Source organism: Arthrobacter sp. FW306-05-C (assembly GCF_021801725.1).
GTDB lineage: Bacteria > Actinomycetota > Actinomycetes > Actinomycetales > Micrococcaceae > Arthrobacter.
This window is the reverse complement of sequence record NZ_CP084556.1, coordinates 1,188,833-1,419,518: the sequence shown is the minus strand read 5'-3', so window position 1 is coordinate 1,419,518 and position 230,686 is coordinate 1,188,833. Positions and strand designations below refer to the sequence as shown.

Here is a 230,686-nt window from a genome sequence, read left to right as displayed (position 1 = left end):
ACGCTGATCGTCCTGGGCCTGCTGTCCGTGTTCTACCTCTTCCCCACCGCTTATGGCCTGGTGGCCCGGATGTTCGCCCCGGACCTCGCCCGGTCCGGACAGCCGGATGCCATGGTCCTGAGGCTGCCCGGCGAACTCGTCGGCGGGATGGCCGGCGACATGCTGACCGCCCTGGTGGTGGCAGGGGCGTTTGCCGCCTTCCTGTCCACTACCTCAGGCCTGGTGGTGTCCCTGGCCGGCGTCATCAGCCAGGACGTCCTGGGCGGCAGCGTGCGGGGGTTCCGGCTCGCGGCCGTCGTGTCCGCCGTCGTCCCCCTTGGCTTCGCCTTCATGACCGGTTCCCTGGCACTGGCCGGCAGCGTCGGGCTGGTGTTCGCGTTTACCGCCTCCACGGTGTGCCCGGTCCTGCTGCTGGGCATTTGGTGGCGCGGACTGACCGACGCCGGCGCCATTGCCGGAATGGTGACCGGCGGTGTGCTGTGCGGCGGGGCAATGATCGCCGGGGCCCTCCCCGGTTCGGGTCCGGCACCGGCCTGGCTGGCACAACCCGCGGCCTGGAGCGTGCCCGCCGCGTTCGCCGTGATGGTCATCGTCTCGCGGGCCACCGCCGGCCGGATCCCGACCAGCATGCCAAGGATCATGACCCGACTGCACACCCCGGAACGGCCGCTGGCAACCGAACGGTGATCGGGAGGACAATAACGCCATGTCCACCGAGGACGGCGGCACGTCCCACCAGCACGGCTTCCACCAGGACCGCTTCCACCAGGACAGCGGGGTCCCGGCCTCCGTGCGGGCGCAGCTGCTCGCCACGGAACACTGGGGCCTGTTGGCATCACGCAGCACGGCGCAGGCGGAGGTGCTGACCCGCATCAGCATGTTCCTCACCTTCACGTCCGCCAGCGTGGTCAGCGTGGCGCTGGTGGGCCAGGCCACCGGGTTTTCGGACGCGTTCGTCCTGCTGGCGGTGGTGGTGTTGTTCATCGACGCGGCGATCGGGCTACTGACCCAGCTCCGGGTGAACAACGTGGCCCACGAGGACCTCATGTACGTTACGGCCATGAACAGGCTGCGGGCCGCCTACGTGGACCTTGACCCGGGCGTGGCGCCCTACCTGATGGCAGCCCACCACGACGACGAGACCGGCTCAGTGCAGACCTACTATTTTTTCGGCAACCGCGGCAGCTTTAGCCACGTGGCGGGCAGCAGCATGATCTTCATAACGACGGCGAACGCTGCCTTGATTGCCATCCTGGCTGGCCTGCTGGTGACACTCGCCGGCGCCGGTATGGCACCGGCCGCGGTGACGGGCGCCGTGTGCGGAACCGGGTTCCTGGCAGCGTCCGCGGTCCGCGGGTACCGGAGCTACCGCGACGTGTGGCGCCGTTTTACGCCCTTGTCCCCCACGCCATCGGCCGGGGAATAGCCAGCACCGGCGGAAGCCCCGTCAGTCGATGGCCGCCATCAGTTCGACAACGCGGTCCAGGAAGGCGTCCACCTGGGATTCCTCGTATCCTTCCTGGCCCACGGCAGGACGGAAGACTGCGCGCCGCACACTGTCCACGCTCAGCGGCTTGTCCTGCTCAAGGTAGGCGATGAGCTCATGGCACAGCCGGTCGACGTCGTGCGTGTTGTAGCTGCGCCCCTTCTTCTGGCTGGGCCGGCGGAAGCGGTCACCGTCCGGCCGGTGCAGGCGTCCCCGGAGGATGCCGGACAGGTTTCCGATTTCGCGCAGCCAGGCTTCCTCGCCCCTCGCCGCGATCAATTCGTCCCGCTCCCGTCGGGCAAAGGCATCCTCGAGCCGGTCCAGCGCTGCATCCACAACGGCAGCCGAGTAGCCGCCCTTGACCGGATCGAAGGACACCGCACGCACATCGGAGCTCTTGACGGGGTCCGTGGCAGCTTCCGGCGTCTCCAGGGAGACCCGTGCCCGCTGCAGAAACTGGTCCACCTGCTTGGCGTTGTAGCCGTACTCGCTGCGCTCCACGCGCTCAAAGGACGCAGGGATCTGCCGATGAATGTCCAATGCCACTTCGATTCCTTCAATGCTCTTCAGCCGTAGTGCTTCCGCACCAGTTTAGGGTGCCGGGCCTGGTGCGCCCGCCCGGACCCCTGTTTGTGTCAATACCGGGCCTCGCCGGGCTGGAGGGACCTAAGCGCCGGCCACAAGCCCATACAGGATGAAGGCCACGGGCGCGGCGAACACGATCGAATCCAGCCGGTCCATCACGCCTCCGTGGCCGGGCAGTATGCTGCTCATGTCCTTGACGCCCAGCTCACGCTTGACCATGGATTCGGCGAGGTCGCCGGCGGTAGAGGCAGCCACCGTTCCCACGGCCAGCACCACTCCGACCCACCACGGCTTGTCCAACACGAAGAGGGCGGCGAGGATGCCGATCAGCATGGCGCCTGCCACCGATCCTCCGAACCCCTCCCAGGATTTCTTGGGGCTGATCTTCGGCGCCATGGGGTGCTTTCCGATGGACGCCCCCACCAGGTAGCCGAAGGTGTCGTTGGAGACCACCAGCAGCAGCATGACGGCGATCTCCCACGCTCCGATGGGCGCCATGCCCCCGGGCCACAGCCCCAGCGGCGTTGTGCCGGCGGCATGCAAAGGCAGGGCGGCGAAGCTGATAAAGAACGGCACCCAGCCCAGGGTGAAGACGCCCGCGAAGATGCTGTTGGCCGATCCGGCGGCGCTTTCGATGGACCGCCAGAGCAGGACCGCCACGGCGCTCAGCAGCAGGGCAAAGAGCTGGCTTTCAATCCCGCCAAAATAGGCCGCGAACGGCATGGCCAGGGTTCCGGTCATGACCGGAACAATGGGCATCCTTGTACCGTTGGCTTCCAGCGCCCGGTAGATCTCCCAAACACCGAACACCGCGAAGGCGGTGACGATGGCGACAAAAACCAGCGGGAGGAACAGCAGCCCGCCCAGGACAGCGATGAGCATGGCCAGGCCCACCACGACGGCGGCAGGCAGGTTGCGCCCGGCCTTTGGTGTCGGGTTGCTCCTGGGCTGCTTCCCCCGTGTGCGCGCCCTGGGTGTGGGGGCCTGATCTGCCTGGCCCATCAGACTTCGAGCAGCTCTGCTTCCTTGCGCTTAAGCAGCTCGTCGATGCCGTCCACGTGGGCCTTGGTGAGGCTGTCCAGTTCCTTTTCGGCGCGGTTGCCTTCGTCCTCCCCGGCTTCCCCGTCCTTGACCAGGCGGTCCAGCGTCTCCTTGGCCTTGCGGCGGATGTTGCGGATGGAGATCTTGGCGTCCTCGCCCTTGGTCTTGACGATCTTGACGTATTCCTTGCGGCGTTCCTTGGTCAGCTCGGGAATGGTGATCCTGATGACGTTGCCGTCATTGGACGGATTGGCGCCGACCTCGGAGTCGCTCAGGGCACGCTCGATGTCGCGCATGGCGGACTTGTCGAACGGGGTGATCAGGATGGTCCGGGCGTCCGGGATGGCAAAGGAAGCCAGCTGCTGCAGCGGCGTGGGGGAACCGTAGTAGTCCACCAGGACCTTGTTGTACAGGCCGGGGTTGGCGCGGCCGGTGCGGACGGAAGCGAAGTCTTCCTTGGCTACCTCAACCGCCTTGTCCATCTTTTCTTCGGCTTCGAGCAAGGTTTCTTCGATCACGGTCTCTCCTGACGGTTCTGGTGCGGTCCGGGGCGCCGGTTATCTGCACTCACGTGGTTCTTGGTTGCTGTTTTCCGTCCCCGCCGGGAAGGGCGGGGACGGAACTGTCCTGAAATCATCCTAGCCGCAGCTAGGCAGTGACCAGGGTGCCCAGCTTCTCGCCAAGGATGGCGCGGGTGACATTGCCTTCACCCTCCATGCCAAAGACCACCATGGAAAGGTTGTTGTCCTTGCACATGGTCATGGCGGTCTGGTCCATGACGCGGATGTCGCGGCGCAGGGCATCGTCGTAGCTGAGCTTTTCCAGGCGCTCTGCAGTGGGGTCCTTCTTGGGGTCCGCGGTGTAGACGGCGTCCACCCCGCTCTTGGCCATGAGGACCACGTCGGCGTGGACCTCCAGGGCCCGCTGCGCGGCAACAGTGTCGGTGGAGAAGTATGGCAGGCCGGCGCCGGCGCCGAAGATGACCACACGGCCCTTCTCCATGTGCCGGATGGCACGGCGCGGAATGTAGGCCTCGGCCACCTGGCCCATGGTGATGGCGCTCTGCACGCGGGTTTCAACGCCTGCCTGCTCCAGGAAGTCCTGGAGGGCCAGGCAGTTCATGACCGTGCCCAGCATGCCCATGTAGTCCGCCCGGGAGCGGTCCATGCCGCTCTGGGACAGTTCCGCGCCGCGGAAGAAGTTGCCGCCGCCCACCACAATGGCCACCTCCACCTGCGGGACAGCGGCTGCGATCTGCTTGGCGACGTCGCGGACGGTTTCGGGGTCGACACCCAGTTTTCCGCCGCCGAAGACCTCGCCGGAGAGCTTCAGGAGGACGCGCCGCCGGCTCTTCTCTGAATGCGTGACAGTGTTGACGGCTTCCATGGTGCCTTCCCGTTGGTGACTCTGAAAAAAGGGTATCGTGCCGGATCCGGTAGCCGGAACCGGCCGCGCCCCAGATGGACTGGACTTCCAGTGGTTTGCGCGCATGCAAAAGGGGCGGCCACCGAAGTGGCCACCCCCTGCAGTTTCGACTAGGAGCCGACGCGGAAGCGCGTGAACGCGGTTCCCTTGACACCGGCCTCTTCGAGGACCTGTGCCACGGACTTCTTGGCGTCCTTGGCGAATGCCTGGTCAACCAGGACCTCACCCTTGTAGAAGCCCGTCACGCGGCCTTCCACAATCTTGGTGAGGGCGGCTTCGGGCTTGCCTTCGGCCTTGGCGGTCTCTTCGGCGATGCGGCGCTCGGACTCAACGAGCTCGGCCGGAACGTCCTCGCGGGTGAGGTAGTTCGGAGCCATGGCGGCAATGTGGACGGCGACGTCGTGGGCGGCGGCGGCAGCGGCTTCGCCTTCACCGTCAACTGCGAACAGCACGCCGACCTGGGCCGGGAGGTCCTTGGAGGTCTTGTGCAGGTAAGCATCTACCGTTGCACCTTCAATGCGGGAGATGCGGCGGACAACAACCTTCTCGCCCAGGATGGCGCCCTCTTCGACGACCACCTCGGAGAGCGGCTTGCCGTCAACGTCGGTTGCCAGCAGGGTGTCGAGGTCGGCAGCGCCGGACTCGACGGCCACGGCCAGGACCTTGTCGGCCAGCTGGATGAACTTGTCAGCCTTGGCAACGAAGTCGGTCTCGCAGTTGACCTCGATCATGACGCCGACGCCGTTGCTGACCTTGGCGGCCACGAGGCCCTCAGCGGTGGAGCGGCCTTCACGCTTGGTAGCGCCCTTGAGGCCCTTGATGCGGATGATCTCGATGGCCTTCTCGGCGTCACCGTTGGCCTCGTCAAGAGCCTTCTTGACGTCCATCATGCCGGCGCCGGTGCGCTCGCGCAGGGCCTTGATGTCAGCGGCAGTGTAGTTCGCCATGTGAACCCCTCTGTCTAGAAATGTGTGGTGGTGTACGGACCGACAGGACGGCAACCCACGGGTGCGGGTTGCCATCCTGTCAGCAGCTCCGGCTGCGGACAGCGCGGAGAATCCGGATTTAAATGTCTTACTTGGCGTCTTCGGCGGGAGCCTCGGCAGCGGGAGCCTCGGCAGCGGGAGCTTCGGCGGCAGCCGGAGCTTCAGCGTTTTCTGCCGGAGCGGCGGCGGCTTCTGCCTTGCTGCCTTCGAGGAGCTCGCGCTCCCACTCGGCCAGCGGCTCTTCCGGAGCTTCGGTGGCGCCCGTGCCGCGGTTGTTGCGGGCGATCAGGCCCTCGGCAACGGCGTCGGCGACAACGCGGGTCAGGAGGTTCACGGAGCGGATGGCGTCGTCGTTGCCCGGGATCGGGAAATCAACTTCGTCGGGATCGCAGTTGGTGTCCAGGATGGCCACAACCGGGATGTTCAGCTTCTTGGCCTCGTCAACGGCGAGGTGTTCCTTCTTGGTGTCGACAACCCACAGCACGGACGGTGCCTTGGTCAGGTTGCGGATACCGCCCAGGTTGGACTCCAGCTTGGTGAGCTCGCGCTTGAGGAGCAGCAGTTCCTTCTTGGTGTAAGCGGAACCGGCGACGTCGTCGAAGTCGATCTCTTCGAGTTCCTTCATGCGCTGGATACGCTTGGCGACCGTCTGGAAGTTGGTCAGCATACCGCCGAGCCAGCGCTGGTTGACGTAGGGCTGGCCCACGCGGGTTGCCTGCTCGGCAATTGCTTCCTGGGCCTGCTTCTTGGTGCCGACGAAGAGCACGGTGCCGCCGTGGGCAACAGTGGCCTTGACGAACTCGTAGGCGCGGTCGATGTAGGACAGCGACTGCTGCAGGTCGATGATGTAGATGCCGTTGCGCTCGGTGAAGATGAAGCGCTTCATCTTCGGGTTCCAACGGCGGGTCTGGTGTCCAAAGTGGACGCCGCTGTCAAGCAGCTGGCGCATGGTTACGACGGGCATTCCGGCGCTCCTTATTTTCCGGCAGGTCATTCATGAGAAAACCCGGAGGCTTCTTACCCTGCCAATAGTTGACGGTTGATTAGCGTGGCCCGGTTGGGCCGTGCTCCTGGCATCCACCGTTCTTCCCATCAGGAACAAAGCCTGACCGCAGGAAGTGCGGTCCTCCAATGGCGACGCCGGGGCGTTGCCTGCCGGAGGGCTGGATGCGCGTAGTCAGCCGCCGCTCCCCCACACTCCTGAATGAGATGTGCCGACGCAATCCGGACAGGGCGATGCACCACGAGGGTGGGCCACTTGGACGGGAAGCGTTGAGGGCGCAGCAAACTGCTCCATCAAGTGTACTACAGGCGCTCCCGGCTGCTGGACAGGAAAGTGCCCCGCCGGAGGCGTTGTCCACATAGCCGGAACCGGGGCTGCCGGCCCCGCAGGCAGCCGGGCAGGCTGGTGGCATGAAACCACCGGTCCTCCTGGCAGCGCTCCTGCTGCTGCCGGCGTCCGTGGCCTCACCCGGCCCGGCCTTCCAGTACACCGCGGCTCACGGGCAGCCTTCCCGGGCCCAATCCGCAGGCACCCAGCCGGGAGGGACGACGACGGCTGCCGGGGTGGGTGCCAGGCCTTCCTGGCAGTGGCCGCTGGCACCGCGCCCGCGGGTCTTGCGGGGCTTCGATCCCCCGCCCAAGCCATGGCTCACCGGGCACCGCGGCGTGGACCTGGACTTCGCGGCGGGAACACAGGTTGTGTCACCGGCGGCCGGAACGGTCAGCTTCGTGGGCGTGGTGGTGGACCGCCGCGTGATCACCATCGACCACGGCGGCGGGCTGCGCAGCAGCTTCGAGCCGGTGGACAGCACGCTGGTCGCAGGGTCCACCGTGGCGGCCGGCCAGGTGATCGGGACCGCCATCCCCGGCCACTGCCCCGCGGCGCAGTGCCTGCACTGGGGAGTGCGGGAAGGAGAGGAATACGTCAATCCCCTGCAATTTGTCCTGGACCTTCGCCCGTCCATCCTGCTTCCCCTGCCCGGCCCGCCGTAGGCCGGCAAGAGGAAGCAGCAGAGGCGTTTCCTGTTTAGACGATGGCTGAGATGCCCGTGATGGCCCGGCCGGTTACCAAGGTGTTGATCTCGGCGGTGCCCTCATAGGAGTAGATGGCCTCGGCATCGGCGAAGATCTTGGCCATCTCATAGTCGGTCACGATCCCGTTTCCACCCAGGATGCCGCGACCCAGGGCCACGCTGTCCCGCATGCGGCCGGTGGCGAAGGCCTTGGCCAGGGCGGACTGTTCGTCCTTGGCCGCGCCCGCGTCCTCCAACTGGGAGAGGCGGACCATCATGCCCATGGAGCTAACGGTATTGCCCAGGATCCGGACCAGCTGGTCCTGGATGAGCTGGAAGGAGGCAAGCGGCCGTCCGAACTGGTGCCGCTCCACGGCATAGCGGCGGGCAACATCGAACGCGGCCAGCTGGAGCCCAACGGCCTGCCAGGCAACGGAAAGCCGGGTGGCCTTGAGTACCTTGTTGACGTCGCGGAAGCTGTTGGCGTTGGCCAGCTTGAAGTGGTCCGGGACAACCACGTCCGTCAGGACGATGTCGGCGTTCTGGACGGTGCGCAGGGAGATTTTGTTTTCGATCTTTGTGGCGCTGAATCCAGCCAGGGTGGTGTCCACCAGGAAGCCCTTGACCTGGTTGTCCGCAACATCGCGGGCATAGATGACCACCCAGTCGGAGAAGGTGGCGTTGCCGATCCACCGCTTTGCCCCGTTGAGGATCCAGTTGCCGCCGTCCCGGCGCGCCGTGGTGCGGGTTCCGCCGGCCACGTCGCTGCCCCCCAGCGGCTCGGTCAGGCCGAAGGCGCCAATCTTCTTCAGGGCATAGATGTCGGGCAGCCACTCGTCCTTCTGCTCCTGGGATGCCAACAGCTCGATGGAACCGGTGAAAAGCCCGTCGTGTACCCCCAGGAAGGTGGCGATCGATGCGTCGGCACGCGTGACCTCGGCATGCAGCATTCCCGCGAAGAGGTTCGAGTAACCCTGCCGCCGGACCGGGCTGACCAGGTCCAGGTCGGCGAACTTGGGCACCAGCTCCATGGGGAACTCTCCGCGGTTCCAGCAGTCCACGGCAAGGGGTTTGACCTCGCGCGCCAGGAAGTCGCGGACCTCGGCGAGCCTGTCCTGTTCCTTGCCGGACAGAAGCTGCTCGAAGGCGAAGAAGTCGCCGTCGGCGTAAGGAAGCTCGTGGGATTCGGCTGCGGAGGTTGCCATGGGTACCTTCTTTGGTGATCAGCGCTGGCCGTGCCGCGGAACCGGGCACGGAATGTTACTGGGCAGTAACTTACCGCAGGGGTTCGGGTTAACCAAGAAGAACCGCGCCCGACGAAGACTGTCGTGCGCGGTTCTTCCTGGTTGGCGGTAGGGCTACTCGGACTTGAACCGAGGACCTTAGGATTATGAGTCCCGCGCTCTAACCAGCTGAGCTATAGCCCCCCAAACCCTGCGTATACGTCATGGAACACCACGCTCCAGCAGGGCAAAAACACTCTAGCAAACCCGGGAACTGGTTCAGACCACCTTGTCCTCGTACGTGGCGCCCCGGTACAGGTCCTCGAAGGTCTGCAGCGTTCCCTGGAGGCTGTGCGGCTCCACCATCTGCCGGCTGGCCCGGCCCATGGCGCGCTGCTGGTCCTCGGGAAGCTGCAGGACCTGGGTGATCTTCTTGGCGAGGTCGTCACTGTCGTTGGGGGTGAAGAGGTAGCCGTTCTCGCCATCGCGCACCAGGTGCGGCAGGGCCATGGCATCGGCCAGGACCACCGGGGTGGAAGCGGACATGGCCTCCAGCGTGACCAGGGACTGCAGCTCAGCCGTTCCGGGCATGCAAAACAGGTCCGCCTGGATGTACGCCTTGCGCAGTTCTTCGTCGCTGGCAAGGCCCAGGAACTTGACCCGGCTGCTGAGCCCGAGCCGCCGCACCAGGTCCTCAAGCGCAGGGCGCACCTCTCCCCCGCCCACGATTTCCAGGTGAACGTTCAACTCGGGCGGCGTCTTGGCGATGGCCTCGATGAGCACGTCCACATGCTTTTCCTCCGCAAGGCGGCCGGCGAACAGGACGGTGGGATGGGCATGCGGTTCGATGTGCTCGCCGGGCTGCAACTCATAGGCCGTTGAGTCGATGCCGTTGGACAACGGGAGCACCTTCCGCAGGAAGGCGTGCTCGTGCATGGCCCGGGCGGCAAGCGGCGTGGGGGTTGTCACCACGTCGGCCTGGCCCATGACCTTGCCCATGTCCTTCCAGGAAACCCGCCCGATGATGTCCTTGAACCACTGCGGGAACGGCAGGAAGGGGTTGAGGTTTTCGGGCATGAAGTGGTTGGTGGCGATGATCCTGACGCCGCGCTTTACGGCCTCGTAGAGCACGTGCTCGCCAATCATGTAATGGCTCTGGATGTGCACGACGTCAGGCTTCACGCGGTCAAAGAGGAGGCTGATTTCCTTCTTGATTTCCCACGGGAAGCAGAGGCGGAAGCTCTCGTGGGTGAACGCCTTGTGCGAGCGGAGCCGGTGCACGGTTGCTTCCTCGCGGAACTCGGTGAAGCTCTTTCCCTTGCTGTCGCGGGACGCCAGGACATGGACGTTGTGGCCCCGGGCAGTCATGCCCTTGGCCAGGCGGTAGCCAAACTGGGCAGCACCATTGACGTCCGGCGGATAGGTGTCGGCGGCGATGAGGATGGTCAGGGGACGCTGGTCGGCTGGCGTGGTCATGGGGAGTACTCCTGATGGTCACGGTGCGGACAGCATGTAACTGACAGCACGGTTGGCCGGTGGCGCCGGGGCGCAGGCCTCGTGGGTTGCTGAATCTGGACGGAAATGGGCTAGTGGGACGGCCTGCCGGCGGCCTTGCGCGCGTCCTTCTTGCGCTTGGTGACCTCCGGGTGGTGCCGGGAAAGGGCGATTACCCCAACGATAGCAAGGCACGCAGCCGTTCCCATCGCAATGGCCATGACCGCATGGACGTCGGGACGCAGTTCGCCCAGGATGATGATGCCGATGGCAATGCCCACCATGGGATCGATTACCGTGAGTCCGGCGATGACCAGGTCGGGCGGCCCTGTGGAGTAGGCGCTTTGCACGAACCACGAGCCCAGGCCGCCGGCCGCGATGATGGCCACCACTGAGTACCACTGGACGTTGAGCAGGAAGAGTCCGTTGGGGTCCAGGAGGTGTTTGCCGATGATCCGGGTAAGGACCGCCACGAAGCCGAAGAGGATGCCCGCGCCCAGGATGTAGATGAACGCATTCATCCGGTGCCTGAACGTCACTGCCAGCGTGCCGAACAGCCCCACAGCCAGGGCCAGCAGCAACACGATGGTGAGCTCGTCCTCCGGGCTCACATGATGGTTTTCCTGGGTGACGTTAACCGCCAGGAGGACAAAGAGTGCCGAGCCGGTGACGCAGGCGCCGATGGAGACGGCGGTGGCGCGGTTGATGGACAGGTCCTGGTCGCGGGCGTTGACCACGGTAGTGATTACCAGGGCGATGGCGCCGATGGGCTGGATCACCGTGAGCGGCGCGGACACCAGGGCTACGGCGTTCAACGCCATGCCGGTGCACAGCAGCAGGAGCCCGAGCATCCACCGGGGATTGCGGAGCAGGCGCAGGAAGCCGTTGGAACTCAGGGCGAGTCCGCCGGTATCGGCTTTGACGGCGCTGCCCTGGCGCTGGGCACCCAGGGCGAGGCAGAAGGCGCCGAGCACCGCCAGGCCGACGGCAAGCCACACCATCAGCCGTTCCCGCCGTCGTGCTGTTTAAGTTCCCTGCCCTTTCGCAGGATGGCCCAGAAGTAGTTGTACGCGGCAATCCAGTGGCCGATCAGGCCCAGGCCTAATACCACCCAGGCGGCTACGAAGAGCTGGTTCGAAGCGCCGTTATCCAGGCGGGAGAGGACCAACAGCGGGGTGCCCAGGAGCAGCAGCCCGGTCCGCACCTTGCCCACCAGGCTGACGGGAAGGTCCGGATGGCCATGGAAGAAGGACAGCGTCAGGGCCAGCAGCACGGCATCAGGGACCACCAGCGCGGCCAGGTAGAGCCAATGCACGACGCCGGCAATCACCAGGGTGAAAGCCACGGCCAGCAGGGCCAGCCGGTCGGCGATCGGGTCCAGGACCCTGCCGAGCTTGGAGGCCTGGTCAAAGCGCCGGGCAATGTAGCCGTCAATCCAGTCCGTACCGGCCATGACCGCCAGGACGATCACGCCGGCGCCGTATTCCTTCTGGGCCAGGACCAGCCACATGAAGAGCGGAACACCCATGAACCGCACCACTGTGAGCAGGTTGGGGATGGTGAACACGAGGTCGTGGTCCACCTGGGGACGGCCGGGGCGGGCGCCTGCACCAATGAATTTCACCCGTCCCCCTCTCCTTCCTGCTGCGCCGGAGCGCGGTGTTTCAGTGATTGATTGTGTGCCGGGAGTGCTTGTGGAGCAGCAGGCTAGTTGGAACGGAACAACCTGCGGAGGAGGACAACCAGGACGGTTCCTGCGGCCACGAAGGCGGCCAATGGCTTCCAGCGCCTGGAGAGGTCCGTGGAACCGGACAACGCCGCGAGCCTTTCGCCCGCCGCGTCCACGCCGTGCTGCGCCAGCACCTGGCCTTCGCGCACCTTGACCTGCGCAGCGGCCAGCAGGTAGCGGGCCTGGGTCTTGAAGTCCAGCTCAGTACCGAGTTCGTCGCGGACCTCGGTGAGGTGGTGCCGCCGCTGGCTCAGGCGGCGCGCCAGCTCGGGTTCGGAGGCGTGCGGGAACTCCTGCTGCTCACGGGCCGCTTTCGCTTCCTTTTCAGCCTTCGCCTTGGCAGCGGCCTCGGCCTTGGCCGCCTTCGCAGCCTTCGCCTCGGGGCTCTCCGGATCCAGGATGGCGGGGTTGAACGCGGAGCCTTCCCGGGCAACGCCGATATCGTGCCTGATGCCGCGGATGGTTTCCTCGGGCATCAGCGGCATGGCCTTCTTGAACCGCGCGAGGCCAATCAGCCCGCCGACGAGCGCTATCAGCAGGAAGGCCGCGGAGACCAGGAGGGCTGCCAGCCAGGCAGGCATGATGGTGGCCAGGCCCATGATGGCCGCGACAATCAGGCCAACAACCAGGAAGGCCAGGAAGAGGAGTGCCACCGCGAAGAAGGCCGCGGCCACCCCCACCTGGATGCCCTTGCGTTTGAGTTCGATCTTGGCGAAGGCGATCTCGTCGTTGAGCTGGCGTGGGGCCAACCGAAAAAGGAGTCTTGCCGTTCCGGGCAGCGCAGTGATGCGCAATCCTGGGCTGGTACGCCCGCTGTGACGTCCGCTCATCGGTTCCGCCTTACTGGTTTCATGGGTCGATACTGCTTCCGTTTGCTGCGGAAATGTGCAGCCGCACAGTCCACGCCACCAAAACTACCATTCAGGTTCAGGGCGAACTTGGGGGCTTGCCGGACGGCGCGGCCTACAACGCTGCAAAAAGAGTCCTGGCCGGGCCTAGGATTGTTCTCCGTGACCAATCCCCCCAATCCGGGCGACCTGCTGAGCCGCCGCCGCAAGCTCCTCTACATCCTCCTCCTGGGCGCCCTGACAGCCCTCGGTCCGTTCACCATCGACCTCTACCTGCCCGCCTTCCCCGCGCTGGAGGCGAGCCTTGGGGTGACCGAGGCGCAGGTCCAGCTCACCCTGGCTGGCACCACCGTCGGTTTTGCGTTCGGCCAGCTGGTGGTGGGCCCCTTCAGCGACAAGTTCGGGCGACGGACCCCGCTGATCCTTGCCACTGCAGTGCACATCGCAGCGTCGATGGGTGCAGCCCTGTCCACTGACATCGCCACGCTGGGGGTGTTCCGTGTCCTCATGGGCGTGGGCGCGGCCGGCGGCGGCGTGGTGGCCATGGCCATGGTGCGCGACCTGTTCTCCGGGTACGCCATGGTGCGGATGTTCTCGCGGATGGCCCTGGTCAACGGGCTGGCGCCCATCCTGGCACCCGTGATTGGTTCACAGCTGCTCCTGGTGATGCCGTGGCCCGGCATCTTCGTGTTCCTGGCCGCATACGGGACATTGGTCATCGTGGCGGCCCTGGTCGTGGTGCGTGAAACGCTTCCGCCGGAGAAGCGGGGCCAGAGCGGCATGACGGCCAGGCAGCGCTACAAGGCGCTCTTCAGCGACCGGATCTTCGTGGGGCTGCTCTTGGTGGCCGGCTTTAATTTCGGCGGCCTCTTTACGTATCTGTCCGCCTCCCCGTTCCTTTTCCAGGACGTCTTCGGGTTCTCGGCCCAGCAGTACGGGCTGCTCTTCGGCATCAACTCGCTGGGCATCGTGGCGGGCGTGCAGACCAGCTCGCGGCTGATCAGGATCGTCCCGCCGCAGTGGATCCTGGCCTGTGCCACAGCGTGGATGTTCCTGATGGCCGTGCTGATCGTGGTCCTGGACCAGCTGGGCCTGGGGCTTTGGGGCGTCATGGTGCCCCTGTGGTTCTACATCCTGGGCACCGGCTTCATGTTCCCCTGCGTGCAGGTGCTGGCCCTGGCAAGCCACGCCTCCCAAGCGGGAACCGCGGCATCCCTGCTCGGCGCGGCCACATTCCTCATGGCCGGGCTGATCTCCCCCGTGGTGGGCTGGGTCGGCATCACCAGCGCGGCACCCATGGGGGCGGTTCAGGCATCGTGCATCCTGGTGGCCATTGGAGCACTCTGGCTGGTGGTCCGGCCGCGCACGGTTCCTTCCATTCACTAAGTACCCTCGATCCATCAGGGACTTCAATCCACTGACCGCAGCCGCCAGGCACCAGGAAGGCAGCACATGGCCCGCAAACCGCACCGCAATGGCAGGGGGCTCTTCCTCGGGGCGGTGCTTGGCGCCGTCGTGGGCTATTTTGCCGGCCGTGCCGTGGGCAACCCCGCCTGGGGCATCATCCTGGGGACGCTGGCGGGCGCCGCACTCCTGTACCGGGTGAATCCGGGCCGCCGCAACCGCCGCTGACTGCTCCTGCTGCCGGACTTGCCGGTTGACGCCCGCCGTTCCTGGCTTGCGGCGGCACTGCGCGATAGAGCCCAGCGCGATAAAATGATCGCGTGTCCAGCTGGCAGAACCAACCGCCTCTTCCGGCCACATGGCAACGGTGCGACGCCAGGATCCTGCCACTGTGGTGGGAGCGGCTGTGCGCGCAGGCAGGCCAGCAGTCGGCGGCGCTGTATGCGGCAGGTTTGTTCACGGAGGACCGGCGCCGGCCCATCGCCCAATGGTTCAACCCAGCCTTCAAGGCCGCCCTGCTGGTGGCCCCGGAAACCTCGCCGGAATGGCCTGTGCAGCGCTTTGGCATCTTCTACGCCCCGCCTGATGCCGGGTTTGTCCGGATCCACTCGGCCCCGCACGAATGGAATCCGCGCGAACCCCGAAAGTCCCCCACCGAGCGGGAAGCGTTCGAGTCAGCCATCGCCGAGGCCGAAAGGTTCCTGCAGGTGGAAATGGACTTCGTGTGAGCCCATCTTCCCCATCCCAGGCTTCCAGGTCCGCGGCAAGAAAAAATCCCCGTTCCTCCAGTTGGAGGAACGGGGATTTTTCGTAGCGCTCCTCCTGCTGGACTTGAACCAGCAACCCTTCGATTAACAGTCGAATGCTCTGCCAATTGAGCTAAGGAGGAATGAAGCAGGTATGACATTAGCAAAGGTTTCCGGCCCAAGGGAAATCGGCGGTTTTCCGGGCCAAAACAAGCCTCACGGCGTACAAAACGGGCAACAAAAATCCCCGTTCCGGAAGCCGGAACGGGGATTGGAAGCTCCTCCTGCTGGACTTGAACCAGCAACCCTTCGATTAACAGTCGAATGCTCTGCCAATTGAGCTAAGGAGGAATGAAGCGGGTACCAGCCTAGCAAACACCCGCGGCGGAAACGAAATCGGGCGGGACGTGACCTCCCCCACTTCCTGGTGCCGCGCGGACGCCGCGGCCTATGCCTCGGCCCGCAGTGCCCGGCGTTCCATCTCAAGCATCATCAGTTCGCGGTTGAGCCGCTGGTACGTTTCCGGGTCGGCCGCGGCGTCGAGTCGCTGCAGCTGGCCCATCTTGTCCGCCTTGATCCGGGTGATCTGGAGTTCGAAAAGCCGGGACAGGATGTCGCGGCAGTACTTCAGCACCGCCTCCTCCGTATGGGCCGGAAGCGGCACCACCGAAAGTTCCGACACCAGTGGCCGCAGCGGTTCCGGGACCTCATGCATGACGTGTTCCACCCAGCGCACGGGGTCACCCACCAGTCCTGGCCCGGTGGCGCGCATGGCGTCATGCACGGCCTGGAAGGCAGGGGTGGAGAAGCGGGCTGCGTCGAAGCGGTCCCAAACGTCGCCGGCCAGCAGCGACGGCTGCTGCAGGGCCACCTCCAGCGCCTGCCGCTCCATGGAGGCCACGGGGTCGCGCGGGTCGGGACGGTGGAAGGAAGGGACAGCGCCCGACGACGGCCCGGCAGCCACGCCGGGGCCGCCGGCAGGGGCCTGGCCGTTTTGGCCCTCGAATCCCCTGCCCTCGTAGCCTTGGCTGCGCTGCTGCTGTCCACGGTTGGTGGTGCCCTGGCCGCCGGGACCTCCGGCGTCCCCCCGTTTCGCTGCGTTCTTCACCTCGGCATTGACCATGCGCAGGACCTCATTGGGGTCGGGCATACCCAGCCAGCCGGTCAGCGCCTGGCAGTAGCCGGTCCGGGTGGAACCGTCGCGGATGGCCGCCACCACCGGCACCGAAGCCTTCAGGCCCTGGACGCGGCCCTCCACGGTGTCCAGGTTGAACTGCTTCAGTGTGGTGCGGATGGCGAACTCGAACAGGGGCCGCCGGGACTGGATCAGGGCGTGCACTGCCTCGTCCCCCCTGCTGAGCCGCAGGTCGCAGGGATCGGCTCCGGTGGGTTCCACGGCCACGAAGGTCTGGGCGGTGAACCGCTGGTCCTCCTCGAAGGCGCGCAGGGCTGCCTTCTGCCCGGCGGCGTCGCCGTCGAAGGTGAACACCACTTCTCCCCCGGTGCCGTCATCGGACAAAAGCCGCCGGGCGACCTTAATGTGCTCGGTGCCGAACGCGGTGCCGCAGGTGGCCACCGCCGTCGTGATTCCTGCAAGGTGGCAGGCCATGACGTCCGTGTAGCCCTCCACCACCACCAGCTGGCGGTCCTTGGCGATGCTCTTCTTGGCCAGGTCGATACCGTAGAGGACCTGGGATTTCTTGTAGAGCGTGGTCTCCGGGGTGTTGAGGTACTTGGGGCCCTGGTCGTCCTCGTAGAGCTTCCGGGCGCCGAAGCCGATGGTGTCGCCGGCGATGTCCTTGATGGGCCAGATGAGGCGGCCACGGAAGCGGTCATAGATGCCCCGGTTTCCCTCGCTGAACATGCCGGTGAGCTTGAGTTCGGCATCGGTGAAGCCGCGGCCGCGCAGGTGCTTCAGGAGCCCGTCCCAGCCCTGCGGGGCGTAGCCGCAGCCAAAGTGTTCCGCGGCTGCCCGGTCGAAGCCCCGGCCGAACAGGAAGTTGCGGGCCTCGGCCGCGCCGGGGGTGAGCAGCTGGGCGCGGAAGAACTCGTCGGCGATCTTGTGCGCGTCAAGCAGCCGCTGGCGCCGGCCCACTTCCTCGCGGTTGGGCCCGGTTCCGCCGTCCTCGTAGCGCAGCTCGTACCCGATCCGCGCAGCGAGCTTTTCCACAGCCTCCTGGAAGGAACTGTGGTCCTGCTTCTGCACGAAGGCGATGACATCCCCGTCCTCACCGCAGCCGAAACAGTGGTACCGGCCCACCTGGGGACGGACGGTGAAGGACGGCGAGCGCTCATCGTGGAAGGGGCACAGACCCTTGAAGGTTCCCAGCCCGGCGCCTTTCAGCGTTACGTAGCCGTCAACAACTTCCTTGATGTCCGTGCGCTGGCGTACTTCATCGATATCTTCACGTTTGATCAGCCCAGCCACACAGCAATCTTAGTGTCACTGGCTTGGTGCCACCGGCCCGGCCTACCTGCCGGGTGTCCGCTGTCCCGGTTCGGACGCCGTCCGCTGCACCAGGCTGAGTGCCAGCTTCGGGCAGAGGAAGACGGCCTCCTGCGCCGCGTCCAGGTCGGCGTCCCGCAGCGGAACGTTGGTGCGTTCACCGCCCACCTTGCCGCGCGCCACGGGGTACCCCCAGTCGTCCCGGTCGAGCACACCGGGAAGCAGTTCCGAGCACAGGCCGCGGCCATCGCAGCTGGTCCAGTCGATGTGCAGGTACGTTTTCATGCCGCCACGCCTCCCGGGCCTGCGCAGTACCCGGCCAGGTGGGCGCGGAAGTCAGCGGCGAAGACCTCCAGGGCGCTGCTGACCAGTCCCGTGGTCCCCTCCGGGTGGCGGCATGCGCCCCGCCCGGAGACCAGCCGCCCCAGGCGGTCCAGCTCGGCGGTAAGCCGCGGATTCGTTTCCCCTCCCGCGATCCGGTTGAGGACTGATGCCATGGCCGGCAGGCCGAACATGCAGGGGCCGCACTGCCGGGCGGACTGGCCGGCCAGGTAGCTGACGATCCCGGCCGTGGCCTGGATGCCGCAGGTCTGCAGGTCCAGGGCGTGGATTACTCCCGCTCCGGGGCGGGCCGTCCGGCCCGGCGGCCCCGCGGGTGCAAGGGCGTGGTCTGCCGGCCGCACCCACCGGCCGTGGTACCCGCCCACCAGGACGGCGGACAAGGAACCGGGATCCATCCCAGCTTCCTTCAGGACGGCGGAAAGTTGCACACCGCCGGGTACCTCCAGCACCACGTCCAGTACCGGGGCTGGCCCGGAGACGGACACCAGCCTGGTGCCAGGGTCTGCGGCGGTGCCCGCCTGCCGGAACCACAGCGCGCCATAGCGGGCGATCAAGGCCACCTGGGCCAGGGTCTCGACGTTGACCACCAGTGTGGGGCGGCCGTTCAGGCCCGACTCGCTGAGGCGCCGGCGCTGGTCCGTAGGCAGCGCGGTACCGTTCGCAATCATGTTGACGACGGCGCTCGACTCACCGGAGATGAACGTTTCGGGAGCCTGCACCACATGGATCCGCCTGCCGCCCGGACGCTCCCCTAGTGCTTGCCTAAGGCGGGGCAGGCTGGCCGCCGGCGCGTAGACGTACATGCTGGTGCCGCCCGTACTTGTCTGGCTGCCTGTTCTGCCGCCTGTTTGGCCCAGGGCGGCGGCGAGCGCGACCAGCCCGTCAATGACCAGGTGGGGCGCGTGTGCGAGGAGTGTCCGGTCCTTGAAGCTGAGCGGTTCGCCCTCGGCACCGTTGGCAATCACCACGGGGCGGGCGGCAAACAAACCCTTCCGCCCGGAACCGGCAGCGGCGGTGGCCTTGCGCCAGGTTTCGAATGCGGCTCCTCCCCGGCCGGTTAGTCCGGATTCAGCGAGCACTTCCAGCAGGCCCGGTCCTGCCGCCTGCGGCTCCCACGGGCCGAAGGTGTCCAGGTGCCGCGCCCACCCTGCATCAGGGCCTGCCGCCAGGAGGCGCGGCTCCTGGCGGTGGCTGTCACCCGGTTGGCTCACGGGAGGTTTCCTTGCCTGGCGCGGAAGGTTTCGAGAAAGGACGGGCTCAGACGCCACACCATGGCCGCGGCAACGGCCACCGCGGACACGGCAGCGAGGAGGAGGAACCATCCGCTTGACACGTCAGTGCCGTTTCCGAGGGCGTGCGCCATGGCAACCGGCCAGACGCCATAGCTGAGCCAGTGGACGGCCTTGAAGGCACGTTGCCCGATCCGGTGCTGCAGCAGCCCCGTGACCACGACGGCCAGGACCAGGTCCAGGGCGACGGTTCCCAGCCCCTGCCAGAACGGCTGGTACGACCCCAGGAATGGCACCACGATATCCACGGGATTTAGCTTGGCAAAGGAGTCAAGGAGCAGTGCTCCAACGTGCAGCCCCAGAAAAACCGTGGCGAGCAGGGCAATGTTCCGGTGCAGGAGGCTGATGGAGAACCGGGGCAGCACCAGCAGGGGCCGGCCTGACCGGTTCAGGATGCCCAACAGTACCGACGCGGTAAACAGTGCCAGTGACACGAAGCCGCTGACGCGCCCGAAAGCCCACATTGCCTCATCCATGGCTCAGGCCTCCCCTTCCGGAGCTTTTGGCTGGGCGGAAGCTTTCGGCGGGGTTATAGCTTTCGGCAGGGAGATCGTTCTCGGCGGGCCAACCCCCGGTGGTCGCCACCCTGCCGCGGCTGTCCACGAACCGTGCGGATATGCCCTCGCCCCGGAACCACTCGAGGGACTTGAAGCCGCGCACGATGGCCGCGGTGCTGAAGGCGTTCGCTTCGAGGCAGGTAGGCGCCGCCACAGTCACCGAGCGCCACACCGCTTCCGCAGGCAGGCCGAAACGGGGGTCAAGGATGTGGTGGACCTGGCTGCCCCGATGGAGCCAGCGGCGCTTTTGGGTGCTGGAAGTTGCCAGGGCAAATCCCGGAGCCAGGGAGATGTGCTGGGCGGGGTCGGCGGGAAGGTCCTGCACCATGACCTGCCACTGGCCGGGGTTCACGTCCGACTGGTCCTCCTGCCGGATGTGCTGCTGGTGCGGCCCAGGTCCTGCGCTGGCAAGGTCTCCGCCCAGGCTCACGAGTACCCCGCAGCCCAGCCGCCGGTGCACCTCGGCAGCGGCAAGGTCGGCTGCGACAGCCTTCGCCGATGCGCCCAGGTCAAGGCTAAGCCCGGCCGGCAGGGTCAGCGTGTCGGCGTCGAGGCGGAGGCGGGACCAACCGGGCTCCCGGGTGGCCACCGCGTCCGAGTGCACCGGCGAAACCGGCAGGCTGCGGATCCCCGGCGTGGCAGTTAGGGCCGGACCGTGGCCCAGGGCTGCCAGATCCGCTCCCAGGGTGGGATCAACAGCGCCGTCGGTCATCCTGGCGGCGTCCAGGGCACGCTCCAGGAGCAGCCGGAACATGGGGCTCACCCGGACGCCGGATGCCATCCGCGGCTGGAGCGCCACCAGTTCCGAATCTGCGCGGAAGCGGCTGCAGGCACGGTCCACCGCCGCCAGCACCTGACGAACGATCTCTTCCCCGGCATCCAGCGAGCCGGGGACCGTCACCGTGATGGCTGCCTCGAGTTCCCATACCGTCCAGCTGGATTGTGCTGTGGGAGCTACAGCTGCTTCGCTTTCAGGGGCCGCTGCAGAATCGTGGCCACCAGTGCGGTGGGTGGTGTCTGAACCGGCCACGTCAGGACCCCGAGGACCTTCCGTGGATTGTGCCGCCGTTGCCGGGCTGGACTGGGCTGGTGCTGCCGTAGCTCTTGGAGCGCCGCGAGCCACCATTTTGGCCCGTGCCCTTGTTCTGCCCGGCACCACTGTCCTGCCGGGTGCCGGAACCGTCGTCATCAGAGCGGCCGGAACCGGACTTGGGCGTGCTCCCCTGCGCACCGCGGTCCTGCGTGCTGCTGTCCGTACCTGCAGTTGTCCTGGCAATGACGGACGGAGTTGCGGCATACACAGCGGACGCCGCCACGCCTGCGGCAGCGAAGCTGCCAACGCTCACGGCTGCCGTAATTCCGGTGGCCAGGCGCTTGCCCCTGGTGCGAGTACTCATGACCTGCTCCCGTTCCTGGCGGCCTGCCTTTCCCTCCATGGTGCGCCTGCTTCCTGTGTAGATGCTTTAAGGAAGCTGTTGATCAGGCGGGTGTCCAGGAGTTTCCCAGGGCAGGAGTGGAGGACGGCTACCAGAGCGAGGGCAGGCTCCCCACCAGGCGCTCGTACATGGCCAGGGCCGACCCGTCGGTGAGGGACGCCACCTGGTCGATGACCACGCGAAGGCGTGCGCCGTCGTCGTCCGCTGCCCGCCAGTCCGCCGCGAACATCGGCTCCAGGTGCCGGTCTCCGGTGGCGCTGAGGGCAGTGACCAGGGCGTGGAGCACCTCGCGCTGGCGCTCGTAGATGGGCTGCCGGTGTTCGGTGGTCATGACGAAGGTGGTGGCAAGGCCCTTCATCACCGCGATTTCCATGACGGTCTCATCCGGAACCATGAGTTCGGCGTTGTACCGCGTCAGGTTTTCCGGCCCATAAACGGCGCGGGTGGTTTCCAGGGCTGACTGGCAGAACCTGCCGATCAGTTGGCTGGTCATGTTCTTGAGGGCTGCCATCGATTTGCGGCTGCCGTCCGCCTCACGCACCCAGACGTCGGTAGCCTCGAGCCGGGCCAGGGCGGCGTCGATGGCGGCGGGGTCGTTGTGCGGCAGGTACCACTGCTTGGCGTAGCCCACCACGCGGGCGCGGTGGTCCGGGTTGTCCATCCAGCGCAGCTGGAAGTGGCCGGCAACGATCGCGTCCTCCACGTCGTGCACGGAGTAGGAGATGTCATCCGCGAGGTCCATCACCTGGGCTTCCAGGCAGGTCCGGCGCTCCGGGGCTCCTTCACGGATCCAGTTGAAGATGGGGAGGTCGTCCTCGTAGGCGCCGAACTTGCTGGTCCGCTGCCCGTGGATCACCGGTGCTTCCAGGGCGGACCAAGGGTATTTCGACGCCGCGTCCAGGCTTGCGCGCGTGAGGTTCAGCCCGGCGGGTCGGCCGTCAGCCGTGAGCACCTTGGGTTCCAGCCGGGTGAGCAGGCGGAGGGTCTGGGCGTTGCCCTCGAAGCCGCCGATGGCATGCGCCACCTCGTTCAGTGCCGATTCGCCGTTGTGGCCGAAGGGCGGGTGGCCCAGGTCGTGGCTGAGGCAGGCCGTGTCCACCACGTCCGGGTCGCAGCCCAGCGCCCGGCCCAGCTCGCGCCCCACCTGTGCCACTTCCAGGCTGTGCGTGAGGCGGGTGCGGACGAAGTCGTCCGTGTCCGGTGCCACCACCTGGGTCTTGGCGCCCAGGCGGCGCAGGGCCGAGGAGTGCAGCACCCTGGCACGGTCCCGTTCGAAGTCGGAGCGGTAAGTGCTCTTAGGCGGCTCCTCCATCCAGCGCGCCGAATCATGGGCGTCGTAGCCGGGCAGAGCCAGGGCGGCGGTGGGGGTTCCGGCAGTAGGTGTTTCAGCCACCGGAAACGTCCAGTTCGGCAGCGGCGATAGCCCGGGACTGGTCATCGTTGAGGGCGCGGGAGTCCAGCCAGTCCTTGGGCAGGGCGGGCTTCTTGGGCGAGCCGGCGCGGCCCCGCGGGCCTTCGGCGTCCACCCCCGGATAGGGCGAGTCCAGATCCAGCTCGGCGAGGGTGTCCCGGAGCACCTCCAGGCTGGTGACCAGGGCCAGCCTGGTGCGCAGATCGCCGCCCACCACGTAGCCCTTGAAGTACCAGGCGATGTGCTTGCGGATCTCGCGCAGTGCCTTGCCTTCGTCACCGAAGGTTTCCACCATCAGTTCGGCATGCCGGTATACGCCTTCGGCCACCTGGCGCAGGTTGGGGCGGTGGCGGACGTCGCTGCCTTCGAATGCGGCCTGCAGGTCGCCAAAGAGCCAGGGCCGGCCCTGGCAGCCACGGCCCACCACCACACCGTCAACGCCGGTCTCCCGGACCATCCGGACGGCGTCCTCGGCGGACCAGATGTCACCGTTGCCCAGCACGGGGATGTCGGGCAGTGCCTCACGCAGGCGGGCGATGGCCGACCAGTCGGCCTTGCCCGAGTAGAACTGCGCGGCCGTGCGGCCGTGGAGCGCGACGGCGGCAACACCGGCATCGCGGGCGATCCGGCCGGCGTCCAGGTACGTCAGGTGGTCGTCGTCGATGCCCTTGCGCATCTTGATGGTCAGCGGGACGTTGCCCTTGGATGCTTCCTTGACGGCGGTCTGCACGATGGAGGTGAAGAGGTCGATCTTCCAGGGCAGCGCCGAGCCGCCGCCGCGACGGGTCACCTTGGGGACGGGGCAGCCGAAGTTGAGGTCGATGTGGTCCGCGCGGTCCTCCTCAACGAGCATCCGCACCGCGGCACCCACCGTGACCGGGTCCACGCCGTACAGCTGCACGGAGCGCACCTTCTCGTCATCGTCGTGCGAGATGATGCGCAGGGATTCGGGAGTGCGCTCCACCAGCGCACGGGAGGTCACCATCTCCGCCACGTACATACCGCCGCCGTACTCGCGGCAGAGCCTGCGGAAGGCGGAGTTGGTGATGCCGGCCATGGGAGCGAGGATCACGGGGGTGTCAACCGTGATGGGTCCCAGCTTCAGGGGCGGGAGTTCCAGCTTGGGGGCGGGAGGGGTTGCTGCAACAGTCACCTGTCCATTGTTGCAAAGCCGGGCAAATCGGGATTTTGCCGGTCCCCGCCGGCTCCCCCGCGGCAGCAGTCAGCCGCGGTCGGCCCGGCGTCCCCGCCGGGTGCCCGGCTCCGCTGCAGGTTCCGCGGCGGGTTCGACGGCGGCGCGCCGGCTGCGTTCCTCAAGGGCGGCTGCGGCGAGCGCCCCGGTGTCCGCAACATCGTCTGCTTGGCTGTGCCCGCCGTCGTGCGTTCCATCCTGATGTCCGGCATTCACTGCGTGGACCTCTGCCGGCCTGATGCCGGTTGCCTTGACCACCAGCACGGCGATCAGCGTGGTGACGGGGATGGCCAGGACCAACCCGATGGAACCGACCAGGGTCCGGATGACTTCCTCTGAGAGTTCGGCACTGGTGAGGGTGTCCATCAAGGGCCGGTCGTAGAGCATGACGATGATCAGGATGGGCAGCGCGGCGCCGGCGTAGGCAAAGGCAATGGTGTACACGGTGGAGGCGATGTGGTCGCGGCCGATCCGCATGGCCGAGGTGAACAGCTTCCGGGCACTGCTGGCCGGTGCCAGTTCGTAGAGTTCCCAGACGGCGGAGGACTGCGTGATGGTGACGTCATTGAGGACGCCCAGGCCGGAGATGATGAGTCCGCAGAGGATCACCCCAGAGATGGAGATGTTGGACGACGTGTTCACCAGGGTGGCGGCGTCGTGGCTGCCCACGCCGGCCAGATTTGCTGCGTCCGTGGCCCAGGCTGCCAGCAGGGCGGTGATGGCCAGCCCGAAAATGGTGCCCAGGAGCGCAGTGGATGTGCGCGCCGAGAAGCCGTGGGCGAAGTACAGCACCCCGATCATGATCACCGTGGACCCCACCAGGGCCAGCAGCAGCGGCGGCTTGCCTTCCACCAGGCCCGGGAGCAGGAAGTTCGCGAGCACGAAATACGCGCCTACCAGCCCGATCAGGGCGCGCAACCCGCGCCACCTTGCGACGGCGATGACCACCACGGCGTAGAGCACGGCCAGCAGGATGATCGGCAGGGTGCGGACGAAGTCCACGAAAATGTAGGCTGGCGATCCCTGTGATCCCGTGGCGCCCTGGACGTTGGAGAGGTTCAGGTACCGGATCTGGTCCCCGGGCTTCACTCCATGGGAGGAGGCGACGTCCGGGTTGATGACCACCTTCACCGGGCTTCCGCCCTTGTCCGGTTCGGTGACGGCGAAGGTGCACTCGGAGCCCTGGCTTGGCGGCTGCTGCGTGGTGCTTGGCTGGCCGGAACCCTGTTGGTTTGAACCCAGCTGCCCGGAACCCTGCATGCAGCTCCCGGTCAGCACGCTCTGGATGGTGCCCGTATCGAAGGTAACCCCCGGGGCGGTGGAGTACGGGTTGGCGAGCGAGATGCCCTCCTTGCTTCCCGACGGCCAGAGCGCGGCCATCCCGGCGAGCGTCAGCAGCGCCAGGGGAATCAGCACTGCGGCAAGGATGCGGTTCGCCTTGCTGCGGGCAGCCATCGCCTGGGGCGTCGGCTCCGAATGATCCAAGGAAGCGTGGGAGTGACCGGCGCCCATCAGCAGTACAACCTCATGGTTGAACTCTACGTGCGGCGCCATAGGGTTGATAAATGGACCATCGGGATGGGGAGGAACCAGGCATGGACAACCATGGCAGGGGTGGGGCCGGTATTCGTGGCGCAGCGGACAACGGCGGGGCCGTGGAGGGTGGACAGGTGCCGGTGGTTCCGGCCCACCAGCCCGTGCTCAGCGTCCTGGAGGCGTCCGGTGGCACCAAGGGCGTGGTCCTGGTCCTTCACGGTGGCAAGGCCCACAGCCGGGAGCCGGTGGAGGCCCGGCACCTGAGCCCGGCACGCATGGTGCCCTTCGCCCGGCACCTGCACCGCGCGGGCCGGAAACACGGGCTGGCCGTCTGGTCCCTGCGCAACAGTGTCCGCGGCTGGAACGGGCCGGACATGTCCCCCTTGCAGGACGCGCGGTGGGCGCTCCGGCAGATCGCGGAACGCCACCCCGATGTTCCAGTGTTCCTGCTGGGCCACTCCATGGGCGGCCTGACCGCCATCTGCGCCGCAGACCACCCGCAGGTGGAGGCCGTGGTGGCACTGGCCCCCTGGCTGGACCCGCAAACCCCTGCGGACAGGGTCACGGGCCGGAAAGTCCTGATCATCCACGGGACCACGGACCATATGACCAGCCCCAGGCAGTCCCTTGCCTTCGCCCGGCGCGCTGCCCCCGACGCAGCCAGCATGCAGTACGTGTCCCTTAGGGGCGTGGGGCACTTCATGCTTCGCAAGGTCCGCATCTGGCACACCCTCGCCACCGGTTTCCTCATCAAGTCCTTTGCCGAGAGCACAGGGGCGGCGGTCCAGCCGGCCCGGGCCTTCACCCAGCTGCTGCCGGACTCGTCCGTCCAGGTCACCCTCTAGGCCGCCTGGCCATGCCCTGGCGTCCCCCATCCAACGACCGCTTCTACCGGCTGGTCGTCCGCGCGGGACTGTTCCTGCGGTGGGCCCTGCAGCTGGACATTCGTGCCGCGGGCATGGAACACCTTCCCGGGGCACCGCCAGCGGCGGGGCCGTCACGCCGGGTGGCTCCCGGCGACGGTGCACTGTTTGCCGTCACGCACTTCGGCTACCTGGACTTCGCGGTCCTTGAGCTGCTCCTGTGGCGCCGCAGCCGCGCCCAGCTGCGGTTCCTGGTCCACCAGGGCGCGGCGGACCACTGGCTGGCCGGCCCCGCCATCAGCGCCAGCGGCCAGGTGGTGGTGGGATACACGGACCGATCCGATGCCTATGACACCGCCGTGGCCAAGCTGCGCGCCGGGGAGTACCTGGCGGTCTTTCCCGAGGCAGGGGTGAGCCGGAGTTTCACGGTCCGCGAGTGCCGGTCCGGGGCGGTACGCATGGCGGCGGAGGCCGGCGTCCCGCTCATCCCGGTATCTGTCTGGGGTGCGCACCGGATCCTGACGCGCGGCCATGGTTTCTCCCTGCGGCGCAGCTGGCGGGCGCCTGTCCAAGTCCAGGTGGGCCAGCCGATCATGTTTGGCCAGGATGTGGAAGTGGATGCGGCTACGGACAAGCTGCGCAGCACACTCCAGGCGGGGATTGACCGCTGCATCGCCGCCTTTCCGCTCCGGCCCGGACCAGGGGCGTGGTGGATGCCCGCCCACCTGGGCGGCAGCGCCCCCACGGACGCCGAGCGGCAACTACTGGACGCGGCCGACGCAGCCGCCGGCCGCCGTCGTGCTCCCCGCAGGAAGTAGGCGGCTTAAAAGCCAGCGCCGCGAGCCGTCCTTGGGGAACAGCACGCGGCGCTGACGTGGACCGGCAGTCCCCTAGTCCGAAACCACCAGGGTTTCGGCGCCCGCCAGCCGGGCTTTGCCACTCTCCAGGAGGGGCTCGACGGCGGCGCGCAGGGCGGTCATGGAATCGTCCAGTTCCAGCATGACCGGGTGCTGGTAGGCGATCAGGGCGAGGATGTCGCGGACGGCTTCGGCGGCATCGTCAGCGGCGAGGGACGGCTCGTGCCCCACGAACACGTCCGTGGGCGTGTCGGTGCCTGCTGTCTCTGCGCCAGCGCTTTGCAGATGGGCCGGTGCCGCATCAGGGTCAGCGGGTGCAGCGTAGCTGACCGCGAACGCACGGATGCGGCCCTTCTTGCTGGGGGCCACTCCCTGTCCGAACGCGGACTCGGGCTGGGCCCGCAGCACGATGGCGCCGTGGGCCCCGGTGAGCTCGTCCAGGAACAGCCTCTGCACCTGTCCCACGGACAGGACGCCCGGGGAGTCCCAGCCGTGGATGGCGGTGTAATAGCGACCCACCACGTCCGTCAGCTCCACGGAACCGGTGGCCAGGTCCATCACGACATCGGAACCGGCGTTTTCACCGTCGATAGGGCGGCCGCCGTGGTCCTTGTCCGGGAAGACGGGCAGCTTCAGGGCTCCGGGTTCCACGATGACCAGCCGGGAGCGCTGGATGGGCGCCAGCCCGGACTCTTCAGCGAACGCGGCACCGGGCGTGCCGGGTTCCACCTTGGCGCGGAGCTTGCTGACGCCCGACGGCGCGTTTTCCGCTTCGCGCCGCAGCATGGTCAGGAGGCTGGCCCCGATGCCCGCGCGGCGGTGGTCCTTTGCCACTTCGATGTACGTCCACAGGCGCTCGGGGTGCAGCGAGGCTTCATAGACGACGCCGGCGGCCACGGGAATGCCCACGCCGTCAACGACATCTTCCGCCACGATGCAGCGGCGCCAGGGCATGCCGTCCCTGCCGTTGGAGGACACGGCGAGGGCGCCACGGAACTGGCGGGCCTGGGCGGTGTCCGGGTCACCCCAGATTTCCAGAAGCGCCAGGTCGTCGCCGTCGCGCCATTCGCGGTATTCGATGGCCATGCTCAGGCGCCGATCAGCCGTGCCGCCAGGTAGCCCTCCACCTTGTCCAGGGAGACGCGTTCCTGGCTCATGGTGTCCCGCTCGCGGATGGTGACGGCCTGGTCCTCGAGGGTGTCGAAGTCCACGGTGATGCAGAACGGGGTGCCGATCTCGTCCTGGCGGCGGTAGCGGCGGCCGATGGCGCCGGCGTCATCGAAGTCGATGTTCCAGTTCTTCCGCAGCTGGGCGCCAAGGGCCTTGGCCTTCGGGGACAGGTCCTCGTTGCGGCTCAGCGGCAGCACGGCGGCCTTGACCGGGGCCAGGCGCGGGTCCAGCTTCAGCACGGTGCGGATGTCTACGCCGCCCTTGGCGTTGGGGGCCTCGTCCTCGGTGTAGGCGTCCACCAGGAACGCCATGAAGGAACGGGTCAGGCCGGCCGCAGGCTCGATCACGTACGGGGTGTAACGCTCATTGGTGGCCTGGTTGAAGTAGCTCAAGTCCGTGCCGGAGGCCTTGGCGTGGGTGGAGAGGTCGAAGTCGGTGCGGTTGGCGATGCCTTCCAGCTCGCCCCATTCCGAGCCCTGGAAGCCGAAGCGGTACTCGATGTCCGTGGTGCCCTTGGAGTAGTGGCTGAGCTTTTCCTTGGGGTGCTCGAAGAAGCGCAGGTTCTCCTCGCGGATGCCCAGGCCGGTGTACCAGGCCATGCGCTCGTTCATCCAGTACTTGTGCCACTCTTCGTCCGTGCCGGGCTCCACGAAGAATTCCATCTCCATCTGCTCGAACTCGCGGGTGCGGAAGATGAAGTTGCCGGGCGTGATCTCGTTGCGGAAGGACTTGCCGATCTGGCCGATGCCGAACGGCGGCTTCTTCCGGGACGTGGTGAGGACGTTGTTGAAGTTCACGAAGATGCCCTGCGCGGTCTCGGGGCGCAGGTAGTGCAGGCCTTCCTCGCTGGCCACGGGGCCCAGGTAGGTCTTGAGCAGGCCGGAGAACTCCTGCGGCTCGGTCCACTGGCCTCGGGTGCCGCAGTTGGCGCAGACGATGTCCTTCAGGCCGTTTTCGGCGGGACGGCCCTTCTTCTCCTCGTATTCCTCCAAGAGGTGGTCCGCACGGTAGCGCTTGTGGCAGGAGAGGCATTCCACCAGGGGGTCGGAGAAGACCTCCACGTGGCCGGAGGCTTCCCAGACCTGGCGGGGCAGGATCACGGAGGAGTCCAGGCCCACCACGTCCTCGCGGCCGCGGACCATGGACTGCCACCACTGGCGCTTGATGTTTTCCTTCAGCTCCGCGCCAAGGGGCCCGTAGTCCCAGGCAGACCGCGAGCCTCCGTAGATCTCACCGGCCTGGAACACGAAGCCCCTCCGCTTGGAGAGGGAAATGACCTGGTCGAGGACGGATTTTGCTGCCATGGGATAACTCCAATTTTCTACAGGGCCGCTGGGTGCGGTCCGCGGGTTGTTCGGGCCCCGGCTCCTGCGTGCCTGGGCACAGCGGGCGATGCGTCGGGGCGGATGAAGGAAGACGGTGGAAAGCTCGTGTCCTAGCGTACCGGCCGCTGCCTGCGCAGCGCGCCCCGCGGCCAGGGCAGGGTTGCCAGGATGATCGCGGCGAGGGTCAACAGGGTCCCCAGGACGGTGGCGGGAGCCACGATGGTGCCCGGCGCGGGGAGCACCAGGTCCAGGCCCAGCGAGCCGAGCAACTGGCCGGCGATCATGCCCAGGCCCGTGACCAGCACGCCCAGGCTGCGGACCAGGAGGGCCCCCAGGCCGATGAAGACGCAGCCCATTGGGCCGCCCAGGTAGTACCACCACTCCCCCGGCAGGGGGTTGGCGGGACCGGCCACGGCCAGCTTCACCGCGAACGCTGCCCACAGCACGATGCAGCCGGCCACGAAGTTGACCAACGTGGCCGCGATGGGCGTCCCGTAGTGGACCGTGGCGGTGCCGTTCATGGCCTGCTGGAAACTCATGAGGAAGCCCGCCGCCACCGGCAGGAGGAGGGGAAGGAGCAGTCCGGCCGCGCCGTCCCCGGGGCCCCCGCTGCTGAACCGCGGGGACACCGCCCACGCAACGGCGGCGATGGTCAGGATGCAGCCGATGATGCGGATGCCCGTCACGGATTTCTTTCCGGCCGGGCCGATTCCCAGCCGGTCCACCAGCAGGCCGCTTACGGTCTGCCCGGTGACGGTGGCGACGGTGAAGAGCGCTACTCCAAGGATGCCGACGGTGAAGGACTGGGCAAAGACAAACAGCGCGCCGATGGCGCCTGCCACCACGTAGATCCGGGGGAAGGCCCGGTTCCGTACAGCCGGGAGGATGTTTGCCAGCCCGGCCCGTCCGCGCGGCAACACCAGGGAAATGATGATCATGACCAGCAGGCCTGTGCTGAAACTCACGGCCGCGGCTGCGATTCCATCGTTGAGCCGCGCACCCAACGCCCCGTTGATCCGGCCTTGGACGGGGATGGCAAGGCCGGATCCCACGGCCAGGGGCAGGCCTGCGAGTACCGGCAGGCGCGAAGGGGAGGTCATTGAATCCACCTTAGTTCAGGCATTATTGCTGTATGAGCAACCCCATTGACGACGTCCCCATCCGCGACAGCATGATCCGGCTGGGTCAGCTGCTAAAGCTCGCCAACCTCGTGGAGGACGGCGTGGAGGCGGCGGAGCTCATCAAGAACGGGCTGGTCAAGGTCAACGGCGAGATCGACGACCGCCGCGGCCGGCAGCTGCACAACGGGGATACCGTCACGGTGAACGGCCAGACCGTCCGCGTGGTGGCACCCCAGTCGGACTAACCCCGCACCGGCTGGCCCGCCGCCGTCGTACGTCCTACTTGTTCAGCACCTCATGCGTGAGGAACTCCCCCACGTGCCCGATCTCCTGCTGGTTAATGCCGTGCCACATGCCGGTGTAGAGCACCTTGGTGAGCTTGACGTGCTTGCGGACCCAGCCCATGGTGAACTCAATCTTGTCCTGGGTGATCACCGGATCCTGCTGGTCCCGGCCCCAGAACATGGGCACGGTGCCGTCCAGCTCGTCGTCTTTGAACGTGGGGTCGCCGGCCGCGTCCACCACAAAGCCTGAGAGTCCGACGACGGCGGCAAAGTCCGTGGGCCGCTGGCGCAGGAGCGTGGTGGCCATGGCCATGCCCATGGAGAAGCCCAGGAGAGTCACCGAAGGGTGGCCGGGCCTGATGGCGTCGATCCAGTCCAGCACGTAGGCCGAGGCCTTCTTGACCCGCTCCAGCGAGTACTCGATGGACGCGGTAAGCGGGAACCAGGTAAAGCCGGGGCCCATGGCGATGGGCGCCCGTATGGACGCGACGGCGAAATCCCTTGGCAGCATGTCGGCAAGGCTGAACAGGTCCTGCTCATTGGCACCGTAGCCGTGGAGCAGGACCAGTAGCGGTTTACCGGCGCGCTGGTCTTCCGGGTGGGACCACAGGACAACGGGGGCAGGAAATACTTCGGCGTCAGTCATGGTTTCCATTCATACCAGTTACCCGGAAGTAACAACCTACGTTCGCGTAGGCAGCGAAGCGGAAGGCAGGATAGGACCGTGACTGACGCAAGTACCCTCCAGACCCCGTCCGCCCACCCCGGTTCCCACCCCTGGACCCGGTACGTGGCGATGGGAGACTCCTTCACCGAAGGCATCGGCGACCCCGAACCCTCAAGCCCCGGCGGCCACCGCGGCTGGGCCGACAGGGTGGCGGAAGAGCTGGGCCGAACCCAGCCGGACTTCGCCTATGCCAACCTTGCCGTGCGCGGCCGGCTGCTCCAACAGATCGTGGACCAGCAGCTTGCCCCGGCCCTGGAACTGAAGCCGGACCTGGTCACCCTGTCCGCCGGCGGCAACGACCTGATCCGTCCCGGCGGCGATCCCGACGCGCTGGCCGAGAAGCTCGATTCCGTGGTCCAGATCCTGTCCATGGGCGGAGCCACCGTGGTCCTGTTCAACGGGCCGGATACGGGCTCCTCGGTGCTCAGCCGGATCCGCAGCAAGGTGGCCATCTACAACGAGAACCTGCGCACGGTTGCCGCGCGCCATGATGCCGTCATCGCTGACATGTGGTCGCTGCGGCAGCTGGGCGACCCGCAGATGTGGGACCAGGACCGTTTGCACTTCTCCCCGCTGGGACACCACACCATTGCGGCCATGGTGCTGGATGCGCTCAACGTGGAGCACTCCCTGGAACCGCTGCAGCCCAAGCCGCTGCCGCCGCGCACCTGGCGCGAGGCAAGGAGCGGGGACCTCGTGTGGGCGCGTGAATACTTCGTCCCATGGGTGCTGCGCCGGTTGCGCCACCAGTCGTCCGGGGACGGCATCACGGCAAAACGGCCGACGCCGGGTCCCGTCTTCGGCCCGGGCGTTCCGTTGGGATCCGGCGAAGGCCCGTTGGGTACCTCCGAACCCAGCCGCCGGTAACGCTGCCGGGGTTACGCTGGAAGGACACCACACGAGAGGCGCGGCACCGTGAGCAGCTTGTTTTTCTGGATCATCATCCTGTCCTTCGTGGTCCCCATGGCCATGCGGGCGTACCGGCGCTCCATGGCGCGGCGGGACCGGGACCAGGGCTTGCCCGGTCCGTTTTCGGGGCCCGGGCAGTTTCCGGGGCCGAACCAGTTCCCCGGTTCGGACCAGTACCCAGGTTATGGCCAGTTCCCCGGTTCGGCCGGGCCGCAGAACCGCCAGCCCCGCGACGGCTACACCCAGCAGGACTACTTTTCCGGCGGCTTCCGCCAGCCAAGCCAGCCGCCGCAGCCCTATGGCGGGCAGCAACTGCCGCCGTACCAGCACGGACAGGCGCCCATGCCGGACCCCCGGTTCGGTGGTGCGCCACAGGAATTCGGGCAGGAACCGCCGCTCCAGCAGCCGGGGTACCAGCAGCCCCAGCTTGGCCGGCCAGGCCCCGGGCAGCCCTCCGGGCCTGCCACTCCCCCACCGCCCTCGGCACCGCAGGGGTTCCGCGCACGCAAGCTCGCCGAACTGGACCAGCAATACAGCAACGGTGAACTGTCCATGGAGGAGTACATGAAGCGCCGCGGCGACATCATGAACGGCTGACTCTGGTAAGCAGGCAGGCCGGGGACCGGTTTCCGGTCCCCGACCTGCTCTTTATCAATCTAATTTGGCGTAACCCGCCGGTTCAATCCACCGAACTAGTCCACCTGGGGGAAGCCCAGGTCGATCACCGAGGTTGATGGGTCGGGCCAACGCGTGGTCACCACTTTGCCCCGGGTGTAGAAGCGGATGCTGTCCGGCCCGTACATGTGGGTGTCGCCGAACAGGGAGTTCTTCCAGCCGCCGAACGAGAAGGTGCCCACCGGAACCGGGATGGGCACGTTAACGCCCACCATGCCCGCTTCGGCGTCGAACTCGAACTGCCTCGCTGCGCCGCCGTCGCGGGTGAAGATGGCAGTGCCGTTGCCGAACTGGTTCTCGTTGACCAGCCGGACTGCGTCGTTGTAGGTATCCACGCGGACCACGGACAGGACGGGGCCGAAGATTTCGTCGTCGTACACCTTCATGCCGGGCTTGACGTGGTCCACCAGGCTGACGCCGATGAAGAACCCGTCGGAGTCGAACTGCTGCGAGCGCCCATCCACCACCACGGTTGCGCCTTCACCTTCCGCTCCCGCAACGTACGAAGCCACGCGCTCCCGGTGCTCCGCGGTGATCAAGGGACCCATCTGCGAGGCCGGATCGGTGCCGTCACCAATCTTGAGATCCGCCATGCGGCTTGAGATCGCCTTCACCAGGTCGTCAGCGATGTTCCCCACGGCCACCAGGACGCTGACAGCCATGCAGCGCTCGCCGGCGGAACCGTACGCGGCGGAAACCGCAGCGTCGGCAGCCATGTCCAGATCGGCGTCGGGAAGCACCACCATGTGGTTCTTAGCGCCGCCCAGGGCCTGCACCCGCTTGCCGTGCTCAGCTGCCCGCTTGTAGATGGACTGGGCCACCGGGGTGGACCCGACGAAACTCACGGCCTTAACGTCAGGGTGCTCGAGCAGGACGTCCACGGCTTCCTTGTCCCCCTGGACCACGTTCAGGACGCCGGCCGGTAACCCTGCTTCGGCGAACGCTTCGGCGATGAAGACTGAAGCCGACGGGTCCTTTTCGCTCGGCTTCAGCAGGACGGTGTTGCCGCAGGCCAGGGCGCTGCCGATCATCCACAGCGGCACCATGGCCGGAAAGTTGAACGGGGTGATGCAGGCCACGACCCCCACCGGCTGGCGGATGGAATGGACGTCGATGCCGCTGGAGACCTGCTCCGACCGCTCGCCTTTCAGCATGTGCGACAGGCCGGTGGCGAAATCGATGTTCTCCAGGCCGCGGGCGATTTCGCCTTCTGCGTCGGAGAGGACCTTGCCGTGCTCGCTGGTCAGGATCGCGGCGAGTTCGGATTTGCGCTGGTTCAGGATTTCGCGGACCTTGAAGAAGATGGTGGTGCGCTTGGCAAGGCTGGTTGCCCGCCATGCAGGCAGCGCGGCGCGGGCTGCCGCGATGGCTTCCTCTGTCCGGGCCGTGGAGGCAAGTGCCACCTGCTTTTCCTGTTGGCCGGTGGCGGGGTTGAAGACCGGACCGAAGCGGTCGGCATCGGTGACGCGGGCGCCGTTGATGTAGTGCGGGATGGTTTCCAAAAGAGTCTCTTTTCCTGCGGTGCTTGGTTGGACGGCGTGGTTAGTTGGACGGCGCCCGGTCAGCGGCCTCGAGCGAGCCGTCCACGAGCTTGATGATCATGGAGCAGTCCTTGCCCGCGTCCCCGGCGTCGATGAGCCGCTGGAACAACTGCTGGACGTGCTTGCCGATCTCCAGGGGTGTGCCGGTGTCTTCGGCGGCGCTGATCGCCAGGCCGATGTCCTTGTTCGCGAGCTCGGTGGTGAAGGTAGGTGCGAAGTCGTTGTTGGAGGCCGCTGTGGGAACCACACCGGGCACGGGGTACCAGGTCCGGAGCGCCCATGAGTCTCCCGAGGAAACCGAGGCGATGTCCCAAAAGACCTGCTTGTCCAGGCCCAGCCGGTCTGCGAGCACCGCGCCCTCAGCGGTGGAGGCAAGGTTGATGAAAAGCATCAGGTTGTTGCAGATCTTGGCTGCCTGCCCCGTGGTGGGGCCGCCCGTGGGGATGATGTTGCCGGACATGGGGCCGATGTAGCCGGCAGCGTCCTTGACGGCGCCTTCTTCCCCGCCCACCATGAACGTCAGGGTTCCAGCCTCGGCCCCGCTCATTCCGCCGGACACCGGCGCGTCCACGAACCGGAAACCGGCGGCAGCAGCGGCGTCGTGCAGTTCCTGGGCAGAGGCGATGTCGATGGTGGAGGAGTCGATGAGCAGCGTGCGCGTATCCGCGTGCGCCAGCACCCCGTCCGCGCCAAGATACACCGCGCGGGCGTGCTCGCCCTTGGGGAGCATGGTGAACACGGCGTCCGCGCCATCCACGGCTTCGGCGATGCTGCCGGCCCGCTTGACGCCGCCCGCTGCAGCCGCATCCAGGGCTGCGGGGTTGAGGTCAAAGCCGCGGACGTCATGCCCCGCCTTCGCCAGGTTCACCGACATGTGGCCGCCCATGTTGCCCAGGCCAATCCAACCGATAACTGCCATGCGTAAGCTCCTTTGCTTTCATTCCGGCGCTTCTGCCGGCATGCCTGTGTCAACCATCACACCGTGTTAGGGTGCAATCAAGGGGAAAAATCACAGACACTCTGTGCATTGATGCACATCAACGGAAGGTCCAACGTGGACTCCAGACGGCTGCCGAGCCCCGACGACCTGCTTATCCTTTTGACGGTTGCACGCCTGGGCCGTTTCAATGCCGTGGCCGAGAGCCTGGGGACCACCCACACCACGATTTCGCGCCGGATCCTCGCGCTGGACAAGCAGCTGGGCGGCCGCACGCTGGAGCGCAGCCCGCACGGCTGGGAACTGACGCAGCTCGGTGCTGCTGCGGTGGACGCGGCGGAGGCGATCGAGAGTACACTCGGCTCCCTGTCGGGCCTGATCAGCCAGGACAATAGCGCCCTTGCGGGCCTGGTCCGCGTGGCCACCACCGACGCAGTGGGAGCGGTGTTCGTCACTCCATCGCTGGTGCGGCTCCAGCAGCAGAACCCGCAACTGAACATCGAAATGCTGAGCGCCACCCGGAAAGTCAGCCAGAACCGGTCAGGGGTGGACCTGGAGATCGTGGTGGGCCGGGCCGACGTCAGCACCGCACAGACCATTTTCCTGAGCAACTACTACCTGCGCCTCTACGCCAGCGCCGACTATGCGGGGCGGCACGGCCTCCCGGAAACGCTCGACGACGTGCGGCAGCACGCGTTTGTCTCGTACGTCGAGTCTGCGCTCCAGGTGGCGGAACTGGGCCCCCGCTGGTCATCGCAGCTGCCGATGCCCCGGACAAGCTTCCAGGCCACCAGCGTATTCGCACAGGTGGAGGCCGTTCGGCAGGGCGCCGGCATCGGGCTGCTGCCCAACTTCATGGTGGCGGACCGGGAAGATTTCGCTCCAGTCCTGCCTGCGGATTTCGAACGCCAGCTCCCTATCTGGGCCGTGGCCCGCCCGGAGTCGCTTCGGTCGGCCCGGGTGCAGGCGGTGATCGCGGCCCTGAAGGAGGAGCTGAAGGAGCGGGCCGGACTGCTGGCAGGCTGAGGCTGGCCCAGCCGTAGGAGCAGACGACGGGTCAGGCCTGGAAGAGCCGCCGCACCACCTTCCCGGCGGCAAGCGCATCCAGCCCCTCGTTGATCTCGCTCAGTGGCCGCGTGTCGGTGTGCAGCAGCTCAACCGGCAGCTTGCCCTCCCGCCAGTAAGCCAGGTACCTCGGGATGTCGCGGGCGGGAACGGCATCACCCATATAGGAGCCCAGCAGGCGCTTGCCGGCGCCGGCGAACTGGAGGGCCGGAACGGTCAACTCGGCGGACGGGTGCGGAAGGCCCACCGAGACCACTGCCCCGCCCCGGGTCACCCGTTCCAGGCAGGACGCGATCACGCCTGCCGAGCCCACCGCCTCGACGGCAACATCCACTCCGTCGCCGGACGCTTCCTGAATGAGGCGCCCCGCGTCGTCCGGCGTACCCACCGCGGTGGCACCGGCGTCACGGGCCAGCTGGTGTTTGCCCTGGTTCGGATCAATGGCAATCACGCTGGCAGCTCCGGCCAGGCGTGCCGCCATTACCGCGGAGAGCCCCACCGCCCCCAGGCCGAAAACTGCCACGGACTGGCCGGGACTGACCTCGGCGGTGTTGAACACCGCGCCCATTCCGGTGAGCACGGCGCAACCAAACATCGCGGCGACCGTGTCCGGGACGTCGCCGTCAATCACCACCACCGATTCCCGCGCAACCACTGCGTAGTCCGCGAACGCCGAGACGCCCAGGTGATGGTTGATGCGCTTCCCTTCCGGCGTCCGCAACAGGGCAGGCCCGTGCAGCAGGTCTCCTGAGCCGTTGACCTCCGCTGCCCGGTGGCAAAGCGCGGGCCGGCCGGCCAGGCAGGCCCGGCAGTGGCCACAGCTGGGCACGAACACCAGCACCACGTGGTCGCCCACGGAGATGTCTCCTACGCCCTGGCCCACGGACACCACGCGCCCCACCGCCTCGTGGCCCAGGGCCATGGGGAGTGGCCGGACCCGTGAGCCGTCCACCACCGAGAGGTCCGAATGGCAGAGGCTCGAATAGGTGATGGCAACACCAAGCTCACCGGTGCGGGGCTCCGGCTGCTCGAGTTCCTCCACGACCAGTGGCCGGGCGTCGGCGAAGCTGCTTTTACCAGAGGCGTTTCCAGTGGCGGGGACGGTGGCGTACAGGACGGCGGCTTTCATGGGGCCCTACTTCTTGCTGGCGGCCAGCAGGTCGGCGGTGCCCTTGGCGTCGGCTGCGTCCACGTCATGCAGCGAGACGCCGCGGGTTTCCTTCAGGAAGAAGACCGCGACGGCGGTAATGGCGCAGGCGATGAGCAGGTAGACGGCCACGGGGACCGAGGACTTGTAGGTGCCCAAAAGCGAGGCGGCGATGATCGGGGCCAGGGAGCCGGCCACGATCGACGTCACCTGGTATCCCAGGGAGACGCCCGAGTAACGCATCCGGGTGGGGAACATCTCCGCCATGATGGCAGGCTGCCCAGCGTACATGAAGGCGTGGAACACCAGGCCGATCATGATGGCCGCCAGGATAATGAAGTCGTTCTTCGTGTCCATCATGGGGAACGCAAAGAAGCCCCAGGTGGCGCCCATAATGGCGCCGGCCATGTAGACGGGCTTGCGGCCGAACCGGTCCGAGAGCTTGCCGACCATGGGCACCACGGCAAAGTGCAGGGCGTGGGCCAGGAGCAGCAGCAGGAGGATGCGCGTGGTGTCGGCCTGGACCACGGTCTTCAGGTAGGTGATGGAGAACGTCACCACCAGGTAGTACAGGATGTTCTCCGCAAAGCGCAGGCCCATGGCGGTGAAAACGCCGCGCGGGTAGCGGCGGAAGACCTCGGCCACGCCGTAGCCCTTGTGGCCGGCGTCCACTTCCTTACGCGCTTCAAGGAAGATGGGGGCGTCGTTGACCTTGGTCCGGATGTAGTAGCCGATCAGCACGATCACCGCGGACAGCCAGAAGGCAACACGCCAGCCCCACCCGAGGAAGGCTTCCTGGGTCAGGGTGGAGGACAGGATGAACAGCACGGCCGTGGCGAGGAGGTTGCCCAGGGGCACCGCGGACTGCGGCCAGCTGGCCCAGAACCCGCGGGACTTACTGGGGCTGTGTTCCGCCACGAGGAGGACGGCGCCGCCCCATTCCCCGCCGACGGCGAAGCCTTGGGCAAACCGGAGGATGACCAGCAGCGCGGGAGCCCAGTAGCCGATCTGCCCGAACGTGGGCAGGCAGCCCATGAGGAAGGTGGAGACGCCCACCAGGATGATGCTGAGCTGCAGCAGTTGCTTGCGGCCGAACTTATCGCCGAAGTGGCCGAACACGATGCCGCCGATGGGACGGGCCACGAAACCGACGGCGTAGGTGAGGAAGGCGGCGATGATGCCATCCAGTTCTGTCCCGGCGTTGGGGAAGAAGGCTTTCCCGAACACCAGGGTGGCTGCGGATGCGTAGAGGAAGAACTCGTACCACTCCACGACGGTGCCGGCCATGGAGGCCGTCACCACTTTCTTCAGGCCTGATGCCTTGACGTCGGTTTCCTCGGTGCGCCTTGCGGCGGAGCGTTCCGTACTCATGCGAACTCCTTCGGCGTCGTCGTCGACACCACGGGGACAGTCGATGGCAGCCGGATGTGATGTACACCACGAAAACCGGCTTCGATGAGTATGGTCTGCTTGCCGGTGCAACCTCAACGACCATTAGTGCAGAAGGCATCTGCAGGAATGCACACTGCTGGAGGTTTCCTTGGAGCTGGCTGAACCTCGGAGGCTTTGACCAGGAACGTGTGGACCAAAACTGCCTGGTCCAGGAGTGCCTAGACCAGGAAGCTGCCCCGCAGCTGCGCCCCCAGTTGGCCTATCTCGGTGAGGAACCCGTCGTGGCCGATGGGTGCCTGGATGACGTGGACGTCCACCTCGCCGGGCAGCGCCTGCGCCAGTTCCCGGGACTGGGACGGGAAGTAGAGTCGGTCGGAGTCGACGGCGGCCACGAAGAAGCGTGCAGTAGCACCGGCCAGGGTTTCGGCCAGGGTTCCCCGTCCGCGGCAGACGTCGTGGCTCATCAACGCTTCGGTCAGGGCGATGTAGCTGTTGGCGTCAAAGCGCTTCACGAGCTTGTTGCCCTGGTGGTCCAGGTAGCTTTCCACCTGGTAGCGGCCACGGGCTGCCAGTACTTCCCCCTGAAGGGGCGACTCGGATGCCTGGGCCGCCCGGCCGAAGCGGCCTTCCAGTTCGGCGGCGGACCGGTAGGTGATGTGGGCGATGCGCCGGGCAAGGGCCAGGCCCTCTTCAGGACAGGGACCGCCGTAGTAGTCGCCGCCGTTGAAGTTTGGATCCTGCCGAATGGCCAGGGTCTGGGCCTGGGCAAAGGCGATTTGTTCTGCCGTGCTCGCAGCCCCCACGGCGATGACGGCACAGCGCTGCACCCTTTCCGGGTAGGTCACTGCCCATTCCAGCGCCCGGGCGCCGCCCATGGAGCCGCCAAGAACCGCGAACCAGCTCTTGATCCCCAACTGGTCCGCCAGCCGGGCCTCCGCCACGGTGCTGTCCCGCAGCGTGACCAGGGGGAAGCGGGAACCCCAGGGCGATCCGTCGGGGGCGGGCGATGAGGGGCCGGTGGAGCCGTAGCAGCCGCCCACAATGTTGATGGACACCACGAAGAAACGGTCCGTGTCCACGGGGGCACCGGGCCCGGCCAGCTGCTCCCACCAGCCTTCCTCGTCGGTGTCTCCGCGGGTTACGTGAGTGCTGCCCGTGAGCGCATGCTCGATCAGGATGGCGTTGCTGGCGTCTGCGTTGAGGGTGCCCCAGGTTTCGTAGGCCAGCGTAACGTCGGGCAGGTATCCCCCGGCCTCGAGCTCCAGTTCCCCAATGGAGGCGTAGCGGACGATTCCGTGTTCGGGGATGGTGGTTGGGGCGACGGAAACCGTCATGGCAAGACCTCTTCTACGCGCTTGCCCGCCGTCAATTGACCGGCAGGCCAGGTCCTCACCCGGGGCACCCCACCGCGGAAGGAGGGTTGCCGGCCAGCAAGCCGGGGCTGTCGCTGGCACTCATGACCTGGATCGAGTGTACGAAACACCACCCGGTCCAAGCCAAGAGTGTGACTGGTTGTGACTTCCCGACTTGCTGCCTGCCCTGCCTTGCCGCCTAAGTGGCGCCCCGGCGTCGTACTTTAGGCTTCTAGGTGTATTGACCACGGAGGTTAGGAACATGCGGCGTGGTTAGGTGACAAAAAGAAGACCTCCAAGTGGAGTGGGGCTTGTCTAAGAGTCCGATCCACAAGGAGGTCTTCAATGTCCCATGCTAACGCGCTTCTGACGCCGAAGGGACGGCTCCGGCTGGCCCGGTGCATCGTCGATGACGGGTGGCCGCTGCGCCGTGCTGCTGAGCGGTTCCAGGTGTCGGTGACGACCGCAGCGCGGTGGGCGGCCCGTTACCGGGAGCACGGGGAGCACGGGACGGGTGATCGTTCCAGCCGGCCCATCAACTCCCCGCGTCGGACCTCCACGCGGCGGGAGCGGCGGATCGTCGCGATCAGAGTCAACCGGCGCTGGGGCCCGGCACGGATCGGCTATCTGCTGGGCATTCACCCCTCCACGGTGCACCGGGTGCTGTCCCGGTTTGGGCTGGCGAGGCTGGCGTGGATGGACCGGGCCACGGGCCGGGTGATTCGCCGGTACGAGCACCACAGCCCCGGGGACCTGGTCCACGTCGACATCAAGAAACTTGGACGGATCCCTGACGGCGGCGGACACCGCAGTGTCGGCAGGGCCGCCGGAAACCGGAACAAGACCGGTACCGCGGCGAACCGGAGACCGGGTCACGCCTTCTTGCACAACGCCGTCGATGATCACTCCAGGCTCGCCTACACGGAGATCCTGACCGATGAGAAAAAGGACACTGCGGCCGGATTCTGGGAACGCGCCAATGCCTACTTCGAGTCCCACGGGATCACTGTCAAACGGGTCCTGACCGATAACGGATCCTGCTACCGCTCCTACGCATTCAAAGACGCTCTGGGCCCGGACATCAAGCACAAACGCACCCGCCCCTACAGGCCTCAGACAAACGGCAAAGTCGAGCGCTACAACCGCACCATGCTCGACGAATGGGCCTACGCCCGTCCCTACGCCTCCGAGGCCGAGCGTGTTGCCGCTTTCGCCGACTGGCTCCATCATTACAATCATCATCGAGGCCACACCTCACTCAACGGTCAGCCACCGGCCAGCCGCGTCACCAACCTCTCAGGTCAATACATCTAGGCGTCCTTCGCAGCCCTGAAGCCTGCTTCAAGGTCGGCGAGGATGTCGTCGATGTGTTCCAGGCCCACGGAAAGCCTGACAAGTCCCGGGTGCACCCCGGCCACCACCTGCTGCTCCGGCGAGAGCTGGCTGTGGGTGGTCGACGCCGGGTGGATGACCAGGGAGCGCACGTCGCCGATGTTGGCCACATGGGAGTGCAATTCCAAAGCGTCGACGAAGCGTTTGCCCGCCTCCGCTCCGCCGGCCAGGTTGAAGGCGACGACGGCGCCCGTCCCCTTGGGCCCATACTTGCGGCCACGCTCGTACCAGGGGCTGGACGGCAGCCCGGCGTAGGCGACCGATTCGACGTCGTCCCTTGCTTCAAGCCACCGCGCAACCTCCGCCGCGTTTGCAACATGGCGCTCCACCCGCAGGCTCAATGTCTCCAGGCCCTGGGAAATCAGGAAGGCGTTGAACGGCGAAACCGCCGAGCCCAGGTCCCGCAGGAGCTGGACCCGCGCCTTGAGGATGTAGGAGAGATTGGCACCGAGCGCTCCATCGGCTCCCAGGTCGCGGGCGTAGACCAATCCGTTGTACGTGGGATCCGGGGTGTTGAAGCCGGGGAACCGTTCCGGGTCCTTGCTGAAATCGAACTTGCCGGAATCGACGATCACGCCGGCGATGGCTGTGCCGTGGCCGCCCAGGTACTTGGTGGCCGAGTGGATCACGATGTCCGCTCCCCACTCCAGCGGCCGGATCAGGTACGGCGTCGAGAGGGTGTTGTCCACGATGAGGGGCACGCCGGCCTGGTGGGCGACTTCGGAGATGCCCTCGATGTCCAGGACGTCCTGGCGCGGGTTGGAGACCACTTCACCGAAGAAAAGCTTGGTGTTGGGCCGGACGGCGTTGCGCCACTGGTCCAGGTTGTCGGGGTCGTCCACGAACGTGACGGAGATGCCGAATTTTTTCAGGGTGTGGGCGAAAAGGTTGTAGGTGCCGCCGTAGAGGCTGGGGCTGGCTACGATGTGGTCGCCGGCCTCCGCAATGTTCAGGACCGCGAACGTTTCGGCGGCCTGGCCGGAACTCAGCAGCAGCGCGGCCAGGCCGCCTTCAAGGCTGGCAATCCGCTGTTCGACGGCGTCCTGCGTCGGGTTGCCGATGCGGGTGTAGATGGGCGCCAGTTCGGAGAGTGCAAAGCGGTTGGCTGCGCTCTCGGCCGTTGGGAAAACAAAGGACGTGGTTTGGTAGATGGGCAGGGCACGGGCTCCCGTTGCACTGTCCACTTCCTGGCCGGCGTGGATCTGGCGGGTTTCGAAGGACCAAGCGTTGGACATCCAAATCTCCTTTGACATGGGCCCGGCATGCTCAGGGGCAGTGCGGGCCGCGCTTGCTGTCGGCTCGTGCCGGACAGCCAGGTCCTCACCCGGGGCACCCCACCGCGGATGGAGGGTTGCCGGCCAGCGAGCCGGGGCTTGGCGCTGGCACTCATGACCTTCGCCAAGTCTAGGAAGCGGGGGCGCCCAACGCCATGAGTATGACGGGTCGTGACAAAAGCCTGGACGTGGAAACACACCGCCAGGACTGCAGCGTAGGTTTGCGAAGATTCGCACAGGGAATGCGAAGGATCGCCCGAGCTTCGGAAGATCGGGTTCCCGTCCCCGATAGATTTGAACGGGGAAAACCCCCTCGTTTCTCACAGTCAAAAAAGGACGGACGTTCCGTTGCCTCCGATTCTGCGCCCTGCCGCACGTGCCACTGCTCTATACATTGCATTGGTCTGTTCAATGCTGGGAGCGGTGCTTCTCCCTGCTCCCATCGCCAGCGCCGCGGGGGCTGACAAGGGTGATTACATTGTCCGGTTCCCCACGGCAGCGGACGTCAGGCAAGAGAGCAGTGCACTGCGCGGCCAAGGTATTGGCGTTAGCCGTATGTTCGAGAATGCGATCAAGGGAGCTGCGATAAAAGCCACCCCGGCGCAAGCCTCAGCCCTGATGCGGTCCGGCAAAGCCGTTGCCGTTGAGCCGGACCAACCCGTCACGGTCTACAGCACAACCCAGGAGCAGGCGCCATGGGGACTGGACCGGATAGATCAACAATCGCTGCCCCTATCCAGCACGTACACGCCCTCCGGCACCGGGCAAGGCGTGAGCGTCTATGTACTCGACACTGGGATCCTCGCATCCCACGTCGACTTCGGCGGCCGGGTTGCGGCAGGTTGGACGGCGAAGTCCGACGGCCTCGGGTCCAGCGACTGCAACGGACATGGCACCCATGTCGCCGGCACTATCGGCGGTTCAACCTATGGCGTGGCAAAACTCGCGACTTTGATCCCGGTGCGGGCACTGGCCTGTGACGGCACAGGCCTCTACTCGGACGTTATTGCAGGACTCGATTGGATTGCAGGGGACCACCGTGCCGGGACTCCGGCTGTGGTGAACCTCAGCATTGGCGGCCCCACGAGCAGCACCTTGGACGCTGCCGTGGAGGCGGTAATCGCCGACGGTATTTCCGCGGTTGTTGCTGCAGGTAACAGTGCCACCGATGCATGCACGGCTTCCCCCGCCAGGATTCCGGCGGCAATCACGGTCGCTGCCAGCGATTCCACGGACCACCAGGCCAGCTTCTCAAACTTCGGCAGTTGCGTGGATCTTTACGCCCCCGGCGTTGGCATCACATCCGATTGGTACACCTCCCCGGCCGCCACCGCATCTCTAAGCGGGACCTCAATGGCCACTCCCCATGTGGCAGGCGCTGCTGCCCTCATGCTCTCGCAGAACCCGCTGCTCTCCCCTGCCCAGATAGGAGACGCACTGAATTCTTCCTCAGCCAGCGGCAAGATCTCCAACGCCAGCCCGGGAACCCTAAACCGATTGCTGCAAGTTGCGTCACCGGCAGGAACCAGCAATCCGTCGAACCCTGGCTCGTTTTCCTCCCAGGCACCGTTCCGGCAGCTTGATACGCGCAACGGCACCGGAGGCACCAGCGGGCCAGTCGCTCCCGGAGCCACCATTAAGGTCCCGGTAACCGGACGGGGCGGCATCCCGGCAACAGGCGTATCAGCCGTGGCCGTGAACGTCACTGTCACCGAGCCCACCAGCAACGGATTCATCACCGTCCACGCCGGAGGCACCACCCCACCGGGAACCTCCAACCTGAACTTCGCCGCAGCCCAAACCGTGCCCAACCTCGTCATCACCCCCGTCGGCAGTGACGGAACCATCGCCCTGACCAACAACTCCAACGGCACCGTCCACCTCACCGCCGACACCTCCGGCTACTACATCGCTGGAACCGCCGTAGACCCTGGCGCGTTTTCCTCCCAGACCCCGTTCCGGCAGCTTGATACGCGCAACGGCACCGGAGGCACCAGCGGACCAGTCGCTCCCGGAGCCACCATCAAGGTCCCGGTAACCGGACGGGGCGGCATCCCGGCAACAGGCGTGTCAGCCGTGGCCGTAAACGTCACTGTCACCGAGCCCACCAGCAACGGATTCATCACCGTCCACGCCGGAGGCACCACCCCACCGGGAACCTCCAACCTGAACTTCGCCGCAGCCCAAACCGTGCCCAACCTCGTCATCACCCCCGTCGGCAGTGACGGAACCATCGCCCTGACCAACAACTCCAACGGCACCGTCCACCTCACCGCCGACACCTCCGGCTACTACATCGCTGGAACCGCTGTAGACCCTGGCGCGTTTTCCTCCCAGACCCCGTTCCGGCAGCTTGATACGCGCAACGGCACCGGAGGCACCAGCGGGCCAGTCGCTCCCGGAGCCACCATCAAGGTCCCGGTAACCGGACGGGGCGGCATCCCGGCAACAGGCGTGTCAGCCGTGGCCGTAAACGTCACTGTCACCGAGCCCACCAGCAACGGATTCATCACCGTCCACGCCGGAGGCACCACCCCACCGGGAACCTCCAACCTGAACTTCGCCGCAGCCCAAACCGTGCCCAACCTCGTCATCACCCCCGTCGGCAGTGACGGAACCATCGCCCTGACCAACAACTCCAACGGCACCGTCCACCTCACCGCCGACACCTCCGGCTACTACATCGGTGGCTGATCAGATGCCAATCCTGGTCAGCTGGGAGGCAGGAAAACAGCCCGAATCCACGAAGGAAATTCCAGTAAGGGTATCCTTAGCTGAGAGCCGCATCACAAAGTGCCAAGATGTTGCCATGCGCATGGATCACGTCTCTTACGCCTGTGAACACGACGGCCTCGCGGCCACTACCGAACGTATTGCAACTGCCCTCGGCGTTGAGGCAGTGAAGGGCGGGGTGCACCCCCGGTTCGGAACCCGGAATATGATCATCCCGCTGGCCGGTCACAAGTACCTGGAGGTCGTGGAGGTCCTGGACCACCCCGCTTCTGACAAGGCACCGTTTGGACAGGCCGTACGGGCCCGTTCCGCGGCCGGCGGCGGCTGGATGGGCTGGTGCGTCGAAGTGGACGACCTCGCCCCCTTCGAGGAACGCCTTGGCCGCTCCGCCGTCAACGGCAACCGCAAGTTCCCGGACGGCCGCGAGCTGGTCTGGAAGCAGATTGGCATCCTGGGCCTCATCGCTGATCCCCAGGTCCCGTACATGCTTAAGTGGGAGGGCGATCCCTCCCTTCACCCGTCCAACGCCTACCAGAGCAGCCTCAAGATGAGCTGCCTGACCATCGCCGGCTCCGCGTCGAGGGTTACGGAATGGCTGGGCGAGCCGGTGGAGAAGCCGCTCGAAGATGTTGCGGTCGAGTGGGTCGCCCCGCACGGAACGCCGGGCATCCTGTCGGTCACCTTTGAGACCGCCAACGGAGCCGTCACTATCTGACGCTCCAGCCCTAGTCTCTTTTGGGAGATGGGTGTGCCGGGTCCACGCCCGGATAATCTTCGGCCGCCATAAGGTGGTGACAACGGCGTCACCACCTCATGGCGGCCGAATTCGTTCAAGCGGCGTTTGACTTTTTGGGCTCAGGGCAGCGGATTTTTCTGCGCCAAGCATGCTCTTTTTCACACGGGACATTTGGGCTGCGACAGGGAACCTTTGCGTCCAAAAAGTACGACGACGGCGGGCGGCTTCGGTGGTCCGGCTTACCCACTCAGGTAAGCTGCTCGGCGCAGCTCATATTGTCAGACCCCTGTTGGATGATCTTCATATGGGAATCAGCGGTGGTGTGAGGGCAGGTGCGGAGGGAGTTCATGCCTCGGTGGCTGCCCTCGGTGCGCTGGATGCCATAAGTGCGCTGGAGCGGGAGGATGCTTTCCTGGCCTCCGGGGTTGGTGTTGGTTCGGGTGTTGATGTCCTACGGCGGCGGTACGAGATCCGGCTGGAGCGGCTGGAACTGGCGGCCCGGTTGGAGGCGCAGCTTGCCGCCATGAAGGCGCGGGATGCAGCCGAGGCGATCGGGTTCCAGCAGGCCATGACCCCGCCCGACGCGTCGGTGCAGGACCGTACCTACGCCGAGATGTCCATGGTGGAAGAGATCGCAGGGGTCCTCACCATCAGCTCCGCCGCCGCAGGCGCCCTGGTGGAACAGTCCCGGAAAATCTGCTCCCTCCCACCCGTGTTCCAGGCCCTGGCCACCGGCGCCATGTCCTGGCAGCACGCCCGCATCGTCGCGGACGAAACCGAGGGCCTCGATCCGGCCGGCGCTGCCGCGCTGGTGGCCCACTTCTTCGACCCCGACGCACCCCACCCCGCCCGCGGCGCAACCCCGGGCCAACTCGTCCCCTCCCGGTTCCGGGCCAAAGTCCGTAACTGGCGCGAACGACACCACCCCGAGACACTGCAGAAACGCCACGCCAAAGGGGTTACTGACCGGCGGATGGAATACACCCCGGACCGCGACGGCATGGCCTGGATCTCGCTCTACCTCCCCGGCGACACCGCCTGCGCCATCTGGAACCGCACCACCGCCACCGCCCGCGGCCTCCAAGGCCCCAACGAACCACGCACCATCACCCAACTCCGCCCCGACATCGCAGCATCCCTGCTCCTCAGCGCCGGCAACACCACCGGCAACACTCTGACAGCCACCGGCACCACCACCGCGGCAGAGCCGGCCAGCATCGACGACGGGACCGGCAACGACGACGTGACCGGCACCGACGCCAGTTCGTCGGCCGTGACGGAAATCGGCAAGGTTCCCACCCCGCGCGCGGACGTCCTGGTCATGGTGCCGGTGTTCTCCCTGCTCGGACTCACGGATGAACCCGCCATGCTCGACGGGCTCGGACCCATCCCGGCATCCATGGCCCGCAAACTGGTCGCCGACGGTGCGGACTCCTTCTACCGCGTCCTGGTCGACCCGAGGGACGGGGCACCCTTGGAGATCGGCCGGAAGAACTACCGGCTCACCGAAACCATCAAACGCTGGATCAGGATGCGCGACGCCAAATGCACCTTCCCCGGCTGCACCAACCGCACCCCGGACAACGAAACCGACCACCTTCAAGCCTGGGAACACGGCGGAACAACCGGCACCAGCAATCTGGCACAACTCTGCCCGAAACACCACCGGCTCAAACACCACACCCAATGGACACCAGACCCGGCCACCAACAACGAATCACCCGGCTGGACCTCACCCACCGGCCGCCACTACAAACCCGAACACCCCCACCCAGAACCCACGTACTGGCCACCGGGTATCCTGCCGGCGGAAACTATCGTGGCTGCCATGTCGGTGGACGCTCCACAGTGGCAGCAACTGCTCGCGGACATGCCTGATTGGGCCGACCCACCACCCGAAGATCCACCCGGCCAAAACCTGCTCGAGCCGGGCGAACTGTGCCCGACAGATCCACTGTGGAAGGACTTCTACGCGCAGCCCTTCATTCTCCCACCGGACCCAGAAGCGGACTCCTGGTTGCTGCTGTCGTTCATTTGAGGGCAGCTATCACGCCAATAACGCCCTGCATCGTCATACCGGTGAGGCCGGGCAGCCCAAACTGAGGAGGTGGGGTATCTACCCCAACCCCACCGCCTTCCCGAAAAGGCTGAACCCGACGAACGCCACGATATCCAGCAGTGCGTGGGCTATCACCAGTGGCATGACCCGACGTGTCCGGGTATACAGCCAGGCAAAGACAATGCCCATCACTGCGTTGCCAATGAATGGACCGAAGCCCTGGTACAGGTGGTAGCTGCCGCGCAGCACCGAGCTCACGGCGATGGCCAGCGGCATGCTCCATCCGAATTTCCCAAACCGGTCGAGCAGATAACCCACCACAATGACTTCCTCGAGCACCGCATGGCGGACGGCCGACAGGATGAGGACGGGAACCGTCCACCAGTAGGCATCCAATGCACTGGGAATGATGGCCGTGGTGATCCCGAGCGCCCTGCCGGCCGCATACAGGCCCAGCGAGGGGATGCCGATCAGTGCAGCCAGCCCCAGCCCCTGAAGCAGGTCCTTTCCGGGCCGGGCGAAACCGAACCCGAGCTTCTGGAGCGCGGACCGGGAGGTGCCGGGCTCACCGGGCGCGGCCGGGCGGTCCTCAGTAAGGAAGTAGAAAACCAGCAGTACCGGCACCAGCGCAAAGACGATATCCAGCAGCTGGTACGTCAGGTCAAAGTACTCGCGGGTGCTTTGGGAACGGTTCAGGGTGGACGTGCCCTCCGCCAGCGGGGCGCGGGTCATCTTGTCGAGCAGCTGCACCACGGAGTAGACGGCCGACTGGCCCAGGGACAGGCCCAGGACGATCCAGACTTCGAGCCGCAGGCGGCGGCGGGAGGGAACCAGCATGTTCCCATCTTGCCTTCAGTTTCTGGATCCGGCCTGATGGAACTGCCGATGCACCCAGGTCCGCAACATCAGGCGGGCGCGACGATCACTTCCGTACCGTTGGCCTCGAACGCAGCCTTGTCACGGGCAGAAATGCCGGAATCCGTGATCAGCCTGTTGAAGTCGTAGCCGTCCATGGTGGCGAAGGCGCGCACTCCTACCTTGGAGGAATCCGCGATGACATAGGACACCCGGGCACGGGAGGCCAAAAGGGCATTGACCGAGGCCTCCCCCTCGCCCGTATTGGTGGGCCCCACCTCGGGATCGATGCCGTTGACGCCAATAAAGGCGATGTCCAGCACTACCTTCTGCATGATGATGTCCGTGTAAGGCCCCACCAGTTCGTAGGACCGCGGGTTGAGGATCCCGCCGGTAACCATCACCTTGATGTTGGGTCGGACCGCCAACTGGCCGGCAATATTAATCGCATTGGTCACCACAGTGAGGGTGGGCTGGTTGGAGGGTGCGTTCAGGTCCTCCCGGGTGGCGAGAATCTGTGCAAGGGCGGTGCTGGTGGTACCCCCGCAGAGACCGATCACCGCACCGGGACGGATCAAGGCCGACGCACACTGCGCAATCTGCTCTTTGGCTTCGGCATGGTCGTCGCGGTTGTAGCGGCCTGGCAGGTCGTAAGCCAGGGCACCCGTGGTCGCCCCGCCGCGCGTCCTCGTCAAAAGTCGGCGCTTGGCGAGGCTGTCCAGGTCGCGCCGGGCAGTGGCCGGGGAAACATTGAGGGTGCTGACAATCTCGTCAACCTCTACCTGTCCCGTCTTCGCCAGCAGGTCGAGAATTGCCGTAAGCCGGTCAGTGCGCGTCATTCAAGTGGGCCTCTCAATCAAAGCAGCCACCATCCCTGATGACGTTTTCTGACTATAACGTACATCATATGATCAGAAACAATCATGTGAGCGTACTGAAGCTATCGCTCTCTGGCTCCGGCCCGCCACACAGCGTACGTCAAGGGCACGCCCGGGCGGTAAGCGAGGTGCGTGGCCGAAGGCGCATTCAGCAGGTGCAGGTCGGCACGGTGACCGACGGCGATTGACCCCACGGCGCGTTCACCGTCCGCATCCTGCCCGGTGTCCTTGTGCAACGCCAGGGCACCGCCATAAGTGGCGGCCCGTACTGCCTCATGCACGGAGAGGTGCATCTGCAGGACAGCAGTGGTCACGCAAAACGCCATGGAGCTCGTGTAGGACGTACCGGGATTGCAGTTGGAAGCAATTGCCACCTGCACTCCGGCATCGAGAAGCTCGCGGGCAGGAGCCAGCGGCTGGCGGGTGGAGAGGTCGCAGGCCGGGAGGCAGGTGGCCACAGTGCCGCGCTCCCCCGCACCGCTCACCGCGTCCCACCCGGACCAGGAAGCAGCCAAGGCTTTGACGTCCTGCCCCGAGAGGTAGTTCACGTGGTCCACGCTCGCCGCTCCCAGCTCCACGGCAAGCTGCACGCCGGGCCCCTCACCGAGCTGATTGCCGTGCACGCGGAGGCCCAGGCCCGCGTCCCGGCAGGCCAGCAGTACCCGGCGGGACTGTTCAGCGGTGAACGCGCCCTCTTCGCAGAAGACGTCGGCCCACTGTACGTACGGGCGAACGGCGTCGAGCATGGGTCCGCAGACCAGGTCGGTGTACTCGTCCGGGTCCTGGCCGGCGGGAACCAGATGGGCGCCGAGGTAGGTCACCTGGTCTGCCACCGTGGACGCGATGCGGGCGCTGCGGGCCTCATTCTCGACGTCCAGGCCGTAGCCGGTTTTGGTTTCCAGGTACGTGGTTCCCTGCGAGACGGCCTCGGCCACCCGGCCCATGGCCAACCGTGTGAGGTCGAAGTCGGAGGTGGCGCGCGTGGCTTCCATGGTGACGGCGATGCCGCCGGCGGCGTAAGCCTCGCCCGCCATCCGGGCTTCGAACTCGGCGGTGCGGTCGCCGGCGAAGAGCAGGTGGGTGTGCGAGTCCACCCAGCCTGGCAGCATGGCCCGGCCTCCAGCGTCGACGGCGTCGTCGGCTGCGGGGGCATCGGCTGCGGCACCGATCCATGAGATCCGTTCCCCCTCGATGACCACCGCCGCATCCTTCAGGACCCGCTGCTCAAGGTCCTGCGTCATCAGCTCGGCAATATTGGTGATCAGGGTACTCATGGGACCATTCTTCAACGCCGGATGGACCAGCGCGTGGCGGCCAGGGCCTGCGCTGTCCGGGATGCCGGACCGTCGGCTGCGCCGGCAACGAAGGCAGTACTTCCGGAGGAGTCCTGCCCGGCCAGGATCTGGGCGGCCGCGAACTCCGCCAGGGCTGCCGAGGTCTGGAACCCATATCCGCCCTGCCCCGCCAGCCAATAGAACCCTGCCGCTTCGGCGTCGAATCCCGCAACCGGAACTCCGTCCGCGGCTTCGGTGCGCAGCCCCGTCCACGCCCGCCGGACTTCCGTAATCCCCAGGCTGGTGAAGGCGTTCAGTTTCTCCACCAGGCGTTCCACGTCTCCGGGGCGCGGGCGTGCATCCTCGGGGCCACTGGGAACGGTCTCCGACGGCGAAATCAGGACGTCGCGGCCGTCGGGGCGGAAATAGAACGTGTTGTCTGCGGCAGCCACCATTGGAGTGGCGCCAGGAAGGGGACGTTCGACGGCGGCAATCGCCGCGGTGCGCCGGTACGGCTGCAGGCCCAGCTTTTCGACGCCGCTGATCACCGCGAGCTCGTCCGCCCAGGCTCCCGCGGCGTTGACCATCACTCCCACTTCGAACCCCTCGGCACCGGCACCCACCTGCCAGCCCGAACCCAGCCGTTGCGCCGAATGGACCCGGGCGCCGGTGATGATGTCGGCGCCGGCGGCGAGCGCCCGCTTGCGATGTTCTTCCAGGAGCAGCGGGGCGTTGCAGCCAAAGGATCCAGTATCTAGTCCCGCGGCAGCAAAGGTTCCGGGCTTCAGGGCCGGGCAGAGCTCCAGGGCGCGCTCCACGGAGATGGGCTGCATGTGCCCACTGGCTTCCGCGGCCACCTCAGCCTCGGAGCCGATCAGCATGAAGCTGCGCGGCGTCAGGACCGGTTCCGGGAGTTCCGCGTCCCGGGCCGCGAGCAGCTCCAGGGTCCGGACGGTGAGTTCCTGGACCACCGGCGGCCCGTAGCTGGGGATCAGCTGTCGGGCGGAGCGGGAGGACGTGTGGTACGCCAGCTCCTGCTCCGCCTCCACCAGGACAACACTGCAGCGGCCCGCGAGCGCGGACGCAAGGGAGAGGCCGGCAATGCCGCCGCCCACGATCAGGACATCGTAATGAGCTGCCATCGGTCCATCCTTGCAGAATTCAGCTGGGGTGCGGCAGGTGTCAGGCTGCCGCCTCGTCACGGCTGGCGACGAAGGCACGAACGCACGCTTCGACGTCGTCCGCTGAATGTGCGGCGGAAAGCTGCACCCGGATCCTTGCGGCACCCCGCGGAACCACGGGGAAGCTGAAGGCGGTGACGAAGACTCCGTGCTGCAGCATCCGGTCGGCCACCTTGGCGGCCATCACGGCATCACCGAACATCACCGGGACGATGGCGTGCTCGCCCGGAAGCAGGTCGAACCCCTCCTCGGTCATGCGGCGGCGGAAGAGTTCGGCGTTTTCGAACAGCCTGCGCCGCAGGTCACCGGAGCTTTCCACCAGGTCCAGCGCCTTGAGCGTGGCTGCAACGATGGCCGGAGCCAGGGAATTGGAGAACAGGTAGGGCCGTGCCTTCTGGCGGAGCATGGCGACAATCTCCCTGCGGCCGGACACGTAACCGCCCGAGGCTCCGCCCAGCGCCTTGCCGAAGGTGCCCGTGTAGATGTCCACGCGGTCACTGACACCGGCGTGTTCGGGAGTACCCGCACCTGTGGCACCCATGAAGCCCACGGCATGGGAGTCGTCCACCATCACCAGGGCGCCGTACTTGTCGGCGAGGTCGCAGATGGCCTCGAGCGGGGCAAGGTAGCCGTCCATCGAGAACACGCCATCGGTGACGATGATCTTCCGGCGGGCGTCCTTCGCTTCCACCAGCTTGGCTTCCAGGTCCGCCATGTCCTGGTTGGCGTACCGGTACCGCTGTGCCTTGCACAGGCGGATTCCGTCGATGATGGAGGCGTGGTTCAGGGCATCGGAGATGACGGCGTCCTCGGCCCCGAAGAGGGACTCGAACACCCCGCCGTTGGCGTCGAAGCAGCTGGAGAACAGAATGGTGTCCTCGGTACCCAGGAACTTGGCGACCCGGGCTTCCAGTTCCAGGTGCAGGTCCTGGGTGCCGCAGATGAAACGGACGCTGGCCATCCCGAAACCGCGCTCGTCCATGGCGGCCTTGGCGGTGCTGATGATGTCAGGATGGTCAGCCAGTCCCAGGTAGTTGTTGGCGCAGAAGTTCAGCACGTCGGCGCCGGGGCCGCCGATCTGTCCGGCGGTGATGTGGCTGGACTGCGGTGAGCTGATGCTGCGTTCGGTCTTGTAGAGCCCGGCCGCGCGGATTTCTTCCAGCTCGTCGTGGAGCTGATCCTTCATGGAGGTGTACATGGGGTTCCTTAGTATCGGGTCTTAGAGTCGGGTCCAGTCCAGGACAACCTTGCCGCCCACGCCGCTGCGGGCAATCTCGAAGCCCTTCTCCCAGTCCGCGGCCGGCAGTGCGTCCGTGACCACGGCGGAGATTCCGGCGTGGAGCACCGGGTTGGACGAGAGCATGGCGCTCATGGCGTACCAGGTTTCGTACATCTCGCGGCCATAGATGCCCTTGAGCGTGAGCATGTGGGTGACCACCTTGCCCCAGTCGATGGTGATCTCCTGGCTGGGCAGCCCCAGCATGGCGATCCGGCCACCGTGGTTCATGTTGTCGATCATCTCAGGCAGCGCGGAAGGGTGCCCGGACATTTCCATTCCGACGTCGAAGCCTTCGCGCATGCCCAGCTCACGTTGGGCGTCGCGCACCCGGGTGGTGGAGACGTCGATGGCAAGGTCGGCTCCGAGCTGCCGGGCCAGGTCGAGCCGTGGCTTGGAAACGTCCGTGATGGCGATTTTGCGTGCACCCGCGTGGCGGGCGACGGCGATGGCCATCAGTCCAATGGGGCCGGCGCCGGTGATCAGGACGTCCTCGCCCACCAGCGGGAAGCTCAGCGCGGTGTGGGTGGCGTTGCCGAACGGGTCGAAGATGGCGCCAAGCTCCGGGGTGACTGAAGGGTCGTGGTGGACCCAGACGTTGGTTTCGGGGATCACCACGTACTCGGCAAAGGCACCGTCACGCTGGACACCCACACTGACGGTGTGGATGCACATCTGGCGGCGTCCTGCGCGGCAGTTCCGGCAGATGCCGCACACCACGTGCCCTTCGCCCGAGACCCGGTCGCCTACCTTGACCTCCCGGACGTCGTCGCCCACCTCCACCACTTCGCCATAAAACTCATGGCCGGCAATGAGGGGAGCCTCGATGATCCCCTGCGCCCATGGATCCCAGGACTGGATGTGCAGGTCCGTGCCGCAAATGCCGGTGGTCATGACCCGGATCTTCACGTCCGCCGGCCCGGCCTCTGGTTCGGGCCGCTCGACGAGTTCGAAACCGGCCTGCGGGCCAGCCTTATAAAGGGCCTTCATTGGCATCCTTACTGATTGGGGTTCACGTTTGCGGGGTATGTCATCCCCATTGAAGCGCCGAGCACGCGTAAGCACAACAGCATTTTTCTCAATCAACGATGTAGCAATAGCTAATGATTAGACTGGAGCCATGGAGGTTCATCAACTCGAAATTCTGCGGGAACTCGGTGCCCTGGGCAGCGTGAAGGCGGTGGCCGACACGCTCATGGTCACCCCGTCGGCAGTGTCGCAGCAACTGGCCCACCTGCAGCGCAGCGTGGAGGTGCCCCTGACGCGCAAGGAGGGCCGGAACCTGGTGCTCACCGAAGCCGGCCAGGTCCTCGCCGACGCCGGTGCCGCCGTCGTCAGCGCCATGGCCGAGGCCCGCGGCGCGCTGCGGACCTATCATGGCTCTCCCGCCGGCAGGGTGACGGTCAGCGGGTTTCACAGCGCGGGACAGGCTTTGTTCGCGCCGCTGGCCAGGATGCTGGACCGGCCGGAGCATCCGCGGATCGAGCTCTCCGACGAGGATGTTGCGCAGCAGGACTTTCCCGCCCTCACTGCCCGTTACGACCTGGTGCTGGCGCACCGCATGGATCACAGCCCGCGGTGGCCGGCGGAACGGGTAGCCGTCATCCCCCTGGCGCACGAACCCCTCGACGTGGCACTGCCCGCCGGCCACCCGTTGGCGCAGAAGGACACGGTGACAGCGGACGACGTCGGCGCCGAAGCCTGGGTGACCAGCCACCCTGGCTACTCCCCCGCCGACGTTCTTGCCGCCGTCGCTGCCGTTTCCAGCCGGGAACCGAACATCGTCCACCGCATCAACGACTACTCGACGGTGGCGGCCTTGGTGGCCACCGGCGGCGTGGTGGGACTGCTCCCCAGGTACACGGCAGGGCCGGTGCTTAACCCGGACATCGTGCTGCGCCCGCTGGCGGGGATCAGCACCCGGCGCAGGATCGACCTGCTGGCCCGGCCGGAGAACCTGAAGCGGCGGGCGGTGGTGATGGTGTGCGAGGCACTTGAGGACATCATGGCGGGGCTGGTGCGCCAGGGCTGAAAAGTGCAGCGGGGCTGAAAAAGTCAGGCGCCCTGGTCGTCCTGGTGGTCTTTGCCCATCTTGTGGCCAAGGCCTTGACCGTGTCCCGGCGCGCCGCCCAAACCATGCCCCAGCCCAGGGCCGGGCTTGTCACCGGCGCCCTTCACGATCCGCTTGGCCGTGGCATTGTCCCCGTCCTTGACGCCTGCAATGCGGACGGCATCCCCTGCGGCAATGTCCGCGATGGTTCCGTCCGTCGGCTTAAGCCTCTTGCCGTCGTCGCGCTTTGCTCCCGGGCTGGCCGGCATGCGTGGGCTGGCTGGCGCGTCCGGGCTGGCAGTAGGCGCGGAACCATCCGCTGCTGCCGGAGGAATCCTGGTGATTCTCGTGTCGCCGTTGACGGTGTAGGTCTGGATGAAGCCGTCCTCGCTCTTGACCATGATGGCCGAGCCGCTGACCGATTCCACCGTCCCCCGCTGTTCCAGGACGGTCTGGAAGGTGCCATCCGCGTTCTTGACCACCTCCTCGCCATGAAGTGGCTGGGGACGCTGGGCTTTCTTGTCCTGCTTGTTTTGCTGTCCGGGCGCGCTGCCTGAATGGCCTGGGGCGGATTGCGGTGCCGATTGTGACGGCGAGGGGGTGGGCGTGCCCGTGGCCGACCAGGCAAGGGCAGCCCCCGTGCCGGTCAGCGCAAGGGCCACCGCCCCGGCAAGCGCGGCCTTGCGCACCCTCATTGATTCCCGGACCACCATGGTTGTTCCTCCCGCACCTTCGCGCCGCAACTCCCCGCCCGGGGCACCGGCTCACCTGGCCTCAAGTGTAAGGGTGATGCGCACGCTCAACCACGGGTACTTTCTGTGACGGCCGCCTGAGTACTTAAAGCGCAACTGGGTCGCAGTTGTTGTCGTTATGAGGGCTCAAAACGACAACAACTGCGACCCAGTTGGGTGGGTTTGCTAGACGGTGACGCCCAGCTTCTCCAGGATCAGTTCGCGGACGCGGGCCGCGTCGGCCTGGCCACGCGTGGCCTTCATGACCCCGCCCACGATGGCGCCGATGGCCTGGACCTTGCCGCCGCGGATCTTCTCCGCAACGTCGGGCTGGGCCGCGAGTGCGGCGTCGATGGCTTCCAAGAGGGGGCCGTCGTCGGACACCACGGCGAGGCCGCGTTTTGCAACAACCTCTTCCGGGGTGCCTTCGCCGGCGAGCACGCCGTCCAGCACCTGCGTGGCCATCTTGTTGTTGATCTTGCCGGCCTCCACCATGCGTGCGAGCTCCACGATGGTGGCCGGCTCGACACCCAGCTGGCCTGGGTCGACGTCGGCGGCCTTGGCGCGTCCCACGATCTCGCCCATCCACCATTTGCGGGCCACGGAGGCCGAGGCGCCGGCGGCTATGGTTTCCTCGATCTCGTCCAGGACTCCGGCGTTCACCACGTCACGGAATTCGAGATCGGAGTAGCCCCAGTCAGCCTTGAGGCGCTTGCGGCGCTCGGCCGGAGGCTCGGGCAGGGTGGCGCGCAGCTCCTCCACCCATTCCCGGGAGGCAACCACGGGGACCAGGTCCGGTTCCGGGAAGTAGCGGTAGTCGTCGGCGTCGGACTTGGGCCGGCCCGAGGTGGTGGTTCGGGTGTCCTCGTGCCAGTGCCGGGTTTCCTGGACAACCGGGTTGCCGGAATCCAGGACGGCTGCGTGGCGCTGGATCTCGTAGCGGACAGCGTGTTCGACGGCGCGCAGCGAGTTCACGTTCTTGGTTTCGGAGCGGATGCCGAACCGTTCGCGGCCGTGCGGGCGGAGCGAGACGTTGGCGTCGCAGCGGACGTTGCCGCGTTCCATCTTCGCGTCGGACACACCCAGGTTCTTCACGATCTCCCGGACAGCGGCCACGTACGCCTTGGCCAGCTCCGGCGCGCGCGAGCCTGCGCCCTCGATGGGCTTGGTGACGATTTCCACCAGCGGCACGCCGGCACGGTTGTAGTCCACCAGGGAGAAGTCGGCGCCGTGGATGCGGCCGGTGGCGCCGCCCATGTGGGTCAGCTTGCCGGCGTCCTCCTCCATGTGCGCGCGCTCGATCTCAACGCGGAACACGGTGCCGTCCTCAAGCTCGATGTCCAGGTAGCCGTCGTACGCGATGGGCTCGTCGTACTGGGAGGTCTGGAAGTTCTTGGGGGTGTCCGGGTAGAAGTAGTTCTTCCGGGCGAAGCGGCAGGATTCGGCGATCTTGCAGTTCAGCGCCAGGCCGATCTTGATGGAGGATTCCACGGCGGTCTTGTTCACCACGGGCAGGACGCCGGGCATGCCCAGATCCACTTCATTGACATTGGTGTTGGGCTCATCGCCGAAGACGTTCGGGGCGGAGGAGAACATCTTGGTCTTGGTGTTCAGCTCCACATGGACCTCGAACCCCAGGACGGGATCGTACTTCTCCATGGCCTCATCGAAGCTCAGGATTTCGTCAGTGCTCATTATTTTGCCTCCTGGGTTTCGAGGGTTTCAGCCGCAAGGTCGGGAGCCTGGGCCAGCAGCGGGCCGCCCCACTTCGCTTCGAGCAGCGACTCCAGGACCGCACCCACCCGGTACAGGCGGGCATCCTCGCGGGCCGGGGCCAGCAGCTGGATGCCAACGGGCAGCCCGTCCTCGTCCGCCAGCCCGCCGGGCAGCGACAGGCCGGGCACGCCGGCCAGGTTGGCCGGGATGGTGGCGACGTCGTTGAGGTACATGGCCAGCGGATCGTCCAGTTTTTCACCGAGCGGGAAGGCCGTGGTGGGGGCGGTGGGCGAGATCAGGACGTCGGCCTGCGCGAAGGCAGCCTCGAAGTCCCGCTGCACCAGGGTGCGGACCTTTTGGGCGGAGCCGTAGTAGGCATCGTAGTAGCCCGCGGACAGGGCGTACGTGCCCAGGATGATGCGGCGCTTGACCTCGTCGCCGAAGCCGGCGGCGCGGGTGGCACCCATGACGCGTTCAATGGTCATGGGGCCCTCTTCGGGGAGGACGCGCAGGCCGTACCGGACGCCGTCGAACTTGGCCAGGTTGGAAGAGGCCTCGGAAGGCATGATCAGGTAGTAGGCGCCCAGGGCGTACTGGAAGTTGGGGCAGGAGACCTCAACGATCTCGGCGCCGGCTTCCTTGAGCAGCTCGAGGGCGTCGTTGAAGCGGTTTTCGACGCCGGCCTGGTAGCCCTCGCCGTGCAGTTCCTTGATGATGCCGATCCGCAGTCCCTCCACGTTGCCGGTCTTCGCGGCGGCAACGAGGTCAGCCAGGGGTTCGGGCAGGGAGGTGGAGTCACGGGGATCGTGCCCGCCGATGACCTGATGCAGCAGGGCGGAGTCCAGCACCGTGCGGGTGACGGGACCGATCTGGTCCAGCGAGGAGGCCATGGCGATGGCGCCGTAGCGGGAGACGCTGCCGTAGGTGGGCTTCACGCCGACGGTTCCGGTAACGGCACCGGGCTGGCGGATGGAGCCGCCGGTGTCCGTTCCCAGGGCCAGGGGCGCTTCGAAGGCGGCAACGGCGGCCGCGGAACCGCCGCCGGAACCGCCGGGGATCCGGTCAAGGTCCCACGGGTTGCGGGTGGGGCCGAAGGCCGAGTGCTCGGTGGAGGAGCCCATGGCGAATTCGTCCAGGTTGGTCTTGCCCAGGATGGGCATCTTGGCGGCGCGCAGGCGTTCCACCACCGTTGCGTCGTAGGGGCTCTGCCAGCCCTCGAGGATCTTGGAGCCTGCCGTGGTGGGCTGGCCGATGGTGACAATCAGGTCCTTGACCGCGATGGGAACACCGGCCAGGACGTGCAGGGCCTCGGCTTCGGCACCCCCGGCGGCACGGATCGCGTCCACCTCGGCCGCGACGGCCAGGGCTTCCTCGGCGTTAACGTGCAGGAAGGCGTTGACCTTGCCGTCAACGGCGGCGATGCGGTCCAGGTAAGCCTGGGTCACTTCGACGGCGGTGACCTCGCGGGCGGCGAGCTTTTCGGCCAGCTGCGCGGCGGACAGTCGGACCAGGGCGTCGGCGCTGGTGCCGGTGGAGTTTTGTTCAGTCATGGTTATGCCTCATCCAGGATGGCCGGGACCTTGAAACGGTTTTCATCGGAATCCGGGGCGCCGGAGAGGGCCTGTTCCGCCGTGAAGGTGTGCCCCACGACGTCGTCGCGGAACACGTTGGTGAGCGGAATGGGGTGCGAGGTGGCCGGAACGTCGTCCCCGGCGGCCTCGCTGACGGACTTGACCGAATCGACAATGACGGCGAGCTCGCCGGCCATCCTGTCCAGCTCTTCGGCACTCATCTCGATGTGAGCGAGACGCGCGAGATGCGCGACGTCGTCACGGTTGATCGCAGCCATGGATCTCCCCTGCAAAGTTCGAATTGTTTTCCGATCCAGTCTAGTGCGGAAACGCAGATGCCCGTCTGACATCCCCCAGCGGGCGTCAGACGGGCACCTTCGATGCCCGGTCCGGTCACGGGGACGGGAGCGCGGGCAGCTACAGACTAACCGATCCCAATGGCTCCGGTCAGCATCCCGACCCCGAGCATTACAAGCGAGATCACGGCGGTGCGCCAGAGGACCTTCTTGTGGTGGTCACCGAGGTCAACCTTGGCCAGCGACACCAGCAGCAGGATGGCCGGAACCAGCGGGCTCTGGAGGTGGAACGGCTGGCCGGTGATGGAGGCACGGGCCATGTCCGCGGCTCCGACGCCATAGTGGGCGGCGGTCTCGCTGAGGACCGGCAGCACGCCGAAGTAGAACGCGTCGTTGCTCATGAAGAACGTCATGGGGATGCTGAGCACGCCGGTGATGACGGCCATGAACGGGCCCATGGAGGACGGGATGATCTGGACCAGCCAGGCGGACATGGCTTCCACCATGCCGGTGCCTTTGAGGACGCCGGTGAGGACGGCGGCGGCCATGACCATGCTGACCACGGCCACGATGGACGGTGCGTGCGCAATCAGCTGGGCGCCCTGGTCCTTGACCTTGGGGAAGTTGACCAGCAGGGCGATCGCGGCGCCAACCATGAACACGAACGGCAGCGGGATGACGTTGGCCACGAGCACCACCATGACGGCGACCGTCAGGGCCAGGTTGAACCAGAACAGCTTGGGCCGCAGGGTGCTGCGGTTGGGATCAAGGGCGGTGTCGGCAAGTCCGGCGCCGCCGTTTTCAGTAGCGGTGTCGTTGCGCTCCAGCACGGCCACGGAGGATCCGGCCGGGAAGCCGTCGACGGCGGGGGCTGCTCCGCCGGGGTTGCCGCCCTTGCGTCGGCCGGTGCCAACACCGGTGCCCGCGGCACCCGCCGGGCTGCCGCCGTCGAACTCTTCGGCAGTGTCCGGCACGCTCCAGATCTCCGGCGCAGTGGCGCGGAGCCGGTTTCGTTCCTGCAGGCCGAGCAGCCAGGCGAAGGCGAAGACCACGACCAGGCCGGCCACCAGGGAAGGGATCATGGGGACGAAGACGTCGTTGACGTCGATCTTGAGGGCGGTGGCGGCGCGGGCCGTGGGGCCGCCCCACGGCAGGATGTTCATGGTGCCGTTGGCCAGGCCGGCCACGCAGGTGAGGACCACGGGGCTCATCTTGAGGCGCAGGTAGACCGGCAGCATGGCCGCGGTGGTGAGGATGAAGGTGGTGGAGCCGTCGCCGTCCAGCGATACGGCAGCGGCCAGGATGGCGGTGCCCAGGACGACCTTGGCGGGGTCATTGCCCAGCTTGCGGAGGATGAACTTCACCAGCGGGTCAAACAGCCCGACGTCGATCATCAGGCCGAAGTAGATGATGGCGAACATCAGCAGGGCCGCGGTGGACGTCATGGACTTCATGGAGTCCATCACCATATCGCCGATGCCCAGGCCGGCGCCGGCGAAGAGGCCAAAAACAGTAGGGACAATGATCAACGCCAGCACTGGCGTCAACTTCTTCGTCATGATCAGCACCATGAATACCGCGATCATGGCGAATCCAAGTATTACCAGCACAGCCGGCTCCTTCTTGTGAACAGCACCACGGCGGTGTGATGCGTGCTACAGACTGTAGGGTGGCGGCCGTCACGGCAGTGCCTTTGGCTCAATTGATTGGCATACTGCTTATTGGGAGCATTTTGCTCATTGTGCTCACCGGGCTTTTCGCACTTTTCGTGCTGCCACGGCACCCTTGGAGCGCAGCGCCACAACCCGCTAAACCCGCGCCAGACCCGTCAAGGAGGATGAATGCAGCGTCCCGTGCCCCGGCAGCCGGTGCGGTTTTCCACCCAGACGCTGCTGCTGCAGCTGGCGGTAGTGCTGTTGGTGGTGCTGCTCAGCGCCGCCGTGCACGCCTGGCTCACCTATGACCGGGTAGGCAGCGATGCGGAGAACCAGGCGCTGACCCTGGCCCGGACCGTGGCCTCAGACCCGGAAACCCGCGCCAACGTGCAAGCCATCAGTGAACAGCCCGGCACTCCCCCGCCCGCCGAACTCCTGGCCGGGCCCCTTCAGTCATCGGCCGAGGCTGCCCGTACCCGGACCGGAGCGCTGTTCGTGGTGATCACCGACGAAACCGGCATCCGGCTGGCCCATCCTGATCCGCAGCGGCTTGGTGAAAAGGTCAGCACCGATCCGTCCGAGGCGTTGTCCGGGCAGGAGGTCACCACCCGGAACACCGGGACGCTCGGACCCTCCGCAGGAGCGAAGGTTCCGGTTTACGCTCCGGGAACCGGCACGGTGGTGGGAGAGGTAAGCGTGGGCTACTCCATGGAAACCGTGGCCCAGAGCGTGGCCCGCGACATCGGACCGGTGGCCCTGACGGCCGCGGGCGCCCTGCTCGCCGGGGTCCTGGGCTCCTTCCTGCTGCGCCGCCGGCTGCAACGCCTCACCCTGGGGTTGGAACCGGAGGAGATCAGCACGCTGGTGCACGACCAGGTGGCGGTGCTGCAGGGCGTCGACGACGGCGTCATTGGCGTAAGTGCCGACGGCCGGATCAGCGTGTTCAACGCCGCCGCGCAGCGACTGCTGGGACTGCCCGACCTGTCCGGCACGCGGTGGGAAAATGCGCCGGTGCCGGAGCAGCTGAAGACGCTCACCCGGCCGCTCCCCCGCGTAACCGGCGCCGCAGGTTCAACACTTGATGCCCTGGAGCTGGTGGCCGGCGGCCGGGTGCTGGTGGTGAACGCCCGCAAGGCGCTGCACCGGCGGGAGGACCTGGGCTGGGTGATCATGCTGCGCGACCGGACGGAACTGCAGGGGCTGACGCGGCAACTGGATGCGGTAGGGACCATGTCCACCGCGCTGCGGGCACAACGCCACGAGTTTGCCAACCAGCTGCACACGCTCGCCGGCTTCCTGGGCATCGGGCAGCACCAGGAAGCACGCGATTACCTGGCCACGCTGGCGGCCACCGGTCCGCTGAAGTTTCCGGTGGACCAGGCCGAGCTGCTCCAGGACCCGTACCTGCAGGCGTTCGTAGGCGCCAAGGGCGTGGAGGCCGACGAGCGCGGCGTCACGCTGCGCATTGGACCGGAAACCCTGGTCCACGGGCAGGTCACAGATGCCCAGGATGTCACCACGGTGCTGGGGAACCTGATCGACAATGCCGTCAATGCGGCTGTGGCGGGCTCAGCGACGGACCGGTGGGTTGAGCTTGAGGTGCTGGACGAGCCAGGCGACGACGGCGGCACACTGCACGTGGTGGTCGCGGACTCTGGTGACGGGCTGGCAGAGGGAACGGCTACGGAGCACGTGTTTGCCGAGGGCTTCACCACCTCTTCCGGTCCCGTCCGCGCCGGCGGCGGCCAGGGCTTCGGGCTTGCCCTGGCGCGCCAGCTGGCCCGGCGCCGCGGCGGTGACGTAAGGGTGCTCGAACGCGGGACGAAGGGCGGGCCGGGAGCCGTGTTCATGGCCACCCTTCCGCACACCACGGCAGGCAACCCTGCCAACAGTAATCCGGGGGCAGCCGGAAAGGACGGAAATGGCTGACGATTTTCGGGTTCTGATCGTGGACGACGACTTCCATGTGGCCAAGCTGCACGCCGCCTATGTGGACTCGGTGGCGGGCTTCCTTGCCCTGGCCCCGGTTGGCACGGCGTCGCTGGCGCTGCAGGCCATCCACAGCCTGCGGCCTGACCTGGTGCTGCTGGACGTCTACCTTCCCGATGCCTCCGGCCTGGACCTGCTCCAGCAGCTGGATGTGGACACGATTATCCTCAGCGCTGCCTCCGACGCCGCATCCGTCCGGGTGGCATTCCGCCGCGGCGCCCTGGGGTACCTGCTCAAGCCCTTTACGTCCGAGTCGCTGTCCCAGCAGCTGCGCTCCTACGCCCGGTACCGGCGCCTCCTGGCCCAGCCGGGCGCACTGGACCAGGAGGCGGTGGACCGTGCCAAACGGTCGCTGATTCCAGGCGACGTCACGCCGTCGTCGAAACCCCGCTCGGCAACCGAGGCGGCGGTGCTGGAGTCACTGGCCCCGGGCGAGCAGTACTCTGCCGCCGAAGTGGCCTCCCGCGTGGGCGTGTCCCGGGCCACCGCCCAGCGCTACCTGTCTTCACTGGCTGACGACGGCGCAGTGGATATCCAGCTCCGCTACGGCACCACCGGCAGGCCGGAGCACCGCTACGGCCTGCCGGGAAGGTAGGGCAGGAAACCTAGTCGCTCTTCTGGGCGACCAGTTCGATCTCGACGAGCATCTTCGGGTCAAGGAACGGGAGCACATGGACCAGGGAGAGGGTGGGGCGGATGTTTGCGAATCCCTCGCCGTGCGCCCGGCCGGCTTCTTCCCATCTACTGATGTCCGTCAGGTACAGCTTGGACTGCACCACGTCCTCGTAGGCGAAGCCGGCGTCGGCCAGGACCTTGCCCAGTTTCTGCAGGATGTACTGGGTCTGGGTGTAGAAGTCATCGCCCACCACTCCGTCCTCGCCGCTCGCCGCAGTGGCGGAGATGTAGAGGGTGTTGTCCACCTGGACGGCACGGGAGTAACCGAGGGTCTGTTCCCAGACGGATCCGCTGCCGAAGGTTTTGCGCATGGGTGGGCCTTTCAAAGCTGGAATGGGTCGCCACCACTGTAGGGCTGCTACAGGTCGCGCCGATAAACCAGCAGTTTTGTGTCGGTGCCGGGAACGAACCAGTCCCGCTCGGGCACGCGCTGGAACCCGGTCTTGCGGTACAGGCCGTGCGCGCTTTCCCAGGCCTGGCCGGTGGTGAGGGACACTGCCTTGATGCCGGGAAGGGTTTTCGCGTGATTAAGGATGGCGTCCACCATGGCCTTACCGGCACCGCTGCGCTGGACGGCCGGGTCCACCACCAGCATGCGGAATTCAAGCTCGTCCTGCAGGGCGATGTCCGCGTACGGTTCCCCGGCCAGCGCCAGGGTGACTGAACCGATGACGATCCCTTCCCGTTCTGCCACCCAAATGGTGGCCTGCTCGGCGCGGGCCGCAACGTCCATGATCTTGACCATGTACGGGTGGGCGGGGTCGTCGAAGTAGCCTGCGGAAAGGTAGGAGTCGCCGGTGATGCGGGCGACGGCCGCGAAATCGGCCTTGACGGCGGGACGGATGGTCAACTGCTTGTGCACCCGTCAATGGTAGTAGCTCCCGTGCCTGCCCTCGGGCGGAACAGCGCTTTCCGTGATCGAACTATCACTACGGGCGACTGGAGCACGTGCCGCTGCCAGGAACCAGCCCCTACAGCGGGAACTTGCCGGACAGTTCCAGGCTGGCGGCGCAGGTCCAGGCGTCCAGTCGCTCATCGTCCGTGGGGCCGCCGTCAAGGGGGCTGGTGAGGCGCGGCCTGCGCACCCAGCAGCCGGCTTCCTCCGCGATCAGGGCGCCGGCCGAGAAGTCGTACTCGTTCAGTCCCCGCTCGCCGTAGGCGTCATGGGTTCCATCGGCCACCATGCACAGGTCAAGGGCAGCGGAGCCAAGCCGGCGGACATCGGCAAAGCCGTCCATCAAAGTACCGAAGGCCGCAGCCTGCTGGACGCGGATCTCGGGTTCATAGCTGAACCCTGTGGCCAGGATCTGTCCGGCGCGCCCCGGAACCGGGCCGTCGAGCCTGCTGACGACGCCCCGCTCCTCCAGCCACGCACCCTGGCCGCGGGCAGCGTAGTACACGCGGCCCAGCGCAGGCACGTTCACGACGCCGGCCTGCCAGACGCCGTCGGCATCCGCCACCGCCACCGAGGTGGCGTAGTAGACGATATTGCGGATGAAGTTGGTGGTCCCGTCCAGCGGATCGATGGACCAGCGGTAGCCGGTGGGATCGGCGGGGCGGGTGGTTCCCTGCTCCTCACCGGTGACGCTGTCGCCGGGCCGGGCCGCGGAAATGACGTCCCGCACCGCACTTTCGGCTGCGACGTCGTAGGCGGTGACCCAGTCCCCTGCCGCCCCCTTGTTGCTCGCGTCCAGGGCGTTGCCGTCGCGGCCGGACAGGACGTGGGCACCAGCGGCGGCAGCCTGCCGGGCCACCTCCAGCAGTTCCGAAGCGGATGTCATGCGTTCTCACCAGTCTCGTCTTCGATTGCCGCGTCTTCCGTCTCGTCTTCGTCCGCTGCTGCCGCGTCGCCCAAAGCGGCCGGGCCGCCGTCGAGCAGCTGCCGGAACCCATCCTCATCCAGCACCCGGATCCCCAGCTGCTCAGCCTTGTCAAGCTTGCTGCCGGCGCTTTCGCCGGCCACCACGTAGCTGGTGTTCTTGGAAACGGACCCCGCTGCCTTGCCGCCCCGGAGCAGGATGGCCTCCTTGGCCTCGTCGCGGCTGAAGTTGGGCAGGGAGCCGGTGACCACCACGGTGAGCCCTTCGAGGGTGCGCGGCATGGACTCGTCCTGTTCGTCCTCCATGCGGACACCGGCGGCGGCCCAGCGGTCGATGATCTCCAGGTGCCAGTCCTCGGCGAACCATTCCTTCAGGGCGGCGGCGATGGTGGGTCCCACCCCGTCCACGTGGGCCAGTTCCTCCTCGGAGGCTGCACGGATGCGGTCCATGGAGCCGAACGCCTGGGCCAGGGCCCGCGATGCCCGGGGACCAACGTGCCGGATGGACAAGGCGACCAGCACGCGCCACAGGGGCTGGGTCTTGGCCTTTTCGAGTTCCTTGAAGAGCTTCTGGGTGGTGGCGGTGGGCTTGGAGGGCGACTTGGCGGTGCCCTTGCTGAAGAAGTACGGCACCAGCTCGTACTCGCCTGTGGGGACTCCCTTGACCTTTTTTTCGCGCCGGATCCGGACGCCGGCCAGGTCCTCCGGGGTGAGCTCGAACAGCCGCGCTTCGGAAGTCAGAGGCGGCACCTCGGGCTCCGCGGGCTGGGTCAGGGCGATGGCAGCTTCCCAGCCCAGGGCCTCGATGTCGAACGCACCCCTGCCCGCTACGTGGAACACCCGTTCGCGCAGCTGGGACGGGCACGACCTGGCGTTGGGGCAGCGGACATCCACGTCCCCTTCCTTGGCGGGGGCCAGCGGCGTGCCGCAGGAGGGGCATTCGGTGGGCATGACGAAGTCGCGCACCGGCGGGTCCTGCTGGTCGCGGAGGTTCAGGACCGGGCCCACGATCTCGGGTATGACGTCCCCCGCCTTCCGCAGGATTACGATGTCGCCGATCTTGACGCCCTTGGCCTTGACCACGTCCTGGTTGTGCAGGGTGGCCATTTCCACGGTGGAACCGGCGACCTTGACCGGCTCCATGACGCCGTAGGGGGTGACGCGGCCTGTGCGGCCCACGTTGACCTGGATGTCCAGCAGCTTGGTGTGGACTTCCTCGGGCGGGTACTTGTAGGCCACGGCCCAGCGGGGAACGCGGGTGGTGTTGCCCAGGGCCCGCTGGGTGGCGAAATCATCCACCTTGATCACGATGCCGTCGATCTCATGGAGCAGCTTGTGGCGCTGGTCGCCGTACCGCTTGATGAAGCCCAGCACGTCGTCGCGGGTTTCCAGCACCTCGAAGTACGGGCTGACCGGCAGGCCCCAGTCCTTGAGCAGCCCGTACGTCTCCGACTGGCTGCCGGCGGCAAGCCCCTCCCGGGCGCCGATGCCGTGCACAAACATCTTCAACGGCCGCTTGGCAGTCTCGGCCGGATCCTTCTGGCGCAGCGACCCGGCTGCCGCGTTCCGCGGGTTGGCCAGCGGCGCCTTGCCGGCCTGGATCAGTGCCTCGTTGAACTCGGCGAAGGCCTTGGACGGGATGAAGACCTCACCCCGTACCTCCATCTCGGCCGGGAAGCCAGTACCGCGCAGTTCCTGCGGGATTTCCTTGATGGTGAGCAGGTTGTGGGTGATGTCCTCACCCGTGGTGCCGTCGCCGCGGGTGGCGGCACGCACCAGCTTGCCGTCCCGGTACAGGAGGTTGACTGCCAGGCCGTCGATCTTGAGTTCGGTCAGCCAGGCTGCCTTGGCGCTGCCGTCACCGATTTTTTCGATGCTGGCCTCGGCCCGGTTGAGCCAGGCCTCAAGCTCCTCCAGCGAGAAGACGTCCTCCAGGCTGTACATCCGCTGCAGGTGTTCCACCGGCGCGAATGCGGCGGAGACCTCGCCGCCCACTTCCTGGGTTGGTGAATCGTTGGCCACCAGTTCCGGGTGCAGCGCCTCGATCTCCTCGAGCCGGCGGAAGAGGGCATCGAACTCGGCGTCCGACACCAGCGGAGCATCCTCCTGGTAGTACGCGAACCGATACTTCCGCACCAGGTCCGCAAGGTTTTCGTATTCCTCGCGGACGGCCTCGGTGGGGATCGCCTCTGGTTCGTGCGGTGCCGGGGTCCGGGTGGCGGTCTTTTCTGCGGGTCCTGGTCCTGTGCTCACAGACCTATCTTGCCCTACACCTCCGACAGCCACCCGGCAGGCCCGCGCGGCAGGCAGTAAGCGCTGCGGCCGGGAAGCGCCGAAGCCAGGCAGTGTTGCCGCAGGAACAGGTCAGTGCGACCGGAGCCGGTTGCGCGTCCACCAGGCAAAGGCGCCGGCTGACACGGCCAGCAGCACCGTTCCGGCGGCGATGGGCAGCAGGGCCGGGCCGCCGGGGGCCTGGCCCCGGACAGGGGCTGCGGCAGCCAACTGCGCTGGCGCGGCGGACCGGGTGACGGGGCTGTTCCAGTCCTGGCCGCTGGACGGACCGGTTGGAGGCCGGTAACCGGCTGCGGCCGAGGCGGTGCCAGGCGCGGGCTCATCCAAGTCCGCCCCTGCGGTGGCAGGGATCGCGGCGGGATCAGGTGCCGGGGCAGCGGGCTGCGGGGCCGTATCTGCCTGCGGAGGCTGGGGCTGGGCAGGCTGGGCGGGCGGCTCGGCAGGGGGTGCCGGCTGGGCGGGCGGCGGAGCCGGTTCCTTGGATTTCCGCGGCCGCCCGTTCTGGCCCGTGTCCGGGCTGCTGGCAAGGATGGGAAGACAGATCAGCCCGCAGTCGGTGGCCTGCGTGCCGGACGCCGGAGCGGGCGAGGGTGCAGTGGTTGCAGCGAGTGCCGAGCCTGCTGGGAAGAAGCCAAAGGCGAGGGCCAGGACGGCTGCGGATGCCGTCGTCGAAACGGCGTGGCGGAACGGTGCGGACGGGGTCATTGCTACCTTTCGATGCGCGCAGCCCCCCACCACGGCTTTCTGGTGTCCCCGGTAGTCTTCTACAGCGCCCTGCGGGGCCGCAAATCCGCAACGGCGCCGGCCCCGCAGTTGTCCGGGCTGTTCAGTCCCGGTTTTCAGGCGGCAGCGCCACCTGGATCTTCCGCGCCTTGCCGCGTCCCACCACGTAGCCGCGGCCGGGGATGAACTCGGGACTGACGCGGCCCAGCGAGGTGTTGAGCAGGCTGTCGCCCTCGATGTCCCCCGGGTTGAGCAGCAGCCCGCGGCGCCCGGATTTGAAGGGCTGGGCCAGCTGCCAGGCACTGGACCAGGTGGAGGATTCAGACTCGCCCACCACCCATTGGTCCGCCTTCAGCGACGCGGTGACCAGCTGCGCCATGCCCGACTCGGCGATGGTGTCGGTGAACTCGGTCAGGCCTTCGATGAAGAAGGCCACGGTCCCCGGATTTCCGGTGGAGTGCTCCACCAGGTCCTCCACCACCTCGGCGAGGTCGTCCGGCCCCACTACCGAGCGGTTCCAGATGGGGAGGGAGGCGACGGCGGACCGGCGGGATCCGAGGTAGATCAGCTCAGTGGCGGGGTTGGACCGCCGCAGCGCGTAGGCCAGGGTGACCAGGGCTACGGTCCGTCCGGCGCCGGGCGGGCCGGCCAGCAGCAGCGGGCCGCGGGCCATGATCTCGGCGGGCTGCAGTGACTCGTCGTCCACGCCGACGACGGGCAGGTCCGGGCTGCCGGCGGGCAGGACGTCCAGGTCCACCTGCTCCGGAAGCCGCTCGATGCCGGGAGCACTGCCCAGCCCCTGCCGGAGCATCGCTTCGCTGAGCTTGTGGACTTCCCTGGCCTGCAGGGCCAGGTTCGAGTTGCCGCCCAGGACGGCCAGCTGGACTTCGAGTCCGTCCAGGAGTCCGCGGCCCGGAGGCGAGTTGGCGGTGAGGACGTCCCTGGGCACATCCATGGAAATGTAGTCGTCCTCGTTGGAGAGCCGCAGGACCAGCCGGCGCTGGATGGAGGCCAGGAGCGATGCGGGGACCGCGTTGGGCCGGTCCCCCGTGACCACCAGGTGGATGCCCAGGGTGCGGCCGTCCGTTGCCAGCTGCAGGAAGATGTCCCAGAGCCCGGAGAGCTTGCTGTGCTCGTAGGCCTCCCGGAAGGCGGACATGCCGTCCACCAGCACGAAGATGCGCTTCTCGTCGGGCCGGTTGGCCAGCTTCCGGTACTCCACGATGGTGGAGGCACGGACCTCGGCGAACTGGGCCGAGCGCAGTTCGGCGATGTCCCGCAGGAGCCGCAGCAGGCGCCCGACGCGTTCCACGTCGTCGCCGTTGATGATCTCGCCCACGTGCGGAAGCTCCTCAAGCATCCGCAGCCCCGAAGAACCGCAATCGATGCCGTACACGTGGACCGGGCCGCCGCGCGGGGTGACCGCGGCGGCGATGGCGATGCCGCGCAGGGCCGCAGACTTGCCGGAGCCGCCGGTGCCATAGATGGCCATGTTGCCGTCCCGGTCCGGTTCGTAGAACACGGTGGGCTGGTCCTGGTGGACAGGATCGTCGGCCACCCCGAGCAGGAGCTGTTCGTCGGTGCGGGGGTTGGGGAGCTTGGAGAAGTCGTAGGTCTTGGCCAGCTCATCCAGCCACGGCTTGCGCGGCGGCTGGATGGCCAGGGTGTCCGCGGCGTGCACGATGGTGGAGGTCATCCTGGCGATGTCGTTGGGTCCGGCCGGTTCCTGGGCCACCGGCTTGTCGGGGGCCGGCGCTTCCCAGCTGGGGCCGGAACCGAAGGCCATCTCCACGATGTCGATTTGCGGCCGTTGCGGCTTGTCCGTAGTCCAGCCGCCCGCGTAGCCGGTCTGGAACCCTTGGATGCGGCCGGGGCCGGTCTTGGCGGCGCCGCGGCCTGGTATGGCGGGGTCGAAGTAGGCGGCATCCGGGACGCCCAGGATGTCGGTGGCATCATCCTCGTCCGCCATGCGAAGTGCCACGCGGAGGTTGGTGTTGGCGCGCAGGTTGTCCTTGATGACGCCGGCTGGCCGCTGCGTGGCCAGGATCAGGTGCAGGCCCAGGGAGCGGCCACGGGCAGCCACGTCCACCACGCCGTCCACGAACTCGGGAACGTCGTTGGCCAGGGCCGCGAACTCGTCCACGATGATGATCAGGTACGGCGGCGCCTCGGGATCGGCCTCCCGCTGCAGGGCCAGCAGGTCCTTGGCTTTCTTCCGGTTCAACAGCTGTTCCCGGTAGTGCAGCTCGGCGCGCAGCGACGTGAGGGCGCGGCGTACCAGGTGCGGGGACAGGTCTGTCACCAGGCCCACGGTGTGCGGAAGGTTGATGCAGTCCGCGAATGCGGCCCCGCCCTTGTAGTCCACGAACAAGAAGCTGACCCGGTCCGGGCTGTACGCCGCGGCCATGCCCATGACCCAGGACTGCAGGAATTCGGATTTGCCGGCGCCGGTGGTGCCACCCACCAGCGCGTGCGGTCCTTCGTTTTTCAGGTCCAGGTACAGCGGTTCGATGCCTTTGGACCCCACCAGGGCCCGCAGCGTGCCGTTGTCCTTGCGGTTGGCCACGGCGGTAGCGTGCACGGAGTTGTTTTCGGTCCAGCGTTCGGCCACGGACTGCGGGTTGTCCAGGAAGTCCTTGCCGATCAGCGTGGCGTAGGAAACAGCCCTGGGCAGGTCGGAGTCGTCATTCACGGGCTTGCCCACGTCCACCACGGGCGCCAGCATCCTGGCCAGCTGGGCGGCGAGTTCCGCGTCCACGCTTTCGCAGCTGACCGGGTAGGTGTGGCGGCCCAGGCGGACCTGGCCGGTGGTGGTGCCGTGGTCGCCGTCCACCACCATGAAGTCGCGGCAGGCTGCAGGAAGGGCCTGGATGTCGGTGGCCACCCACAGGACGTGGACGCCGGAATCCGGGCCACGCTCGGCCAGCCGGGTGAGGCGGCCGCGGTCCACCGGGGCGTCGTCTTCCACGATGACCAGCACGGAGGGCAGGACCGGCTCTTCCAGCTCGTGCTTGACGGGGTCGATGCCGGGACGCAGGTCCGGCGCGGTCCGCTTGGCTGCTGCTTCACGCGCGTCGACCAGGTCCTCGAGCCTGGCCACCAGGGAGGACCCGCCGGCCGAACCGGCCGCCAGGTGGTCCCCGCCCAGCGGGCTGTGGCCGGAGCCGACGTGCGGCAGCCATTGCAGCCAGTTCCAGCGTTCCCGCGACTGGGCGGACGTGATGGCGGTGAGGACCACCTCGGCCGGGGAATGCAGGCCCACCAGCTGCAGGACCATGCCGCGGGCAACGTCGTCCACCAGGCCGCGGGCCCCGGCGATGCCCAGGGCGCCGGAGGTGCGCAGCTGGGAGACCACGGGAACGCCTTCGATCTCGCTGAACTGCTTGATGCAGTCCTGGATTTCGCGGGCGTACTGGACCTCGGTGTCGTTGTTGGAGGGTTCTTCCAGCGGGATGCGCGACGGCGCCGTTCCCAGCCCAAAGCGCAGGCCCAGGAAGGACGAGTGCTCCGGCCGGTGCGTCCACAGCAGCGGCCCAAGCTTATAGATGGCATCCACGGTGTCGCTGACGGACGGCGCTTCCTGCAGCCGGACCGCCCGTTCCACCTGCTGAAGCTCGGTGAGGTCCTGCCGGAAGGCGGCCATGGAGGCACCGAACTGCTTGAGCTGCTCCTTCTGCTGCTTCCGGGTCCGCATCTTCGTGTCCACGTAGTGGCCCACGATGAACAGGGGCATCATCAGCATGAACACCATGGAGAGCACGTTCTGCGTCACCGCGAAGATGACCGCGCCCATCATCAGGGGCGCCACCAGCATAATGTAGGGGAAGGGCTGGTCCTCCGGGCGCTTGGGCCCGGCGGGAAGGACCCGCTTGGGTACCTCGAACCGGGGCACCACCCGCGGGGAGCGGTTGAAATCCACCAGGGGCGACGTCGGTGCTGCCGCATGGTTATGCCCCAGCGGCACCACGGTGACAGTGGTGTCCCCCAAGGTCACCGTGTCGGAGGAGTTGAGGGTGGCGCGCGTGACGGGCAGGCCGTCCATGAGGAGCCCGTTGGCGGAGTTGGTGTCCACGATTTCGATGCTCTCGCCCACCGTGATCCGGGCGTGCCGCTTTGACGTGAGTGGGTCCGTCAACCGGATGTCCACGTCCCTGTCCCGGCCGATGTAGCTGGTGCCGGTGGGCAGCGAAAATTCGCGGCCGACGTCGGGCCCGGACAGCACCCGCAGGGTGGCAGCTGCCGGGCCCCGGTTCGCCCCTGGTTCGTGGAACTGTTCGCTCACCTGGGCCAGGGAGACCACAGAGCCGGGGCGCAGGCCCGATTCGAGGAGGTTGTCCTGGCGGGCCAGGATGTTTCCGCTGATGCCGGCGCCCACGAATGCCTCATCGATCCGCAGGGACAGGTTGTCCGGCGCGGGCGTGCCCTTGCGGTCCGGGTCTGCCGCCCACAACACGGTGGCGATATCGGCCACGGTGGCCATGCCGTCCACCGTGACGGCCAGGTCCTTGGCGTCGGCGGGTTCACGGCGGAGTGTCAGCCGGATCCTCATCCTTCGTCCACGCCCCTCATCTTTTCGAGCAGGTACAGGTCATCGGGTGTCACCAGGTGGGTGGTGACGGCGTGTTCCACCAGGCGGGCACGGCGGTTGGTGGCCAGCTTGCCGCCGCCGCCGCGCAGCCCCACCACGCCCACCCGGTCCAGCTTGTCGCAGACATTGTCGAGTTTGCGGTTGAAGCGGGTCAGCGCCCATCCCAGGGTCTTGGCGGCCGCCGCCGAGGAGGGGATGGTGCTGAAGCCGGTGCCTTCGCGCCGGAGCACCGGCTCGGCGAGCGCCACGATCAGCGCCTTCTGGGCGTCGGTGAAGACCACCGGGCCGATGGTGGTGTCCCCGCTGCTGGCGCCTTCGCGGGCTTCCTGCCGGAAGGCGGGCGTCTTCAGGTGCACGGCGAACTCGTACGTGGTGGGTCCGGCGGTGAAGATCACGTTGGTGTGGCTGAACACCAGCGGAATCCGGGCGCCGGGTGACAGCCAGGCCTGCATGCCGCCGGATGCGTCGGCAACGGTGGCGGAGAGCATGCTGCCCACGTTGCTGAGCCACCAGATCCCGTCGTACCTGGCCACCTGCAGGAACTGCCGGTGCAGGTACGGATTGTCATCCACTTCAAGGTCGCCCTCGCGGCCGATGTTGAAGATGTCGTCGTCCGATGGCTCATACCATTCGCCGCAGAAGTCTATTGCTAGATCCCCCATGATCCACGCCTCCTTAAGGCAGAACTGTTCCGGTAACCGGAGTACTGGTGGTGTGCTGTTGCCGCGTGCCGATGCCGGCATGCCATGTGCCGGCGCAGTGACATCACTGGCCGGTGCAGGCGATGGAGTTCTCCTCCATGGGTGAGAACGCCCCGTCGGAGCGGACGATCATCACCTGGATGCAGGTCTGCCCGGTCGGGTTGGGCCGGATCTTGACCGGCGGCTTATCCACTGCGTGGAATTCAGCGCTGTTCCCGCCCATGGTGTACACCTTCCACTTGTAGGTGTCCCCTTCCTTGGGCTGCGGGTTGGTCCAGGTGAAGCTGGCCTCCCCGTTGCCGCCGATGGATCCCTTGAGGCCTTCGACGTCCGGCACAGTGCCGTTGTCCAAAGCGTCCGCAGGGGGCTTGGTCACCTGCTGGGTAGCCACGGTCTTGGGCGGGCCCGGGGCGGCGTTGGCCACCACGATGCCCACCACCGCCGCCAGCGCCAGGAGGGTGCCGCCGGTGATTGCCAGCCACAGGTTGCGTTTCCCGTGGTCTGCTTCCGGTGCCGCCTGCGGCTCGTCCACTTTTACGGCCCGCTGGACTGTTGCCTCCGCAGTGTAGGCGTCCTGCCCGGCGTCGGTTACCGGCGCACCGTAGTTCACCGCTCCCGGGCTGCCGCGCAGGATGGTGGACTGGGCCCACTCCCCCTGCCCGTCGCCGTCGGCTACTGGTGTTCCGGTGGAGCCCGGTGCTCCTGTCGGACTTGCCGGGATGGAAGGAACGGCCGGGGCAGGTCGCCATTGGCTGGGGGCTGCAGGGGTGAAGGACGACGGCGGGACGGCGCCTGTCCTGCGTCCCGTCGCGTCGGTTGCGGCCCCGGGATGATTGGCCCCGGCTGTGTCGGGGCGGGTGCGTGCCGGGAAAGTGGGGGCGCTGCCGGTGCCTTCCGGGTCGATCGCAGCGATGCTGCGGACGCGGGTCTCCTCGGTGCCGTCGTCCGGGTGGCCCTCGTCCTGCTGGGGCTCCTCCAGGACCTCGAAGGGCGTGACCGAGAGGTTGAGCTCGGCCTGGATGCGCTGCAGGGCCAGGGCGAAGGCGTGGGCCGACGAGTACCGGGACTGCGGTGACTTGGCCATGGCCGTGGCCAGCGCCAGTTCCAGGGACTCGGGCACATCGGCCCGGCCCAGCCGCGGCAGGGCCGTGTTGCTGATCCGGTTGATCAGCTCGCGCTGCGAATTGTCCGCCCCGGGCATGACGAAGGGCGAGCGTCCGGCCAGCAGCGTGTAGAGCGTGGCGCCCAGGGCCCAGACGTCCACCATGATGCCGTCTACGGGGCCGTCCCGGAACTGCTCCGGCGGGGACCACGGGATGGACATTCCGGAGTCATCGTCCGCGTCCCCGGCCAGGGTTCCGGAAATGCCGAAGTCGGTGAGGGCCGGGCGGTTGTAGTCCGTGACCAGGATGTTGGCAGGCTTGATGTCGCGGTGTGCGATGCCGGCGCGGTGGGCGGTTTCGACGGCGGACGCCACTTGGATGCCCACCGCCAGGACCTCGTCGACGCTGAAGCGCTGCCGCCGGTACCGGACATCCAGGCTGGGCCGGGAGCAGTACTCCATGGCCAGGTAGGAGTGCCCGTCGTCGGTTACTTCCGCTTCAAAGATGGTGACGATGTACGGGTGCGAGGACAGCTGGGCCATCAGGTTGGCCTCGGACTCGAACCGCCGGCGGGCGCCCTCCGTCTTCAGGTCGGAGAGCAGTACCTTGACCGCCACCTTCCGGCGCGGCCTGTCCTGCTCGTACAGGTAGACGTCGGAGAAGCCGCCGGATCCCAGCAGGCTGATGTAGGTGAACCCCGGGATGCGGGGCGGCGGCGCGACGGGCCGTTTGGAACTCACGGAATCTCCTCAAAACGCAGTGAGATGTTGTCGCCCAGTTCCGCGATGTCGCCGTCGAGCAGGATGGCCATCTCGTTTTGGGCCAGCCGGCGCGGCGGCTGGCCTTCGCGGACCAGGACGGTGCCGTTGGTGGCTTTGAGGTCGCAGAGCATGACGTGCCAGCCCTCGAGCCGCACCTCTACGTGGGACCGTGAGATGTCACCGCCGGGACTTGCCACCTGGACCAGACGCGGCATGACCCCGCCCTGGACCCGTGATACGGAGGGCTGGCGGCCGATGACCATTGACTGGTCCAGGTCCAGCAGTTCGCCGGTGGACAGCCGCATCCGGCCCAGCCGGGGACGTGCCACTTGAACGGCATCGGGCAGCAGTGCGGCACCGCAGGCGCTGCACTGGGAACGGGTGGGCGGGTTGGCGTGGCCTTGTGAACATACGCGGGCCAGTACCACCGGGCCGTCGCCTGCATCCCGCTGCGCGGCCGACGGGTTCGCGGCCAGGCCCGGACCTGCTCCCGGGAGGCTGCTCTTCATGACCGTCTGGCCATCGTGGTCGGGATCGAAGCCAACCTCCGGCTGGGCCTGATGTGGTCCCTGGGTTGCGCCGGCGGGTCCGCCGTCGGTTGAAGCGGGGGGCCCAGCTGCCGGTGACGGTGTCGTGCCGGGGCTTGGCGATGGGGCAGTTTCCGGGGTGGGTGTTGACGCTGCTCCGCCGGTACGCCAGGGCACGGAATCGATGAGGCCCGTGGAAGCAGGGCGGGGCGTGGGAGGCGCTGCTCCGGTGTCCGGGCCAATTGCTGCCGGGTCGTCAGCGCGGGTGCCAGCGCGGGGGTCCCCTGCGGACCCGGAGCCGGCTGCCGGGAGTTGCGGGCTGGCATCCTCCGCCGAACCAAGGGCGGCCAGCGGTTCGGCCGCGGGCAGGGCCGGTGGTTGCTGCGGGACCACGTGGCCGGAGTCGGCGTCGGGTTCCTCGCGCACCGCTGCGTCCTCAATGTTCCGCATAACAGTGCGGTCCCAGAGGTGGTCGTAGGAGCTGGTGAGTTCCTCCGCCGGAGCGGCGTCGATGGGCTCGCTTTCCGGCCCCGCCGTTCCGTCGCTAACCGGTCCCAAAGTGGCAGGTGCTCCCAGCAGTTCATCATCAGCGTCGATGATGGCGCCCGGAGCGATGGTGGCGTCTGGGTCAAGGCCGTCTGGGTCAAGAGCCTCGGGGTCTAGAGCCTCGGCGGCGAATGCCTGGGGCAGGTTCGCTTCTTCCGCGCGTTCCCCCTCCAAGTCGTCGTTCAAGTCAGCATCAGCGTCCAGTTCGTCGTTAAAGTCAGGGGCAGGGTCCTCGGGCTGGTCCGTGTCCAGGTCCTCGTCAATGACTCCCACCACTGTCTCGTTACCATGGATGGCGTCGGCGATACCGTTCACTTCGCCCATGCCGTCCACTTCCCCGGCAGCGTTCACTGCGAATGGCCCGTCGGGAGCGGTGGAACTCTGGGCTGCGTCCTTACCGTTCGCAGCCGCCGGGCCTTTCCCGTCCGCCGCGCCATCCACGGCGGCGGGGCCATCGACGGCAGCCGGACCAGAGGGCGCTCCAAAGGTCAGGGACCGCAGCAGCACCACGCCCTCGCCCAGCGGCAGTTCGGGGCCCGCAGCGTTCTGTGGACCACCGTTGCCTTCGGTGCCGCCGTCCGCAATGCCGACCCTGCACGTGCCGGGCACCACGAACTTGCGTTCGTTCCAGGTGGTCACGTCCCTGCCGTCAAGGTCCACCGCTCCGCCGGGCTGTTCGATGGTGAGGTCGACGGCGCCGCGCAGGAACACTCGCAGCGATCCGTTGAAATCGAGGATGGCGAAGGACGGAATGCGAGTAAGGGACCCGCCGGAGCTGCTGGTCACGGCAGCGAGGACCTCGTGCGGTTCGGGCCGGCCGGCCAGGAGTTCCCACAGTGCACCGGCCAGTTCAGCGGGCGCCTCCGGTCCCAGCAGGACTGCGGTGCGGGACCGGACGATGCCCAACCAGCCGCCGGGAATGTAGCTAGCGCCGGTCATCGCCCGGCTCTTCCTCGAGCGAAGTGCCGTCAGTCAGCGCGGTCCTTGCTTCCAATGCCGTGCCGTCCACCAGCGGTTCGGGCAACGGTTCTGTCACGGCCTCGGAGGACTGCGGGCGCGGCAGCGTCACTTCGTCCCCGTCAGCGGTGGTGTGGCGGGGCGCCGTGGTGCCCGCGCCGTCGTCGTTCGCCACGTTGCGGGCGTCCACCACGATGGCGGTGACGTTGTCACGGCCGCCGTTGCGCAGGGCCGCCTGGATCAGGGCGTCCACGGCGTCCTGCGGGTCTGGCACGGTGCTGAGGATCCGGAGGATGTCATCGTCTGCCAGTTCGCCGGTCAGGCCGTCGGAACAGACCAGCACGCGGTCGCCTTCCTCGACGGGGAGGAGCCAGTAGTCCGCCTCCGTCTCATCCCCGGTGCCCAGGGCCCGCGTCACCACATGCCGGCGCGGGTGGACGGTGGCTTCCTGGGGGGTGATTTCACCGGCGTCCACCAGTTCCTGGACTTCCGAGTGGTCCACGCTGATCTGCTCGAAGCGTCCCAGGCTGAGCCGGTAGGTGCGGGAGTCGCCGATGTTCATCACCAGCCAGTACGGCATGCCCATCTGTTCCACAATGACCGCGCCCGTCAGCGTGGTACCGGCGCGGGCACCGGCGGCTTCACGGATGGAGGCGTCGGCGCGGACCAGGTGCTGCTGGAGGACGGACGCAGTGATGTTCCGCTCCCCCGTGGTGACCTGGGGCATCTCGGCCAGGGCACGCACGCACAGGCCGCTGGCAATCTCGCCGGCTTCGTGGCCGCCCATGCCGTCGGCCACGGCGAAGACTGGATCGGCGGCTATGTACGAATCCTCATTCAGCTCCCGGCGGAGCCCCCTGTCCGTCCCGTAGCCGCAGGAGAGGCTAAGGCCCGGCCCCGGCTGGATGGTGGAGGAAACACTGGCGGGGTGCTGGTTCATGCCTGTCCTAGGTAAAAGGTACGGTCTCCAAAATTCACGCTGGATCCCGGGGTAACAAAGGTGGGGACGCCCGGCACCAGCGGGGTGCGCAGCCCGTCCGGGGTGGTGACGGCGCTTCCGTTGGTTGAGTGCCGGTCCGTCACCCAGATGCCTGCGCCGTCGGTGAGCAGGTGCAGGTGCGTCTTCGAAATGGAGCGGCCGGGATCGTCCACGGCCAGCAGCTGGGCATGCTGTTCCCCGACCTGTCCCACGGGGTTGCGGCCCACTAGGACGCTGCGGTCCAGCTGGAAGTCCCTGCCGTCGTCGAGGCGGATGCGCAGGACTGCGGCCTGGGCCGGCCGATTGGTGCCGGGGCGCACCTGGGTGCGTTCGACGTCGTCGTCCACATGCGGTGGGGGCATCCGGTGACCGGAGGCAGCGCCGGCAGGCACAAAGGACTGCGCGCTAGCCTGCTCGAAGCCTGCCGGCGAAACCTGGGCACCAGCAGCAGGGGCGCTATCGGCGGGCGTGCCACCGGCCGGCGGCGCGAAGGATGCCGGCGAGGTGTACGGCATGGTCTGGGATGGCAGGGCGGCCGACGGCGCAGGTGCCTGGGGTGCTTGGGCTGCAACTGCCGGGGGCGCCGCGGCCTGGGTCACGTCAGGCTGGGGCGCGACGGGCGCCGGCGCGGAGTGTGCCGGCGTGAAGGATGCCGGTGGCTGGGATGAAGCTGTTGGGGACGCCGATATCCCGGACGCCGATGCCCGGGATCCTGCCGCGTGCGGCGCTTTGGCTCCAGCAACCGGGGACAGCACCTGCTGGACGGGCGGAAGGTCCAAGGGCGCGAAGCTGTAGGGCCCCTGGATGCCACCCGTGGTGATGGGGTCCCGGCCCGCTTTGACGTCGAAAACCAAGGTCTTGGCCGCGGTGTCATTCCAGCCGCGCAGCCCGCCGTTCTTGTCCCATGTGCAGGAAACAACCACCAGCACAGCCCAGACGGCAGCCACCAGGACCAGCGGCCCCAGAATGAACAACGCAACGTCAAACCACTTGAACACCACCACCAGCACCGCCGCGAGCAAGGCCAGCAGGACGCCGGCTCCGGTAATGAGACCGCGCAGGAACACAGCTCCGGCGCCGGGCGCGTAGCCGTCCTGGTCCGCGCTGCGGATGCCCATCAGCAGGTTGCCGGGCGTCTTGCCGCTGCGGCCCTCCAGCCCGAGGACGACAAACAGGTAGGCCAGGGTCAGGCCAAGGCCGATGCCGCCGAAAAGCACCAGGGACGACGTGTCGTAGACAATGAAGCCGCCGCTCCTGGTCCGCGTGATGCCGGCAAAGCCAATGGCGAACGTCACCACCAGCACCGCCACCCCGGGCAGCCAGTCAATGACGGCAGCACCAAGCCGCTTGCCCGCCGTAGCCGGAACAAGCTGAAGGTTTACTGCCATTCCCGTTCCTCCCCCTGGAGCGGTTTCCACCTTCGTGGAACCTCCGGTCCTGCCCGGCCCGGAGCCCGTGCGTACAGGGCCCGTCAATGCGCTGCCCGCCGGCTGACCTGCCGGGGGCCTTTCTACTACCGGGATAGTACCGGGAATCCCCGGCGCATGCTCGGGGCGCGCCTCCCTGGCAGCACTGGGGCCGTGATCGGGAAGCGGGTCCGGAGTGCGGGTGCGGCGCGCCGCCCGGTTGGGCAGCGGCGCGCCGCAGGCAGTGCAGAAGGTGGCCCCCGCACGGATCTGCTGCTGGCAGCGGGGGCAGCGTTCGGCGTCGGGCATCACTGCTGGCTTGGTCCTTGCTGGGTGGGTTCTTGCTCCCGGGGCGGCGGCGCATCAGCATTGCCGGACGTTCGGCGGCGGCGTGCGGCAAGGATCCCAGGGACCGTCGGCAATGCCAATCGGCCGCCGCGCAGCTTGAGGCTCCTGCCGGAGTTCATGGCCGTCCGGGCGTCGGCGAGCAGCGAGCGCGGCGAAAACCGCGCCTGCTGCCGGCGCCAGAAGCCCATCCCGGATGTCATCTCCTTGAGCGACCCGTCAACGATCGTCCAGTACTCCCGGACCTGCTCCTCCGTCGGTTCCCCGGCCCCGAAGATTGACGCGTCCGCACGGCGGGCCAGCATGGTGGTGGTCCCCGAGGTTGCGGGGAAAGCCTCGGCGAGGACAGCGGCGCTTTCGCGCCGTGTCGAACGGGTGTCGACGGCGGCACCCAGGTCCGTCGCCAGGCTCACCACCTCGTTCCAACCTCCGCCCACACGCTGGGCGGGGTGGCCGTCACGGAAACGCGACTTCCGCCGTCGTGCCTTCAGCAAAGCGATCAGCAACAGCGGCAGTGCCAGGATGACCAGCGGAATGGCGGCGACGCCCAGGGCGCCCAGGAGCGCGCCCCAGAACAGCCACGGATTGTTCTTCTTCTGGTCCGCGTCCAGCGCGTCCGGTGAGGAGTCCGGCGGCAGGTCCGCCGGCTCCTGCGGCGGGGGCGGCGGCTGCAGCACCTGCGGCTTGGGCTTGGACTTGCTTTCGGGGTCCGGCGGGATGGGGATGTTGTCCTTGGGCGGGGTGGGATCGAAGCTGACCCAGCCCACCCGCTCGAACGCCACTTCCACCCAGGCGTGGACGTCCTTGCCGGTGATCTTTACCTCGCCCGCACCGTTTTCGGGGCTGGTCGGCTCCGGGTAGAAGCCCATCACAACGCGGGACGGGATGCCAAGGTGCCGCAGCATCAGGGACATGGCCACCGCGTACTGTTCGTCGTCGCCGAGCATCTGCTTGGCGGTCAGCAGGCTGCGGATGCGGGCGGAGCCGTGGCCCGAGACGCTGGGCAGCTGCCCCTCGCTCACCAGGCCGTTGCTGAAGGCGCCGGTCTTCTGGAAATGCGCCTCGATCTGGCGCACCCGGTCGATCGCCGTCGGGGCATCGGCAGACAGGTCGTTGGCCTGTGAGCCTACTACCGGCGGTACCTCCAGGGGGTCCGGGAGGGAGACCTTGGCGAAGTCGTACTGGGTCAGCTGCCCGTGCTCAAGCTTGACGGGATCGGAGACCTGGACAGTGTAGGAGTCGCCCTTGGACAGCCCGCTGGTGGAGACGGCGGTGTCGGATCCCGGGTTGAAGTAGAGGCCGGCAGCCGCGGCGGAGCCGGACTGGTCAAAGCTGATGCCGGTGGTCTTGCGGCCGCCGGGCACGAAAAAGCCCTGGTAGTCCTCGATGCTGATGCTGATCGAGTAGTCGTTGGTGGGCACTACCCCGGACGTGTCGGCGAGCGTATTGATGGACTTGGCGTCGCCCACCTTGCTGAAGTTGCCCGAGCCGTTGGGGTCCATGTTGTAGTTGGTGCCGTTGAAGGCATCCAGGGCTCCCAGGCGCACCCGGCCATCGCGCGGGAGGCCCTTGACTACGAACAGGGTGTCGTCCTTCTTGTCCTTCACGTAGGTCCGGAAACTGGCGAGCGGGGTGATGTAGTCCTTGGGATCGAACGGCGGCACCACCACGTTGCGGAGAACTTTCCGGTCCTCGCCGGCGCTGACCAGCGGGACAGCCACCGCGGTAATTCCCACGCTGACGGCGATGACGCCGGCGGCCATGCCCAGCCGGCGGATCCTGGCCCGCCGCGCAGTGGAACTTTCATTTTGCGGGTTGTTCACCGCCACCCGCTTGGTGCTGTTCCGGCGCAGGGCGTCCCGGCGGAAGGTTGCCCAGGCGATTCCGAGGACGGTCAGGCCGATTCCGCGTTCCAGGGTCAAGAACGCGGCGTTGGTGCTGAAGGCGATGCCCGTGACGAACAGGACCAGTACCGGCAGGAGGGGCAGGTAGGGGCTGCGGAGCCGCCAGGTCAGGAGCGCGGCCAGGAGGGCTGTGATGAACGAGCTCAGGAACGGGACGATGAGCACGCCGCCCGCCGTGCCCACCGGTACGCCCACGGTGAGCATGTCCTTCCAGGCGAAGACGACGCCCAGCAGCAGGGTGCGCAGCGAGTCCAGGGTGGGGACGAAGCCGGCGATGGCGGCGTCCGGCACGGCCAGCCAGGTGCCGAGCACCAGGTACGCTGCCAGCGCCAGGGCAGTGGTAATCAGCAGGCCCAGGCGCAGGTGGGCGTTCGCCGCCCCAATCGCCAGGCCCAGGATGATGCCCCCGAAACCCGACAGCAGGTAATAGGGGTCGCCGCCGAAGCTCAGGCCGAAGCCAAGCAGGCCCAGGCCCAGCAGGACCACCAGGGCGCCGGCGTCGAGCAGGAAGTGCCACAGCGGCTGCCCGTCAGCGAAAGCCGACTCATGGGCGGCAGTTTTCCGGCGGGTACGGGTGGGCGGGATGGACGTCTGTGGGGAACGGCCCGGTGCGGTGCTCATGCGGCCGCCTTTCTCAGCACGATGGCAAGGTCGGCCAGGTCGCCGAGCGTCAGGACAGTAAGGTCTGCGATGTTGGCCCGGGTGGGGGCCGCCCCGGCTTCCACCCGTACGGCCAGGCTTCGCACGCCGGGCGGTACCGAGGCGGCGGCGGAACGGAGCTGGGTCGCCGTGACGTTGCTGCCCACCACGAAGAAGACCACGGAGGCGTTGGGGACGGTGTCGGCCAGGGTCCGGGCGAGGTCGACGGCGGTGCGGCGCATCGGAGTGCCGACGATCCGTGTCATGTCGTCCAGCATGTTGCGGCCGGTTTCGCAGCGCAGGGGCCCCTTTTGGGTCAGGACATCCAGTTCCCGCTGCTCGCGGATGGCCTGGCGGCCGATGGAGGCAGCCACCGAGATGGCCATCTCGAACTCGGTTTCGGAGGCGTATTCCTCGGTGTTGATGGACAGCGAAATGGCCAGGTGGGCACGTCGCGTTTCCTCGAACTGGCGCACCATCAGCTTGTTGGTGCGGGCGGTGGTCTTCCAGTGGATGTGCCGGCGGTCGTCCCCCGGCACATAGTCGCGCAGTGCGTGGAAGGAAACGTCGGCGCTGGAGAGGTCTGTGGTGGGCATGCCTTCGAGGTCGCGGATGAAGCCTGCGGCCGAGCCTGCCAAGGCGACGGTACGTGGGTGGACGAAGAGGTCTTCCGGCTCGGTCCAGAGGACCTGGCGGCGCAGCAGGTGCAGTGGGTCTGCGCGGACGGAGCGGACCGGTCCCACCACGATGACGGCGCGCCGGGCGGTGGGGATGGTGAACAGGTCCTCGTGGACTTGCCCGGGCTTCATCCGCGGCAGGTGGAACACCGCGGTGGTGCTGCCCACGGGCAGTTCCAGCGCGGCCGGCAGCAGTGGCCGCGCGGAAGTGTTGGAGACGGCAATGCTGCCCACGGCACTGTCCCCCACCGCGACCCGCGTACGGGCCAGGTCCAGGACCACCCCGTAGGAGGACCGGCCCAGGATGAAGGCCACCGCGATCACAAACATGGCGAAGGCAGCAATGGAGGCCGCGGTGGCTTCCTGCCAGCCGAATGCCTGGCCCGTGGTCCAGAGCAGGATGGCGGCGGCCAGGACGGACCAGCCCAGGATGCTGACTACGGAAAGCACCGGCCAGGCATACTTCAGCCAGGTGTCGCGGCCGGCCCGCCAGGCAGGTGTCAGGGCCTGGAGGGCTGTGCTGCTGGCTTCGGACCATACCGCTGCAGGGTGCAGGCGGGTGGGGCGGCCGTTCCGGTGGAAGAGCTGTTGGAATCGCTCCGTGAGCCGGGTCAACGGGGTGCCGCTGGACGTGCCGTCGGACATAAGGGTGTGCCTTCGTTGTTGCGCTGGGATGGAGTGGTGGCGGCTGCAGCGCCGGGCTGCAGCCAGCCGGTCAGGCGTTGGTGCGCTGCTGCGGTGCGGCGACGTCGGCGAGGATCCTGGTCAGCACGGCCTCTGCGGTGGCACCGGAGAACTCGGCTTCGGGGTCCATCACGAACCGGTGGGTCCACACCACGGGGGCCAGTTCCTTGATGTCATCCGGCAGCACGAAGTTGCGTCCCTGCGAGGCGGCCCACACCTTGGCGGCCCGCACCATGGCAAGGGCGCCGCGCACGGAGACGCCGAGCCTGGTTTCGGGAGCGTTGCGGGTTTCCTCGCACAGGCGGGAGATGTACTCCAGCACCGCGGTGTCGATGTGTGCCGTTGCCGCGAGGTCCGCCATGTCCGCCACCGCCTGGGTGGTGATGACGGCGGAGAGGTCCTTGGACCGGTCCTTCAGGTTGCTGCCGCCCAGGAGGCGGACGGTGGACGCGTGGTCCGGGTAACCGATGGATGTCTTGATCAGGAAGCGGTCCAGCTGGGCTTCGGGAAGGCGGTACGTGCCGGCTTGCTCGATGGGGTTCTGGGTGGCCATGACCATGAACGGGCGGCCCGCGGAGTAGGTGACGCCATCCACAGTGACCCGGGACTCCTCCATGACCTCGAGGAGAGCTGACTGGGTCTTGGGCGAGGCACGGTTGATTTCATCGGCCAGCACGATGTTGTTGAAGATCGGGCCCTTGTGGAACTCGAACTTCTGCGTCTTCTGGTCGTAGATGGTCACGCCCGTGACGTCCGAGGGAAGGAGGTCAGGGGTGAACTGGATACGGTTGTTGGAACCCTGCACGGTGGCGGCGAGGGCCCGGGCCAGGGAGGTCTTGCCCGTGCCCGGCGCATCCTCGAACAGGACGTGGCCCTCGGCCAGCATCGCGGTGAAGGTCAGCCGGATGACGTGTTCCTTGCCCAGCACCGCCTGCCCCACATTGGCAACCAGCTTTTGGAATGTGTCGGCAAACCACTCGGCCTGCTCGATGGTCATGGTCATAGGGTGCGCTTCCTTTATTGGTTCAGGTGTTGGTGGAGCCCGGTTTTTCGAGTGCCACGGATGCGAGATGATGCTGGAAATTGCTAGCGGTTTGGCATGCCGTTTGGCGGGTTGCAGCCAACGTTGGAGGTGTCGCAGCGGAGCCAGTTGCCCTTGGCCATCCCGTCGCTGAGGTGATACCAGATGCCGCTGGGGTTATTCGAGGTCTTGTACCAGACCTGGTAGCGGTCGGCCCGGGAGTAGGCGCCGGCATCAAGCCAAATGCCCTCGCCGTTGCATTGGGACGGGTTGCCCGCCACGAAGCTGTCCGTTCCCTTCCGGGGCTCGGTACAGCTTCGGGTCGGGCTGGCCGTGACGTTCCAGTCCGTTGGCGGAGGCGGGGTGTTGTCCGGGCCGGACGTCGAGGTGACCGGTCCGCCGATTGCGCCGGCCGTGACGGTGAATGCGCGGACCCGCAGTTTGTGGCTCTGGTTCCAGCCGCCGGCTCCGGCGTCGAACTTGTTCGCCTTGCCAACGTTCTGCCAGCCGCCGCCATCCAGGCTCACCTCGTAGTAGCTGAGCGGCCTGCCGTTCGTCGCGGGATCATTCCAGGTCCAGTGCACCTGGCCATCACCCTTGGCCGATGTGGTGCCGTTCACGTTCGGGGCGTTGGCAGGACCGTAGGGGTTGCCAGTACCGATTGCCTTCGCGTCACCGGACATGTTGTTCTTCGTGGACGTGGCAATGATGGTCACGGTGATGTCGCGGCCGTTGGTCATCCCACCGATGGTTCCACCGCCTGCCCTAATGGCCCCGGTCTTGCCGTCGGCATTGTAGGAGTATGCGATTTCTGACGCGGTGGACCCGTTGCGCTGCGCCTCCGTCAGGGGCGTGAACGTCACATCGAGCTGACCGCTGGTCCCGTTCTCCTTGACAGTCCCAGCGTTCACAGTGCCGGGCTTTCCTGCTGCCCGGATCGCGGCGGACTGCGCACTGGTGGCGCTCGTCCCAGCCTTGTTGGTGGCAGACACAGTGAAGGTGTAGTTGGTTTCGGAGTTGTCCACGGTCACGTTCTGCGACGTCCCCGTAACCTGCTGGCTTGAGATTGCAGCTCCGCCCCGAAGCGTGGTCAGGGTGTAGGCCGAAATGGCATCACCGTTGTTATTGGGCGCCGACCAAACCACCCTCAGTTGGCTCTGGGAACCCACAGGCGTGGCCTGTGCCACGCCTGGCGCAGCCGGTGTTGCCGGCACTCCCGCGGGAACTTCCGCCGCCGAATAAGGGCTCCACTCGGACGGATCCTTGGCGTCGTTCCTGGCCAGGACCCTCACCTTGTAGGACACGCCGTTCTGCAGGCCCTTCCACACGTAGTTGACCGACGTCAGCCCCTGGATCTGGGCGTTCTGGCCAGCAGGCGCCGGCGAGATTTCCAGGTCGTAGGACTTCACGGGCGATCCCTTGCTGGCCGGAGCGGCCCAGGCGACCGTCAGCTGCTTGTCGCCGAACTTCAGCGCCGGCGCGAGAGGGGTATCCGGCTTCACATCGGGGCGGACATCGGCCGAGGCCGGGGACCGCTCAGACTCACCGAACTCGTTGGTGGCCGTCACCTGGAAGTGGTAGGTGGTGTTGTTGGTCAGGCCGTTCAGGGTGCAGGTGTTGGCCGGGCAGTCCTGCCGGAAGCCGCCCTCCCCGTACACGGTGTACTTGGTGATGGCTGAACCGCGGTCTGCGGGCGCGGACCAGTTGAGGAGTGCGGTTTGGTCACCCACGCTCTGGGCCTGCGGAGTGGTGGGCGAGGCCGGCTTGTCCTTGACCGTAAGCCGGACCCGGGCCGTAGCGTGCCGGGAGCTGTCCTGCGTCTTGTCCTCCACCGTGTACGCCACCACCAGGGTTCCGGTGAAGCCAGGTGCAGGGGTCACGGTGATCGAGTCACCGTTGACGCCCACGTTGCCACTGCCGGTTTCCGTGTTGGCTGCGATGATCTTCAGCGGAGTTTCCGGGAATGGGTTGGCGTCGTTCGCCAGGACGTTGATGGTCACGGGCTTTCCTGCGGCAGCGTTTGGTTCGACGTCGTCGTTGGCCACCGGCTTGGGCCGGTTCGAAGCGGTCACCGAAAGCTGGAAGGTGGCAGTCGCTTCAAGCCCGCGCGGATCCGTCGCCTTGACCTGCACAGCCGCCCGGGTCCCGGTTGCCGTGGAGTCTGCCGCCGAAACCTTCAGCGTGTTGCCTTCGATCCGGGCGTTGAAGCCCCCGGGAGAGTCCCCCACCATCTCATACTTCATCTTCTGGACGTCGTCCTGGTCGGGATCGGAGGTCAGCTTTCCGAGGTCGGTGCTGGCCGAGTCACCCTTGGGAACGTCCACGGTGGCGCCCAGCAGGTCCGGCGGGTTGTTCTTGTTGGGGTCCGGCAGGACCTTGGTGCGGATGCTGAGGGTCGACTTGAGACCGGCCGGATCATCGGGTCCTGTACCGTCGGTCACCTCGAAGGTGAGTGATCCAGGGCCGACATAGCCAGCTCCCGCGGAGTATTTAAGGCCTGCACCGTCCCGGATGATGGGATCGCCGCCGTCGGCCCCAATGAGCTTGATCCGGTCCGCCTGGGTCAGCCGGGGCGAGCGGCCTTCGCGTACCTTGACCCATTCCTTCAGGTCGACGTCAACGGACTGCCCGGCGACCACTTCGATGACCTCGTCCTTGGCCAGGGTGGGAACTTGCTGGCCCAGGCCCGGGACCCAGATGATCGCGGTGGACTGCTGCCCATCCACGTCTTCGACGGTGTATGGAATGAGCTGGGGCTGTTCGGTGAGGTCCACCAGAACATTGCCGTTGCCCCCGGGACGTGCGGTGGTGGCCTCGGTGCTGATCTTCAGGTTTTCGCCCACGCCGTCCGGGTCCTCATCGTTCTTGAGGACGGGGACCTCCACGGCCGTCTTGCCCATGGCCTGGGCCGAGGTGACCCTGTCGTCGCGCGCGATCGGGGCCTTCAGGGGCACGTCATTGTCAACCACCAGGCGGATGGTGGCCTGGGCGGTGGCGTCGCGGTCGTCGGCAACTGTGTAGCGGACGTTGACGGTACCGGCCTCGTTGGGTGCCAGGAGGATGATGCGGCCACTGTTCTTGCTGACGGTGGCCTGCAGGGCGGGGTCGGCCTCGATGCCGTCTGTGAGGATGCGGATGCGGTCGCCGTCGGGATCGGTGTCGTTGGCAATGGCGTCCACCGCGATCTGCCGGCCCGGCCGGACCCGGACTTCGTCATCAACCGGGGTTGGCTTCTGGTTGATCTCACCACGCGGTGCAATGCCCACCGTCACGGTGCCCGTATTTGCCACACCCTGGCGGTCCACCACCTTGTAGCGGAAAGTGTCGGTCCCGGCGCCGTCGCCCGCGGCAGTGAAGTCGATGAAGTTGCTGCCCACGGTGGCGGTGCCCATGGCAGGGGTACTGTCGATGCCGGTCAACTGCACGGAGTCACCGTCGGGGTCGATGCCGTCGAGGGGCACGGGGATCCGGACGGTGCCGGCGGCCACCACGCGGGCGGTCAGGTTGCGCGGCTGGGGCCTGGAGTTCTCGGCGCCTTCGAGCGGCAGGATGTGGATGGTGACGGCTGCGGCGCTCTTCTGGCCCTGGGGGTCCACGGCGTTGTAGATGGCACGCACGGTCTTGGGCTGGGCGCCCGCGATGAAGCGGAGCGTGTTCTCCGAGACGAAGCTCTTTCCGTCGGCGGGATCAACGGACTGCGGCAGGACCGGGTCCACGCTCAGTTCCTGGCCCTGCGGGTGGGTGTCGTTGTCCAGGACCGGGATGGTGACCACGTCGTTGACGCGGACATTCACTTCGTCCGGTTTGGGCTGCGGGGCCTCCACGACGGCCGGCGCAGGGACGGGTACCACGGAGACACTCCCGGTGGCGGACTTCTTGCCGTTGGACATGGTGTATTCGAACAGGATGGGGTCCTTGGTCCCCAGGATGTCGGTAATCCGCAGGACGCTGTGGTTGATCACGCTGACTGAAACTGTCGCGTTGTCCGGAAGCTTCACGGACTGCAGCACCAGCACCCCGCCGGAGGGGTCGGAGTCGTTGGCCAAGGGGTCCAGCAGCACGCTTCCGCCGGTGGGCATCAGTGCCACGTCATGGACTGCCACGGGGTCCCCGCCGTCGTTGCCGGATTCGACGTCGACGCGAATGAGGCCCTGGCTGCTTTGCGGCCCGTTGCTGGCGATATACGTGAGGTAGACCGGCCCGGGGGTGCTGCTGCGGAACGTGAAGGTGCCGCCGTCGGTGACGGGGCCCAGTTCGGCCGGGCCGTTGGCTTCCACCTGCGCCAGGCGGAGGGCGCCGCCGTTGGGGTCCACGTCGTTCTTGAGTGGCGAGATGACCAAGTCCTGGCCTACGACGGCGGTGACGTGATCGGCGTTGACCACGGGCGCCAGGGCGCCGGGCGGCTGGACGTTGACCACCACCTTGCCGGTGACGGTGGCGCGGCCGTCCCAGATGGTGACCTGGACGTTTTTCTTGCCGGCGGTTGCCCCGGAGTCCTGGAAGGTGAGCAGGCCGTCGCGCCGGACCTTGACCTGGTCCTGTTCGTTGCCGGCTTTCGCGTCCAGCAGCACCAGGTCGTCGCCGTCGGGGTCGATCCAGTCGGTGAGGATGTTCTGGCTGACGGTCTTGCCCTGTTCCACCAGCATGGTGGTGTCCTCGCCGCGCTTGAACTTCGGCGGCTTGTTTTCGTCGGGTCCCACGACGCTGAGCGTGACCTGGCCGGTTGCGGACAGGCCGCGCCCGTCGGAGGCACTGTAGTTGAAGGTCTCCGTCCCCGGCTTGGCGTCCGCGGGGACGGTAATCTGGAAGGCCGTGCCGCCGTAGATGCTTTCCAGGCTGCCCGACTTGGGTCCGGAGTCCGCCGCCACGGCGGCCGTCAGGACGTCGCCGTCGGGGTCGGAGTCGTTGTCCAGGACGCTGAGAATGGTGGTGCGGCCCGGGCGTACGCCCACGGCGTCAGGCTTGGTTTCCGGCGGCCGGTTGGGTTTGGTCCGGTCCGGCAGCACGTTGATGGTGTTGTTGTCCGCGGATTCCTGGTCCTGGTCTTCGGACTGGTTCTTGGGCGGGATGACGTCGTCCCAGTTGTTGACCAGCTGCATGTTCTGGTTCACCAGCCACACATTGCCCGAATTCACATCATTGAGGACCACCAGATCCCGGTTCACCCGGAAAACATACGACGGCGACGCACTCGCCTTAGGCACGTCCACCTTCTTATCGTCCCCATCATTGACGCAATCCCGGACATACTTATTCGCCCCCGACCACGCCGCATGCACACAACCACCCAACTGCACCGGAGCAGCCGGAACACCCTCACCATCGAAGGTCACCGTCCTCGCAGTCCCCCCACCCAACGGCTGCTCCAACAACGCCGACCGCGTCGCCACCGCCACAACATCACTGCCCGGCCCGGCCTGCTGCAGCTTCGCCTCCCGCGCATTCTCCAACGCCAACTTCTTACCACCAGGCAAAAACAGGTTCCCCGCCGCAGCATCCAACACCACCGGCCGGTCCCCCACCACCGTCATCTGCAAATCCCCCGCACCCTTAAGACCATCCCAGGCACTGGACTCCGAGGACGTCACCGCCCCACTGGCATCCACCCCCGTCACCGTCACCACCCCGGTCTTCGGATCCGCAGAATAAATCCGGTCATCGGCACCCACCGCCGACACAATCCCCTCCGAACCCACCATCACCGGCTCGGACGCTTCCTTATCAAAACCATTCACCGTGGACGGCGACACCGCCCACACCTTCCCCGACGCAGCATCCGTCACCGAAATCGTCCGCGCACCAAAACTCACATCAGCCGCCCCCGGCAACTGCTTATCCCCACCAAGACGCATATTCGCCGGCGACACCTGATTCAACGTCGAACCAGTCTCATCATCAACAAACACCTCACCGGCATGCTGCAACACATCAAACGTCGTCGACGCCGGCGTCACCGCCCCATCCAACACCCGCGACGGATAATTCAACCGCCCCACAGCATTCTTCGACTTCGACACCACCCACACGCCACCGTCATTCAACTCCACCTCAGTGGTCTTAAACCCCGGATACAACACAGCACCCGTCACCACAACAGCCACCACAGCACCAAACGCAGTACCGGTGGCCAGTTTTTTGTGTCGCTTCTTCAGCCCAAGCTTCCCCAGCAGAGTTGTCACAGCGTTACTTTTCCCTCAGATTGTGTAGCCGAATGGCGGCCTGTTCGCAGGACAGGCAGCAGGCTTGCTTTCCCCCGGGACAGAGTACCGAACCCGCGCAAAACCCGCGATGGGGACATCTGCCCGGGCCGCCACCGGGCATGGGGCCTAGCAATGCGGTGCCCCAAGCGCGGCGGGATCGGCGAGCGTCGTGTGTCCGGCGATGACGTAGCGGCCAACGTTGCGTGCCGAACCGGACTCCACCCGCCACCAACGGACGATGCCGTTGCCGGACCAGTTGTCGCTCTGGTCGATGTAGCACGCCACCATGATGCGGTCCTGGTCAGCCTTGTAGAACCACGGCGGGCTGTCGGCGTTGACGCCGTCACAGTCGAAGTAGGGACTTGGCCGGTAGTTGGACCCGCCCAGCGTGAACGTGCAGCTCCGGACGAAGTTGGGGTCGGAGGTCTTGATCCTGGTTTCCCAGAGCCCCTGCTTGCCCGCGTTGGCGCTGGCCGTGACCACTGCGCTGCCGGTACCCATGGAGTTGAAGGTCTGGACGGCGATGGTGACGGTGTCGCCGAAGTTGGCCGTGTTGACCGTCCTGCTGCCGGAGGCGGCCACGTTCTCCCACCCGCCGTTGTTGATCCTGATCTTGGTCTGCGCCACATCATTGGTGCTGGTGGACGGTGAGGACCAGTTGAGGGTGGCCGACTTCTGGTTGACGGCCCCGTCCTGCCCGGAAGCCGAGGGCGTGCCCGGGGATCCGTAGGGCGTGGTGGTGGCGGGTGCGCTGCTGTCCGAGCTCGGTGCCACCGTGGAGTTGGCGATCACGGTGATGCTGACGGCGGTTCCATTGCTGAAACCGCTGATGATCTGCCCTGGCGTAATGGGCCCGCGGGCGCCATTGCTGGCGTTGTAGGTGTAACTGACCTCGTTCTCGGCAGAGCCGTTGCGTTCCGCCGCGGTCAGTTTGCGGAAGTCCACGGTCACCGCACGTCCTGCTCCCCCGGTATTCGCCGGCGTGGCGGTCACTCCGGAGACAGTGGAGAGCTTGCCGGTGGCGCGACGGGGCGCCGACTGCGGACTGACTGCGCCCTTGCCTGCCTTGTTCTCCGCCTGCACCGTGAAGGTATAGGCGGCCTCGGAGTTGTTGGCGGTGAAGTTGGCGGTACGGACGTTGCCTGGCACGGCCTGCGTCTGGTCCGCGGCGTTTCCGCCACTCATGGTGACGTAGTAGGTGCTGATAGGGTCGCCATTGGTGTTGGGTTCGGCCCAGGTGGCCCGCAGCTGGTTCTGGGTGCCCACGGAGGATGCGACGGCGGACGACGGCGCGGCAGGTGCGGCGGGCACGCCGGCCGGGTTGTCTTCTGCGGAGTAGGTCCCCCAGTCGGACGGGCCGAGTTCGTTGACAGCCTGCGCGCGCACCTTGTACTTCACACCGTTGGTGAGGCCGGTCCAGGTGTAGTTCAGCCCGGCTACCTCGTTCTTGACGGCAACCCCGCTGGCCGGCGGCGGTGAAATCTCCAGGTTGTAGTGCTTCACCGGCGAGCCCTCTGTCTTGGCAGCGGGCCAGGTGATGGCCATGGTCTTGTCGCCGGCCTTGACCGTGGGCGCCTCCGGCGGGGACGGCTTTTCGTCAGGCCGGATTTCGTTGGACTGCGGGGAAGGAGCGGAATCCCCCACCTCGTTGGTGGCCAGCACCGTGAACACGTACTTCACGTTGTTGGTGAGTCCGCTCAACGTGCAGGTGGTGGTGGGGCACTTCTGTTCGAAACCGTTGTTCGAGCGGACCGTGTACCCGGTGATGGGGGCGCCGTTGTCCGAGGGCGGCGCCCACTTGAGCACGGCGGTGCGGCTGCGGACGTCAGTGGCGCTGGGCGCCGAAGGCGCATCGGGCTTGCCGCGGACGGTGAGCCGCAGGCGCCCGTCGACCTGGCGTGACAGGTCGCCCGTTTTGTCCCCCACGGTGTAGCGGACCACCATGACGCCCTTGTACCCGTCAGCCGGGGTAACGGTGATGCTGTCGCCTGCCACCGCCGGCTGTCCGGCCGCGGCTCCGGTCTCCACGGTGGCGCCAATGATCCGCAGGGGTGTGTCCGGGAACGGATTGAAGTCGTTGGCCAGGACGTTGACCTGTTCCGTCTTTCCCGCGTTGGCTTTGTCCACCACGTCATCGTTGGCCACGGGCAGGGGCCGGTTGGAGGCGACGTGGCGGGCGGTGATGGTGGCGCCCACGGCGGGTGACCTGCCGTCGGTGACCTTCACCTGGATATTTCCAGTGACGCCGACCCCAAGGGAACCGTCGGCAGTGATGGCGAGCGTGGCGCCGTCGACCTTTGCCTTGAACCCGGCCGGAAGCGTCCCGTCCAGTTCGAAGCGGAGGTTGTCCTTGTCCCGTTCATCCACGTCCTTGGCCAGCCCGGCCAGGTCAACCGTTGCCTGTTCGGCTTTCGGAACGTCCACCGAAGTGCCGCTGAAGGTGGGCGGGTGGTTGGCGTTGGGGTCCGGGATCACCTTGGTCATGATTACCAGCGTGGCTTTCAGGCCGTCGCCATCGTCCGGTCCGGAGCCGTCCGTCACCTCGAACGTGATGGAGCCGGGGCCCACATAATCGGCTTTCGCGGTGTAACGCAGGGCCTTGCCGTCGGACTGGATGACGCCCTCCGGCGATCCGCCCTGGACCCGCACCGAATCAGCCACGGTGACCCTGGCGGTGCGGCCGTTGCGGACCCGGACGTATTCGGCGAGGTCCAGGGTGATGTCCTTGCCGGACATGACTTCGACCGGCTCCGTTTTGGCCAGGGTGGGGTACTGCGCACCCTGGCCGGGGATCCACATGAGGGCCGTGGAGGTGAGGCCGTCCACGTCGGTCACGGTGTAGGGGATCAGCTGGTCCTCCGCGGTCAGCGTCACCACGAGGTTGCCGGAGCCGCCCACGCGGGCATTGGGGTTGCCGTCGGGCAGGCTGATATTAAGGTCTGCGGCCACGCCGTCGGCATCGGAGTCGTTCTTCAGGACGGGTACATCCACTGCGGTCTTGCCAAGGGTTTCGGCCACCGTGACCCGGTCATCCTTGGCCACGGGCCGTTTGAGCTCCGCGTCCGGGCTGGTCCGGATGCGGATCACCGCACTGGCGGAGGCCTTCTTGTCGTCCTGGATGCGGTAGCTGATGCTTTCGTTGCCGGCGGCCGCGGGAGCGGTGAAAAGCACCTTGGCGCCGTCCGTTGCCTCGACCTGAAGTTCGGGTGCGGCCTCGAAACCGTCGGAAACCAGGCTGAGGGGATCGCCGTCGGGGTCTGAATCATTGGCCAGGGCCTCCACGGCCACTTTGCGGCCGGGCCGGACGTCGACGGCGTCGTCCACGGCAATGGGTCTCTGGTTGTTGGCTTCCAGCGGGGCGATGCCGACAATGACGGTGCCGGTGTTCTCGGCACCGATCCGGTCGCGGACCCGGTAGGTGAAGCTGTCGGTGCCCGCAGCATCGCCCGCGGCGGTGAATTCCGGGTAGCCGTCCCGCACCACGGCTGTTCCCATGGCCGGTGCCTTGTCGATGCCGATGAGCTGGACGGAGTCGCCGTCGGCGTCGATGCCGTCCAGGGGCACGGGTACTTTGACCGTCATTCCTGCCACGACGCGGGCGGTCAGGTTGCGCGGCTCGGGCCGGGTGTTCCGGTCATCGTCGCGGGCGCGGATGCGGATGGTGACCTGCTGGGAGTCCACCTGCCCGGATGCGTTCTGCACCTTGTAGATGGCATAGACGGTTTTTGCCTCGGGCCCGGCGATGAACCGTAGCTGGTCGCCCGCCACGAACATGCGCCCGTCGGCAGCGTCAGGCTGCTGGGCAAGATCGGGCAGCAGGGTGAGCTTGGAGCCGTTGGGGTCGGAATCGTTGGCCAGGACAGGGATGGTGACGACGTCGTTGATCCGGACCGTGGCCTCGTCCGGCTTTGCCTGGGGTGCCTGGAGCTTGGCCGGGGCAGGGACCATCAGCACGGCAATCTCGCCGATGGCGGAGGAGCGGCCGTTGGACACGGTGTACCGCACGGTCAATTGGCCTTCGGCGCGGATGTCGGTGATCCTCACCACGGAGTGGTCAAGCACCGCGACGCTCACCGGCAGTCCAGCGTCGGCGGTCACGGATTGCACCACCAGGACCCCGCCCGACGGGTCGAAGTCGTTGCCAAGGACGTCTACCAGGACGTCGCCGCCGGTGGGCAGCAGTGCGGTATCGCGGACGGCAACGGGCGCTCCCTCGTCGGTGCCCGGCACCACATCCACGCGCACCAATTGCTGTGCGCTGGCGGGACCGTTGGTCGCCAGGTAGCTGACGTAGTGCGCCCCGAGGGTGCGGGAGTTGAAGGTGAAGGTCTGCTGGTCCGGGTTGAGGGTGGCAGTGGATTCAGCGTCGGGGCTGGCCTGCGCCAGCCGCAGGGTCCCACCCTGGGGGTCCGAATCGTTCTTCAGCGGCGTGATGACGGTGTCGCTGCCTGCTACTGCCACCACGTGGTCGGCGTTGGCGATGGGCGGCAGGGCGCCGGGGCTCCTGACATCCACAGTGATCTTCCCCTCCGCTGTGGATTGTCCGTCCGAGACCGAAACGGTCAGGACCTTCCGGCCGGGACCGGAGCCGGAATCCTGGAAGGTGAGCTGGCCGTCGGGGCGGATGCGGGCCTGGTCCAGGGGGTCGCTGCTGGACACGGAGACGGCGAACAGGTCGTCGCCGTCAGGGTCCATCCAGTCCGGAAGGATATTTTGCGTGACGGCCTTGCCCGATTGGACCACCAGCGTGGTGTTCCGGTTCGGTTTCTGCCGCGGCGCCGTGTTGGTGCCGGGCGGGACAATGTTGAGGGTGATGTCCGCCGACGCGGAAAGGCCCCGGCCGTCGTCCACCGTGTACTTGAAGGTCTCGCTGCCTGTTTTGTCAGCCGGTACGGCGATCTGCAGGCCTGTCGAGCCGTAGATGGGCGACACCGCACCCGCCTTCACCCCTTCCGGGATGCGGACGGTGAGGACGTCGCCGTCGGGGTCGGAGTCGTTGTCCAGCACCGGCAGGATGGTTGTCTTGCCGGCACGGATGCCGAATTGGTCCGGTTTGGCCACCGGGGCATTGTTGGGTTTGGTGCGGTCCGGCAGGACCGTCTGCTGGACTTCGTCGGCGGAGTCCTTGTCCGCGTCATCGGAGGTTTCCTTGGGCGGGATGACGTCGTCCCAGTTGTTGACCAGCTGCATGTTCTGGTTCACCAGCCACACATTGCCCGAATTCACATCATTGAGGACCACCAGATCCCGGTTCACCCGGAAAACATACGACGGCGACGCACTCGCCTTAGGCACGTCCACCTTCTTATCGTCCCCATCATTGACGCAATCCCGGACATACTTATTCGCCCCCGACCACGCCGCATGCACACAACCACCCAACTGCACCGGAGCAGCCGGAACACCCTCACCATCGAAGGTCACCGTCCTCGCAGTCCCCCCACCCAACGGCTGCTCCAACAACGCCGACCGCGTCGCCACCGCCACAACATCACTGCCCGGCCCGGCCTGCTGCAGCTTCGCCTCCCGCGCATTCTCCAACGCCAACTTCTTACCACCAGGCAAAAACAGGTTCCCCGCCGCAGCATCCAACACCACCGGCCGGTCCCCCACCACCGTCATCTGCAAATCCCCCGCACCCTTAAGACCATCCCAGGCACTGGACTCCGAGGACGTCACCGCCCCACTGGCATCCACCCCCGTCACCGTCACCACCCCGGTCTTCGGATCCGCAGAATAAATCCGGTCATCGGCACCCACCGCCGACACAATCCCCTCCGAACCCACCATCACCGGCTCGGACGCTTCCTTATCAAAACCATTCACCGTGGACGGCGACACCGCCCACACCTTCCCCGACGCAGCATCCGTCACCGAAATCGTCCGCGCACCAAAACTCACATCAGCCGCCCCCGGCAACTGCTTATCCCCACCAAGACGCATATTCGCCGGCGACACCTGATTCAACGTCGAACCAGTCTCATCATCAACAAACACCTCACCGGCATGCTGCAACACATCAAACGTCGTCGACGCCGGCGTCACCGCCCCATCCAACACCCGCGACGGATAATTCAACCGCCCCACAGCATTCTTCGACTTCGACACCACCCACACGCCACCGTCATTCAACTCCACCTCAGTGGTCTTAAACCCCGGATACAACACAGCACCCGTCACCACAACAGCCACCACAGCACCAAACGCAGTACCAGGGAACCACCGGGGGCGCGAAAACCGGCGCTTGGGCAGGCCGGCAGCAGTGCTTTGGGCGCGCGTTTGTCCGCGGCGTTTCATTCGTAGAATCTCCCCCAGATTTCTGGCTCACAGCCGGACCCGGCTTCCATGGACGCCGGGCAGCACAACAGTACCGCTAATTCACCAACAAGTGGATAAACAGTGACAAGGACGCCGGAACCAAGACGCCGCGCCCCGGATTCACCAGGGCTTAGTCCAACACCAAGCCCTTGCCGCGGCCGCGCGTGAGGCGTACCGGGTTGATCTCGCCGAACCCGCGGACGTTTTCGGGGTCCTGCGGGATCAGGACGAAGCGCTCATCGTGCTCCAGGGCAGAGGCGGTCATGGAGTCCACCAGGACGGTGCCGGGATCGGCGAGGGTAGTCAAGCGTGCTGCGAGGTTGACGGTGGGACCATAAATGTCACCGAGGCGGGACAGGATCCTGCCCCACACCATGGCCACCCGGGCTTCCGGGAGAATCTCATCCTCGGTGAAGGCCTCGGCGAGCGCCAGGGAAATCTCGGCGCCGGCCGCAGGGGTTTCGGCGATATAGAGGACTTCATCGCCCACTGTCTTGACCAGCCGTCCGCCGCCCACGGAGATGATCTCGGCGCACTTGTTTTCAAAGCGCTGGACCAGCCGTGCGAGTGTCTTTTCGTTCATCCGGCGGGACAGGCTGGTGTAAGAAACCAGGTCCGCGAAACCCACGGCGCGGGCCAGGGGCAGCGGCGCGTCATCCTCGTCGCCTTCCCGGCCTTCTTCGCTCGCCTGTAAGCCTGCTTCAGCCCGGAGGGCGAGACGCTGGACGGCGGCGTTGAGCTGTCGGCGCCAGGAGTACACCAGGACTTCCTCGAGCGGGTCAACCAACGCGGGGAGCTCATTGACCAGCCGTTTTCGGGCCACGGCATCCGTGACGCCCTGCTCGTGGACCATGTCCTCAACCAGGGCCTCGATCTGCCAGACCACCATGCGGTCGGTCATCTGCCCGATCGAGCGGGTGATCGAGATGGCCGCTTCCTCGGTCAGCTTGCCGGTGCGGACCAGGTCCACCACGGTGGACAGGGCCGCTTGGTCGCGCTCGGTGAAGGCAACGTCCTCGTCGCCGAGATTCGGGAAGCCCAGGGCGCGCCAGAGTTTGCGGGCCGAGAGGAGTGAAAGGCCGGCGCCGGCCGCAACTTCACGACGGCGCAGCTTGCGTTCCCCGCCCAGGAGGCGGGCCTCGAGGGCCTTCATGGCAAGGCGCTCGGCGGACATCGCGCCGGTGGGCGGGTGCCGGTCGACGGCGGGCATCACGGGGTCGGAAAAGGTTTCGGACCCCGACGGGTCGGCGGAGGAGTCCGCGCCGGTATCAGAAGCGGCAGGCCGAAAAGCGGCGGATCCAAAAGGGGCAGGATCAAAGCCGGCGGTGCCGGGTGCGATGCTGTCGACGCGTTCCTGCTGGTCCTCATCGGTCATCCCGTCCACCTTCTCTCATATCCTCCGGAAACGCACCGGCGGGGTAATACGTGGCGCCGCCCGGCTGGGCCCCGCTTTCATCCGGCAATTCCCCGATGGCATCGAGGATAAAGTCACGGAACCTTGCAACCTCGGGCACGTCACGAAAGGTCACCACGCCCTGGTACCCGGTTTCCAAGGATATATTCCCGGAGCGCACCAATCGCTGCAGCACCGATTCGTGGACCGTCAGGTTACGGACCGATGCGAGGTTCACCTGCTGGTCCCTCCGGTTCAGCAGGCCGTACCGGGCCACCATCCGCTGGCTGGTCAGGGTGTAGCGGGTGCCCTGCCAGCGGAGCAGGCGCGGCAGGCAGTAGCCCAGCCATACCGCTGCAGCCGCGAGGACGCAGGCGGTGACGAGCCACGGCGTCCATTGCCGGCCGATCGCTGGCGCCAGGCGTGCCGCGCCGCCGCGGATGATCCAGGCGCTTGCGTAGGCAGCCAGCGCCGGGGCCAGCACGAAGGCCACCGCAGCCCCGGCCAGCCTCCTCGGCTGCGGACGGGTTGTGACGATGACCTGCTCCCCGGGAACGAGGGTTTTACGCATAACCGCCTTGGTTGGGCGCGTCCGGCGCTGTCCAGGGCCGCAGGTGCACCACGTCTCCCGCCGTCACCACGTGCTCGCGCCCGTCGCGGTCCACCACCAGCAGCGAGCCGTAGTCGTCCAGCCGGGAGGCGTGTCCAATAATTTCGTGGTCGCCGGGAAGCTGGGCGCGCACCTGCTTGCCCAGCGTGACCATGACGGCCTCCACCCTTTTGTGCAACGAGGGCCCACCCGCCATGCCCGCTGTGGGGTCGCCGTCGGCATTGCAGAAACTGCGGTAAAGGACCGCAAAGTGGGACAGGTAGCTCTTCAGCAGGGCTGTGCGGTCTGTGGTGCCGGCACCTTCGAGGGCCACGGAGGTGGCGGTGGGAACGGGAAGTTCGCTTTCGCGCAGGGTGACGTTCAGGCCGGTGCCCAGGATGACGGGGGGCACGTTGCCGTCCGCCATCGGTCCGAGCTGTGCCAGGATGCCGGCGATCTTCCTGCCGCGCACCAGGACGTCGTTGGGCCATTTGAGCTCGGCCGGGATGCCGGCGGTTTCCAAAAGTGTCTCCCGCAGCGCGAGGGCCGCGATCAAAGAGAGCCAGGAGTAGCTCTGGGTAGGCAGCGGCCGTCCGTCCGCGTTGACCGGGCGCAGGACTATCGAGACGGACACCGAACTCAGCGGCGGAGCTTCCCAGTGCCGGTCCAGCCGGCCCCTGGCGGCAGTCTGGTACTCGGCGGTGAGGACGGAGAGGTCCGGCCAGGCCGCGGGATCCACCGTGGCACCGCGCAGGAGGTCAGCATTGGTGGAACCGGTGGAGTCCACCACATCGATCCGGGGTATCCCCGTGGCGGACAGGAAGCGCTGGTCGGCCAGGTCCCCTCGGTTCAGGGGGGTGCCCGGTGCGTGTGCGTCGTCCATACCTAAATCCTACCGAGCGGAACACCGCGCCGGTGGCGCCGCTACAGGAAGATGTCGGGAACCAGCTGGTCCTCGGGCGCCCCCAGGCTGTAGGGGCGGAAGTCCGCCACGCCGGCAGCAGCCAGGACCTGCTCGTCCGTGTAGAAGTTGCCCGACGGCGGCGTGCCGGCACCGAGGTTGGCGCCGGTGAGGACCGCATGGGCGGCGTCGGCCATGATCTGCGGGCCCCGCGCGGCCAGGACCATGCTTTCGCCGTGGGGCATGTTGCGGATGGCAGCGGTGTCGATCAGGGTGCAGGGCCACAGGGAGTTGACCCGGATCCCGTCCGCCTTCAACTCCTCGGCGAGGCCCAGGGTGGTCAGGCTCATCCCGTATTTGGCCATGGTGTAGGCGAGGTGTTTGCCCGCCCAGGAGGGGTGCAGGTTCAGCGGCGGGGAGAGCGTGAGGATGTGCCCCTGCTCCGAGGCCCGCAGCGCCGGCAGGGCCAGTTTTGACAGCAGGAAGGTGCCGCGGACGTTGATGTCCTGCATCAGGTCGTACTTCTTCATGTCGACGGCGTCCGTAGTGGACAGGTCGATGGCTGACGCATTGTTGATGACGACGTCGATGCCGCCAAACCGCTCCATCGCGGCATCCACCGCGCCGGCCACGTCGTCATCCCTGCGCACGTCACCCACCAGTGGCAGAGCCTGGCCACCCGCGGCCACCAGTTCCTCGGCAGCGGTGTAGACCGTACCCTCCAGCTTGGGATGCGGCTCCCCCGTCTTGGCCAGGAGCACGATGTTGGCGCCGTCGCGCGCCGCCCTTTTGGCTATGGCGAGCCCGATCCCGCGGCTGCCGCCGGAAATCAGGATGGTCCGTCCGGCCAGGGAACCTGCCGCCCGGTAGGGGCTGTCGGGAGCATGCAAAGCATCGTCGCTTGGGGTCATGGCACCACTGTAGCCCAACTAAGTTACCGGTGAGTAACATTGATGGGAGGCGGCTGGAACGGCAGAAAATTGTAGGTTCCCTACAGCCGTGGGCGTCCAAAGCGTCACTAGACTTGCCAGCAGGGTTCGTCTTTTGTGTGGATGCTACTTAAAGCGCCGCGCAGCCCGACGTACCAGCCAACGGAATTGACCTGCTACAGAGCCGGAGACACTTGATGAGCCACGATCTGACAACGACCGCGGGGAAGATTGCCGATTTCCGCGACCGCCAGGCGCGCGCCGAACAGCCCTCCGGCCCCGAAGCCATCGAAAAGCAGCACGCGCGGGGCAAGAACACCGCCCGTGAGCGCATTGCCCTCCTGCTGGACGAGGACTCATTTGTCGAGTTCGACGCCCTGGCTGTCCACCGCTCCACCGCCTTCGGCATGGAGAAGAAGAAGCCGCTGGGCGACGGCCTGGTCTCCGGCTACGGCACCGTGGATGGACGGCTGGTTGCCGTCTACAGCCAGGACTTCACCGTCTACGGCGGATCACTCAGCCAGGTCAACGGCGAAAAGATCGTCAAGGTCCAGGAGTTCGCGCTCCGGAACGGTTGCCCCGTCGTCGGCATCCTGGACGGCGGCGGCGCCCGCATCCAGGAAGGCGTTGCCTCGCTGGCCATGTTCGCCGACATCTTCCGCAACAACGTCCATGCCAGCGGCGTGGTGCCGCAGATCTCGCTCATCATGGGCCCCTCCGCCGGCGGCGCGGCCTATTCCCCCGCCCTCACCGACTATGTGGTGATGGTGGACAAGACCTCGCACATGTTCATCACCGGCCCGGACGTCATCAAGACTGTCACCGGCGAGGACGTGGACATGGAAACCCTGGGTGGAGCGCGGCAGCACAATGCCACCACCGGAACCTCCACCTACCTGGCCTCGGACGAAACCGACGCCATCGAGTTCGTGCGCGAACTGCTGGACTTCCTGCCCTCCAACAACCTGTCCGAGGCGCCCGTGCTGGGACACCAGCAGGAGTTGGAAATTGACGACGACGACCTCGCCTTGGATGCGCTGGTCCCGGATTCTGCCAACCAGCCCTACGACATGCGCGCCGTGGTGGAACAGATCGTCGACGACGGGCACTTCCTCGAGATGCAGGCCTTGTACGCCCCCAACGTGATGATCGGCTACGGCCGGGTGGAGGGGCACACCGTTGGCATCGTGGCCAACCAGCCGCTGCAGTTCGCCGGCACCCTGGACATCGCCGCCTCCGAAAAGGCCGCCCGCTTTGTCCGCCACTGCGACGCCTTCAACATCCCGATCATCACCCTGGTGGACGTTCCCGGGTTCCTTCCCGGCAAGGACCAGGAGTTCCAGGGCATTATCCGCCGCGGGGCCAAGCTCCTCTACGCCTACGCCGAGGCCACCGTCCCCAAGCTCACCGTCATCACCCGCAAGGCCTACGGCGGCGCCTACATTGTCATGGGTTCCAAGAAGCTTGGCGCGGACCTGAACCTGGCCTGGCCCACGGCGCAGATCGGCGTCATGGGTGCGCAGGGCGCGGTGAACATCCTGTACCGGCGCGATCTGGCAGCCGTCGCCCAGGACGGCGGCGATGTTGAGGCCCGCCGGGCCGAAGTGATCCGCCAGTACGAGGAAGAACTCCTCAACCCCTACCAGGCTGCCGAACTCGGCTACGTGGATGCGGTCATCGCCCCCTCGGACACCCGCATCCAGATCATCAAGGGATTGCGTGCCCTGCGCGACAAACGGGCCAGCCTCCCCGCCAAGAAGCACGGGAACATCCCGCTGTGACGCCCACTGAAAGCCCTGCGGGCGCAGGCCCAGCCGACACCCATGATGCCCAAGCCGCTCCCCTGCTCTCTGTTGTCAAAGGACAGCCGAACGCCGAGGAACTGGCCGCGCTGACCGCCGTCGTGCTCTCCCTGGGTGGCGAGAGCCCTGCTCCCCGCAAGAGCCCCAGCGTGCGCCACTGGGTGCGCCGGCAGCAGCTCCGCCTCGCCCCCACGCCCGGGCCGGGCGCCTGGAAGCGCAGCCAGGGCTGACAGGAGCGCCGACCCCGGCGGGGCATGCTGACGTTGCCCACCTTGCCCCGTTAGGCTCTGGGTGTGACTACAGACACCTCTTCCGCCGCGCGCCCGCATACCCGGATCGACGCCGTCGCGGACAACTACACAGACACCCTCATCAGGCTCAACCCGACGTTTGCCACCACCCTTGGCCTGCCCGGACATGAGACGGAGTACCAGGACTTCTCCCCCGCCGGCATCGCAGGTTTCGCAGAGGCGGCACGTGATGCCCTGGCCGCGTTGGAAGGCCTGGAGCCTGAGGACGACGTGGACGCCGTCACCTTGGACGCCATGCGGGAGCGGCTGGGCCTGCAGCTCCTTATCCACGCCTCCGGGTGGGAGTACGCGGAGCTGAACAACATCGCCTCCCCGGCCCAGGACATCAGGGCCATTTTCGACCTCATGCCCACCGACACCGAGCAGGACTGGGAACACATTGCCGGGCGCGCGCACAACGTGCCTGCGGCCATCAGCGGCTACACCGAATCCCTGCGCCTGGCCAAGGACGCCGGCAGGGTGGCAGCTGCACGCCAGGTGCGGATCGTCATCGAGCAGGTGGCGAAGTACGCCGCGGCAGACGGCTTCTTCGCCAAGCTGGCGGCGCAGGCCTCCACCTCTGCCGGGCCATTGCCCGCAGCCCTGCAGGACAAGCTCGACGCCGGCGCTGACGCCGCCCGGCGTGCCTACACCGGACTGGCGGAATTCCTGCGCACCGAACTGCTCCCCGCTGCTCCCGAGAAGGACGCCGTAGGCAGGGGCCGCTACGCCCTGGCTTCCCGTTCGTTCCTGGGCGCCGAGGTGGACCTGGAGGAAACCTACGCGTGGGGCGTGCAGGAACTGGACCGCCTCATCGCCGAGCAGGAACAGGTTGCGGCAACCATCAAGGCAGGCGCCACCATCTCCGAAGCCAAGGAAATCCTCAACAACGATCCCGCCCGCCAACTGAAAGGCACCGAGGCACTGCGGGAATGGATGCAGGGCCTCTCCGACAAAGCCGTGGCCGAACTCGCCGGCGTGCACTTCGACATCCCGGACGTCATGAAGAAGCTCGAGTGCAGGATCGCCCCCACCGACGAAGGCGGCATCTACTACACCGGCCCCTCCGACGACTTCAGCCGCCCCGGCCGCATGTGGTGGTCCGTCCCCGCCGGCGAGGACACGTTCACCACCTGGGCTGAAACCACCACCGTGTACCACGAGGGCGTCCCCGGCCACCACCTCCAGGTGGCCACTGCCACCTACCGCCGCGAACTGCTGAACAAGTGGCGTCGCAACGTCTGCTGGACCTCCGGCCACGGCGAAGGCTGGGCCCTCTACGCCGAAAAGCTCATGCAGGAACTCGGTTACCTGAAAGACCCGGGCGACCACATGGGCATGCTGGACATGCAGCGCATGCGTGCAGCCCGGGTGGTCTTCGACATCGGCGTGCACCTCGAACTGGAAATCCCCGAACGCTGGGGCTCCGGCACCTGGACCGCCGACAAGGGCTACGACTTCCTCAAGGAAAACCTCCCCATCAGCGAGGGCCAACTGAACTTCGAGTTCACCCGCTACCTCGGCTGGCCTGGCCAGGCCCCCTCCTACAAAGTGGGCCAGCGCCTCTGGGAACAGATCCGCACCGAACTGGAATCACGGCCCGGGTTCGACCTCAAGGAGTTCCACACCAAGGCCCTCAACATCGGCTCCGTTGGACTCGATACCCTTCGCCGGGCGCTGCTGTCCTAGCTCGCCCCTCCAGGGGCGGAAGGGCGACATCCTCTGCGCGCTGCTCGTTCCTCACGCCTGGGCCCACGCCGGCAGGGTTCCCTGGCCGAGTTTGCCAGGTTAGGGAGCCGGTGGGGAGCAAGCTGCCGGAAGGCAGCGGGCCTTTTGCCCGCGGAACCAGCGAGATGTTAAGCACACCGGCGCTGGGAATAAGTAACAAATGCCACTGTCTGCCTTACGTTCTCGCGGTTTTTCCAGATCTCGGCGCAAATCATGCACGTAACATTTCTCAATGTTGGTTCGACGTGGTATTGGATGGGGTCTAGCTTGTTCTGGTGAGCACTCAGACAAGCACCCCATCTCCCGCAGGGAAGACCGGATTCCAGCTGCCCAAATGGGCGGGCTCGTTCGGCTTCCAGATTATCGCCGCCCTTATCGTGGGCCTCGGCCTCGGACTGCTGGCCAAATACACCGGCAGCACCAAGGCCAACCCCAACGCGCTCGGCGCCACACTGCAGACCATCGGCTCAAGCTACGTGTCCCTGCTGCAGACCGCCGTCGTTCCGCTGATCTTCACCGCCGTGGTCAGCTCCATCTCCAACCTGCGCCGGGTATCGAACGCGGCCAGGCTGGCATGGAACACGCTGCTGTGGTTCGCCATCACGTCCCTGATCGCAGTGCTGATCGGCATGGGCCTGGGCGTCCTGCTGCAGCCCGGAGCCAACACCGGCATCAGCGGGGACGCCAAGTACACCGGCAAGTCCGGTGACTGGTGGGCCTTCCTCGTGGGCCTCTTCCCCAAGAACTTCCTGGGCCTGGGTGCCAGCTCCACCGTCGGCGATTCCGGCGCCGTCACCACCTCCGTCAGCTTCAACGTCCTGCAGATCCTGGTCATCGCCATCGCCGTGGGCGTCGCCGCCCTCAAGGTGGGCAAGGCTGCAGAGCCCTTCCTGAAGCTGAATGCCTCGGCCCTCGCCGTCATCCAGAAAGTCCTTTGGTGGATCATCCGCATCGCACCGCTGGGCACCATCGGCCTGATCGGCAACGCCGTCGCCGTCTATGGCTGGGACACCATCGGCTCGCTCGGCAAGTTCACCGTGGCCATCTACGCAGGCCTGGTCCTGGTGCTGTTCGTGGTCTACCCCATCCTGATCCGCAGCCACGGCCTGTCCATCAGGCAGTACTTCTCCGGCGTATGGCCCGCCGTCCAGCTGGCCTTCGTATCCCGCTCCTCCGTGGGAACCCTGCCGCTCACCCAGCGCGTGACCGAGCGCAGCCTGGGCGTCCCCCGCGCCTACGCTTCCTTCGCCGTGCCGCTGGGCGCCACCACCAAGATGGATGGCTGCGCGGCCATCTACCCTGCCGTGTCGGCCATCTTCGTGGCCCAGTTCTTCGGCATCCACCTGGACTTCAGCCAGTACCTGCTGATCGCCCTGGTCTCGGTCCTCGGATCCGCGGCAACCGCCGGCACCACCGGCGCCGTGGTGATGCTCACCCTCACGCTCTCCACGCTGGGACTGCCGCTGGCCGGCGTCGGACTCCTGCTCGCCATCGACCCGATCCTGGACATGGGCCGCACCGCTGTGAACGTTGCAGGCCAGGCGCTGGTCCCCACCATCGTGGCCAAGCGACAGGGCATCCTGGATGAGTCGCTGTACAACGCGCCCCGCAACGGCACGCCGTTTGTGGACGACAGCGACGCCGTGGCCACCGCGACCGACGGCACCACTGCTGACACCGCACCCCGCGAACTGCAGGATGCAAAGGCGTAACGGGCACCAGATATAGAAGAGCGTCCCCGGGAGATTACCCGGGGACGCTCTTTTTGGGTTAAGGACTCCGCAGCACGCTGGGTTAGCGGCCGCCGCCCCCGATTACTCCGCTCTGGACAGCCTTGGTCACCGCGTCCGCCTCGGCCTGTGTCAGCTTCCCGTCCGTGACCGCCTTGTCCAGCCGGCTCTTGAGCTCAGCGGCATGCTCGGACTGCTCCTCGCTGCGGATCTCCTGGAGGGCCGCTGTCACCTTCGCCTCATCAATGCCCAGCGATGTGGCAAGGGACTTGGCGAGCGCAGCCTCGCGGGCAGCCGCATCCGGCTTTTGCCCCTCAGCCGGCGGCGTGCTGGGCTTGTTGGCCTCGCGGAAGGTTTTCAGGGCTTCCTTCACCTTGGCTTCGTCCACGCCGAGCTTCGCTGCCAGCGTGGAGGCCTGCTCCAAGCCGTGACCGCCGCGGCCGCCGTGCCTGCCCATCCCGTCCTGGGCAGCGCCGGTGCTTCCGTCGGCCGAAGCGCTGGAACTCGAGCTGGGCGTGGGAGTGGGCGTCGTAGTGGTGGCAGAGGCCATCCCGGCAACGCCGATTCCGGCACCGAGCGCCAGCGCTGCCGCTGACAGGCCCAGGGTCATCTTCTTCGTGCGTTTCATCTTTTGTCTCCTGATTCGCCGTCGCGTGACGGCTGCTGGTGGTACGCCTCTTGGCGAGACACACCAAGCTTCACTGGGAAGGATCAGGAGCGGCTGTTCGGAACCTTTCGTTCTCCTGTGAATCCGGTTGGACCCCCAGCCCTCGGGAGTCTCACAACTTGCATGCAGTGCAAAGTTGCACGTAGTGTAAGGGCTGTGGCAATACCCCTTTCTTCGCCAGGCGCTGAGCCGGCTACCCCATCGCGCCGGGAGCTCAACAAGGCAGCCACGCGCCAGGCCATCACGGACGCCGCGCTGGGACTTCTTCGTTCCAAGGGCCCCGGCAACTTTACGGTGGAGGACATCGCCGACGCCGCGGGCATTTCACGCCGCACCTTCTTCAACTACTTCAGCAGCACCGACGCCGCCCTGGCGTCCATCGTCCACGGCTTCCTGGACAAGGCCATACAGATTCTGCGCCTCCGCCCGGCAGAGGAACCCATGCTCGAGTCGGCGCAGGCCGCACTGGTGGCCCTGGCCGACCCCAAGGCCATAGCACCGCTGGCGGAACTGTTCACGCTGACGCAGCAAAGCCCGCTGATGTCCTACCCCGAACTCGAGGCATGGGACTACTGCCGGACCCAGGTCTTCACGGTCGCCCGGGAACGCCTCGCCGGTACCCCCGGCGGACAGGACGAGCTGTACGTCCACGCCTTGGCCGGCTCCATCATCTCCTGCGGCAAGGCAGCCATGGAGGTCTGGTTCAGCCGCCGCGGCCCGGACTTATCCCCCGCTTCGCTGGACGAGCTCCGCCAGCTGCTCATCGACTCCATGGCCCTGCTGGGCGCAGGCTTCAACACCTCTGCTTTCCCATCCGCAACCCGTTCCTCCTGATCAGATCGGCTCTCCCGCATGGCACTCCTCCTCTACCGCCTCGGCAAGTTCTCCTACCGCCGGCGCTGGCTTGTCATCTCGCTTTGGCTTGCCGTGCTGGTGGCCGTGGGCGGTTCGGCCGCGGCCTTCCACGGCACCCTGTCCAACAACTTCCAGATTCCCGGAACCGAAACCCAGCGGATCGCGGACAAGCTCAAGCAGGAGCTGCCCTCGGCGTCCGGCGGCAGCGCCACCATCGTCTTCGAAGCGCCCGACGGAGGCTTCACAGCGGAGAGCCGGGCGGCCGTAATGGACGCACTGAAGAAGCTCCAGACCCTCCCCGAAGTCCGCGGCACGGTGGATCCGTTCGCTACCCAGGCCCAGGTGGACCAGGCCGGCAAGGCCATCACCGACGGCGAACAGCAGCTGGCCGCCGGCCAGGCCCAGCTTGACGCCTCCCGGACACAGCTGGAGGCCGGCAAGGCGCAGCTTGCGGCCGCCGAGCAGCAGCTCACCGCGGCGGGAGCGCCGGCAGCACTGATTGAGGCCCAGCTGGGCCAGCAGAAGGCGGCGCTGGCGGCCGGGCAGGCCAAGCTCGACGCCGGCACCCAGGAACTGGAGGCCAATAAGGCCAAGCTGGAACTCGGCAAGCGCCAGGCCCAGGCAGCCTCCGCGATCCGCTTCGTTTCCGAGGACAACAAGGCGGCCGTGGCCCAGGTGCAGTTCAACACGTCCATCAACGGACTGGCCCCAACGGTCCGCAAGCAGGTGCAGCAGATCGCCCACGAAACCTCCTCGGCCGGCGTGACGGCATTCGCGAGCAAGGAGATCACCGAGGACATCTCGGCCCTCTTCGGTACCGCGGAAATCGTCGGCATCGCAGTGGCCGCATTGGTCCTCATCCTCATGCTGGGAACGCTGATTGCCGCCGGGCTTCCGCTGTTGATGGCCATCATGGGCGTCGGCGTGGGTGTCGGCATTACGTTCGCGCTCTCGGGCCTGTTCGACATGAGCTCCATCTCCCCCATGCTGGCCCTCATGCTGGGCCTCGCCGTGGGCATCGACTACTCCCTGTTCATCGTCAACCGGCACCGGACCCAGCTCCTGGCTGGCATGGACCCTGAAGAGTCCGTGGCCCGGGCCAACGGCACATCCGGCAACGCGGTGGTCTTCGCCGGCCTCACGGTGATCATCGCCCTCGCAGCCCTGGTGGTTCCCGGCCTGCCGTTCCTCACCGTCATGGGCCTTTCGGCAGCCGGAACCGTGGCCGTTGCGGTCCTGGTCGCCATCACCCTGACCCCCGCCATGCTGTCCCTGATCGGCCGGCGCATCATCTCCAAGCGGGCCTGGGCCAAGTCGGAGGCCCACAACGCTGAACCGGGCCACGAAGCCAGCGACCTTGCGCTCGACCGCGAACGCAGCACCCACGGTTGGGGCGGCTTGGTCACCAAGCACCCGTGGGTGGCGCTTATTGCCGGCGTCCTCCTGCTGGGCACCCTCGCCCTGCCGGCTACCCAGCTGCAGCTGGCCCTGCCCGACGGCGGCTCCGAACCCGTGGAGTCCGAGGCCTACCAGGCCTACGACCTGACCGCGCGCAGCTTCGGCGAAGGCGTCACCGGACCCATCGTGGCGGTGGGCGAGTTCCCCGCAAACCTGGACGCAACCCAGGCGCAGAAGCTGCAGTACGACATCGCGGACAAGCTCCGCGCCGTGGACAACGTGGTGGCCGCCGTGCCGGTGGCGCTCAGCGAAGACCGCCGCACCGCCGTGTTCCAGGTCATCCCCAAGGAGGGCCCGGCCAGCGCCAGTACGGTCAAGGTGGTTTCCGAATTGCGCGGGCTCAACGGCGACATCAAGGCCGACTACGACGTCGCCATGGGACTGACCGGGCAGACCGCCGGCAACGTGGACGTCTCCACGAAGCTTGGTGACGCCCTGCCGCCTTACCTGGCGATCGTCGTCGGGCTTTCCCTGGTCCTGCTGCTGCTGGTGTTCCGCTCCATCGTGGTTCCGCTGCTGGCCACGGGCGGCTTCCTGCTGTCCCTGTCCGCCGCCTTCGGCGCCGTGGTGGCGGTGTACCAGTGGGGCTGGCTGGGGAACGTCTTCGACGTGGCCAACCCGGGTGCCGTGCTGAGCTTCCTGCCCATCATCCTGATTGGCGTGCTGTTTGGCCTGGCCATGGACTACCAGGTGTTCATAGCTTCCGGGATGCGCGAGGCCTACATGCACGGATCATCCGCCAAGGAGGCAGTCCGTGTGGGCTTCCGGCACGCGGCAGCTGTGGTTACAGCCGCGGCGATCATCATGGTGAGCGTGTTCTCCGGCTTCATCTTCAGCCACCTCACTATGGTCCGGCCGCTGGGCTTTGCCATGGCCTTCGGCGTCCTGTTCGACGCCTTCGTGGTCCGCATGACCATCGTGCCGGCCGTGATGTACCTGCTGGGCGCCAGGTCCTGGTGGCTGCCCCGCTGGCTGGACCGGATCCTGCCGGACGTGGACGTGGAGGGCGCCAAGCTCAACCGCGGCCAGGCTGCACCGGTTGCCGGCGAGCTGGTCCACTAGGCTGAAGCCGTGCTCCATCTGATCCTCGCCTCCCAGTCCCCCGCCCGCACCAAGCTCCTGGCCGAGGCCGGTATCCGGCACACCGTGCTGGTGTCCGACGTCGACGAAGCCGCCGTCCAGGAACGGTACGGCGTCACCGACCCGCATGACACCGCGCTGCTGCTGGCCCGGGCCAAGGCCGAGGCCGTCGCGTCGCTGCCGGAGGCGGAAGGTGCGCTGGTCCTTGGCTGCGACTCCGTCTTCGAGTTCGACGGCGAGGCTCACGGCAAGCCCTACACCGCCGACGTCGCACGCGAACGGATGCTGCGGATGAGCGGCAGGGCCGGCGTGCTGCACACGGGCCACTGGCTGGTGGACTGCAGGGACACGGACGACGACGGCAGCGGCGGCCGCGGCTCGGGCGCCACGCTCGGGGCGGTCGCCTCCGCCGAAGTTTCCTTCCTGGACATGGAACCGGCAGAGATCGACGCCTACATCGCCACCGGTGAACCGCTGCACTGCGCGGGTTCCTTCACTATCGACGGCCTGGGCGGGGCCTTTATCCGGAAGGTCGACGGCGACCCGCACGCCGTCGTCGGCCTTTCCGTCTCCACCCTGCGCGGACTGCTCGCTGCCGCCAATGTGCGGATCACGGACCTCTGGCCGCCGCGCTAAGACCGGCGGTTTTCGGACCCCCTTGTAGCTTCCCTACAAAGGAAGGCTGCTTTACACGCGGATTCCGCAAGTAATATCGGCGGAACCTCCAAAACCGCGCTAGGCTCCCTGAAGGAAAGAAGGAGACGCCTTGTCAGCAAATTTGGAGCAGTCCGCAGGAACCACGCAGCCGAGCCTCACAAAGGTGCTGATCGCCAACCGCGGCGAAATCGCCGTGCGCATCATCCGGGCGGCCCGGGACGAGGGCCTCGCCTCCGTCGCCGTCTACGCTGACCCGGACCGCGATGCCCTGCATGTCCGGCTCGCTGACGAGGCCTACGCCCTGGGCGGCACCACCGCCGCCGAGTCCTACCTGGTGATGGACAAGATCATCGAGGCTGCCCGCCAGTCCGGCGCCGACGCCATCCACCCCGGCTACGGCTTCCTGGCCGAAAACGCCCAGTTCGCCGCCCGGGTGATCGAGGCCGGCATCACCTGGATCGGCCCCTCCCCCGAGGCGATCTCCGCCCTGGGCGACAAAGTCCAGGCCCGGCACATCGCCGAAAAGGTCGGCGCACCGCTGGTGCCCGGCACGGCCGATCCCGTTGAGTCCGCGCAGGAGGTCCTGGACTTCGTTGACCAGCACGGCCTGCCCGTGGCCATCAAGGCCGCCTTCGGCGGCGGCGGGCGCGGCATCAAGGTGGCCCGTACCCGGGAAGAAATCCCCGAACTGTACGAGTCCGCCGTCCGCGAGGCCACGGCAGCCTTCGGGCGCGGCGAATGCTTCATCGAGCGCTTCCTGGACGCCCCGCGCCACGTGGAGACCCAGTGCCTGGCCGATTCCCACGGCAACGTCGTGGTGGTGTCCACCCGCGACTGCTCGCTCCAGCGGCGCAACCAGAAACTCGTGGAGGAGGCCCCGGCCCCGTTCCTCACTGAGGACCAGAACCGCAAGCTGTACGAATCCTCCAAGGCCATCCTGAAAGAGGCCGGCTACCTGGGCGCAGGCACCTGCGAATTCCTGGTTGGCCAGGATGGAACCATTTCCTTCCTTGAGGTCAACACCCGCCTCCAGGTGGAGCACTGCGTCTCCGAGGAAGTGACCGGCATCGACCTGGTCCGCGAGCAGTTCCGGCTGGCCCGCGGCGAGGAACTGGGCTACGGCGACCCCGAGGTGCGCGGCCACTCCATCGAATTCCGCATCACCGGCGAGGATCCGGGCCGGAACTTCCTGCCCGCCCCCGGCACCCTCCGCGTTCTGAAAAACCCCACCGGCCCTGGTGTCCGCGTGGACTCAGGCGTGGAGCAGGGCGACGTGATCAGCGGAAACTTCGACTCCATGCTGTCCAAGCTCATCATCACCGGCGCCAGCCGCCCGCAGGCCCTGCAGCGTGCCCGCCGCGCCCTGGAGGAGATGGTGGTGGAGGGCATCCCCACCGTCATCCCGTTCGACCTCGCTGTCGTCTCGGACCCTGCGTTCGCACCCGCCGAAGGACCCTTCAAGGTCCACACCCGGTGGATCGAAACCGAATTCAGCAACAACCTGCCCGCATGGACCCCTGAGGGGACCGCTGACGGCGAAGGCTCCGGCGAAGACCGCCAGCGCGTGGTGGTGGAGGTAGGCGGCAAGCGCCTTGAGGTGGTCCTTCCCGCGTCCCTGGGCACGCCGGGAACCGCAGCTGCTGCGACGGGCAAGCCGGGCAAGTCCAAGAAGCGCTCCCGCTCTGCAGGGCCCGCCGCCGCCACCGGCAATGCGCTGACCTCCCCCATGCAGGGAACCATTGTGAAGGTGGCTGTGGCCCACGGCGACGTGGTGTCCGAAGGCGACCTGGTGGTGGTCCTCGAGGCCATGAAGATGGAGCAGCCGCTCACCGCACACCGTTCCGGCACCATCACGGGCCTGACCGCAACGGCCGGCGAGACGGTGTCCGCGGGCGCCATCATCGCCACCATCGAGGACTAGAAGGCGGCCCGGCAGCCATGCTCGCACCAAGTTTCCAGGAAGAAGTGGACCGCTACCACCAAGCGGTTCCCGAGATCACCCGCGGCAATGCGGCTCCAATCAAGGAACTGTACTCCCGGCTGGATGACGTCACGCTGGCAAACCCGTTCGGCGGGATCGCCCGCGGCTGGGCCCAGGTGGAAGCCCGGTTGGACCAGGCGGCACGCCAGTTCCGCGACGGCGAGATGCTGGGCTTCGACACCGTGACCTCCTACACGGCGCGCGACACTGCCTACCTGGTGGAGACAGAGCATTTCCGGGCACGGCTGGACGGGGCTGCAGCCACGGAGGAGTTCGCCCTGCGCGTGACCAGCATCTTCCGGCGCGAGGAGGGCTACTGGAAGCTGCTGCACCGCCACGCGGACCCGGCGGCCCGGCCCCAGTCCCGCCGGTCGCTGACGCAACCGCCGGCCTGAGCCCGCATCTAACCTGGGCCGGCACATAGCCTGAACGCAAACAGCCCGACCCGGCGGGTGCAGTCCTGGTGCCGGCAGGCGTGGTGCTGGCAGGTGCAGCCGCCAGGATGCAGACTTTACTCATGCTGCCTTTCCTGCTCCTGGCCTCCCGTGCGGAGGATGCCGCCGCGGAGGATGAGTACGCCGCCTACCTGAGGTACGGCGGACTTGAAGAACGGGAACTGGTCCGCGTCCGGCTCGAAGCCGCTCCCCTGCCCTCGCTGGACCTTTCAAAGTACTCCGGCGTGATCGTCGGCGGCAGCCCCTTCACCTCCAGCGACCCGCCGGAGCACAAGAGCCCTGTCCAGCACCGCGTGGAGCAGGAGTTGGCAGCGCTCCTGGACCAGCTGGTGGACCTTGACTTCCCGTTCCTCGGCGCCTGCTACGGAGTCGGCACGCTCGGGAGCCACCAGGGCGCCGTGATCGACCGGACCTACGGCGAGCCGCTGGGCGCGGTGCAGGTGGAACTGACCGAGGAGGGACTGCAGGACCCCATCCTGCAGGGAATGCCCCAAACCTTCACAGCCTTCACCGGGCACAAGGAAGCTGTCAGCTCGCTGCCCCCGCACGCTGTGCTGCTGGCGCGGGCGGCCTCCTGCCCCGTCCACATGTTCCGCGTCAAGACCAACCTTTACGCCACCCAGTTCCACCCGGAGCTGGACACCGACGGGCTGGTGACCCGGATCGACATCTACCGGCATGCCGGCTACTTCCCGCCGGAGTCCGCGGAGGAACTCATGGCGGCGGCACGGCAATTCACCGTCACCGAGCCCATGGCCGTGCTGAAGAACTTCGTGGCCCGCTACGCCCGCTGAGCCCCAACCTCCCAAGCCGCGGCAGCCCGCCGTCGTGCGTTCCTGCCCGGTTACCTCCGGCACTTAAGGGAGATGCCCGGCACCAACCCCGTTATTGCGGGGGCGGGGCCGGGCATCTCAGCCACTAACCGGGCCGGACTGCACCCAGGGCGTCAGGCCACGTTGTTCTCGTAGTCCACGTCCCGGGTTTCGCGGGTGAGGAACAGCGCGATCAAGGTGAGCACCGCCATCGAGGTCAGGTAGACCCCGACCAGGACCGGGCTGCCCTTGGCAGCTTCCCAGAGGGCCACCGCGATGAACGGCGCCACTGCTGCACCCAGGATGCTGGAGAAGTTGTAGCTGATGGCGGAGCCCGTGTACCGCACGTTGGTGGGGAACAGTTCTGGCAGCAGCGCCCCCATCGGGCCGAAGGTGAGGCCCATGAGCGAGAACCCGAGGATCAGCAGGCCCATGGTGCCCAAGAAGCCGCCGCTGAACAGCGGAACGAACAGCAGGCCGAAGACGAAGATCCCGGCGGTGACGGCGAGGAGCATCTTGCGGCGGCCGAACTTTTCCGCCAGCGGTCCGGAGACAAGGGTGAAGATGCCGAAGAAGACGACGCCGGCAATCAGCATCCAGAGGAAGTCGTTGCGGCTGTAGCCAAGGCCGGGGACGAACGCGGCGGCGGCGGCTTCGCTCATCGGCTTCCCGGCCTTTTCGGCTGCGGCCTTGGCGCCTTCCAGGGTTGGCTTGGTGCCGTATGTGAGCGTGAACGTGGTCATCAGGTAGAAGAGCACGTAGGTGGCCAGCATGATGAAGGTACCCAGGATCAGCTGGCGCCAGCTGGTCTTGAAGACGCGGCCCAGCGGCAGCTTGGCGACCTCGTTGGACTCCAGGACCTTGGTGAAGGCCGGGGTTTCGATCAGCTTGAGCCGGACGTACAGGCCGATGATGACCATGACGGCGCTGAGCAGGAATGGAACGCGCCAGCCCCATGCCGCGAAGGCCTCCGGCGCCAGGGTGTAGCTTGCCACCAGGAAGATGACGTTGGCGATGATGAAGCCGATCGGGGCGCCGAGCTGCGGGAAGGTGCCGTAGATGGCGCGCTTGTTGGCGGGAGCATTTTCGGTGGCCAGCAGCGCGGCCCCGCTCCATTCGCCGCCGAGCGCCAGGCCTTGGGCGAAGCGCATGACCACCAGCAGGGCCGGCGCCAGGAACTCCCAGCCCGGAACCAGCGCGGTGGGAAGGCAGCCGATGAGGAACGTGGCGATACCCATGGTCAGCAGCGAAGCCACCAGCGTGCCCTTGCGGCCAAACTTGTCACCGAAGTGCCCGAAGATGATGGAGCCGAGGGGGCGGGCGATGAAGGCCACGCCAAACACGGCAAAGGAGCTCAGCAGCTGTGTGGTTTCGTTCGCGCTGGGGAAAAAGAGCTTCGGGAAGACGAGGACGGCGGCGGTGGCATAGACGTAGAAGTCGTAAAACTCCACTGTGGTGCCGATCAGGCTGGCCACGATGACGCGGCCGCGGGAGTTCACCGGCTGGTGTGCACCTGGCAGCGCGGTGGTATCGGTGGATGACATAGGTAAGCGCTTTCGTGAGACCGGCCGGGCACAGGCAGGACTGCCACCCGGCTCGAATAGTTAGAGTTCGATCTTACTTGCCTCCGTCCAGTCAATGGACGAAACGTCCAGCATCCGGACTGGTGTTGTCTGTCTCACAAGGCGGCTGTTCCCCGGCGCCTCACGCCGCCTGACTGTGCCGGATAGGCAAAAGTCACAGCGCGTTAACACACATCGACTGTCCACGAAACGAGCCATCCCTAGGTTTGAGGAAACCCCATCCCCGAAGGAGGTAAACCGTGACTGTTGACCGCACTGTCGAAACCGGCGTACAGCCCGGCCCTGCCCGCGCCACAGACTCACCTGCCCTTGAATTCCGCCCCGGCCGCTGGATCGCCAACTGGGATGCGGAGAACAAGGAGCAGTGGGAAACCGCGGGCCGCGCCATCGCACGCCGGAACCTGAACTGGTCCATCTTCGCCGAGTTCCTGGGCTTCGTGGTCTGGCAGCTCTGGTCCATCGTGGTGGTCCAGCTTCCCGCCGCCGGCTTCACCTTCTCCACGTCGGAGATCTTTTGGCTCATCTCCATGCCCAGCCTGGTGGGCGCCACGCTCCGCATTCCCTACACGTTCATGGTCCCCCGCTTCGGGGGCCGGAACTGGACCATTGTGTCCGCCCTGCTGCTCCTGATCCCCTCCACCGGGCTGGCCCTCTGCGTCTCCAACCCGGAGACCCCATTCGGCGTCATGCTCCTTGTGGCGGCCCTGGCCGGCTTCGGCGGCGGAAACTTTGCCAGCTCCATGGCCAACATCACCTTCTTCTACCCGGCCCGGGAAAAGGGCTGGGCGCTGGGCCTGAACGCCGCGGGCGGAAACCTCGGTGCCGCCGTCGCACAGCTTGCCGTTCCCATTGTGATCACCCTGCTGGCCGCCGGCACCGTGAACCTTCCCATGGCCGGCTGGATGTGGGTTCCCTTCATCCTGCTGGCAGCCTTTGGGGCCTTCAAATACATGAACAACCTCACCAGCGCCAAGGGCGACGTGGCCGGATCGGTGGCGGCGCTCAAGGAACCGCACCTGTGGATCATGGCGCTGCTGTACATCGGGACGTTTGGTTCCTTCATCGGCTTCGCCGGCGTGTTCCCCAAGCTGATCAAGGACTACTTCCCCGGGTTCTCCACCATCGGCGTGGGAACCGTGGCCCTCTCTCTCGCCTTCCTGGGCCCCCTGGTGGGCTCGCTGGCCCGCCCCTACGGCGGACGCATGGCGGACCGCATGGGCGGAGCCCGGATGACCGTTTCGGCCTTCGCCGCCATGGCCGTAATCACGCTGACCATGGTCTGGACGCTGCCGCTGAAGAACTTCCTGCTCTTCCTGGTCCTGTTCCTGATGCTGTTCACTGCCAGCGGCTTCGGCAACGGCGCCACCTACCGGATGATTCCGGTCATCTTCGCCACCTCCAGCCGGGCCGCGCGCAAGGGCGCAAGCTCCGTGGCCACGCAGCGGCTGGCGTCCTCTGCCCTCGGCCTGATCTCCGCTATCGGGGCCTACGGCGGCTTCGTCATCCCCCAGGTCCTGAACGCCTCCAGCAGCGCCAGCGGTTCCTACACCCCCGCCTTCTACGGGTTCGTCGGCGCGTATGTCCTGATGCTGGTGGTCTGCTGGGCCTGCTACATCCGCAAGGCGGGCCGGAACGCGATGGGACACATCTAGCATGCCCGCAAGCGCCGACACGCACTGCCCCTACTGCGCCCTGCAGTGCGCCATGACGCTCACGCCCACCGCAGGCCTGGCAACGGCTGCCCAGCCGGGGCCGGGCTCCGCGCCGGCACCCGGTTCCACGCCCGGACCTGCATCCAACCCTGCACCCGCCCTGGAGGTTGCCGGCCGGGACTTCCCCACCAACCGCGGCGGCCTGTGCCGCAAGGGCTGGACCTCGCCATCGCTGCTGAACCACGCGGGCAGGATCACTGAGCCCCTGCTGAAGGGTCCCGACGGCGCGCACCGCCCCATCGGCTGGGACCAAGCCCTGGACCTCGCGGCCCGGGCAGTGAAGGATGCCCGCGCCCGGTACGGTGCGGACGCCGTGGGCGTGTTCGGCGGCGGTGGACTCACCAACGAGAAGGCCTACATGCTGGGCAAGTTCGCCCGGCTGGCCCTCGGCACGTCCCGCATCGACTACAACGGCAGGTTCTGCATGTCCTCCGCTGCGGCTGCCGGGATGCGGGCCTTCGGCGTGGACCGCGGCCTGCCCTTCCCGGTCGAGGCGCTGGACACCGCCAGCACCATCCTGCTGCTCGGTTCGAACGTTGCCGAGACCATGCCGCCGTTCGTGCAGCACCTCAAGGGCGCCCGCGACGCCGGCGGCTTGATCGTGGTTGATCCGCGCCGATCCGCCACCGCAGCCTTCACGGCAGATGGCGGCGGACTCCACCTCCAGCCGCTGCCCGGCACCGACCTCACCCTGCTGCTCGGCCTCTCCCACGTGGTCATCCACGAGAACCTCGTGGACAGCGCCTACGTCCAGGAGCGCACTTCCGGCTACAGCGCCGTGGCCCGCAGTGTCAACGCCTTCTGGCCCGAACGCGTCCAGTCGATTACCGGCGTCCCGGCGGAGCTGATCCGGCAGACGGCCCGCATGCTTGCGGCCGGAGCCCGGGCGCGCGGGAGCTACATCCTCACGGGCCGCGGGGTGGAACAGCATGTCGACGGCACCGACACCGCCACCGCCGCCATCAACCTCAGCCTCCTGCTGGGCCTGCCCGGGTCCGCCCGCAGCGGCTACGGCACCCTCACCGGCCAGGGCAATGGCCAGGGCGGCCGCGAACACGGCCAGAAGGCGGACCAGCTTCCGGGCTACCGCAAAATCACCGACCCTGCCGCCCGCGCGCACGTCGCCGCCGTCTGGGGTGTCCCCGAGGACCTGATCCCCGGCCCCGGCCTGCCGGCCGTGCAGCTGCTGAAGTCATTGGGAAAGCCCGACGGCGTCCGGTGCCTCTTCGTCCATGCCTCCAACATTGCGGTGGCGGCACCCGATGCGAATGCCGTGATCGCTGGGCTGCGCAGCCTGGACTTCCTGGTGGTCTGCGACTTCTTCCTGTCCGAAACCGCCGCGGAAGCGGACCTGATCCTGCCCGTGCTGCAGTGGGCGGAAGAGGACGGCACCCTGACCAACTTGGAAGGACGCGTGCTGCGCCGCCGTCGCGCCGTCTCCCCGCCCCCCGGCGCCCGCAGCGAACTGTGGATCATGGCCCGCCTGGCCGAGCGGTTGGACGCACCCTCCACCTACAGCGAGGACCCGGAGACGGTCTTCGAGGAGCTGCGGCTCGCCTCCGCCGGTGGCCTCGCTGATTATTCAGGCATCGACTACGCCATGCTGGACCGCGGCGAGCCCGCCTACTGGCCGTACCCGGCCGGCAGTTCCGGAACGCCGCGGCTGTTCACGGACCGCTTTGCGCACCCCGACGGCAAGGCGCAGCTGGTCCCGGTGGCGCCGCGCCGCCGTCGTACGCCCGCTGTCAGCCCCGGACCCGCTGCAAAGGAAATGACCCTCATCACCGGCCGGCTCCTGGAGCACTACCAGTCCGGTGCCCAGACCCGGCGCGTGGCGGAGCTCCTCGCCGCCCAGCCCGAGGCGAAAGTGCAGCTCCACCCCGCGGCAGCGGAAGCGATGGCCATCGCCGAGGGATCATTGGTCTCCGTGGCCAACAGCCGCGGCGAGGTGGTGTGCCGGGCGGAGCTGAGCACGGCAATCCGCCCCGAGACGGTTTTCCTGCCCTTCCATTTTCCGGGTTCCGAAAGCGCCAACCGGCTGACCGAAGCGGCCACCGATCCCGTCTCCGGAATGCCCGAATTCAAGTTCAACACCGTGTGGGTCCGGCCGGTGGCCGCACCCGATTCCGCCCGCATGCTGCAAACGACGGAGGCCTCATGAGCGAGCAGATTGTCATCGTGGGATTCGGCCCCGTGGCCGCCAGGCTGGTGGATGAGCTGCTGCCCGCCGTGCGCGGAGGCCGGATCCGGCTCACCGTGGTGGGCGCGGAAGCCGATGCCGCCTACAACCGCGTGCTCGTGGCGGATCTCGGGGTCGGCCGGACCACTGCAGACGCCCTGGCACTCGCTGACGCGGCCGGGCTGGCCGAGGAGGGCGTAGACGTCCGCCTGGGCATGCGGGTGAAGCGCGTGGACCGGGCGCGGCAGCAGGTCCTGCTCTCGGACGGGTTCATGGTCCACTACGACCGGCTGGTCTTCGCCACCGGGTCCCGCCCGGTGATCCCCAACCTCACCGGCATCAACCCGGATCCCGCTACCCCGGTCCTTCCCGCGGGCGTTACGGCGCTGCGGGACCTGAGCGACGCCGCTGTGCTGCGGAAGGCGGTGGACGGCGGCAAGCGGGTGGTGGTGCTGGGCGGCGGGGTGCTGGGGCTGGAAACGGCGTTGGCAGCGGCGGAGGAGGGCGCCACCGTGACGGTGGTCCACAACGGCCCGCACCCGCTGGGCAGGAGCATCGACCGCGGCGGCGGAGCGGTCCTTGCCGCGGGGCTGCGGCGGTGCGGCGTACGGGTGGCCGCCAACGCACGTTCCACGGGGGTGGAGCACAACGGGCCCGACGGCGGCTTCTCGGCTTTGCTGCTCGATGACGGGTCCGCGATTGACGGCGACCTCCTGGTCATTTCGTGCGGTGTCCGTCCCCGGACCGAACTGGCCGAAGGATGCGGGCTGTCCACCGGTACCGGCATCCTGGTGGACCACCGGTTGCGGGCGCACCACGAACCGCACATTTTTGCCATCGGCGACTGCGCCGAGGTCCGCTGCCCGGACCCGGGCTGCGCGGGGTGCCGCAATGCCAAGGGTCCGTCGGGGCTGGTGGGGCCGGGCTGGCGGCAGGCAGAGTGGCTGGCCGGCTACCTCACCCTGCTGGCCGAAGGGGCAGCCGCGGAAGCCGAGCTGCTGCCCGCCCTGCCGCCGGAGCAGCCCGGCGTGGTGGTCTTGAAGGCCCGTGGAATGAACATGGCCGTGGCCGGCGACAACTCCGCCGATCCCTGGGACGAGGAGATTCTCACGGCCGGGGCAGCCACCGGCCGGCCCCGCCTGCAGGTCTCGCAGTGGGCAGATCCGGAGCACGGCCGGTACGTCAAAATGACCACGCGTGGGGGCGTCCTGGAAGGACTGGTGGCAGTGGGCATGCCGAGGACGGCTGCCGAGCTGGTGGGGCTCTTTGAACGTGGGGCTGAACTGCCCGCGGACCGGTCGCTGCTCCTCCGCCTGGACGGTCCGGACCAGCTGCCGGGCGCCAGCCCGGTGGATCCCGCCGGAACCGTGTGCCGGTGTGCCGGCGTGAGCGGGGCTGCCATTACGGCTGCGGTCTCCGATGGCTGTGCCACTGTTGCGGAGGTTTCGAAGGCCACCCGCGCGGGCACCGGCTGCGGCGGCTGCCACGAGGACATCAAGGGCCTTATCGAACGGCACTTCTCCCCAGCCTTGCCCTAACCTCGCAAGCTCGGTCAGGGAACCCGGCGGCCGTGGCCCCACCCAGCCTTGCCCTAACCTCGCAAGCTCGGTCAGGGAACCATAGTTGACGGCGCATGAACATGGCGGCGAAGGTAAAGGCACCACCATTGATTGGGCGGTGTTCCGGCATCCGCCCGTCCGTGACATTGAGTCGCGGCAGTTCACGACGAAAGGACACTGATGTCCCTCCTCGATTCCGCCCCCTGGGACGGCAACATATACCTCAACGGCTGGCGCAAGGGCGGCGGCGGAACCGGAACCAGCGTTGAACCGGCCACCGGCGCCCAGCTGGGCAACTACGGGGTCGCCTCCGTCGAGGACGTCCGGGAAGCTGCCACCGCGGCTGCGAAGGCCCAAAAGGACTGGGCCGCGCGCAACCCGGAGGAGCGCGCCGCCGTGCTGCGCCGCGCCGGCCAGCTCTGGGAGGAGCACGCCGCGGAGGTCCAGGACTGGATCGTCCGGGAATCCGGCGGCATTGCGCCCAAGGCAGGGCTGGAAACCCACATTGCCGCGAACGAATGCTACGACGCCTCGGCGCTGCCCTCGCTGCCGGCCGGGGATGTGCTCACCTCCAACGAGAACCGCTGGTCCTTTGCCAGGCGCCGCCCCGTGGGCGTCGTCTCCGTGATCGCGCCGTTCAACTTCCCACTGATCCTCTCCATCCGCGCCGTCGCCCCTGCCCTGGCGCTGGGGAACGCCGTGCTGCTCAAACCGGATCCCCGGACCGCTGTCTGCGGCGGCGTCACCCTCATGCGGATCTTCGAGGAGGCCGGCCTCCCGCCGGGGCTGCTGTCGCTGCTGCCCGGCGGCGCGGACATCGGTGCGGCCGTGGTGGAGGCGCCGGAAGTTCGCGTCATCGCCTTTACGGGTTCGACGGCGGCCGGGCGGAAGATCGGCGAGACCGCCGGACGCCTGCTCAAGCGTGCCCACCTGGAGCTTGGCGGCAACAACGCACTGATCGTGCTGCCGGGTGCGGACCTGGCCAAGGCCGCGTCAGCCGCCGCGTTCGGATCGTTCATGCACCAGGGCCAGATCTGCATGGCCGCGGGCCGTCATATCGTGCACGAGGACATCTACGACGACTACGTTGCCGCGCTGTCGGAAAAGGCCGCCCACCTTCCGGTCGGTGACCCAAAGAGCGGCACCGTGGCGCTGGGACCGGTCATCGATGAGCGGCAGCTGCACCGCGTGGACGGCATCGTCCAGGAGGCAGTGAAGGGCGGCGCCCGCGTGGCGGCCGGCGGTACCCACGATGGACGCTTCTACCAGCCCACCGTACTGGTGGACCTCAAGCAGGACAGTCCGGCCTGGAAGGATGAAATCTTCGGTCCCGTGGCCCCGGTAACCAGCTTCTCCACCGTGGAGGAGGCAGTGGCCCTGGCCAACGACAGCGAATACGGCCTGTCCATCGGCATCCTGGGCGATGTCGGCATGGCCATGACCATTGCCGACCAGCTGGACTCCGGCAAGGTCCACATCAATGAGCAGACCGTGTCGGACGAAGCCAATTCGCCATTCGGCGGCATGAAGGATTCGGGCAACGGCTCACGGATCGGCGGCCACCACGCCAACATGGAGTCCTTCACCGAAATCCAGTGGCTCACCATGCGCCCGGACATCGCCCCGTATCCGTTTTAAGCTGGCGCTGCCGGTTCACCGGAAGCGCCTCAGACCGTGGCCAGGAAAGCCGCTGCCGGTCCTGCAAACGGAAGCAGGACCGACAGCGGGCAACTGAGCCGTTCCCCTTATTCGACTTCCCCGGCGGCCACGGCCTCCGCGTACTTGGTGAGGTCCGGGCCCGGCTGGAAGTCCACGAACTGGCCCTTCAGCTTCTCGAACAGGAATTCGTACACCTTGTCCTTACCGGATCCGGACAGCGATGAAGCCGCCTCCCGGACCGCTTCCTGCAGTGCCCGGTCGGCATCCAGCAGGATCTTTTCCCGCGCCTGCTCGTTCCACTTGATGCCCTGCAGTTCCATGGGCCCCTCCTTGCGTCGACGGCTGGTACAGGAACGGCCGGGAACTTCATGGAAATTCCCGGCCGCGCCTGGTTCGAGTCTAGGCAGGTGGCGCCGGAGGGGTCCGGCCCCGCCCGTGGCCGGGAAGATTTACATGTGGACGTGCAGTCGGCGGGCTGCCTCGGAGATGGACCCGGTCAGCGACGGGTACACCGTGAAGGTGCTGGCGACGTCGTCCACGTGCAGTTTCTGCTTCACCGCAATGGAAATGGGGAAGATCAGTTCGGACGCGTTGGGTCCCACCACCACACCGCCGATCACGGTGCCCGAGCCCTTCCGCGCGAAGATCTTCACGAACCCGTCCTTGGCGTTGCGCATCTTGGCGCGGGCGTTGCTTCGCAGGGAGAGCTTGATGATGTCGGCCTGGTACTTGCCGGATTCGATCTCCGCCTCGGACACGCCAACGTTCGCGATTTCGGGCGAGGTGAAGATGTTGGACGCTACCTGGTGGAGCTTGAGCGGGGTGACGCCGTCGCCCATGAAGTGCGCCACCGCGATGCGCCCCTGCATGGCGGCCACCGAGGCCAGCGGCAGGACACCGGTGCAGTCACCGGCGGCGTAGATGTTGGGGGCCGTGGTGCGGGACACGCCGTCCACCTTGATGTGGCCGCTGTCGCTGACCGCCACCCCGGCCTCCTCCAGGCCGATGCCGGCGGTGTTTGGGATGGAGCCCAGGCATAGCAGGCAGTGGCTGCCGGTCACCTTGGTGCCGTCCGAGAGCGTGACCACCACGCCGTCGTCCGTGCGCTCGACGGTCTGGGCACGGGAGCGGGACAGGACCCGGACGCCGCGGCGTTCAAACACTTCCTCAAGGACCACTGCGGCGTCCACGTCCGAGCCCGGCAGCACGCGGTCGCGGCTGGAGACCAGGGTGACTTTGGAGCCGAGGCCGTTGTAGGCGGACGCGAATTCGGCGCCGGTTACGCCGGAGCCCACCACGATGAGCTCTTCGGGCAGTTCATCCAGGTTGTAGATCTGGGTCCAGCTCAGGATCCGTTCCCCGTCCGGGCGGGCCGTTTCCAGTTCGCGCGGGTGCGCGCCCACAGCCAGCAGGACGGTGTCCGCTTCGATCGTCTCGGTGCCATCAACGGTGAGGACCTCGATGGTGTGGCTGTCCAGGAGGCGGCCGGAACCGGCGATGATGCGGACGCCCTGCTTTTCGAGGCCGTCGCGGATGTCCTGCGACTGGGTGCGGGCCAGGTTAAGGAGGCGGTCGTTGATGTGCTTGAGGTCGGCACGCATCACGGGCACAAAGTCGCCGCCGTCGACGTCGAACTTCACGCCCAGCTCGCCGGCCTCGGCAACGCGCGTCATCAGGTCCGCCGTGGCAATGAGGGTCTTGGACGGAACCACGTCCGTCAGCACGGCGGAGCCGCCCAGGCCCGCGCGCTCAACGATGGTGACCGTCGCTCCAAGCGAGGCGGCCACCATGGCAGCTTCGTATCCGCCGGGACCACCTCCCAGGATTGCGATCCGGGGGGAACTGAAATCTGGGTGCGTAGTCACAGTCATCCATTCTCGCCCATTTACCGCCTGACCACCAAGAAATCAGGGCATGCTGCGGGCCGCAGTGACAGGGGTAACAGGGGCGGCAGGATAACTTGTACTGGTGAGTACAACAGACTTCCTGAACACGGACCCGTTCGCCGCCGCCCGCGCCGCCGCTGACTACATCGCCGAGGAGACCGGCGTGGACCGCCACGACACCGCACTGGTCCTCGGCTCCGGCTGGGGCGAGGCCGCCGACCTGATCGGCGAGACCACCGCCACCCTGTCCGCCGAGGAAGTCCCCGGCTTTCACTCCCCTGCCGTCGAGGGCCACGTGGGCACCATCCGCTCCGTGCTGACCAAGGGCGGCAAGCGCGCCCTGGTCCTGGGCGCCCGCACCCACTATTACGAAGGCAAGGGCGTCCGCGCCGTGGTGCATGGCGTCCGCACCGCGGCAGCCGCCGGGTGCGGCACCCTGGTCCTCACCAACGGCTGTGGCGGGCTCAACGAGGCCTGGGCCCCCGGCACGCCGGTCCTGATCCGGGACCACATCAACCTCACCGCGGCCTCACCGCTGGAAGGGGCCACATTCGTGGACCTGACGGACCTCTACTCACCAAGGATCCGCGGACTTGCCCGCGAAGTGGATCCCACCTTGGACGAAGGCATCTACGCGCAGTTCCCCGGCCCGCACTATGAGACCCCGGCGGAAGTGCAGTACGCCAAGCGCATCGGCGCCGACCTGATCGGCATGTCCACGGCGCTGGAGGCCATCGCCGGCCGGCACGCCGGCATGGAAGTATTCGGCATTTCGCTGGTCACCAACCTCGCCGCGGGCATCAGCCCCCAGCCGCTGAGCCACCAGGAAGTCCTTGAATCCGGCGAGGCTGCGGGTCCCCGCATCTCAAGGCTGTTGGCCGACATCATCGCCCGGCTCTAGCAGGACCACGCACCCGGGTGCATCACGGCGGGGTGCAATGACGATAGCGTTGTGCCCATGACCACTGCCGATGCCGAACTCCGCCTGCTCGCCGAGGCCCGCGAATGGGCTGCCCAGGACCCGGACCCCGTAACCAAGGCGTCCCTCCTGGAGCTTGTCCGCCTTGCCGACGACGGCGATCCGGCGGCCCGGCAGGAACTGGAAGACAGCTTCCGCGGCACGCTGCAGTTCGGCACCGCCGGCCTGCGCGCCGCCTTGGGCCCCGGGCCCAACCGGATGAACCGGGTGGTGGTGCGCCGCGCCGCGGCGGGACTCGCCGCTTTCCTGGTGGACGCCGTGGCCAATGCGGCGGCCGGCACCCGGCCGCGCGCCGTCGTCGGCTATGACGCCCGGCATAACTCCGATGTCTTTGCGGAGGAGACGGCCGCGATCTTCACCGCGGCCGGCATCGAGACGTTTCTGATGCCGGCCGCCCTCCCCACTCCCCTGCTGGCCTACGCGGTCCGCGCGCTGGACTGTGACGGCGGCGTCATGGTCACCGCCAGCCACAACCCCCCGCAGGACAACGGGTACAAGGTGTACCTGGGCCGGCATGCCGTGGCCGCGGACGGTGACGGTGCCCAGATCGTGGCCCCCTACGACGCCGAAATCGCTGCGCGCATCAGCGCGGTGGGACCGCTGGAATCAATAGCACTGGCAGCGGACGGGTGGACGGTCCTGGACGGCTCGCTGGCCGCCGGGTACGAACGGACGACGGCGGCACTCGCCATGGCGGAGCGCTTCCCCGCACGCGACCTGGAGATCGTCCTGACCCCGCTGCATGGTGTGGGCGGCGGCACTGCGCTGGACGTCCTGAAGGCGGCAGGTTTCACGGATGTCACCGTGGTGGCCGAGCAGGCGGAGCCGGACCCTGATTTTCCCACCGTCAGTTTCCCCAACCCGGAGGAACCCGGGGCGCTGGACCTCGCCCTGGAAGCAGCCGCGCGGCTGGATGCCGACCTGGTCATCGCCAATGACCCCGATGCCGACAGGGCCGCAGTGGCGGCGAAAGACCCTGACACGGGCGCCTGGCGGATGCTCCGCGGCGATGAAGTGGGGTCACTGCTGGGCGCGCACATGGTGGCCCGGCTCGCGGACGGCGCCCCCGGCGACGAAGCCGACGGCGGAGGCGTCTTTGCCAATTCGATTGTTTCCTCCCGGCTGCTGGCCCGCATCGCCAATGCTGCCGGCTTCGCGCACCAGGAAACACTGACCGGATTCAAATGGATCTCCCGCGTTCCCGGCCTGGTCTACGGGTACGAAGAGGCACTGGGATACTGCGTGGCGCCGGACCTGGTGAAGGACAAGGACGGCATCTCCGCCGCGGTCCTGATCGCCGAACTCGCCGCCACCGCCAAAGCCGCAGGCAAGACGGTCTTCGACACCCTGGATGAGCTGTACCTCCAGCACGGCCTGCACGCCAGCGACCAGCTCAGCATCAGGGTTGCGGACCTGGGGCTGCTGGACGCCATGATGAACCGCCTGCGCGTTTCGCCGCCGGAATCGTTCGGCCAGTCAGCGGTGGAGGTCTTCACCGACCTTGCCGAGGGCACCGCCCAGCTGCCGCCCACCGAGGGCCTGCTCTACATCACCCGGAACCTGACCCGGGTCATCATCCGGCCCAGCGGTACGGAGCCCAAGCTCAAGTGCTACCTGGAGGTCATCCACCAGGTGGGATCCGCCGCAGAGCTGCCGGCCGCACGCCAGGCGGCCCGGGCTTCCCTGGACGAGGTCCTGCACGACGTCAGCGAAGCGCTGGGGCTTTAACAGGTCATTAAGCACGAAAGGGGCGCCGGACTGTTCAGAGTCCCGGCGCCCCTTTTCCGGCTCCTGCGAATTACTGGAGGCCCACCTCGACGAAGCCGTTGGTGACGCGGGTGGGGTACGCTGCGAGCCGCAGGCCGGGACTGGTGAAGCACTCCCCTGTCTCCAAGTCATAGACCTCCTTGTGCAGCGGCGAGGCGATGGTGGGCCTGGCACCCTTGGAGCCCAGGATGCCACGGGCCATGACGTGGGCTCCGGTGGCCGGATCCTCATGGGCCACGGCGAAGACTTCCTCCGGGCCGGTGCGGAAAAGCGCCACCTGGCGCCCCGCAACCAAGGCGGCCTCGCCCCACGCCGGTTCGAGGTCCGCAACCGCGCAGACACGGTACCAGCCGGTCTCAAATCCAGCGAGGTCTGATTCGGCGGCGAGCGCCCCAAGTTCCAGTGTTGCCGTCATGTCCGGCTCCTTTCCCTGTGCCTGTTGTCCTTGCAGCGGCTGCTTTTGCGGCCGTGTCCCACGCTAAGGTCCAGGTGTTTCATAGGGGTGCGGTACATGTGTCCGGCGCGTAAAAGAGACCTAACCCGGGTGGAAATGCATCCGTGATGCAGAAGTTAAGTTGACGAAACAATTGGGAAACTGAGGCGAAACTGCCCCTTCCTAGGCTGGAGGCACAAGCTGCAGAGCACCGTCTGCGGCCCATGCGAAAGGCCCACAGTGACCGAACAGACTTCAAGCACAGAGACTCCGCGCCGCATCGTCGTCGCCGGCGGCGGCCCCGCGGCCCACCGTTTTGCGGACGCCATGCATGCCCGGGGCCTCGACGGCTGGCATGTCACGGTCCTCACCGAGGAAGCCCACCTCCCCTACGACCGGGTGGCGCTCTCCAAGGCCCTCACCGATACCGGCGTGGACCTCACCCTGGGAACGGCCGGGATGTGGGAGCACGGTTCGCTGGTCCTAAAGACCGGCGAACGCGTGGTGAAGATCAACGCCGCGGCGAAGACGGTGGAAACCGCGGCGGGGAACTCCTACGCTTACGACGAGCTGGTGGTGGCCACGGGTTCGGACGCTGTCCGCCTGCCCATCCCGGGCGCCCAGCACGCGCACGTCTACCGGACCCTCGAGGACGTCTGGGCCATCAACAAGGCCATCGCAGAACTAACCGAAAAGCTGGGCCGCAAAATCAACGCCGTGACCATCGGTGGCGGCCTCTTGGGCCTCGAGTCGGCCGCCGGCACGGAGCAGCTCGGCGCCACTCCCGTGGTCATCAACGGTGCACCCTGGCTCATGAACACCCAGCTGGACGAGGGCGCCGGGCAGGCCCTTGGCCGCCTGATCGAGGCCAAGGGCTTCGAAGTGCACGGCGGCGTGTTCCCCAGCGAAATTTTGACGGACGACGACGGCCAGGTCACCGGAGTGCTCATGGCTGACGAACGCGTCATCCTGGCAGACCTGGTGATTGTCGCCGTGGGCGTCAGGCCCCGCGACGAGCTCTTCCGCGCGGCCGAGGGCGAGGAGCAGCTGTTCAGCCTGGGCCAGCGCGGCGGCGTGGCGATCAACGACTTCTGCGCCACAGAGGTCCCCGGCATCTGGGCCATCGGCGAGGTGGCCAACTTCGGTGGCATGTGCCTGGGCCTGGTGGCCCCCGCCAACACCATGGCCGAGATCGTTGCCGACCGGCTGCACGGCGGCGACGCCACGTTCCCGGGCTTCGACACCGCCACCAAGCTGAAGCTTTCCGGTGTGGACGTGGCCAGCTTCGGGGACGCCTTCGCCCGGACCGAACACGCTTTGGAGATCGTCTACGCAGACCCCGCCCGCGGCGTGTACCAGAAGATCGTCACCACTGACGACGCCAAGACCCTGTTGGGCGGCATCTTCGTGGGTGACGCCTCACCGTACATGAGCCTGCGTCCGCTCCTGGGCCGGGAACTTCCCGCAGAGCCCGGCGCTTTCCTCTCCGCGGCAGGCGGCGGAGAAGCTCCCGAAACCGAACTCCCCGACGACGCCACCCTCTGCTCCTGCAATAACGTCACCGCCGGGACCATCCGGGACACCATTAACGGCTGCGGAGCGTGTGAGGGGAATGCGCCGGTCCAGGAACTCGGCGAACTCAAGGGCTGCACCCGCGCCGGAACCCAGTGCGGTTCCTGCGTGCCGATGCTGAAGAAACTGCTGGAAACCGAGCTGACCAAGTCCGGCGTCGAGGTGTCCAAGGCCCTGTGCGAGCACATCGAGCTGTCCCGCCAGGAGCTGTTCGACGCCATCCGGGTCCTGGAGCTGACCTCCTTCGAGGAGATCATGGCCAAATACGGTACCGGCGCCGGCTGCGACATCTGCAAGCCCACCATCGCGAACATCCTCGCCAGCCAGAACAGCGCCTACGTCCTGGACGCCGGCCGCGGCACCCTGCAGGACACCAACGACCGTGCCCTGGCCAACATGCAGAAGGACGGGACCTACTCGGTGGTCCCGCGCATTGCCGGCGGTGAGATCACCCCGAAGAAGCTGGGCGTCATCGCTGCCGTCGCCGAGAAGTACGGCCTGTACACCAAGATCACCGGCGGCCAGCGGATCGACATGTTCGGTGCCCGGCTGGAGCAGCTCCCGGAAATCTGGAAGGAACTTGTAGACGCCGGCTTCGAATCCGGCCAGGCCTACGGCAAGAGCCTGCGCACCGTGAAGTCCTGCGTCGGGTCCACCTGGTGCCGCTTCGGCGTGCAGGATTCGGTGGCCATGGCCATCAAGCTGGAACTGCGCTACCGCGGCCTGCGCAGCCCCCACAAGCTCAAGATGGGCGTCTCCGGCTGCGCCCGCGAATGCGCCGAGGCCCGCGGCAAGGACGTCGGGGTGATCGCCACGGCCGACGGCTGGAACCTGTACGTCGGCGGCAACGGCGGCGCCACCCCGGCCCACGCCCAGCTCCTGGCCAAGGACCTGGACGACGAGACCCTCGTCAAGTACATCGACCGCTACTTCATGTACTACATCCGCACCGCCGACCGCCTGCAGCGCACGGCCCGGTGGCAGGAGGAGCTCGACGGCGGCATCAAGCACGTTGAGGACGTGGTGGTCAAGGACACCCTGGGGATCGCCGCCGACCTTGAGTCCGCCATGGCCAGGCACGTGGACACCTACGTGGACGAATGGGCGGACACCCTGAAGGACCCCGAGCGGTTGCGCCGCTTCCGCTCCTTCGTCAACGCACCGGACCAGAAGGACGACTCCATCACCTTCGTCCCGGACGAGCGCGGCCAGATGCGCCCTGCCACCCCCGAGGAAAAGGGAAAGGTCCTGATCGGAGCCGCCATCCCGGTCCGCACGTCAACCACGGACAATACCGAAAAAGAGGCATAACCATGCAGCTCAGCATCGACCTCACCGGCCGGGACGTCCTGGTGGCCGGCACCGCCACTGCAGCGCGGCAGGCAGTGCGCCGCTACAAAGCCGCGGGCGCCGTCGTGCACCGCCTGGAGACCCCGCACAGCGCCGCCCTTACCCGGCTGCCGGAACAGTTGTTCCTGGTTGCAGCGGTCGCGGACGGACAGCCCGGCTGGGGCACATTGTTGGGCCGCTGCCGGGAAGCCGGCGTCCCCGTTGCCGCGGAGCCCGCCGCAGGGCCCGGAGGCAATGTCACCCTGGTGGGCGGTGGCCCCGGAACCCCTGACCTGCTCACCGTGGCGGCCGTCAAGGCGCTCCGGGACGCCGACGTCGTTTTCTATGACCGCCTGGCCCCGTACCAGGAGCTGCCGCTGCTGACCTCCGCCGAGCTTGTCGACGTCGGCAAGAAGCCGGGTCACCACAAGGTCAGCCAGGCGGACATCGAAAAACTGATGGTGGAAAGCGCGCTGGCCGGCAACAACGTGGTGCGCCTCAAGGGCGGCGACCCCTACGTCTTTGGCCGCGGCGGCGAGGAAGTGGCCGCCTGCGTGGCCGCGGGCGTCAAGGTCCAGGTAGTGTCCGGCGTCACCAGCGCCATCTCGGTGCCCGCCGCGGCAGGTATCCCGGTGACCCACCGGGAAGTCAGCCATCTGTTCACCGTGGTTTCCGGGCATGCCCCGCTCACCGAGAAGGAGCACCTGCACCTGGCTGGCCTGGGCGGCACAATAGTGGTGCTTATGGGCATCGGCACCCTCCACCAGCTGGCGGCAGGCCTCCGCCGCGCCGGCATGCGGCCGGACATGCCCATGGCCGTCGTGGAACGGGGCTACCGGCCCGGCCAGCGCACAACTGTCGCGGACCTGGGCACCATCACCTCCGCTGCTGCCGGCTGCAGCAACCCTGCAGTGCTTGTCATCGGCGAGGTGGTGCGGGTGGCTGAGGCCAACCGCGGGCACGCCGGCGCCGCCGCCGACCTGGACAGGTTGGCGGCTTCGCTGCTGGGATCATGAAAGGATTGACCCCCATGACTGCACTTGCACCGGTTGAACAGACGCAGGCCGAACCAACGCAGGCAGAAGCTGCTCCGGATGCCGCCGAGTCGCCGCTGGAGGGGTTCCGTATCGGCGTCACCTCTGACCGGCGGTCCCGGGACCTCATTGAGGCCCTGGAACGCCGCGGCGCCGAAGTCCTGCACGCGCCGGCGCTGAAGATCGCTCCCGTCCAGGAGGACATGCGCCTCATAGAAGACACCCGGGCCATCATCGCAGCCAAGCCGGACCTCTGTATCGCCACCACCGCTTACGGAATGCGCCGGTGGTGCGAGGCCGCGGACTCCTTTGGCATCGGCGACGAACTGTTGGAAACCCTCGGGAACTGCCGCATGTTCGTCCGGGGACCCAAAGCTCGCGGTGCCGTCCGGGCAGCCGGCCTTGCCGACGTCGGCATCAGCAGCGACGAAACCACCGCCACCCTGGTGGACATGCTGCTTGCTGAAGGCGTCCGCGGCAAAACTGTCGCCATGCAGCTGCACGGCTACACCGACGTGCGGCAGATCGAGCGGCTGCGGATGTCCGGCGCCACGGTCCTGACCGTCACGCCGTACCGCTGGGTGAAACCCGACGGCGAGGACCGGCTGCCCCGCTTGATCGAGGCTGCCTGCAGTGGAAACCTCGACGTCCTGACCTTCACCAGCGCCCCCGCTGTCGATGCCATGTGGAGCACCGCGCACGAGATGGGCCTGTATAAGCAGTTGGTGGAGAGCCTGAAACTGAACGTCACCACCGCCGTGGTGGGTCCCGTGACCGCGCAGCCGCTCCTGGACGCCGGCATCACACCGCTGATCCCCGAACGTTTCCGCATGGGCGCCCTCATCCGCCTGGTGTGCGAGCACCTTGCGCTGAACCACGTCCGCCGGCTGGAGACGCGCTCCGGAAACATCGAGCTCCGCGGCCGCTGCCTCCGCATCGATGGCCAGCAGGTGGAACTGGCGCCCGCTCCCCTGCTGCTCCTGCGCGCCCTGCTGGGTGCAGGCGGCGCAGTCCTGTCCCGTGAATCGCTCTCCGACCTGCTGGAACTCCGGGGATCCGTGCACGCGCTGGACATGACGGTGAGCAGGCTGCGTTCGTCGCTGCCGGACGGCAGGCTTATTGAGACCGTGGTCAAGCGCGGGTACCGGATCCGCGTCTAGTCCGGTTTCGAGGGGTGCCGCCGGGGCGGAATGTGTCCTGCGGCCGCCGGATGAGAGGTGTGTCACGGGTTGTGTTACCGGCCGGTAAATACTGGCGAACACAGGGCCCTGAAACAGCAACTGCGGGGAAACCTGCCGGAAAAAGCGCAAGCCTACGCTGGGTCTCATCACAGAGTTCCGGCCGCCCGGCGGCCGCCAGCGAAAGGGCCAGCACATGTCCGCTCCGGCACCCTCCCAGTCCTCATCCACCGCAACCCGCATCGTCATCGCCGGTGCCGGACCCGCTGCCCAGGCCCTGGTGGCGCAACTGGACCGGGCCCGGTTCACCGGCACCATCACCGTACTGAGCAACCGCGACGACGCCCCCGAGGAACTGCTGGAGCTGGCCATGCTCCCCCAGGTCTCCGTCCGGTTCGGCCAGCCCGCCAGCCACATCGACGCTGCCAACCGCACCGTGGCCACTGCTGACGGCATGGAATTCGCCTACGACCAGCTGGTGATTGCCACCGGATCAGCCCCCGTGGCCAGCCCGGTGGAGGGCGCCGCGCAGTGCCTGAGCTATGCCACCATCGACGACGCACCACGCGTCGCAAAGGGCGTGCAGAAGGTGGCCCGGGAGCTGGGCAGGCGCCCCGTGGGAATCCTGGTCGGGACCGGTGCGGCGGCAGGACAGGCCGAGGCAGTCCTGCGGGCCAAAGGCGTACGTCCCATCCGCACCACCGCCCGGCCGGCCGCCATCGTCCCTGCCGTCGTGTCCGGTCCAGCTTCCCGCGTATCCGCATCCGCGGTGGTCTTCGAAGACGGCAGCAGCATGACCGGGGACCTGGTCGTTTTAGCGGAGGAGCGCGTCTCCCGGGACGGCCTGGCGGCCAGCGCAGGCCTGCAGACGGCGGCAGCTGGCGGCATCGTCATCAGCCGCGACTACCGCACCTCGGTGCCGGGGATTTGGGCGATCGGGGACGCAGCAGCGTTCGACGGCGTGCGGCTGGGGCTGCTGGTGGCAGCCGCTTCGGCGGCGGGCACCTGTGCAACGCAACTCCTGTCGGCCGCTTCGGCTGCGCCCGCCCTGCAGGCGGCTGCCTGACGGGGTCACCTGCAGGCGGCTGCCTGACAGGTCACCTGCCGGCAGTGCCTCCATGCTGGTGCCTGCTTTGGGTGCGCGCCGCTGTGACAAGATGGTTTCCGAAACCGAGTCAACGCCGGCCGCCAGGCCCTTCGAGAGGACCATCATGAGCAACGAAGCCACCGTGCACGCAGGCAACCCTGAGGCGGCCGGGGCCGCGAACATTGCCTCCTACATCGACCACACGCTGCTCAAGCCCGAAGCGTCGGAAGCTGACGTGCTGAAGGTCTGTGCAGAGGCGGCCGAGTACAAGTTCAAGTCCGTATGCGTGAACCCGATTTGGGTCAAGGCTGTTACCAAAGCGCTCAAGGGCTCGGGCGTCCTCACCTGCTCCGTGGTGGGCTTCCCCCTGGGGGCCACACCCACGGACGTGAAGTCGTTCGAAGCCCGCGGTGCGGTGCTGGACGGCGCCGACGAGGTGGACATGGTGATCAACATCGCCGCCGCACGGGCGAACGACAAGGGTGCCTTGACCGACGACATCGCGGGTGTGGCCGAGACCGTGCATGCGGGCGGGGCCATCCTGAAGGTCATCATCGAAACTGCCCTCCTGACGGACGAGCAAAAGGTGCTGGCCTGCCAGGCGGCGGTGGAAGGTGGAGCAGACTTCGTGAAAACCTCCACGGGCTTCAACGGCGGCGGCGCCACCGTGGAGGACGTAGCCCTGATGCGCAGGACAGTAGGCCCTGACCTGGGGGTCAAGGCCTCCGGTGGCGTACGGTCCCTGGCCGACGCGCAGGCTATGATTGCAGCAGGTGCAACACGAATTGGTGCCAGCTCCGGAATTGCCATTGTCAAGGGTGAACAGGGTTCAGCCGCCTACTGACCGGAACCGGAAGCCGCCACAGACCAAGCCCCGCGGGGCCGAGGAGGAACACATGTCCAGCCAGATCAACCCGTCCAGCCGGGACACGGCATCCAGCCAGGAACATGTCCGTACCCCGCAGAACGAAAACACCCTCGCGGGCAGCATTGTCCTCTTTGTGATCTGCTTCGCCCTGTTCCTGGGCTCCATCTACTCGCTGTCCTTCCTCAGCCTCGGCAACCCCTGGCCGATGGCCGTCTGCCTGGTCCTCTTCGCCCTGGCATTCTGGCTGCCGCAGACCATCTTCGGCCGCTCTGACTCAGCCGGCGAGCACTAACCCAAGTAGCTCGCAGTACTTGTCGTTTTGAGGCTTCATAACGACAAGTACTGCCACCCAGTTGGGACAGGCAGCAACATCAGTACGGACCCCGGACGCATCGTCCGGGGTCCGTTCTAGTATCAGCTGTTTGGCGGCTAGAACCAGAGCCTGATCCAAGCACCCGCCGCAGCGGCCACACGGCCCCAGTGGTGCTGGGCGATGGCCCACCCGGCCATCGTCATGCCCACCATCGCGTAGGCGCTGACCGGGATCAGCACCAGCCACTCCCGCTTGGAACCCGCCCGCCCCAGGAGGGGTACGGACAAGGCGCCGTTGGCCCGCCATACGTTCCGCAGCAGGGGCATGCGGCGCAGCATTTTGGGTGGCCGGACCACCAGAGGCCAAAGCAGCGGCACTCCCCCGGTGGTGATGAGGTCGCCCACGATGTGCACCACAACCCCGATCAGCATCGAGGTGGGCAGCCATGTCCACTGCTCCGGCGCGTAGACGGTGACCAGGCCGGCCATGACCAACGCGAAGATCCAGTTCGAGATAAAGCCGCTTTTGGGAAAGAGTTTCAGCGCCTTCGCTGCGATGTTGATCAGGAACATGCACAGCAGGCCGGCGCCGACGGACAGTCGGCCCCAGCCGGTGTCCATGTGGACCTGGGATGCCAGGCCGGCCAGGAATACGAACGCCGCCGCCCCCAGAATGGAATGCGTGCCCTGCCGGTGGCCGCCGCTGGCGTTTTCAATGCCGCGCGCTATCGCGTTGGACAGCGGCGGCAGTGCATGGGCCACCGTGCTTGAACGGTGGTCCCAGTCGCAGACCAGGGCCGTGCCGGCAGTGGTCATGCCGCCGATGAGGATCCCGGTGGGATCAAGCGGGTACCAGCCCAGGGTGTAGGGGCCGGTGGACGCAACAGCTACCCACGCCGCGGCTCCCGACGCGGCGTGGTGTCCTCCCATCAAGTGCTAGCTCACCGCCAATGGGGCATCGGAGAAGATGTTCCGGATCACGCCGTTGGCCCACTCCAGGATCTCGGCGTCCTGCAGGTCCCGGCCCCCGATCCGCGCCGTCTTGGGCTTCGGAATAAGCACCGCGTCCAGGGCAGGCTTGGACTGCGAGCCCGGGTACATCCGGTTCAGGCGCAAGGTCTTGGACTCCGGCAGCGTGGCCGGGGAGAACTTGATGAAGTTGCCCTGGAGCGCAACGTCGGACAGGCCCGCTTCGCGGGCACCGACCCGGAACCGTGCCACGGCCACCAGGTTCTGGGCCGGCAGCGGAAGTTCGCCGTAGCGGTCCACGAGTTCTGCCTGCACCTCATCGATGGCCTCGTTGGTGAGGGCGGCCGCGAGTTTCCGGTAGGCCTCCAGGCGCAGCCGCTCGCCGGGAACGTAGTCGTGCGGCAGGTGCGCGTTGACCGGCAGCTCGATCTTCATCTCCGCGGCCTTTTCTTCGGCTTCGCCGCGGAAGTCCGCCACGGCTTCGCCCACCAGGCGGATGTACAGGTCGAAGCCCACCCCTTGGATGTGGCCTGACTGTTCACCGCCCAGCAGGTTGCCGGCGCCGCGGATCTCCAGGTCCTTCATGGCCAGCTGCATGCCGGCACCCAGTTCGTTGTGCGCAGCAACGGCCTTGAGCCGTTCCAGCGCCACCTCGCCCAAGGGTTTTTCCGAGGGGTACAGGAAGTACGCATAGGCGCGTTCGCGGCCACGGCCCACACGGCCGCGAAGCTGGTGGAGCTGGGACAGGCCGTACTTGTCCGCCCCGTCCACGATCAGGGTGTTGGCGTTGGAGATGTCCAGGCCGGTCTCGATGATGGTGGTGCACACCAGCACGTCGAAGCGCCGCTCCCAGAAGTCCACGATGATTTGCTCCAGGCGGCTCTCGGACATCTTGCCGTGCGCCACCTCCACCCGGGCCTCGGGCACCAGTTCGCGGATCTTGGCCGCGGTCCGCTCAATAGTGGACACCCGGTTATGCACCAGGAACACCTGGCCTTCGCGCATCAGCTCGCGGCGGATCGCGGCGGAGGTCTGCTTGTCCGTGTACGGGCCCACGTAGGTCAGCACCGGGTGCCGCTCCTCCGGCGGAGTAGCCAGGGTGGAGGTTTCGCGGATGCCCGTGAGGGACATTTCCAGGGTGCGGGGAATCGGGGTGGCGCTCATGGCCAGGACGTCCACGTTGGTGCGCATCTTCTTCAGCGCTTCCTTGTGCTCAACGCCGAACCGCTGTTCCTCGTCCACGATCACCAGGCCCAAGTCCTTGAACTCGAAGTCCTTGGCCAGCAGCCGGTGCGTGCCGATCACGATGTCCACGGCGCCGCTCTTGACGCCCTCCGCCGTTTCCTTCGCTTCCTTGGCCGTCTGGAACCGGGACAGCGGCTTCACCCGCAGGGGGAAGCCGGAGAACCGTTCGGTGAAGGTTTCGTAGTGCTGCTGGGCCAGCAACGTGGTGGGCACCAGCACGGCCACCTGCTTGCCGTCCTGCACCGCCTTGAACGCGGCCCGCACCGCGATCTCGGTCTTGCCGTAGCCCACATCGCCGGACACCAGCCGGTCCATGGGGATCTCCCGCTCCATGTCAGCCTTGACCTCGTTGATGGTGGTCAGCTGGTCCGGCGTTTCCACATAGGGGAACGCTTCCTCCAGTTCGCGCTGCCACGGAGTGTCGGGGCCGAAAGCGTGGCCGCGGGAGGCCATGCGGGCCGAGTACAGCCGGATCAGTTCGCCGGCGATCTCCTTGACGGCCTTGCGGGCCTTTGACTTGGTGCTGGCCCAGTCCGCGCCGCCCATCTTGCTCAGCACCGGGGTGTCGCCACCAACATAACGGGTCACCTGGTCCAGCTGGTCCGTAGGCACGAACAGCCGGTCGCCGGGCCCGCCGCGCTTGGCCGGCGCGTACTCCAGCACCAGGTATTCGCGGACTCCGTCGCCACCGCCGGCAACCTTGCGCTGGATCAGTTCCACGAACCGGCCAATGCCGTGCTGTTCGTGCACCACATGGTCCCCCGCCACCAACTGCAGTGGGTCGACAGCGTTGCGCCGCTTGGAGGGCATCCGCCGCATGTCCTTGGTGGACCCGGCGGAGGTGCGGCCCAGCAGGTCGGCTTCGGTGAGCAGGCCCAGCTTGAGCCCGTCCAGGACAAAACCACGGCCGACGGCGGCAGTGGTCACCTCGATGATGCCCGGCTGGGGTTCGTGGTCAAGGCTGTCCACCCGGGCACAGGGGATATCGTTTTCGTGGAACAGCTCGGCCAGGCGCTGGGCCGGACCGGGGCCTTCGGTGGCCACCACGATCCGCCACTGGTCGCGGACGTGCGAACCAATGAAATCCATCATTTCCGCCACATCGCCCTGGTAGCCGCGGGGCTCCCGGGCGTGCAGATTCAGCACGTCGATCTCGGGCAGCAACTCCGCGTCCTGCGCCAGGGACGTGATGGACCACCAGGACACCCCGTGCGCCAGGGACGACGAACGGGTTTCGGCCAGCGAGCGGAAGCTGGCCGAATGAAGCGCCGCGCTGGCCTGGGAGCTGAGGTCCAAAGGTGCCGCCCCGCCGTCGGACGCCGTGGACCACGCCGCCTCAAGGAATTCCTCGTTGGTGGCAGCGAGGTCGTGGGCGCGGGTGCGCACCTTCTCCGGTTCAATCACCACGGCGATGGAATCGGCCGGCAGCTGGTCCACGAACGGCACCATGGCATCCACCAGCACCGGGGCCAGGGATTCCATGCCTTCCACGGCGATGCCGCCGGCGATCTTCTCCAGCATGTCCGCCGCGGCAGGAAGCTGGGACTTCAGGGTGGCGGCGCGGGACATCACGGCAGGGGTGATGAGGATTTCACGGCAAGGAGGGGCGTGCAGTTCCGTGGGGTGGTGGATGCCGGGTGCGGACAGCGAGCGCTGGTCGGCGACGGCAAACCATCGCATCTGGTCCACCTCGTCGCCGAAAAACTCCACGCGGATGGGGTGGTCTTCGGTGGGCGGGAAGACGTCGATGATGCCGCCGCGGACAGCGAACTCGCCGCGGTGGGTCACCATGTCCACCCGGGCGTATGCGGCGTCGGCCAGGCTCCTCACCACGTCGGTGAACGGAACGTCCTGGCCCACCTTCAGCGTGACCGGAACCAGGTCGCCCAGGCCGGCCACCACCGGCTGGACCACGGCGCGGACGGGCGCGACGACGACGCGCAGCCGGCCCGCCGTCGAGCTTTCCGGATGTGCCAGCCGACGCAGAACGGAGAGCCGGCGGCCAACCGTGTCCGAGCGGGGCGAAAGCCGCTCATGCGGGAGGGTCTCCCAGCTGGGGAACTCCGCCACGGAATCCACCGGAAGGTAGGCGCGCAGGGCGGCGGACAGGTCTTCTGCCTCGCGGCCTGTCGCCGTCACCGCCAGCACTACGCCCGGGCCCGCGCCGTCCGGGTTCTCTGCCTGGGCGGCAGCCGCAAGCCCGTCCGCCATCTCGGCCAACAGCACCGGGCGCAGGCCGGCCGGAGCACTGATCTGGTAATCCTGGCCGCGGACGGCAAAGCCCCGGGCGGCCTCGGCGCGGACGCGCGCGAAGGTCGTATCCGGCTCAAGTGCGCGGCGCAGTCCGTCCAACGAAGGAGTGCTGGAGGTGCCCGTGCTGGATGGGCCGGCTGCGGACTGGCCGGGAAGACTCATGGTGAAAGCTCCTGTGGTGTTCATCAAGGACAAGCAGGCAACACGAAAGCCCGAAATTCGCTGCGAATCCCGGGTACTCCCAGCCTACCGCGCAGGAACGACATGGCAGCGCGGCACCAACCCCGGCGGGAATACATGCAGGGTGGCAGGGCACGGGCGCTGTAGCGTGGGCGCTTTGGGCCTGGGTATTTTGGTCACAGTATTTTGGCCGGTGCAGCAGTCCGGAGGGGGCCGCCGCTCCGAACCACCAGGGACGAATCGGGCCACGACCGCCAGGTGCCAGGACGAACAGGAGCAAGCATGACCGATATGAATGCCCAGGCAACACCCAAGCACGCAACACCAAAGAGCGTCCTTGTCACCGGTGCCACCGGCTACATCGGCGGACGGCTTGTACCCCGGCTGCTGGAGGCAGGCCACCAGGTGAAGGTGCTGGTCCGCTCCCCTGACAAGATCGCCGGGGTCCCGTGGCGCGACAAAGTGGAGGTGGTGGAAAGCAGCCTTGACGACGGCGATGCCCTCCGCGAAGCCCTGGCCGGCGTCGACGTCTTCTATTACCTGGTGCACTCCATGGCCGCGGGCGCGGGATTCGAAGCGAAGGAAAAGGCGATGGCTGCCACCGCCGCGGAGGCGGCGGCCGCCGCCGGGGTGGGCCGGATCGTGTACTTGGGCGGGCTGCACCCCCAGGATGTAAAGCTCTCCACCCACATGCGGTCGCGGGAAGCAGTGGGCAAGGTTTTCCTTGACAGCCCGGTGGACGCCATCGTGTTCCAGGCCGGGGTGGTGATCGGGTCCGGCTCCGCCTCCTTCGAGATGATCCGCCACCTCTCCGAAACGCTGCCGCTGATGCCGGCTCCCAGCTGGGTACGCAACAGGATCGAGGCCATTGCCGTACGGGACGTGCTGTATTACCTGGTGTCCGCCGCCTCGCTCGAAGGCCCGATCAACCGGACCTTCGACATCGGCTGCCGGCAGGTGCTCACTTACGCGGGGATGATGAAGGAGTATGCCGCGGAAGCGGGCCTGCCGTACCGGGTGGTGCTGGCGCTGCCGGTCCCGGCGCCCAAGCTGGCAGGCATGTGGGTGGCGCTGACCACCCCCATTCCCCTCTCCATGGCCGTGCCCCTGGTGCAGTCGCTGCAGCATGACGCGGTGTCCAACGAGCATGACATCGACCAGTACATTCCACAGCCCGACGGTGGCCTGACCCCCTACCGGACGGCGGTGGCCCTGGCGCTGGGCAAGGAGCGGGACGGCCAGGTGGAAACCACCTGGGCCAGCGCCGGCGCCGACTCCGATCCCCTTCCCAGCGACCCCGAGTGGGCAGGGCACAAGGTGTACATCGACGAGCGGACCTTCCACGGGGACGTGGACCCGGCACATGTCTGGACCATTATCGAGGGCATCGGCGGGCGCAACGGCTGGTATTCGCTGCCCCTGGCCTGGCAGGTCCGGGGGTGGCTGGACAAGCTCACGGGCGGCGCCGGGCTGCTGCGGGGCCGCCGGCACCCCCACACGCTGGCAGCCGGAGAAGTGGTGGACTGGTGGCGGGTGGAGCGGATCGAGCGCGGAAAGCTGCTGCGGCTGCGGGCTGAGATGCGGGCACCGGGACGGGCATGGCTGGAGCTGTCCGTGGAGCCCGACGGCGGCGGCAGCCGGTACCGGCAGCGCGCCATCTTCTTCCCCAAAGGCCTGAGCGGACGGCTCTACTGGTTGGCCGTGCTTCCCTTCCACAGCCTGATCTTCCCGGCCATGGCACGGAACATCACAGCGGCGGCGCAGAAATTGGCCGATGCGGACCGGGCCGGGGTAACCCCGTAGGATGTTGGAGGCGTAAATCCTTTCCCCACGTCCCAGGAGGACCCATGGCGCTGAGCGCAACCACCACCCTTCCGCACTCCGTTGACAGCGTTGCCGCTGTGCTGGTGAACGAGGATTTCCAGCGCCACGTCAGCCAGCTGGTGGGCGGCAGCCTGGAGTCCTTCACCCTTGACGGGGACATTGCAGGAGCCTTCAACACCACGTCCGTGCGCACCCTTCCCACCACGCGGCTCCCTGAGATCGCCCGCAAGTTTGTTGGTGAGCACCTCAAGGTGACCCAGGTGGAAAACTGGGAAGCCCCCGCCGCGGACGGCTCACGCCAGAGCAACATCTCGCTGAAGATCGCCGGCGCCCCCGTGGATGTCACCGCCGTCCAGCGGCTCGTGGCCGACGCCGGCGGAACCCGAGTGGAGCTGGAGGGCGCCGTGAAGTCCTCCGTCCCGTTCCTGGGCGGCAAGATCGCCGATGCGGCCGAGCCGATGGTGGCCAAGGCACTGAACCTGCAGGCCGCACAGGCCCAGGCCTGGCTGGAAAGCCACTAGCCCATGCAGCTTCCGGTCTTCGCTGCGCTGGTCCTCATCGTCGCCGGCGTCTGGTCCCTGGTGGTCTGGCCGCAGTTCCTGCGCCGCGTCATGAAGGATCCGCGTGCCCGCGACGCCGCCGGCAAGGCAACGAAGTTCCTGACCGTCCATGTGGTGCTGGTGAGCATCTCGATGGTGCTGGGACTTGCCACTGCCGTGATCGGCTTCCTCGGCCTGCTGGGCTGACCACGAACACGAAACAGCCCGGGCCTTCCTTCTGCTGAGGGAGGACCCGGGCTGTTTGCTGTGCTGCTCAGGCTGCCTGGTTGAGGGCGTCCTCGGCGGCGACCCAGGAAATCATGGCGCACTTGACCCGGGCGGCGTAGCGGGCCACTCCTTCAAACGCTGCCGCATCACCCAGCAGTTCAGGATCGGCATGGACCTTGCCCCGCGAGCGCAGCACTTCCCGGAAACTGTCGATAACCTCATGCAGCTCCGCCACTGACATGCCCTCGGCGAGGTCGGTGAGGACCGAGGCGGAGGCCATGGAGATGGAGCAGCCGGCCCCGTCCCAGGCAATCTGGGCCACCTTGCCGTCCTGGACGGCAAGCCGGAGGGTCACTTCGTCCCCGCACACCGGGTTGAGCTGGTGTGACTGGCCGGTGGAGCTGCCCTGGGGTGCGTCGGTGGCGGCGAGCCCGCTGCCGTGGCGGGCCTTGGAATGGTCCAGGATGATCTGCTGGTACAGCTGGTCAAGGCTCATGTGTCAACTTTCATGGTCTGCGCTAGGCGCGGAAGTAGGACCGGACGCCGGCAACGGCTTCAAGGAAGCGGTCCACGTCGTCAGTGGTGTTGTACAGGTAGGCGCTGGCCCGGGTGGTGGCGGTCAGTCCGAGCCGGCGGTGCAGCGGCTGGGCGCAGTGGTGTCCTACACGGACGGCGATTCCCTGGGAGTCCAGGAACTGCCCCACGTCGTGGGCGTGGACACCCTCGACGTCGAACGCGGCGAGGCCGATCCGTTCCTTCCCGGCGGCGGGGCCCAGGACCCGGATGCCGGAGATGCCTTCGAGCCCGGCCACCATGCGCTGGCCCAGTTCGGCCTCCCACCGGTGGATCCGGTCAAGTCCGGTTTCCGTGAGGTAGTTGGCAGCGGCGGCCAAGGCCACTGCCTGGGAAATGCGCTGCGTACCTGCCTCGAAGCGCTGGGGCGCCGGAAGGTACTCGGCCCGTTCCATGGTGACGGTGGTAATCATCGATCCGCCCGTCAGGAACGGCGGCAGGATATCCAGGAGTTCCTGCCGTCCATAGAGCACGCCAATTCCCGTGGGAGCCAGCATCTTGTGGCCGGAGAACACCGCAAAATCCACCCCGAGTTCCTTGACGTCCAGGGGCAGGTGCGGGGCGGACTGGCAGGCGTCCAGGACCACCAGGGCGCCTGCGGTGTGGCCGAGGGCCGTCAGTTCCCTAACCGGGTTGATGATCCCCAGGACATTGGAAGCGTGCGTGAAGGCCAGGACCTTGGTGCGCGGGCCGATGATTGCCGCAGCCTGGTCCATGCGGAGGCTGCCCTGATCGTCAATGGGGATGTAGCGCAGCGTGGCCCCGGTCCGGAACGCCAGTTCCTGCCAGGGGATGAGGTTGGCGTGGTGCTCCATTTCGGTGACCACAATCTCGTCGCCCGGCTTCAGGGCCAGGTCTTTGAGCCCCTGGTCACCGCGCCCCTGGGCGGCCCACAGCCCGGCAGTGGAAAGTGAATAGGAAAGAAGGTTCAGTCCTTCTGTGGCGTTGGACGTCCAAACCGTCTCCGCATAGTCCGCGCCGATGAAGTCCGCAATGGTTTGCCGGGCGTCCTCGAATACTTCGGTGGCCTCCACGGCAAGATGGTGGGCGCCACGGTGAACAGCGGCATTGCGCTGCTCGTAGAATTCCTGTTCGGCCTCGATCACGCTCACGGGGTTTTGCGATGTGGCGCCCGAGTCGAGATAGACCAGGGGCTGTCCGTTGACCAGTTGGTTGAGGACCGGGAAGTCGTTGCGGATTCGCAGCACCTCGGCGTTGTCCATGACAGGTACGGCACGTTCCAGCGTGGCTGGCGTTGATACTAAGGCCAAAACGAACTCCTTGGGCTGTCAATGTCTGACACCCAATTGTCCCACACACGGCTGTGGCGGCCGCCCGGGAGGGGCCGCCGCCACCGCTGCCCCGGGCTTCAGCCGAGGGAACAGAGGGCCGGCGACGGCTGGGGGGAGAGTCTCGGTCTCAGAAGACTCTGACGTCGCCGGCCCCGTCTGTGCCCGGTCCATCGCGGACCGGAAATTGAAAGGGCTCAATGTCCTGTTGGCTGCTCCGCGGCCTCGAGCCTGCCGCTTTGCTTTGCCTCCTTAAGTAAATCCCGCAGTGCCACCCTGTACACGAGTAGGGTGTACTCGAATCCGGGCGGCTGCACTACCGGGGCGCCGCAAAGCCACCTGCATGCAGCGGATGATGCCCGCAGGGTCCCAGGTACTGCAGCAGGACGGGCAGGACGCAGGGCAGGCCGGGGGGCAGGAGTCCGACGCCGGGCTGGCAGCAGGGTGCCGGAGGGCAGTGGGCAAGGACGCGAGCGGCAGCTGCCCGCCGCCGGGACCTACTTGGGCAGCGCCGACTCCAGCTCATCGCGGCTGCGGACCCCGAGCTTAACATAGGTGCGGTACAGGTGGCCTTCCACCGTCCTGACCGAAACCATCAGCCGCTGCGCGATCTCCCGGTCGGTAAGACCCTGCACGGCCAGCTCGACGATGTCCTGTTCCCTCCGGGTAAGGCGGACTGTCGGGGCCGCGGCGATGAACCGTCCTTCCCGGAACCGCTCGCCCAGCTCGTGGTCGCACTTCTCGCGCTGGGCAACGGCCTGCCGGGACCGGCGGCGTTCCCCGGCCTGCTCCAGCACGGTGCTGGCACGGGCGTAGGCTTCGCGGGCCAGGTTGACAAAGCCTGCCTCCTCCAGCGAGGCAGCCGTTGCCATGAGGGTGTCACCGTCGGCGTTTTCCCACGCGGTGGCCAGCGTCAGCAGTGCTTCCGCCCACCGGCCCTCCACGCCGCGCGCCGCTGCCTGCACCATGGGGACCACTGAGGGATCCCCGAGGTCCCAACACATGGCCAGGATCTCAAGGAGGTTTCCAGTGCGCGCGGAGGCTTCCGTGGTGGTCATCAACGTCTGCAGGGCGGCCAGGCCTTTTCCGTCACGGGCAAGGTATTCACCCGCCGCCGCCACGTAGGCTGCCGCCAAAAGGTCATGGGCGGGCCAGCCGGCAGCAGCGTCCTTGTGGTCCTGTTCCAGGCGTTTGGCCTGTTCAGCATCGCCGAGCCGGGCCGCAGCATAAAACCCCAGGGCTGTGCCAAAGCGGTACAGCTGCAGCGGGTCGTTCAGCCTCAGCGCTTCCACTGCGGGCAGCAGGACCTGGTAGGCGCGCTCCATCCTCCCCTGCCGCAGCAGCGAGTAGCCCTGAAGCACCTGCAGGCTCCCGTTGAAGGTGGCCGCGGCCGGGGCATGCCCGGCGGCGTAGTGGTTAATCTCCCGCTCTGCGGACTCCCATTCACCCATGGCCAGGTAGTCGGAAACGAGCCGTCCCAGCACGAACTCGGGAAAGAAGAACAGGCTGCCTTCAAGGGGCGGAAGTTCCGAGGCTGCCAGCAGGGCGGCCTCCAGCCCTTGGACGGGCCGTCCGGCCGAGGCGAGGGCATGGGCCAGGAGGCCTTCAGCCAGCACACGGAGCGGTTCTCCGCCGGTGGCTGCCGGGGGTCCCTTCCTGATCCTGTCCACCTGGTCATTGAGCGCCTGGAAATCCACTTCCGCTCCAAGCTGGAGCAGGTGCAGGAGTTCCTCCTGCCAGTCCTTCACGCTGCTGCCGGCAGCCGCGACGCGCTTTTCGACGTCTTCCGCCACCACTGCCAGAGGATGGCCGATGGCCTGGTGCGCCGAAACCCGGAGCAACAGAACGGCCGGGCCCTGCGGGTCTTCGGCCAGCGGAAGCCAGCATTCGTCAAGCAGTGCCGCGGCTTCCGCGTAAGCCCCTTCGTTGTACAGCGCACGTGCCTGGACCGCCTGGGCCAGGGGAACCAGCGGGGGCCTGTGGACCCGGGCCGCAATGGTCCGTGCGCTGTGGTTGTGGAACCGAAGCAGGGCGTCCCTGGCCGCCGCCAGCATCTCGTCGTCGCTGACCCGGACCCCACACTCAAGGGCCCACTCCACGGACCGCAACCGGCCTTCCCCCTGCAGCAGGGTGGGGTCCTGGCGCGCCTTGACCTTCTCCAGCAGCTGCAGGCTGCGGGAGACCGAAACGGTATGCCTGATGGCGCCGGCGAAGAGCCCGTTCCAAATGGAAAGCTCAGCCGGAATACCGGGTGCTTCAATGATCATCTGCTGGTCCAGCAGGGAGCGGACTACTGCTGCCCCGCTGATGTCCTCGATGACTTTCCTGCCCACGGGCCCGGCAAGGGCAATGAGCTTTAGTGCTTCCTGTTCCTCCGGCCGCCGCCGAAGGTGGTCTTTGGCGACCACCGCTGCCAGCCGTGCCCCGTCGCAGGGGAGGGAGCCCAGGAGCATCCAGATTCCGTTGCGTTTGACCAGGACCCCCGCTTCGGCGGAGTCATGGAGCAGGGCATCGAGGATCCGGGGATTGCCGCCGGTCGCGCTCCACATGGCGTCCACCGTGGCACCAGGGACGGTCCCGTCCAGGGCATGGGCCAGGACCTCCTCGATTTGTTCACGGTTGAGGGGGCGGAGGTCGACACGTTCGGCAAGGCCGTCATACCAGAGCTGGTCGAGCGGCTGCGGCAGTCCCGGCCGGGGCCTGGCCGCCGCCACCACGGTGGCCCATCCTGCCGAAATCACCTCGGCCAGGATGCCGGCAGATGCGTCATCGAGGTGGTGCGCATCGTCCACCGCGATCAGGACGGATCCCATGCTGCCGGCCTTCAGTTTCTCGAAGTAGGACCACATCGAACGGAGCACTGCGACCGGCGAGACGGACTCTTCAGCCGTCAGCTCGCCCGTGTAAGGGGTGAGGACCCCGAACGGCACGGCGGCCAGGGCCGAACTGGCGTGGATCCGCACAATGTTCGTGGTCCCGGCGAGGCGTTCCGTGACGGCGTCAGTCACGGCCGACTTGCCTATGCCGGGGCCTGCCATGATGAAGACGGCCTGATGTGTGCCGTTCCGGAGGATAGCGCAGATGCGCTCCACCGGCTCCCGCCGGCCGGTCAGGAGCCGGTGCGCGGCCGCCTGCTTGTGGCCATTAGACGAGTCCAGTCAGATCACCCCTTGAAGTCACGCCAAGCTTGGTGAAGACCTGGTACAGGTGGCCTTCCACGGTGCGCACTGACACGCCCATTTCCATGGCGATGTCACGGTTTGAAGCGCCCCGGCCGGCCATCCTGGCGATTTGCCGTTCGCGGCTTGTCAGCAGCGGGCTGCCGCTGCTGGGCACGATGGGCAGATTGGCGACAGTGGCGGCCAGGATGTCCAGCCGGGCCTGCGCTGTCCTGGCCGAAAGCGCGTCCCCGTCCTGGCGCGCGAAATCCACCGCCAGTGCCATGCACCGGGCCTCAACGGCGTCCAGTTCGAGCGTGGCAGCGAGTTCGCCGCCGGAGAGGAGTGCCTTGGCGTCCTTCGTCCTGCTTCCGACGGCAATCAACCGTGAGACGTCGGCAAGCGGGCCCTGCCGTTGGCCGGCAATCTCCTCCAGCAGCCGGAAGTCCGCGTCGCTGCCATTGACGGTTGCGGCCAGCAGGTAGATGCCGGCAACCGTAGGCCGGCCCGCCTCCAGGTTCCGCCGGGCTCCTTGCTTCAGGCCTGCCACCGCCTCCGGGTCTCCCAGCCACCGCCCGGCCACCAGCGCGCAGAAATCGATGATGCATTCCGTGGCGAAGCCGGCCCTGCCGGAGGTCTTCTGGAGTTTGGTGAGGTACTTACGGGCAAACCCCGCATTGCCGGTCTGGGCATAAGCCAGGGCTGTGGCCGCGTAGCCGGTGCGCAGCGCGGCCTGCACCGGCTGCAACTCCAGCTGGGCTGTGGCGGAAATCAACGGCTCCAGGGCAGCCTCGCCGCGGCCGGAGAAGGCAAAGGCCACGCCGGCCGCCAGCTCAGTTGCGGCGCTTCGGAAGGGAAGCCGGTGGAGCTGTCCCACGCTGAAGGGAGTGAGGAGGTCGATGCAGCGCCGCCATTGGCCTGCCAGGAGCAGGACGAAGTATGCCTCCTTGCTGTAGCGCTCACGAAGACCAACAATGTGCGAGGCATCGGTGAGCTGGCCGCCGAGTTGGCGCATGAGGCTCAAGGCGTCCATCTCGCGGCCCGTGAAAGCAAGGGCGGTCATCAGGATGATGGCCGACTGAAGCCGGAATCCCGTGTCGGGGTTGGCAGCGGGGTCGGCTGCCCGCTCGAGTGCCGGAATCATGGCGGCAAAATCACCGGCATGGGCCTGGTACTCGAATTCGCTCAGCGAGATCCGGTTGGCTGCGATCACGGCGGGCGCGGGCCAGGAAGAATCCTTGGCTGCCTGTTGCAGGCGTTCGCGGGCGGCGGCGAGGAGTTCCGGCACTTTGCCCGCCTGTTCCGGGATCGAAAGCATGACGCGCGCTTTGGCGGCTACTACCTGGGCGTACTCCTCGGGGTCCAGGGCGTCGAGTTCAGGCTGCGAGATGTCGTCCAGGGCTGCAAGGGCCTGGACGGGCATGTCCAACTGGAGGTACGCCGATGCCTTTTGGCGCTGCGCCGATGCCCACCCCGTGTCGGTCCTCCTCAGCATGTCCGCATAGGTCAAGGCAAAACGGGGATCGAACAGCTGGACTGCGGCCTGGGCGGCCGCAAGCGCCAGCGCCGGGCTAAGCTCGGCCTCGCATTCATGGGTCCAGGCGGCAAAGGACATCAGTTCTTCGACCGTCATGGATGCCGGATCCGGCTCCGCGCCGCCCAGCATCACGCTTCGAAGCTCCCGGCGCCGGGAAATGCTGAGCCAGGTCCTGACCACGTCCCCGATGTATTTCTCCCGCAGGGATACCCAGCGGTTTTCGGACTCGTCGATCTCCAGCAGCCCGCCGTCCTCCATGTCCGCAATGACATCCGCACCGTAAATCGCGGTGAGGCGGGACAGCTCCACCCTGCGGGCACAGGAGAGCATCTCGATGACTTCGCGGGTTCGGGGGGTTTCCCGTGACCAGCGGGACCGGACGATGTCGTCCAGGCTGGCAGCGCCGTCGAGCACCACTTTGTCCCGGAGGGTCCAAACTGAGTCCGACAGGACCAGGTTTCCGGAGAGCTGCTGCTCGGTGACCAGCGCCTTCAGCAGCAGGGGGTTGCCGCCCACCATTTGGTGGTAGGTGCTGACCAGGGAGGAAGCGACGCGGTGTCCCAGCAGTGACAGCAGGACTTGCCGGGTCTGCAGTTCGTTGAGGTTGCTGAGCCTCACCTCGGTCAGCTTCCGGTCTGTCAGCAGCCAGTGGAAGTCTGCGGGCAGGTCGCTGGAGTTGGCGGCCACCGCAATGATCTTGGCGGTACCGGTAAGCAGGACGTTCAGCAGTACCCCGGCACTCATGTCGTCAATGCTGGCGGAGGTGTCCAGGGTAATGATGCACGGCCTGCCGGCGGCATCGCTGCGGATCAGGGATGTGATGCCGCGCAGGATGGCGGTGGGCGATCCCATGTAGGCCTGCGGCAGCCGGGCCAGCAGGAAGGAGAGGCAGCCGTACGGGGTGGTGGAGCCCGACGGACCGTTCCGCAGTTGCAGCGACCAGATATCCGGCCCGAGGTCTGCCACTGCCGCGCGGGCCAAGGAGGACTTCCCCACACCCCTGGCACCGGTGATGACAACGCCGAGGGAATTCTCGCTGGTGAGGGCCGTGCGGACGGCGTCGAGGTTGGCGCTGCGTGCAGGCACCGACCATTGCTGGCTCTCCGGCGGCGCGGAGGGTGGCGTGGGCAGCCTGTCACCTTGAGGTGTTGACCCACGTCCCCAGCTGAGTGGCTCGATTGACATGAACTTATCCCCTACATCCTGCAATAGCGGGATGTAGCCCCTTTGCTCCCCCGCATAGGAAGAAGAGTACCCTCTGCCACAGACAAGGAAATAGGGTCGAAGGGAACTTTTACGATTCCGGCTGGCGTGACCCGGACTTTGCGGGGTGGAACTTTTGCTGTGCGGCGGTGAGCCCGTCACGGAGCAGGGACTCCACGGCGTCGGCGGCGTCATCCAGCAGGAACGGCAGTTCCTTCTGTTCCGTGGTGCCGAAATCCCGCAAAACGTAGTCGGCGGTGTCCATCCTGCCGGGCGGCCTTCCCACTCCCACGCGGACCCGCAGGTAGTCCTTGGTGCTCAGCGCCTTGGAGATGTCCCGGAGGCCGTTATGGCCCCCTTCCCCGCCGCCGAGCTTGAGTTTGACGGTGTTAAAGGGGATGTCGATCTCGTCATGGACGGCCACAACGTGGTCGGCTGGAATGCCGTAGAAGTTGGCCAGGGCGGAGACAGGGCCGCCGGAGACATTCATGTAGCTCATCGGCTTCGCCAGGACCACGCGGGGACCGCCGATGCCCAGCCGGCCTTCCAGAACCTGGGCGCGGGCCTTGTGCGTCTTGAAGCCGGCACCAATGCGGCCGGCAAGTTCGTCGAGCACCATCTGGCCCACATTGTGCCGGTTGCCTTGGTATTGCGCGCCGGGGTTGCCGAGGCCAACGATCAGCCAGGTATCTGTCATGGGGTCAATCCTATGGGGGCGGCTTGGGCGGGAAGGAAAGCGTGCGGACAGGGCATGCTGATACGGCGGTGGCCTGACATGGCAGTGGCCGGGCCCCTGGGGGTCCGGCCACTGCTGGAAACTGCGGAGTGGTTACTCGGCTGCGGCTTCTTCGGCTGCGGGAGCTTCCCCTGCTTCGCCCTCGGGGGCAGCTTCGGTTTCTTCTTCCTCGGCGATGACGACTGCCTCGGAGATGTTCACCACGAGCGCTTCGGCGTCGGTCAGGAGGGTGGTGCCCTTCGGGAGGACCAGGTCGGAGGCGTGGATGTGCTCGCCGGCGGCGCGGCCTTCGACGCTGACCTCGATGGCGGTGGGCAGGTGGGTTGCCTCGGCCTCGAGGGACACAACCGTCAGTTCCAGGTTGTGAACGGTGCCGGGAGCGGTCTCGCCCTCAACCTGCACGGGGACGTCAACGGTAACCTTCTCGCCCTGGCGGACGGTCAGGAGGTCGATGTGCTCGATGATCTGCTTTACCGGATCGCGCTGGACGTCCTTGACCAGGGCCAGGTGGCCCTCGCCGTTGATGTCCAGGGACAGCAGGGCGTTGGGGGTGCGGACGGCCAGGGTGGTGGCCTTTGCCGGCAGGGTGACGTGGATGGGCTCTGCGCCGTGGCCGTAGATGACGGCCGGGATCTGGTGGTTCATGCGGGCGCGGCGGGCGTAGCCCTTGCCGAATTCGGTGCGCAGTTCTGCTGCGAGCTTCTGCTCAGACATGGAATCTCCTTGAAGACTAAACGGTGTTCAGCAAGGGCGGAGGTCTGGTGTGACCTTCAACGCCGGGCGGCCGGAAGGCGGCCCTTCAAGAAGGCAGTCCCCACGAAGGGACCAGCAGACCCAGTCGATAACGGAGGCTATGCCCTCCCTCGCCAAGGTATCGGAAAGAGCCTACCAGTGCCGGGCGCGTTAACTTAAATCCAACAGGACCGGCACTGCTATGGAATCTCTTAGGCCTTGCCGTCGAAGAGGCTGGTGACCGAGCCGTCGTCGAACACTTCGCGGATGGCCCGGGCGATCAGCGGTGCGATGGAGAGCACCGTCAGCTGCGGGAACTGCTGGGACGAGTTAAGCGGGAGGGTGTTGGTGACCACCACTTCCCGTGCGCCGGACTCCGCAAGCCGGCGTGCGGCCGGATCCGAGAACACGGCGTGGGTGGCCGCGATGATGACGTCCTTGGCGCCCGCGTTCTTCAATACATTGACAGCGCCGGAGATGGTTCCGCCGGTGTCGATCATGTCATCGATCAGGACGCAGGTGCGCCCCTCGATCTGGCCCACCACGGTCTTGGAGACGGCCTGGTTGGGGACGGTAAGGTCGCGGCTCTTGTGCACGAAGGCCAGCGGCGCCCCGCCCAGGCGTTCTGCCCACTGTTCGGCCACGCGCACGCGTCCGGTGTCCGGGGAGACAACGGTGATGTTGTCCGCCTCAACGCGGGTGCGGATGTAGTCGGCTAGCAGCGGGATGGCCATCAGGTGGTCGACGGGGCCGTCGAAGAAACCCTGGATCTGCGAGGTGTGCAGGTCCACGCTCATGATGCGGTCCGCGCCTGCGGTCTTGTAGAGATCTGCCACCAGGCGGGCGGAGATGGGCTCGCGGCCCCGGCCCTTCTTGTCCTGGCGGGCGTAGGGGTAGAACGGCGACACCACGGTGATGCGCTTGGCGGAGGCCCGCTTCAGCGAATCGATCATGATCAGCTGTTCCATGAGGTGGTTGTTCAGCGGCGCGGGGTGCGCCTGGATCACGAAGGCGTCGGTGCCGCGCACGCTCTCCCCCGCACGGACGTAGATCTCGCCGTTGGCGAAGTCGTAGGCGTCAACGGGAAGGAGCTCAGTGCCCAGTTCCTTGGCGATTTCCCGGGCCAGCTCCGGATGGGCCCGCCCTGTTGCGAGCACCAGCTTCTTTTCGCCGTGCGCCGTAATTTCGCTCATTGTTACTTGCCCTCTTCTGTAGATGCCGGGGTACTTGAGGAATCATTGGTGGCCGCTTGGGCCAGTTCGGCGGAGCGGGTTCCCGGGCGGTGCGCGGGAACCCAGCCTTCGGCGTTGCGCTGGGCAGCGACGCTCAGCGCAAGCGCTCCGGCCGGAACGTCTTTGCGGATCACCGCGCCGGCGCCGCTGTAGGCGCCGTCCCCCACGGTGACCGGGGCAACAAAGACGGTGTTGGAGCCTGTACGGACGCCGGAGCCGATCACCGTGCGGTGCTTCTTCTCGCCGTCGTAATTGGCTGTGATGTTGCCGCAGCCAATGTTGGTGTCCTCGCCGATTTCGGCGTCGCCCGCGTAGCCCAGGTGGGACAGCTTGGAGCCGCGCCCGATGGTGACGTTCTTGGTTTCGTAGAACGCGCCGATCTTGCCCTTCTCGCCCAGCACGGTGCCGGGGCGGAGGTAGGTGAAGGGGCCGACGGCGGCGCGCGGGCCGATCACAGAGCCGGAACCGTGGGTGCGGGCTACGGTGGCGCCCTCGCCTACGGTGACGTCGGTCAGGGTGGTGTCGGGGCCCACGACGGCGTCCCTCGCCACGGTAGTGGCGCCGTGCAGCTGGGTGTTGGGCAGGAGGCGGACGTCCTCGTCGAGGGTGACGGAGGAGTCGATCCAGGTGGTGGCCGGGTCGACCACGGTGACGCCGGCCCGCATCCAGGCTTCCACGGTGCGGCGGTTCAGTTCGGCACCGAGGGCGGCGAGCTGGACGCGGTCATTCGCGCCCTCCACCTGCCAGCGGTCGGCCGTGACGACGGCGGCGACGCGGCCGCCTGCCTCCCGGGCCAGTCCCAGCACGTCGGTGAGGTATTTCTCGCCCTGTGCGTTGTCGGTGGTGACCTTGCCCAGCGCGTCGCGGAGCACAGCGGCATCGAAGGCGTAGATGCCGGAGTTGACTTCGCGGATCAGTTTTTCGGCCTCGGAGGAATCCTTGTGTTCGCGGATGCCGGTGACGGAACCATCCTCGCCGCGGAGGATGCGGCCGTAGCCGGTGGCGTCGTCGAGGACTGCCGTGAGAACCGTGACGGCATTGCCTTCGAACTCGTGGGTGGCGACGAGCTCGGTCAGCAGTTCCCCGGAAAGCAGGGGCACGTCGCCATACGTGACCACGACGGTTCCCGCCAGGGCCTGCCCGGCGTCCAGCGCCTCGAGTGCGGCTTCAACGGCACGGCCGGTGCCCGGGACGTCGTCCTGGTCCACGATGAGGGCCTGCGGGTCGAGCGCGGCCACGTGGCCCTCCACCAGGTCGCGTTCGTGGCGCACCACGATGGCAAGCCGCTGTGGATTGATGCTGCGGGCAGCACGGAGGGCGTGGCCCACCATGGAGAGGCCGCCGATCTCGTGCAGGATCTTCGGAGTACGCGATTTCATCCGGGTGCCGGCACCTGCTGCCAGAACGATTACAGCGGCCGGACCGGCATTCTCGGGGATCACGTTCGGGCTCTCCTTGCTTGGTTGTGCTGGCGCTTTGCGTGCTCCAGCGGCCCTGGCCGCCGGACACCGGGTGCCATCCTCATGATCGCTCCTTGCGCAGCAGTTCCGCCCATAGGATTCGAACCTATACTCCACGGCTCCAAAGGCCGGGGTGCTGCCGTTACACCAGAGCGGACCGTGCCAAAAGACTCAAGGCCCGGGCACAAGTCCCTATTTTGCCATGGGTTCAGGGCGCCGCGCGACACGGCGCCTTCCACCCTGCCGGTCCGGCCGAATCCGCCCGGCGGCGGTGGGGCATGATGGGACGGTGAGCAACAACCTTCCGCGGACGCGGATGACTGGCCTGCAGCGCCGGACCCAGCTGATCGACGTCGGCCGCGGCCTTTTCGCCGTCCGCGGGCTGGACGGCACCACCATCGAGGAAATCGCCGCCTGCGCAGGCGTGTCCAAACCAGTCATCTACGAGCACTTCGGTTCCAAGGAAGGGCTGTACACCGAAGTGGTGGACCGCGAGTTCCATATTCTCCTGGACGCGATCAACGCGGCCCTCACCGAGGAAGCCAAGCCCCGCGTCCTGGTCGAACGCGCCGCACTCGCGCTGCTCACCTACATCGAGGAACGCACCGAAGGCTTCCGGATCCTCATGCGCGACGCTCCCCCGTCCCAGCCCGAAGGTGCCTTCTCCACCCTGCTCTCCCACGTCACTGCCCGCGTGGAACACATCCTCTCCGACGAATTCTCGCGCCGCGGGCTTAGCGGCGAGGACGGCGCCATGTACGCGCAAATGCTCGTCGGTATGGTGGCAATGACCGGCCAATGGTGGCAGGACAGCCGCCAGCCGGACAAGAACACCGTCGCAGCGCATCTGGTCAACCTCGCCTGGAACGGCCTGACCGGCCTCAAGAAAGACCCTGAGCTGCAGTCTGAACCTTAGCCGTGGTCGCCTTCGGGCGCGGGGCACCTGTCCTCTGCGTGCTGCTCCTTCGTCGCTTTGACGCACGCTGCCGGACAGCCGCCCCACTCCCATGTGCCGGCGTCGCCTTTGTCAGTCGCCCAGGAGTTCTGAGGACTCCAGCCACTCCATTTCCAGGGCGTCCTTTTCCTCGGCCAGGTCTTTCAGGTCGCTGTTCTGTTTGGCGAGGGCGTCGAAGTCGGACTTCTCCGTGCTCTTGACCATGTCGTCGTGGAGTTTCTTTTCCTGCTGGTCGAGCTTTTTGAGCTGGCGCTCGATCCTGTTGAGGGCCTTGCGGGCCTCGCGCTTTTCGGCTTCCGAAGGGCCGGAGGCCGTGCCAGCCTGCTGGGCCTGGCCGGCGCTGGTGACGGGGTTTCCGCCACCGGTCACGGTGGAGCCGGCCAGGGCAGCTTCACGCAACTCAAGGTACTGGTCCACGCCGCCGGGCAGGCCGCGGAGCTTGCCGTCGCCCAGCAGTGCCATCTGGTGGTCGGTGACGCGTTCGAGCAGATAGCGGTCATGGCTGACCACCACCAGGGTTCCGGGCCAGCCGTCCAGCACATCCTCGACGGCGGCAAGGGTGTCGGTGTCGAGGTCGTTGGTGGGCTCATCGAGCATCAGCACGTTGGGTTCGCCCACCAGCAGCCGGAGCAGCTGCAGGCGGCGCCGCTCACCGCCGGACAAGTCCCTGACTGGCGTCCACTGCTTCTCGTTGGTGAAGCCGAGCTGCTCCACGAGCTGGCCTGCGCTGAATTCCTTGCCGCCGACGTTGAAAGAACGCTTTTCCCGCTCGATGACTTCGATGACGCGCAGGTCCGCGACGTCGTCGAGCTCCTTGACTTCCTGGGTGAGGACCGCGGTGACTACCGTCTTTCCCCTCTTCACCTTGCCGGCGTCAGGCGTGATCTCGCCGTTGAGCAGCTTCAGGAGGGTGGTCTTGCCGGCACCGTTGACGCCCACCAGGCCCAACCGCTCCCCCGGGGCCAGGCGGAGGGTGATGTTGTCGAAAAGCTTCCGGCCGGCATCGCCGCCCCGGAAGTTCAGCGAGACATTTTCCAGGTCCAGGACATCCTTGCCCTGGCGCGCAGTGGCCATCTTGTTCAGCGCCATGGAATCGCGCGGCGCGGGAACGTCGGCGATCAGGGCGTTGGCCGCCTCGATCCGGAACTTGGGTTTGGCGGTGCGGGCCGGGGCACCGCGGCGGAGCCAGGCAAGCTCCTTCTTGACCAGCTGCTGGCGCTTGCCTTCCACCACGGACGCCATCCGGTCACGCTCCGCGCGGGCCAGGACATACGCGGCGTAGCCGCCCTCGAACGGGTCCACGATCCCGTCATGGACTTCCCACGTCTTGGTGCAGACTTCGTCGAGGAACCAGCGGTCGTGCGTGACCACCAGGAAGGCGCCCTGGTTGGCCCTCCACCGTGTCTTCAGGTGCCGGGCCAGCCAGGCAACCCCCTCGACGTCGAGGTGGTTGGTGGGCTCGTCCAGCATGATGACGTCGTGGTCCTCGATGAGCAGTTTGGCCAGCGCCACCCGCCGCTTCTGCCCACCCGAGAGGGCGTGGACGTTCGCATGCCAGTCGACGTCGGACACCAGGCCACCCATGATCTCCCGGATCCGGGGGTTGCGTGCCCATTCGTAGTCCGCTTGGTCCCCCACAATCGCGGCACCCACCGTCAGGTCGCCGTCGAGCACGTCGCTTTGGTCCAGGTAGCCCACGTTGACGTCGCCGCGCTTGGTGACCCGGCCGGAGTCAGGGGTGGAGCGCAGGGCCAGGAGCCGCATCAGGGTGGACTTGCCGTCGCCGTTGCGGCCCACCATGCCGATCCGGTCGCCTTCCTCCAGCCCCAGGGTGATGCCGTCCAGGACGGTACGGGTTGCGTAGGAAACCGTGAGGTTTTCGCCGCCAAGAAGGTGTGCCAAGGGGAACTGCTTTCTGCTGCCGGACTGGAAGTGTTAAAGGTGGGTGTCGGAGATGATGCGCGCGCCCGGGACCGGACCGTGGACGGGGATTGCAGTCAGGCCGCGGCGCCGCAGGTCCTCAGCCAGTGCCTCGGCGGCAACGGAGTCGTCTGCCAGGAGCGCCACGGTGGGGCCGGATCCGGAGACCATGCCCGCGATGGCGCCATGGGATTCACCCATCCCCAGCGTATCGCGCAGCGCAGGCGCCAGTTCAATGGACGCCCTTTGCAGGTCGTTGACCAGCACGCGGCTCAGGGATTCGGCGTGGCCGCCCCGAAGCGCCGCCAGGATCTGCGGGTCCACGCTGGTGGGTTCGCCGGCGTCGATCCCTTCGGCATCGCGCAGCCGGTCCAGCGTGCGGTACACCTCGGGGGTGGAGAGGCCGTAGTCGGCCACCACCAGCACCCAGTGGGTCTGCGCTTTGGCCAGGGCCGGGGACAGTTCGTCGCCCAGGCCGAGGCCGACGGCGGTTCCACCCAGGAGCGAGAAGGGAACGTCGGCGCCCAGTTCCGCTGCAAGGTGTGCCAGTTCCTCGCGCGACAGGCCGCTGTTCCAGAGCGCATCGCAGGCCAGGAGCGTGGCGGCGGCGTCGGCGGATCCGCCCCCCATGCCGCCGGCAACGGGCACCCGCTTGGTGATCTCCAGGTGCACGCCGGTGGCGTGTTCGGACACGTCGGCCATGATGGCGGCGGCCTTGTAGGCCAGGTTGTTGCTGTCCAGGGGGATGTCGACGGCGTCGAGGTCCAGGGTGCTTTCGGGGCTGAGGCTGATGGTGATCCCGGGCGCGGCGGTGCTGGTGGCCGCCACTTCCTCATAAAGGGACACTGCGAGGTAGACGCTGGCCACCGAGTGGTACCCGTCCGCCCGGAGCGGACCTACCGCCAGGGAAACGTTGACCTTGCCGGGCGCCTTGACCCGCACGGTCCTGGCGGCGAACCGCCCCCTGCCTGCCCTCTCAAGTCCCGCGCTCACGGCCGGTTTTCCCTGGCTTCGGCAATCCTGGCGAACGCGGCAATGTCAATGACCTCGCCGCGTGCCGTGGGATCCACGCCGGCGGCGAGCAGGCAGCGCTCCGCTTCCGGCGCTCCCCCGGCCCAGCCGGCGAGGGCGGCCCGGAGGGTCTTGCGGCGCTGCGCGAATGCGGCATCCACCACGGCAAACACCTGTTCGCGCGTGGCGGTGGTGACCGGCGGCTCGCGGCGTGTGAAGGCCACCAGCCCGGAATGGATCTTCGGTGCCGGCCAGAACACGTTCATGCCGATCACGCCCGCTTTGCGCATCTGGCTGTACCAGGCGGCCTTGACCGAGGGAACTCCGTAGGTCTTGGAGCCGGGGCCGGCTGCCAGCCGGTCGGCCACCTCGTCCTGCACCATCACCAGGCCGTGCCGCAGGCTGGGGAAATGCTGCAGGAGGTGCAGCACCACGGGAACGGCAACGTTGTACGGCAGGTTGGCCACGAGTGCTGTTGGTTCCACCGGCAGTTCGGTGACCTTCATGGCGTCGGCCTGCACCAGATGGAAGGCATTGGCGGCTTGGGGCCGCCATTCCTTCACGGTTTCGGGGAGCTTTGCGGCAAGGACAGGATCTATTTCGACGGCGACAACGGCCGCTGCCGCGTCCAGCAGTCCAAGCGTGAGCGACCCCAGCCCCGGTCCCACCTCAAGGACCGTTTCATCCGGCCCAACGCCTGCTGCGGCGACTATCCGGCGGATGGTGTTGCCGTCGATCACAAAGTTCTGGCCCAGCGTCTTGGTGGGCCTGACCCCGATCTCCTCTGCCAGCCGGCGGATGTCGGAGGCCCCGAACAATGGTGCGGGCACGGCGGGAGTCGGTTCAGTCACCTGGGTATCCTATCCCGCGCGGCATCTTGGCTTTGCCCGGTTAACGGCAGTGGCCGGCCCCGGAGTACCCGGGCCCGGCCGCTGCTTCTGCTTACCTGTTGATCAGTGGATCAGCGGCTGGCCGCCCAGCCACAGCCCCATGGCGACAGGCCGCGCTGCGCGTAAACGCGGTTGGCGATGTCGATCTGCTGTGCCTTGGTGGCCAGGCTGGCGTTGGGAGCGTAGGCACCGCCGCCGGCGCCGATCCAGGTCTGGATATCGAACTGCAGGCCACCGTAGTAGCCGTTGCCGCTATTGATGCTCCAGTTCCCGGTGGACTCGCACTGGGCGATCTTGTCCCACATGGCCTCGTTCATCATCGCCGGTGCCGCGGCGCCGGAGTTGGCGCCTGCAGCGGCGGGGGCCGGAGCGGCCTGGGGTGCGGGTTTGGCCTTGGTGCCAACGGTGACCTTCTCGGTGACCGGCTGGACCGCCACGTTCTCGGATACCAGCGTGCGGGAAGCTTCGCGTCCGTCCACGAGCACCAGCTTGAAGGTGCGCTCAAGCTTTCCGGCGGCGCCGGCCTGCGTCACTTCCTTTTCGCCCTTGAGCATGTCTGCGCTTTCGGCGGTAACCGTTTCGAAGGGCACGTCTTCGCTGGTGACGGCGGTCCGGCTGGTGTCTACACGGGAGACCTTGATGACCATGTTGTTCACCACGTTGGCGTTGGCCGGCTGGGAGGTCCGGTCATTGGCGCCGAGGCTAACGCCCGAGTCCTCCAGGACCTTGCCGACGGTGGGCGCGGTGGTGGTGGCGGTGTTCACCTTGCCGTCGGCCACGATGCTGACGGTCTTGGGTGTGGAGATGGAGACGTAGGAGCCGGCCAGCGAGAGGGTGGCATCCTTGGGCGCCGAGACGGACGAGGCACTGGCCACGCCGAGCTCAGTCACCAGGTCTTCAACGTCCTGGGCCGTGGTGTTCACGGTCTTCTCGGCCCCGTCAAGGCTGACCTTGACCTCTTTGGCCTGGTTGATGTTGATGACGGTTCCGTTCTGGACGGTCGCGTCGAGGGAAGGCGACACCCGGTCGCCGGGCTTCAGGTCCAGGTTGGCGCTCTTGACCACCTGTGCCACTGTTCCGCCAAAGGACTGCACGGACGACGCTTTGCCGTCCACGTTGAGCGTAACTGTTTTGTTATTGCCCACGAAGGCTACGAGGCCTGCGACCAGGCCGCAAAGCACCAGCAGCTGGGCACCAACCTTGATATAGCTGAACTTGCCGTCCGATGTGAAGAACTTGATCACGATTGCCCGTAACTCTAGGTCCATCCGGGCACGGGGAAACGCGCAGAAAAATGCCCGGAACAAGCCTGCGAAGGACAGTCCGGGCACCGATGCGCGGCCACACTCCAGGCAGCGGTGTGGCCGGTTTTTGGACAGGCCCGTCCGGCTGCGAAAGGAGTGAAATTACCCGTTGGCCTTCCCCGACCCCGGCTAATAGTTACCCACTGTAACCGTAGCGTTATAAAGGGGCCAACATTTGTGCATACCAGGTATGCGGCCGGAAGACGGATCCGGCGCGCCCGTCAGGCCCAGGATCCGTATGCGCTCACGGTATTTTCGCTGATTGCGGTGCAGAGGCCAGCCAGATCGGAGCCTGTCAATTCTGCCATGGCGCGTACCGTGTACGGGACCATGTAGCTGGCGTTAGGGCGCCCCCTGTGCGGGTGCGGGGTCAGGAACGGGGCGTCGGTTTCCACCATGATGAGTTGCCGGTCTGCCACGGCAAGCGCGGCACGGAGATTCGCCGCGTTCTTGAATGTCAGCGTGCCCGCAAAGGACATCCACCACCCCTGCTCGTTGCAGGTCCTGGCCAGTTCCTCGTCACCGGAGAAGCAGTGGAACACTACCCGTTCCGGGGCTCCCTCTTCCTGCAGCACCCGCACCACGTCGCTGTGCGCGTCACGGTCATGGATCTGCAGGGTGAGGTCGAGACGTTTGGCGATGTCTATGTGGCGCCGGAACGAGTATTCCTGGTGCCGAAGCCCCTCCCCCTCGGTGCGGTAGAAGTCCAGTCCCGTTTCGCCGATGGCACGGATCCGCGGATGCGCGGCCAGGCGTTCGATTTCGGCGAGGGCGTCTTCCAGCCCCACGTCGGCGGCGTAACGCGGAGCGTCGTTGGGATGCAGGGCTACAGCCCCCAGGAGCCGGACGTCCTGGTCCACTGCTTCCACGGTGAACCGCGAGGACTCCAGGTCGCAGCCCACCTGCACGGCACCCTGGACCCCCACAGCCGCTGCCGCATCGAGCGCAGCCTTGATCCCCACAGGCGCCTTTCCTTCCGGAAAGTCCAGGTGGGTGTGGTTGTCCATGACCGGCACGGGCAGTGGCTCCGGCGCCGGCGGGAAGTCCTTGCGGCGCCCGGCTTCCGTGGCCGGAGTTCCGTCCGTGGCGGGCAGCCGGTAGGCGGCAGGAATCGACGATTTGCACATCCATCCAGCCTAGCCGCGGCGGACACCCCCATATTTGCCGGAACTCTCTGTCAGCCGCGGCAGTTGTGTTAGTAGTCTGGAACGAACACACGCGTACGCCCACCGAGGGGCGAAGGCAGGCTTGCTGTCCCGTCCAGGTGAAACCCGGGCTGAAAGGTTGCCGATGGAACCGCACCGACGCACCGCCACCAGTGGAAGCGCAGCGAACCTCAACCTGGCCGGCGTGCCTGATTCCGTCAGCCACCTGAACGGGCACCGGCCGCCGGCCACGGACCCGGAGTCCTTCCACGAGGCGGCGCAGCGCATCCTGACCACCGTCAACACGGTCATTGACGGCAAGTCCGAGGCCGCCAAGCTGGCGCTTACCGTGCTCCTCGCGCAGGGCCACCTGCTGGTGGAGGATGTGCCCGGCGTCGGCAAAACGCTGCTGGCAAAGACCCTCGCCCGGACCATCGACTGCACCGTCAGCCGCATCCAGTTCACGCCCGACCTGCTGCCCTCGGACGTCACCGGGGTGTCCATCTACAACCAAGCCTCGAGGCTCTTTGAATTCCGGCCGGGCGCGGTGTTCGCAAACATCGTCATCGGCGACGAAATCAACCGCGCCTCCGCCAAGACACAGTCGGCCCTCCTTGAGTGCATGGAGGAGCACCAGGTCACGGTGGACGGCAACACCTACAAGCTCGATGAGCCGTTCATGGTGGTTGCCACCCAGAACCCCATCGAGATGGAGGGGACATATCCCCTGCCGGAAGCCCAGCGGGACCGGTTCATGGCCCGCATTTCCATGGGGTATCCGGACAAGGACGCGGAGATCGAGATGCTGGAAACCCACCAGGCAGTCTCGCCGCTGGCCCACGTCTCCCCCGTGGTCACCGCGTCGGATGTTGCAGGCATGACCGCTGCCGTCCAGCAGGTCTTCGTTTCCGAATCGCTGAAGGAATACACGGTGTCATTGGGCAGGGCCACCAGGGAAAGCCCGCTGCTGCGGCTGGGCGCCAGCCCCCGTTCCCTGCTGCAACTGCTGCGTGCCGCCAAGGCCACGGCCGCGCTGGACGGACGCGACTTCGTTCTGCCGGACGACGTGAGGGACGTGGCCGAAGCCGTCCTGGCACACCGCATCATCCTTGACCGGAAGGCCGCGGGCGCAGGCGAGACGCCGCACAGTGTCCTGCGGGGCATCCTGTCCCGGCTGCCCGTTCCGCAAGAGCAGCCCGGCCAACCGGGCAGGGATGCTGCCGCCGGCAGCAGGAACCGCTAGGAAACCAGCATGGCCCTGCTGGACAAGCTTCCGCGGCACCTGTTCACCAGGCGCGGGTGGGGCATGCTCGCCGCCGGAGCCTTCACGCTCGCCGCGGCTCAGGTCATGGGGCGCCGGGACCTCCTGACGCTGGCGTTACTCCTGCTGGTGCTTCCACTCGTCTGCCTTGCCGGCGTCCGGCTGGTCAAACCCCGGTTCCGGGTCTACCGCGAGTTCAATCCTTCCCCGGTGGAGACCTCGGCCCCGGCGGCAGTCCACCTTGCCGTCGCCCGGTCCGGCCCGGGCAGCGGCCGAGTCGCCATGGAGGAGCGGCTGCCGACACAGTTCGGCCACGCACCGGCTTTCCGGTTCCCGTCCCGTTCCGCCACCGGCGGCACCAGCCGCTATGAGTACCACCTCACCTCACGGCACCGCGGCCAGTTTCGAATCGGGCCGGTCACCGCCGAGTTCACCGATCCCTTCGGACTCGCGCTGCACCGCCAGGCGATCGACGACGGCGACGTCCTCACCGTGACGCCTGCCGCCGTCGCCCTTCCTGCCACGCTGCTGGCCGGTGCGCGCGGCAACGATGGAGTCACCGCCACCCGTGTCCGGGCAAACCCCAGCGATGACGATGTCATGACCCGTGAGTACCGGCACGGCGACCCGATGCGGAGGGTCCATTGGGCCGCTACCGCCAGGCACGGGGCCCTGATGGTCCGGCAGGAGGAATCGGTCACCACTCCGGAGGCCACCATCATCCTTGACCACCGTTCCGGCGCGTTTGCCGGGGGTCCCGGAACGGCAATGCCTGGCCTTCCCGGCCAGGACGGGCATGCGCTGGCCACCAGCGGGACGTTCGAGTGGGCAGTCGTTGCCGCCATGTCCATCAGTGCACACCTCGCGGAGCGAAACTACAGCCTGCGGCTGCTGGACACCGGCGGAAACCCGGCATTCCTCCACTCGCCGTCTTCCCCTGACCCGGGAGCGGAAGAATTCAGCGGGACCTCAGGTCTGCAGTCCATTGCCGAAAGCCTGGCCGCAATCCACCTGTCCGGAACAACCCGCCCGCGGCGGGACGGCGTCCTTCGGGACATGACGGGCCGGAACCCGCAGGCGGAGGTGGCAACAGGGACCCGGACATCGGCAGGCAATGAGCAGGAGCCCCCGGCATTCGATGACCACCTGATGGACAAGATCTCCGCACACCGGATGCGGGGACCCCTGATCGCAGTGCTGGGACGCATCACTGCACAGGAGGCCGCAGCGCTGGCGCCTGCTGCCGCCTCCGCCACCAACGCCATGGCTTTGGTGGCAGTGGAACGGCCCGCGGAATACCAGGAAGTCCTCGAGGTGCTTCGGCAGACCGGGTGGCGGGCAGTGGCCGTGGCGCCAAAGGCGCAGCTGGCTGCTGTGTGGGGCGGGTTCGACCAGGACCTTGCCCTGCCGACGCGTCCGGCACCGGAGGCAGGGCGCGGAGCGGGGGTGGCACGATGACCATGGCACCGGCGCGGGCAAGAGGCGCCGGGCAGCAGGCGCAGCCCGATCCACCCGCCGGCCGGACACGGCCGGGCGTTTATCCCTGGGCCATGGCGGCGGCCATCGCAGTGGCTGTCTGCGGCGCGGCCCTGTCCCTGAACGGCGTACTCCGCGGCTGGAACTGGTTCTGGCCGGCGATGACCACCGTGCTGGCGGTGGCGCTCACCCTGGCCGCGCTGCGTTCCCTCCGCGCCCAGCCCCTGCTGGTCACCGCGGGTGGATTCGTGGTACTGGCCGCTGTCCTGACGCTGACGTTCTTCCGCAGTTCCAGTTTCCTCTGGGTGGTCCCCACCGGCGCCACCCTTCCCGAGCTGGACCGGCTGGTCCGGCGGGCCAGCGAGACGGTGCTGTCGGAGACCGCGCCGGTGGCGCCCAACGCCGGGATCGTCATGGTGGTCTGTGCCGTGCTGGGCCTGGCAGTCATCCTGGTCGACGCGCTTGCGGTCCCACTGGGCATGCCGGCCGCCTCAGGCACCGGGTTGTTGGCCTTACTGGTGGTGCCGGCGATGATCAAACCCCAAAGCATAGGGGTATGGAGTTTTGCTGCCACGGCAGCGGGATACCTGCTCATCCTGGGCTGCAGCCAGTGGTTCGCCCCGGACGGCAGGTTGCAGGGCGGTTCCGCGCGCAGCCCCGGCCTGGTGCGGCGCGCCGTACTGACCGGCGCCGTGGCACTGGCAGCCGCACTGGTGCTGCCCGTGGCCATTCCCGGCTTCGACAGCGGCACTTTCCCCCAGGGGTCGAGGCTCAACCCGTGGAGTTCTGCCACCGGCCTCAATCCGATGATCACGCTGGGCAACAGCCTCCGCGCCCCCGATGGCAGCGGCAGGATCACCTATGCCACGAACTCGCCCAATCCCCTCTACCTGAGGTCCGTCACAGTGGACAACTTCGACGGCGATTCGTGGGGACCGGACGACCGCACCGCATCCCGGGTACCCCTTGATGGCAGGATCGACCCCGGTTACGCAGTCCTGGCCGACGAGCAGGTACGGCTGGTCACTGCCGTCGACGCCGGGTCCTTCACCAGCCCCTACCTGCCGGTCCCCTACGCGCCCGAAACCGTGCGCGGCCTGGGCGGCCAATGGACCTGGGATCCCGCCACCCTGAGCATCAAGGGCACCGACACCACCACCCGGCGGCAGGAATACCTGGTGACCTCGGCAGTGCCCAGGCTCTCGTCGGCGCTCCTGGCGCAGTCCACAGGGCCGGCCCGCGGCATCCCGGATATCTTCTCCCGGATCCCGGGCAACGTCCCGGACATCGTCAAAACCACGGCACAAGCGGTCGCCGGCACGGCGGGAACACCCTTCCAAAAGGCCATGTCCATCCAGAAGTACCTCCGCTCGTCCGAGTTCACCTACTCTCTGCAGGCGCCGGTGCAGGGCGGGTACGACGGCAACGGCCTCTCCGTCCTGGCGGACTTCCTGCAGCAAAAGAGCGGCTACTGCATCCACTACGCCTCGGCGATGGCGGTGATGGCCAGGCTTGAAGGAATTCCCAGCCGGATCGCGGTGGGGTATGCCCCCGGAAGGTTGACCGGGGCCACGGTAACGGTGGCCGGCCAGGGTGCCCTCCCGGAATACGAGGCAGACGCCCGCGACGCCCACGCCTGGCCGGAACTGTACTTCCAGGGCCTGGGATGGGTGCCCTTCGAACCGACGCCGTCCCGGGGAGTGGTCCCGGATTACGCCACTGAAGCGTCAGCCCCATCGGTCCCGGACTCCCTGGGCAACAACGACGGGCTCGTCCCCGATAGCGCCCTGGTGCCAACGCCAACGCCCAGCGCCACAGCCCAGGCTGCTCCGGGCGCCGGCAACAGTACCGGCGGCGGCCCCGAATTGATGCCCTGGCTCATTGGCGCGGCCGGAGTTGCGGCACTGGTGCTTCTGGCGGCCGCCCCGCACCTGGTTCGCGCGGGCACCCGGTCCCGCAGGCTGCGGCCAAAGCGCCCCGAACAGGCTGTCCCACAGGCGTGGGATGAGTTCAGGGACCTTGGCACCGATTACGGCCTACCCGCCGCCGACAGCGAAACGCCCAGGGCCTATTCCGCACGATTCAGGGAAAAGCTGCTGGGCGAGCCGGGCGGCATGGACAAGGACGCGCACGACGCAGTTGCCTCACTCACCTCCGCGTTCGAGCACTACCGGTACGGCCGACCCGGCGGCGGCGCCCAGAGCGCCGGCAGTTCCCAAGGGACCAGCGTCCGCGTCCGTACGGCAGGTGCGGACGTCGCCGGCGGGGTTGCCGCTGTGGAAGCATCACTGCGGGCCAATGCCACACTGCCCAGGCGCCTGGCCGCGACGTGGCTTCCCGCGTCGGTCACCCGGCGGCTGGGCCTGCTGCTCCGTTGGCCGTTCCGCGCGGCCGGCAGGGCCCTGCGCGCTGCCGGGCACGCGGCGGGGCGTTTCCGGTCCGGGCGCGGCACTTCTGCCGCCACCGGCGCTTCGGTCCGGCCCGTGGCCACGGGAGGGCCGGCGAACCTGGACAGGCACGACGGCGGCCGCGGGGCAGGCGGACGGTGACACGAAAGTGCCGCCCGGGAAAACTCCGGGCGGCACTTTGCGGTTGGCCTGCGGTTGCGGGCGGGCCGGGTGCTAGCCGGCGTAGGGGTCGGCGATGCCGATGTACTGGGTGTAGAGGTATTCCTCGATGCCTTCCAGGCCGCCTTCACGTCCCAGGCCCGACTGCTTGACGCCGCCGAAGGGTGCGGCCGCGTTGGAGATGACACCGGCGTTCAGGCCGAGCATGCCCGTTTCAAGCTTTTCACCCATCCGGATGCCGCGGTTGATGTCCTTGGTGAACACGTAGGCCACCAGGCCGTATTCGGTGTTGTTCGCCAGCCGCACTGCCTCGTCTTCGCTGCTGAAGGTGATGATCGGGGCAACAGGGCCAAAGATTTCCTCGGAAAGGATACGGCTCCCCTCGGAAACACCGGACAGGATGGTGGGCTGGTAGAAGTAGCCCGGCCCCTCCACCGGTGCACCGCCCAGGACTGCCTTGGCGCCGGAGGCGAGGGCATCGGACACCAGTTCGTGGACCTTGTCACGGCTCTTGGCGTCGATCAGCGGGCCTACCTTGGATTCGGGTTCGGTTCCGCGGGCGGTGGTCATTTCCTTCATCTTCGCGGCGAACTTCTCGGCGAATTCGCCGGCCACGGACTCGTGGACGATGAAGCGGTTGGCCGCCGTGCAGGCCTCGCCCATGTTCCGCAGCTTGGCTGCCATGGCACCGGTGACAGCGGCGTCCAGGTCGGCGTCCTCGAACACCAGGAACGGGGCGTTGCCGCCGAGCTCCATGGAGGTCCGCAGCACATTTTCGGACGCATCGGCCAGCAGTCGGCGTCCCACTTCGGTGGAGCCGGTGAAGGAGAGCTTGCGCAGCCGGGAGTCCTTGATCAGGGGCCCGGTGGTGGCCCCGGCCGTGGACGTGGGGATGACGTTGAGGACACCGGCCGGGAGGCCGGCTTCCTGCATGACGGCCGCGAACAGCTGGGACGTCAGGGGCGTCAGGTTTGCAGACTTCAACACCATGGTGCAGCCCGCGGCGACGGCCGGGGCGATCTTGCGGGTGGCCATGGCCAGCGGGAAGTTCCACGGTGTGATCAGCAGGCAGGGACCCACCGGCTTCTTGGCCACCAGGAGCCGGGACTTGCCATCGGGTGAGACGGAATAGCGGCCAAAGGCGCGGACTGCTTCTTCGGAGAACCAGCGCAGGAACTCGGCGCCGTAGGTCACTTCACCGCGGGCCTCGGCCAGCGGCTTGCCCATTTCCAAAGTCATCAGGAGGGCGAAGTCTTCTGCCCGTTCGGTCACCATGTCGAAGGCACGGCGCAGGATTTCGCCGCGTTCCCGGGGCGGCACCTTCGCCCAGGATTCCTGGGCAACGGCGGCGGCGTCCAGGGCGGCCGCACCGTCCTCGGGGCCGGCGTCGGCAATGCTCAGCAGCACCTTCCCGGTAGCGGGATCCTCGACGTCGAACGTCTTGCCCGAAGCGGCGTCGCGCCACTCACCATCGATGAGCAGCCCGGTGGGAACGGAGGCCAAAAGCCGGGTTTCGCGCTCGGCGGTAACGGCCGGCTGTGCAGTGACAGTCACGATGACTCCCTCGTCAGTAGGGTTGTGGCAGCCCGCCGCCGCGGTTCGGAGTGACCGGGATCATGGGGCTGATTAACAGCCAGACTACTGCGGGGCACCGCCAGGGTCTACGCCGTTGCGCACTGCAGAATCGCAGCTTTGCTGTGCAGCTGCACAGGAATCGGAAGGCCCCTGCGGAGGTTACCGGGCGGCGAGCACAGCCGAATACAGTTCCCGCTTGCTCACGCGCGCGTCATCGGCAACGGCGGCTACAGCCTCCTTCAACCGGATGCCCTGGTTCACCAGCTCGTTGACTGCCGCGACGTGGTCTTCCGGGGTTCCGGCTGCCTGTTCCGGCGCACCGCCGAGCACCACGGCGATCTCGCCGCGCACCTCATTCTCCTCAGCCCAAGTGAGGAGTTCGCCTACAGTGCCGCGGATGACTTCCTCGTACGTCTTGGTCAGCTCCCGGCAGACGGCGATGGGACGGTCCGGGCCGAAGCGCTCCCGCAGGGCCCGCAGCATGGCTTCCAACCGGTGCGGAGCTTCGAAGAAGACCATGGTGCGCCGCTCCCCCGCGAGATCGGCGAGGCGGGAGGCCCTTTCGCCGGCTTTGCGGGGAAGGAACCCTTCGAAGCAGAACCGGTCCGTCGGCAGGCCGGACAGCGCCAGTGCCGTGAGCACGGCTGAGGGGCCGGGGACGGCGGTGACGGTAAGCCCCGCCGCAATGGCGCCCTCAACCAGCCGGAAACCGGGATCCGAAACCGCAGGCATGCCGGCGTCGGTCACCATGAGGAGCGTGCTGCCGGCACGCACGTGGTCAAGGAGTTCGGCCGTCCGGGTGGCCTCGTTGTGTTCGTGGTAGCTGATGACGCGGCCGGCCACGGTAACGCCCAGGCTCTGGACCAGGCGGTGGAGCCGCCGGGTGTCCTCGGCGGCGACGATGTCTGCCGTGCCCAGCAGTTCCACGAGCCGGGCGGAGGCGTCGCCGGTGTTCCCGATCGGTGTGGCGGCAAGGACGATCCGCCCCACAGTCGAAGGGGCGGGCTCGGGGAGGGGGCTGGGGTTCGGGTCCACCTACCAAGCCTACTGCTGCCGGGTCTTCCAGCCGCAAAAGGTAGCATGGGGCTCGTGACGCAGACCTCGACGCGGCCCGCCGGGGCCTGGAAACGCAGCCTGGCGGCATCCCCTTCAGCAGGCGCCACAGCGGTGGAGCCTCACGGGAAGGCTGCCCAGTCCTGGATCAGCCGGCCGGATGAGGCGTTCACCGTCGAGGCGCTGCGGGCAAGGCTGATTGGTACCGGTACCTCGTGGCGTGACTACCCGCCGTCGCTCCGTCTTTGGTTCGTCCTGGTTCCGGTCCTGACGGCAGTCATTGGCGGCCTCCTCCGGTTCATCCGCCTCGAGGTTCCGCACAAGCTGGTGTTCGACGAGACGTACTACGTCAAGGATGCCTACTCCTACCTCATCAGCGGCTACGAACGCAGCTGGCCGGACAAAGCGAATGATGCCTTCAACACCGGCAATCCCGACGTCCTGCTGGGCACCCCCGAGTATGTGGTCCACCCGCCGGTAGGCAAATGGATGATCGCCGCGGGCATGTGGCTGTTCGGGCCGGAGAACCCGTTCGGCTGGCGCTTCGCCGCAGCCCTCACCGGCACCCTCACCGTCCTGTTGGTCTCCCTGGTCGCACTGAAACTGTTCCGCTCGCTTCCGCTGGCCGGCGCCGCCGGGCTGCTCCTCGCCGTCGACGGCCATCACCTGGTAATGTCCCGGACCTCGCTGCTGGACATCTTCCTCACGTTCTGGATCCTTGCCGCCTTCGGCGCCCTGCTGATGGACCGCGACGACGGACGCCGCCGGCTTGCCGCACGGCTGGCCCGGGCCGCTGCCGCCAACGGCGGGCAGCCGCCGGAAGGTGCGCTGCTGTCCGGGCCGTGGCTGGGCGTGCGCTGGTGGCGGGTCGCCGCGGGCGTCTGCATGGGCCTGGCCGTGGGAACCAAGTGGTCCGGCCTGTTCTTCCTCGCCGGATTCGGCATCCTCACCGTGCTGTGGGACCTCAACGCGCGCCGGGTCGCCGGCATCCGCGGCTGGATCAGCGGCGGCGTGATCCGGGACGGGATCCCCGCGTTCCTCGGCATGGTTCCCGTGGCAGGGCTCATCTATGCCGCCACCTGGACGGGCTGGTTCCTGTCCGACAACGCCTACTTCCGCCATTGGGCGGAAAGCAATCCGTCAGCCGAATGGGGCTGGCTCCCCAACTCCGTCCGCTCCCTGGTCCACTACCACTTGGAAGCGTACAAGTTCCACCAGGGCCTCAGCGCCGAGCACCCTTACCAGGCCAGCGCCTGGAGCTGGCTGGTGATGGGACGGCCCACGTCGTTTTTCTATGAATCCCCGCCCCAGGGCACTCCGGGCTGTGACGTGGAGAAGTTCACATCGGCCATTCTGTCCGTCGGAAATCCGCTGATCTGGTGGTCGGCGGCCATCTCGCTGGTGGTCCTGCTCTTTTGGTGGGCCGGACGCCGGGACTGGCGCGCGGGTGCCGTGCTGGCAGGTGTCGCCGCCGGCTACCTTCCGTGGTTCATGTACCCGGAGCGGACCATGTTCTACTTCTACGCGGTGTCCTTCGAGCCGTTCCTGGTCCTGGCGCTGGTGTACTGCCTCGGGTTGGTCCTGGGCAGGGCCACGGACCCGCCCTGGCGCCGCCGCTCCGGCCTGTACCTGGTGGTCCTGTTCCTTGTGGCGGCGGTCCTGCTGTCGGCCTTTTTCTACCCGATCTGGACTGCCGAAGTCATCCCCTACGTCGACTGGAAGGTCCGGATGTGGATGCCGTCCTGGATCTAGGGCAGGATGTCAACAGAGACCTGAAGGAGCCGCTGCCGCGGCGTGGCAGCGGAAACGGAGACCTGCTGTGAGAGAAGCAAGCACCGAACTGCTGGTTGAGATGGACGCCAACAGCAACGTGACCGACCTGCTGCTGGAGCAGCACGCCGCCAACCCGGCCCGTGCCCTGTACCGCCGGAAGGGCCCCAACGGCTGGGTGGATGTTCCCGTGCAGAAATTCCTCCAGGACGTCAGCGCGCTGGCCAAGGGGCTCATTGCCGGCGGCCTGGAACCGGGTGACACCGTGGCCGTGATGTCCCGTACCTCCTATGAGTGGACCTTGGTGGACTTTGCCATCTGGTTCGCCGGCGGCGTTACGGTGCCGATCTATGAGACGTCCTCCGCGAGCCAGGTGGAGTGGATCATCCGCGACGCCGGGGTCCGGCGGGTCTTCGCCGGCGAACGCGCCATGGTGCAGCTGGTCACCGGCGTGGTGGCGGCCTCTGCCGAGCTCAGCGACCGCCTGGTCAACGTGGTGCGGATGGATTACGACGGCGAGGCCCCCGACCTTGCCAGCCTCGCCGCTGCAGGCGCCGGAGTCAGCGACGCTGAACTGGAGCGGCAGCGCACCCGTGCAGGCCTGGCGGACCTCGCCTCGCTGGTATATACGTCGGGCACCACGGGCAAACCCAAAGGGTGCGAGATCACGCACGGGAACTTCGCCCTGGTGGCCAAGAACATCGTGGCGTTCCTGCCGGAGATCCTGCAGAAGGATATGGCGCGCACTTTGATGTTCCTGCCGCTGGCCCACGTCCTGGCCCGGGCGGTCCAGGTGGTCTGTGTAGCCGCCGGCGCAACCGTGGGCCACAGCCCGGGGGCGGCGCAGCTCCTCGAAGACCTTGGCACCTTCCGGCCCACGTTCCTGCTGGTGGTGCCGCGCATCTTCGAGAAAGTCCGGGCAACGGCCGCTCACAAGGCGGCGGTGGCAGGCAAGGGACGGGTGTTCGATGCCGCGTCCGCTGCAGCCATTGCCTACTCGCGCGAACAGGACCGGCTAAACCGTGGCGAGGGTCCCGGCCCGGGACTGCTGAGCCGGGCCCGGCACGCGGTGTTTGACCGGCTGGTCTACCCGAGGCTGCGACAGGCGTTCGGCGGCGAGGTGGAGTACACCGTCTCCGGGGCCAGCCCCCTTGCTTCGGAAGACGCACACTTCTTCCGGGGGGTGGGCATTCCCGTCCTCGAAGGCTACGGGTTGACCGAAACCACGGCGCCGTGCACCGTGAACACACCCTCCCGCAACAGGGTGGGAACGGTGGGCATCCCCATCCCCGGGACCACCATCCGCGTGGCCGAAGACGGCGAAATCCTGGTCAAGGGAATCGGTGTTTTCCGGGGGTACCACGACAACCCGGCCGCGGACGCCGAAGCGTTCGTGGACGGCTTCTTTCGCACCGGCGATCTTGGCGAGCTGGACAAGGAGGGCTTCCTCACGGTCACGGGCCGGAAGAAGGACCTCCTGGTAACGGCCGGCGGCAAGAACGTTGCCCCCGGGCCGCTGGAAGAGATGATCCGGAGCCACCAGCTCGTGGCCCATGCAGTGGTGGTGGGTGACGGCAAGCCCTACGTATCAGCCCTCCTGACCCTGGACCCGGAAGGCGTTGCCGACTGGCGCGCCGAGCGGGGCCTGCCCCCGCTCCCCCTCAGTGAAGCGGCCAGTGACTCCCAGGTCCTGGCTGCCCTTCAGGAAGCCGTGGACCTGGCAAACAAGATGGTGTCGAAGGCGGAGTCCGTGCGCACCTTCCGGCTGCTGGACGCTGAGTTCAGCGTGGAGTCCGGGCACCTGACGCCGTCGCTGAAACTGAAGCGGTCCGCCGTCGTCAGGGAGTTCCAGGCGGAGATCGCCAAGATCTACGGCTGAGAGGCCTTTTCCTGCTCCGCCGTTTCCTGGTCAGGCTTTCCCTGCCCAGCCCTTGCCGGCTCTTCCCCGCGTCCTACGCCACGGCGGCGGCGCGTGGGCCAGGTAAGCACCAGCGTCACGATGGAAGCCAGGAGCACCATCGCCGCGATGGCGATGCCGGCATCCATCCAGAACTGGCTGGGGAACAGCCGGATCAGGGTATCGTCCAGGCTGAAGGTCCAGGACCCGTCGGCGAAGAAAATCCGGTGGAACTCGGTAAAGAACTGCTGCCAGCCCAGGGCCGCCAGCGTACCGAGGCCCAGGATCAGGACCAGCGTGATGATGGAGCCGGCGAAAAGGCCGCGCCTGATCCCGCCGGTGCTGCGCTTGCGCAGGTACAGGATGGCGATCAGGGCAAGGAGGAGCAGCAAAACGCCGGCGCCGAAGGTCGACAGGATGACAACTTTGACGTCCGCCATGTGGCTGACTTCGCCGTCCTTGAAGAGTTTTTCGCCGCTGCGGCTCACCAGGTCACCCAGGTAACGCGGGCCCGCCCAGTTGCTGAGGTAGTCCACGGCGTAGGAACCATAGGTCATCCGGTCGTCGGTGTTGAAGCCGTAGCCGTCGCCCGGGAAGCCGGGCCGGTTGTATTCCACCCAGAGGAAGAGCGGGCTGGTCACGGCCCGGACGGCCAGGATCAGGAGGATAACCGGATAGATGACCGCGAGCAGGACCTGCATGACGCGCGGCGCCACCGGCTTGGCATTGGCCGCGCTTTCACGCTGCGCGTTGCGGCGCTCCACTTCCTCCTCCGGGGGACGCACGTGCAGTGCCGACGTCGGAAGGGGTTCCTTGAACACAGGAGAATCGGTGCCGTCCCGCTGGTCCGCAGCGGATCCGGTCGTGGAGGACCCGGTTGCGGACGAGCCGGCCGTCGACGCACCGGCTGCCGAGAGCCCCGCACCGGGACGCGCGGAGGCAGGATTCCCAAGGGCGGAAGATCCGACGGCGGCTTCCGCAGCCTTCCGGTCGGCCCGGCTTTCAGGCTGTGCGGAATTGCGCGTGTCCCGGCGTGCCTCGCGGTTGCTTTCACTGCCGGTCACTCCCGTGCCTGGTCCTCCCCCGCCGGGCATGTTTCCGTCAGACAGGTCAGCGGCGGTCCTGCCCCCAGGGGTTTTGTCCCCACTGGTCTTATCAGCACTGGTACCGTCTGCATCCGACTTGTCAGCATTCGGCTTGTCTGCATTCGGCTTGTTCCCGTCGGACGTGTCTCCGTCCGTAGGCGCCAGCCAGGAGAACGCGGGCTCGTCGGAATCCCCGGACGTATCCAGGAAAGGTTCCGGCTGCGGCGCAGCGCTTTTGGCGCGGGCCGGTGTTTCGTCATTCACAGCAGCGTCACTTCCGTTGGGTTCCGCACCGGTCCCAGTTCGCCGGCGCGATTGATTCTGCAGACGAGCCTACCGTCCGGAACTTCCGCTCGGCGAGGAACCACCCCGGCAGGATTACAACGATTCAGGCAGCGATTTCCGTGTAGCCGGCGTCTTCCCGGCGGATGTCCCCGCGTTCCCCCGACAGGAACGCCCGCCTGCCCCACACCAGGACATACACCCAGTACGCGGCGAGTACGGCCGCGCCAATGCCGATCCTGGCCCAGGAGGGCAGTGGACTGGGGGTGACGAACCCTTCAACCAGCCCCGAGACGAAAAGAACGAGGACCAGCCCCAGGGCCACCGTGACCAGTGACCGGCCTTCCTCGGCCACCGCCCGGCCACGGGTGCGGGGGCCGGGCGCGACCATGGCCCAAAAGATCCGCAGGCCCGCGGCAGAGGCAATGAAGACGGCGGTGAGCTCCATCAATCCGTGGGGCAGGATGTAGCTGTAAAACACATCGGACTTGCCCGCTGAGGCGAAGATTCCGGCAGCGACGCCCACCCCCTGCGCATTGCTGAACAGGATCATCGGAACCCACACCCCGGTAATGCCCAGGGCCACTGCCTGGGCACAGATCCACGCGTTGTTTGTCCATACGGCGCCGGCGAAGGACGCTGCAGGGTTTTCCGAGTAGTAGTTGATGAAGTCCTGGTCCACGTACTGGGCTGCGGCGGTTTCGGACGCCACGGCCCGAAGGGCTTCAGGGGATGTTCCGATCCATATGGCGTAGGCGGCCGCGATGAGGACGAATGCTGCGCCGCAGGCCAGGGTAAGCCAGGCCAGCCGGTACAGCGCGGCCGGAAGGGCCACCACGAAGAACCGTGCCAGGTCGGCCACAACGTTGGACCTGGCGCCGGTGAAGCGGGTCCTTGCCAGGGCCAGCGTGGCGGACAGGGACGCCGACAGCCCGCTTTCCGGGGCCACGGAACGGACCAGGGACAGGTGCCCGGACGTGGACTGGTAAAGCGCCAGCAATTCGTCGGCTTCGGCGCCTGTCAGCCTGCCTTTGCCGGCAAGCTCCTGCAACCGCGCCCATTTGTCCGCATTGACGGCGGCAAAGGCATCCATGTCCACGGCTACAGCCTAGCGCCCGGCATTAGACTTTGAGCGTCCGCACCAACCAACATCAGCTGCGAAGGGCAGGGCCGCAGGGTGGGTCCAATCATCACCGGAGAGGCCGTAGTACTCGAGCTTCGGCCCGCCAGTTTCGCCGCGCGCGCCCTGGGCCTGGCCATCGATGTCGTGGTCCATGTTGTCCTGCTCGTGCTGGTCATGATTGGCTTGTCGGCCGCCGGCCGGGATCTTGACCCGGCGGCCGCACGCGCCCTTGGCCTTGCCGCCGTCGTGTTCTGCCTGGTGGTGGTGCCGGTGGCTGTGGAGACGCTGAGCAGGGGCCGGTCGCTGGGCAAGCTGGCCACGGGCCTGCGGGTGGTCCGGGAGGATGGCGGCGCCATCCGGTTCCGGCACGCCGTGATCCGCGGACTGACCGGTTTTTTGGAAATCTACCTGACGTTCGGCGGCCTTGCCCTTGCCGTGGCGCTCTTTAACGATAAGTCGCGGCGGCTGGGCGACCTGCTGGCCGGAACCTATGCCGTCCGAAGCCGGGTGCCGGCTGAGCAGGCTATCCGGGTCTTCGTGCCGCCGTACCTGCAGTCCTGGGCTGCCGCCGCGGACATTGGCCGCATCCCGGACGCCACGGCGCGCAGGGCAGCACAGTTCATCCGCCAGGCTGGCCGGATGGCCCCGCTGTCCAGGGCAGGCATGGCCACCTCGATCGCCGCCGAACTGTCCGCCCACGTAGCCCCTGCCCCGCCGCCCGGAACGGGCCCCGATGACTTTCTGGCCGCCGTCGTTGCCGAACGGCGGAACCGGGAATTCACCAGGCTGTCGCAGTCACGCCGCCGGTACACCGAGACGGGGCAGCGCCTGCAGCGGTTGCCGTTCGGCAACTGACCCTAGTTGTCGTATTCGCTCCACGGGATGTTCCAGTCGCCGAAGCCGTCGGTGTGCGCCGCGTAGTCACCTTCGGTATTGATGATCTGGACCACGTCCCCGGTTCCCATGTTGTCGAAAACCCAAGCCGCTCCATCCGGGAGGAAACCAATGCAGCCGTGGGACACGTTGGTGTTGCCGATGTACGGATACGCGGACTCAAGCGCCTGGTGGATATAGGCCCCGCTGAGCGTGAGGCGGATGGTGTACTCGACGTCCGCCTCACCGTAATAGGCGGGGTCGTCGGGCTTGAGCCCGATGCTCGCCGCCCGGAAGTGGTCAAATCGGTTCTTCTCCATCAGCACCGCGAATCCCTTGGCCGAGGGGAACCGCTTGTCCCCCATGCTGACGGGCAGGGTCTTCACAGGCTGGTCATTGATGCTCAGCGTAAATGTATGCGCTGTGGCATCGGCTATGGCTACCTTCTTGTCGCCGATGGAGACATTCACCTTTTTGTTGAAGTTGGCAATCTGGCCGTTCCCGAGGTCAACGCCGAAGAGCTGCATGTCCATGGTGATGGTGGAGTTCGCAGCCCAGAAGTTTTCGGGACGATACCGGACCATGGTGTCGCTGTACCAGTGGAAAGCCCCGGCCTGCCCAGCCGTAGTGGTGATCTTGATGGCCTTTTCAACGGCGGCCCGGTTAGTCACGGGCTCGCTGAAAATGATCTGCAGTGGCTGGCCCACACCCACCTTCATGCCGTTCAGCGGGTAGATGGCAGCGTCGGCCTCATGGGAGCTGGACACGGTATTGAAGGACTGGGTGGTGCTGGTTTCGCGTCCTGCTGAATCCTTGACCACGTAGGTGTAACTGTACTCGGTATTGAACTCAAGGGGGCCGGTGGCGGACCACGTCGTCCCGCTGGGGTCGATGCTGCCGTCGACGGTCTTCCCCGCCGTACTGGCGAGGGTGACGCGCTGGATGATCCCATTGCCCACCTTCAGGGAAACCGGTGCGGCCGGGTTCACCTGCTTGGCGCCATTGGCGGGGACGGCGTCCAGTGCCACCGGTGGGACAACGGGGGACGCGATGCCGGGCGATGTCCGCAGTGCGGAGCCTGCTTCCGATTCCAGGGGTCCGCCGGCAAGGCCCGGGGCGACGGCGGCGAAAACCCCGCCCACGGCAGCCAGGACACACACGGCAACCACGGCAAGGATTTTCTTGATTTTCCCCCGGCGACGGGGCTTTACATCAGGCTCCATGTTTTTGATCCTACGTGCAAAAAATAACGGCCCGGGCGCTTGTCCAGCGCCCGGGCCCTTACGTCTCAGTAACGATAGTGTTCGGGCTTGTACGGGCCCGCGACGTCGATGTCCAGGTATTCTGCCTGGTCCTTGGTCAGTTCAGTGAGCTCGACGCCCAGTGCGGCCAGGTGCAGCCGGGCCACCTTCTCATCCAGGACCTTCGGCAGGACGTAGACCTTGTTTTCGTACTCGTGCTGGTCCCGCTTGGTCCACAGCTCGATCTGCGCGATGGTCTGGTTCGCGAACGAGTTGCTCATGACGAAGGACGGGTGGCCCGTGGCGTTGCCGAGGTTAAGCAACCGGCCCTCGGACAGGACGATGATGGAGCGCTCCGCGTCGGCGCCTTCGTCGAAGACCCACTCGTGGACCTGCGGCTTGATTTCAACCTTCTTGATCCCGGGGATGCGGGCCAGGCCGGCGATGTCGATCTCGTTGTCGAAGTGGCCGATGTTGCCCACGATGGCCTTGTTCTTCATGCCGGACATGTGCTCGGCGAGGATGACGTCCTTGTTGCCGGTGGTGGTGATGAAGATGTCGCCCTGGGCCAGGACCGATTCCAGCTTGGCCACCTGGTAGCCGTCCATGGCCGCCTGGAGCGCGCAGATGGGATCGATCTCGGTGACGATGACGCGCGAGCCCTGGCCGCGCAGGGCTTCCGCCGCGCCCTTGCCGACGTCGCCGTAGCCGCAGACCACGGCCACCTTGCCGCCCATGAGCACATCCGTGGCCCGGTTGATGCCGTCCGGCAGGGAGTGGCGGATGCCGTACTTGTTGTCGAACTTGCTCTTGGTCACCGAATCGTTGACGTTGATGGCCGGGAAGAGCAGCTTGCCCTGGTCGGCCAGCTGGTACAGGCGGTGCACACCGGTGGTGGTTTCCTCGCTGACGCCCTTGATCGTGGCTGCAGTCCTGGTCCACTTCCGGGGGTCGGCGGCAAGGGAGCGGCGGAGCACGTCGAGGAAGATGCCGTATTCTTCGGAGTCCTCGGGATCGGCGGAGGGAACATTGCCCACGGCCTCGAACTCCACGCCCTTGTGGACCAGCATGGTGGCGTCGCCGCCGTCGTCAAGGATCATGTTGGGGCCCAGCTCGGGGTTGGACTCAGCGCCGGGCCAGGTCAGGATCTGCTCGGCGGTCCACCAGTATTCCTCCAGGGTCTCGCCCTTCCACGCGAACACCGGTACGCCCTGCGGGTCTTCGACGGTGCCCTTGCCCACCACCACGGCCGCCGCGGCTTCGTCCTGGGTGGAGAAGATGTTGCAGGACGCCCAGCGGACCTCCGCGCCCAGCGCAGTAAGGGTCTCGATCAGCACAGCGGTCTGCACGGTCATGTGCAGGGAACCGGCGATCCGGGCGCCCTTGAGCGGCTGGGAGGGGCCGAACTCCTCACGGAGGGACATCAGGCCGGGCATCTCGTGCTCCGCGAGGCGGATCTGGTGGCGGCCGGCTTCCGCCAGGGAGATATCGGCAACCTTGTACTCAAAAGTCATGGGTGGTCCTTTGCTTGGTCCGGGTACTGGTCCAGTCCCCGTTCTGCTGTTTCTGTGAGAGCCAGTGCAGGTGAAGCGGATGCAGGTGGATTACTGCCCTGCTGCAGCGGGATCGTGCTGGTCCGAACCTGCCGAGGCTGCTGCGGCCAGCAGTTCCGGAGGCAGCAGCAAAGGGATCCCGTCCTCGATGGCGTACCGGTTCTTCACGCCGGAGTCCCCGGCGGCAGTGGCCACCAGTTCCTCCCTCTCCTGGACCAGGGGCGATCCGGTCACGGGGCAACGCAGGACGGACAACAGCTCGGGGCTGATCTTTGGCATTTGTTCATGCTCCCTGGCGGGCGCGCTCGCGCCGGTAGCGGAAAGGATGTGCAGTCTTTAGAGTACCGCCAGATACGGGTCAGGAAGGTTCGCGAAGGATCCGCAGGTGGCCCCGGCGTACCCCTTCAGTGCCTGCCGGGGCTTCCAATGCCGAATGGTGGCCCCGTTGGGCGGGCGGCTGCGCCTCCGGCGGCAGGGCCGCGGCGTCGCGGACGGCATTTGCCAGGGCCAGCAGGTCATCCGGCCCAGGCTGCTGCGGAGTGGACGGCATTGCCAGGCGGAGTACTTCCCAGCCACGGGGAACCGTCAACGAATCGGCGTGCTGCTCGCAGAGGTCGTAGCAGTGTGGTTCGGCGTAGGTGGCCAACGGCCCCAGGACTGCCGTGGAGTCTGCATATACGTACGTCAGGGTGGCTACCGCCGACTGGCGGCAGGCAGACCTTGAACACTGACGGATAGCTCCCACGACATCACAGACTACCCCTTCGCCGGGCAAAAACTGCGCATTGCGGGGCCTACGCAGAGGCGCGCGGCGCCGCCGGGCGGATGTATCGCGTAAATCCCCGCCCGGGTTTAGAGTCGATGTATGCAGTCATCGAACCATGAATCAGGTTTTTCGGTCCGGTTGGCTGACCCGGATGCCCCCGCAGCAACGGGTGTGGAGACCGCCGGCAGGAGTTTCTTCAGGCGCCGCCGGAACCGGCACGGGCGCGGCCTTCGCGGCGAGGTGATGTTGCCCACGCATCCGGGCTACCGGACCCGCGGCGACCGCTTTGACGACATGGTGCTGGACTCCGCCCAACGGTTGCACGACATCTGGGGCAAGACCCTCGACGGCGTCATGTTTGGCGTGGATGAAATCCCGCCGGACCTTGAACAGCTGGCCGCCAACGCGGCCCCTGCACCCATGGGCGCCTATACCCCCGCTGCGGGAGAGGAAGGACCCACGATCACGGTGTACCGGCGGGTGGTGGAGCAGGCCTGTTCCAGCGTGGAAGAGCTCCAGGACCTGGTCCACGACGTGGTGGTGGAGCACACGGCGGAGATGCTGGGTGTCGCGCCGGAGACGCTTGACCCCGTGTACCGCCGCCGCTACTGAACACCGGGCCTAGTAGCCCAAGGTGACCGGGACTGTTTCCTGGCCGGCCGCAGCAGCGAGGAACGCCAGGGACGAGACGTCGTTGCGTCCGTCCTGGCCCACCAGAACCGCCCCGTAGGCGGCGTCGCCGGATGCGGAGACCACATAGCCCACGACGTCGGCCCCCTCGGCCTGGTCCGGGACGGTAATGGTCGCGGTGGTGCCACCAGCGATGTCGGCGGTGGCGGCTGCCCGCACCTTTCCATCGGCAGTGATGGGTGCATACGTGATGGTGGCCCTGGCGTCCAACGCCCCGAACACCAGCTGGCGGAGGCCGCCCTTAGGGATGGGAACCACGTGCTGGCTGCCAAGCCGCACGGCCGAAGGAGCCCAGGCCAGATCGGATGGCTGCCCTGCCCGGAGCCCGCGCCCCATCCGCGCCGCGGCGACAAAGGAGACGTCAGATGAGGCCGCCACGGTGTATTGGCCGGCGGGTACACCGGCCAGGGAGACCTCGGTGGTGGATCCGGCCTTCGCGGTGATGACGCCGCCGGACGGAAGGGCGCGCTGGCCATCCCGTCCATACAGCTTGACTTCCACTACCGCATCGGAGGCGCCGGGAACCGTGAGCTCGAGGGCCGGGCCGGCATCCTTATAAGCGGCCTGGGCCGTCAGGGCCGCAGTGCCTGCGGGGTCCTGGATATCCACGCCCGTCATGATCTGGCGGACAGCAGGGGCAGTCCCGGGGCCAATGAAATCCACGCCGCCCGGAGTGAGGCCACGCAGCACGCTCTGCTGGATGGATGCGGCCACCGGGCCGCCGGCGCTGCGAACGTGCACGCTGAGGCTCGGCTCGTTGGGCGCAAGGCCGGCCAGGACCACGCTGCGGGTGGTGCCCGGGGCAACCAGCAGGCCGCGACTGCCCGGCGCCTGCACCTGACCGCCCGAACCAAAGAGTTCAAGGCTCACCGTGGCAGGGGTGCTGGAGGCATTGGTGAGTGCCAGCACGGAGGTGCGGCCGACCGTGGTGCTGGCACCCGCCAGCCATTGGTCGTTCGAGGGTTTCCCGCACGTGGCAGCAGCACTTCCCTGCAGGTCACCGTCACTGGCCGTGTATTTCATGGCGGCGGCGGCCGACGCATTCTGGTTGGCTACGGCCTTGGCGCTCAGGACACTTACCTGGTCCATGGACCGGTCGGCTGCAACTCCCGCCAGGAGCTGTTGGGGGGCTGCGGCCGTCGGTGCCGGACCAGGATCCTTGGAAATCTCGACGGCGGCTGTTCCGTCCAGGTGCGCGAGCCGGCTGCCGGGGAGCACACCTCCGGCGCTCAGCACGGCGGCACTGACCCTGGTCGCCGCAGTAGCGGACTCGGGCCGGAACTGGGCGTCGGTACCGGTGCCGGTTCCCTCCAGCAGCCGGGCGGGGCCGGGGCAGACACCAAGGCTGGCTCCCGCCGGGACGGCTGCTTCCGCGGGCGGCACGGTCCGGCTGGACGCGGGCGCGGCCATCAGCGACCCTCCGGCCACCAGGGCCCCTGCGCCGGCAAGGATGAGGACGCCCGCCGCAATTCCAGCCACGGACGCTGCCCGCCCCTTGCCGCCTGTCACACGGCTGGCGCCGCGGCTGGATGTTTTGCTGTCTTCGCCGCCCGTTGGCGCCGTTTCCCCGGCCTGGGGCTGCTTCCCCGCCTCGGCGGAAGGAATGCCGGCGGGTGGGGTCTGCTCATGCATGTTGGTGTTCCTTACGCAGGGAGCCCTCGTCGCGCGAGAGACCGGTCCGCGGGCGCCGGGCCGGCATGGGGATTGCCAGGATGACAGTCAGTCCGATCACCGTGATCTGGGCAGCGGCAGCCCAGAACGACCACGGGTTCTCGTAGCGGACGGTGAGCTGGCCGGCCGCCGCTGGAAGCGTAAAGGCCTGGGACCAGCCGTCGGTGGTGGAGGTCAGCTTCCGGCCGTCGAGCCAGGCACTCCACCCCGGGTCGGCCCGCTCCGCCAGTACCACCAGCCGGCCTTCCGGCCCCGCAGGGACGGCGGTGTTGACGTCATCGGTTCCGGAGGCGACCAAAGCGGTGGCCGCGCCACGCGGATCCACGATGCGGACGCGATGGGCCACTTCAGCAGCCTGGAGGACCGGCTGGTTCAGTGGGCTGATGCGCCAGAGCCAGCCAACGTCGGTCTGTCCTACGGCCACAAGGCCGGGAACTGCGTCCATCCGGCTGGCGGTGAGCTGGGCTGCCGTGTCCGCTGCCCGGAGCACCACGAATCCAGCCCCGAGCTGTTCCAGGTCGGTGCGCGGATCCACACCCTGCCCAGCAACAAGGGTGGCCACCACGCGGCGGACAGCCGCGGTGACGTCGTCGTCGCCACGGACCTCTTCGGCACCCGGCGCGCCGATGATGTTCCGTGCAGAGGCGATGGCGGAGAGACTGTCCAGGGTGGTGCCTGCCCCACGCATCAGCGACGCACTGAAGGTTCCGTCTTCTCCGGTGCTGAGCAGCAGGGTCCGTGTTTGTTCCGGCCCGGTCCCCCGGTCGACGGCGGTGGCGGGCAGGGAGCGCCCCGTGGAGGCTTCCACAAGGCGCGGCGTGCCCAGCTCTCCCCCGGTTCCGGAACCTGCTGCCGCGGCGGCAGGAGCGCTCCCCAGGGGTGTAGTGGCCTGGGTGGCGGCAGTCCCCGCCGGACGCAACATGTTCTGCGCTGACCAGGCAGCCATCCCGGCCAGCGGTCCGGCCAGCACCACCACAAGGCCCAGCGCCAGCCCTGCGCGCGCTGCCCTTCCAGTCCTCGTCCCGGTGCCCGACGCCCGGTCCGCCGTGGACAGGAGTTGCTCGGATCCGAGGATTGCCGCCGCAAGGAGGGCAAAGGACACGGCAGACACCACAGGTCCGGTGAACGGCGTGACCAGCACGCCGGCGTTGAAGCCGGTGGCGAGGTGGCTGGCGAACCAGCCGGCGGCCAGGGCAATAACAGCCACGATCCAGAAGCACCTGGCAATCCGGGCCCGACGCCGTGCACTGAAGAGTCCCACGATGGCAAGGACCAGCACCGGCCCCGCGATCAGCAATGCGAGCAGGAGCGCCCAGGGCACGCCACCGCCGGCAAAGGCGGCCAGTCCCTGAAGCCCGGCTGCGGGGTCGAATGAGAGTGGCTGGCCCAGGACCTGCTGCCACAGCGGGGCAGCGTCGAATCCCAGCGGCAATCCGGGATCAGCCAGGATGGCACGCGGCCGGTCGAGTGTGGAGAGGGAAAATGGGATAAACAAGGCGGCGGCGGGCAACAGCGCCCACCACACGGTGCGCCCGCGCCGCCCCAGCAGCAGGCCGCAGAGCACGATGACCACCGTGGCCGGGATCAGCAGCGAGGGGGCGGCCGCGGTCGTGACAGCCAGGGCCAGGCCCGCAGCTGCCGCGGCCGTCCACGAGGGAAGGCCGTTGATCCCCGCCTTGGCCGGGGGCTGTTCGGTGGAGTTGCGTTCAGTTGATGCGCCGGCGTTGAACCGGCCGTGGCCCACCGCGGAGCCCGTAGCCCGCAGCAGGCCCAGGACCACCAGCGGAAGCATGATGTGCGCGATCAGCGCGCCTGCCCGCCCCTGGTTGAGTGCGGCCTGGAGTGCGGGAGCGGCTGCCCAATAGAGCGCAGCCACGAGGCGGAGCCGGCGGCGTACAGTCAGCCCGCCGGCCGCGAACCAGGCGGTGAGGCCGGACAACGGGGCACCGAGCAGGAGCAGCCAGGCCATGGCCGGATTCGCGTCCCCTCCGCCCAGGACTCCGATGATCCACAGCACGTAGTCAAAGGGGTCGCCGCGGCCGGGAAGGCCCGCGCCCAAACTGATCCACCAGCTGGAGGCGTTATGCCAGATGTCCCCCAAGCTCGCGGAGACAGGAAGCAGGGCGCCTCCGGTTACCGCTCCGGCCCGGAACAAACCTGTGAGCGCCAATAGGGAGGCCACGGATGCGATGATGACGGCGGCTAAGGCGCCGTTGCCCACCCAACCGCGTTTGGTGGTGGCCAGGGCTGCGAAGTCGTCCGCGGCGTCACCGGTGGGCTGGTTCGCCATCGGATCCTGCACGAGGTGGTCAGCGCCGGACCCGTCGGATCCCAGCGCCTCCATCAGCGACCGGCGGTGGCTCCACACCTCCCGCCGGGGGGTCTGGAGTTTGCGGATGACGGACCGGCGGATGCGCCGTGACCGCTTGGCTGTCCGGCGTGCCTTGGCCACGGCGCCCGGCCTGCCCAACGCGGCGCACGTGGCGAGAAGCTGGGAAATGCCGTGGCCAGGGTCCTTGACGACGATGCTCAGGACCAGCTTGAAGAGGCTGCCCAGCAAGGCACCGATGCCGTGGACCGGCACCATCCAGAGCGGGCTGTGCTTCAGGCGCAAGTGGACCTGGGCCTTGCGCGCCGCCGAGGGGTTTCCAAGGGCATGCGGACGGTGCGCCACATGGAACATCCGGGCTGCGGGAACCACCACCACGCGGTGGCCTGCAAGGCGGTTCCGCCAGCAGAAGTCGACGTCGTCTCCGCTGCCGGGCAGGGCGGGATCGAAGCCGCCCAGCTGGTCCCAGACATCCCGGCGCACCAGCATGCCGGCGGAATTGACGGCAAAGGTATCGGTACGGCCGTCGTACTGGCCCTGGTCCATTTCATCGGCATCGATCAGGGTCAGACGCTCGGCCCACCGGCTGGTGGAAAGACCTACATCGATAAGTCTTCGCGGCGAATGCCAGTCCAGCTGCTTGCAGCCGGCAACGGTGACCGAGGGCGCACGCTCCACGGCGCCCAGGAGTTCGGCAAGGGCTTCGGGCGCGGGCGCGGCATCATCGTGCAGCAGCCAGATCCACTCGGTCCTGCCACCGTCGCCGTCCCCGTGGACGGGGACCAGCTCCGCGAGCGCAGCGGAGACGGCGGCGCCCATGCCGCCTTTGCTCCGCGGGTAGCTGAGAACCTCGGTTTCCCCCAAAGCCTCCCGCAGGAGGCGGTAGGAGTCGTCGCCGGACCCCGTGTCCACACCCACGGCACGGTCAACGGGCCGGGTTTGGGACGCCAAAGCTGCAAGGGTTCTGGGCAGATAGGCACTGCCGTTGTGGGCAACCACAACGGCAGTGACGTGCACATCCTGAAGAATTAGATTGCTCGCTTCCTAAGCCGCCGGCGCTCACGCTCGGAAAGGCCTCCCCAGATGCCGAACCGTTCGTCATTGGCCAGCGCGTACTCCAGGCACTGCGACCGTACGTTGCAGGCACCGCAGACCTTCTTGGCATCGCGGGTGGAGCCGCCCTTCTCAGGGAAAAAGGCTTCCGGATCCGTCTGCGCGCACAAAGCATCCGTCTGCCAGCCCAGCTCGCCCTCGTCGTCGAACTCCTGCTGCAGCGGCAGCCCGATCCACACCGGCTGGGTGGTGCCGGCCGCAGCCAGCTCCATAGGCGGATCCAGGTCGTCTTCCGGCTCAGCACCGCCGTCGAGGAGGGCTTCGTGTGCCGCGAGGAACGCGGTTCCCTGGTCCTCAAGAACAGTGGTGGATTTCCTGTTGTACCGCTCCGCGGCATCAGGATCAGCGGGGTCCACGTACCAATCGCTCGGCACCCCCCGCGCACGGTACTTTGCCGTTGCCTGACCGGCCACGACGGCATCTTCCTGGATACGCTCTGCTTGCCCCACGGCGACCCTCCTGATGGTTCAGCGACTGCCTGGATACGTGGACACTCGGTTGTGTGCCGGTATTTACGCAATTGCTTTAGTTACCTAATTACACGTGTGTAACTAGGGCGAGTCAAGCCGTTGCCGGGATAATAGACAGTCGAAGCCGGGAACTTTGCGCACGCCACGCCCGGGTTTTCCTTCCGCCCCGGCGTGGCGGAAGGGTCTGGCCCGTAATTCCCGGCAGGAAAGCCGCCAATCCCCCGTGTTAGCGGGGAAAATACCTGCTCTTCGCAGAAATAGCAAGCACACTTAGCAATGCGGGTGATTAACATCACTACCAGTTCCCCTGGCTTGGCCGCCGCGGCTGGCGCCGGGCATCCAGGTAAGCCTGGCATCCAGGTAAGCCTGGCATCCAGGTAATTCGGACAGTGGCAGGATGAACGCATGACATCAATTCCCGCGCTCGAACTCACGGCCGCCCTCCGCTCCGGAAACTCCACGGCACCACGCCTGACCTGGTACGGGCCCGACTCGGAGCGGGTGGAACTGTCGGGCCGGGTCCTGGACAACTGGGTGGCCAAGACGAGCAACCTGCTGCAGGACGAACTGGATGCAGAACCGGGCATGCGGCTCCGGCTCGCACTTCCGGCCCACTGGAAAGCGCTGGTATGGGCACTGGCCGGCTGGCAGCTGGGACTGGAAACAATGCTCGACGGCGGCCAGGCGGACTTCCTTGCCACCGACAATCCCGCCGGTTCCGAGGGACAGTACGACGCCGGCGTTGCCGTTGCCCTGCCGGCCCTCGCCATGCGCTGGGGCGGCGACCTTCCTGCCGGTTGGCTGGATTATGCCGCTGAGGTGCGGTTACACGGGGACGTGTTCATGCCCCACGCCGATCCTGACCCGTCGGCCCGCGCCGTGCTGACCAGCCAGGGGCGAAGTGTCCTGCATCAGGACCTGATCACCGGTTTTGCCGTGCCGCATACAGAAGGCGCCAGGCTGCATGTTCCTGCCGATGCCGGACTTGAAGCTGTACTCGCGAATGCGCTGGGAGCATGGCAGCAGGGCGGCTCCATAGTGCTGACCCATCCCGATGTGGCGATCACCGACAAACTGATGGCCGACGAACGCATCCACGGAAGCTAGCGGCAGCTGGCTAGGCCTGGGGGCCGCCGTCGGCGGGAGTCGGTGCCGGGCGTTCCGCGGCACCCGCACGCTCCTTGTGGGGGTGGGCTTCGATGATCTCGTGGTCGTGGGAGAACTCCGGTTCCTGGTCCAGTTCCTGGTTGAACACCAGGAACCGGTAGGCGAAGAAGCGCATAACCGTGGCGACCAGGATGCCAACCACGCCGGCGAGGAACAACAGGTTCTTGTTGTCGATGCCCATGCCGTACTTGGCCAGGGCGGTGAAGCCTGTAGAGATGCCAATGCCGATTCCGTTGATGATCACGAACATGATGAACTCACGGAGTACGTTGGCCTGGCGGCGGTGGCGGAAGGTCCAGAACCGGTTCGCCACCCACGAAAAGACTGTGGCCACGGTGGCTCCCACAAAGCGGGCCTTCGCCTCGCTGTCGGACATGGGGCCGTGCATCAGGTAATAGGTCAGCCCGTTATCGATGACGAACGCGACACCGCCGACCGCACCAAACTTGGCCACCTCGCGCCAGAAGAGTGAGGCGAGCCCCCGGATACGATCTGCAAGTGTGCTAAACATGACCCTCCATGGCCGTGACGAACTGTGGGCCACTCGGCCAAAGGACCATTTTAGCCCCAAAGCCTTACAGCGCCCCCCGGATGCAGGAGCCGGGTACCCCTCCCCGCGAAAATGTCCGTCCCCCACCGGGCCGCAAAAGCGTCGATCCGGCGCGTCTTCGGTAGGCTGGCATATGTGACTTTTCCAGTGATAGGCGTGGTTGGCGGCGGCCAGCTCGCGCGAATGATGGCCCCTGCCGCTACAGCACTCGGCTTTGAACTCCGCGTCCTCGCCGAAGGTGACGACGTGTCGGCGGTATCGGCAGTACCCACTACTCCAGTGGGCGACTACAAGGATCTGCAGACGCTCCTGGACTTTGCCAAGGGCCTGGACGTGATGACGTTCGACCACGAGCACGTGCCCACGGACCACCTCCGCGCCCTGCAGGAGGCCGGAGTCAACGTCCAGCCCGGACCGGACGCCCTGGTCCACGCCCAGGACAAACTGGTCATGCGTGCGGCCATCGACCGGCTTGAACTGCCGAACCCCACCTGGGCATCCGTGGCCGACGTTGACGCGCTGGTGCGCTTCGGCGATGAAACCGGTTGGCCCGTTGTCCTGAAAACCCCGCGCGGTGGATATGACGGCAAGGGCGTCAGGATCGTCGGCTCGCCGGAGGAGGCCGCCGAGGCGGCTGACTGGTTTGCCGCCATGAGTCCCCTGCTGGCCGAGGCCAAAGTCGAATTCACCCGCGAACTCTCCGCCCTCGTGGCGCGCAGCCCCGATGGCGAAGCCCGGGCCTGGCCCGTGGTCCACACCATCCAGGTGGACGGTGTTTGCGACGAGGTGATTGCTCCGGCGCTGGACATCCCGCTGGAGGTGGCGGCAGCCGCTGAGGACGCCGCACTGCGCATCGCCGCCGAACTGGACGTGACCGGCGTCCTTGCCGTGGAACTCTTCGAAACGCCGGGCACCGGAGCCGGATTCCTGATCAACGAACTGGCCATGCGGCCGCACAACACCGGCCACTGGACCCAGGACGGCTCCATCACCAGCCAGTTTGAACAGCACCTCCGTGCCGTCCTGAACCTGCCCCTGGGCGCCACCGATGCGCTGGCGCCGGTGACGGTGATGAAGAACTTCCTGGGCGGGCAAAACCAGGACTTGTACTCCGCCTACCCCATGGCACTCGCCGCCGAACCCGCCGCGAAAGTCCACTGCTACGGCAAATCTGTACGGCCGGGACGTAAGATCGGCCACGTCAACCTGGTGGGAAGTTCCACCGCGGAGGTGGACTCGGTCCGCCGACGGGCCACGGCCGTGGCCGGCATCATCCGTGACGGGCGGGTATCCGCCGAAGAACCTGCAGCGATTTTCGAGGAGAAGGCATGAGCGCCGACAGCACCCCCGCCGCATCCGGCACCAGCCCCCTGGTGGGCCTGGTCATGGGCTCCGACTCGGACTGGCCGGTCATGGAGGCCGCGGCGGACGCCCTGGCCGAATTCGGCATCCCGTTCGAAGCGGACGTGGTCTCAGCCCACCGGATGCCCACGGAAATGATCCGGTACGGGCAGACGGCGCACGAACGCGGCCTGCGGGTGATCATCGCCGGCGCCGGCGGTGCCGCCCACCTGCCCGGCATGCTCGCCAGCGTCACGCCGCTTCCCGTCATCGGTGTGCCGGTCCCCCTTAAGACCCTGGACGGGATGGACTCCCTCTTGTCCATCGTCCAGATGCCCGCCGGGGTGCCGGTGGCGACGGTCTCCATCGCCGGCGCGCGGAACGCCGGGCTCCTGGCCGTTCGGATGCTCGCGTCGGGTACCGACGAGCTCGCTGCCTCCCTCCGCGCTGACCTCCTCGACTTCGCCGCGGACCTCAACGCCGTTGCCGCCCGCAAGGGCGCAAACCTGCGACAGAAAGTAAGCGAAGTCTTCCCGGACGGCTCCGGCGCCCTTCGGGGCAGCCGTTAGGGCGGCGGGCATGGCCAGCAGCAGCAGCGTGCTCAACACCGGGCCCGGGGCGTCCCTGACAGACCCCGTCCGCTACCCGGTCAGCGCTTCCTCTCCGGTCCGTACCAAGCGCGCCTTCGTGCTGGTCCTGTTGACGCTCCTGGTACCGGGCAGCGCGCAGCTAGTTGCGGGCGACCGGAAGCTGGGGCGGACGGCGCTGCGCATCACGCTCTGTGTGTGGGCCATCCTGCTGCTGGCGGCGGTCCTGCTGTTACTGGACCGGAGCATGGTCATCAGCATTGTCACAAATCCGGTCACGTCGCTGGTGCTGGTGGTCCTGTTGGCCGCGCTGGCCCTCGGCTGGGCATTGCTGTTCCTCAACACCCTGAGGCTGATCCGCCCCGTCCTGCTGGCACCGAAAGCGCGCCCCGCCGTCGGCATCGCCCTGGTGGTTGCCCTGGTCCTGGGCAGCGGCTCCATGGGTTACGCCGCCTACCTGCTGAACGTGGGACGCAACGCCATCGGCAATATCTTCTCGTCCGGCCCGGCCATCAAGCCGGTGGACGGCCGCTACAACTTCCTTATGATGGGTGGCGACGCAGGTGATGACCGCACCGGCCGCCGGCCGGACAGCCTCTCGGTGCTGAGCGTGGATGCTGAGACCGGCCAGACCGCCATCATTTCCGTCCCCAGGAACTTCCAGAACGCGCAGTTCAGCGAGGGCTCCCCCATGCGCGCCCTCTACCCCGACGGCTACAACTGCGGCGACGAATGCCTCATCAACGCCATCAACACAGAGGTCACCAACGAGCACGCCAACCTTTACCCCGGCGTGGCGGACCCAGGCGCACAAGCAACCATGGAGGCCGTCTCCGGCACGCTCGGCATGCAAATCCAGTCGTACGTCCTGGTTGACATGCAGGGCTTCTCCACGCTGATCAATGCCATGGGCGGCATCCGGATCAAGGCGGGCGGGTGGGTTCCCATGAGCGGGTACTTCGACGAAACCACCAAGACCCACGGGATGCCCCTCGGCTGGATCCCGGCCGGCGACCAGACCCTCAACGGGGACCAGGCGCTCTGGTACGGACGCTCGCGCGAATACGTTGATGACTACTCCCGCATCCAGCGCCAGCAGTGCGTGCAGCAGGCCATGCTGAAGCAACTCGATCCCACTACCCTGCTGTCCAAGTTCGAGGACATTGCCAGCGCGGGAACCAAGGTGGTGGAATCCAACGTCTCCTCCGCCCAGCTGGGCAGCTTCCTGGACCTCGCCATCAAGGCACGGGGCAAGGACGTCAAACGGCTCACCATCGGGCCGCCGGACTTTGACCCGTCCTTTTCCACCAACCCGGACTTCGACCAGATCCACGAGCGGGTGGACCAATTGCTGGCGCAGGCATCCGCCAAGGGCGCACAGTCGGCAGGAATTCCCGACGACGGTACGGCAGTTCCAGGGGCAGGCGACGGACATGTCCAGGCGGCCGGGCCCCTGCCTGCCACCCTGCCCACGGGCGGCAACGCCGTGCAGCAGCCCTCGCCGTCGGACTTCACCCCGGTGACCACCACGCCCGACGGCGAGCCGATCACCGAAGAGATGCTCACCCAGCTCAAGCTCGAAGGAAACGAAGAGGCCATCCGCCAGCTCGTGGCCACCAACGGACAGTGCCGCCCGCTTTAGCGGCAATGGCGGCCGGCCAATCATCAATGCCCATCCACCAAGGAACGGAACGGTTTTGTACGAGATTGAGAACGTCCTCCGGGACTACGCCTGGGGTTCGACGACGGCCATCGCCTCGCTGCTGGGCCGTCCCGAGTCGGGTGGCCCGGAGGCCGAACTGTGGATCGGTGCGCACCCTGACTCGCCGTCGGTGGCCCACGTGCCGGAGGACGGCACCCGGAGCCCCCTCGATGCCCTGATCTCATCGGACCCGGAACACTTCCTGGGCGCGGAATCCGTCTCCGCCTTCGGCCCCCGGCTGCCGTTCCTGGCCAAGATCCTTGCCGCCGCGCAGCCCCTCTCCCTCCAGGTCCACCCGAGCCTGGACCAGGCGCGGGCAGGGTTCGCGCGGGAGAACGCCGCCGGGCTGGACGCCCATGCCGCGAACCGTAACTACAAGGACGACAACCACAAGCCGGAGATGATTCTCGCGCTTACGCCGTTCGAGGCGCTGTGCGGGTTCCGGCCCGCCGCCGAGACCCGGGAGATCTTCGAGTACATCACCCACGCGTTCCCCGAGGAAACCTCCTCCCCCGCGCTGGTCCAGGCCCTGATTGACGATCTCGCCGCCGCGGACGAAGGCGCAGGACTGCGCCGGGCCTTCGAGCGGCTGATCACTGGCGGCCAGGGCGTGGCTGAAGATACTGCCCTGGTGGTCGAAGCCCTGCTGTCGCGCGCTTCCCTGGAGCCGTACCAGGCCGAGTTGGGCACGGTCATCAGCCTTAACGAAAAGTACCCGGGCGACCCCGGCGTGCTGATCTCGCTGCTGTTGAACCGGATCTCGCTGACGCCCGGGGAAGCTGTCTACCTCCCCGCCGGGAACGTGCACGCATACCTGCACGGGCTGGGTGTGGAGGTCATGGCCTCCTCGGACAACGTCCTTCGCGGCGGCCTGACGCCCAAGTACGTGGACGTCCCGGAGCTCCTGAACACCATCGATTTCCACCCAGTGGCAGTGCCCATGCTGGACGCCGAGAAGACGGTGATGGACCAGGAACTGTTCCGCCCCCCGTTCAAGGAGTTCCAGCTGCAGCGCATCGAGCTGGGGCCGGATTCGGGACCTGTACCCCTGGCGCAGTCCGGCGCCGCGGTGGTCATCGTGGTGGCCGGCGAGGTGTACCTTGACTCACCCAGGGGCGACCTGCAGCTGTCCAGGGGCCGGAGCGCGTTCATCGCGGCCGCGGAAGCCCCCGTCAACGTCCACTGGGTGGCCGGAAGCGCCGAGCCGGCGCTGGCCTTCGCGGTGACCACCGGACTCTAGCCCCGGGAAAGAAGGGCGACGCCGGCACCCAAGCTTGGGTTCTAGTGGTCGTTGCAACACCCCTTAGTTTTGGGAGTTGCAACGACCATGTCGTCTTTAAGCGAGGGCAGGACCCCTCGACGGAGCTATACCTCCGGGGAAAGGGAAGGGTTCTTCCGGGCACTGGCAAGCGCGGGGAGTGTTGCTCTTGCCGCGGCTGAGCTCGGGCTTAAACCGTCGGCGTGCTACCGGTGGCTGCGTGAGGCGGGAATATCTGCCGGCACCATAAATGGCGGGAATGTCCGTGGGGCGAGAGTAACCCCGGAGGTGAAGGCAGCGTTCTTCAAGGCTTTGGCGCGTACCGGTAGCACTACGGTTGCCGCTGCCGAACTGGGGTTGAGCCGTCAAACTTGTTACAAGTGGACCCAGAAGGCCGGGCTTGCGCGGAAACGCACGGAAGGCCCCAGCCGTGAGGATTTCCGCAAGCTCCGCGAAGCTGGAATGACACGCCGGGAGGCTGCCAAAGAACTGGGCATTAACCGGTGCACGGCCCAGGAATGGGACAACGGGGTCAGAAGGACACGGAACGGGCGAATCTACCGTGATGGCCGCCGGGTCGATTACACCAGTGGTGTGATGACACTGACCACCGACGAAGCGATCACCGATTCTGGCGCGTTTCCCGCACTTGCGGCCTTGGAGAAACCACTGGATGCCAGATTCCTGACTTTGCAGGACCGGGAACGGATTGCTGACCTCCGCGCTGCCGGCACACCGGTCCGGAAGATCGCCAGGGAGCTGGGCCGGTCCGCCTCGACCATCAGCCGGGAACTGGCCAGGAACAGTGTCAACGATGGGAAGTATTACGCCTATGCAGCCCAACGTGCCGCGACCGCCCGGCGGCCCCGGCCCAAGGACAGCAAGCTGGTCACTCACCACCGGTTACGAAAGTATGTGAAGAAGAAGCTGCTTCGGCGCTGGTCACCGGAACAGATCAGCAACAAGCTGATCAGGAAGTTTCCCAACGACCCGGAGATGCGCGTGAGCCCAGAAACGATCTATCAGGCCCTCTACTTCCAGGCCCGCGGAGGACTCAAACGTGAAGTCCAGGCAGCTCTGCGCACCGGCCGGACGCGCCGTAAGCCTCACAAGGACCCCCAGCAGCGGCAGCCCCGCTTCGCTGACCCTATGGTGATGATCTCCGAACGCCCACCCGAAGTTGAAGACCGCGCCGTTCCAGGACACTGGGAAGGAGACCTGATCACCGGGGCAAGCAACCAGTCCGCCATCGCCACCCTCGTTGAACGCACCACCAGATACGTCATGCTCGTCCATCTGCCCGGAGACCACACCGCCGAAACCGTCCGTGATGGCCTCATCGCCACGATGAAGACACTCCCCGAACACCTCCGAGGCTCCCTGACCTGGGACCAGGGCGCGGAAATGGCAGCCCACAAATCCTTCACCATGGCCACGGACATGCAGGTCTACTTCTGCGACCCCGCCAGCCCCTGGCAACGCGGCTCCAACGAAAACACCAATGGCTTGCTGCGCCAATACTTCGAAAAAGGCACGGACCTATCCATCTATGGCCCCGAAGACCTCGAACACGTCGCCCAAGAACTCAACAGCCGACCACGCAAAACGCTCGGCTGGGACACCCCAGCCGAGCGTCTGCGTGATCTACTAATGACCACATAACACCAGCAGTGTTGCAACGACCCCTAGAAACCGCCAAGCGGGTGCCGGCGTCGCCCTTCTTTCCTGGCTCAGTCAGTTGCCCGGGCGCAATTTCCGGACCAGCGGGCCGACCCGTCCGGCCGCGCCTTTCAGTAGTTGGCGACCCTTCTGGAGGCCCTTGCGCGCCAGCGGCATGGCCTTGGCGTATGCGGGGTAGAAGGGCGAGAGCGGCTTTTCCCAGGTCCCCAGCAGCATGTTTTCGTGCCTGGCGAACTGCTTCTTGAAGTCGGAGATGCCGTCGTTGAGCAGGCCGTTGAAGTCGTACCGGCTGCAGCCGTCCTCGCGCATGGACTGCAGGGCAGCCCACTTTACGCCGTAATTCACGCGCTGCTTCTGTCCTTCGGCGGAGACGCCGCCGTAAAGTTCGAAGGCGGTGGTGCCGCTGCGCGACAGCCACGTGAACGCCAGCAGCTGTTCGCCGTCGAACGCTCCGATGATGGGCGAGGCATCACCGAGGTTGTGGAAGATGTCGCGGTAGTACTGGTCCTCATGGATGCCGAAGCCCGCCCGCTCGGCGGTCTGGTGGTAGATGGCCAGGACCTGTTCCAGCTCGGAATCGTTCTTGACCTTGCGGAATTCCACGTCGCTGCGCATCGACTTGCGGATGTTGGCCCGCGTGGACTTGGACATCTCCGCCATCAGTTCGTCATCGGTCCGGGTGAGGTCCAGGATGAGCGTTCGCGGGATCAGCACCGTGTTGGTGGACTCCCTGAATCCGGCAGCGGCCACGGCACCGGCGAAAGCGGAGTCCCGGTCCCAGTCCGGTTCGATGCTGAGGGCCACGCCCCGGTGCCGGAGGGCAGCGTGTTCGGCCAGCCGGTTGAGGACCACCTGGGCATCTTCGACGGAGCACATGGGGCCGCGCGGAATGTAGACCAGTGCCCGGAATGGGACGGGAAGGCTGCGGACCAGCAGCTGGGCGGCACCGATGGTTTCATCCCCGGCCTTGACCAGGACCCGGTCCACGGACCAGCCGTGCGCCGCCTTGGTCTCGCCCCAGCCCCACAGCTGCTGCGGATGCCCCTGGAACCGGTCAACGTGCTCGTCCCAAAGGGCGCGGTCAGTACAGGGCACAACAGCAGGAATCATGGCTTAAACCCTATACCAAGGCATTAACGGCAAAACCCCGGATGCGCGCGCGGCGCCCCGGGGCTTTGCGAACCTGCACCGGCGGGAATCAGCTCTTGCGGGCGTAGTTCTCCCACTTGCTGGCCTGGTGCTCGCCGTCAACGAAGCGGATGGTGCCGGACTTGGAGCGCATCACGATGGACTGGGTCAGGACCTTGTCCTTGGAGTAGCGGACGCCCTTGAGCAGGTCGCCGTCGGTGATGCCGGTGGCTGCGAAGTAGCAGTTGTCGCTGGAGACGAGGTCGTTGGTGGACAGCACGCGTTCCAGGTCGTGGCCGGCGTCGATGGCCTTCTGCTTCTCTTCGTCGCTGGTGGGCCACAGGCGGCCCTGGATGACGCCGCCCAGGGACTTGATGGCGCAGGCGGCCACGATGCCCTCGGGGGTTCCGCCGATGCCCATCAGCGCGTCCACGCCGGTTCCGGAGCGGGCTGCAGCGATGGCGCCGGCAACGTCGCCGTCCATGATGAACTTGGTGCGTGCACCGGCTTCGCGGATTTCCTCCACCAGCGGGCGGTGGCGGTCGCGGTCAAGGATCATGACGTTCAGCTGGTTGACCTTGACGCCCTTGGCCTTGGCAATCAGGTGCAGGTTCTGCTTGACCGGCAGGCGCAGGTCCACCATGTCCGCGGCTTCGGGGCCGGTGACCAGCTTCTCCATGTAGAACACGGCCGAGGGATCGAACATGGAGCCGCGTTCGGCAACGGCCAGGACGGCCAGCGCGTTGTTGATGCCCAGGGCGGTCAGGCGTGTTCCGTCGATCGGGTCAACAGCCACATCCACTTCGGGGCCGGTGCCGTCGCCCACGCGCTCTCCGTTGAACAGCATGGGGGCTTCGTCCTTTTCGCCCTCGCCAATCACCACGACGCCGTTGAAGTGGACGGTTTGCAGGAAGGAACGCATGGCATCGACGGCTGCGCCGTCAGCGGTGTTCTTGTCGCCGAAGCCAACCCAGTGGCCGCCGGCGATGGCGGCCGCCTCGGTGACGCGGACGAGTTCAAGGGCAAGGTTGCGGTCCGGCTCGTCGTGGCCCACCGCAAGGGACGGTGAAATCGTGGAGTACTTCTGGGTCATGGACGCTGGTGACACGTGAACCTCTTCTTCGAGTGGCGATCATTGAACCCGCCCGCCGGTGCAGCAGAACGGTGATTCCTCTGCTATCGATCATAGTCGCGGCGCCTCGCCATGGGCGGCCCATGACGCGGTCCCGCAATGTACCTCTGGAGGTGGTGCCGGGCCGCGGCCGGGCCCGAATGGAAGTCCGGCTCAGGGATGGGCGACTATAGAGGGGTGAACGACATGCAGGAAGCCACCAGTCCCAGCTCCGGCGAGCCACAGCCCGAAGGCCGCCCCGCCGCTTCCGGCAGCAGTGCGGAAACTCCCGTCAAGCCCGTCATTCCGGCGGCGGCCGCCAAGCGGGCCAACGCCTCGGTGATCGGCATGATCATCGCCCTGGTGCTCAGCATTGCGGCGTTCCTGCCCGTGGTCCTGATGAATCCCCAGCCCAAGGGCGAGGGCTTCCGGCCGGACGTCGATGTTGCATCGGTGGCGCGGAATGCGGCAGATGTGGCTGGATTCACACCCGTTGCGCCGGACACCGGCAACGTGTTCCGTGCGAACTACGCCCGGTGGGAGGGCGGAACGGCCAGTGGCGTGCCCACGTGGGAGGTTGGCTACCTGACCCCCAAGGCATCCTTTATCGGATTGGTGCAGACCACCAAGGCCAACCCCACCTGGCTCCTACAGCAGACCAAGAATGCACCCGTCACCGGCTCGCGGAACGCCGGCGGCAAGGAGTGGGAACTGCGGGATACCGGCAAGGGCGAAAAGTCGATGATCCTGAACTACAAGGGCAGCACCGTCGTCCTCTCCGGGGCCGCCCAACTGGACGAGTTCGCAACACTGGCGGCCGCCGTCGTGACCTCCCTTGACGCCAACCCTGCCGTCACAGTTTCACCGTCCGCCACTGCCGCGCCTTAATGTAGTAAGCATGGCTACTAACCTCACCCCTGCACTGGCATGGCGCCGCCTGCGCGAAGGCAACGAACGTTTCGTAAACGGCGAGTCCTCCCATCCGAACCAGAACGCCTCACGGCGCTCCTCACTGGTGGAGACCCAGAACCCCTTCGCGGTGATCTTCGGCTGCTCCGACTCCCGCCTTGCGGCTGAAATCATTTTCGACGTCGGCTTGGGCGACGTCTTCGTGGTCCGCACGGCCGGGCAAGTAATTGACGACGCCGTCCTGGGCTCCCTGGAATACAGCGTCGCCGTGCTGGGGGTGCCGCTGATCGTGGTGCTTGGGCACGACAACTGCGGTGCCGTCACGGCCACCAAGGACGCCGTTGAGACCGGCGAGATGCCGGCGGGATTCATCCGCGACCTCGTGGAACGCATCACCCCCTCCGTCCTCACCTCCCTGCGGAACAACCAGCCCGAGGTCAACGACATGGTGGTGGAGAACGTCAAGCAGATGTCGCAGCGCCTCGCGGACAGCTCGCGTGTGATTTCCACCGCAATCGAGGAGGGCCGGACCGCAGTCATCGGTCTCTCCTACCGCCTGGCAGAGGGCCGCGCCGACCTTGTTTCCGGAATCGGCGAGCTCTAAAAGCAACTTGCCGGCGGTCCAACTGGCCGCCGGCAATGCACCCTTAACGGTTTTCGATGGGGCACCCGATCGCCATAAGCTAGCCCCATGACTTCCACTGAAGAGTTCCGCATTGAACATGACACGATGGGCGAAGTCCGCGTCCCCGTGAACGCACTGTACCGCGCGCAGACGCAGCGGGCAGTGGAGAACTTCCCTATTTCCGGCAAGACCCTGGAGCGCACCCACATCGAGGCGCTGGCCCGGGTCAAGAAGGCAGCTGCCCAGGCCAACGCAGAACTGGGCGTGCTCGACGGCGAGCTGGCCAAGGCGATTGCAGACGCTGCCGATGAGGTGGCCGCCGGCAAGTACGACGGCGACTTCCCCATCGACGTCTTCCAGACCGGCTCCGGCACCTCCTCGAACATGAACACCAACGAGGTCATCGCCGAGCTGGCCACGCGTGCACTGAAGGCGGCCGGCAGCGACAAGGTTGTCCACCCGAACGACCACGTCAACGCCTCGCAGTCCTCCAACGACGTGTTCCCCACCTCGGTCCACGTTGCGGCCACCTCCGCGCTGATCAACGACCTCATCCCCGCCCTCGGCTACCTGGCCGAGTCGCTGGAGCGCAAGGCCGCCGAGTTCAAGGACGTCGTCAAGTCCGGCCGCACCCACCTCATGGACGCCACCCCGGTGACCCTGGGCCAGGAGTTCGGCGGCTACGCGGCCCAGGTCCGATACGGCATCGAGCGCATTAACGCCTCACTCCCCCGCGTTGCCGAGGTTCCGCTGGGCGGCACCGCCGTAGGCACCGGCATCAACACCCCCGCCGACTTCCCGGAGCGCGTCATCGAACTGCTCGCTACGGACACCGGCCTGCCGCTGACCGAGGCCCGCGACCACTTCGAGGCCCAGGCCAACCGCGACGGCCTGATCGAGGCATCCAGCCAGCTGCGCAACATCGCCATCTCCTTCATGAAGATCAACAACGACCTTCGCTGGATGGGTTCGGGCCCCAACACGGGCCTTGGCGAAATCGCCCTCCCGGACCTGCAGCCCGGTTCGTCCATCATGCCCGGAAAGGTCAACCCGGTCATCTGCGAGGCCTCCATCATGGTGGCCGCCCAGGTCATCGGCAACGACACCACCATCGCCTGGTCCGGCACCAACGGCGCCTTCGAACTCAACGTCGGCATCCCGGTGATGGCCGCCAACCTGCTGGAGTCCATCCGCCTGCTGGCCAACACCAGCCGGGTCATGGCGGACAAGATGATCGATGGCATCACGGCCAACGTGGAGCGCGCCCGCTTCCTGGCCGAGGCATCGCCGTCCATCGTCACGCCGCTGAACAAGTACATCGGCTACGAGAACGCCGCCAAGATCGCCAAGACCGCCGTCAAGGAAGGCCTGACCATCCGCCAGGCCACCGAGAAGCTGGGCTTCGTCGGCGACGGCGAAGGCAAGGTCTCCGAAGCCGACCTGGACAAGGCGCTGGACGTCACCACCATGACGTCCCCGGCCCACAAGGCCTGACGTCCCCCGGCACAACCGGCTAACGCTCGACGGCGGCCGGTCACCTTCCGAACGGAAGGTGACCGGCCGCCGTCGCACTTTAACTCAGAAGCAGCAAAGTTGCACTGGCCCAGGCGTCGAGCTGGTTTCCCAGGGCCGCTGACCGCCGTCGGACACTTGTCCTGGCCGCTGCCGGGCTGGCTGCCGGCACTTGCTACTCACCGGCGGCAGCCAAGAAGACCAACAGGGTGGCCGCAATTTTTTTTGGGGGGGGTGCGGCGCCCCTGTTTCATTTGCGCCCGGGAGTCCCTACGGTTCGAAGTGGACGGCCCCGGAAGGTGCCAGGGCCTGGCGGATGCTGGTGAGGTGTCCGGGCATGAGTTCGGGAAGCTCGTCCGGGCCGAACCAGCCGACGGCCAGGGATTCGTCGTCGTTGACCCTGGCCTCGCCGGTGACGTAGCGGCACAGGAACACCACGTCCAGGAACTCGCAGACATCGCCGTTGGGATAGGTGAACGGACCCACCGCGCCGACGGACACCACGCGTTCGGCTTCGGCCACGACGGCCGTTTCCTCAAAGATCTCCCGGACCAGGCCCCGGGCAGGCTGCTCTCCCGGGTCCAGCATGCCGCTGATGAGTGCCCACTGCCGGTTGTCCGCCCGCTGGGCCAGCAGGATCCTGCCCGCATCATCCACCACTACCCCGCGGACCCCGGGAACCCAAAGGGGGTCGTTGCCGATCTTCTTGCGCAGCTTCAGGACATATTCGGGTGCAGGCATAACCACAGCCTATCCAACAGGTCCTTGCCGCATCGCAAAGCGCTCAGGCGGGCAGCAGCATGGCGGCGGCGGCCCCGGCGAGCATGAACGGGCCGAACGGGATGGCGGACTTCAGGGTTCCCCGCCGGGCCGCCAGCAGGGCCACGGACCACAGCCCGCCCAGCAGGAAAGCCAGGAAAGTTCCCGCGAACAGGTGCCCCCAGCTGAGGTAGCCAAGGTACATGCCCAGTACTCCTGCGAGCTTGACGTCGCCAAAGCCCATGCCCGGCGGATAGATAAACCGGAGCACGAAATAGAACAGCCACAGGATGCCTGCTCCGGCCACCACGCGAAGGGCGGGAGTGGCCAGGATCGCTCCTGTGTCTCCTGCGTCCGGGCTGGCCCACGCTACTGCGCCCGCCGCGAGCAGGAGCGCGCCCGCCACCGCGTAGGACGGGAAAACGATCCTGTTGGGCAGGAGGTGGTGCCGGACATCGATGATGGTAAGCCGGACGGCCATCACCGCAAAGTACAGGCAGGCCGCCAGGACCAGCCAGAAGGCCAGCGGGGTGTGCTGCCAGAGGTCGCCGAGTCGTCCGATCACTCCTCGGATGCTACTGGATGCACCCATTCCGGCCGTAGCGCCCCCGCGTAAAATGTGGATATGTCCACCTGGGACTCCCGCCGCCGCCCCGCTTCGGACCCTGCTGCGCCCGGCCCTCCTGCCGCCCCACCCGACCTGGCCGGCACGTTCCGGAACCTCTGCCGGTCATCCCCTTGGAAGTGGCAGTCGCTGAGGTTTGAGTACTGGGACCAGCCCTTTGAATCCGCCCCGGCTCCCGGCGCACCTTTTGTGCGTGCCTGGTTGCGCCGGCCCGGGGCGCTTCGGCTGGAAAGCCCGGAAGGGCTGGTTTTGCACAGCACCACGGGCATCAACGATTCCAAAGCCGACTTCTATGTGAGCGCCACCCGAAAGTCCTGGCTCCTGCCTCCCCACCTGGTCACGCCCGTGTACGACGACGGCGGGCTGGTGCGGCGCCGGCCTGAAGCGGCCTACGGCGAGCCAGGGTTCGGCAACGGCCGCTTTGCGGCTGCGCTGGACCCCGTGGAACTCGCCGGCAGCGCTCCTGTACCCATCGAGTTTCCGGGCAGCAACGCCCTGGATATCCGGGAGGTCCGGCAGGGTGACCACGAGGGCCGGCCCGTCCTTGAGGCGGTTGTGGCGCCCAGCGCCGCCTACCGGCCCGCTGATCCGGCCGCCCCGCTGTGCCTTCCGGGCACTTCCCGGCTTCGCGTGGACGCCGGCACCGGCGTGTGCGTTTCCAGCAGATCGCTGGAGGCCGGCACGGTAGGATATGGCCATTGGATCCGGATCCTTGCCGTGGATGAGTACATGCTCGACGACCTGTTCCTGGCTCAGTCCATGAACCTCACCGACGTCCGCAGGCACATCAGCTGGGACGTTCCTGCCTGACGTGACAGGTCCTTCCGGCGCGGATGGACTACGCTTCGCGGATGACGACAATGAGCTCCATCTGGCCCCTGTTCGACCTCACCCTGGCCACGCCGCGACTGGAACTCCGTCCCATCACCGACCAGGACATCCCCGCAGCCGTCGAAGCGGCCCGCAGCGGCATCCACGAGCCCGGCAGCAACCCCTTCAGCAATCCCTGGACAGAGCTGCCCGACGACGAACTCGGCCCCAACATGGCCCGCTGGTACTGGCGCTGCAGGGCCGAGTGCACGCCGGAAAACTGGACGCTGCTCCTGGGCATCTGGCACGAGGGCCAGTTCATCGGCTGCCAGGACGTCGGGGCCAAGGACTTCCCGGCCCTCAAGACAATGTCCACCGGCTCGTGGCTCAAGCAGTCCGCCCAGGGCCGGGGCCTTGGCAAAGAGATGCGCGCCGCCGTCGTCCTCTGGGCCTTCGACTGGCTCGGCCCGGAAGTCGCCGAATCTGAGGCCGCCGCCTGGAACGAAGCCTCCCTGGGCGTATCCCGCTCCCTCGGCTACGAACCCAACGGCACCACCCGCAAAGCCTGGGGGAGCCAAGTCCAAACAGTCCAACTGGTCCGGGTCACCCCGGAAACGTTCAAGCGACCCGACTGGGAGCTGCGGGTCGAGGGCCACGAAGCAGCAGCGCGGTTCCTCGGCATCGCCTAAAGAGAGGGCCGTGGCCCGGCGAACCAGGCCACGGTCCCTGCGTTGGTGGCTTAGCCCTCGAGGAGTTCCGTCACGAGCGCTGCGATGGGCGAGCGCTCGGAGCGGGTGAGGGTGACGTGGCCGAAGAGCGGGTGTCCTTTGAGGGTTTCGACGACGGCGGCGATTCCGTCGTGGCGGCCCACGCGGAGGTTGTCCCGCTGGGCGACGTCGTGGGTGAGGACGATCTTCGAGTTTTGGCCGATGCGGCTCATGACCGTGAGGAGGACGTTCTTTTCGAGGGACTGGGCCTCATCGACGATCACGAAGGCGTCGTGGAGGGAGCGTCCGCGGATGTGGGTGAGCGGCATGACTTCGAGCATGCCGCGGTCCATGACCTCCTCCACCACTTCCTGGCTGACCAATGCGCCCAGGGTGTCGAAGACTGCCTGCGCCCAGGGGTTCATCTTCTCCGACTCGGAGCCCGGCAGGTAGCCGAGTTCCTGGCCGCCCACGGCGTAGAGGGGCCTGAAGACGATCACTTTGCGGTGTTCGCGGCGTTCCAGCACCGCCTCGAGGCCTGCACAGAGGGCCAGTGCGGACTTGCCGGTACCGGCGCGGCCGCCGATGGAGACGATGCCGACGGCGGGATCCATCAGCATGTCGATGGCCAGCCGTTGCTCGGCGGACCGGCCGTGGAGTCCGAACACGTCCCGGTCGCCCTTGACCAGGCGGACCTGCTTGTCGGCACCCACCCGGCCGAGCGCCGAGCCGCGGTTGGAGAGTAGCACCAGCCCGGTGTTGACGGGCAGTTCGGCGGCGGCGGGGATGAAGACAGGCTCGTGGCCGTACAGGGTAGCGATCTCCTGCTCGTCGGCTTCCACTTCGGCGACGCCGGTCCAGCCGGAGTCCTTGACCAGTTCGTTGCGGTATTCGTCAGCGGTGAGGCCCATGGCGGAGGCTTTGACCCTCATGGGCAGGTCCTTGGAGACTACGGTGACGTTGCGTCCCTCGTTGGCCAGGTTCTTGGCCACGGCGAGGATCCGGCTGTCGTTGTCGCCGCTGCGGAAGCCCAGGGGCAGGACTTCGGAGGAGATGTGGTTGAGCTCCACCATCAGGGTGCCGCCCTCGTCGCCAATGGGGAGGGGCTGGTTCAGGCCGCCATGCTTGACCCGGAGGTCATCCAGGAGCCGCAGGGCCTTCCGGGCGAAGTAGCCCAGCTCCGGGTCGTGCCGCTTGGCTTCGAGTTCGGTGATGACGACGACGGGGACAACCACCTCGTGTTCGGCGAACCGCAGGAGTGCGCGGGGATCGGAGAGCAGGACGGAGGTGTCGATGACGAAAGTGTGGATGTCGGCTTCCCTTCCGGAGACAGCAAAACCGGCCGCAGCATCAGTTGCCGCGCCGGTTTCAGAGGTGTTTCGCTCAATGCGAGAGGTAGCTTTCCTGCCCTGTCCAACCAGGACCTCGGGCAGTTGTTCAGAAGTAGCCACATCGACTCCAGCCCCGGGCGCAAGCCCGGAATTGTTAGTGGTGAGGCGGCTCGGCCACGAGGCCGGGTCCGGCCTCCCATACAACCGGTGCGATGTTTCGCTCCATGTACTGGCCTCCCCGATCAGCCGGCGGTTTTGCCTGCTGATGGATATAACGTAAATCCACAGCAGGCCATTTCCGCAACCATTTGGCGGCGATTTCTCCGGCGGATGTATGAACTCGTGGTGAACCGGGGGTTTCAGGCCCCAAAGCGCCGTTGCCGGCCCGCGTAGTCGCGCAGGGCGCGGAGGAAATCCACCTTGCGGAAGGCCGGCCACAGTGCCTCGCAAAAGTAGAACTCGCTGTAGGCGCTCTGCCACATGAGGAAGCCTGAAAGCCGCTGCTCCCCTGACGTCCTGATCACAAGGTCCGGGTCCGGCTGGCCGCGGGTGTAGAGGAAGCGTGAGATGTCATCGACGCACAGGTCATCGGCAAGCTTTGAGATGTCCATGCCCTTGGCGACGGCGTCATGGAGCAGTTCCCGGACGGCGTCCACGATCTCCCGGCGGCCGCCGTATCCCACGGCGACGTTGACGTGGATCTTCTCCCGGACGGGGGTCCTGGCGGTGAGCTTGTTGAGCCGTTCGGCCAGGTAGTCGGGAAGCAGTTCAGGAGCACCCATGGCATGGACCGAAATGTTGGCGTCCTCGTCCAGCCGGTCCAGCGTGTTGGCGATGATGCCCATCAGGAGATCAAGTTCCTCGCTGGAGCGGTTCATGTTGTCCGTGGACAGCATGTAGAGCGTCACCACCTTGACGCCGAGTTCCTGGCACCAGCCGAGGAATTCGTGGATCTTGTCAGCGCCGGCCTGGTGGCCCTGACTGGTGGGTGCATTGAACTGTTTGGCCCAGCGGCGGTTGCCGTCCACCATGACACCAATGTGCCGGGGAATCCGGTCCCTCGGGAGGTCCTTGAGCAGCCGGCGCTCGTAATAGCCATAGAGGAACCCGGGCAACTCCACGCGTCCACTCACCTGACTTTCCTGCCGTACGTACATCCACATCCTAGGCTACCGCCGGCGGGACCCCGGGACCGGCGGCATGGAACAACAACAGCGCAGCATTGTTACCGACGGGTAACTTACCGCCCCGTAAGTTATTCTGGGGGCATGGACAGCAACTCCCCCACGGACTCCCCGTCACCCCGGCGAGAGGACCGGAACGCCGACTCGAAACCGGAATCCAACGCCGTGGATGACGCCGCCGTCCGCCTGGCGGAACTGCTGATGATCAAGCCGAGGTGGCGGGGCTGGATCCACACGGTCACCGCGCCGCTGGCTCTGGCCGCGGGCACCATCCTGGTGGCCCTTGCGCCCACCCCGGACCGCAGGATCACCTCTGCCGTCTACGCTGCCACCGGCGTCCTGCTGTTCGGAGTCAGTGCGGTTTACCACCGCGGCAACTGGTCCCCGCGCGTGAAACTCGTCCTGAAGCGGCTGGACCACACCAACATCATGTTGGTGATCGCCGGCACCTACACACCGCTGGCATGGACACTCCTGGAACGCCAGCAGGCAGTGGTGCTCCTATGGGTGATCTGGTCAGGGGCCATCCTTGGCGTGCTCTTCCGGCTGCTGTGGACTGATGCGCCCCGCTGGCTCTACGTGCCCATCTACATCGCACTGGGCTGCGGCGCCCTCTTCTACCTGCCACAGTTCTTCCAGGCGAGTGTCCCCTCGGCCGTGCTGATCTGCGTGGGCGGGGTCCTCTACATCACTGGCGCTGTTTTCTACGCCCTGAAGAAACCCAACTTCAGCTACCACCACTTCGGCTTCCACGAACTGTTCCACGCCCTCACGGTGCTCGCCTTCGCCGCCCACTTCGTGGCGATCGCACTGGCCGTCCTCGCCTAAAGCCGGCAGTCCTCTTCGAGGGACCGGACGCCCCCGGGAACATGCCTACTCGCGCGGCTGCGAAAGCCCGTTCGCCGGGCCGTTGCCCTTGAAGTCCGGCGCAGAAGGGTCCGCAGAAGGGTGCGTGCCGTCGTCGAGCCCGTCCTGGACGTCCGCCGCGTCCACGTCTGCCGCAGCTGCCGCCGCCATGCGCTCTTCCTCCACCTGGGCGCGGTAGCGCACCCTTCGGATCCGCCGCACCATGTCAACGATGAGCAGGGCGGTTGCCACCACAAAGAAAGCCGTCATGATGAACCCCAGCAGGCCCGGCGTCACCTGGTCCTCGGAGATGCCGTCCCGCAGCGTGGGGGTGGGCATCGGGGTCGGCGTGGTGGCGAGGGTGAGGAGCAGAGAATGCACGGTGGATACCTTCTGGTGGAACGGATGCAGCAGGCAGCGGACGGATGGGGCCGTCACGGGCCCATCTTCTACGCGGGATAGAAATAGCCTGCCTTGTCTATCTTAGCCCCGCGAACAGGTCCTTCTCGGGGAGTTCCGAGTGCACCCGGGAGTGGATCAGCGAATAGTCCTCCCACGGCCAGACGCGGCGCTGCATGTCCGGCGAAACGGCGAAGAAGAACCCGAGGGGGTCCACCTGGGTGCGGTGGGAGCGCAGCGCATCGTCGCGCATTTCGAAAAAGTCGCCGCAGTCAATCTGCGTGGTGGTGGGGTGCGCGGCCGGCGGCGGGGTGTGCCCCTCGGCGTCGGACTCCAGCCAGGCTGCCAGCCGCTCGGCGTAGGGCGACTGCAGCCCGGCCTCTTCCAGCGCAAAGTGCAGCGCGCGGAACCGCTCGGGGCTGAAGGCGCGGTCGTAATAGAGCTTGCTGGGTTCCCAGGCCTCCCCCGCGTCCGGATAGCGGCTGGGATCGCCGGCGGCTTCAAAGGCTTCCACCGCAACGCGGTGGGCCATGATGTGGTCCGGGTGCGGGTATCCGCCGTTCTCGTCATAGCTGAGGATGACGTGCGGTTTGAAGGAACGGACCAGCCGCACCAGGGGCGCTGCCGCTTGGTGCAGCGGCAGCGTGGCGAAGGAACCGGCGGGCAGCGGCGGGAGCGGGTCGCCTTCGGGAAGGCCTGAATCGACAAAGCCGAGCCACCGCTGGCGGATGCCCAGGATGGCGGCGGCCCGCTGCATCTCGAGCCGGCGGGCGCCCGCCATGTCCCGCTTGGGATGCGGTTCACCTTCGACGGCAGGGTTTTGGATGTCGCCCCGGGACCCGTCCGTGCAGGTTGCCACCAGTACGTCCACTCCGGCTGCCGCGTACATTGCCATCGTCGCAGCGCCCTTGCTGGACTCGTCATCCGGGTGGGCGTGGACCGCGAGCAGCCGGAGCGGCACCTGGGAGTTGCTGGACGCTGTCATGGAAGGGACGGCTCCTTATTTTTCTTTTGCGGCTAGTGGCAGCTTACGGATGATGGTCGCGGGAACATTGCCTCACCGGCAGTTGCAGCCACCGCAAGGCGGCGGCGGAAAGGGAACTAAACTGGTCTGGTGACTTCCCCGGACCAGCCGGCCCAACCCGCGCCCGCAGACACTAGCCTAGCCAATCGCTATGGTGCTAAAAAGCGCCGGCTCTCCCCCAAGGCCGCGCGGGCTGCGATCGCCGTCGCGATGGCCGCCGGCATCGGGTTCCTGGCCTGGGTCACCACCTCCAATTCCCTTTCCGGCGTGACGTACAAGGACGTGGGGTACAGCACCACCGATGCCACGCTCGCCGAGGTGGACTTCCAGGTCACCCGCGAACCGGGCAATCCGGTCAAATGCGCCGTGAAGGCGCTGGATTCCAAATTCGCGGTGGTGGGCTGGAAGGTGGTGGACATTCCGCCATCGGCGGCTGATGGAACGGCCGACGGCGGCAGGACAGTGGCCCAGCGCGTCACCTTGCGCACGGAGTCGGCGTCCGTGTCCGGCGTGGTGGACAGCTGCTGGATCCCCCGTGGAGAGTCATAGGGCATGTGATCTGCAACGCTTCCCTGTTGGGTTATCTCCAGAGGATTGACTACAATAGAGAGATACCTTTACCCCGCTGAGCTGGTTACTGTTCCACAAGTGGCCACCGTGGCGGGGTCTTTTGCATGTAGGACCACTAGAGGAGAAGTCCGTGTCTACCACCAACAGCGCATCTGCAGCCTGGCTGACCCAGGAAGCTTTTGACCGCCTGAAGGCAGAGCTGGACCACCTTTCCGGCGCAGGCCGGGCGGAGATCGTCCAGAAGATTGAAGCAGCGCGGCAAGAGGGGGACCTCAAGGAAAACGGGGGCTACCACGCGGCCAAGGAGGAGCAGGGCAAGATCGAAGCCCGCATCCGCCAACTGACGGCCCTGCTCCGCGATGCCCATGTGGGTGAAGCACCTGCCGATGACGGCATCGTGGAACCCGGCATGATCGTAGTGGCCAGGATCGCCGGTGACGAGGAGACCTTCCTGCTCGGATCACGCGAAATCGCGGGCGACTCGGACCTGGACGTCTTCAGCGAGAAGTCGCCCCTCGGTTCTGCCATCCTGGGCCACAAAGAGGGCGAGAGCCTCAGCTACGTCGCGCCCAACGGCAAGGAGATCAAGGTGGAGATCCTTTCCGCCAAGCCGTACACCGGCTAGCCCTGGCCCTGCACGGCACAAGCTGTGTGATGAGGCAGGAAGCCATGCCGGCTGAAGAGCGGCGGCCGTCCCCACAGGGACGGCCGCCGCTCTTCTTTTAGTTCATGGTGGGGCAGGCCGCGTTGAGGGCCTGCCCTTAGAGTCCCCGCCCAATGGCTGGGGTGCGCGGACGCAGCAGCAGGGCGGCCACCACCCCGCCGGCCGCACCGCCAAGGTGCGCCTGCCAGCTGACATAGCCGGCTACGAAGGGCAATGCGCCGAGCAGGATGCTCCCATAGCCCAGGAAGAGAACCACGGCGAGCAGGATCTGCCGCCAGCTGTGGTTGAAGAACCCTCGGACCAGGAGGAACGCGAAAAGCCCGAACACCAGGCCGGAAGCACCCACCGTGACACCGTTCCCGATGAACCAGACGGTCAGGCCGCTGCCCAGCCAGCTGAAAGCCAGGGCGGTGAGGAAGACGCGCAGCCCGGAGAGGAACACCAGGAAGCCGAAGATCACCAGGGGCAGGCTGTTGGACAGGAGATGGTTCAGGTTTGCGTGCAGGAGCGGGAAGGTGAAGATGTCCAGCAGTCCGTCGGGGCTCCTGGGCCGCAGGCCGAAGGTCCGGGTGAGGGCGCCCATCATCAGGGTATTGACCACTTCAATGGCGAACAGCAGGGCCAGGAAACCGCCCAGCACCACCAGTCCGCCCTTTGCGCGGGCCGCGATGGTCTGCCGCTCGGGGCTTCGCCCGTTACCGGTGAAGCCGTTACCCAATCCGGCCATGGCCGCTCCTAATGCACCACGATCGGCTGGAAACCCTCGGCACGCAGTGCGCTGAGGACCTGCTCCCCGTGCTGGTGGCCCTTGGTCTCCAGGTTCACGGTGATGGAGACGTCGCCCATGCTGATGGAGCCCCCCACCCTGGTGTGGTCAAGGCCGGTAACGTTGGCATCGTTTTCGGCAATGATGCGGGCGATGGTTGCCAGTGAACCGGGCCGGTCATCAAGCATCATGCGGACCGTCATGTACCGGCCTGCGGCGGAAAGGCCGCGCTGGATGACCTTGAGCATCAGCATGGGGTCGATATTGCCGCCGGACAGCACGGCCACCGTGGTGCCCGGGTTCTCGATCTTGCCGTCCATGAGGGCGGCCACGCCCACTGCGCCCGCGGGTTCCACCACCATCTTGGCCCGTTCCAGCAGGAAGATCAGGGCACGGGCCAGGGAGTCCTCGCTGACCGTGACAACGTCGTCCACCAGTTCCCGGATGATGCTGAAGGGCAGCTGCCCCGGCCGCCCCACAGCGATGCCGTCCGCCATGGTGGAGACCTTCTTGAGCGGCACCAGCGCATCTGCGGCGAGCGACGGCGGGTAGGCTGCAGCGTTCTCCGCCTGGACGCCGATGATGCGGATCTCCCGGCCAAGTTCGCGGGCGCGGGCCTTGATGGCCACGGCGACTCCCGCCAGGAGGCCACCGCCGCCCACACCCATGAGGACGGTGTCCACGTGGGGCACCTGTTCCAGGATCTCCAGGCCCACAGTCCCCTGCCCCGCCACTACGTCCACATTGTCGAACGGGTGCACGAAGACCATGCCGGTTTCATTGCTGTAGCGCTGGGCTTCGGCGAGCGCCTCGTCCACGTTGTGCCCGTGCAGGATGACTTCGGCGCCATGGCTCCGCGTGGCGGCAAGCTTGGGCAGTGCTACGCCCAGGGGCATGTAGATCCGGGCCTTGATGCCAAGACTTTTGGCAGCGACTGCAACGCCTTGGGCATGGTTGCCGGCGGAGGCCGCCACCACGCCGCGCTTCTTCTCGTCAGGAGAGAGCCGCGCCATCCGGACATAGGCTCCGCGGACCTTGAACGAGCCCGCACGCTGCAGGTTCTCGCATTTGAAGTAGACGTCCCCGTCCACCATGCCGCCCAGCGCCCGGGACGACTCCACGGGTGTGCGCGCGATAATCCCATCAAGCAGCTTCTGCGCCTCAAGGACATCGTCCAGCGTGACGGGAAGGGTTTCAAGGATCTTCACGGACTACTCTCCTCTGGGTTCTGCCCCTGGGCCCTCCACGGAGGAGGAGGTGCGGGCATCACGGTGTTCGGCTGCAGTGCCGGCCGCCGTGTCCCTTCCTGCGTCGGATGCAGAGGGTGGTTCAACGTCCTGGATGGTGTTGTCCCCGCCCGCTCCGGCTGTAATGGGCTTCCCGGCGACAACCGGCACCTGTTCATGTTCCCACGTTCTGGCCGCGATGTAGCGAATGGCCGAGTTTGCTACGGCCAGGATGGGCACTGAGAACAGCGCGCCGGGGATGCCGGCAAGGTAGGAGCCGGCGGCGACGCTGAGGATCACGGCCACCGGGTGGAGCGATACTGCCTTGCCCATGACCAGCGGCTGCAGGATGTGGCCCTCAAGCTGCTGGACCGCGAGGACGATTGCCAACATGATCAGGGCGTTGACGGGTCCATTGGCCACCAGCGCCAGCAGGACGGCGACGGCGCCGGTCACCAGGGCGCCCACCACGGGGATGAACGAGCCAAGGAACACCAGAACTGCGAGGGGAAGCGCCAACGGGACGCCCAGGATAGCGGCGCCTACGCCGATGCCAAGGGCGTCGACGGCGGCGACGAACATCTGGATGCGCGCATAGCTGACCATGGAGGCCCACCCCTTGCGGCCTGCGCCGAACGTGGCGGCCCTGGCCTTGCGCGGAAGCATCCGGACCAGGAACGCCCAGATCCGGTCACCTTCCAGGAGGAAGAAGATGAGGATGAAGAGGGAGAGGAGCATTCCGGCTGCGAAGTGGCCGGCGGTGCTGCCGACGGACAGGGCCCCGCTGACGATGCTGCTGCTGTTGTTCTGCACCGCATCGGTGGCTTCCTTGATGTACTGGTCGATCTGGTCTGCGGTGAGATGCAGCGGACCTGCGGACAGCCAGTCCTGGACCTGCCGAACGCCTTCCAGCGCCTGCGAGTAGAGTTCGCTGAAGCCGACGGCCAGCTGCCTGCCCACCAGGGCGAGCGCACCGACAATGACTCCGATGAAGCCCAGGATGGTGACCGCGACGGCGAGCCCAGCCGGAAGTCCGCGCCGCTTCAGCCAGGCTGTCACCGGGCTGAGCAGCCCGGCGAGGAGGGCGGCCACCATGATGGGGATGATCAGGAGGGTGATGTGGCTGAGCAGCCACACCAGCGTCCCTGCCATCAGGAGGATCAGGCCCAGGCGCCATGACCAGGACGCCGCGATGCGGATTCCGTAGGGTATGTCCCTGTCCAGCTCACGGTCAGTCAGGACGCGCAGGGGCGCAGCCGCGGCCGCCGGTGCTGGAGCGGTACGGGCGGGCGCTGTATGGGCAAGGGTAACGTCGTCCTCTTTAGGCGTCATATCCCCATACTTCCCCAGCAGCGCCCCAATGCAAACTAGAGGCAGGGCAAACTACCGGCCCGCCCCGCCTGGCGTGTAGTCGATGCCCCATTCCATGCTGAAGGACTCTCCCGGGGGCAGCCATCGAAGGCCGTCACCGGAGTTGAACGCGTTGGCTGGTCCCGTCATGGGCTCCACGGCCACAGCGCGGGTCCGGCCCGCGTACAGCGTGCTCACATAGACGTGGACGTAGCGGCAGGCTTCATCCTGCCAGAGCGACACCGCGCTGCCGTCGGCCGCGGCCAGGGTGTGCCGGGCCTTTCCGTCCTCGTACTGCAAGTCGGTCAAGGCCACGTCCACGGCTATGTCCGCAACGTGCCGGCCGGAGCGGAAGTCGGTGTCCCCGTCCACGGGGGCAGAACTACGCGGGATCAGGCGCTCATCGGTCACCAGCCGGGTATCGGCGGCAACGGTCAGCTGCAGTTCTTCCACGGGGGCGTCGCCAACGCGCAGGTAAGGGTGCGCGCCGAGGACGAACGGTGCAGCTGCGTCAGAATCATTGGTGAGGGTTTGCCGGACGTGCAGCCCCAGGTCTCCCGAGAGCTGGTACTCCACGCGGTGCCGCACCAGGAACGGGTAGCCGTGCTGCGGGAAGACTGCCGCCTCCAGTGCGACGGCGTGCGGGGACTCCCCCACCAGCGCGTAGCCGGTGTTGCGGAGCAGGCCGTGGCTGGCGTTGTTGCGGGACACCTCGGTGATGTCCAGTTGCTGCTTCCTGCCGTCCAGGATCCACTGCCCGTCCTCCACCCTGTTGGCCCAGGGCGCCAGCGTGATGCCGGCACCGCCGGGGGCGATCTCATCATCGCCATAGGTCTCGGTCAGCAGGACCTCTCCCCGCGTGAAGGAGCGAAGTCCGGCGGCGAGTTCGGTGACCACGGCAACGGCATCGCCGCGCCGCAGCTCGTATTGCCGGCCGGTAGCGCATGGCCGGGCTGCGGAGGGTGCGGTAGTTCCCTGTTCGGAAGAGGCTGTCATGGCCAATACCGTACAACGCGCGGCCCGGGTCTTCGCATACGCCGCACTGTTACTTTTTGTTGTTAACTATTCATTCTTGAGCGTTTATGCGAGACTTTTTGCATGACAGGGATTACCAGCACCACACTCTCCGACGGCCGGGAGCTGATCTACTTCGACGACGCCGGCACCACGACCTCGCGCGCGGAACACCTCACCACAGACCACCGCGGGCTGCCGCCGCGGGGTGAACCGGGCGAGGTCCGCTTCGATGCGCTGACGGACGAATGGGTGGCCATCGCCGCACATCGCCAGGCCCGTACCCACCTCCCCCCGGCAGACCAGTGCCCCATTTGTCCCACCACGCCGGGCAACGCTTCCGAAATTCCTGCCGCCGATTACGACGTTGTGGTCTTCGAAAACCGGTTCCCCTCCTTGGGGCCGGCCCTGGGACCAGTGCCGGACGGTGCCGCATGGGGAACGAAAGGACCTGCCTACGGCCGTTGCGAAGTAGTGTCTTTCACCCCCGAACACACGGGGTCCTTCAGCGGCCTGACCCCGGAGCGCTCCCGCACGGTGATCGAGGCGTGGTCGCAGCGCACCGCTGCCCTCAGCGCCATGGAAGGCATCAAGCAGGTCTTCCCGTTCGAGAACCGCGGGGCCGATATCGGTGTGACGCTGCACCACCCCCATGGCCAGATCTACGCCTACCCATATGTCACACCGCGCGCAGGAGTCCTGGGTGCCGCCGCCAGGAAGTACTACGACGCAAAAGACGGCAGGGACACCCTGACCGGCTCGCTGCTGCGTGCCGAACGGGAAGACGGCAGCAGGATGATCCTTGAAGGCAGTCACTTCAGCGCCTACGTGCCTTTCGCAGCCCGCTGGCCGCTGGAAATCCACCTCGTTCCGCACCGCCATGTCCCCGACCTGGCCGCGCTGGGCGGGGAGGAGAAGGATGAGCTGGCCCAGGTCTACCTGGACCTGCTCAAACGTGTGGATGCGCTGTACCCCACGCCAACGCCCTACATTTCCGCTTGGCACCAGGCGCCGCTGGACGACGTCCTCCGGCCGGCCGGCTACCTCCACCTCCAGCTGACTTCCCCCCGCCGGGCCGCCGATAAACTGAAGTACCTGGCCGGGTCGGAGGCAGCCATGGGCGCCTTCATCAACGACACGACGCCGGAAATCGTGGCGGAGCGGCTGCGCGCAGTGGTGGTCCCGCCGTCGTCCACGCCTGCTGCCGCCATGGCGGCCACCCCGGAAGGAGCCTCAGCATGAGCATTCAGGAACAGGACCAGGCCGGCACGGCACCTGCCGCCCGTGTAGACCTTGACGCCCGCTTCGAGCAGGAGTTCGGCAGCGCGCCCGACGGCGTATGGCAGGCTCCGGGGCGGGTGAACCTCATCGGCGAACACACCGACTACAACGAGGGCTTCGTCCTTCCCTTCGCCATCGACCGCACCGCCCGCGTGGCCGTTGCCGTCCGCCGGGACGACACCGTACGGCTGCTGTCCACCTACGGGGACCAAGGCGTGGTCAGCACCACCATCGGCTCGCTGCAGCCCGGCACAGCGAAGGGCTGGACCAAGTACCCCCTGGGCGTCGTGTGGGCCCTTCGGGAGAAGGGCATCGAGGTCCCCGGACTGGACCTGCTCCTGGACTCAAACGTGCCGCTCGGAGCCGGCCTCTCGTCGTCGCACGCCATCGAATGCGCGGTCATCACGGCCCTCAACGACCTCACGGGCGCCGGCCTGGCTGCCCAGGACATGGTGCTCGCCACCCAGCGGGCGGAAAACGACTTTGTCGGAGCGCCCACGGGCATCATGGACCAGTCCGCGTCGCTGCGCGGCTCAGAGAGCCACGCAGTCTTCCTGGACTGCCGGGACCAGACGGCAAGCCTGGTGCCCTTCGAGACGGGGCCCGCGGGCCTGGTGCTCCTGGTGATCGACACCAAGGTGTCGCACTCGCACTCTGACGGGGGCTACGCCTCACGGCGCGCATCCTGCGAGCTGGGCGCCGAAGTACTGGGAGTGAAGGCCCTGCGGGACGTCCAGGTGGGCGATCTTGAGGAGGCCAGCGGCCTGCTGGACGAGGTGACATTCCGGCGGGTGCGGCACGTGGTCACCGAGAATGACCGGGTGCTCCAGACCGTTGAGCTGCTGGGCGGCCCCGGCCCCAGCGCCATCGGTCCCCTGCTGGACGCCAGCCACGCCTCCATGCGCGACGATTTCGAGATTTCCTGCCCCGAGTTGGACCTGGCTGTGGACACCTCGCGGGCCAACGGGGCCATCGGCGCCCGCATGACGGGCGGCGGGTTCGGCGGAGCAGCCATCGCGCTGACCCCGGTGGACGCCGAACAAAAGGTGCGTGACGCCGTCGTGAAGGCTTTCGCCGACGCCGGCTTCACCGCACCGGACATCTTTACCGTCACCCCTGCCGCCGGGGCCATGCGGATTGCCTAGCCGGGAGGCGGCAGCATGATGCCTTAAACGGCCGTGGGCCCCACCGGTCTGGTGGGGCCCACGGCCGTTTAACCTACGACGGCGGAAGCTGCCTGGGTGCCTAGTCGTCGCCGCGGAGGATGGCCAGCAGGCGGATAATCTCCACGTACAGCCACACCAGGGTGACGGTCAGGCCAAAGGCCGCCGTCCAGGAGAAGCGCTGAGGGGCGCCGCTGCGGACACCCTCCTCAATGCTGGTGAAGTCCATGATGAGCGAGAAGGCAGCAAGCCCGATCGCCAGCAGGCCAATGAAGACGCCAAGCGGGATGCCAAAGATCTCCACGGAGGTGCGCAGGCCGAACGGGCTCTGCACGGCGCCTGTCCACATCATAACCATGTTGATCAGCGCGAACACGGCGTAGCCGATAACGGCGATCATGAAGAACCGCATGGCGCGGGGCGTGGCCCGGACCTTGCCGCTCTTGAAGAGGACCAGGGTCACAGCGAAAACGGACAGCGTTCCAATCACGGCCTGCAGGCCGACGCCGGGGAACATGCCGTCGAGGATCCGGGTCAGGCCGCCGAGGAAGAGTCCTTCCAGGGCCGCGTAGGCGAGGATCAGTGCCGGAGAGGGCTGCTTCTTGAAGGTGTTCACGAGGGCCAGGACGAAGCCGCCCAGTGCGCCGACGATCATCAGCAGGGAGGCCAAACCCTGCGCCACCACAAGGGTCACTGCGGCGCCGGCAATCACTGCGGCGAGGCAGGCCGCGGTCTTCATGATGACGTCGTCGAACGTCATGCGGCCGGTGTCTGCGGGACCGGCGGACGGCTGGGCGTACATCTGCCGCAGGTGTTCGTCGGTCATGTTCTGCGGCTGCGTGCCCCAGCCCTGCTGGCCGTAGGGTGCCTGGCCGTAGGGTGCCTGGCCGTATGACTGCTGGCCGTAGGGAGCGCCATAAGGAGCCTGCGGGACAGGCGGTGCCTGGGTGGCTCCACGGAAACTTTTTCCGTTGAAGATCGGGTTGCCGCCAAGTGCCATTGCGGTGTTCCTCCATGTGGGTGTGGGTGATGGTTTTGTTACGCTACCAATTCCCACGTGGCGGCGGCCGGGAAAGTTCCCCAGGGGCCCGGTTGCAACCGAACCGTGACCGTTGCGTTGCTATGCGCACCGGGCCCCGTCAGCCGAACTATCCCACGCCCAGGTAGGCCTCCTTAACCGAGGGATCCTCCAGCAGCTCCTTTCCTGTGCCGCTGCGGGTGATCTCCCCCGTTTCCAGCACGAAGGCGCGGTGGGCGCCCGCCAGTGCCTGGTTGGCGTTCTGCTCCACCATCAGCACGGTGGTGCCCTGGTTGTTGATTTCCTTGATGATCCTGAAGATTTGGCGGATGAACTGCGGTGCCAGGCCCATGGAGGGCTCGTCCAGCAGCAGGAGCTTCGGGTTGGACATCAGGGCCCGCCCGATTGCCAGCATCTGCTGCTCACCGCCGGACATCGTGCCGCCGAACTGCTTCTCCCGCTCCTTCAGCCGGGGAAACAGGTCGAAGACGCGGTCCAGGTCCTTCGCCACGCCGCTCCTGTCCTTACGGCCAAAGGTTCCCATATCCAGGTTTTCCATGACGGTCATGCCGGGGAAAATGCCGCGCCCCTCGGGGGCCTGCGAAATCCCGTGCACCACCCGGATGTGGGCCTTCATCTTGGTGATGTCCTGGCCGGCAAAGGTGATCTTGCCTTCGGAACAGTTCAAGAGGCCGGAGATGGTGCGCATTGTGGTGGTCTTGCCGGCGCCGTTGGCGCCGATCAGTGCCACCACTTCACCTTCGTCCACCGTGAAGGAAATGTCGCGCAGGGCCTGGATCCGGCCGTAGTGGACAGATACGCCCTCAAGCTCAAGCAACGTCATCTTCGGGCTCTCCTAGGTAGGCGGCAATAACGCGCGGATCCTCGCGGATCTCCCGCGGCAGTCCGTCCGCAATCTTCTTCCCAAACTCCAGCACAACAATCCGGTCTGTCACGCCCATCACCAGCTTCATGTCGTGCTCAATCAGCAGCACCGTGTAGCCCTCGTCCCTGATGGTGCGGATCAGCGCCATCAACTCCTCTTTTTCGGCCGGGTTGAAGCCGGCTGCAGGCTCGTCAAGGCACAGCACCTTTGGGTCGGTGGCCAACGCCCGTGCGATTTCGAGCCGGCGCTGGTAGCCGTACGGGAGTTGCCGGGACAGGACGTGCGCATGGCTGCCGATGCCCACGAAGTCCAGCAGGGCCATGCCGCGCTCGATGGCCGACTTTTCCTCCCTGATGTGCGTGGGCAGGCGCAGCAGCGCTCCGCCGACGCTGGTCCGGTGCCGTGCGTCCAGGCCCACCACCACGTTCTCCAGGGCAGTCATTTCGCCGAACAGGCGGATGTTCTGGAATGTACGTGACAGGCCCAGGCGCGTGATCTTGTGCTGCTTGATGCCGTTCAGGACCTGGCCTTCCAGCACCACCTTCCCACTGGATGGTTTGTAGACGCCGGTCATCGCGTTGAAGCAGGTGGTCTTCCCGGCGCCGTTGGGGCCGATCAGCCCCAGGATCTCACCCCGCTTGATGTTGAAGCTGACGTTGTCCAGCGCCACCAGGCCGCCGAACTTAATGGTCAGGTTCTGCACCTCAACAATGTTGTCGCCCACCTTGACCGCAATATCGCGGTCCGGAGCCACCTTTTCTGCCAGTTCCTGGTCCACTCCGGCCTCGGCCAAAGCCTCCATGTCCAGTTCCGGCGCCACCGGAGCCGCGGTGCCCTCCGGGGTTGCGGCCTCGTGTGCCGGCTGCTCTTCCACGCTGCTGGAGCCTGCGTGCCTTTCCTCGGAGCTCATGCCTCCGCTCCTCTCTGCCCGGCGGCGCGGGTATCAGGACCGGGCGCCGGCCTGTCGGTGTCTTTGGGTTCGGTGGCATCGCGGCTGGCGACCTTGTTCAAAGCCGTCCTGCCGTACGCGAGCAGCCGCTGCCGGGCCGGAAGCAGCCCCTGGGAACGGAAGATCATGATCAGCACCAACGCAACGCCGAAGATCAGGTATTTGTACTCGGCGATGGCCGTGAACCTGAGCGGGATGTAGCTGACCAGGGCTCCGCCAAGAATGGCCCCTACCTTGTTGCCGGCGCCGCCCAGGACGACGGCGGCGAGGAACAGGATGGATGTGGTGACGTCGAACTTCTGGTTGTTCACGAACCCCACCTGGCCGGCGAACAGGGCACCGGACAGGCCGCCGACGGCAGCACCGATAGCGAAGGCCCACACCTTGTATTTGAAGGTGGGAACGCCCATGATTTCCGCGGCGTCCTCATCTTCGCGGATGGCGATCCAGGCCCGGCCAACACGGCTGCGTTCCAGGTTGCCCACCAGGAGGGTGACGATGATGATGATGGTCAGGGTCAGCCAGTACCAGGGCACACCGTTTGAGTTGGAGAAAATGGGCGTGCCGTCAGCCGCGGTCCCCGGCGGGTGACCGACGTTCTGGAAGCCCACCTGGCCCTTCATGGCCGGGATGATCGTGGCCAGGATGCGGATGATCTCCCCGAAGCCGAGCGTCACGATGGCAAGATAGTCACCCCTGAGCCGGAGCGTGGGCACGCCCAGCATGACCCCGAAGAACATGGTGACCGCCATGGCCACGGGAAGCGTCCACAGATAGGGGATGTGCAAGTACGGCGAATCCGGGCTGGTCAGCATGGCCGCAACGTAGGAACCCACCGCGAAGAAGGCGACGTATCCCAGGTCCAGCAGTCCCGCGTAGCCCACCACGATATTGAGTCCAACCGCGATCAGTGCAAATCGGGCCATGTCGAAACAGGCCAGGGCGAAGTTGTTGCCCGGCTCAGTAGTTAAGATCGGCGGGTTGATCAGCGGCAGCAGGTAGGCCAGCACCACCACAACCACCAGGAATGCCCATTGCTGTTGGCGGGACAGGGCCTGCCACCGGTCGGAGAAGCTGTTGCGTTTCCCCTTCTGCCGGAGCGCGCTTCTGCCGGGGGATGTCGAGGAGGCTTCGCGGTCCTCTGCAGCCTGTTCGGCCGCGGCTGTCCGCAGCGGCGTGGGGCCATCCGTCATACTCATGCTTTGCTCCTTCCAAGGGAGGTGCCAAGGATGCCTTCAGGCCGCAGCAGCAGCACGAGCACCAGCACCACGAACGCCACGACGTCGGTCCACTGCGAGTTGCCCAGCAGGATCTGGCCGTAGTTGCCGATCAGGCCGAGCAGCAGGCCGCCCAGCAGGGCACCGCGGACGTTGCCGATGCCGCCCAGTACCGCGGCCGCGAACGCCTTGATGCCAAGGACGAACCCACCGCTGTACTGGACACCGGACGGGATCTTCATGACGTAGAACAAGGCGGCGGCTCCTGCAAGCAGGCCTCCGATGACGAAGGTGGTAATAATGATGCGCTCTTTGTTGACGCCCATCAACGTGGCGGTGTCGGGGTCCTGGGCGACTGCGCGGATGCCGCGGCCGGTGCGCGACTTGCTGATGAACCTGTCGATGCCCACCATCATGATTACCGCGGCAATGATGATCACCAGCTGTTGGGAGTCGATGATGGTGCCGAAGACATCGAAGATGGGTGTGGGCCGGAACATCGTGAGGGCAAGCTCAGGGCTGGGACCACGCCACAGGTAGATCAGGTACTGGATGGTGAAGGAAGCGCCGATGGCGGTGATCAGGAAGACCAGGCGCGGGGCGTTCCGCCGGCGGAGGGGCTTGTAGGCGATGCGTTCCAGCAGGAAGGCCGTCACCGCGGAGGCAAGCATGGCCAGAACCAGCGCCAGCAGCAAGTTGAGGATGATGGCCCAGATATCGAGCCGGGGTGCGGAAGGGCCAAAGCCAAGGCTGCTGAGGGTGAAAAAGACTGCGTAGCAACCGACGATGAACACTTCCGAGTGGGCGAAGTTGATCAGGTTGAGCACGCCGTAAACCAGGGTGTAACCCAACGCTACGAGCGCGTAGATGGCTCCGAAGGTGAGGCCGTCAAAGGTGGCGCTCCAGAAGTTTTCGGCCAGGGACGGTATGTCGAAGGTAATCCAGTCGTTTTCCGTCGGGAGTAGTGGGACAAGAGTGGAAAGCATGGGAACGTCCTGATCCAGTTGCACGCGGCTTTGTGGGCCCGGCCGTGGGACTTGTGTCTAGTGACCTGGGTTGGTCGTGAAATGCTGCCAAGCGAAGAAAAGGCTGTGGGGGCCGCATCTGCTGGCCCCCACAGCCGATTCCTGCTTGACTGCTACTCCCCGATGGGGCCGACGGGGACGATCTTGCCGTTCTCCACCTTGTAGCCGTAGACGGTCGGGGCCTGGAGCTCACCCTTGGCGTCCCACTTGTAGTGCTTGCTCAGGCCGTCCTTGTCGTAGGCCTTGACCCAGGCCAGCAGGTCCGCGCGGCTTTGCTTGCCCGCATCGATGCCGGACAGGAGGACAGTGGCGGCGTCGTAGCCTTCGATCGAGTACGTTCCGGGCTCTGCGCCCTTGGAGACATCCTTGTATGCGGAGGCGAAGTCGGTGATCAGTTCACCGGGGATGCAGGGGCAGGTGAAGTAGGCGTTGTTTGAGGCGTCGCCTGCCTGCTTGATGAACTGGTCATCCTTGACGCCATCCGGCGCCACGAAGGTTCCGGTGAAGCCCTTGCCAACCAACTGCTGGTCGAACGGTGCACCCTCGGCGTAGTAGCCGGCGTAGAACACGGCGTCGGCCTTTGCGTTCATGATCTTGGAGATGACTGCCGAGAAGTCCTTCTGCCCGGTGGTCACCTTTTCCGTTCCGGCCAGTGCGCTGCCAAGTCCGGCGGAGGTGGAGGTGCCAAGGCCAATGCCGTAGTCGGAGTCGTCCTGGACCAGGTAGACCTTCTTGGCGCCAAGCTTGCCGGTGAGGAACTTCGCTGCTGCCGGGCCCTGGACGGCGTCATTGCCGAGGCCCCGGAAGAAGGTGGTCCAGCCGTTTTCGGTCAGCGTGGGGTTGGTGGCCGACGGCGTGATGTGGACCAGGCCCTTCTGCTCGAAGATGTTGCCCGTGGCCTTGGATTCGCCCGAGAACGGCAGGCCGACTACACCAACGATGTCCGGCTCGCTCACCATCTGGGTGACGGGGCCGGTGGCCTTGTTGGGGTCACCTTCGGTATCGAACTTCTTGAACTGGACCTGGCAGCCGGGGTTGGCCTTGTTGTGCTGGTCGATGGCCAGCTGGATGCCGTTGAAGATGTTGACGCCCAGCTGCGCGTTGGGACCGGTCTGCGCGCCTGCGTAGGCCAGCGTGGTGGTCGCGGGGCAGGTGGCCTTGCCGTCACCGGCCGGCTTGACGGCACCGGCGGGGACATCCACTTTCGAAATGGCGGGGATGTTCACCTTGCCGGACGAACCCGAGCTTTCGGTGGTGCCGGGGCCCGCCTGGTTGGCACAGGCCGACAGCAGCATGCTGAATGTGGCTGCTGCTGCCAACGAGGTGAGGACTTTCTTTCGGTACATTTGTCTGCCTTCCGAAACAGGGCCATGCGATGCGCGAACGGATCAATGGGGCGCCGAGGCACTCCGAATTGGACCAGGTATTCCTGATTTAGGTTCAAGCTAATGCATAGACAGCAGCGAAACTAAGTGACTGAGGTCACAGCCTTATAACAGTCGTTGCCTATGCGGAATTAAACGCAGGAAGCCGCCTGCAATCGCAGGCGGCTTCCTGATGGCCGGCACTGGTCGTGGCGGCATGGACAGTTGTACCCCAGGTGGGACTCGAACCCACAACACGCGGATTTTAAGTCCGCTGCCTCTGCCAATTGGGCTACTGGGGCGCCGGGTCAATGGTACCTGCCAAGGCGGCCCTGGCTGGAAACGCCGACGGCGGCCGGCCCCGCGAAGGGGACGGCCGCCGTCGTACGCTGTGAAGCGTGGTGGAACAGACGCTCTACTTGGCGTTGGCCGCCACGGTCTCCTTGGGAGCTGCGGCAGCGGTGGAACCGGAGCCGGCGGCCGGCACGGCTGCGGGAGCAGCTGCAGGCTTCGGGGCCGGGGTTGCTGCCGAGACGAAGGCGCCCCGGGGGTTGTCCAGGTCCAGCAGCTGGGTGGTGTCGCGGCCGGCGAAGAAGCCGATGATCCAGTTCAGGATGACGCGGAACTTGCGCTCAAACGTGGGCATGGCCATGCCATGGTAGCCGCGGTGGGCCAGCCAGGCCGGTGCTCCCCTGAGGCCGATGCGGCCCAGGAGGTTGATGTTGGCAACGCCCTTCCACTCGCCGAAGCCGGCCACGGCACCAAGGTTCTTGTGCTTGTAGTCAGTCAGCGGCTTGTCCCAGCGGGAGGCCCAAAGGTTCTTGGCGAGGCGCTTGGCCTGGCGCAGGGCGTGCTGGGCGTTGGGCACGCAGGTGCCGTCCGGCAGGCCCTTGCCGGTGAGGTCCGGTACAGCGGCGATATCGCCGGCTGCCCAGGCGTTCTCCACGATGCCTTCGTCGCCGGAGATGCGCAGGTCCGGCAGGACGCGGACGCGGCCGCGGGGCTCCAGCGGGAAGTCCGTGGAGCGGACCATGGGGTTGGCCTGCACGCCGGCGGTCCACACCAGGGTGTCTGCCCCAAATTCCTGGGCGGGGGTCTTGTCCGGAAGGTTGATGAGCTTGAGGGTGCCTTCGGCGCTGTCCAGCGAGGTGTTCAGGAGAACCTCGATGCCGCGGCTGCGCAGGTGCTCCACCACCCAGTCAGCCTGCTGCGCGGTGACCTCGGGCATGATGCGGCCCATGGCCTCGACCAGGACGAAGCGCACTTCCTCCTGCTTGACGCGGGGGTTGTTGCGCACCGCGGCGCGGGCGAGGTCTTCCATCTCGGTGATGCATTCGATGCCGGCGAAGCCGCCGCCGACCACCACGAAGGTGAGGGCCCGGGCGCGTGCGGCGGGGTCCGTCATGGTGGAGGCAACCTCGATGCGCTCGAGCAGCTTGTTGCGCAGCGCAACGGCTTCCTCGATGGTCTTCAGGCCAATGCCCTTGTCCGCCAGGCCCTTGATGGGGAACGTGCGGGTGATGGCGCCGGCTGCGAGCACGACGTCGAAGTAGGGAACCTCAAAGTTTTCGCCGCCGTCGGCGGGAGCCACCACAGCCTTGCGGTTGACGTGGTCGATCGAGGTGACGCGGCCCTGGATCAGTTCCGTCTGCTTGAGGTGCTGGCGGTGGGAAACCACCGCGTGGCGGGCTTCGATGTTGCCGCCGGCCACCTCGGGAAGGAAAGGCTGGTAGGTCATGTAGGGCAGGGGATCAACGACGGTGACGATGCCACCGGCATTCGCGATCTTCTTCTGCAGTTTCAGTGCTACGTACAGGCCGACGTACCCGCCGCCGACGACGAGTACCCTGGGACGGTCCTGGAGCTGTGGGGTGGTTGCCATACTTTAAAGGATAGCGCAGTTTGTGAAAATCTTCACTAACTTGGACGACGGTCCGTAACGTGGGAATTCCGGGGCGGATGCACCTTTTCCAGCACCCCTGTGTCGGATTCTTCGGTGGCAAGCGCAGGGTTGCGGGCGGCCCTGCGAAGCTGGATGCCGGCTGCCGCGATGATCGCGATGAAGAGGACACCAAACCCGATCACGACGGCGGCGCCGATTGCACTGTCCCGCTGGGACGGCGCCTTGGCAGCGGGAACGGTTGCTTCGGGCAGGGTGGGTTCGGCACTAGGCACCGGTGCGGCGGTTGGCGCCGGGGTTGCGGGAGCAGCGTTTCCCCGCCTGTGAACGCGGATCCATTCGGCGATGGTGCCCAGCGGGTTGACCGACACCTGCGGGACATCGGCCTTTAGGGCAGCCTCGGCGTTGAGGATGCCGTAGCCGTACAGCGGGTCCTTGCCCGGGGCTCCCGCGTCCTTGGCCGTGGTGATGATCCGGTTGATGACCTGTTCAGCGGTCATGTCCGGCCACTTGGAGCGGATCAGTGCTGCCACGCCGGCAACGATGGGGGTAGAGCCCGAGGTTCCAGCCCACTCCGCGTAGCCTCCACCGGGGAGGCCGCCAAGGAGGTTCTCGGCAGGTGCCGCCACGCCGATGCTGATCCCCTGTGAGGAGGCGTCCACGCTGGCTTGGTTCTTGCGGTCCAGGCCGGCGACGGTGAGGACGCCCGGGATGGTGGCAGGGGCGCCAACCTGGGTGTTGCCGCCCACCCGGTTGCCCGCCGCAGCAACAATGACCACGTCCTTCTGTTCCGCGTAAAGGAAGGCCGCGTCCCAGCTTTGCGGCCACTGCGGGCTTGTGCTGCCCAACGAAATGTTGATCACCTTGGCGCCGTTGTCCACGGCCCAGCGGACCGCCTCGGGGATCTGGTCCTGGTCGCTCTTGCCCGAAGGGTTGGGTGAGCCAAGCCAGGTGGAGACCGAAAGGAGCTGTGCTTCCGGCGCCACTCCCATGATGCCATCGGGTGGTGTACCCGCCGGTCCCGGGCTGGGGCTGGGGCTTGGGCTTGCCGGCTGGTGGCCGCGGCCGGCAAGCATCGTGGCTACCAGGGTGCCGTGTTCGGGCTTCGAGCCCACGCTCTTCTGGCCGTCGGGCCGGCCGGAGCCGGAGGCGTCGTACCCACCGACGACGGCGCCTTTGAGGTCCGGGTGCTGCGCGTCAATGCCGCTGTCGATGACGGCTACTTTGACGCCTGCGCCCTTTGACACTTCCCAGGCCTTGGTGATGCCGGAATCTGCCAGCCAGTATTCTTTGTCGCGCCACTCGTCGGCCCGTGCGGAGGGTGCCGTGAAGAGGCCCGCGCAGAAGCAGCACGCAGCCAGGAGGACGGCCATCAGGGCCGCCGCCGCCCGCGGCAAGAAGCGGGTGGAAGCTGTTGTGGAATGCATGGGCCTACCCGATGCTCAGGGCGATGCCGTCGAGGATGTCGTGCTCGCTGGCCGTGGCTGCGGTAATCCTCCCGCCGGTCAGCTCCCCCATCCGTTCCAGGATCCGGCGCCACACCAGTCCCCCGGCCCCGATGACGTCCACGCGTCCGGGGTGCATGTACGGCAGGGCCGCGCGCTTGTCCCGGGTCATGGTGAGCAGGTCGGTGGCAGCGGCGCGAACCTCCGCAATCGGCAGTTCCGTGCCGTGGATGGCGTCAGGCGAGTATTCCGGCAGGCGCAGGGCATGAGCGGTGATGGTGGTGACGGACCCCGCAACACCGACGACGGCGGTGGCGCGTTCCAGCGGTACATCGCGTCCGGCGCGGGCTATGGCGGCGTCCACGTCGGCTTCCGCTGCCGCGATCTCTTCAGCGGTGGGCGGGTCGTCCCGGAGGTGCCGTTCAGTGAGGCGGACGCAGCCGATGTCCACCGACTTCGCTGCCGTCACGCCGTCGGCGGTGCCGAGGACGAACTCGGTGCTTCCCCCGCCGAGGTCCACTACCAGCACCTGGTGGCCGTCGAGGATGGGCAGGACGCTGCTGGCACCGGCAAAGGACAGTGCCGCTTCCTCGTCCCCGGAGATGACTTCCGGCTCCACGCCCAGGAGCTCCCGGATACCGTCCACGAAGATGTCCCGGTTGCGTGCATCGCGGCTGGCGGAAGTGGCGACGAACCGGATCCGCTCCGCACCGTGTTCCTTGATCAGGCGCGCATAGTCAGCGGCTGCGGCGAAGGTCCGTTCAAGTGCCTCGGGCGCCAGTTCGCCAGTGGCGTCCACGCCCTGGCCCAGCCGGACCACGCGCATCTCGCGGACAACGTCGGTCAGGTCCGTGCTGCCGTTGGCGCGGTGGATGTCCGCGATCAGGAGCCGGATGGAGTTGGTGCCGCAGTCGATGGCGGCCACGCGCGTCATTCGGCGGCTCCTGCAGTGCCGGCGGCTTTCCGCACGGGCGCTGGCCGCCCCACGATATCGGGCAGGCCCTGGGGTCCGTGGCGGCTGAGGTCCCGGGATGGTGCCTCGCCGGTGGTGTCCCAGGCGCCGTCGCAATAGCACTTGTCCGCCGTCCACCACTCGCTGATCATTTCGATCGCCTGGTCGCCGAGGGGGTTGACGCCGCTGCCCGCTGCCAGGGAGTGGCCCACCAGGACATGCAGGCACTTGACGCGGGTGGGCATCCCGCCGGCGGAGACGCCGGCGATTTCGGGCACCGGGCCGATGCCCGAACGTTCCCCAATGGCTTCGCGGGCCGCCAGGTACTCCTCGTGGGCTGCCCGGTAGGCAGCGGCGAGTCCTTCGTCAGAGGCCAGCTGCTCGTTCATGCTGTTCATGACCCCTGCCGCCTCAAGCCTGGAAACGGCGGACGTGATCACCGGGTGCGTCAGGTAGAAAGTGGTGGGGAAAGGAGTGCCGTTGCTGAGGCGCGGTGCGGTGGCCGCCACCAGTGGGTTGCCGCAGATGCAGCGGGCGGGAATCTCCACGACGTCGCGGACGGGCCGTCCCAGCTGCCTGCTCAATACTTCAAGGTCGTGTGCTGTCGGTTGGCGGGATTCGTCCCGGGCGGCTGCCGTGTTGTTTTCCACTGTCGCGGGCCGTCCTTCCTTGTGGGGTTCAGTCTGTGGCCGCGCGCCTGATGGACTCCCACAGGGAATCCACCCACGGCAGATCGGCGGGGTCTTGTGCTGCTGCTGCGCCGGCGGGGCTACTGCTTTCTCCGGCCGGCTCATCGCTGCCAAAAACCCAGTAGCCGGTTTCGCCCGGCATAACCATGTTAATGCGGTCGCGGGCCTGCTGTTTGACGTAGTTGGGGTCCTGCCAGCGCGAAACCTGCTGGCGGAGGGCATCGCCTTCGGCCTGGCGTGCCGCAATGTCGGCGTGCAACGCGTCGATTTCGGCCTTCTTGTCGAAGAAGATCTTCACTGTGGGCGCCAGCATGATGGTGATGGCAATCATCACCACCGCCAGCGCGAGCATCCGTCCGGAGAAGGCCTTCGCGGGCACGGGGTGCTGGTCATCTTCTTCGCCCCGCACATCCTTGCCGTCAATCGGGCTGCTGCCTTTGCGGCTGGCCGACAGCCTGGGCTTCGCGGTCTCCCCCATCTTTCCTGCGGCCGGATTTCCTGCAGCGCCGCGCCCGCTGTTGCCCTTCGAAGCCGCACTTTCCGCCTGGGCCGTTCCCTTGGCCGGGCGGAAATCCGCCCGGATGACCTCGGCACCGCTGGAGGTACCGTCGTCGGCCGTTTCCTTGCCTGGACGGTTGGGGGCGACCTTGGGAACTTTGGGACGGCGGGTAGCCATGACACTCCTGAAACGCAGCCTGCCGGGGCCGCCACTATCTGTGCTGGACAGTCCTGCAGAACGAACACTGCTGGGACAGATGCTGCTGGAAACAACAACAGCGGTGGCTATGGTCTTTCAACCATAGCCACCGCGGAAGGGTTTAGGCGGTTACTAGCCCTTGAAACGCGGGAATGCGCTGCGTCCGGCGTAGCGTGCGGCGTCGTCCAGTTCCTCTTCGATGCGGAGCAGCTGGTTGTACTTGGCCACGCGCTCGGAGCGGGCAGGTGCGCCGGTCTTGATCTGGCCGGCGTTGGTGGCCACCGCGATATCGGCGATGGTGGTGTCCTCGGTTTCGCCGGAGCGGTGCGAGGTGATGGTGGTGTAGCCGGCCCGCTGGGCCAGGCTGACGGCGTCCAGGGTCTCGGTCAGGGAACCGATCTGGTTGACCTTGACCAGCAGGGAATTGGCGGTCCTTGTGTCGATGCCGCGCTGCAGGATGGCCGGGTTGGTGACGAAGAGGTCGTCACCAACCAGCTGGACCTTGTCACCGATGGTGTCGGTGAGG

185 protein-coding genes, 6 tRNA genes, 1 pseudogene and 2 riboswitches (2 of these 194 cut by a window edge) are annotated in these 230,686 nt (G+C 66.9%); of the genes and pseudogenes, 70 read left to right on the top strand and 122 right to left on the bottom strand.

What is annotated here, in order from left to right:
• Together LFT44_RS06540 and LFT44_RS06535 are read left to right on the top strand one after the other, a co-directional pair.
• A protein-coding gene (locus LFT44_RS06540) for a sodium/solute symporter (protein WP_236801872.1) crosses the window boundary here: on the top strand, nucleotides 1-687 show its 3' portion. It extends 780 nt beyond the left edge of the window; only the last 687 of its 1,467 coding nucleotides appear in the window; the start codon falls outside the window, past its left edge; its stop codon occupies nucleotides 685-687.
• A 19-nt stretch (nucleotides 688-706) separates the two neighbouring features.
• Nucleotides 707-1,426 carry a hypothetical protein gene (locus LFT44_RS06535; protein ID WP_236801871.1) on the top strand — a complete coding sequence of 240 codons (720 nt, stop codon included), beginning with the start codon at nucleotides 707-709 and terminating at the stop codon, nucleotides 1,424-1,426.
• 21 nt (nucleotides 1,427-1,447) lie between these two features.
• On the opposite strand, the gene LFT44_RS06530 is transcribed toward LFT44_RS06535, so the two are convergent.
• The 6 genes from LFT44_RS06530 to rpsB form a co-directional block, all read right to left on the bottom strand.
• Nucleotides 1,448-2,032: a DivIVA domain-containing protein gene (locus LFT44_RS06530; protein ID WP_236801870.1), complete on the bottom strand. Its 585-nt coding sequence runs from the start codon at nucleotides 2,030-2,032 to the stop codon at nucleotides 1,448-1,450.
• Between the two features lie 120 nt (nucleotides 2,033-2,152).
• Entirely contained in the window at nucleotides 2,153-3,073 is a 921-nt protein-coding gene (locus tag LFT44_RS06525; RefSeq protein WP_236801869.1) for a phosphatidate cytidylyltransferase, read from the bottom strand.
• Nucleotides 3,073-3,630, bottom strand: coding sequence for a ribosome recycling factor (gene frr, locus LFT44_RS06520; RefSeq protein WP_043452867.1), 558 nt, complete (start codon nucleotides 3,628-3,630; stop codon nucleotides 3,073-3,075). The genes LFT44_RS06525 and frr overlap by 1 nt, the downstream gene beginning before the upstream one ends.
• Nucleotides 3,631-3,760: 130 nt before the next feature.
• Nucleotides 3,761-4,498 carry a UMP kinase gene (gene pyrH, locus LFT44_RS06515; RefSeq protein ID WP_236801868.1) on the bottom strand — a complete coding sequence of 246 codons (738 nt, stop codon included), beginning with the start codon at nucleotides 4,496-4,498 and terminating at the stop codon, nucleotides 3,761-3,763.
• A 149-nt stretch (nucleotides 4,499-4,647) separates the two neighbouring features.
• A complete protein-coding gene (gene tsf / locus LFT44_RS06510; RefSeq protein WP_236801867.1) occupies nucleotides 4,648-5,484 on the bottom strand; it encodes a translation elongation factor Ts in 837 nt (278 codons plus the stop codon).
• A 127-nt stretch (nucleotides 5,485-5,611) separates the two neighbouring features.
• Nucleotides 5,612-6,487: a 30S ribosomal protein S2 gene (gene rpsB, locus LFT44_RS06505; RefSeq protein WP_236801866.1), complete on the bottom strand. Its 876-nt coding sequence runs from the start codon at nucleotides 6,485-6,487 to the stop codon at nucleotides 5,612-5,614.
• A gap of 449 nt (nucleotides 6,488-6,936) precedes the next feature.
• Here rpsB and LFT44_RS06500 point away from each other — a divergent pair, with 449 nt between their 5' ends.
• Nucleotides 6,937-7,518 carry a murein hydrolase activator EnvC family protein gene (locus tag LFT44_RS06500; protein WP_236801865.1) on the top strand — a complete coding sequence of 194 codons (582 nt, stop codon included), beginning with the start codon at nucleotides 6,937-6,939 and terminating at the stop codon, nucleotides 7,516-7,518.
• Nucleotides 7,519-7,552: 34 nt separating this feature from the next.
• Here the strand turns inward: LFT44_RS06500 and LFT44_RS06495 are convergent, their stop codons facing one another.
• From LFT44_RS06495 to LFT44_RS06470, 6 genes are all read right to left on the bottom strand, one after another.
• Entirely contained in the window at nucleotides 7,553-8,743 is a 1,191-nt protein-coding gene (locus tag LFT44_RS06495; RefSeq protein WP_236801864.1) for an acyl-CoA dehydrogenase family protein, read from the bottom strand.
• A gap of 148 nt (nucleotides 8,744-8,891) precedes the next feature.
• A tRNA-Ile gene (locus LFT44_RS06490) sits at nucleotides 8,892-8,965 on the bottom strand.
• Between the two features lie 75 nt (nucleotides 8,966-9,040).
• Nucleotides 9,041-10,237, bottom strand: coding sequence for a glycosyltransferase (locus tag LFT44_RS06485; protein ID WP_236801863.1), 1,197 nt, complete (start codon nucleotides 10,235-10,237; stop codon nucleotides 9,041-9,043).
• A 110-nt stretch (nucleotides 10,238-10,347) separates the two neighbouring features.
• Nucleotides 10,348-11,256, bottom strand: a complete 909-nt coding sequence (locus LFT44_RS06480) for a DMT family transporter (RefSeq protein ID WP_236801862.1) — start codon at nucleotides 11,254-11,256, stop codon at nucleotides 10,348-10,350.
• A complete protein-coding gene (locus LFT44_RS06475; RefSeq protein ID WP_236801861.1) occupies nucleotides 11,256-11,879 on the bottom strand; it encodes a CDP-alcohol phosphatidyltransferase family protein in 624 nt (207 codons plus the stop codon). The genes LFT44_RS06480 and LFT44_RS06475 overlap by 1 nt, the downstream gene beginning before the upstream one ends.
• An 83-nt stretch (nucleotides 11,880-11,962) precedes the next feature.
• Nucleotides 11,963-12,814: a phage holin family protein gene (locus tag LFT44_RS06470; protein WP_236801860.1), complete on the bottom strand. Its 852-nt coding sequence runs from the start codon at nucleotides 12,812-12,814 to the stop codon at nucleotides 11,963-11,965.
• 180 nt (nucleotides 12,815-12,994) lie between these two features.
• On the opposite strand from LFT44_RS06470, the gene LFT44_RS06465 reads away from it, so the two are divergent.
• From LFT44_RS06465 to LFT44_RS06455, 3 genes are all read left to right on the top strand, one after another.
• Nucleotides 12,995-14,218 (top strand): multidrug effflux MFS transporter, encoded by a 1,224-nt coding sequence (locus LFT44_RS06465; protein ID WP_236801859.1) that lies wholly within the window; start codon nucleotides 12,995-12,997, stop codon nucleotides 14,216-14,218.
• Nucleotides 14,219-14,284: 66 nt separating this feature from the next.
• Complete coding sequence (locus tag LFT44_RS06460) at nucleotides 14,285-14,464, top strand: glycine zipper 2TM domain-containing protein (protein ID WP_236801858.1); 180 nt, start codon at nucleotides 14,285-14,287, stop codon at nucleotides 14,462-14,464.
• Nucleotides 14,465-14,556: 92 nt separating this feature from the next.
• A complete protein-coding gene (locus tag LFT44_RS06455) occupies nucleotides 14,557-14,964 on the top strand; it encodes a hypothetical protein (protein WP_236801857.1) in 408 nt (135 codons plus the stop codon).
• Nucleotides 14,965-15,052: 88 nt separating this feature from the next.
• On the opposite strand, the gene LFT44_RS06450 is transcribed toward LFT44_RS06455, so the two are convergent.
• The 11 genes from LFT44_RS06450 to LFT44_RS06400 all read right to left on the bottom strand — a co-directional run bounded on the left by LFT44_RS06450 (nucleotide 15,053) and on the right by LFT44_RS06400 (nucleotide 25,167).
• Nucleotides 15,053-15,125, bottom strand: a tRNA-Asn gene (locus LFT44_RS06450).
• A 135-nt stretch (nucleotides 15,126-15,260) separates the two neighbouring features.
• Nucleotides 15,261-15,333: transfer RNA gene (locus tag LFT44_RS06445), tRNA-Asn, on the bottom strand.
• Between the two features lie 97 nt (nucleotides 15,334-15,430).
• A complete protein-coding gene (dnaG, locus tag LFT44_RS06440; protein ID WP_236801856.1) occupies nucleotides 15,431-17,410 on the bottom strand; it encodes a DNA primase in 1,980 nt (659 codons plus the stop codon).
• A 42-nt stretch (nucleotides 17,411-17,452) separates the two neighbouring features.
• Nucleotides 17,453-17,713: a ferredoxin gene (locus LFT44_RS06435; RefSeq protein WP_236801855.1), complete on the bottom strand. Its 261-nt coding sequence runs from the start codon at nucleotides 17,711-17,713 to the stop codon at nucleotides 17,453-17,455.
• Nucleotides 17,710-18,981 (bottom strand): NADH-ubiquinone oxidoreductase-F iron-sulfur binding region domain-containing protein, encoded by a 1,272-nt coding sequence (locus tag LFT44_RS06430; RefSeq protein WP_236801854.1) that lies wholly within the window; start codon nucleotides 18,979-18,981, stop codon nucleotides 17,710-17,712. The genes LFT44_RS06435 and LFT44_RS06430 overlap by 4 nt, the downstream gene beginning before the upstream one ends.
• On the bottom strand, nucleotides 18,978-19,535 hold the full coding sequence (locus tag LFT44_RS06425; protein ID WP_236801853.1) for a ferric reductase-like transmembrane domain-containing protein: 558 nt from the start codon (nucleotides 19,533-19,535) through the stop codon (nucleotides 18,978-18,980). The genes LFT44_RS06430 and LFT44_RS06425 overlap by 4 nt, the downstream gene beginning before the upstream one ends.
• On the bottom strand, nucleotides 19,528-20,646 hold the full coding sequence (locus LFT44_RS06420; RefSeq protein WP_236801852.1) for an FAD:protein FMN transferase: 1,119 nt from the start codon (nucleotides 20,644-20,646) through the stop codon (nucleotides 19,528-19,530). The genes LFT44_RS06425 and LFT44_RS06420 overlap by 8 nt, the downstream gene beginning before the upstream one ends.
• A 1-nt stretch (nucleotide 20,647) precedes the next feature.
• The gene (locus LFT44_RS06415; RefSeq protein ID WP_236801851.1) at nucleotides 20,648-21,013 is read right to left on the bottom strand and encodes a hypothetical protein; all 366 of its coding nucleotides are present in this window, start codon (nucleotides 21,011-21,013) and stop codon (nucleotides 20,648-20,650) included.
• A gap of 127 nt (nucleotides 21,014-21,140) precedes the next feature.
• Nucleotides 21,141-22,490, bottom strand: coding sequence for a deoxyguanosinetriphosphate triphosphohydrolase (locus tag LFT44_RS06410; protein ID WP_442863771.1), 1,350 nt, complete (start codon nucleotides 22,488-22,490; stop codon nucleotides 21,141-21,143).
• Nucleotides 22,438-23,616 (bottom strand): tRNA dihydrouridine synthase DusB, encoded by a 1,179-nt coding sequence (dusB, locus tag LFT44_RS06405; protein WP_236801849.1) that lies wholly within the window; start codon nucleotides 23,614-23,616, stop codon nucleotides 22,438-22,440. Before dusB ends, LFT44_RS06410 begins: the two co-directional genes overlap by 53 nt.
• A 69-nt stretch (nucleotides 23,617-23,685) precedes the next feature.
• Nucleotides 23,686-25,167 (bottom strand): YibE/F family protein, encoded by a 1,482-nt coding sequence (locus LFT44_RS06400; protein WP_236802814.1) that lies wholly within the window; start codon nucleotides 25,165-25,167, stop codon nucleotides 23,686-23,688.
• 83 nt (nucleotides 25,168-25,250) lie between these two features.
• Here LFT44_RS06400 and LFT44_RS06395 point away from each other — a divergent pair, with 83 nt between their 5' ends.
• A complete protein-coding gene (locus LFT44_RS06395; RefSeq protein ID WP_442863691.1) occupies nucleotides 25,251-26,036 on the top strand; it encodes an alpha/beta hydrolase in 786 nt (261 codons plus the stop codon).
• 11 nt (nucleotides 26,037-26,047) lie between these two features.
• On the top strand, nucleotides 26,048-26,872 hold the full coding sequence (locus LFT44_RS06390; protein WP_236801847.1) for a lysophospholipid acyltransferase family protein: 825 nt from the start codon (nucleotides 26,048-26,050) through the stop codon (nucleotides 26,870-26,872).
• 72 nt (nucleotides 26,873-26,944) lie between these two features.
• Here the strand turns inward: LFT44_RS06390 and LFT44_RS06385 are convergent, their stop codons facing one another.
• The 3 genes from LFT44_RS06385 to LFT44_RS06375 form a co-directional block, all read right to left on the bottom strand.
• Nucleotides 26,945-27,997 (bottom strand): GNAT family N-acetyltransferase, encoded by a 1,053-nt coding sequence (locus tag LFT44_RS06385; protein ID WP_236801846.1) that lies wholly within the window; start codon nucleotides 27,995-27,997, stop codon nucleotides 26,945-26,947.
• 2 nt (nucleotides 27,998-27,999) lie between these two features.
• Nucleotides 28,000-29,385, bottom strand: a complete 1,386-nt coding sequence (locus LFT44_RS06380) for a glycine--tRNA ligase (protein WP_236801845.1) — start codon at nucleotides 29,383-29,385, stop codon at nucleotides 28,000-28,002.
• 131 nt (nucleotides 29,386-29,516) lie between these two features.
• Nucleotides 29,517-30,506 (bottom strand): DMT family transporter, encoded by a 990-nt coding sequence (locus tag LFT44_RS06375; protein WP_236801844.1) that lies wholly within the window; start codon nucleotides 30,504-30,506, stop codon nucleotides 29,517-29,519.
• 32 nt (nucleotides 30,507-30,538) lie between these two features.
• Between LFT44_RS06375 and LFT44_RS06370 the strand changes: the two genes are divergently transcribed.
• Nucleotides 30,539-30,772 (top strand): RNA-binding S4 domain-containing protein, encoded by a 234-nt coding sequence (locus LFT44_RS06370; RefSeq protein WP_236801843.1) that lies wholly within the window; start codon nucleotides 30,539-30,541, stop codon nucleotides 30,770-30,772.
• Nucleotides 30,773-30,806: 34 nt separating this feature from the next.
• Here the strand turns inward: LFT44_RS06370 and LFT44_RS06365 are convergent, their stop codons facing one another.
• Entirely contained in the window at nucleotides 30,807-31,457 is a 651-nt protein-coding gene (locus LFT44_RS06365; RefSeq protein WP_236802813.1) for an alpha/beta hydrolase, read from the bottom strand.
• 78 nt (nucleotides 31,458-31,535) lie between these two features.
• Here LFT44_RS06365 and LFT44_RS06360 point away from each other — a divergent pair, with 78 nt between their 5' ends.
• Nucleotides 31,536-32,405 carry an SGNH/GDSL hydrolase family protein gene (locus LFT44_RS06360; RefSeq protein WP_236801842.1) on the top strand — a complete coding sequence of 290 codons (870 nt, stop codon included), beginning with the start codon at nucleotides 31,536-31,538 and terminating at the stop codon, nucleotides 32,403-32,405.
• Between the two features lie 48 nt (nucleotides 32,406-32,453).
• Nucleotides 32,454-33,044 (top strand): hypothetical protein, encoded by a 591-nt coding sequence (locus LFT44_RS06355; protein ID WP_236801841.1) that lies wholly within the window; start codon nucleotides 32,454-32,456, stop codon nucleotides 33,042-33,044.
• Between the two features lie 95 nt (nucleotides 33,045-33,139).
• Here the strand turns inward: LFT44_RS06355 and LFT44_RS06350 are convergent, their stop codons facing one another.
• Together LFT44_RS06350 and mmsB are read right to left on the bottom strand one after the other, a co-directional pair.
• Nucleotides 33,140-34,624 carry a CoA-acylating methylmalonate-semialdehyde dehydrogenase gene (locus LFT44_RS06350; protein WP_236801840.1) on the bottom strand — a complete coding sequence of 495 codons (1,485 nt, stop codon included), beginning with the start codon at nucleotides 34,622-34,624 and terminating at the stop codon, nucleotides 33,140-33,142.
• A 40-nt stretch (nucleotides 34,625-34,664) separates the two neighbouring features.
• Nucleotides 34,665-35,582 carry a 3-hydroxyisobutyrate dehydrogenase gene (gene mmsB / locus LFT44_RS06345; RefSeq protein ID WP_236801839.1) on the bottom strand — a complete coding sequence of 306 codons (918 nt, stop codon included), beginning with the start codon at nucleotides 35,580-35,582 and terminating at the stop codon, nucleotides 34,665-34,667.
• 111 nt (nucleotides 35,583-35,693) lie between these two features.
• Between mmsB and LFT44_RS06340 the strand changes: the two genes are divergently transcribed.
• Complete coding sequence (locus tag LFT44_RS06340; RefSeq protein WP_236801838.1) at nucleotides 35,694-36,626, top strand: LysR family transcriptional regulator; 933 nt, start codon at nucleotides 35,694-35,696, stop codon at nucleotides 36,624-36,626.
• A 31-nt stretch (nucleotides 36,627-36,657) separates the two neighbouring features.
• Here the strand turns inward: LFT44_RS06340 and LFT44_RS06335 are convergent, their stop codons facing one another.
• The 3 genes from LFT44_RS06335 to metX form a co-directional block, all read right to left on the bottom strand.
• Nucleotides 36,658-37,794, bottom strand: a complete 1,137-nt coding sequence (locus LFT44_RS06335; protein WP_236801837.1) for a zinc-dependent alcohol dehydrogenase family protein — start codon at nucleotides 37,792-37,794, stop codon at nucleotides 36,658-36,660.
• 6 nt (nucleotides 37,795-37,800) lie between these two features.
• The gene (locus LFT44_RS06330) at nucleotides 37,801-39,183 is read right to left on the bottom strand and encodes an MFS transporter (RefSeq protein WP_236801836.1); all 1,383 of its coding nucleotides are present in this window, start codon (nucleotides 39,181-39,183) and stop codon (nucleotides 37,801-37,803) included.
• Between the two features lie 239 nt (nucleotides 39,184-39,422).
• On the bottom strand, nucleotides 39,423-40,538 hold the full coding sequence (metX, locus tag LFT44_RS06325) for a homoserine O-acetyltransferase MetX (RefSeq protein WP_236801835.1): 1,116 nt from the start codon (nucleotides 40,536-40,538) through the stop codon (nucleotides 39,423-39,425).
• A gap of 12 nt (nucleotides 40,539-40,550) precedes the next feature.
• A riboswitch (SAM riboswitch) is annotated at nucleotides 40,551-40,666 on the bottom strand.
• Nucleotides 40,667-40,901: 235 nt separating this feature from the next.
• On the opposite strand from metX, the gene LFT44_RS06320 reads away from it, so the two are divergent.
• Nucleotides 40,902-41,870, top strand: coding sequence for an IS481 family transposase (locus tag LFT44_RS06320; RefSeq protein ID WP_236801834.1), 969 nt, complete (start codon nucleotides 40,902-40,904; stop codon nucleotides 41,868-41,870).
• Here LFT44_RS06320 and LFT44_RS06315 read toward each other — a convergent pair.
• A complete protein-coding gene (locus tag LFT44_RS06315; RefSeq protein WP_236801833.1) occupies nucleotides 41,867-43,183 on the bottom strand; it encodes a bifunctional o-acetylhomoserine/o-acetylserine sulfhydrylase in 1,317 nt (438 codons plus the stop codon). The two genes, LFT44_RS06320 and LFT44_RS06315, sit on opposite strands and share 4 nt — an antisense overlap.
• A 44-nt stretch (nucleotides 43,184-43,227) precedes the next feature.
• Nucleotides 43,228-43,342: riboswitch (SAM riboswitch) on the bottom strand.
• Between the two features lie 303 nt (nucleotides 43,343-43,645).
• On the opposite strand from LFT44_RS06315, the gene LFT44_RS06310 reads away from it, so the two are divergent.
• The 3 genes from LFT44_RS06310 to LFT44_RS06300 all read left to right on the top strand — a co-directional run bounded on the left by LFT44_RS06310 (nucleotide 43,646) and on the right by LFT44_RS06300 (nucleotide 48,729).
• Nucleotides 43,646-45,916, top strand: a complete 2,271-nt coding sequence (locus LFT44_RS06310; protein ID WP_236801832.1) for a S8 family peptidase — start codon at nucleotides 43,646-43,648, stop codon at nucleotides 45,914-45,916.
• A gap of 115 nt (nucleotides 45,917-46,031) precedes the next feature.
• Nucleotides 46,032-46,670, top strand: a complete 639-nt coding sequence (locus LFT44_RS06305; RefSeq protein ID WP_236801831.1) for a VOC family protein — start codon at nucleotides 46,032-46,034, stop codon at nucleotides 46,668-46,670.
• Nucleotides 46,671-46,995: 325 nt separating this feature from the next.
• Entirely contained in the window at nucleotides 46,996-48,729 is a 1,734-nt protein-coding gene (locus LFT44_RS06300; RefSeq protein ID WP_236801830.1) for an HNH endonuclease signature motif containing protein, read from the top strand.
• A 78-nt stretch (nucleotides 48,730-48,807) separates the two neighbouring features.
• Here LFT44_RS06300 and LFT44_RS06295 read toward each other — a convergent pair whose 3' ends face one another.
• The 6 genes from LFT44_RS06295 to tdh form a co-directional block, all read right to left on the bottom strand.
• Nucleotides 48,808-49,587 (bottom strand): CPBP family intramembrane glutamic endopeptidase, encoded by a 780-nt coding sequence (locus LFT44_RS06295; RefSeq protein ID WP_236801829.1) that lies wholly within the window; start codon nucleotides 49,585-49,587, stop codon nucleotides 48,808-48,810.
• Between the two features lie 68 nt (nucleotides 49,588-49,655).
• Nucleotides 49,656-50,444, bottom strand: coding sequence for a DeoR/GlpR family DNA-binding transcription regulator (locus LFT44_RS06290; RefSeq protein WP_236801828.1), 789 nt, complete (start codon nucleotides 50,442-50,444; stop codon nucleotides 49,656-49,658).
• A 101-nt stretch (nucleotides 50,445-50,545) separates the two neighbouring features.
• Entirely contained in the window at nucleotides 50,546-51,757 is a 1,212-nt protein-coding gene (hutI, locus tag LFT44_RS06285) for an imidazolonepropionase (RefSeq protein WP_236801827.1), read from the bottom strand.
• Nucleotides 51,758-51,768: 11 nt separating this feature from the next.
• Nucleotides 51,769-52,899: an NAD(P)/FAD-dependent oxidoreductase gene (locus LFT44_RS06280; RefSeq protein WP_236801826.1), complete on the bottom strand. Its 1,131-nt coding sequence runs from the start codon at nucleotides 52,897-52,899 to the stop codon at nucleotides 51,769-51,771.
• A 40-nt stretch (nucleotides 52,900-52,939) separates the two neighbouring features.
• The gene (locus LFT44_RS06275) at nucleotides 52,940-54,136 is read right to left on the bottom strand and encodes a glycine C-acetyltransferase (RefSeq protein ID WP_236801825.1); all 1,197 of its coding nucleotides are present in this window, start codon (nucleotides 54,134-54,136) and stop codon (nucleotides 52,940-52,942) included.
• A 21-nt stretch (nucleotides 54,137-54,157) separates the two neighbouring features.
• Complete coding sequence (gene tdh / locus LFT44_RS06270) at nucleotides 54,158-55,204, bottom strand: L-threonine 3-dehydrogenase (RefSeq protein WP_236801824.1); 1,047 nt, start codon at nucleotides 55,202-55,204, stop codon at nucleotides 54,158-54,160.
• A gap of 130 nt (nucleotides 55,205-55,334) precedes the next feature.
• Here tdh and LFT44_RS06265 point away from each other — a divergent pair, with 130 nt between their 5' ends.
• Nucleotides 55,335-56,246: a LysR family transcriptional regulator gene (locus LFT44_RS06265; protein WP_236801823.1), complete on the top strand. Its 912-nt coding sequence runs from the start codon at nucleotides 55,335-55,337 to the stop codon at nucleotides 56,244-56,246.
• A gap of 23 nt (nucleotides 56,247-56,269) precedes the next feature.
• On the opposite strand, the gene LFT44_RS06260 is transcribed toward LFT44_RS06265, so the two are convergent.
• The 5 genes from LFT44_RS06260 to LFT44_RS06240 all read right to left on the bottom strand — a co-directional run bounded on the left by LFT44_RS06260 (nucleotide 56,270) and on the right by LFT44_RS06240 (nucleotide 62,188).
• Nucleotides 56,270-56,977: a hypothetical protein gene (locus tag LFT44_RS06260; RefSeq protein WP_236801822.1), complete on the bottom strand. Its 708-nt coding sequence runs from the start codon at nucleotides 56,975-56,977 to the stop codon at nucleotides 56,270-56,272.
• 204 nt (nucleotides 56,978-57,181) lie between these two features.
• The gene (gene gatB, locus LFT44_RS06255; RefSeq protein ID WP_236801821.1) at nucleotides 57,182-58,690 is read right to left on the bottom strand and encodes an Asp-tRNA(Asn)/Glu-tRNA(Gln) amidotransferase subunit GatB; all 1,509 of its coding nucleotides are present in this window, start codon (nucleotides 58,688-58,690) and stop codon (nucleotides 57,182-57,184) included.
• On the bottom strand, nucleotides 58,690-60,261 hold the full coding sequence (gatA, locus tag LFT44_RS06250) for an Asp-tRNA(Asn)/Glu-tRNA(Gln) amidotransferase subunit GatA (protein WP_236801820.1): 1,572 nt from the start codon (nucleotides 60,259-60,261) through the stop codon (nucleotides 58,690-58,692). The genes gatB and gatA overlap by 1 nt, the downstream gene beginning before the upstream one ends.
• 2 nt (nucleotides 60,262-60,263) lie before the next feature.
• On the bottom strand, nucleotides 60,264-60,560 hold the full coding sequence (gatC, locus tag LFT44_RS06245) for an Asp-tRNA(Asn)/Glu-tRNA(Gln) amidotransferase subunit GatC (RefSeq protein WP_175319340.1): 297 nt from the start codon (nucleotides 60,558-60,560) through the stop codon (nucleotides 60,264-60,266).
• A gap of 146 nt (nucleotides 60,561-60,706) precedes the next feature.
• Nucleotides 60,707-62,188: a CitMHS family transporter gene (locus LFT44_RS06240; protein WP_236801819.1), complete on the bottom strand. Its 1,482-nt coding sequence runs from the start codon at nucleotides 62,186-62,188 to the stop codon at nucleotides 60,707-60,709.
• A gap of 231 nt (nucleotides 62,189-62,419) precedes the next feature.
• Here LFT44_RS06240 and LFT44_RS06235 point away from each other — a divergent pair, with 231 nt between their 5' ends.
• Together LFT44_RS06235 and LFT44_RS06230 are read left to right on the top strand one after the other, a co-directional pair.
• A complete protein-coding gene (locus LFT44_RS06235; protein ID WP_236801818.1) occupies nucleotides 62,420-64,162 on the top strand; it encodes a sensor histidine kinase in 1,743 nt (580 codons plus the stop codon).
• Nucleotides 64,155-64,817: a response regulator gene (locus LFT44_RS06230; RefSeq protein ID WP_236801817.1), complete on the top strand. Its 663-nt coding sequence runs from the start codon at nucleotides 64,155-64,157 to the stop codon at nucleotides 64,815-64,817. Before LFT44_RS06235 ends, LFT44_RS06230 begins: the two co-directional genes overlap by 8 nt.
• A gap of 10 nt (nucleotides 64,818-64,827) precedes the next feature.
• On the opposite strand, the gene LFT44_RS06225 is transcribed toward LFT44_RS06230, so the two are convergent.
• The 20 genes from LFT44_RS06225 to LFT44_RS06130 form a co-directional block, all read right to left on the bottom strand.
• Nucleotides 64,828-65,208 (bottom strand): RidA family protein, encoded by a 381-nt coding sequence (locus LFT44_RS06225; protein WP_236801816.1) that lies wholly within the window; start codon nucleotides 65,206-65,208, stop codon nucleotides 64,828-64,830.
• A 47-nt stretch (nucleotides 65,209-65,255) separates the two neighbouring features.
• Nucleotides 65,256-65,759 (bottom strand): GNAT family N-acetyltransferase, encoded by a 504-nt coding sequence (locus tag LFT44_RS06220; RefSeq protein ID WP_236801815.1) that lies wholly within the window; start codon nucleotides 65,757-65,759, stop codon nucleotides 65,256-65,258.
• Nucleotides 65,760-65,868: 109 nt separating this feature from the next.
• Nucleotides 65,869-66,678, bottom strand: a complete 810-nt coding sequence (locus tag LFT44_RS06215; RefSeq protein WP_236801814.1) for an inositol monophosphatase family protein — start codon at nucleotides 66,676-66,678, stop codon at nucleotides 65,869-65,871.
• Nucleotides 66,675-68,969: an NAD-dependent DNA ligase LigA gene (ligA, locus tag LFT44_RS06210; protein WP_442863770.1), complete on the bottom strand. Its 2,295-nt coding sequence runs from the start codon at nucleotides 68,967-68,969 to the stop codon at nucleotides 66,675-66,677. Before ligA ends, LFT44_RS06215 begins: the two co-directional genes overlap by 4 nt.
• 111 nt (nucleotides 68,970-69,080) lie before the next feature.
• A complete protein-coding gene (locus LFT44_RS06205) occupies nucleotides 69,081-69,713 on the bottom strand; it encodes a hypothetical protein (RefSeq protein WP_236801813.1) in 633 nt (210 codons plus the stop codon).
• A gap of 121 nt (nucleotides 69,714-69,834) precedes the next feature.
• Nucleotides 69,835-74,280: an FtsK/SpoIIIE domain-containing protein gene (locus tag LFT44_RS06200; RefSeq protein ID WP_236801812.1), complete on the bottom strand. Its 4,446-nt coding sequence runs from the start codon at nucleotides 74,278-74,280 to the stop codon at nucleotides 69,835-69,837.
• The gene (locus LFT44_RS06195) at nucleotides 74,277-74,981 is read right to left on the bottom strand and encodes a hypothetical protein (protein WP_236801808.1); all 705 of its coding nucleotides are present in this window, start codon (nucleotides 74,979-74,981) and stop codon (nucleotides 74,277-74,279) included. Before LFT44_RS06195 ends, LFT44_RS06200 begins: the two co-directional genes overlap by 4 nt.
• Nucleotides 74,982-75,084: 103 nt before the next feature.
• The gene (locus LFT44_RS06190) at nucleotides 75,085-76,863 is read right to left on the bottom strand and encodes a serine/threonine protein kinase (RefSeq protein ID WP_236801806.1); all 1,779 of its coding nucleotides are present in this window, start codon (nucleotides 76,861-76,863) and stop codon (nucleotides 75,085-75,087) included.
• On the bottom strand, nucleotides 76,860-78,896 hold the full coding sequence (locus LFT44_RS06185; protein ID WP_236801798.1) for an FHA domain-containing protein: 2,037 nt from the start codon (nucleotides 78,894-78,896) through the stop codon (nucleotides 76,860-76,862). Before LFT44_RS06185 ends, LFT44_RS06190 begins: the two co-directional genes overlap by 4 nt.
• Entirely contained in the window at nucleotides 78,883-79,854 is a 972-nt protein-coding gene (locus LFT44_RS06180) for a PP2C family protein-serine/threonine phosphatase (RefSeq protein ID WP_236801788.1), read from the bottom strand. The genes LFT44_RS06185 and LFT44_RS06180 overlap by 14 nt, the downstream gene beginning before the upstream one ends.
• Complete coding sequence (locus tag LFT44_RS06175; RefSeq protein WP_236801787.1) at nucleotides 79,851-81,608, bottom strand: RDD family protein; 1,758 nt, start codon at nucleotides 81,606-81,608, stop codon at nucleotides 79,851-79,853. The genes LFT44_RS06180 and LFT44_RS06175 overlap by 4 nt, the downstream gene beginning before the upstream one ends.
• Nucleotides 81,608-84,169: a transglutaminase-like domain-containing protein gene (locus tag LFT44_RS06170; RefSeq protein WP_236801786.1), complete on the bottom strand. Its 2,562-nt coding sequence runs from the start codon at nucleotides 84,167-84,169 to the stop codon at nucleotides 81,608-81,610. Before LFT44_RS06170 ends, LFT44_RS06175 begins: the two co-directional genes overlap by 1 nt.
• Nucleotides 84,166-85,509, bottom strand: a complete 1,344-nt coding sequence (locus LFT44_RS06165; RefSeq protein ID WP_236801785.1) for a DUF58 domain-containing protein — start codon at nucleotides 85,507-85,509, stop codon at nucleotides 84,166-84,168. Before LFT44_RS06165 ends, LFT44_RS06170 begins: the two co-directional genes overlap by 4 nt.
• Before the next feature lie 70 nt (nucleotides 85,510-85,579).
• Entirely contained in the window at nucleotides 85,580-86,551 is a 972-nt protein-coding gene (locus LFT44_RS06160) for an AAA family ATPase (protein ID WP_236801784.1), read from the bottom strand.
• An 83-nt stretch (nucleotides 86,552-86,634) separates the two neighbouring features.
• On the bottom strand, nucleotides 86,635-92,748 hold the full coding sequence (locus LFT44_RS06155; RefSeq protein WP_236801783.1) for an Ig-like domain-containing protein: 6,114 nt from the start codon (nucleotides 92,746-92,748) through the stop codon (nucleotides 86,635-86,637).
• Nucleotides 92,749-92,895: 147 nt separating this feature from the next.
• Entirely contained in the window at nucleotides 92,896-99,066 is a 6,171-nt protein-coding gene (locus tag LFT44_RS06150) for an Ig-like domain-containing protein (protein WP_236801782.1), read from the bottom strand.
• 151 nt (nucleotides 99,067-99,217) lie between these two features.
• Complete coding sequence (locus LFT44_RS06145; protein WP_373462197.1) at nucleotides 99,218-100,462, bottom strand: adenylate/guanylate cyclase domain-containing protein; 1,245 nt, start codon at nucleotides 100,460-100,462, stop codon at nucleotides 99,218-99,220.
• Nucleotides 100,452-101,051 carry a PH domain-containing protein gene (locus LFT44_RS06140; RefSeq protein WP_236801781.1) on the bottom strand — a complete coding sequence of 200 codons (600 nt, stop codon included), beginning with the start codon at nucleotides 101,049-101,051 and terminating at the stop codon, nucleotides 100,452-100,454. The genes LFT44_RS06145 and LFT44_RS06140 overlap by 11 nt, the downstream gene beginning before the upstream one ends.
• Nucleotides 101,044-101,952: a biotin--[acetyl-CoA-carboxylase] ligase gene (locus tag LFT44_RS06135; protein ID WP_236801780.1), complete on the bottom strand. Its 909-nt coding sequence runs from the start codon at nucleotides 101,950-101,952 to the stop codon at nucleotides 101,044-101,046. The genes LFT44_RS06140 and LFT44_RS06135 overlap by 8 nt, the downstream gene beginning before the upstream one ends.
• 41 nt (nucleotides 101,953-101,993) lie before the next feature.
• Complete coding sequence (locus LFT44_RS06130; RefSeq protein WP_236801779.1) at nucleotides 101,994-102,881, bottom strand: SDR family oxidoreductase; 888 nt, start codon at nucleotides 102,879-102,881, stop codon at nucleotides 101,994-101,996.
• Nucleotides 102,882-103,096: 215 nt separating this feature from the next.
• Here LFT44_RS06130 and LFT44_RS06125 point away from each other — a divergent pair, with 215 nt between their 5' ends.
• The 4 genes from LFT44_RS06125 to LFT44_RS06110 all read left to right on the top strand — a co-directional run bounded on the left by LFT44_RS06125 (nucleotide 103,097) and on the right by LFT44_RS06110 (nucleotide 108,431).
• Complete coding sequence (locus LFT44_RS06125; RefSeq protein WP_236801778.1) at nucleotides 103,097-104,680, top strand: acyl-CoA carboxylase subunit beta; 1,584 nt, start codon at nucleotides 103,097-103,099, stop codon at nucleotides 104,678-104,680.
• Nucleotides 104,677-104,931: an acyl-CoA carboxylase subunit epsilon gene (locus LFT44_RS06120; protein ID WP_236801777.1), complete on the top strand. Its 255-nt coding sequence runs from the start codon at nucleotides 104,677-104,679 to the stop codon at nucleotides 104,929-104,931. Before LFT44_RS06125 ends, LFT44_RS06120 begins: the two co-directional genes overlap by 4 nt.
• A gap of 63 nt (nucleotides 104,932-104,994) precedes the next feature.
• Complete coding sequence (locus LFT44_RS06115; protein WP_236801776.1) at nucleotides 104,995-106,680, top strand: DUF885 domain-containing protein; 1,686 nt, start codon at nucleotides 104,995-104,997, stop codon at nucleotides 106,678-106,680.
• A 314-nt stretch (nucleotides 106,681-106,994) separates the two neighbouring features.
• Nucleotides 106,995-108,431 carry a dicarboxylate/amino acid:cation symporter gene (locus LFT44_RS06110; RefSeq protein ID WP_236801775.1) on the top strand — a complete coding sequence of 479 codons (1,437 nt, stop codon included), beginning with the start codon at nucleotides 106,995-106,997 and terminating at the stop codon, nucleotides 108,429-108,431.
• 82 nt (nucleotides 108,432-108,513) lie between these two features.
• Here LFT44_RS06110 and LFT44_RS06105 read toward each other — a convergent pair whose 3' ends face one another.
• Entirely contained in the window at nucleotides 108,514-109,077 is a 564-nt protein-coding gene (locus LFT44_RS06105) for a hypothetical protein (RefSeq protein ID WP_236801774.1), read from the bottom strand.
• A gap of 162 nt (nucleotides 109,078-109,239) precedes the next feature.
• On the opposite strand from LFT44_RS06105, the gene LFT44_RS06100 reads away from it, so the two are divergent.
• The 6 genes from LFT44_RS06100 to LFT44_RS06075 all read left to right on the top strand — a co-directional run bounded on the left by LFT44_RS06100 (nucleotide 109,240) and on the right by LFT44_RS06075 (nucleotide 116,396).
• Entirely contained in the window at nucleotides 109,240-109,950 is a 711-nt protein-coding gene (locus tag LFT44_RS06100) for a TetR/AcrR family transcriptional regulator (RefSeq protein ID WP_373993373.1), read from the top strand.
• 18 nt (nucleotides 109,951-109,968) lie between these two features.
• On the top strand, nucleotides 109,969-112,491 hold the full coding sequence (locus LFT44_RS06095; protein WP_236801773.1) for an MMPL family transporter: 2,523 nt from the start codon (nucleotides 109,969-109,971) through the stop codon (nucleotides 112,489-112,491).
• Nucleotides 112,492-112,500: 9 nt separating this feature from the next.
• A complete protein-coding gene (locus LFT44_RS06090; protein ID WP_236801772.1) occupies nucleotides 112,501-113,145 on the top strand; it encodes a Maf family protein in 645 nt (214 codons plus the stop codon).
• A gap of 130 nt (nucleotides 113,146-113,275) precedes the next feature.
• Nucleotides 113,276-115,087: an acetyl/propionyl/methylcrotonyl-CoA carboxylase subunit alpha gene (locus LFT44_RS06085; RefSeq protein ID WP_373462196.1), complete on the top strand. Its 1,812-nt coding sequence runs from the start codon at nucleotides 113,276-113,278 to the stop codon at nucleotides 115,085-115,087.
• A 17-nt stretch (nucleotides 115,088-115,104) separates the two neighbouring features.
• Complete coding sequence (locus LFT44_RS06080) at nucleotides 115,105-115,542, top strand: YybH family protein (protein WP_236801771.1); 438 nt, start codon at nucleotides 115,105-115,107, stop codon at nucleotides 115,540-115,542.
• Between the two features lie 122 nt (nucleotides 115,543-115,664).
• Nucleotides 115,665-116,396, top strand: coding sequence for a glutamine amidotransferase (locus tag LFT44_RS06075; RefSeq protein ID WP_236801770.1), 732 nt, complete (start codon nucleotides 115,665-115,667; stop codon nucleotides 116,394-116,396).
• Between the two features lie 152 nt (nucleotides 116,397-116,548).
• Here LFT44_RS06075 and LFT44_RS06070 read toward each other — a convergent pair whose 3' ends face one another.
• Nucleotides 116,549-117,958: an MFS transporter gene (locus tag LFT44_RS06070; RefSeq protein ID WP_236801769.1), complete on the bottom strand. Its 1,410-nt coding sequence runs from the start codon at nucleotides 117,956-117,958 to the stop codon at nucleotides 116,549-116,551.
• Between the two features lie 278 nt (nucleotides 117,959-118,236).
• On the opposite strand from LFT44_RS06070, the gene LFT44_RS06065 reads away from it, so the two are divergent.
• The 4 genes from LFT44_RS06065 to LFT44_RS06050 all read left to right on the top strand — a co-directional run bounded on the left by LFT44_RS06065 (nucleotide 118,237) and on the right by LFT44_RS06050 (nucleotide 125,085).
• Nucleotides 118,237-119,649: an MFS transporter gene (locus tag LFT44_RS06065; protein WP_236801768.1), complete on the top strand. Its 1,413-nt coding sequence runs from the start codon at nucleotides 118,237-118,239 to the stop codon at nucleotides 119,647-119,649.
• A gap of 1 nt (nucleotide 119,650) precedes the next feature.
• Complete coding sequence (locus tag LFT44_RS06060) at nucleotides 119,651-121,870, top strand: molybdopterin oxidoreductase family protein (protein ID WP_236801767.1); 2,220 nt, start codon at nucleotides 119,651-119,653, stop codon at nucleotides 121,868-121,870.
• A complete protein-coding gene (locus LFT44_RS06055) occupies nucleotides 121,867-123,426 on the top strand; it encodes an FAD-dependent oxidoreductase (RefSeq protein WP_236801766.1) in 1,560 nt (519 codons plus the stop codon). Before LFT44_RS06060 ends, LFT44_RS06055 begins: the two co-directional genes overlap by 4 nt.
• 201 nt (nucleotides 123,427-123,627) lie before the next feature.
• Nucleotides 123,628-125,085 (top strand): benzaldehyde dehydrogenase, encoded by a 1,458-nt coding sequence (locus tag LFT44_RS06050; protein ID WP_236801765.1) that lies wholly within the window; start codon nucleotides 123,628-123,630, stop codon nucleotides 125,083-125,085.
• Nucleotides 125,086-125,192: 107 nt separating this feature from the next.
• Here the strand turns inward: LFT44_RS06050 and LFT44_RS06045 are convergent, their stop codons facing one another.
• A complete protein-coding gene (locus LFT44_RS06045) occupies nucleotides 125,193-125,426 on the bottom strand; it encodes a hypothetical protein (protein ID WP_236801764.1) in 234 nt (77 codons plus the stop codon).
• A gap of 129 nt (nucleotides 125,427-125,555) precedes the next feature.
• Nucleotides 125,556-126,971 carry an NAD(P)H-quinone dehydrogenase gene (locus tag LFT44_RS06040; protein ID WP_236801763.1) on the bottom strand — a complete coding sequence of 472 codons (1,416 nt, stop codon included), beginning with the start codon at nucleotides 126,969-126,971 and terminating at the stop codon, nucleotides 125,556-125,558.
• 103 nt (nucleotides 126,972-127,074) lie between these two features.
• On the opposite strand from LFT44_RS06040, the gene LFT44_RS06035 reads away from it, so the two are divergent.
• Together LFT44_RS06035 and LFT44_RS06030 are read left to right on the top strand one after the other, a co-directional pair.
• A complete protein-coding gene (locus LFT44_RS06035; protein WP_236801762.1) occupies nucleotides 127,075-127,893 on the top strand; it encodes a purine-nucleoside phosphorylase in 819 nt (272 codons plus the stop codon).
• A 57-nt stretch (nucleotides 127,894-127,950) separates the two neighbouring features.
• The gene (locus LFT44_RS06030; protein WP_236801761.1) at nucleotides 127,951-129,699 is read left to right on the top strand and encodes a phospho-sugar mutase; all 1,749 of its coding nucleotides are present in this window, start codon (nucleotides 127,951-127,953) and stop codon (nucleotides 129,697-129,699) included.
• Nucleotides 129,700-129,769: 70 nt separating this feature from the next.
• Here LFT44_RS06030 and nirD read toward each other — a convergent pair whose 3' ends face one another.
• Complete coding sequence (gene nirD, locus LFT44_RS06025) at nucleotides 129,770-130,153, bottom strand: nitrite reductase small subunit NirD (protein WP_236801760.1); 384 nt, start codon at nucleotides 130,151-130,153, stop codon at nucleotides 129,770-129,772.
• A gap of 345 nt (nucleotides 130,154-130,498) precedes the next feature.
• Here nirD and LFT44_RS22120 point away from each other — a divergent pair.
• From LFT44_RS22120 to LFT44_RS05975, 8 genes and pseudogenes are all read left to right on the top strand, one after another.
• Nucleotides 130,499-132,268, top strand: a pseudogene (locus LFT44_RS22120) (FAD-dependent oxidoreductase); the annotation flags it as partial.
• Nucleotides 132,238-132,357, top strand: a tRNA-OTHER gene (locus tag LFT44_RS06005). The pseudogene LFT44_RS22120 and the gene LFT44_RS06005, both read left to right, overlap by 31 nt.
• 19 nt (nucleotides 132,358-132,376) lie before the next feature.
• The gene (locus LFT44_RS06000) at nucleotides 132,377-133,054 is read left to right on the top strand and encodes a hypothetical protein (RefSeq protein ID WP_236801756.1); all 678 of its coding nucleotides are present in this window, start codon (nucleotides 132,377-132,379) and stop codon (nucleotides 133,052-133,054) included.
• 2 nt (nucleotides 133,055-133,056) lie between these two features.
• Nucleotides 133,057-134,088, top strand: coding sequence for a uroporphyrinogen-III C-methyltransferase (cobA, locus tag LFT44_RS05995; protein WP_236801755.1), 1,032 nt, complete (start codon nucleotides 133,057-133,059; stop codon nucleotides 134,086-134,088).
• A gap of 14 nt (nucleotides 134,089-134,102) precedes the next feature.
• Complete coding sequence (locus LFT44_RS05990) at nucleotides 134,103-135,266, top strand: uroporphyrinogen-III synthase (protein ID WP_236801754.1); 1,164 nt, start codon at nucleotides 134,103-134,105, stop codon at nucleotides 135,264-135,266.
• 214 nt (nucleotides 135,267-135,480) lie between these two features.
• On the top strand, nucleotides 135,481-136,350 hold the full coding sequence (locus tag LFT44_RS05985) for an FAD-dependent oxidoreductase (protein ID WP_236801753.1): 870 nt from the start codon (nucleotides 135,481-135,483) through the stop codon (nucleotides 136,348-136,350).
• Nucleotides 136,351-136,495: 145 nt separating this feature from the next.
• On the top strand, nucleotides 136,496-137,215 hold the full coding sequence (gene deoC, locus LFT44_RS05980) for a deoxyribose-phosphate aldolase (RefSeq protein WP_236801752.1): 720 nt from the start codon (nucleotides 136,496-136,498) through the stop codon (nucleotides 137,213-137,215).
• A 52-nt stretch (nucleotides 137,216-137,267) separates the two neighbouring features.
• Nucleotides 137,268-137,531: a hypothetical protein gene (locus tag LFT44_RS05975; protein ID WP_236801751.1), complete on the top strand. Its 264-nt coding sequence runs from the start codon at nucleotides 137,268-137,270 to the stop codon at nucleotides 137,529-137,531.
• A gap of 137 nt (nucleotides 137,532-137,668) precedes the next feature.
• On the opposite strand, the gene LFT44_RS05970 is transcribed toward LFT44_RS05975, so the two are convergent.
• Together LFT44_RS05970 and mfd are read right to left on the bottom strand one after the other, a co-directional pair.
• Nucleotides 137,669-138,481 carry a metal-dependent hydrolase gene (locus LFT44_RS05970; protein WP_236801750.1) on the bottom strand — a complete coding sequence of 271 codons (813 nt, stop codon included), beginning with the start codon at nucleotides 138,479-138,481 and terminating at the stop codon, nucleotides 137,669-137,671.
• 6 nt (nucleotides 138,482-138,487) lie between these two features.
• The gene (gene mfd / locus LFT44_RS05965) at nucleotides 138,488-142,180 is read right to left on the bottom strand and encodes a transcription-repair coupling factor (RefSeq protein ID WP_236801749.1); all 3,693 of its coding nucleotides are present in this window, start codon (nucleotides 142,178-142,180) and stop codon (nucleotides 138,488-138,490) included.
• A gap of 300 nt (nucleotides 142,181-142,480) precedes the next feature.
• Between mfd and LFT44_RS05960 the strand changes: the two genes are divergently transcribed.
• From LFT44_RS05960 to LFT44_RS05950, 3 genes are read left to right on the top strand one after another with little or no spacing between them, the layout of a single operon-like run.
• Nucleotides 142,481-144,001, top strand: a complete 1,521-nt coding sequence (locus LFT44_RS05960) for an SDR family oxidoreductase (RefSeq protein ID WP_236801748.1) — start codon at nucleotides 142,481-142,483, stop codon at nucleotides 143,999-144,001.
• 44 nt (nucleotides 144,002-144,045) lie between these two features.
• Nucleotides 144,046-144,543, top strand: a complete 498-nt coding sequence (locus LFT44_RS05955) for a DUF2505 domain-containing protein (protein ID WP_142130626.1) — start codon at nucleotides 144,046-144,048, stop codon at nucleotides 144,541-144,543.
• A 3-nt stretch (nucleotides 144,544-144,546) separates the two neighbouring features.
• On the top strand, nucleotides 144,547-144,768 hold the full coding sequence (locus LFT44_RS05950) for an SCO4848 family membrane protein (protein WP_236801747.1): 222 nt from the start codon (nucleotides 144,547-144,549) through the stop codon (nucleotides 144,766-144,768).
• 67 nt (nucleotides 144,769-144,835) lie between these two features.
• On the opposite strand, the gene sufU is transcribed toward LFT44_RS05950, so the two are convergent.
• The 9 genes from sufU to LFT44_RS05905 form a co-directional block, all read right to left on the bottom strand.
• Entirely contained in the window at nucleotides 144,836-145,285 is a 450-nt protein-coding gene (gene sufU, locus LFT44_RS05945; RefSeq protein WP_236801746.1) for a Fe-S cluster assembly sulfur transfer protein SufU, read from the bottom strand.
• Between the two features lie 22 nt (nucleotides 145,286-145,307).
• A complete protein-coding gene (locus LFT44_RS05940) occupies nucleotides 145,308-146,633 on the bottom strand; it encodes a SufS family cysteine desulfurase (RefSeq protein WP_236801745.1) in 1,326 nt (441 codons plus the stop codon).
• 515 nt (nucleotides 146,634-147,148) lie between these two features.
• Nucleotides 147,149-149,659, bottom strand: a complete 2,511-nt coding sequence (locus LFT44_RS05935) for a helix-turn-helix domain-containing protein (RefSeq protein WP_236801744.1) — start codon at nucleotides 149,657-149,659, stop codon at nucleotides 147,149-147,151.
• 136 nt (nucleotides 149,660-149,795) lie between these two features.
• Nucleotides 149,796-152,531: a helix-turn-helix transcriptional regulator gene (locus LFT44_RS05930; RefSeq protein WP_236801743.1), complete on the bottom strand. Its 2,736-nt coding sequence runs from the start codon at nucleotides 152,529-152,531 to the stop codon at nucleotides 149,796-149,798.
• Nucleotides 152,532-152,640: 109 nt separating this feature from the next.
• Nucleotides 152,641-153,246 carry an aminoacyl-tRNA hydrolase gene (pth, locus tag LFT44_RS05925; RefSeq protein ID WP_236801742.1) on the bottom strand — a complete coding sequence of 202 codons (606 nt, stop codon included), beginning with the start codon at nucleotides 153,244-153,246 and terminating at the stop codon, nucleotides 152,641-152,643.
• Between the two features lie 132 nt (nucleotides 153,247-153,378).
• On the bottom strand, nucleotides 153,379-153,999 hold the full coding sequence (locus LFT44_RS05920) for a 50S ribosomal protein L25/general stress protein Ctc (protein ID WP_236801741.1): 621 nt from the start codon (nucleotides 153,997-153,999) through the stop codon (nucleotides 153,379-153,381).
• A 230-nt stretch (nucleotides 154,000-154,229) separates the two neighbouring features.
• On the bottom strand, nucleotides 154,230-155,210 hold the full coding sequence (locus LFT44_RS05915; protein ID WP_236801740.1) for a ribose-phosphate diphosphokinase: 981 nt from the start codon (nucleotides 155,208-155,210) through the stop codon (nucleotides 154,230-154,232).
• Nucleotides 155,211-155,212: 2 nt separating this feature from the next.
• Complete coding sequence (glmU, locus tag LFT44_RS05910; protein ID WP_236801739.1) at nucleotides 155,213-156,691, bottom strand: bifunctional UDP-N-acetylglucosamine diphosphorylase/glucosamine-1-phosphate N-acetyltransferase GlmU; 1,479 nt, start codon at nucleotides 156,689-156,691, stop codon at nucleotides 155,213-155,215.
• Between the two features lie 103 nt (nucleotides 156,692-156,794).
• Nucleotides 156,795-156,866 (bottom strand) — tRNA-Gln (locus tag LFT44_RS05905).
• A 132-nt stretch (nucleotides 156,867-156,998) separates the two neighbouring features.
• Between LFT44_RS05905 and LFT44_RS05900 the strand changes: the two genes are divergently transcribed.
• Nucleotides 156,999-157,625, top strand: coding sequence for a TetR/AcrR family transcriptional regulator (locus LFT44_RS05900; protein WP_236801738.1), 627 nt, complete (start codon nucleotides 156,999-157,001; stop codon nucleotides 157,623-157,625).
• A 111-nt stretch (nucleotides 157,626-157,736) separates the two neighbouring features.
• Here LFT44_RS05900 and LFT44_RS05895 read toward each other — a convergent pair whose 3' ends face one another.
• The 5 genes from LFT44_RS05895 to LFT44_RS05875 all read right to left on the bottom strand — a co-directional run bounded on the left by LFT44_RS05895 (nucleotide 157,737) and on the right by LFT44_RS05875 (nucleotide 163,916).
• Entirely contained in the window at nucleotides 157,737-159,566 is a 1,830-nt protein-coding gene (locus LFT44_RS05895) for an ABC-F family ATP-binding cassette domain-containing protein (protein ID WP_236801737.1), read from the bottom strand.
• Nucleotides 159,567-159,599: 33 nt separating this feature from the next.
• Nucleotides 159,600-160,577, bottom strand: a complete 978-nt coding sequence (locus LFT44_RS05890) for a 4-(cytidine 5'-diphospho)-2-C-methyl-D-erythritol kinase (RefSeq protein ID WP_236801736.1) — start codon at nucleotides 160,575-160,577, stop codon at nucleotides 159,600-159,602.
• Nucleotides 160,574-161,446 (bottom strand): 16S rRNA (adenine(1518)-N(6)/adenine(1519)-N(6))-dimethyltransferase RsmA, encoded by an 873-nt coding sequence (rsmA, locus tag LFT44_RS05885; RefSeq protein ID WP_236801735.1) that lies wholly within the window; start codon nucleotides 161,444-161,446, stop codon nucleotides 160,574-160,576. The genes LFT44_RS05890 and rsmA overlap by 4 nt, the downstream gene beginning before the upstream one ends.
• A 110-nt stretch (nucleotides 161,447-161,556) precedes the next feature.
• Entirely contained in the window at nucleotides 161,557-162,753 is a 1,197-nt protein-coding gene (locus LFT44_RS05880; RefSeq protein WP_236801734.1) for a resuscitation-promoting factor, read from the bottom strand.
• A gap of 257 nt (nucleotides 162,754-163,010) precedes the next feature.
• The gene (locus tag LFT44_RS05875; protein WP_236801733.1) at nucleotides 163,011-163,916 is read right to left on the bottom strand and encodes a TatD family hydrolase; all 906 of its coding nucleotides are present in this window, start codon (nucleotides 163,914-163,916) and stop codon (nucleotides 163,011-163,013) included.
• Between the two features lie 163 nt (nucleotides 163,917-164,079).
• Here LFT44_RS05875 and LFT44_RS05870 point away from each other — a divergent pair, with 163 nt between their 5' ends.
• Genes LFT44_RS05870 through LFT44_RS05860 form a run of 3 tightly spaced genes read left to right on the top strand, consistent with a single transcriptional unit; the run spans nucleotide 164,080 to nucleotide 169,220 of the window.
• Nucleotides 164,080-165,177, top strand: a complete 1,098-nt coding sequence (locus tag LFT44_RS05870) for an AAA family ATPase (protein WP_236801732.1) — start codon at nucleotides 164,080-164,082, stop codon at nucleotides 165,175-165,177.
• A 9-nt stretch (nucleotides 165,178-165,186) separates the two neighbouring features.
• On the top strand, nucleotides 165,187-166,653 hold the full coding sequence (locus tag LFT44_RS05865; protein WP_236801731.1) for a DUF58 domain-containing protein: 1,467 nt from the start codon (nucleotides 165,187-165,189) through the stop codon (nucleotides 166,651-166,653).
• Entirely contained in the window at nucleotides 166,650-169,220 is a 2,571-nt protein-coding gene (locus LFT44_RS05860; RefSeq protein WP_236801730.1) for a transglutaminase family protein, read from the top strand. The genes LFT44_RS05865 and LFT44_RS05860 overlap by 4 nt, the downstream gene beginning before the upstream one ends.
• A gap of 72 nt (nucleotides 169,221-169,292) precedes the next feature.
• Here the strand turns inward: LFT44_RS05860 and LFT44_RS05855 are convergent, their stop codons facing one another.
• Together LFT44_RS05855 and rsmI are read right to left on the bottom strand one after the other, a co-directional pair.
• Entirely contained in the window at nucleotides 169,293-170,792 is a 1,500-nt protein-coding gene (locus tag LFT44_RS05855; protein WP_236801725.1) for an NAD-dependent succinate-semialdehyde dehydrogenase, read from the bottom strand.
• Nucleotides 170,793-170,972: 180 nt separating this feature from the next.
• Nucleotides 170,973-171,848: a 16S rRNA (cytidine(1402)-2'-O)-methyltransferase gene (gene rsmI / locus LFT44_RS05850; protein ID WP_236801723.1), complete on the bottom strand. Its 876-nt coding sequence runs from the start codon at nucleotides 171,846-171,848 to the stop codon at nucleotides 170,973-170,975.
• Between the two features lie 45 nt (nucleotides 171,849-171,893).
• On the opposite strand from rsmI, the gene LFT44_RS05845 reads away from it, so the two are divergent.
• On the top strand, nucleotides 171,894-173,618 hold the full coding sequence (locus LFT44_RS05845) for a dolichyl-phosphate-mannose--protein mannosyltransferase (protein ID WP_236801711.1): 1,725 nt from the start codon (nucleotides 171,894-171,896) through the stop codon (nucleotides 173,616-173,618).
• Between the two features lie 67 nt (nucleotides 173,619-173,685).
• Complete coding sequence (locus LFT44_RS05840) at nucleotides 173,686-175,515, top strand: AMP-dependent synthetase/ligase (protein ID WP_236801701.1); 1,830 nt, start codon at nucleotides 173,686-173,688, stop codon at nucleotides 175,513-175,515.
• Here LFT44_RS05840 and LFT44_RS05835 read toward each other — a convergent pair.
• Both LFT44_RS05835 and LFT44_RS05830 read right to left on the bottom strand, forming a co-directional pair.
• Nucleotides 175,506-176,882, bottom strand: coding sequence for a TIGR01906 family membrane protein (locus tag LFT44_RS05835; RefSeq protein WP_236801700.1), 1,377 nt, complete (start codon nucleotides 176,880-176,882; stop codon nucleotides 175,506-175,508). The two genes, LFT44_RS05840 and LFT44_RS05835, sit on opposite strands and share 10 nt — an antisense overlap.
• A gap of 124 nt (nucleotides 176,883-177,006) precedes the next feature.
• Nucleotides 177,007-177,999: a stage II sporulation protein M gene (locus LFT44_RS05830; protein ID WP_236801697.1), complete on the bottom strand. Its 993-nt coding sequence runs from the start codon at nucleotides 177,997-177,999 to the stop codon at nucleotides 177,007-177,009.
• A 78-nt stretch (nucleotides 178,000-178,077) separates the two neighbouring features.
• Here LFT44_RS05830 and LFT44_RS05825 point away from each other — a divergent pair, with 78 nt between their 5' ends.
• On the top strand, nucleotides 178,078-178,878 hold the full coding sequence (locus tag LFT44_RS05825) for an RDD family protein (RefSeq protein ID WP_236801696.1): 801 nt from the start codon (nucleotides 178,078-178,080) through the stop codon (nucleotides 178,876-178,878).
• Nucleotides 178,879-178,880: 2 nt separating this feature from the next.
• Here the strand turns inward: LFT44_RS05825 and LFT44_RS05820 are convergent, their stop codons facing one another.
• The 4 genes from LFT44_RS05820 to LFT44_RS05805 all read right to left on the bottom strand — a co-directional run bounded on the left by LFT44_RS05820 (nucleotide 178,881) and on the right by LFT44_RS05805 (nucleotide 182,435).
• Nucleotides 178,881-180,119 (bottom strand): L,D-transpeptidase, encoded by a 1,239-nt coding sequence (locus tag LFT44_RS05820; RefSeq protein ID WP_236801695.1) that lies wholly within the window; start codon nucleotides 180,117-180,119, stop codon nucleotides 178,881-178,883.
• 65 nt (nucleotides 180,120-180,184) lie between these two features.
• Nucleotides 180,185-181,651 (bottom strand): adenosylhomocysteinase, encoded by a 1,467-nt coding sequence (ahcY, locus tag LFT44_RS05815; RefSeq protein WP_236801678.1) that lies wholly within the window; start codon nucleotides 181,649-181,651, stop codon nucleotides 180,185-180,187.
• 90 nt (nucleotides 181,652-181,741) lie between these two features.
• Nucleotides 181,742-181,969 (bottom strand): Trm112 family protein, encoded by a 228-nt coding sequence (locus LFT44_RS05810; RefSeq protein ID WP_236801661.1) that lies wholly within the window; start codon nucleotides 181,967-181,969, stop codon nucleotides 181,742-181,744.
• A 79-nt stretch (nucleotides 181,970-182,048) separates the two neighbouring features.
• Entirely contained in the window at nucleotides 182,049-182,435 is a 387-nt protein-coding gene (locus tag LFT44_RS05805; RefSeq protein WP_236801659.1) for a DUF3499 domain-containing protein, read from the bottom strand.
• Between the two features lie 120 nt (nucleotides 182,436-182,555).
• Between LFT44_RS05805 and LFT44_RS05800 the strand changes: the two genes are divergently transcribed.
• Complete coding sequence (locus LFT44_RS05800) at nucleotides 182,556-183,068, top strand: metallopeptidase family protein (RefSeq protein ID WP_236801657.1); 513 nt, start codon at nucleotides 182,556-182,558, stop codon at nucleotides 183,066-183,068.
• 9 nt (nucleotides 183,069-183,077) lie between these two features.
• Here LFT44_RS05800 and LFT44_RS05795 read toward each other — a convergent pair whose 3' ends face one another.
• The 3 genes from LFT44_RS05795 to LFT44_RS05785 are packed head-to-tail and all read right to left on the bottom strand — an operon-like array spanning nucleotide 183,078 to nucleotide 188,708.
• On the bottom strand, nucleotides 183,078-184,778 hold the full coding sequence (locus LFT44_RS05795; RefSeq protein WP_236801651.1) for a DUF5719 family protein: 1,701 nt from the start codon (nucleotides 184,776-184,778) through the stop codon (nucleotides 183,078-183,080).
• Nucleotides 184,771-188,145: a glycosyltransferase family 2 protein gene (locus LFT44_RS05790; protein WP_236802808.1), complete on the bottom strand. Its 3,375-nt coding sequence runs from the start codon at nucleotides 188,143-188,145 to the stop codon at nucleotides 184,771-184,773. The genes LFT44_RS05795 and LFT44_RS05790 overlap by 8 nt, the downstream gene beginning before the upstream one ends.
• Nucleotides 188,146-188,174: 29 nt before the next feature.
• On the bottom strand, nucleotides 188,175-188,708 hold the full coding sequence (locus LFT44_RS05785) for a WhiB family transcriptional regulator (RefSeq protein ID WP_236801649.1): 534 nt from the start codon (nucleotides 188,706-188,708) through the stop codon (nucleotides 188,175-188,177).
• Between the two features lie 426 nt (nucleotides 188,709-189,134).
• On the opposite strand from LFT44_RS05785, the gene LFT44_RS05780 reads away from it, so the two are divergent.
• Nucleotides 189,135-189,836 (top strand): TIGR03089 family protein, encoded by a 702-nt coding sequence (locus tag LFT44_RS05780; protein WP_236801630.1) that lies wholly within the window; start codon nucleotides 189,135-189,137, stop codon nucleotides 189,834-189,836.
• A gap of 10 nt (nucleotides 189,837-189,846) precedes the next feature.
• On the opposite strand, the gene LFT44_RS05775 is transcribed toward LFT44_RS05780, so the two are convergent.
• A complete protein-coding gene (locus tag LFT44_RS05775) occupies nucleotides 189,847-190,407 on the bottom strand; it encodes a GtrA family protein (RefSeq protein ID WP_236801628.1) in 561 nt (186 codons plus the stop codon).
• A gap of 222 nt (nucleotides 190,408-190,629) precedes the next feature.
• On the opposite strand from LFT44_RS05775, the gene LFT44_RS05770 reads away from it, so the two are divergent.
• The 5 genes from LFT44_RS05770 (at nucleotide 190,630) to LFT44_RS05750 (ending at nucleotide 196,996) form a co-directional block, all read left to right on the top strand.
• Entirely contained in the window at nucleotides 190,630-191,778 is a 1,149-nt protein-coding gene (locus LFT44_RS05770) for a 5-(carboxyamino)imidazole ribonucleotide synthase (RefSeq protein WP_236802807.1), read from the top strand.
• Complete coding sequence (gene purE / locus LFT44_RS05765) at nucleotides 191,775-192,356, top strand: 5-(carboxyamino)imidazole ribonucleotide mutase (protein WP_236801626.1); 582 nt, start codon at nucleotides 191,775-191,777, stop codon at nucleotides 192,354-192,356. Before LFT44_RS05770 ends, purE begins: the two co-directional genes overlap by 4 nt.
• A gap of 10 nt (nucleotides 192,357-192,366) precedes the next feature.
• Nucleotides 192,367-194,016, top strand: a complete 1,650-nt coding sequence (locus LFT44_RS05760) for an LCP family protein (protein ID WP_236801624.1) — start codon at nucleotides 192,367-192,369, stop codon at nucleotides 194,014-194,016.
• A 55-nt stretch (nucleotides 194,017-194,071) separates the two neighbouring features.
• Nucleotides 194,072-195,316, top strand: a complete 1,245-nt coding sequence (gene manA, locus LFT44_RS05755; protein WP_236801616.1) for a mannose-6-phosphate isomerase, class I — start codon at nucleotides 194,072-194,074, stop codon at nucleotides 195,314-195,316.
• Between the two features lie 480 nt (nucleotides 195,317-195,796).
• On the top strand, nucleotides 195,797-196,996 hold the full coding sequence (locus LFT44_RS05750; protein WP_442863690.1) for an IS30 family transposase: 1,200 nt from the start codon (nucleotides 195,797-195,799) through the stop codon (nucleotides 196,994-196,996).
• Nucleotides 196,997-197,068: 72 nt separating this feature from the next.
• Here LFT44_RS05750 and LFT44_RS05745 read toward each other — a convergent pair whose 3' ends face one another.
• Together LFT44_RS05745 and glpX are read right to left on the bottom strand one after the other, a co-directional pair.
• Complete coding sequence (locus tag LFT44_RS05745; RefSeq protein ID WP_236801610.1) at nucleotides 197,069-198,124, bottom strand: lipid II:glycine glycyltransferase FemX; 1,056 nt, start codon at nucleotides 198,122-198,124, stop codon at nucleotides 197,069-197,071.
• Nucleotides 198,125-198,212: 88 nt separating this feature from the next.
• Entirely contained in the window at nucleotides 198,213-199,235 is a 1,023-nt protein-coding gene (gene glpX, locus LFT44_RS05740) for a class II fructose-bisphosphatase (protein WP_236802806.1), read from the bottom strand.
• Nucleotides 199,236-199,460: 225 nt separating this feature from the next.
• On the opposite strand from glpX, the gene LFT44_RS05735 reads away from it, so the two are divergent.
• The 3 genes from LFT44_RS05735 (at nucleotide 199,461) to LFT44_RS05725 (ending at nucleotide 202,281) form a co-directional block, all read left to right on the top strand.
• Nucleotides 199,461-200,141 carry a DUF4245 domain-containing protein gene (locus LFT44_RS05735; RefSeq protein ID WP_236802805.1) on the top strand — a complete coding sequence of 227 codons (681 nt, stop codon included), beginning with the start codon at nucleotides 199,461-199,463 and terminating at the stop codon, nucleotides 200,139-200,141.
• A 10-nt stretch (nucleotides 200,142-200,151) separates the two neighbouring features.
• Complete coding sequence (locus tag LFT44_RS05730) at nucleotides 200,152-200,766, top strand: carbonic anhydrase (protein WP_236801597.1); 615 nt, start codon at nucleotides 200,152-200,154, stop codon at nucleotides 200,764-200,766.
• A gap of 87 nt (nucleotides 200,767-200,853) precedes the next feature.
• Nucleotides 200,854-202,281 carry a class II fumarate hydratase gene (locus tag LFT44_RS05725; protein WP_236801592.1) on the top strand — a complete coding sequence of 476 codons (1,428 nt, stop codon included), beginning with the start codon at nucleotides 200,854-200,856 and terminating at the stop codon, nucleotides 202,279-202,281.
• A 288-nt stretch (nucleotides 202,282-202,569) separates the two neighbouring features.
• Here the strand turns inward: LFT44_RS05725 and LFT44_RS05720 are convergent, their stop codons facing one another.
• Entirely contained in the window at nucleotides 202,570-203,040 is a 471-nt protein-coding gene (locus LFT44_RS05720; protein ID WP_236801589.1) for an NUDIX hydrolase, read from the bottom strand.
• 43 nt (nucleotides 203,041-203,083) lie between these two features.
• The gene (locus tag LFT44_RS05715) at nucleotides 203,084-203,623 is read right to left on the bottom strand and encodes a prepilin peptidase (protein WP_236801587.1); all 540 of its coding nucleotides are present in this window, start codon (nucleotides 203,621-203,623) and stop codon (nucleotides 203,084-203,086) included.
• Nucleotides 203,624-203,683: 60 nt separating this feature from the next.
• Between LFT44_RS05715 and LFT44_RS05710 the strand changes: the two genes are divergently transcribed.
• Both LFT44_RS05710 and LFT44_RS05705 read left to right on the top strand, forming a co-directional pair.
• On the top strand, nucleotides 203,684-204,493 hold the full coding sequence (locus LFT44_RS05710) for a hypothetical protein (protein ID WP_236801585.1): 810 nt from the start codon (nucleotides 203,684-203,686) through the stop codon (nucleotides 204,491-204,493).
• A 41-nt stretch (nucleotides 204,494-204,534) separates the two neighbouring features.
• Nucleotides 204,535-205,182, top strand: coding sequence for a GNAT family N-acetyltransferase (locus LFT44_RS05705; protein WP_236801583.1), 648 nt, complete (start codon nucleotides 204,535-204,537; stop codon nucleotides 205,180-205,182).
• A gap of 50 nt (nucleotides 205,183-205,232) precedes the next feature.
• Here LFT44_RS05705 and LFT44_RS05700 read toward each other — a convergent pair whose 3' ends face one another.
• Complete coding sequence (locus tag LFT44_RS05700) at nucleotides 205,233-206,651, bottom strand: PhoH family protein (RefSeq protein WP_236801582.1); 1,419 nt, start codon at nucleotides 206,649-206,651, stop codon at nucleotides 205,233-205,235.
• 239 nt (nucleotides 206,652-206,890) lie between these two features.
• Nucleotides 206,891-207,652, bottom strand: coding sequence for an isoprenyl transferase (locus tag LFT44_RS05695; RefSeq protein ID WP_272910836.1), 762 nt, complete (start codon nucleotides 207,650-207,652; stop codon nucleotides 206,891-206,893).
• 249 nt (nucleotides 207,653-207,901) lie between these two features.
• On the opposite strand from LFT44_RS05695, the gene trhA reads away from it, so the two are divergent.
• Nucleotides 207,902-208,543 (top strand): PAQR family membrane homeostasis protein TrhA, encoded by a 642-nt coding sequence (trhA, locus tag LFT44_RS05690; protein WP_236802804.1) that lies wholly within the window; start codon nucleotides 207,902-207,904, stop codon nucleotides 208,541-208,543.
• Nucleotides 208,544-208,588: 45 nt separating this feature from the next.
• Here trhA and LFT44_RS05685 read toward each other — a convergent pair whose 3' ends face one another.
• Together LFT44_RS05685 and mca are read right to left on the bottom strand one after the other, a co-directional pair.
• Nucleotides 208,589-208,942: a hypothetical protein gene (locus LFT44_RS05685; protein WP_236802803.1), complete on the bottom strand. Its 354-nt coding sequence runs from the start codon at nucleotides 208,940-208,942 to the stop codon at nucleotides 208,589-208,591.
• 97 nt (nucleotides 208,943-209,039) lie between these two features.
• Nucleotides 209,040-209,945: a mycothiol conjugate amidase Mca gene (gene mca, locus LFT44_RS05680; protein ID WP_236801577.1), complete on the bottom strand. Its 906-nt coding sequence runs from the start codon at nucleotides 209,943-209,945 to the stop codon at nucleotides 209,040-209,042.
• 129 nt (nucleotides 209,946-210,074) lie between these two features.
• On the opposite strand from mca, the gene LFT44_RS05675 reads away from it, so the two are divergent.
• Entirely contained in the window at nucleotides 210,075-210,533 is a 459-nt protein-coding gene (locus LFT44_RS05675) for a DUF4307 domain-containing protein (protein WP_236801576.1), read from the top strand.
• Between the two features lie 151 nt (nucleotides 210,534-210,684).
• Nucleotides 210,685-211,179 carry a transcription elongation factor GreA gene (gene greA, locus LFT44_RS05670; protein ID WP_236801575.1) on the top strand — a complete coding sequence of 165 codons (495 nt, stop codon included), beginning with the start codon at nucleotides 210,685-210,687 and terminating at the stop codon, nucleotides 211,177-211,179.
• A gap of 136 nt (nucleotides 211,180-211,315) precedes the next feature.
• Here greA and LFT44_RS05665 read toward each other — a convergent pair whose 3' ends face one another.
• The 4 genes from LFT44_RS05665 to LFT44_RS05650 are packed head-to-tail and all read right to left on the bottom strand — an operon-like array spanning nucleotide 211,316 to nucleotide 215,556.
• The gene (locus LFT44_RS05665) at nucleotides 211,316-211,945 is read right to left on the bottom strand and encodes a rhomboid family intramembrane serine protease (protein ID WP_236801573.1); all 630 of its coding nucleotides are present in this window, start codon (nucleotides 211,943-211,945) and stop codon (nucleotides 211,316-211,318) included.
• A gap of 8 nt (nucleotides 211,946-211,953) precedes the next feature.
• Nucleotides 211,954-213,192, bottom strand: coding sequence for a threonine ammonia-lyase (gene ilvA / locus LFT44_RS05660; protein WP_236801571.1), 1,239 nt, complete (start codon nucleotides 213,190-213,192; stop codon nucleotides 211,954-211,956).
• 3 nt (nucleotides 213,193-213,195) lie between these two features.
• Nucleotides 213,196-214,542 carry an AI-2E family transporter gene (locus LFT44_RS05655; protein WP_236801569.1) on the bottom strand — a complete coding sequence of 449 codons (1,347 nt, stop codon included), beginning with the start codon at nucleotides 214,540-214,542 and terminating at the stop codon, nucleotides 213,196-213,198.
• 51 nt (nucleotides 214,543-214,593) lie between these two features.
• On the bottom strand, nucleotides 214,594-215,556 hold the full coding sequence (locus LFT44_RS05650; RefSeq protein ID WP_236801568.1) for an aldose 1-epimerase family protein: 963 nt from the start codon (nucleotides 215,554-215,556) through the stop codon (nucleotides 214,594-214,596).
• A gap of 102 nt (nucleotides 215,557-215,658) precedes the next feature.
• Here LFT44_RS05650 and galT point away from each other — a divergent pair, with 102 nt between their 5' ends.
• Nucleotides 215,659-216,816 (top strand): galactose-1-phosphate uridylyltransferase, encoded by a 1,158-nt coding sequence (gene galT, locus LFT44_RS05645; protein ID WP_236801566.1) that lies wholly within the window; start codon nucleotides 215,659-215,661, stop codon nucleotides 216,814-216,816.
• Nucleotides 216,813-218,000, top strand: a complete 1,188-nt coding sequence (galK, locus tag LFT44_RS05640; RefSeq protein WP_236801564.1) for a galactokinase — start codon at nucleotides 216,813-216,815, stop codon at nucleotides 217,998-218,000. Before galT ends, galK begins: the two co-directional genes overlap by 4 nt.
• A gap of 100 nt (nucleotides 218,001-218,100) precedes the next feature.
• Here galK and LFT44_RS05635 read toward each other — a convergent pair whose 3' ends face one another.
• The 13 genes from LFT44_RS05635 to eno all read right to left on the bottom strand — a co-directional run.
• Nucleotides 218,101-219,018, bottom strand: coding sequence for a Bax inhibitor-1/YccA family protein (locus LFT44_RS05635; protein WP_236801562.1), 918 nt, complete (start codon nucleotides 219,016-219,018; stop codon nucleotides 218,101-218,103).
• 148 nt (nucleotides 219,019-219,166) lie between these two features.
• The gene (locus LFT44_RS05630; RefSeq protein ID WP_236801561.1) at nucleotides 219,167-219,880 is read right to left on the bottom strand and encodes an ABC transporter ATP-binding protein; all 714 of its coding nucleotides are present in this window, start codon (nucleotides 219,878-219,880) and stop codon (nucleotides 219,167-219,169) included.
• Nucleotides 219,867-220,832: an ABC transporter ATP-binding protein gene (locus tag LFT44_RS05625; protein ID WP_236801559.1), complete on the bottom strand. Its 966-nt coding sequence runs from the start codon at nucleotides 220,830-220,832 to the stop codon at nucleotides 219,867-219,869. The genes LFT44_RS05630 and LFT44_RS05625 overlap by 14 nt, the downstream gene beginning before the upstream one ends.
• Nucleotides 220,829-222,070 (bottom strand): branched-chain amino acid ABC transporter permease, encoded by a 1,242-nt coding sequence (locus LFT44_RS05620; RefSeq protein WP_236801558.1) that lies wholly within the window; start codon nucleotides 222,068-222,070, stop codon nucleotides 220,829-220,831. The genes LFT44_RS05625 and LFT44_RS05620 overlap by 4 nt, the downstream gene beginning before the upstream one ends.
• Nucleotides 222,067-223,074: a branched-chain amino acid ABC transporter permease gene (locus LFT44_RS05615; RefSeq protein WP_236801556.1), complete on the bottom strand. Its 1,008-nt coding sequence runs from the start codon at nucleotides 223,072-223,074 to the stop codon at nucleotides 222,067-222,069. The genes LFT44_RS05620 and LFT44_RS05615 overlap by 4 nt, the downstream gene beginning before the upstream one ends.
• A 152-nt stretch (nucleotides 223,075-223,226) precedes the next feature.
• On the bottom strand, nucleotides 223,227-224,459 hold the full coding sequence (locus LFT44_RS05610; RefSeq protein ID WP_236801555.1) for a branched-chain amino acid ABC transporter substrate-binding protein: 1,233 nt from the start codon (nucleotides 224,457-224,459) through the stop codon (nucleotides 223,227-223,229).
• Between the two features lie 246 nt (nucleotides 224,460-224,705).
• A tRNA-Leu gene (locus LFT44_RS05605) sits at nucleotides 224,706-224,779 on the bottom strand.
• A gap of 113 nt (nucleotides 224,780-224,892) precedes the next feature.
• Nucleotides 224,893-226,359 carry an NAD(P)/FAD-dependent oxidoreductase gene (locus tag LFT44_RS05600; RefSeq protein ID WP_236801554.1) on the bottom strand — a complete coding sequence of 489 codons (1,467 nt, stop codon included), beginning with the start codon at nucleotides 226,357-226,359 and terminating at the stop codon, nucleotides 224,893-224,895.
• Between the two features lie 35 nt (nucleotides 226,360-226,394).
• Nucleotides 226,395-227,804 (bottom strand): S8 family serine peptidase, encoded by a 1,410-nt coding sequence (locus LFT44_RS05595; RefSeq protein ID WP_236801552.1) that lies wholly within the window; start codon nucleotides 227,802-227,804, stop codon nucleotides 226,395-226,397.
• Between the two features lie 4 nt (nucleotides 227,805-227,808).
• On the bottom strand, nucleotides 227,809-228,756 hold the full coding sequence (locus LFT44_RS05590; protein ID WP_236801550.1) for a Ppx/GppA phosphatase family protein: 948 nt from the start codon (nucleotides 228,754-228,756) through the stop codon (nucleotides 227,809-227,811).
• Nucleotides 228,753-229,424: a DUF501 domain-containing protein gene (locus tag LFT44_RS05585; RefSeq protein ID WP_236801549.1), complete on the bottom strand. Its 672-nt coding sequence runs from the start codon at nucleotides 229,422-229,424 to the stop codon at nucleotides 228,753-228,755. Before LFT44_RS05585 ends, LFT44_RS05590 begins: the two co-directional genes overlap by 4 nt.
• A gap of 28 nt (nucleotides 229,425-229,452) precedes the next feature.
• Entirely contained in the window at nucleotides 229,453-230,139 is a 687-nt protein-coding gene (locus LFT44_RS05580; RefSeq protein WP_236801546.1) for an FtsB family cell division protein, read from the bottom strand.
• Between the two features lie 153 nt (nucleotides 230,140-230,292).
• Nucleotides 230,293-230,686: the 3' portion of a phosphopyruvate hydratase gene (gene eno / locus LFT44_RS05575; protein ID WP_236801544.1), read on the bottom strand. The gene runs 887 nt beyond the window's last position; 394 of the gene's 1,281 nt are visible here — the last part of the coding sequence; its start codon lies beyond the right edge, outside the window; it ends in the stop codon at nucleotides 230,293-230,295.

Bases quoted from the DNA above. Each gene is read 5' to 3' on its own strand.
- LFT44_RS06150 (WP_236801782.1), bottom strand. From the start codon at position 99,066: ATGAAACGCCGCGGACAAACGCGCGCCCAAAGCACTGCTGCCGGCCTG.
- LFT44_RS06060 (WP_236801767.1), top strand. From the start codon at position 119,651: ATGCCCGCAAGCGCCGACACGCACTGCCCCTACTGCGCCCTGCAGTGC.
- LFT44_RS05930 (WP_236801743.1), bottom strand. From the start codon at position 152,531: ATGTCAATCGAGCCACTCAGCTGGGGACGTGGGTCAACACCTCAAGGT.
- LFT44_RS06205 (WP_236801813.1), bottom strand. From the start codon at position 69,713: ATGACCCCGTCCGCACCGTTCCGCCACGCCGTTTCGACGACGGCATCC.
- LFT44_RS05820 (WP_236801695.1), bottom strand. From the start codon at position 180,119: ATGGAGCCTGATGTAAAGCCCCGTCGCCGGGGGAAAATCAAGAAAATC.
- LFT44_RS06070 (WP_236801769.1), bottom strand. From the start codon at position 117,958: ATGTCATCCACCGATACCACCGCGCTGCCAGGTGCACACCAGCCGGTG.
- galT (WP_236801566.1), top strand. From the start codon at position 215,659: ATGACAGGGATTACCAGCACCACACTCTCCGACGGCCGGGAGCTGATC.
- LFT44_RS05710 (WP_236801585.1), top strand. From the start codon at position 203,684: ATGTCCACCTGGGACTCCCGCCGCCGCCCCGCTTCGGACCCTGCTGCG.
- LFT44_RS05665 (WP_236801573.1), bottom strand. From the start codon at position 211,945: ATGGCCGGATTGGGTAACGGCTTCACCGGTAACGGGCGAAGCCCCGAG.
- LFT44_RS06525 (WP_236801869.1), bottom strand. From the start codon at position 3,073: ATGGGCCAGGCAGATCAGGCCCCCACACCCAGGGCGCGCACACGGGGG.
- LFT44_RS06235 (WP_236801818.1), top strand. From the start codon at position 62,420: ATGCAGCGTCCCGTGCCCCGGCAGCCGGTGCGGTTTTCCACCCAGACG.
- LFT44_RS06100 (WP_373993373.1), top strand. From the start codon at position 109,240: ATGCAGTGCAAAGTTGCACGTAGTGTAAGGGCTGTGGCAATACCCCTT.
- LFT44_RS05860 (WP_236801730.1), top strand. From the start codon at position 166,650: ATGACCATGGCACCGGCGCGGGCAAGAGGCGCCGGGCAGCAGGCGCAG.
- LFT44_RS06225 (WP_236801816.1), bottom strand. From the start codon at position 65,208: ATGCGCAAAACCTTCGGCAGCGGATCCGTCTGGGAACAGACCCTCGGT.
- LFT44_RS05730 (WP_236801597.1), top strand. From the start codon at position 200,152: ATGGCTACTAACCTCACCCCTGCACTGGCATGGCGCCGCCTGCGCGAA.
- LFT44_RS05610 (WP_236801555.1), bottom strand. From the start codon at position 224,459: ATGTACCGAAAGAAAGTCCTCACCTCGTTGGCAGCAGCAGCCACATTC.
- LFT44_RS06145 (WP_373462197.1), bottom strand. From the start codon at position 100,462: ATGACCGATGAGGACCAGCAGGAACGCGTCGACAGCATCGCACCCGGC.
- LFT44_RS06275 (WP_236801825.1), bottom strand. From the start codon at position 54,136: ATGTACACCTCCATGAAGGATCAGCTCCACGACGAGCTGGAAGAAATC.
- LFT44_RS05600 (WP_236801554.1), bottom strand. From the start codon at position 226,359: ATGGCAACCACCCCACAGCTCCAGGACCGTCCCAGGGTACTCGTCGTC.
- LFT44_RS06290 (WP_236801828.1), bottom strand. From the start codon at position 50,444: ATGACGCGCACTGACCGGCTTACGGCAATTCTCGACCTGCTGGCGAAG.
- LFT44_RS06260 (WP_236801822.1), bottom strand. From the start codon at position 56,977: ATGGTGGTCCGGGAATCAATGAGGGTGCGCAAGGCCGCGCTTGCCGGG.
- gatA (WP_236801820.1), bottom strand. From the start codon at position 60,261: ATGACTGAACAAAACTCCACCGGCACCAGCGCCGACGCCCTGGTCCGA.
- LFT44_RS05775 (WP_236801628.1), bottom strand. From the start codon at position 190,407: ATGTTTAGCACACTTGCAGATCGTATCCGGGGGCTCGCCTCACTCTTC.
- LFT44_RS05615 (WP_236801556.1), bottom strand. From the start codon at position 223,074: ATGCTTTCCACTCTTGTCCCACTACTCCCGACGGAAAACGACTGGATT.
- LFT44_RS05750 (WP_442863690.1), top strand. From the start codon at position 195,797: ATGACACGCCGGGAGGCTGCCAAAGAACTGGGCATTAACCGGTGCACG.
- LFT44_RS05810 (WP_236801661.1), bottom strand. From the start codon at position 181,969: ATGCCAAAGATCAGCCCCGAGCTGTTGTCCGTCCTGCGTTGCCCCGTG.
- LFT44_RS05960 (WP_236801748.1), top strand. From the start codon at position 142,481: ATGACCGATATGAATGCCCAGGCAACACCCAAGCACGCAACACCAAAG.
- LFT44_RS06495 (WP_236801864.1), bottom strand. From the start codon at position 8,743: ATGGCAACCTCCGCAGCCGAATCCCACGAGCTTCCTTACGCCGACGGC.
- LFT44_RS06460 (WP_236801858.1), top strand. From the start codon at position 14,285: ATGGCCCGCAAACCGCACCGCAATGGCAGGGGGCTCTTCCTCGGGGCG.
- LFT44_RS06130 (WP_236801779.1), bottom strand. From the start codon at position 102,881: ATGACCCCAAGCGACGATGCTTTGCATGCTCCCGACAGCCCCTACCGG.
- LFT44_RS06330 (WP_236801836.1), bottom strand. From the start codon at position 39,183: ATGAGTACGGAACGCTCCGCCGCAAGGCGCACCGAGGAAACCGACGTC.
- LFT44_RS05580 (WP_236801546.1), bottom strand. From the start codon at position 230,139: ATGGCTACCCGCCGTCCCAAAGTTCCCAAGGTCGCCCCCAACCGTCCA.
- mca (WP_236801577.1), bottom strand. From the start codon at position 209,945: ATGACAGCGTCCAGCAACTCCCAGGTGCCGCTCCGGCTGCTCGCGGTC.
- LFT44_RS05770 (WP_236802807.1), top strand. From the start codon at position 190,630: ATGATGGCCCCTGCCGCTACAGCACTCGGCTTTGAACTCCGCGTCCTC.
- deoC (WP_236801752.1), top strand. From the start codon at position 136,496: ATGAGCAACGAAGCCACCGTGCACGCAGGCAACCCTGAGGCGGCCGGG.
- LFT44_RS06370 (WP_236801843.1), top strand. From the start codon at position 30,539: ATGAGCAACCCCATTGACGACGTCCCCATCCGCGACAGCATGATCCGG.
- LFT44_RS06295 (WP_236801829.1), bottom strand. From the start codon at position 49,587: ATGCTGGTTCCCTCCCGCCGCCGCCTGCGGCTCGAAGTCTGGATCGTC.
- LFT44_RS05705 (WP_236801583.1), top strand. From the start codon at position 204,535: ATGACGACAATGAGCTCCATCTGGCCCCTGTTCGACCTCACCCTGGCC.
- LFT44_RS06230 (WP_236801817.1), top strand. From the start codon at position 64,155: ATGGCTGACGATTTTCGGGTTCTGATCGTGGACGACGACTTCCATGTG.
- nirD (WP_236801760.1), bottom strand. From the start codon at position 130,153: ATGACGGCAACACTGGAACTTGGGGCGCTCGCCGCCGAATCAGACCTC.
- LFT44_RS05650 (WP_236801568.1), bottom strand. From the start codon at position 215,556: ATGACAGCCTCTTCCGAACAGGGAACTACCGCACCCTCCGCAGCCCGG.
- LFT44_RS05870 (WP_236801732.1), top strand. From the start codon at position 164,080: ATGGAACCGCACCGACGCACCGCCACCAGTGGAAGCGCAGCGAACCTC.
- LFT44_RS06390 (WP_236801847.1), top strand. From the start codon at position 26,048: ATGCCCTGGCGTCCCCCATCCAACGACCGCTTCTACCGGCTGGTCGTC.
- purE (WP_236801626.1), top strand. From the start codon at position 191,775: ATGAGCGCCGACAGCACCCCCGCCGCATCCGGCACCAGCCCCCTGGTG.
- LFT44_RS06165 (WP_236801785.1), bottom strand. From the start codon at position 85,509: ATGTCCGACGGCACGTCCAGCGGCACCCCGTTGACCCGGCTCACGGAG.
- LFT44_RS06045 (WP_236801764.1), bottom strand. From the start codon at position 125,426: ATGGAACTGCAGGGCATCAAGTGGAACGAGCAGGCGCGGGAAAAGATC.
- LFT44_RS05975 (WP_236801751.1), top strand. From the start codon at position 137,268: ATGTCCAGCCAGATCAACCCGTCCAGCCGGGACACGGCATCCAGCCAG.
- LFT44_RS05795 (WP_236801651.1), bottom strand. From the start codon at position 184,778: ATGCATGAGCAGACCCCACCCGCCGGCATTCCTTCCGCCGAGGCGGGG.
- pyrH (WP_236801868.1), bottom strand. From the start codon at position 4,498: ATGGAAGCCGTCAACACTGTCACGCATTCAGAGAAGAGCCGGCGGCGC.
- LFT44_RS06175 (WP_236801787.1), bottom strand. From the start codon at position 81,608: ATGCCCGACGCCGAACGCTGCCCCCGCTGCCAGCAGCAGATCCGTGCG.
- LFT44_RS05950 (WP_236801747.1), top strand. From the start codon at position 144,547: ATGCAGCTTCCGGTCTTCGCTGCGCTGGTCCTCATCGTCGCCGGCGTC.
- LFT44_RS06375 (WP_236801844.1), bottom strand. From the start codon at position 30,506: ATGACCTCCCCTTCGCGCCTGCCGGTACTCGCAGGCCTGCCCCTGGCC.
- LFT44_RS05970 (WP_236801750.1), bottom strand. From the start codon at position 138,481: ATGGGAGGACACCACGCCGCGTCGGGAGCCGCGGCGTGGGTAGCTGTT.
- mmsB (WP_236801839.1), bottom strand. From the start codon at position 35,582: ATGGCAGTTATCGGTTGGATTGGCCTGGGCAACATGGGCGGCCACATG.
- LFT44_RS06535 (WP_236801871.1), top strand. From the start codon at position 707: ATGTCCACCGAGGACGGCGGCACGTCCCACCAGCACGGCTTCCACCAG.
- hutI (WP_236801827.1), bottom strand. From the start codon at position 51,757: ATGAGTACCCTGATCACCAATATTGCCGAGCTGATGACGCAGGACCTT.
- LFT44_RS06395 (WP_442863691.1), top strand. From the start codon at position 25,251: ATGGACAACCATGGCAGGGGTGGGGCCGGTATTCGTGGCGCAGCGGAC.
- LFT44_RS05655 (WP_236801569.1), bottom strand. From the start codon at position 214,542: ATGACGCCTAAAGAGGACGACGTTACCCTTGCCCATACAGCGCCCGCC.
- LFT44_RS06075 (WP_236801770.1), top strand. From the start codon at position 115,665: ATGCTGCCTTTCCTGCTCCTGGCCTCCCGTGCGGAGGATGCCGCCGCG.
- LFT44_RS05635 (WP_236801562.1), bottom strand. From the start codon at position 219,018: ATGGCACTTGGCGGCAACCCGATCTTCAACGGAAAAAGTTTCCGTGGA.
- tsf (WP_236801867.1), bottom strand. From the start codon at position 5,484: ATGGCGAACTACACTGCCGCTGACATCAAGGCCCTGCGCGAGCGCACC.
- LFT44_RS05735 (WP_236802805.1), top strand. From the start codon at position 199,461: ATGCAGGAAGCCACCAGTCCCAGCTCCGGCGAGCCACAGCCCGAAGGC.
- pth (WP_236801742.1), bottom strand. From the start codon at position 153,246: ATGACAGATACCTGGCTGATCGTTGGCCTCGGCAACCCCGGCGCGCAA.
- LFT44_RS05760 (WP_236801624.1), top strand. From the start codon at position 192,367: ATGGCCAGCAGCAGCAGCGTGCTCAACACCGGGCCCGGGGCGTCCCTG.
- LFT44_RS06500 (WP_236801865.1), top strand. From the start codon at position 6,937: ATGAAACCACCGGTCCTCCTGGCAGCGCTCCTGCTGCTGCCGGCGTCC.
- LFT44_RS05920 (WP_236801741.1), bottom strand. From the start codon at position 153,999: ATGTCTGAGCAGAAGCTCGCAGCAGAACTGCGCACCGAATTCGGCAAG.
- LFT44_RS06135 (WP_236801780.1), bottom strand. From the start codon at position 101,952: ATGGACGACGCACACGCACCGGGCACCCCCCTGAACCGAGGGGACCTG.
- LFT44_RS05745 (WP_236801610.1), bottom strand. From the start codon at position 198,124: ATGATTCCTGCTGTTGTGCCCTGTACTGACCGCGCCCTTTGGGACGAG.
- LFT44_RS06385 (WP_236801846.1), bottom strand. From the start codon at position 27,997: ATGGCCATCGAATACCGCGAATGGCGCGACGGCGACGACCTGGCGCTT.
- LFT44_RS06265 (WP_236801823.1), top strand. From the start codon at position 55,335: ATGGAGGTTCATCAACTCGAAATTCTGCGGGAACTCGGTGCCCTGGGC.
- LFT44_RS06300 (WP_236801830.1), top strand. From the start codon at position 46,996: ATGGGAATCAGCGGTGGTGTGAGGGCAGGTGCGGAGGGAGTTCATGCC.
- LFT44_RS06305 (WP_236801831.1), top strand. From the start codon at position 46,032: ATGCGCATGGATCACGTCTCTTACGCCTGTGAACACGACGGCCTCGCG.
- galK (WP_236801564.1), top strand. From the start codon at position 216,813: ATGAGCATTCAGGAACAGGACCAGGCCGGCACGGCACCTGCCGCCCGT.
- LFT44_RS06055 (WP_236801766.1), top strand. From the start codon at position 121,867: ATGAGCGAGCAGATTGTCATCGTGGGATTCGGCCCCGTGGCCGCCAGG.
- LFT44_RS05595 (WP_236801552.1), bottom strand. From the start codon at position 227,804: ATGCATTCCACAACAGCTTCCACCCGCTTCTTGCCGCGGGCGGCGGCG.
- LFT44_RS06380 (WP_236801845.1), bottom strand. From the start codon at position 29,385: ATGGCAGCAAAATCCGTCCTCGACCAGGTCATTTCCCTCTCCAAGCGG.
- LFT44_RS05990 (WP_236801754.1), top strand. From the start codon at position 134,103: ATGACTGCACTTGCACCGGTTGAACAGACGCAGGCCGAACCAACGCAG.
- LFT44_RS06125 (WP_236801778.1), top strand. From the start codon at position 103,097: ATGAGCCACGATCTGACAACGACCGCGGGGAAGATTGCCGATTTCCGC.
- LFT44_RS06215 (WP_236801814.1), bottom strand. From the start codon at position 66,678: ATGACATCCGCTTCGGAACTGCTGGAGGTGGCCCGGCAGGCTGCCGCC.
- LFT44_RS06425 (WP_236801853.1), bottom strand. From the start codon at position 19,535: ATGGATGAGGCAATGTGGGCTTTCGGGCGCGTCAGCGGCTTCGTGTCA.
- LFT44_RS05625 (WP_236801559.1), bottom strand. From the start codon at position 220,832: ATGAGCTCCGAGGAAAGGCACGCAGGCTCCAGCAGCGTGGAAGAGCAG.
- LFT44_RS06160 (WP_236801784.1), bottom strand. From the start codon at position 86,551: ATGACCATGACCATCGAGCAGGCCGAGTGGTTTGCCGACACATTCCAA.
- LFT44_RS05720 (WP_236801589.1), bottom strand. From the start codon at position 203,040: ATGCCTGCACCCGAATATGTCCTGAAGCTGCGCAAGAAGATCGGCAAC.
- LFT44_RS06200 (WP_236801812.1), bottom strand. From the start codon at position 74,280: ATGAGGATCCGGCTGACACTCCGCCGTGAACCCGCCGACGCCAAGGAC.
- LFT44_RS05915 (WP_236801740.1), bottom strand. From the start codon at position 155,210: ATGAGCGAAATTACGGCGCACGGCGAAAAGAAGCTGGTGCTCGCAACA.
- LFT44_RS06095 (WP_236801773.1), top strand. From the start codon at position 109,969: ATGGCACTCCTCCTCTACCGCCTCGGCAAGTTCTCCTACCGCCGGCGC.
- metX (WP_236801835.1), bottom strand. From the start codon at position 40,538: ATGACGGTTTCCGTCGCCCCAACCACCATCCCCGAACACGGAATCGTC.
- ahcY (WP_236801678.1), bottom strand. From the start codon at position 181,651: ATGACTTTTGAGTACAAGGTTGCCGATATCTCCCTGGCGGAAGCCGGC.
- LFT44_RS06080 (WP_236801771.1), top strand. From the start codon at position 115,105: ATGCTCGCACCAAGTTTCCAGGAAGAAGTGGACCGCTACCACCAAGCG.
- LFT44_RS06030 (WP_236801761.1), top strand. From the start codon at position 127,951: ATGACCACTGCCGATGCCGAACTCCGCCTGCTCGCCGAGGCCCGCGAA.
- rpsB (WP_236801866.1), bottom strand. From the start codon at position 6,487: ATGCCCGTCGTAACCATGCGCCAGCTGCTTGACAGCGGCGTCCACTTT.
- LFT44_RS06485 (WP_236801863.1), bottom strand. From the start codon at position 10,237: ATGACCACGCCAGCCGACCAGCGTCCCCTGACCATCCTCATCGCCGCC.
- glpX (WP_236802806.1), bottom strand. From the start codon at position 199,235: ATGACCCAGAAGTACTCCACGATTTCACCGTCCCTTGCGGTGGGCCAC.
- cobA (WP_236801755.1), top strand. From the start codon at position 133,057: ATGCAGCTCAGCATCGACCTCACCGGCCGGGACGTCCTGGTGGCCGGC.
- LFT44_RS06180 (WP_236801788.1), bottom strand. From the start codon at position 79,854: ATGAACCAGCACCCCGCCAGTGTTTCCTCCACCATCCAGCCGGGGCCG.
- LFT44_RS05590 (WP_236801550.1), bottom strand. From the start codon at position 228,756: ATGACGCGCGTGGCCGCCATCGACTGCGGCACCAACTCCATCCGGCTC.
- LFT44_RS06280 (WP_236801826.1), bottom strand. From the start codon at position 52,899: ATGGCAGCTCATTACGATGTCCTGATCGTGGGCGGCGGCATTGCCGGC.
- LFT44_RS06185 (WP_236801798.1), bottom strand. From the start codon at position 78,896: ATGACCGGCGCTAGCTACATTCCCGGCGGCTGGTTGGGCATCGTCCGG.
- LFT44_RS05875 (WP_236801733.1), bottom strand. From the start codon at position 163,916: ATGTGCAAATCGTCGATTCCTGCCGCCTACCGGCTGCCCGCCACGGAC.
- LFT44_RS05800 (WP_236801657.1), top strand. From the start codon at position 182,556: ATGCAGTCATCGAACCATGAATCAGGTTTTTCGGTCCGGTTGGCTGAC.
- LFT44_RS06140 (WP_236801781.1), bottom strand. From the start codon at position 101,051: ATGCGTAAAACCCTCGTTCCCGGGGAGCAGGTCATCGTCACAACCCGT.
- LFT44_RS06365 (WP_236802813.1), bottom strand. From the start codon at position 31,457: ATGACTGACGCCGAAGTATTTCCTGCCCCCGTTGTCCTGTGGTCCCAC.
- LFT44_RS05845 (WP_236801711.1), top strand. From the start codon at position 171,894: ATGGGGCTCGTGACGCAGACCTCGACGCGGCCCGCCGGGGCCTGGAAA.
- LFT44_RS05620 (WP_236801558.1), bottom strand. From the start codon at position 222,070: ATGAGTATGACGGATGGCCCCACGCCGCTGCGGACAGCCGCGGCCGAA.
- LFT44_RS06435 (WP_236801855.1), bottom strand. From the start codon at position 17,713: ATGAAAACGTACCTGCACATCGACTGGACCAGCTGCGATGGCCGCGGC.
- LFT44_RS06105 (WP_236801774.1), bottom strand. From the start codon at position 109,077: ATGAAACGCACGAAGAAGATGACCCTGGGCCTGTCAGCGGCAGCGCTG.
- LFT44_RS06195 (WP_236801808.1), bottom strand. From the start codon at position 74,981: ATGGGGGATCTAGCAATAGACTTCTGCGGCGAATGGTATGAGCCATCG.
- LFT44_RS06415 (WP_236801851.1), bottom strand. From the start codon at position 21,013: ATGAGTACTCGCACCAGGGGCAAGCGCCTGGCCACCGGAATTACGGCA.
- LFT44_RS05725 (WP_236801592.1), top strand. From the start codon at position 200,854: ATGACTTCCACTGAAGAGTTCCGCATTGAACATGACACGATGGGCGAA.
- LFT44_RS06170 (WP_236801786.1), bottom strand. From the start codon at position 84,169: ATGAGCACCGCACCGGGCCGTTCCCCACAGACGTCCATCCCGCCCACC.
- tdh (WP_236801824.1), bottom strand. From the start codon at position 55,204: ATGAAGGCCCTTTATAAGGCTGGCCCGCAGGCCGGTTTCGAACTCGTC.
- LFT44_RS06470 (WP_236801860.1), bottom strand. From the start codon at position 12,814: ATGAGCGGACGTCACAGCGGGCGTACCAGCCCAGGATTGCGCATCACT.
- LFT44_RS05955 (WP_142130626.1), top strand. From the start codon at position 144,046: ATGGCGCTGAGCGCAACCACCACCCTTCCGCACTCCGTTGACAGCGTT.
- LFT44_RS06480 (WP_236801862.1), bottom strand. From the start codon at position 11,256: ATGGTGTGGCTTGCCGTCGGCCTGGCGGTGCTCGGCGCCTTCTGCCTC.
- mfd (WP_236801749.1), bottom strand. From the start codon at position 142,180: ATGAGTCTTCCCGGCCAGTCCGCAGCCGGCCCATCCAGCACGGGCACC.
- LFT44_RS06400 (WP_236802814.1), bottom strand. From the start codon at position 25,167: ATGGGCGCCGGTCACTCCCACGCTTCCTTGGATCATTCGGAGCCGACG.
- LFT44_RS05985 (WP_236801753.1), top strand. From the start codon at position 135,481: ATGTCCGCTCCGGCACCCTCCCAGTCCTCATCCACCGCAACCCGCATC.
- LFT44_RS06315 (WP_236801833.1), bottom strand. From the start codon at position 43,183: ATGTCCAACGCTTGGTCCTTCGAAACCCGCCAGATCCACGCCGGCCAG.
- LFT44_RS06410 (WP_442863771.1), bottom strand. From the start codon at position 22,490: ATGACCAGTCCCGGGCTATCGCCGCTGCCGAACTGGACGTTTCCGGTG.
- gatB (WP_236801821.1), bottom strand. From the start codon at position 58,690: ATGAGCACTGACGAAATCCTGAGCTTCGATGAGGCCATGGAGAAGTAC.
- gatC (WP_175319340.1), bottom strand. From the start codon at position 60,560: ATGGCTGCGATCAACCGTGACGACGTCGCGCATCTCGCGCGTCTCGCT.
- LFT44_RS06335 (WP_236801837.1), bottom strand. From the start codon at position 37,794: ATGAAAGCCGCCGTCCTGTACGCCACCGTCCCCGCCACTGGAAACGCC.
- LFT44_RS05880 (WP_236801734.1), bottom strand. From the start codon at position 162,753: ATGGACCTAGAGTTACGGGCAATCGTGATCAAGTTCTTCACATCGGAC.
- LFT44_RS06320 (WP_236801834.1), top strand. From the start codon at position 40,902: ATGTCCCATGCTAACGCGCTTCTGACGCCGAAGGGACGGCTCCGGCTG.
- sufU (WP_236801746.1), bottom strand. From the start codon at position 145,285: ATGAGCCTTGACCAGCTGTACCAGCAGATCATCCTGGACCATTCCAAG.
- LFT44_RS05630 (WP_236801561.1), bottom strand. From the start codon at position 219,880: ATGACGTTGCTTGAGCTTGAGGGCGTATCTGTCCACTACGGCCGGATC.
- LFT44_RS05780 (WP_236801630.1), top strand. From the start codon at position 189,135: ATGACATCAATTCCCGCGCTCGAACTCACGGCCGCCCTCCGCTCCGGA.
- LFT44_RS06340 (WP_236801838.1), top strand. From the start codon at position 35,694: ATGCACATCAACGGAAGGTCCAACGTGGACTCCAGACGGCTGCCGAGC.
- LFT44_RS05865 (WP_236801731.1), top strand. From the start codon at position 165,187: ATGGCCCTGCTGGACAAGCTTCCGCGGCACCTGTTCACCAGGCGCGGG.
- LFT44_RS06050 (WP_236801765.1), top strand. From the start codon at position 123,628: ATGTCCCTCCTCGATTCCGCCCCCTGGGACGGCAACATATACCTCAAC.